The following is a 227,777-nucleotide window of genomic DNA, read 5'->3' as shown; positions in this document are numbered from 1 at the left end:
CGACGGCGACGCGGAAGGCGGTGTCGGCGGCGGCGTTGATGATGCGCAGCCGCATCCGCTGACCCGGTCGGGCGGTGAAGGTTTGCGGATCGGCGCCGATGCGTCCGTTGATCAGGAAATACGGGTAATCTTTCACGTCCCCGGCGTCCGACCCCAACGGTGCATGGGGGTCGGTGGCCATCGGCATCGACGAGCTGCCCATGTTCATCCCGGCCATGCCCTTGTCGCGCAGCTGCCGCAGCTGTTTGTCGGGGTCACGTCCGTTTACTCCGTCGAGCCAATCATCGAGCACGACAACGGCTTCGAGGTCGTAATCCGTGCCGTCGGCCGGGTCCTCGACGATCAGCGGGGCGTACAGGCCGCGGTCGAGCTGGACCCCGGTGTGCGGGTGGAACCAGTAGGTTCCGGCGTCGGGCACGGTGAACTCGTAGCCGAAGGTGCCGCCGTTCGCGGCGATCGCGGGCTGGGTGACGCCGGGCTCGCCGCCGTCCATGTCGTTGCGCAACGCGACACCGTGCCAGTGCACGGTGGTCTGCATGGGCAGGGTGTTGGTGACATCGGCGCGGAGCACCTCGCCCCGGGTCAGGCGGATTTCCTGTCCGGGCAGGCGGCCGCCGTAGGTCCAGGTCTGCACCTGCACCCCGCCGAGGTCGACCGTGGCGGGTTCGGCACGCAATCTCACCTCGCGCACCGCGGCGCCGGCCGCCCGGCGCCGATTCTCGGCGGCGCGCATCGCATCGGAGTCGGGCATCACGAGGGTGCGCGAGTTCGTCGAACAAGCGGCCAGGGCGGCGGCGGTCGCGAGACCGCCGCCGAGGGCGAGCAACCCTCGCCGGGTCAACGGCTGCGCGAGCGGAAACCGGTGGGCGGGCATGGGTTCTCCCTGAAGTCGAGGACGTCCCCGCGATTGCGGGTCGGTTCTGTCGGAAGGCGACGCGCCGGAGCCTGCATGGCCACGGACGCGACCATCGACAGGACGAACAGGCAGCCGTGCATAGCCATGTGCGCCATGTGGTGGTCTGTGCCCGGGGCGGTGGCGCCCTCATGCGTGCCCTCGGACATCAGCATCGCGACCACGCCACCAGCATAACCGGCAAGATGCCCTGACCCGGTAGGGGTATAACCCAATCGGTTGATCATGGTCGGTGACCAGGTTGTCGCCGACCACTCCTCCGGCCGAGGAAACCAACGGCGGCTGGTGCCACATCCGCGTGACCCAGGTCTACCAACGTGCCCAGGGGACTTGGAAACTCATCCACCGGTGTTCGCCGAGCCGAGTGAATTCGAACCCCTTATATTCTGTGTCTTTGGCGATTCTTCACTTCCGAGTACCGTGCGGGTTCGGTCCCGACACCTTGACTCCAGGGTCGGGTAAGCGAAGGTCTCGGTCGATATGAGATCGGATGGGGATGGAGGGGGAGCATGGTTCACCACGGTAAGGATCTCGGTGCCGACCTGCACAGACTGGAACAGGCGGCGAAGGTGCACTTCCCGGCGGTTTCGGCCGATTACGGCCTGGCGATCGATAAGTGTGACAAGGTTCGGGGTGACGTAGCGCAGGTGATGCGGCGTCCGGAGCAATTCGGTGGTGACGCACTCGGTCCGGTGTACCGGGCTTATCTTGATCTGCACGACACCGTGCTGGGATTCATGAAGGAAACCAGAAGAAATCTGGACGATACGTGGGCGGCGTTGGACAAGGCGGCGCGGATTTTCGCGGCGATGGATCGAGAAGCGGCCGACGAGATGAACCGTCGCGTGCACGACGACGACAACCCGGCGCCGGGCGGTGGGCGGTGAGTTTCGAGCAGCTCATGCAGAACGCACGCACAATCAAGGAGAAGGCTGTCGATCTGGCGTACCAGGAGAACGACAAACCGGTGGCGAGCCAGCGCCCCGATCGCGCGGCGCTCGAACGATACTTCGCATTCATCGAGCCGCTGTTCGAGCCGTTTTCCAGGATACCCGATCCGGAAAAATACGATCCGTTGATCGCCGATATTTCCGCGGCGATGCAGAAGGTGATGACCCAAACCACCCCGATCACCAAACTGAGCGAGGACGTCCGATTCGTTGCGACGAACCTGGACAAGATAACGACCGACGCCGGTTATCTGCACGACTGGACCGGTGAGGCCGCGGAGGCGTTCAAGGTCAACTTCCTCGACACCTTCAAAACGATTTCTGTAAACCATTTCACGGCGCTGTCGATGATGAAAGGTGTCCTCCAGGCCCACCGGGAGATGTGGGAGAAGGCGCGCGCGGACATCGACAATATCGCGCAGAACACGATGGATGCGTTCGACCATGCCCACGGCTGCGGTAAGGCCGATGTGTCCTTCGGGTTCTCGGTGCTGTCTGCGGTAGGCACCGCCCTTGCGGCGGTCATCACCATCGGAACCGGGGGCGCTACCGCGCCGGTCGTAGCGATCGGCGCGGCCGCGGCCGTCGGTAATGCGGGCCTCGCCGGCAAATCGACATCGGATGCGAGCACTTGTGACTCCATCATCAACTCGATGAAACAGGCCGTCGCCGACCTCACCAATGACATTCATGAGGTCGAGACACAGCAGATGGCCGACAGGGTGCGGTCGCTGATCGAGTTGATGCACGCGAACAAGGACGTACTCGTCTCCGCGCGCCCACGGCTGGCCGAGATGAACGACCGCGACCTCGTCGGCGACAACGGTATGGGCCACACAGGCTAGGGGGAAAGACCGTGCAGAATCTGGCCGAGCGGCTGGACAATATCCGGATACGCGTGCGTGCGCCCGGCACTGAAATCGAAGCCGAATTGTCTCGGCGGACCGATATCGAATTGTTTTTCGAAGACGGCGCATATGCATTCGCCGACGAACCGATGCTGGAGCAGGCGCTGACCAGTATCGCGGAGCTGCTGTGGGCCGGATGGCGGCAGCAGTACCGAAGGGCGATCGAATATGCCAATCTGATCGTCGATGCCGTTGATTCGACAGATATCGACTTCTTCGCCGAGCGAGACAAAACCGAGGCTGCCGGCGCATCGAGCGACCATCGAATCACCATCTCCACGATCGGCATGCGGAATTTCTCGGTTCACATCGCACCCGGCACGATCCGCGAGATAACCGAAAGCCAGTTCGGCGGCAGCGTCGCCGAAGCGGCCGCACTGCTGATCCAGGATTACCAGGCGAAAGTCCGAGAACTCAAGCAGCGATACTACAACTCCACCGAATCTCGGTTCGACACGATAGCCGGATTTATGGAAGCGAACTCGACCCGACCGGAAGCCGAACATCAGCAGCAGACGTTATGCGACGACACGGACAAACCCCGTTCGAGCGGATTCCACGAACGTGCCTGGTGAGTGCGCGGGGGCCCGATGGCGGGGGATGTGGTCGTCGGTCCGGGCGAGACCGAGGACGGCGGAGGGAGCCGAAGGCGTTCCCAGGAAACTCCCAGGGAAGGTACAGCGACTCGAGGGCTGAGCGGGAGAGTATGTGGGCATGAATGGTGTGCCTGCCGATCGGATTCCCGAGGCTCGCGTCCTGGTCGTCGACGACGAGCCGATGATCGTCGAGCTGCTGTCGGTGAGCCTGCGCTACCAGGGGTTCGAGGTGGCCACCGCGGCGAACGGGGCCGAGGGCCTGGACCGCGCCAAGACCTTCCGGCCCGACGCGCTGATCGTCGACGTGATGATGCCGGGCATGGACGGCTTCGGGCTGCTGCGGCGGCTGCGGGCCGACGGCATCGACGCCCCCGTGCTGTTCCTCACCGCGCGTGACGAGGTGGAGGACAAGGTCACCGGTCTCACCCTCGGCGCGGACGACTACGTGACCAAGCCCTTCAGCCTCGAGGAGGTGGTGGCGCGGTTGCGGGTGATTCTGCGCCGCTCCGGTCACGCGGTGCAGGAGCGCAAATCGTCCCGAATCCGATTCGAGGACATCGAACTCGACGACGACACCCACGAGGTGTGGAAGAGCGGGGAACCGGTGGCGCTGTCGCCGACCGAGTTCACGCTGCTGCGCTACTTCATGGTCAATGCGGGCACGGTGCTGAGCAAGCCGCGAATCCTCGACCACGTCTGGCGCTACGACTTCGGCGGCGAGGTCGGAGTGGTCGAGACCTATGTGTCCTACCTGCGCAAGAAGGTCGACACCGGACCGGACCGGTTGATCCACACGCTGCGCGGGGTCGGCTACGTCATGCGGGCGCCGAGCCGCAGCAGATCGTCGGCGAAATGACCGTGAGGCAGGCCGGCGGTACCGGCCCTGCCGCCTCGAGAGTCTCGTCCGCACGATCCCTCCGGCACACGATCGCCCGGCGCGTGGCCGCGGTCCCGCTGCGCATCACCCTGGTGGTGGCGCTGGTGCTGCTGGCCGCGTTCGGGCTGCTGGTGTCCGGGGTGGCGGTCACCTCGGCCATGGAACGCGTACTGCTCGACAGCGTGGATCGGCAGCTGACCGAGGCCGCGCACACCTGGGCCAAACCGGATCAGCCGCTGCCGTCCCGGCTGCCCGGCATGTTCTACGTGCGCGGGCAGGACGTGGCGGGTGGGTCCCAGACCCGCCCGTCCGAACCGCGGGTGATGCCGGACATCCCACCGGATCTGGGCCGCCACCCGCGCACGGTCGGCACCATCGGCGATCCGTCGGCGCACTGGCGGGCCATGCGGGTCAGCGCCCCGTCGGGCACCACGATCGTCGCGATGCAGCTGGGCGAGAGCGAGACCATCGTCCGCCGCCTGATCGGCCTGGAGGTCCTGGTGGGTGCGCTGGTGCTGGCCGCGCTGGCGGTGGTGGCGCAGTTGGTGATTCGGCGCAGCCTGCGCCGGCTGCGCGATGTGGAGCAGACCGCGGCGGCGATCGCCGGGGGCGATCTGCATCGGCGAGTTCCGGTGCAGGGCACCAATACCGAGGTCGATCGGCTGTCCCAGTCGCTCAACGGCATGCTCGCCCAGATTCAGCGCGCCTTCGCCGCGACCGAGGCCTCGGAGGAGGCGGCGCGGCGCTCGGAGGCCAAGATGCGCCGGTTCGTCGCCGACGCCAGCCACGAGTTACGCACCCCGCTGACCACCATCAAGGGCTTCTCCGAGCTGTATCGCCAGGGCGCGATGCCGGATCCGGAGCTGTTCATGGATCGCATCGAGCGCGAGTCGAATCGGATGAGCCTGCTGATCGAGGACCTGCTCATGCTGGCCCGGCTGGACGCGCAGCGCCCGCTGGACCGGCGGCCGGTGGATCTGCTCGCCGTGGCCAGCGATGCGGTGCACAACGCCCGCGCGGTCGACGCCGCCCAGCGACCGGCCGGGCCGCCCCGCGGCATCGACCTCGAAATACGGTCCGGCGCGGGGACTCTGGAGATCCTGGGGGACGAGACCCGGTTACGTCAGGTGCTGGCCAACCTGGTCAACAACGCGCTCATCCACACCCCGCCCGAGGCGGCGGTGACGGTGCGGCTGACCCCGGCCGCGCACGAGGTGCGGCTGGATGTCGTCGACACCGGACCCGGCCTGCCGCAGGACCAAGCCGACCGGATCTTCGAACGCTTCTACCGCACCGACTCCTCGCGCAGCCGCGACAGCGGCGGCACCGGGCTCGGCCTGTCGATCGTGCAGGCACTGGTGGCCGCGCACGGCGGCACGGTGGCCGTGGCCAGCGAACCGGGACGGGGCACGGTCTTCACCGTCCGGCTGCCGCGCGGCGCCGGTCAGTCGGGAACGTTGGCCTCGTAGCCGAGGTCGCGCAGCGCCTGCTTGATCTTGGCCTGGGCCTCGTCCAGCGACTCCTTGCTCGGATCCGGATCGGCGCCGGAGATGTCGAAATTGCCCATCTCGAAGGCCGGGAAGACGTGCACGTGCAGGTGCGGCACCTCGAGTCCGGCGATGAGCAGGCCCGCGCGGGGCGCGTCCCAGGCGGCGCGCACCGCCCGGCCGATCTTCTGGGCCACGCCGGTCAGCCGCGCGAACGTGTCCGGATCGATGTCCTGCCACTGATCGATCTCCTTGCGCGGCACCACGAGTGTGTGCCCCTGGGTGACCGGTGCGATGGTGAGGAAGCCGACGAATTCGTCGTCCTCCCAGACGAACCGCCCCGGGAGCTGGCCGGCGATGATCGCGCTGAAAACGGAAGCCATGCCCGGAGCGTACGCGTCGGGCCGGAAACGGGCATTGCGGTGTCCGGTCGATACCCGCATCGATCGCGCGCGCTCGTCACCTAAGCTGTTGCGCGTGCGCGTACTCGTCATCGGTTCCGGAGCCCGTGAACACGCCCTGGTAACGGCCCTGCGCAGGGATCCGGGTGTGCGCGCGGTCTGCGCCGCGCCCGGCAATCCGGGTATCGCCCAGCACGCCGAGGTGCGTGCGGTCGACCCCGCCAACGCCGACGCGGTGGTCGCGCTGGCCCGCGACTTCGCGGCCGATCTGGTGGTGATCGGGCCCGAGGTGCCGCTGGTGCTGGGCATCGCCGACGCGGTGCGCGCCGCGGACATCGCCTGCTTCGGGCCGTCGGCGGCCGCGGCCCGCATCGAGGGCTCGAAGGCGTTCGCCAAGGATGTGATGGCGGCGGCCGGGGTGCGCACCGCGCACAGCGAGGTGGTCGACCATCCGGGCGAATTGGACGCCGCCCTGGACCGTTTCGGCCCCACCTGGGTGGTCAAGGACGACGGCCTGGCCGCGGGTAAGGGCGTGGTGGTCACCGCCGACCGGTCCGCGGCCCGCGACCACGGCGCCGAACTGCTCGAGCAGGGGCACCCGGTGCTGCTGGAATCGTTCCTGGACGGCCCCGAGGTGTCGCTGTTCTGTCTGGTCGACGGCGAGACCGTGGTGCCGCTGCTGCCCGCGCAGGACCACAAGCGCGTCGGCGACGGCGACACCGGCCCGAATACCGGCGGCATGGGCGCCTATACGCCGCTACCCTGGCTACCCGCCGAGACGGTCGCCGAGATCGTCGACACCGTGGTGAAACCCGTTGCGGCGGAGATGGTTCGGCGCGAGGTGCCGTTCTCCGGCCTGCTCTACGCCGGGCTCGCGATCGGGCAGTCCGGGCCCGCCGTCGTCGAATTCAACTGTCGCTTCGGCGATCCCGAGACCCAGGCCGTGCTGGCGCTGCTGGACAGCCCGCTGGGCGCGCTGCTGTACGCGACCGCGACCGGCACCCTGGCCCAGGCCGAGCCGCCGCGCTGGGCCGACGGCGCCGCGCTGACCGTGGTGCTGGCCGCGGAGAACTACCCGGCCCGCCCGCGCACCGGCGACGTGATCTCCGGAACCGACGCCACCGACGCGAATACCGAAGTGCTGCATGCCGGTACGGCCCAGCGCGAGGACGGCGCCCTGGTCTCCGCGGGCGGCCGCGTCCTCAATGTCGTCGCCACCGGCGCCGACCTCACCGAGGCCCGCGCCCGCGCCTACGCCCGCATCGCCCGCATCAAACTCCCCGGCAGCCACTACCGCACCGACCTCGCCCTCGCCGCGGTCGAGGGCCGCATCTCCCTCCCCGCCCGCGTGTAGATCTCCCCACATCAGCCGATGCGGAGGCCGTGGGCGGCGAGCCAGGGCTGGGGGTCGACGTGTTGGCCGCCGACCAGGATTTCGAAATGCAGGTGGGGGCCGGTGGAGTCGCCGCGGTTGCCGACGCGGGCGATCTGCTGGCCCGCGCGGACGCGTTCGCCCACCGAGACCGAGAAGTCGTACATGTGGCCGTAGACGGAGATGGTGCCGTCGTCGTGGCGGATGCGCACCCACAGCCCGAAACCCTGGGCCGGGCCCGCGTCGATGACGGTGCCGTCGGTGACCGCGTAGATCGGCGAGCCGATCGGTGCGGCGATATCGATGCCGTAATGGAAACCGCCCCAGCGCATTCCGTATCCGGAGGTGAACACGCCCCGGGCGGGCATCACGAATGCGCCCAGGCCGGGCAGGATTCCGCCGGGCAGCGTGGTGACGGTGCCGTTCAGCCACGGCTGCCGATCGCCCGCCACCGCGGCGGCCGCCTCGGCCTTGGCCCGCTCCAGCGTGGCCCGCGCCGCCGCGGCCACCACCTCCGATTCCCGGAGGCGTTCGCCGTTGTTGATCGCGGCCAGGAAGCGCCTGCTCGACTCCGGCGCCGCCTGCACCTGTAGCGGATAGGCCACCGGCACGCGCTGTGCCGTCCCGGGCGCCGGGGTGAGGTCGGCGGCGCGCGGCGCGGTGGCGTCGGCCGCGGCGAACACCGCCACCGCGACCACACCCGCCACCAGCACCCGATGCTCGATCAGCCAGGCGCGCAACGGCGGCCACTGCTCGCGCGACCACGCCCGCCAATCCCGGCGCAGAAACTCGCGCCAATCGAATCCCGCCACCGCCCGCGCGGCCCGCGCCCCCGCTCGCCGCGCGGCGCCCGCCACCCGTCGCATCCGCTGCCGGGTGGTGGGCCGGTCCTGCCGCAGTGCGCTGCGCCAATCGGGGCGGATCACGGTCCAACCCCCCTGAGACAGCTTCGCGCGGCGTGCCTGGTCAGGCATTCTGCCGACGATAACAGGACAGTTGCCCGAGTGCACGGGCGCGAGCGGGTGTTCTACGGTCGACGGGTGCGCATGCAATCACGGCGGTCGACGGTCCCGCCCTTCTATGTCATGGATGTCTGGCAGGCCGCCGCCGAGCGCGCCCGCACCCACGGCGACGTGCTGGTGCTGGCCGCCGGGCAGCCGTCCACGCCCGCCCCCGCGCCCGTGCTGCGCGCCACCCGAACCGCGCTGGACACCGAATTACTGGGCTACACCGAGACTTTCGGCATTCTGCCGCTGCGCGAGGCGATCGCCCGGCACCATCGCGACACCTACGGCGTCCCGGTCGAGGCGGACGACGTGGTGGTCACCACCGGCTCCTCGGGCGCCTTCACGCTGATCTTCCTGGCCGCCTTCGATCCCGGCGACGTCGTGGTGGTGGCCCGCCCCGGCTATCCGGCGTATCGGAACACCTTGGCGGCCTTGGGTTGTCGTGTCATCGAGTTGGACTGCGGCCCGGAGACCCGGTTCCAGCCGACGGTCGCCATGCTCGACGCGCTGCCCGAGCCGCCCGCGGGCCTGATCGTGGCGAGCCCGGCCAATCCGACCGGCACCATGGTCGCCCCGGACGAATTGGCCGCGCTGGCCCGCTGGTGCGACGAGCACGGCACGCTGCTGATCTCCGACGAGATCTACCACGGCATCGTCTATTCCGACGGTGGCGCCCGGGTCACCGCCTCGGCCTGGGAGACCTCCCGCGAGTCGGTGGTCGTCGGCTCGGTGTCGAAGTACTTCTCGATGACCGGCTGGCGGCTGGGCTGGATGCTGGCGCCCGCGGGCCTGCGCCCGGCGCTGCAGCGGCTGGCCTCGAATATGACGGTGTGCCCGCCCGCGGTCTCGCAGTACGCGGCCCTGCACGCGTTCACGCCCGAGTCCCGGCGGGAGCTGGACGGTCACGTCCGCCGCTACGCCGAGAACCGCGCCCTGCTGCTGGAGGGCCTGCCCGCGCTCGGCATCACCGAACTGGCCCCCGCCGACGGCGCCTTCTACGCCTACGCCGATATCGCGCACCTGACCGACGATTCCACGCGCTGGTGCGCGGATCTGTTGGCGCACACCGGAGTAGCGATCGCGCCGGGCATCGATTTCGATACCGTCAACGGAAACCATACGGTCCGTTTGTCATTCGCGGGCGCCACCCCCGATATCGCGGAGGCGCTGGCGCGCCTGGGTCGTTTCCTGGGCCGCTGAGGTCCGCCGACGGTCGCTGTCTCGCAAAGACTTTGCGTTCTCACCCCACCGGTGCGCGCCGATGCGGTAGAAAAGCGGTGGTTGTGTTTTCAACACCGCCCTGGACGTTTGCCCAGGTTAGAGGATATGTGACGGATCGCACCGATTTGGTACGGATGACCCGATGATGACTGGCACGATGACACGGTGATCACCGCGACGACACCGAAAGGCGAACGGCGTCGCCAGGCGTTGGTTGCGGCTGCCGCCGAGTTGCTGCTCGAGGGTGGGTTCGACGCAGTGCGCCACCGCTCGGTGGCGACCCGCGCGGATCTGCCGCTGGCGTCGACGACCTACTACTTCGACTCGCTCGAGGATCTGATCGCGCGCGCGGTGGAATTCAGCGGCAATGCCGAGCTGGAGACCATGCGCCGCCGCGTCGGCGAGGTGACCCATCGCCGCCGCGGCGCCGAGGCCACGGTCGAGTTGATCCTGGATCTGCTGGTCGGCGCGGACGGACACGACGAATTCGCGCGCGGCCGGCTCATCGCGCGCTACGAGCGCTCGGTGGCCTCCGCCCGCCATCCCGAACTACGGGAGGTGCAGCTGCGACTACGCGCGCAGCTCGAGGAACTACTGGCCGATGTGCTGCGGCGGTCCGATCGAATAGCCCGGATCGAGCAGCTGCGGCGGCTGGTGGCGGTGGTGGACGGGGCCGTGGTGACGGCGTTGACCGAACCGGACCCTCAGCCCCGGCGCACGGCCCGCGGCGCACTTCTCGAGCTGATCGACGTGATAGCGCCGCAGTGCTGACCGGGTCTCGCGAGCGGGTGAGTCGAGTCGCCGATTCCGTGGCTCTCTAGACTTGTCCGACGTGACTGTTGTCCCGAACGTTCTCGCTACCCGCTACGCCAGCCCCGAACTGGTGCGGCTGTGGTCACCCGAGCACAAGATCGTGCTCGAGCGCCGGCTGTGGCTGGAGGTGCTGCGGGCGCAGGCCGAACTGGGCGTCGAGGTTCCGGACGGCGTGGTCGCGGACTACGAGCGGGTGCTCGAGCGGGTCGACCTGGCCTCCATCGCCGAGCGCGAGCGGGTGACCCGGCACGACGTGAAGGCGCGCATCGAGGAATTCAACGCGCTCGCCGGGCACGAACACATCCACAAGGGCATGACCAGCCGCGATCTCACCGAGAACGTGGAGCAGTTGCAGATCCGCCTGTCGCTCGAGCACGTCCACGCGCACGGCGTGGCGACCGCCGCGCGACTGGCCGAGCGCGCCGCCGAGTACCGGACGCTGGCGATGGCGGGCCGCTCGCACAACGTGGCCGCGCAGGCCACCACCCTCGGCAAGCGATTCGCTTCGGCCGCAGACGAATTGCTGATCGCGCTGACCCGGCTGCGGGAGCTGATCGACCGATATCCGTTGCGCGGCATCAAGGGTCCGATGGGCACCGCGCAGGACATGCTGGATCTGCTCGGCGGCGATCCGGCCAGGCTGGCGCAGCTGGAGCAGAAGGTGGCGCGGCACTTGGGTTTCGCCACCGTACTGACCAGTGTGGGCCAGGTGTACCCGCGCTCGCTGGATCACGACGTACTCTCCGCGCTGGTCCAAATCGGCGCGGGCCCTTCGTCTTTCGCGCACACGGTGCGGTTGATGGCGGGCCACGAACTGGTCACCGAGGGCTTCAGGCCGGGCCAGGTGGGCAGCTCCGCGATGCCGCACAAGATGAACACCCGCTCCTGCGAGCGCGTCAACGGCCTGCAGGTGGTGCTGCGCGGATACGCCTCGATGGCGGCGGAACTGGCCGGGGCGCAATGGAACGAGGGCGACGTGTTCTGCTCGGTGGTGCGCCGGGTCGCGCTGCCGGACGCCTTCTTCGCCGTGGACGGCATGCTGGAGACCTTCCTCACGGTGCTCACCGAGTTCGGCGCGTACCCGGCGGTGATCGAGCGCGAGCTGACCCGGTATCTGCCCTTCCTGGCCACCACTCGCATCCTGATGGCCGCGGTGCGCGCGGGCGTGGGCCGCGAGACCGCGCACGAGGCGATCAAGGAGCACGCGGTGGCGGTGGCGCTGGCCATGCGCGAGCAGGGCCGCGAACCGGATCTGCTGGATCGGCTCGCCGCCGACGATCGGCTGCCGCTGGACCGCGCCGCGCTGGACGCGGCGCTGGCCGATCGGTCGGCGTTCATCGGCGCCGCGGAGGCGCAGGTCGCCGACGTCGTCGCGCAGGTGCAGAAGCTGGTCGACGCCTACCCGGAGGCCGCGCGCTACACGCCGTCGCCGATCCTGTAGCAAAACCGTTGCGGGCGAACGCAACCGGGTTCGCGCGGAACCGGTCCCGGGCATATCCCGGGACCGGGTCCACTTCTTCCGGCCGGAAGCTGAGCCGACAGTACGGGCGAGCCGCGGACGTGTACAGCGAATTTCGCGCGCGCCGTAAGCTGCGGGCATGAACCCGTACACGATCTTCGCCGATATCGTTGCCGGACGAGCCCCCGCGTCGACGGTGTACGAGGACGCGGATGTCTCACCGTTCATGCATTGTATACTCGCATCATGGCAGGTCAGAGACTTTTAGGGCGAGTTCGCCTATCGAGATTCACAGATGAATCGACCAGCGTTGAGCGTCAGAAGGACGTCATCGAAGCCTACGCCCGTACGAACGAGGACATCATCGTGGGCTGGGCCATCGACGTGGACGTATCGCGATCCGTGGACCCCTTCGACACCCCAGAGCTGGGGCAGTGGTTCAAGGAAGAAAAACTGCACGATTGGGACAAGGTTGTCTGCTGGAAGCTGGACCGGCTCGCGACCGGTTCCATCTACCTCAACAAGCTGATCGCGTGGTGTGGGGAGAACAACAAGACCATCGCCTCGGTAACCGAGAGCTTCGACCTCTCCAACTGGGTCGGGCGAATGATCGCCAACGTCATCGCGGGCGTAGCCGAAGGCGAACTGGAAGCGATCAAGGAACGCACTCGCGGCAGCTACAACAAGCTCTTGGAGACCGGCCGTTGGCCGGGCGGCACAGCGCCTTATGGACATGTGCCCGAGAAAACGAATCAGGGCTGGGTTCTGGTGGCTGATCCACCAGCGGTAAAGGTCATCGACCGGATGGCGACGCAGGCGATCGACGGCAATTCGATCGACTGGATTCGGGACGAACTCAACCACGACAAGATCACTTCACCGGCTGACCGATGGCGGGAACTGAAGGGGCTGGAGCCCAAAGGCGGCGAGTGGAATTCCAAAGCGATCTGGAACACTCTCACCAACAAATCCCTGCTGGGTCATGCGACCAAGGAAGGTGAGACAGTCCGCGACGCAGAGGGAATGCCCGTGCTCTACGGGGACCCGATCCTCACCCGCGAGAGGTGGAACGAGCTTCAGGATGCGCTGGACAAGCGTCGCCAAGGACCCCAGCGCACCCGCAGTACCAGTCCGGGTCTGGGCGTGGTCTTCTGCTTCGACTGCTCTGGGCAGCTTATGCACAAACAGATGAAGCGGGACTACGGCAAGACCATGTACCGCTACTACCACTGCATAAACAAGGACTGTTCGAACATGACGATGATGCTCGCCGAGCAGATCGAATCCATGCTGGAGGAGAGCTTCATCACAGACCTGGGCGACGAGCAGGAAGTGAAGCGGATCTTCATCCGCGCCAGCGATCACAGCCAGGACCTAGCCGAAGCGCTGGAAGCCGCAGACGAACTCGCCACGATGTTCTCGACCGTGAAGTCCGTGAGCATGAAGAACCGCCTGCGTGAGCAGATGGCAGCCCTCGACAGCCGCATCGCGACCCTGGAGGCCATGCCGATCCGGCCCGCCGGTTTCGAGTACCAGCCGACCGGCCGCACCTATGGTGAAGCCTGGGCCGATGCCCACACTCCGGAGGACAAGCGGCAGCTGCTGCTCAAGTACGGAATCAAGTGCCGGGTGGCTCAGCGGTCTCGTGGCACCGGCACCAACCAGGCCGGTGTGTGGGACTGGGACATGGATACGCCCGAAGATCTCACTGCTCGTATGGCGTCCTGATACGCGAAAACCCCCTCCCTGGTCGTATCAGGGAGGGGGCTCGCTCATCCTAGAGTGCCGCCATCAGGCACCGTGGGCTTGTAGTTGAGGTTGGCCACGTCGTGCGACCAGCGCGAGGCAGTCAGCGCGGATCGGCGGGTGCCGCCGAGCACCTTGCAGATGCCGACGTTGGAGTTCATCCCCTCGGCAACCATGTCGAAGCGGTAGCCGACACGGACTCTGTACCAGGACTTAGAGGCGTCCGGGGCGGTCTCCACGGGTAGCTCGGGCAGTACGAACGTGTGCGAGAACGCCGACGCCAGAGGGAAGTTCATCGCGTCCTTGGTGCTGTATGAGACATTCGCGAACGCAGCGAGTTGACGCGAGGAGTGCAGCTTCCCGGCGGGGTCCAGGACCTCGATCTGATACGTCGGTTTGATTGGAGCCCACCAGTACTGCGGCCACCAGCTTTCCGTGGCTGGCTGGTAGTTCATGGTCATGCATTCGGTGTAGCCCTGGGAAGTCCCGTGCAGGTCGATACGCCACAGCCCACCCTTCTTGAGGACGAGTCCGCCGTCCTTCACTTCGACGCCCTTCGCCGGTCCTAGCCCGGTATCGAACGGCATGACGACCCATTTCTCTGTGGGCACGGCCCAGTTCATGCCCATGAAGGCGGCTCCGTAGCCGGAGACTTCGCGGAGCAGATCCATGCGTGCGCGCAGAGCGTTCTGGCCGTCGAAATGTTCGGCCTGGGTCGCACCCACGGTCTCGCGCATCTTGAAGATGCCCGCCGCGGCCTGCCACAGCATGTCTGTGGCCTTGCCGTTGATGAGCGGCTTCACCGCGTCCTTGCTGATGCCCTGGCCGAAGTCCTCACCGATGACATACGCGCCGTCCGGGACCTTGTGGTTGGGGGCGGTCACGACAGCGTGCCTCCGTCCGGGACGATCGGGGCCACCACCGCGTTCTCGGTGCCGGTGTCCCAGCGGTTTACGCTCAGCGCCGAACGCAGGGTGCCGCCGAATACGGTGGCCTTGTCCTTCGGGTGTTGCACGGACACCTTGGCGTAGTAGGCGTTATCGGCAGGGATGACGAACGTGTGGGAGAACGCTGCCGTCTCCTCGCCCTGCACGGTGATCACAAGGTCGAAGGAGTGGGCGGTGTAGAGGCTCTGATCGGCGATCTTGTAGACACCGAGCGTCACGGTGGCGTTCACGGGGCCACCGGAGAACCATGCCTGCGGTGCCTTGGCGAAGGTTACGTGGGTATCGGAGCGCCACAGCCCCTTTGATATGAACTTGATGCCGCCCTGGAACATCTCCGCGCCCTTGGCGGGGCCGAGTTGCTGATCGAAGGGCAGCAGGATTTCCTTCTTGCCGACGACATCCCAGTTGTTGCCCATGAACAGCGACATATAGCCGTTGACCCCTTCAAGTAGGTCCAGCCGGTCCTTGAGCTGCTTCTGTCCGTCCTTCACGGTGGCCGCCAGGGTGGCGACCCTATCGAACTCGCCGCCCCACTGTCCGGCCGTTGCGTTGTACTTGGTGCGCGCCCCACCGGTCACGATCCCCATTACGGCGTCCTTGTTGATGTCCTGGCCGTACTTGGAGGTGACCACGTACGCGCCGTCAGGAACGAATCCGTTGGGGGCAGTCATTTATAGAGCTTCCTGATCAGGCAGGGAGGCAGGCCGGCTGGGCGGCTGGGCTCCCGGCACGTGGGACTTGATCCAGTCGTGGAGTTCCTCGATGTGGTCTAGTGCGATGCGCAGCAGGCCCTTGGTCCGGCGGTTCTCCGTCTCCAGGACGGCAACTCGCGTGTTGAGCCCTTCGACCTGCGCCGCGAGAGGGGCCACCAGGACCACCGCTGTGTCGGCGATGATCTTGGCGGCCTCGGCGTCGATCTGGGTGGTTTCCGCGCGGCTCTTGCGCCGGTTGGCCCACCCCGTGACGCCAGCTCCGACAGCGCCGGAGCCAGCGATCACACCAACCTGTTCGAGGATTTCGGACAGGCTCACTCGCCCTGGGTGTCGTCACCAGCCGCGGTGTGCAGCGGGGACTTCACCAGGTAGGCGATAGCGGGGATGAGCGCGGCGTAAACGCCGATGAGCGGCTCGACCCACGCAGTGTCGATCTGATGGCCGATGGCGACAGTGGCGACGCCGACTGCGGCGACGACGAGTGCCCGGATCGCGGCGGGGGTGGGGATGCGGTTCATGGTGCTCCTTACTGGATTGAGAAGGCCCCGTCTCGCTGTTCGGCGGAGTCGGGGATCATGCCCGCGCGCTCGTACTGGGCGAGCATCGCGGCGTTTTCATCGGGGGTGAGGCTGGCGATATCGGGGAGGGCGCGCAGCGGAGGGTCCGGGGTGTCGGTCGAGACCCACTGGGTGGACCCGTTGAAGGGGGACTGCTTGCCCGCGATGGGGCGTTGCAGCTTCTTGGTCTGTAGCGACGGATCGTGCCGGAATCCCAACTCCCACAGGTGCTTCGACCAATCCCGGAGCACCTCGGGGTGCATGAGGAGAGGAACCCCGACGCGGGGGAGATGGACCAGAGCCCAGAGGGCGAACTCCTCTGGGTCTTCCGGGTTGCACGTCGCCTGAGCGGGGAGGCTCACACAACTCCTAGTGCTTGTAGTCCCGCGCCGAGTTCGCGCACGTCGTCGAACAGCGACAGCAGGGGATCGGACGGTTCTCGCTGACCCACGTCGAACTGCCAGCCCGAAGGCCCGTCCTTGTCGTAGGAGTAGGAGATCTTCTTGATGCGCTCGACGTAGACCAGGTGCTTGGGCATCCCGATCACGTTCACGCCCACCCGGTCGCCCAGCCAGCAGTCTCCGAATCCGGGGGCACCGAGCCGGTAGGGCATCGCATCAGCAATCTTCACGGTCACGGCCACGCGGCGGCGGGTGTCCCAGTAGTGCTTGCGCATGGCCACGACTGCCCCCAAGGTGTACGCCTTGTCCGCGCCCGACGCGAAGCCCTCATAGAAGTGGGTGAAGCCCAAATCCTTTGCGCGCCTTAGATCTTTGGTCGCTTGGAAGGCGGCGAACACGTCCTCGTAGATGGGCTTGAGCACCGCATCGACTGCCGGGCCGATCTGGCTTTGAGCGCCCAGAAGGGACCCGAGGAACCCGGCTACGCCGATGATCGCCGCGGAGATCCCCTCATTCACGAATGGGGCTGAGTGACCGCCAGCAATTACCTGGACATCGGTGGCCTCGGTGTACTCCCAGTTGCTCGACTCGATGCCGGTGTAGGTGGACTCCTCGAAGATCACCCACGGGGCCTTGGCCACGGTGCCGCGGAAGTCGGGCTTGTAGTACTCGTCGGGGGTGTTCGGGTTCGGCAGGATGTCTTGTCCCTCAACGAGACCGGAGTCATCGAAGTGGGTGAACATGTGGGTCAACCCGTCGATCAAGTTGCCTTCGAACGCCGTGCCGGTATTCCACGCCGACTTGTCTTGTACCGAAAACACGAGCGCCCCGTGCTTCAATTTGGCACCAGGCCAGGGCGGCGGATCGCCGTCCAGGTATCGGCGGACGTCGATATGGATCTGACCGTCCTCCAGTGTCTTCTTCACCGTGTCGTAGAACGTCTTGAACCGCGAATAGACAATGGTCCACACTGACGTATCAACCCGATACGGAAGCGGTGCCACGACCATTGACCAATTCGACATATCCAGGTTCAGCCAGGTCTTCGGATTGAGCGGATCGTCACTGAGTTGCCACAGTGACATTTCCTTTCGCATAATCTGGGCGAATAGGCTGAAGGAAACGACCCACATACTGGGACCGGCCAGCAGCCACGCCTTTGGGAATTGCACCTCCGGTGGCAACCAGGGGTTGGGGAATACGCGCAGGTGCGACAGGTGGGCGAAATCGTGGATGAAGGTCGCTTCCAGATACCTGGTGCCGTCCTTCTCTTTCACCACGTTGAATCGGACCATGGGGCCGGACCAGCGTGCCCCCTGCTTATCGAAGGTGATCATCACATTGCGCTTTTCGCGGCCCTTGTGATTAGCGATCCATTCTGAGATGTAGTGCGAGAGCGGTAGCCGGATAGCTGCGGTGCCCGCATCGTTCTCTATGAACTCGAATTCGTGGGAGAGTTCCCCGACCACTTCGCCGTAGAGGCGCATGTCGCCGTCCCAGATGCGAATCAGGGGACGACGGACACGCTCGCGTTCCCACCGTGCGTGCTTGGCCATCGCGCGGGCGTAGACCTTGTTCAGGTCGACGATCGTGGACCCCATCAGTACAGACCCCACGGGCGCGACCACGGCCGCATCAGGCGCAGCTGGATCTTGGCCCCGGCCGGTGCCTGTGCGATCGTTACCGGCAGCTTGGTACGGCCGGTGTAGGGCTTGATGAAGTGCCGGAACCGGACACCGTTCATCCGCGCCCACACCTGGGCGTTGTTATCGCTGGTGACCTGCGGCTTGCGTGGATCGACGGACACGGTGACGTCCTCGCCGGCCAACAAGGACGGCATCACGATCTTGCGCCCGGCCAGCTCGTCGTCCTGGAACGAGAAGTCCGGCAGGACCACCCGGCCAGGGGCCGAGACGACCCACACCGGCCACACCGGCTGATCGGTCGGATTCAGCTCGGGGATGTCGAACTCATAGGTGACCGCGGCCGGGTTGATATTCCCGTCCTTGATCAGCGGGATATTCGTGGTGTCGGTCTTCAGTTCGAATTCGTAGACGAGTTCCGCGCCATACCAGAACGGGTCACCTGCGATGCAGGTCATGACCGCCTGGTGGAGCACTCGCTCATTCGGGTCGGTGACCGTGGAAATGTCGGGCTGTTCGCCCAGTCGAAGAAACAGAGTTCGCCGATCGTCCGCAGTAGTGACGATCAGCTGGCAGTCCTCGGTGTAGCTCCACGCCTTACGCCATTCGGAATCTCGCGACATCCAGGAATTCGGGCCGCCGTTGCGGTCGTCATTCAGGATTACGACACCGAACACGATGTCTCGCCGGAGAATGCGGTGCGCCAGATATCGGGCACCGGGCATATTCGCGGGCTCCTCGTACACAGTGCGGACCGGGGGGTCGTAAATACCGGTCAAGCCGGTATCCAGATAGACCCCCCGATCGCCTGCGTTGGGACCTGCGAGCGTGAAGACCTCACCGTTGACTCCAATGAGTTCAACGATTGTCTGCATTTATCCCTAGTGGCTGAACGTCAAAGCCTTCCGCGCCTGCTGGTTGCGCTCGTCTTGCTTGGCGGCTTCGAAGTCAGAAATGTAGTAGTTGTACTGGGTCGCTCCCTGCTGGAGCAGCTGCGGGAGGAATCCCGAACCAGATCCGAATCCGATGTCGGACAGGAACTGTCCGCCGGTTTCCTTGGCGGCGTCCTGGGGGAGGGTGTCGAGCTTGGCGTCCTTCATGGACTTGTCCCAGGCGTCGGTCACCGAGTCGACGCCGAACACCTCGCCCATGTCGTTGGCCATGCGCTTCACGGCATCCAGCACGCCGGGCAGGCCGTTCTTCATGCCCTTCTGGAGCCGCTGCATGATCGTGAGGCCCTTGTCCTCCATGTCGGCCCCGACCGAAGAAGCCTCGTCCAAGATCGACTCGTACGGCTTGCCGTACTTCGCCTGGTACTCAAGCTTTTTCGCCTCGGTCTTCAGCGCATCGGCCTGTTCACGCAGAGCCTGCGCCCGGCGGGTGAACTGGTCCTTCATGGTCTTCGACTTGGCGTTCTTGGCGTCGTACTCCAGCAGCTGGGCTGCGTCGTCGAGTTCGGCGGCCTGTAGCTCCAGGTCGTCCATCCGTTGCTTGGTGGCGTCGTCGACCTTGTTGATGGAGGACTTCGTGTCCTGCTTCAGCTTCTTGGACGTCTTAGTCGTTGTCTCGGAAAGGTTTTCCGACACAGTGGCCTTGGCGTCCTGGGCCGAGCTGGCGATCTCACCAACCGCGTCCTTGAACTGGCCGACCATGATCACGATGCCCATCTGGCTCGTGTCGCCGAAGACCTCCTTGGCCGCCTGCATGATGCTCTTAGCCGCGTTGACGACCGACTTCTGCTGATCGGTCATGCCATCGGCGAACGCCTCACCGATCGACTGCCCGGAGTAGAGAACCCAGCCCGATCCGGAGAAGGGGCCTTCCTTGGCCGGGGAGAACGGGAAGAAGTCGCGGGCGGCCGACACGATCGACTTCGCTGCGTCGGCGACCGAGCCCAGCATGGACTTGATGCCGGTGATGAAGCCGGAGATCAGCGCCTTGCCGGACTCCACCAGCAGCGAGCCCATATCTCCTAGCGCACTGAGGAACTGGGGTCCCAACGTGCGGCCGATCTCGATGACTTGGCCGATCTTCTCGGCGGTGCTGGTCACCAGGCCGGAGAATGCCTCGACCACTGCGGCCACGGCTCCGAGCACACCGGCCAGCAGCGTCGCTCCGAACTCAGCGAACTTCGCTGCCACCTGGGCCACCAACACGATCAGCGGGGTTACCGCGGTGATCAGGTCGGCTAGGGCCTGAGCGAGCTTCACCAGGGACGGCATCAGCTCCGGCAGCTTGTCGATCAGGGGCTGGATCGCGGTGACCGCCAGCTGAACGAACACTGGGACCAGCGGCAGCAGGGCCTGAAGGATCTGGGCGAAGGCGGTCGCCAGGGGCGCGATGAACGGGGTGATCGCCTGGAGGACCTGGAGCAGGACGCCGCCCAAGATCGTCGCGACCTGGCCGAAGGCGTCGACCAGGGGCGGGATCACGGGCTGGAGGGCGGTGAACGCCTGGACCAAGATCGTGTTCAGCTGCGTCGCGATGGGGGTCAGCACCTGGCCCAGCACCTGGAGGGCAGGGACCAGGGCAGACGACAAAATGCCCATGAACTGCGAAAACGCGGGGGTCAGTTCCTGGATGATGGGGGCCAGGGACGAGCCCAGCTGCCCGAACACGTTGCCGAAGGCGGCTGCCAGCGAGGTCAGGGGCGGCATCAGGGCCACGGCCAGATCGGCGATTCCGTGCAGGAATGTCAGGATCGGCTGACCGAGCTGGCCCATCGAATTGATGCCCGACTCCATGAGCCGGCCGAAGACCTCGAGGATGCCATCGACGACCTGCGAGAGGCCCTGCATGGCCTGGTCGAACGCGGGGGTCGAGGTGACCCGCGTGGCCATCTCGTTGAATTTGGTGGCGAACAGGTCGATGGACCCGGTCAGGTGCGTGAAGGACTGAGCGCCAGCGGAGGCGAAGGTCAGGAACCCGGAGGTGATCTTCTCCATCGGCCCCTGGAGGGAGCTGAAGAACCCGGCGGTGCCAGCCAGCATCGTCTTGATCTGGCCCATGCCCTGCTCGGAGGTGATGGCGGAGAAGACGCCCTGGAACATGTCCGACAGGCCATTTGCGACGCCCTTCATGCCCTCGGTCACCATCGGCATCAGGGCCTTCAGGGACTCGAACATGGGGGTCATGCGTTCCTGGAAGACCCCGGACACCGCGGACTTCAGATTCGCGAGATCGCCCGAAAGCACCGAGGCGGCTTTCTTGATGCCGTCGAAGCCCAGGTAGAGCGCGGCGAAGCCGATAGCGGCTGCGGACAGCAGCGACGGCAGACCCGCCAGCAGCGCGCCGACAATCGAGATTGCCGGGGCCGCGGCGAGGAACACTGCGGTGACGATCCAGCCAACTCGGCTGAGCCCCAGGAACTTTCGACCAGCGAAGCCGACCTTGCGGTTGATGTCCTTATCGGCCTTGTCAGCGTCGGAACTGGCGGCCTCGGAGTCCTGGCGTAGGCCACGAAGGGAGTTGCGGACCCGCTCCAGGAAACTGGTGTCTCCGCCGCCCCGGTTGGACATCCGGCGAATCGCATCGGCGACCCGATTGATGCCGGTGGCCTCGCCAGCTGTCTCGCGCAGCGCCTGGCGGATCGCCATCATCCGAGACCGGAAGTTGCTCAGGTCGCGGTCGCGCTCCCGGAAGTAGCGGGCCTGCTCGTTGATCGCCGAACCGAAGTCGCGCATCGACTGCGCGCCCCGGCGGGCCATGTCGGGCAGGCCCCGGATGCTGTTGCGTGCCCGATCGCCGAAGTCCCGAAGGCTCTGGACATTTCGGCCGAGCACCTGCCGGTGTGCCTCGAACGCCGCACGCATTCGGCCGACATCGCGGTAGGTGTCCTGGATGCTGTCGCGCACCGCGTCCACGTCGCGGCGGTAGCGGCGGAACCCGTTGCCCATGGCATCGGTACCGCGCAGCACGCTCTGTGTGGTGCGCACGATCTGGCGGTCGATGACATCGAGTCCGCCCCGGCCGACGCGACCGAGCCCGGCCAGCCCGCGCCCGAGGGCACGGACACCGGCCAGAGCCCGGCTGTAGGACGAGCGGTCGACGTCGATGTTGACGGTGCCGCGAAGACCGCGGGTTGCCTCAGCGACCTGGCGGCGGATACCCCGAGTGTCGGCATCGACTCGTGCGGTGCTCCGCGCTGTCCGCGCGGCCTGTTCGATCTGTCGTCGAAATCCGCTGGTGTCGGCCCGGACCGGGATCTCAACGTTGAGTCCGCGGGTCTCGGCCTCCAGCTGGCGGCGTAGGGCCTCGCGGAACTTCTCGGTATCGGGAACGACCCGGACGGATACGCGGCCTACTTCCTTGCCGCCCGGTCCTGCCATTTAGCTGCCTCTCTATGGTCGCTTGGCCGCTGCTAAATGGGCCTTCGCGATAGCCGCGAAAGACCCCGGAGCGTCTCGCTTTTTCTTCCTGGAATCCGGCAGCGGGAATGGCTCCGGTGGCTTGGGCTTGTTCTTGGAATGCGCACTCAGGTACAGGTGCTGAAGGGTCCGGAGTGCGTTCACCGTGGCGACGGCGATATACCGGGATTCATCCCAGCCGCGGAACTCTTGACCGCCGCGCAGCTCCGCTGCATACGCCGATCCGTGAGGTAGGTATTTGATGAGGTTGACGACCGCTCGCGGTGTGAGCCGACGCTCCGGGACGAAGATGTCCCGGACGTCGACCCCGTAGTGAGCGAGGAGGTCTGCTGCGATAGCCCCGCCGTGCTTGTCGATCAGTCCAGCGAGGGCTGCGCTTCCCCCGGCTGGGTAGCCTCCACCCAGCGCTCGAACAGCCGTAGCGTGAGCGCCAAATCATCGGCCAGGGCGTCTACGAGAACCTTTCCGAGTCGCTTGTCGTCGGCGACCAGGGCGAAGATGGCGCGAGCCAGCTCGCCGGTGGCCTCCATCGACTCGACTGAGCCGTCCTCGCCGTCTTCGAGCTTCTCCATCGCGGTCATGTGCTCGAAGGCCGCCTCGCGGTCCTTCTTTGGCAGGCGCAGGAGGTTGCGCAGGACGACGGACTTGCCCTCGGCAATCTCAACGGTGATGGGGGCGAACTCGCGCTCGATATCGGCGCGGAGGGCGTCCAGGGAGTACGTGTTGGACATGGGTTGGCAGACCTTTCATTGTCAAGTCGGCGGGCCAGGAAAAGCAGGGGCGCGGCAGGCCCGCCAGGTGAACCGCGCCCCCGCGCATGGCGACAATGAGCTGTTCATTGTCAAGTCGGGGTCAGCTGAACAGCGTCTGGGAGATCCAGTCGAACAGCCGGTTGGCGCCGTGCTTGAGGAACGTCGCCTTGATCGGCAGTGCGGCGAACTCATCCGAAGGCAGCGACACGGCGTCATCACGCTTCACGGACGCCTTGGAGGCGTAGAAGCCAACCTTGGCGTCGCCATCCACGATGATGATCAGGAAGGCGCGCTCATTGGTCTTCTTGTTGCCGCCGTCCACACCGAACACACCGGGGGTCTGAGCGGCGTTCTCGCCGTAGTACAGCTCGAAGGACGCCTTGTCGAACTGGTGCAGCTGGAGAGTCACGTAGTCGGCCGCCTGCTCGGTGACTACCTCGCGGAGCTGCGCGTTCTGCCAGGTACCCTTCACCTCCGAATCGCCACCGTCGAAACCGAACTCGGGCATCTCGTCTCGGCTCGTGTGGCCGATATTCGACCAGCCGTTGGGGGCCTGGGTGATCGTGGCGTCGATGGTGCCGCCGCCGGTCAGGCCCGCACCGGTCACAACGAGCTTGGCCAGCGCCTTGCCCTGAAGGGTGCCGATGAACGACACCTTGATGCCCGTGGCCAGGTCGCCGGTCGCGAAGGCGTTACCGGTGCCGATGCTGGGCAGCGCCTCCAGCGCGGCCTGGACCTGACCAGCGGTCGCGTTGTACGGCAGCGCCGCGGTGGTGTCAGCGCCCGAGGCGATGGTGAACGAGCCGGCCGACGCTGAACCACTCAGCTTGATGGTCTGGGTCTGGGCACCGAAGGTCACCGGGTTGACGGCGGCCAGCTCCGCCGGAGTCGGGGCGGCGGTGCCGACCGGACCGACGAAGACGTAACCACCGGAGGCGGTAAGAACGGCCTTGTCATTAATGGCCATGGAGAAACTCCCTAAATCAGTTTGGGGGGCGAATTCCGAATTGGATGAGTCCCTGAATTCGCCAGGAATCTTGGAAAAGGGAGCTGAACTGAGTCGCTCCCATCGTTTCGAAGATGGAGTGCAGGTACCCCGCGTCCGTCATCGCCTGCCGCCGTACCGCGTCGTAGAGGGCCTCTAGGGCTTCCTCGTACAGTTCCTCGGTCTCGGCCAGGCCCTCGGTGGTGTACGCGGTCATCTCGATAACCGGGAACGCCATCTCGGTGGGCTTGGTCGGGTGTCGCTTGCCGCCTACCCTGCGGATGTTCAGCATCGGGAAGTGGCGGTAGTCGATGTCTTCGACCCAGGTCCCGACCTTCACGCGGTCGCCGAAATGCGCTCGCAGGATCGGCAGGACGATCTGTTGGACGCGGGCGAGCTGGCTCGCCAACGTGTCTCCTATCCAGCGAGGCCCGCGGCCCCGGTGATGATGTAAAGGCCCGGAACGTATTTCGGTTCCTCGGTCTCGTATTTGCCCTTGACCATGTGGCCGAACTCGATCGACAGGGCGGCCGGATCTTCGAGGTTCACGAACGAGTCGACGTCGCCGTTGGTCACGGTGACCTGCGCCCGTCCGGACCGGCGGTGACCGGCCAGCCGCGCTTCTGCGCGCGAGCCGATCTCCTTGGCCTCATCGCCTATGGCGTCTTTCACGCCGTCGACATGGGAGACGACCTGGTTCATGGCCTTCTGGCCGATCAACCGAACCGCCATCAGTACCTCTTGATCGTGTAGTCGACGTGAGCGGTGCGCCGGGAGTTGGTGTAGTAGTTCGGATCTCCGAACACCACCCAGCGTTGCCCGCGCCATTCGATCTGGGCCTGTGCGCCCAGCAGATGGGGGAACGAGCGGGGGAAGCGGATCTTGTAGACCTTCTCGCCTTCGAAGCCCTCGTTGTCCTGGTCCTGGCGTCGGGCGCTGGTGCCGGACTGGCCCTGCACCTGCAACCGCGCCTTGGCGGGGATGCCGACCTTCGACGGCCGGGACCGCACGTTGCCGTCCTTGTCGGTGACGGCTTCCTCGGGGAACACGATGACCTCTTCGCTGCCCCGGTCCAGCAGGCTCATCGCGGCATCGCCAGCGTCGGGACCAGCATGAACATGCCGGTGCGCCGGTAGCCGAGTAGCTCCCATTCCTCGGGGAGGATCTCCAGCTTTCCGGAGGCAGCCTCCTGGCTGAGCATGTAGGAGTACGAGCCGTCCGATTCCTGGATATAGCCGTCCGGGTTGCGGACCAGCCGCAGAACGGCGTCCGCCTCGACCTGCACCACGTCATCGCGCAGGATCGTGCCCGCGGCGATCTTCTTGTCCAGGTCGGAGATCTTGCGGCGGATACGGCGCTCGACATCGGTCAGGCGCGCAGTGATCAGCGCCTTCTCTTCGCTGGTGAGAGTGCGGCCCCACCGGACCGCTACGTCAGCAGGTTCGGCGTAGGCCATCGCTCACTCCTCGGTCTTCGGTGCCGGAGTCCGGCGTCGGGCGGGCTTGGGGGTAGCCAGCTCCCAGGTGCCGGCCTCGACGAGCCGGTCCGCGAATTCGTCGTCAACCTCGGCGAGACCGCCGTTAATTCGATGCCTGATCTGGGGCATCTCGTCCTCTCGGGGTTCGCGGCGGGGCAGTCCGAAGACCACCCCGCCGTTCATTGTCAAGTTCGGGTCATGCAGTGACGATGTTGGTCAGCTTCACGAACGACTGCGGGTCGTTGACCAGCACACCGAATTCGGCCTCGACTCGGATGGCGACGAGGTTGTTCTGCCACAGCGACACGATGCCCGTGCCGTCCTGGGCGGGCGACAGGTCCAGGGTCGCCTGGTCGCTGACGTCGAAGCTCAGGCCGCCGATCTGGCCCCAGACGATCTGGGAGAAGTCACCCATGTAGCCAACCGTGGTGCCGTTGGCGACATGATCGGACAGGTAGGTCGGACGACCCAGCACGCGGCCGGATCGGAACGGGGCGTTGATGTCCTGGTAGGTGGCCTCCAGGAACAGCGGACGCTGCGTGGTGTCGACCGCGCCGTTGAGGATCGGCTCGGCAACGTTGTCGAACAGCGTGCCGGTCCACTTCTTGCCGTCCTTCAGCAGAAGGTCCAGGCCGTTGTTCAGAGAGGTGTAGGCGTTGGAGCCGTCCGCCACGCCCTTGCCCGCACCCAGCGGGTCAGCGAGGGAGATGGTCTTGGTGGTCTGGGCGAGGTACGCGCCGAACGGGGTCTGGGTGCCGTTGATGACCGCCGCGTCGAAGGCCAGAGCGATAGCCTCGGCGATCTTCGACCGCATGGTGTTGAGGTAGTTCGCCGGGTTGGCTCGCACGACTTCGGAGCTGGCCGCGAAGATGGTGGCGATCTTGTGGGGCACGACGTCCTGCTTGGTCAGGTCGCCCTTGGTGACAGGCTTCTGGCCACCTTCACCGACCCACCCCGCCTTTACGTTGCCCGCCCAGTGCGGGATACGAACGCCGGTCGGACCCATCGGGATCTTTCGGGCGATCTGCTGGATGACCGAGGTCTTTTCGACTGCGGCGAAGTAGTCCTGGGCCATCTCCGGGTCCAGGTAGCCCTGGAACATCGAATCGGAGGTCTTGGAGACGGTATTCGGGGTAGGCACTACGGCCATGAGTCACTCCTGAAAGGTATTGGGGGAGAGGGGAATCAGGCACCGACGACGCGCTTGACCATTTCCAGCAACGGGTCACCGTTGAGCGGCAGAACGTTGCCGGTGCCCTGGGTCGGATCGGTCGGGCGATCCTTGGTCTCGGTCTTGCCGAACAGCGCCTTGACGGCCTTGGCGTGAGTGGCGATCTCGTCCTCGGTGCCGCCCTGGAGCAGGGAGGCGAACTCGATGGCGGACTGACCCGGAATCTCGGCGGTCAGAGCGGCCTTGAGCTTGAGAAGCTCGAGTTCCTTGGCCGTGTACTTGGTCTGAAGCGCGGCCAGCTTCTCCGCTTCTGCGGCGAGCTTGGCTTCGTACTCGGTCAGCGCCTCGGCCTTGGCCGCGGACACCGCATCGTTCTTCTCGTTGCGGTACTTGGCTGCCTCGTTGTTGGCCTTGGTCAGCTTTTCCCGCGCCCACTCGGGCAGAGAATCGACGGTCTGGGCCACGGGCTCCTGGCTCGTGGTCACGGGGATGTCAGCGCTGGCGGCCTGGGTTTCGGACATGGGGGATTCGTCTCCTGGACGTGGATCAGCCCACCTGGGGCTGGAAGGGAATCCGCTACGCGGCGAAGGCGAAGTCGGACATGGTGATTTCGCCTCGTGCGAGGCGGCGGCGAAGCGCATTGATCGCTTCGCGGTTGCGGTTGTCGGTCCGGGCCTCGCCCGACTCGATCAGCGCGGTGGCTTCGCTGCTGGCGTCGTTCCACAGCTCGAGCGCTGCGTCGGCGGCCTTCTTGCCCGGCCAGTTCGCCCGGCTGTAGACCGGGACGACCTTGCAGTCACACCCGGCGTGCCACTGGGTCATGTACTCGCTGACGTCCTCGCCAGCGGCGACCATTCGCGCCGCGGACGGGTCATCGAGGTCCAGACCGGCTGTCTCCGCGGCCATGTACACAGGGCCTCGGGAGATCAGCATCAAGCACCAGGCGCAGGTCTCGCGGCCTGTGGCCACCCGCGCCCAGCCCTTCACGATCTTGGCTCGATCGGACTCGACGGAGCGGATGACTTGGCGACGGCCGCCGTTCTCGATCTCCTTGACGATCCGGCGCAGCACATCGCCCACCGCGTTGTCTGCGGCCTGCTCCTGCGACATACGCCGCCGGGAGGGCTCCATCGCTTCCACGAACCAGTCGAAGCGGTACGCCTCCAGCGGCACATCATGGCGCGGGCTCTGCGGATGATGCTGTGCCCGTTGGGAATCGAAGAACTGGCGCCCCAGCTCCGCGGCCTGCTCCCGCCGAGTGACGACCTCCGGAAATATCAGTTCCAGAAGCCGGAGCCACTCGGCGATCGTCAGAGCCGGATTGGTGAAGAACTTCAGCCACTTCTCAATGACCGTGACCGCTACCGCCGAGATCAGCGCCTGCTGGTAGGCGTACTCCTCGGGGGTCATGCGGCAGCCTGCTCCTCGGGGGCCGGAGCGTCAGGCTCTTCCGGGGTGTTGGCAGCGCTGGGCGGCTTCACCGCGTACATCGAGGCGAGCTGACCCATCGGGTTCTCTTCCTCGTCCCATTCCTTCATCTTCAAGCGCTGCTCGATCGAGTAGCCCATGTCGATGCGGGCCTGTTCCTTCGGGATGACGCCGTTGCCTGCGTTATAAAGCTTGGCGGCGGCGTCGGCCTTGGCCGCGTAGGTCGGAGTCGACGGGTCACGCCAGACGGTCTCCATGCGGTAGTACTCCGGCGGGATATCCGAGCCGGGGTTCATCACCTTGTAAGCGACCCGCATGGCCTGCTCCCAGGCACCGCCGAAGATCTTCGACTTGCGTTCGGCGTTCTTCACCAGCCGCGATTCCGATGCCTTGATGGCTTCGGCGGAGGCCGGGTTGTCCGACGAGCTGGACAGGTACTGCGGGGGTAGGCCGGTGTAGGCCGCGGCCTGCTTGGCCAGCTCTTGGAGGCCCTCGGTGAAGTTGCGAAGCTCAGCGGCCTGGAACTGCTGGGCCTTGGCCTCGTGATCCTCGAAGGCGATGATCCGGGCTAGGTACGCCTCCATCACCGCATTCGGGTTGTCGCCTTCGACCCCGAGATCTTCGGCCTTCACACCGAACAGCAGTCGCTGCGGCACGGCCATCAGTTCGGCCGTGGCCTGGAGGTTCATCATCAGCCGGGCAGCGGCATCGGTGACCGAGCGCAACTCCGGGGTGATCTCGGATGTGCCATTCAGGTCCGATAGCCGGTTGCGGTTGGTCAGGGGAATGACCGGCACCATCTCCATGCCGTGGTTGATGGTGGAGAGCACCTTCCACTGGCCTTGTTCCTTCACCCACGCCACCGTGCGTTCCGGCAGGTACAGCGTGGAGGCGATCACCTCGTTGCCTTCGGCGTCGTAGGTCGCTCGAATCGCTTGCGACACTTGACGAGTCCGCGGGTCGATCACCGCGTGCAGTGCCGTGGGCGGCTCTACCCGGATGATCGGGGTGTTCGGGTCGACGCCCGGATCGTTCTCGTCCGGGGCGGCCACAGTGATGTAGGCCCGGCCGTGGACCAGGGCATCGACATGGCCCAGGGTCGCTTCGACGTCCAGGAAGTTGGCCTGCCACCAATCCCAGAGCTGCTCGTCAGCCTCGTCCTGGCCGGCCAGCTGGAAGCCCTCCAGCTCGAGCCGGTCAGCGAGGGCGTTGACGTAGAGGCGGGGATAGCCGATGTTCGCGAGGAGATCTCGCATGTTCGGGGGAGTGGCAATACCGATCGCCGTAGGGCGGCGCTCGGATTCGTAATACGCCTTGTTCTCTTTGAGTTTGGACTGCTGCTCTTCGAACTTGTTGAGCATCTCGTCCCGTGTCTTGTCGACATCAACGGCGGTAGCCATTACTTGAACACCACCGCCTTTCGGGACCGGTTGCGCTTGGACATGAGGAACTCCTGCCTCGCACCGAATGCGAGGACGGCACAGACAGCGGAGTCGATCTTGCGACTGCTGTCCTTACTGGCTTTTCGGATCGCGATGGCGTCCCAATTCGTGGGGTGACGCTTCGCGTTGAGAATGTGCTGACGCAGAACCGGATTGCCGTCGTGCGACAGCTCGTGTTCCAGCACCGCATCTAGGAATCGCTCGGTGTCGAAGGCGAATCGCTTCGCCTGGCCGCGCATATCGAAGGCGATCGGATTACCCGGCGTCGCATTCACCTGAATTCGCTTGCGGTAGGTCCGAGACCACGAATCGACGTATGCTTCGAATTCCTTCACATCCGCACGCATCGACACGACGTCGTAGCGTTCGAATGCGGAATGCACTGCGGCGTCCACGTCTTCACGGGGGACCTCGCCGCCGTGCTTCTCTGGGTCCCAGTGGCCCAGCAGGAACAGGCAGCCGTCCGAGACCCGGCAGGCCACCAGAGCGGTGTGATCATTGGACTTGGAGCCGTCGAATCCGAGCGTGATCCGCTCGCCGGGCTCCAGCTTCGTCGCCTGGAAAACGGTGTCCCACTCGTAGGGGGCGATCCAGGAGTCCTCGGCGGCGTTGACCTGGTTGAGGAACTTGCGGCGGGATTCAGTGACCGGACGCCGGATATCCAGCATCGAGGCGATGATCGTGTCCAGGTCCAGCCACTCGGCATCGCCGCGGGCGACCATCAGCCCCGCGCGCAGCAGCTGCACGCCGCGCTCGAACGCCTCGGGATCTTCCTTCGGCGAGGGGATCTCCGACAGCGGGGTATCGGCCGGCGCTTCCAGCGAGTCGTACAGGAAGCCTGTATCTACCGCTTTACCTGCAAGAACATCGTTGAAAGCGTCGTAGTCCCGTTCCGCGTCGGAGTCCTGGCCGGGCACGTGAGCGTTGCAGATCGACAGCGAGCGACACGCGCCGTAGGCGGACTTGTCGACGTTGCCCGCGATCACCTCGGACATCGCGTGCCCGTCGTTGGTCTCGACCCACCACTGCGTCTCGTTCTTGATGACGAAGGTCGGTCGCTTGCCTTCCAACGCCAATGGCGAGGACGTGACGCCCTCGATCATTCCCCCGGCTTTGGTGTAGATAATCGTCTTGTTCAGATCCAGCCCGAACGTCTCGCGCATCTTGTCGGAGACCAGGGCAGGGAAAAGCGTGAAGGTGTTTCGGGTCTGATCCTGGGAAACCGCGGCGATCTGAATCCACGCAGACGGCCGGGGCTTGCCTACGGGCTGCCCGGTAATGGGATTCCAGTGCGAGAACGCAACCGGCCCACACAATTCCGCGAGCGCCATAGCGCCCGCAAGCGGGTCCTTGCCCCAGCCCTTCAATCGGCGGAGCAGACCACTTCGGTAGATGAATCTTCCAGCCTCGTCGACCGCGTACCACCAGACCAGAAAACGAGCCTGTTCCAAGGTCGGCAGGAAAGGACCGCCGGCCTGGGGGCCACCCGGCTGCCTTGCATATTCGGCCAGCCAGTTAATGACCCCCCAACCGAGGGAGAATTCAGGGAGGTAATAGCCTCCCTGCTCATATCGACGCCAGGTAGGGCCGACAATATGTGGAGGGGCGGGGAGTAGCTCCTTATCCGCGCTCACTCCCTCACCTCCTCCAAATTCAGTTGTTCACGTCGTAGACGTGGGCTCCATTCAGGTAGCCGTCGATGCTTTGAAGAGTCCGAATCGGATCGGTCCAGAGCGGGAAGTCGCAGACGGCATCGCGCGGGTTGCACTCCGACCGCACCGGGACCGTGAAACCGGCCCGGCCACCGGTGAAGGTCGCACCGAAGATCGACAGGCCCCGGAGCGTGTCCTCAACTCCGCCAGGGTGTTTCGGGTCGGCGTACAGAACGCCGGAGATCCGGTCTCGATACGGACCGGCCTGGAGAACCTCGATCGCGTCACCAGCTGCACGCGCGCCCTGGGAGTAGCCCTTCACCACCACGCGGCCTGAGCACACCGAGGCGTAATCCTCGACGGCGCGGACCATGTTGTCGCGGCCTTCGCGGACCGAGTCGTCGTAGGTGATCGCTTCCTTCGGGAAGATCGACGCCGAGTAGTGCACCTTCCGGATGCCGGGGCCGTACACGCTCGCGTCCGGGTCGATGTTGCCGCCCAGGCCGAAGGAGGCCACCGGTTCGCAGCCGGGGCCTTCCGCAGCGGCTACCCCACTGTTCATTGTCAAGTAGGAGGCGATCGAAACAGCGGTCAGCACCAGAGCGGCGCGGGCCTTCACTTCCCGCCAGCCTTCGGATCGTGCATACCGTCCACGCCGAGCTTCTCGCCGATCGCTGCCACCGCGTCATCGAGCGTCCGGCCCTTGCCGAAGAACTGGTGACCCGGATACGACAGGCCGATGTCACCGGGGATGTTGTCCCGCGCGCCGACGAGCTGCCAGCGAATGTCCTTCACGTCCGAGCCGATCGGGCCGACGTAGGTGTCCAGGCACTCGAAGATGAGGGCTTTGAGCTGTTCGGGGGTCATGTCGAGAACGTCTTCCTGCGGTGCGCCTCGATCGAGGCGGTTCTGAATCTGGTTCCGGAACGCATCCATGTCCCAGTTGCCGGGGTCCCACTTCCCTTGTGCCGCACCGGCATACTCTTTGTGGGCGATGTTGCGGTCAGCGCCGTAGCCCAGTCGACGCGAGATGGCCGCGCCGATCTTCACCGCGGCGTCCCAGCACTTCGCTGGCCACGGATCGGTGCCGTTACCGGCCATCTCGATACCGATCAGGTGGAAATTGCCATTGTTGGTCGGCACGCCTGGCCAAGAACCCAGGCCCGCGTGCCAGGCAACGCCGCCGGAAACGATCGTGGCTACTCCGTCGCGGGACAGGTGGATGTTGGCGATCGGACCGTCCAGGCCCGGCACGCCGTTGCGAATTACGTTGGCCCCCTGGTCATTTACGCCCATGTGATGCCATAGGACGCCCCAGACGTTGCCGAAGTCGCCGTGGCCGATCTGCTGCCACGGGGTGCCGTCCGGGTCGCGCCACTCGCGGACCTCCACGCCCTCGGCGCGGATCACATCGGCCAGCCAGCTCGGGTCGCCGTTCCAGGGCATAGATGCACTCCATTCATTGTCAAGTCGGGGCGTGCTCAGTTGCGCTTGAGCGAGCGGTCGGACGCGCCGGGGAGGATGCACTCAATCCGGTCGATCGCCGGAGAGTTGTATTGCTTCTGAAGAAACGGATAGTTGCCGGTCAGAGCTACCTTGAACGCACGATGTGCTGCATCCACCAACGTGGCGCTACCCGAGTCAGTCCAGGACGTGAGTACGGCATTGGTGTCGGTCCGCACGAGCGAATACGTGCGACCGATCGCCCGGAACTCCAGATCGACGTCCAAGGGATAGGTGCCTTCGGTCCCACGGGCCGCCTGCGTTCCGCCGATCATCGTGAAGATGCGGGACTTGCCACCCATCAACACGATCCAAACGCCATCGTTGATAGACGCATCGTCGGTGCATCGCAACGCGATTACGGTCTCGTTGTCGGTGGCCGCTCCGTACGGCGTCGGTGCCGTCATTCGGAACTTGACCACCACATCGTCTTGCGGCGCAACGATTCCGGTGGGGCGATGCCAGGAGGTCACCTTGCCGGTTGTGCCGGTCGTAGCCAGCACCGCATGACCGCTCACCACTCGTCCCTTGGTGCCCGAGATGAAAGTCCAAGCCGGGCCGAGAGAATCCGGGTACGCGGTGTTGAACTCCTCGACGAAAGAGAACGGCGGAACCGAGGCGTAGACCTTCTGCCACGCCGAGCCGCTCCACAACCAGCCCTCCTTGACCTTCTGTCCACCGACCTGAAGTGTCTTGAGCTTCTGAGGGCCAGCGAACAGGGGCATGAGCTACTCCGGGATGCAGTAGAGGACACCCGCTACGGGCGACGCGGGCAGGGAGGAGACAACCTGAATGGCGTCACCACGGAGAGCGGTCGTCGCCGTGGTGCCGATGATCAAGTTCGAGGTGCCCTTCGCATCCAGCGCGGCCTGGAGGCCGGTCACGTCCGCAACGGCATGGGTGTGTGCCCGGTCGGCCTTCGCACCGATCTGAGCGGCCACAGTCGTGGCGAAGTTCGGATCGTTGCCGAGCGCCTTCGCCAATTCGTTCAAGGTGTCGAGAGTCGTCGGGGCCTGGCCCACGAGCGCGGCCGTGCCGACACCGACCCGCGCGTCGACCTGTGCCTGATTCAGCTTGGTGTCCAGTGCCGCCTGGAGTCCGGTCACATCGGAGATGGGGTGGGCGTGGATCTTTGGGGCCTTGCCAGCCAATCCAGGAACCGTGGGAGAGTCGTACGTCCCGCCGAGATCCCCCGCGAGCTTCAGACCACCGACCACCGTCGCAGACGCGGACGGGATGCCGTTCGATACGGCCGCCGCCGCGTCCCTCGCGGACTGAGCGGCAGCAGCTGCTGATCCGGCAGCGGCGGTCTTGGACTGACCGGCCGCCGTCGCCGAGCTGGCGGCGTCGATGGCGGACTGTGCCGCACTGGTGGCGGACTGCGCCGACGCGGTGATCGTTGGGACCGTAACCGTGTCCTTTGTGCCGTCCGAGGCAGAGAACTCCAGGGCCTCACCCTTCAAGCCCACTGCGGAGTAGCCGCGTCCAGCCGGACCGACCGAGCCCACCGGGCCACGGGGACCGGTTGGCCCCTGCACGGAGAGGATCTTGTCGACCAGTGGCCTACTGCGTCCGACGATGGCGCCTGTGGGGGAGCCCACATACGACACGGCAACTCGGCCGTTGGGCGGAAAGCCGCGGAGCCGCATCAGCCCTGCCTCCGGACTGTGCCCATTGCGACGGGATCGCCGCCGCCGCTGGCGGCCTCGCTCGCGGGCATGAAGACCAGTTGCCACTTGGTCCGGGCCGGGACCTTGTTCACTTCCGGGTGCTCGACCTTCAGGTCCGCCCGCGACCCCGAGATCGCGAATTCCCAGGTTGTCAGGGGGCTGGTGTCGAACTCGAAGAACAGCCGGCCGGGTGGGAAGGGAATCAGCTGTCCCTGCTCGTCCAGGTTCTCGAACGACCACTTGAAGTCGCGCCCTGCGTAGAGGACCAGCGTGTCACTGGATAGCTCATCGCCGATCACAGCCATGCGGGAGCGACTCCTTTCGTACGTAGTTGGATGCAGCCCGGAAGGGGGAGCAAGTAGCGGGCTCAACCCCCTCCGGGCCGGGCTCTGTCACTCAGCCAGCTTCTGGCGGAACAGGTCCGCGATGTCGATCACGTCGGCACCAGATTGGCCGCGTTCGATCTCGAGCCGGACGCGACGGCGAGAGCCCTCGGTAACCAGTAGGTCGGTCAACGCCTGATTGACTGCCGCCAGGAGTTGAGCTGACGGCCTACCGGACTTCAAGAGCTTGTCCGCGAAATGGAGAGTAAATCTCGCGAACTGCCAATCGCTCGGTTCGTAGTACCTCGACTGAGCTGACTCGGACAGAGACTTATACAGGTCGAAGATCAGCGGATGCGGATCGTCGAACCCGAGTTCGGGGATAGCTACGGTGCCGATCGCCTCAACGGATTCGACCGGCACCTCATCTTTGTTGCGCCGGACCCGCTGGTCCGAGCGCTTGGGGACAGGGCCACGAGAGCCCACAGAACACCTCCTGGGTGAGGACGGGCTCCTGGCCCGTCATAAAGCCCCAGGGTGACGCTGTGCTACTCGCAACCTCCGGGTTCGAAGTTCCGCCTTCCGGGCGTGACCTTCGGCGGAGGACTTCTTGCTATGGCAGTACGAGCAAGCCGCTCGTAGGTTCCGCAGAGAGTGGTCATCCCCGCGGTTGATGTGATCAATCTCGGTGGCAGCCTTCCAGCAGCCAACGAAGTGAATCTGACAGATCCCTTTATCTCTCCGGAGCACCTGGCTCCGTCGAGACTCCCAATCAGGAGGGAGTCGAGTGGATCTGTCCGAAGAGGCCCATCCGGACAAATGGGCCTCCTAATGGAATGGGGATACCAGTTGGACCGGCTTCGATGGCCGGTCTAACCTGGGCAGCCCTTTACTGGGCTGCGGGAAGACCCGACAGGGTCGTTCGGTCGCTTTCGCTCCCTCACTTATATATAGGAGTCCCGCACCCCCCGATTCCGTCCCGTTGACTCCCCACGTGGCGGAGCCCACAGCAAAACGGGGGTCGTTCCGGTTGGATGAAGTGTTGTACGTCATACGAACTAAAGCGAGAGAGGGTGGGCATGGACAGAGTTATTCAGACAGACAACTTTCGGTTGGAGATGGAGCGCGCCGTCGTTCGTGTCAGCGCCCACCACGACGAAGGCCCGGAGATGATCCCCGTCCGGATCGGCCCCGGCATGGTGACCATCCGGCCTCCCTACCAGCTGGAGTTCCTGGCCGGCCTCGAACAAGCGCAACAGTGGATCACCCGGCGGGCCGCCCCGTTCTCTATGGCGCGGCCGGGTGCCTGGCGCACGCAGCGGACGCGGGAGTTCCTCACCATCTACGGCCCGTTCGTCGGGCTCAGGATCTCGGTATACGCCGAGGACACCCACAGGCTGGTCCTCGTCTTCCGTATCGAGTTCTCACAGCTCAAGCACATGATCGAGGCAATCCGGGAAGGGCTGGCAATCCCCGTGGCTCTCTCGCCGAAACCGCAACCTGCCGTGAGTCGGCGACCCGAGCCTGTACCTCTGGCGCGAGTCCTATCGAGAGGCAACTATCGGGTAGAGATGCGCCGGGCCAGCTTTTTCGTGACCGCCACCCACTACGGCGGCCATGACGCGATCCCGTGGCACATCGACCGGCAGCTGGTCGAATATCCGACCGCTGATACCCCGGCCGTGCACTATCTGCTCGATCGCTGTCGCGAGTGGATGCAGAAGCGGACGAGTCCTCCCCACCTCCGCGCACCGGCAGGTGCCTGGACTGTCACCCGAGGACCGGAGCGGACGACGTTCACGGGTCCGCTCATCGGATTGCAGACATCGAAGATCGTCGATGACGACGGCGTTCGATTCGTCCTGACCTTCGAGGTCGAATACGCCCAGCTCATGAACCTGCTGGACACGATCGACGCTGACTTCCAGTTGCCGACTCGCGGCCTGTAAACCCGTACAGGACCGGGCAGCCGCATTACGTGCCGATCTAGCGCGGGCGGGCGGGGGTATGCCCCCCTGGGTGGGCTGCACCCCGTCTGACCTGCGGGTATTGCACAGCCTGCCCCTGGTGTGCCCCCACCGCGTGCCCTGTCCCTGTGTGTGCGCGCCCCCTGGTCACTCCCTGCGCGTGCCCCCGCGCGCGTGCCCCTGCGCTTTCCCTCTCTCTGCCCACCCGTGCCCCCTGCCCCTGCCAGGGGTACCCCACCCCCACCCCCTGCCTGCCCCCACCCGCCACCCAGGGTCACCCCTGCCCTTGCCCCTACCCCCTGCGGTGTGCCCCTCCCTGCACCCCGTGCCCCTGTGCACCCCCTGTCCCTGCCCAGGGTGCGCCCCCTGCACCCCGGCGGATATGCACCCCTATCAGCGAATGCGCACCACGACTTGACAATGAACGGCACTGCTGGGTAACGTTTCACTTGTCAATGAACGGCAACACGGAAACGAGGTGAACGGAATGCGCAGGTTCGCAGGAGTGATCGCAATCGCGATCGGTATCACTGCCGCGCTACCCGCAACCGCATCGGCCATTGAAGAGGATGAGCCGGGCTGGAATTGTGCAACCATGGGCAACATGATCTGTGGAACCGATGAATCGGCCGAAGATCCCACGGTTTGCTATTGGTCGGCCAGTGAATGGCTGAGTGCATACAGCGCGACGCTTGACGAACCGTGCAAGTTCGGTCTCTGACTTGACAATGAACGGCTCTCATGATTGAGTGAGGGCCGTTCGACCGGATGATTCCGGCGCGATCCTTTGGTCAACTCAATAGTGTGAATCTCCGAATTACGTGAGAGCCTTTGATTGGCTGATCGTTCGTCAATGGTGCTTGGGAACCCTAAAGCGTGAAGGGTTAGAGAGCTGCGCAGCAACACTACACACCATAATTTGACAATGAACGGCTGGGCGAATAGGTTTCGAATCGAAATTCAAGTGCGAGGCTTCGGTCTTACATGGATTCACACGGACTTGACAATGAACGGTCGAGACGTTAAATTTGGAAACAACAACGGAGCGATGAACTCCAGGTCGCAAGCCTGAAGGGATCGTTTCCGAATGAACTTTGAGAACTCAATACAGAGCGCGAACCTACTGGTTCTTAGATGAGCGATGGTCATGCCAAGGCTATACGCGATGAGGCTAGGGGCAAGGTCACCTGAGACGTGACCAGGAACGCCAGTACCCGCAGAAACGGGCCTGGTAGGAGGGTTAGCGAAAGCGGCGCGAGTTGCTTGCGTCGGGCAGAGCTATGCCTCTGCCTGGCGTTGGTGACTTGACAATGAAAGGCTAGACATGACTGCGGTTCTTCCTGCCCTGGACGTTGACCAGATCAACGAGGGGCGGCAGTGGATCTATGACCACACCGATCACGTGGCCTACGACTGGAAAGACTCCGACGTCGCTGGCTACGTGGCGGCGCACTACGACGGCGGAATTGAAGCGTTCGCTACCTCGGTGCGTGGCGAGATGGCTCGTGTGTACGGCAAGGATTGGCGCAAGCGCTGCGACCACTTCGCCGAGTTCTACGCCAGGGGCTACCGGACCGACTACAAAGACCTGCTGCTGGTCAAGGGCACCCACGCCCAGGATCAATATGGGTACGACGATGTCGTAGGTATCGCGAATTACCGAGTGCTGCGCGAGCAATGGGGTGACGCCCCTGGATTGAGTGATGGCCCGTACTCGAATTGCGACTACATCGCCTTGGATCTAGATTCCGAGGCCCCGGAAGACATGACCGAAACCCTGGATGCCCTAGAGAGCTATCCCGTTCTCGACGACCAAGTGTGGTCCGAAGTCGAACAGGAGCAGATCCAAGAGCATTGGGACAACTACGGTCGATGGGATTTGCACAAGGCCGTTCGTGAAGCCATTGGTGCCTACGAATTGACCGACGCTGCCGAAGCGATCATCGACCGCCTGGTCTGGGAAGGCTTGCTCGAATACGGGTATGGCGGCGGTTACCCGATCATGATCGACTCTTCTGCCTGTGACTTCGGCGAAGGCGTAATCCCCGGCTGGATCGCTGCCCGGTTGGGCTCTGTCGTGACCTTGTCGCACTGGGGCCGCACCGAGATTTTCGATCTGCGTAAGCGCAACATCATCGCCGAATAGGAGACTTGACAATGAATGACACTGCTGGAATGAAGACCATCATTCTCGAATGGATCGATATCTCTGACCACTCGCTGAAAGTGACCGTTCCGGAAGACTTCGACCCGGACGACATCGACTCCGAATACGAAGACCTGTACGACGACCTCGCTGAATTCGATAGCGAGTCGTACAACGGATGCACTCGTGAGGGTGCCTACATCCGCAAGGTCGTGAAGTACGACCCGCAGGCTTCGACCCTCTACCTGGATTAGCAGATTTGCCTGCGGCCTGAGTTGTGGCTCAGTCCGGCGGGTTCGCTGTTCATCCCGACTTGACAATGAACGAAAGGTAAGACCGTGACTGCGAGCATCTACGTCGCCAGCCTCACCGACTACAACGCCGGGCGTCTGCACGGTGAGTGGCTGGACGTGCTCGACTTCATCGACGGCGCAGACTTACTCGCGGCGGTTGACCGGATGCTGCGGAAGTCTCCGACCGCTCGGCGTGAAGGTGCCGTGGCCGAGGAATGGGCCATCCATGACTACGACGGGTTCGGCGGCTTCGAGGTCAGTGCGTGGGCTCGCTTCGATGACGTCTTCGACCTGGCCAAGACGCTCGATGAGCTGGAGAAGCTCGACGAGGCCGAAGCGTTCACGGTGTTCATCCAGGAAATCCGTGGTCTCGATGAGTTCGATGGCCTGACCGACGCTGTGGCCGGATTCCGGGATGCCTATGTCGGAGCGATGAGCCCGGCCGACTACGCCTACGACGTCATGGAAGACGCGTTGTCGCAGGTGGACGACACGATCCGCATGTACTTCGACTTCGAGGCGTACGGCCGCGACCTGGTGACCGGCGGCGACATGACCTACGCCGAAGGCTTCCTCTTCTGGAATCACTGAGCCTCTTGCCTGGGGCCGTGAGCTATCGCTCCGGCCGCCGGGTTCTTCGCTGAGAGATGGAGAACACATGCAAGACATGACACCGACGCTCGGAAAGATCCAGCGCACCAACGTGATTGCCGATCAGGTGATGTATTCGGTTGACGTCACATACCCCGGAGAGCCCACCAAAGAGATTGCGTTTCTGCGTAACTCGCGAGGTACCGGCCACGTCTTCATGCACCTTGATCCGTTCGGCTGGACGCGAGTCGAGAACCCGGATCGTTTCGGAAAGTTCGGCCCGGAATGGGTGCGGCGCTACTTCCTGGAGGACTGATCGTGACCACGTTCGAACAGACCGACTCCGTGTTCGCTATCGCGGACGCCGTGGCCCATCACATCGGACCCGGCTGGTACGCCGAAGGTTTCGGCAGTAACGAGGGACGGGCCACGATTCAAGGCCCCAACGGAATGGCGCTGCTGCTGACCTCGCGCCGAGGCTTGTACTCGGTGCCGCGCGGCATGATTCGCGTGCTGCCCCAATACGGCCCGGCTAGAGACCACCTGCCCAAGAACCTGCGCGGCCTGGAGATCAACGTCTCGATTGACAAGGCTTCGTTGATGATTGCGCGAGAGATCAACCGGCGGTTGATGCCCGCCTACGAGCACGCCTATGCCGTGGCCATCGACGCATGGCAAGGCTTCCGCCAGCAAGAGCTGGACGACCGGGAGACCGAAGCTGATTTGGTCAGTGAGACGAACGCGACGTGGCTGCCTGGAATGCAGCGTGGCGAGTTCGGTGTCCATGGTCGCGGCGGCGACTTCCGGGTGCGTGACGGGCAGGTGCGCTGGGAGCTGCTGTTGCCCCCGGAGGAATCACGCGCGCTGGCCCGATTTCTCGCCGGTCTCCTTGGATAGACTTCGGAACAAGGGAAGGGAAGAAATGAGCAACCACACCGACGAACGCGTGGCCAGCCTGGAGGCATGGGCGTTCCGCAAAGATACTGAGACAGAACGGTTTCGGCGCATGGTCTCCGACGAGATCGGCCCCATCCTCGGCGCACTCGCCGACCCCGAGACTAAAGAGCTGATCAGCGTCCCCGAGCAGTTCGGTGAGGTCTTCAACCGCCTTGATGTCATCGAGGCCCGGCATGACGCCCACACCGGGATGCTGAAAGCGATCCTCGCCAAACTCGGCTAACCGCACACCGCACACCGCACCCCCTGAGCCAAGCGCCCAGGGGGTTTTTCTATGCCCTGAACAGGAACTGAGACATGGCAATCAACTGGGAAGACAAGGTTCGCAAGCTGCTGGCACTGGCCGAAGGGCCGGGAGTCACCGAGGCCGAAGCCGAGCTGGCGCGCGAGCAGGCGTACTCGATCATCGCGTCCCGAGGACTGGACGAAGCGAAGATCCGCGCCGCCCAGGGCGCGCAGGCCCAGCAGGCGGAGATCGTCGTCAAGAGGTTCGATGCGACCGGCCAATACCAGCTGCTACAGCTGCGGCTGATGCATCGGATCGCAAGCGCCCTGCACTGCGAATCGTTGCACTGGACCCACGACAACCACGGCATGATCGTCGGCGCGAAACCGCACGTCGAACGAGTCATGTTGTTGCTGGCACTGCTCGCCCCGCAAATGGTCAAGGCCACGAAATCAGCACGGCCGGAAGGCTATTCGTACATGACTGGCGGCGAGGTTCGGTCCTGGCGGCGATCCTTCGCCATCGGATGGCTCGAACGCGTCGGCCGGACCCTGCGGGACAAGGAACAGACCGTGGCCACCTCGACCGAGGCCCAGACCACAGGTGCCGCGCTGGTCCTGGTCGATGACCGCCAGCGCGCCGAGCTTGCACGCAAGGAGCGGTTCGGCAAGCCGAAGACCAGTAAGTACAAGGCTCCAGGCTCCGGGTTCCGAGACGGCTGGACCGAGGGAGCGAACGCCGATATCGGGGACGGCCGGCTGAAGGGCAGCCGACTTGCCCTCCACTCCTGATTCGCGGGTTCGCTACGCCCCCAGGCCCTCGCCGGCCTGGGGGCGGTGTGAGTTACGAATCGAAAGGAACAAGACATGAGCACCGTAGAGATCCTGAGATCCGACGTAGATACCTTCCTTGATGCATGGGCCTCGGGGTATCTGGCCAGCGATATCGGCGAGAAGCTTTGCTGCGGCGAGGTAGAAGCCTTGGCGCACTTGATGATCGGCCTGGGGCGGCTGGACGCCGCCGAAAACTGGATCGCATTCCACGCCGAGGGTGACGACTGCGGCGACCAGCACTGCCGCTGCGCTGGCGATCACTGTGCCAACCCGGAGGAGAGCCTGTACCAGGAGGGCAAGGAATGAAGACCAAGACGATTCGCGTGTCCTGGAGCACGGTCGAGTACTACCACGACGTGATCGAGGTTCCGGCGGACCTGGATCTCACCGACGAATCCGCGGTGCTGGAGCAGATCGCCTGCAAGGCGTCGTACTGCTCGGACTATTCCGATAGCTCGGATCTCATTGACGCTGAGCTGGTTTCGGATGAGGAAGACGAGCTATGAGGACCCGCAGTCGAGAACGCATCCAGTTCCTGACTGACGTGTTGACAACGGCGGTAGAGGGGGGCATCGGCTACTGGTCGGAGCTACGCGGATACCTGCACGAGGCGCCGCACGCACACGCGGTGATCGTCGACTACGAGGACGGGGAGAAGTACCACGTCGATATCGAAACGATCGCCCACGGGCTGAACGAGGTCTCGCGATCTCACGACGTCACGGGCATGAACCACAAGGCGCGCCAGCTGATCACGGCCGCCAATCGAGAGAACGACTTCGCTCCGGCCGGGTACCGGTACGGAGACATCGACTCTGAGGTTGCTGACATGGTGCTGCAAGTGGCGCTGTTCGGGGAGGTTCGTTACGGCTGACTATGAGGAACAGGGGCGTCAACTAGGTCTGCGGTAGGGGATGATCGCAGGTCATGGCGATAGTTGACGTGACACCGAGGGCTGGATAGTATTCCGAATCGCCGAGGTAACCGGAAGGTTTCCGAGATCTGACCACTGGGTTCTCCGCCCGTGGTGCGACAACAGAACAAGACCACCGCCCTGAGAGCGGGTTGTGTCGTTCTGTTCGATCCCAACGCGATGACGACATATGCGAATCAGGGACCGAGAATCCTTCATCAACCCGCAAGGGAAAGGTATGGTCACTTGACAATGACTAGCATCCAGGTGGTACCTTCGCCGGGACCGACCGCATACAACAGAAGAAACTTGGGGGCTCCTCAATGGACGGCCACAACAGCGAAGACAAGCTCACGCTGTCGATAATCGAAGACTTGACAGGGAAGGGCTTAAATCAGACCGAAATCGCCGATATGTATGGCGTGACCAGGCAGTATGTGTCCTGGGTCAAGAAGACCTACGGCGGTAAGCAGACTCCGCGCGAAATAGCGCTGAAGAACTTTCCGTGGATATTGACGACGCAACAGGGGCAAATGGCCCCTGCTCGCAATCTGCGTAATCACGCCGAATTCATGGCAACCGGCGGCCGAGGGATGACCGCCGATAAGTTGACCAAGCTGCGCAATTTTTATAAGAAACTCCGCGAGCAAAATGTCGTGGTCGAATTCGACCCGTCCTTGCCGCCGGAGCCGGGGGTCAGCTCGGTCGGAGGCTTCGCCTACCGGCCGCGTGAGGCTTCGGACGGGGATCTGTTGATCCGCGTCAACGAGCACACACAGATGAATGAGGAAGGCAAGATCATATGGAGGTTTCCTCCTCGAGAACCGTGACCGCTTCGCACTCGCAGATGCTTGCGGCCAGTCACCACGCATTACCGGTCCATGCCTTCGCTCACGTAAGTATTTCGGTGCCGTCCCTGCTGTTCGTGACGACGGCAATGATCGCCACCGGCGTGTGGACGATGTTGGTCTATCGGAGCAGCGCTACTCGGTTGGACGACGAACTACTCCAGCCGATCGCGGATCTCTACGCAGCGTCACCACCGGCCGAGGTGGAGACCCATGAGGACGAAGACATGATGTTCGGGGAAGGCATCGCGTCGGTCCACTACTTCCGAGAGCCAGGCTATGCGTAGCCCGGTCACGCATCGCAGCGTCTCGCAGCTCCAGCAATACGAAAAGTGCCCGTACTCATACAAACTCGCCCGTCTGGACCGGGTGTGGTCCCGGCCGGCCGCCTGGCTCGCGCAAGGCTCGGCAGTGCACACTGTCGCCGAGATGTATGAGCGATCGGACCGAACCATGGATCTCGAACAGGCCCAGGATCTATTCCGCGAGGAGTACTCGAACGAGATCGCCAAGTACACCGAGCGCACCCCGAACTTCGAGTATTGGTTCTGGTCGGGACGGTACAACGGAGAGCGTGACATCGAACGCCGGTACGGGCTGGGCTTGGACCAGGTCGGCCGATATCTCGACTGGTACGAACGGCACCCCGAAGAGGTGATCTGGATTGCCCCAGACGGCACACCAGGGATCGAACTCGGTTTCGACATCGACTTGGACGGGGTAAAGGTCCGCGGCTACATCGACGCGGTGATCCAGACCGGCGACGAGGTTCGAGTCCGCGACAACAAGACCGGCAACCAGCCGGGCGGGGACTTCCAGCTCGGCGTCTACTCGGTGGCCCTGGCCGACGAGTTCGACATCGACCCGCCGCAGGTCGGCGACTACTGGATGGGCCGGTCCGGCAAACCCACCAAGGACTACCGGATCGGTGAGTGGACCCGCGAACGGGTCACCGAGTCGTTCCACGAGCTGGAGGACAACATCCAGGCCGAGAGATTCGATCCCAAGCCCGACCCCGACAAATGCCGATTCTGCGACGTGAAGGCGTCGTGCGCCTTTGCCATGGGCTGAGACTTGACAATGAACGGAGATGTCATGAACTTGACCCCCGATGACCCGCTGTTGACCTCCGGCTATGCCCCGCATGAGACGGCCGCGGTGCTGCGGATGCACCGCAACGGCACCCCCGGTTTTGCCATCGCCGAGACGCTGGAGATGAAGGGAACCGAGCTGGTCAAGGCGCTGCAATCGGCCCTGGACGCCGAGGGTGAAGCCAGTCGGCGAGGGGTGCCCATCCACGACGCCAGGGCCAAGAGGGATTCATGACCGTGGCGCCGTTGAAAGTGAGGAGGACCACAGATCTATACGCCGCTTCAAAGTCTCTACATCCGTGGATCGGCCGGTGAGCCGTTGCCTACGGTGTTCCAAGCCCTGGAGGACAAAGGGACACGCTTCCTTCGCGGCCAGCTCGTCCTGATCTCGGCCGGGCCGGGCACCGGCAAGTCGGCTTTCGTGCTGACGCTGGCGCTCCGCGCAAGAGTGCCGACGCTGTACTTCAGCGCGGACTCCGATGCCTTCACCCAGGCAACTCGCTCGGTGTCCATCCTGACCGGGTGGCCGCTGGAGAAGGCGGCCCAGGCCGTTCGCGGCGACCAGCTCGGCGACGCGGCGAGTGTTTTCCGGGGGATTCCGATCCGCTTCAACTACGAGGCGAGTCCGAACCTGGACAACATCGAGAACACGATCCGGGCCTACGAGGAGGTCTACGGGACCTTCCCGGAGCTGATCGTGATCGACAACGTGACCAACGTCCGCTCCGGCGGCGACGGCGACGATGACCCGTTCAGCGGCCTGGAATCGCTGATGGACTACCTCCACGACATGGGGCGGCAGACCGGCGCGTGCGTCATCGGCTTGCACCACGTCACCGGCAGCTACAACGACGCCGACAAGGCCATCCCGCTCAGCGGCGTGAAGGGGCAGATCACCCGAGTGCCGGAGATGGTGCTCACCCTGCATCGCAGGATCTCTGACGCCGACTATGGCGTGGACACCCTCTATGTCAGCACGGTGAAAAACCGCGGTGGCAAGTCCGACCCCTCGGGTGCGGACGCCGCCGAACTCGAGTTCGTGGGCGATTCGATGCAGATCCGGGACTTCCTCTACCCAATTACTTGACAATGAACGGAGGCTCGATTGGCGACCCGCCGCCCCGCCGGGAAGGCGAAGGTGTGCGTCGACTGCGTAACCGAACGCATCACCACCAAGCGCAAGGCTCCGCATCCGGGACCACGCTGCGCGACACACCACCGCAAGAAACGAACATCGCGCCGCGACTACTCGCACGAGAAACACATCGGCGATCAGTACGGCATCACCAAGGAGGAGTACTGGGCGATCTACGAGGCCCAGGGCCGCAAGTGCGCCATCTGCCGACGAGCGACCGGCGTACGCAAGAAACTCAGCGTCGACCACGACCACGCCACGGGCATGGTGCGAGGTTTGCTCTGCACGATGTGCAACCGAAATGTGTTGGGCCACTTGAGAGATGAGCCAGAAGCCTTCGACCGAGGCAAGAGATACCTGAGTCATCCGCCGGCTGTGGAGGTGATCGGATGCCGGATCGTTCCGGAGGGCGGAGCGCCGGTGAGGGGCGGGCGCTGATAACCCAGGTCATCCACCGGTACTGCCCCGACTGGGTTCCGCCCGACGCGGGCCGTAACGAGTGGGTCAGCTGCCGGTGCCCCTTCCACGGCGACGACTCGCCATCGGCGAGCGTCTCCTACGCCAGCAGCGCATTCAAGTGCTTCGCCTGCCCGGTCAAGGGCGACGCGATAGCGATCATTCGACAGCAAGAGGAGGTGAGCTTTGCAGAGGCTGTCCGAATCGCAGAGGACCTTTCTCCGGACGGCGGCCGAACGGTACGCCAGAAGCCTGCCCGAAAGCCCGGCCGAAGAGTATTTGGGGACACGGGGCCTGATGGGTCCGAGCGTCCGCGAGACCGTCAGCGGCTACGCCCTGGGATACGTGGCCGATCCACTCCCTGGTCATGAGACGCACCGCGGATCGTTGGCCATTCCGTATCTGCGGTGGTCGCGTGAGCACGGCTGGGCCGTGGTCTCGATCAGGTTCCGCTGCATCCAGGACCACGAGCACAAGGGCCATGGCAAGTACATGACCACGGCGGGGGACAGGCCCAGGCTCTACAACACCACGGCTCTGCTGGAACAGAGCCCGATCATCGCCATCACCGAAGGCGAGATCGACGCCATCACATCGCAGGTATGCGGCGTGCCCACGGTCGGAGTGCCGGGGGCCGAAGCGTGGCAGCCCCACTTCCGAGAACCCTTCCTCGGGTATCGGGACGTGTTCGTGCTCGCTGATGGCGACGAGGCGGGCCACCGATTCGCCAACACCGTGGCCAAGTCCCTGCCGAACGCGAAAGTCATTCCCTGCCCGCCGGGCGAGGACGTCAACTCTCTAGTCATGAGTAAGGGCAAAAGCGCTCTACTGGAAAGGATCTCGTGATCACCGTCTACAGCAAGCCGGGCTGCCAGCCGTGCAAGATGGCTATCCGGATGATCGAGGGGTCCGGCGTGGACTACGAAGTCATCGACATCACCGAAGACGGTGACGCCTACTCGTACGTCAAGAACGGACTGGGCGCGAACTCGACACCGGTCATCGAGTGGGGCGAAGAAGTCGTCTATGGCTTCACCCCCGAGACCAAGCCCCATGTCCGCAAGCTGATCGAACTCGAATCCGCGCCGACCGTCCACGGCGACGGCGTTTTCCAGCACTGATACTTGACAATGAACGGAGCGAGCGTAGTGCCCGACACCATCAACCCCGCCCACTATCAGGGCTTCTCCAACGGTGCCCAGGTAATCGACATCTCGGAGAATCTCACCCCCAACGCCGCTCAAGCTGTGCAGTACATCGGCCGATCCTCGCGGCTGGATGGCAACAACAAGGGCAACACCCTCGAAGACCTCCGCAAGGCGCACTGGTTCATCGACCGGGAGATCAGCCGCCTGAAGGCGGTCCAGCCCGCTGCCGACGAGAAGGTCCGCGCGCAGCTCGACGACTGGGCGAAGTACCTGACCTCAGATCTGTTTCAGGCCGCCGGTCTGCCCCATCAGTGGCTGCTAGGTACCGAACAGAAGCCCGAGCCGCGCGAGTTCGATTCGCTGCTCGACCTGCCGCACGGGGTGATCTTCCGTGACATGGACGGCGACGAATGGCGGCGCGACTCCGACGACGTGCTGACCTGGCGAGACTCCGGAACCTTCAGCTGGGACACGTGGGACTGCCACACCATCGAAGATGACGAAAGCTACGGCCCGTTCATCGAAGTTATTGAGAGCGAGGCACTTTGAGCAAACGCATCGTCATCGTCCCGGACACCCAGCTACCGTACGACGACTCGAAAGCGCTGAAGGCGGTCATCCGCTTCATCGGCGACTACCAGCCCGACGAAGTGATCCACATCGGCGATCTGATGGACTTCCCTCAACCCAGCCGCTGGAACAAAGGCACCGCAGGGGAGTTCGAAGGCAGCGTGTTCGCCGACGCTGAGGATGCCAAGCGCAGATTCCTTGAACCGCTGCGCGCCGTCTACGACGGGCCGGTGGGCGTGCATGAAGGCAACCACGACGAGCGGGCGCGGACCTACTTGGCCAAATACGCTCCGGCGCTTGCGGAATCGGGTGCGTTCGACATCGACGTTCTGTTGGACTTCGAAGCGTACGACATCACCCTGCTGCCCGAGTTTCATGACGTGGCTCCCGGCTGGATCACCACCCATGGCCACCGGGGCAGTATCCGGCTCTCGCAGGTGGCCGGTGGCACTGCACTGGGTGCGGCCAAGAAGATGATGACCTCGGTAATCATGGGCCACACGCACCGGATGGGTATCGCTTCGCACACCTACGGCCGAGGAGGCAAGGTCACCACGACCGTCACCGGCATGGAGGTTGGAAACCTCATGGACATGAAGAAGGCGCAGTACCTCAAGGGCGGAACGGGCAACTGGCAGAGCGGATTTGGTCTGCTCACCGTTGACGGCAGGCACGTCAAGCCGGAGGTGGTGCCGATCTCGGCGGGCAAGTTCGCCGTCGACGGGGAAGTCTGGAAGGTCTGAAACTTGACAATGAACGGTACGGATGTCAAGGCCGCCGTGAAGCGTGCCGCCGCCTCGGTGGTGATCCAATGGCCCGACGTCATCGAGGCTGATGACCTGGAACAGGAACTCTGGATCTGGATCACCGAGAGTCCCTCGGTGCGGGCCAAGCTCGTCAACGGCACGATGCGCGACCGACACAACCTCCTGGTTCGCAAGGGCCACTCCGTGGCATCGGCAACCCGCAAGTCCAACCTGCGCTTCGCCGCGGAGTTCCACTACTCCGTGGATGACGCCAAGGCGATCCTGGGCGGCGACGAACGCGGAGCGGACAGCCTCGACGACCTCACCGAGGCCATGGACCAGTTGCGCGGCCGCAACCCCGAGCAGGCCGAGGTCATCCGCCGCAAGTACGGCGAGGGCGAAGTGCTGGGCACCGACGCGGCCCGCAAGATGCTCCAGCGCGCCCTGGTCTCACTCACCGACGAAATGAACCGCATCGTCCGGGAGAAGTTCGACGCCTACGGCGGCGGACCTGGCTCCCGCAAGGCGATCTCCAATCAGGCGGCGCAGGCTGCCATCCGCGTGTAAGGAACTTGACAATGAACAGTCTGCTCGACTCGACGTTCAACGGCATGGGTGCTGGCGAGATGTACCGCGCCTGGACGGCACCGGGCGTGTTCCCCGACCAGCCCCAGCCCCGCCTGGAGAACTGGCCGAAAGACGATCTCGAAATGTACTGCGGCATCTACGAATAGCCGCCCCGCGGCTTCGATCAACCAATCTCTCGAGAGGCAACAACAACTATGGGTTTTCCCGATCCTTTCTCCGGTGCGGCTGCGGCTTCCGAGGCCCAGGACGCCCAGCCGGCCTCGGGCGGCAGCGTCTTCGACACCCCTCCGGCCCAGGCAGTCAAGGCTGAGCGACCGGTAGCAGCCGGTGACGGCAAGGTGGTGCTGACCTTCAAGGGCGGTGCAGGCTACGACGCCCCGTGGGTGGTCATCCATGCGGCGGATCTCGCCGATGCCTACGACCAGGTGAGCGGCGAGAACTCCACTCTGCTGGCCTCGCTGATGAAGGAAGTCCAGGCCGGTGGTCAATTCTTCTCCAGCCTCGGTTCCTCTGCCCCCAAGGGTGGCAGTGGTGGCGGTGGTGGACAGCGCCAGCAGCGCGCGCCGCAGGAATCGGCCCCCGGTGGCCAGTCCCGCCAGTGCTCGCACGGCGAGATGGTGTTCAAGTCCGGCGTCGGTAAGAACGGCAAGCCTTGGAAGGCGTTCATGTGCCCGGCCCCGCGCAACGCACCTGATCAGTGTGACCCCGACTTCCTGCGCTAGCCGACTTGACAATGAACGGAAGGGGCGGGGTTGCCCGCCCCTCCGGGGGTCGCAGGCGCCCCACTCATAGCCACGAAAAGGACACTGTATGAAGCAAATTCACGTCGAGATGCTCGACGGGACCACCGCGGAGTTCGAGGACTCGGACGCGGTACTGGACAAGAGCGAAGGAACGCTCAACATCTTCGCCCCCGGCGGGGACTTCTGCGTCTTCAACTGGGCTCACGTCTCCTACTACGTTGTCTTCACGATCAACGAGGACGCATAGGCCCATGATCGAGTTTCGGAACGAAGTCGCTGGAATCCCGGTTGTCATCCGGGTTGTGGAGAATGAGGACGACCTAGAGGGCTTCCGCGATTTCATCCGGAACAACCTCGCGATCCTTGGACTCGACACCGAGACAACAGGATTGGGCATCTACGGCGAAGGCTACGGCCTGCGCCTGGTCCAGTTCGGTAACTACACCGAGTCCTGGGTGGTCCCCGTCGAATACGGGGGCCGTTTCGCCGAGGACGTGCGGCTCGCGCTCAACGGCGTCCAGCGGTTCGTGCTGCACAACGCCAGCTTCGACCTCCAAGTCCTGGACCGCTGCATGGGCATCCCTATGGAGTCGATGTGGCCCAAGGTCACCGATACCCGCATCCTGGCCCACCTGGTGGACCCTCGGGGCCGCGACGAAGGCGGGTTCGGTCACTCCCTGGAGGAGGTGACCCGCCACTACGTGGACCCGGTGGTCGCCGATGAGGTCAAGGGGCTCATGGGCCGACTGGCCAAGGAGTTCCAGACTACGAAGGAAAAGATCTGGGCCGCAGTCGATCTCACGCACCCGGACTATCTCCTCTACTCCGGGATGGACCCAATCCTGGCGATGCGACTGCACCAGAAGCTGGGGCCGCTCGTGCCCGATGTCTCCCGCAAGCTGGTGCGCTACGAGCATCGAATCGCGGAGGTCTGCGCAGTCATGGAGCGCACCGGGTTCCTGCTGGACGTGGACTACACGCTGGATCTGTCGGCACGGCTTCAGCAGGTCGAGCTGGACTACAAGGCCAAGGCTGCGGTCTTCGGCTGCGAGAACGTCAATTCGACCGACCAGGTAGCCGACGTGCTGGAGTTCCGCGGCGTTCGCATCCCCGACCGTACGCCCACCGGCAAACGCAAGGTCGACAAGAAGCTGCTGGACCGACTCGTCGCTGAGGGTGATGAGTTCGCCACCGCGGTCAAGGAAGCCAAGAAGGCCGCCAAGTGGCGCTCAACCTGGGTCGACGGATTCCTGAAGAACAGGGACGCGGGGGACAGGTGCCACGCCAGCATCAACGCCCTGCGGGCGCGGACCGCGCGCATGTCCATCACCGGCATTCCGGCGCAGACCCTGCCCAGCGGTGACTGGATGATCCGGCGGTGCTTCCTCGCCGATGAGGGGCAGTTGATCTCTAGCGTCGACTACCAGGCACAGGAACTGCGAGTGCTCGCAGCGTTGAGCGGTGACCGCACGATGATCAAGGCGTTCCACGAGGGCGCTGACCTTCACCTGCTCACCGCACAGGCCGCGTTCGGCTCCCACATCACCAAGGACGATCCGGAGCGCAAGTACGCCAAAGTGGTGAACTTCGGTCGCGTCTACGGCGGCGGTGCCAACACCGTGGCCGAGCAGACCGGCCTGGACATGGAACGCGCCAAGATCGTGGTCGACGGCTTCGACAAGGCGTACCCCGGCGTGAAGGCGCTGAGCAACCGGCTCCAAGCCGAGGCCCGGCGCAACGGCTATATCGTGACCCCGGTCGGCCGTCGCCTCCCGGTGGACAGGTCGCGGGCCTACTCGGCACTGAACTACCTCATCCAGTCCAGCTCCCGCGACGTCACCGGCCGGGCGCTACTGCGCCTCTACGACGCCGGATTCGGCCCGTACCTGCGGCTCCCGATCCACGACGAGATCCTCGCCTCGGTCCCGGCCGAGCACGCCGAATGGGGAGCCGCCGAAATCGGCCGGCTCATGGCTGAGGACATGGGGCCAGTCCACATCGGCACCGATCCCGAAGTCGGCGGCCGGTCCTGGGGATCGCTCTACGGCGCTTCCGCCTGACCCTCACTTGACAATGAAAGGAAGCCATGGACGACCAAGAGTTCTTCGACGACCTGTATAGGGTCTGGACCCAGATCGACGGTGAAGCGTGGCTCCCGGAGGCGGATGACGAGAACGAGCTGTGGCGGGTTCGAGTAGTCGACGCCGAGGGCAGAGACGTTCGTGACCCGATCCAGTTCCTCACCGGGGCCGAGGCTGCCTTCGTCTCGAAAATCCATGGCGCGCTGCCGGATATCGTCCGCCGCTACCTTGCGGCGCAAGACGAGGCGGAGCGGCTCGACATCGAAAGGGACAACCTCGTCGCCGAGGTCATGCGGCTGGAATTGGAGCTAGCCGAGGTCGAAGCCGATCAGATCGGCCGCTCATAGCGATACCCCTCTCCCTGCCGGGAGGGGGGTCTTTTCGTGTATCTGACGCCTATTCGAGCGATCGTTCGGTGCCAGCCAAGACCTGCGCCGCGTAGTCCGGCGCGCACTGGAGGGGATAGTCGCGGATCATGCCGCCGAGGTTATTGAACCGGCGGCGAATCTCGTTCACATGTTCTGCGCGGGTATGCAGCCGTGCGCGGATCTCGTTGCCGCTGTCGTGGTGCGCCCGCTCGGAGATCTCTGCGGTCGCGGCGTACTTCTCCGCTACGAGCGCATTGACCCGCTCGGATATGCACTCCCGAGTCAGGCCCGTCACATCGACGTAAACGGTTGTCAGGTAGTCACTTTCGGCCATGATGTGAGATTCCCCTGATCGTCGGTGTGGGCATCCACCGCCGAAAGAAGCTGCTCTGCAAGCTCTTTCGTTCGTGCGAGGATTGCCCAGCTGTGGACGCAAGGGCCGTCGTAGTCGTCACCGCTCCAATACCCGACCGCGTGAGTTCCCTGAACATGCAACTTGAAGTAGTACGACCCGGCGGTGATCACGCCTTCGTCGCTGGACTCGTAGTAGCCGGTCAAGGTGTTCGTCCCACGGTGCAACCGCAACTCGCCTGTGAAGGCGAAGTCGCCTGCCTCGATCGCGTTCTCACCCTGGGCGCGGTCTGCGTCGATAAGAAGAAGGTCGCCGTCCTGGGTGAGCATCAGCGCCGCGGTGTCCACCCGGCGCACGCCATCTTTGAAGCTGTAGTTGCTGGTGTACCAGCGGCCTCCGAGACGAGGCCCTTGTGGCAGCGGCCTATACAACTCGGCCACTGACACTTCGAGGTGATCGGCGATCATGAGCATTACGGATGCCGGAGGTTCCTGTTCGGCGTTCTCGTAGCGCCGCATCTGGCGGTCGCTGACACCCACCGCGGCGGCAAGAACTGCCTGGTCGACCTTCTTTTGGATGCGGTGGTACGCGATGCGCCCAGCGATGGCTTCCCGGATGGCGGCGTTGTCGTAGTTGCTCATAGCTGCTGATCCTCTTGGCGTCGGGTGCAGGGGATGCGAGGGAATGATCCCGCATTCAGTCTGTCCGATCACCATGAACCGAGTATAGTCCGGTACGGACAAATTAGTCCGGTGTCTGACAGATTCGCACCATGAGGAGTGAAAGTGCTGTTGCGACCAACCGCAGTGGGCTACCTCCGGACCGACGTGTCGAGGCTGGCTCAGCTCTGGGATCAGAGCCAGATCCGGAAACTCGCCAGCAAGCTCGGCTACGACTTCGCCGACATGGTGGTCTTCGACCCGAAGTTCGGCAGGCCCCCGCTCGCGCGCTTGAAGGCTCAAGTGACGCGGCTTGGCGCGGAGGCTGTCATCGTTCCCAGCCCGGAGCACTTCGCGGCAGGGGAGATCCCAAACGATCTGGTCCTACGGGTCGACGTGGTGACCGTCAGCCCGGAGAAGACATACGCACGTTCCTAGGCGGCCCAATGAATCCTTGTCGTGTCTCCGCACTATGCCGCGTGGACGTAGGCCCGGAGCGTCTCTCGTTCCTCTTGGGCGTCCTTGGAATCGGGAAAGTGCTTCGCCAACAGGCCATCCAGCTGGTTCAGCCGCTTTCGGACCCACGAAAAATGCGCCTCGATCGGCTGCTCCAGTACGGGGGAGACGGCCGCCAGGCTGGCGTCCAGATCGCCTACTCGGGCGTTTGCCATCGCGAGGTAGATCGTCGTCAGCATCTCATCGCCGGGGGACCGCTGCACCTTCCACGCTCTCAGAGCGTCCTCGGACGCCGTGATCGACTTGGTCAGCGTCTTGCTGTCATCGGCCCACATCAGCGAAAACCCGTGGTAATAAATCTGTTTCGCGGGAGTGAAGGTGAACAGGCCGGGGATCTCGTCCGGCCGGCAATGGTCGCGTACTCGATCAGCCTGTTCGAGAAGCTCCAGCGCCAGCGTCGAGTCGCCGAGGTTCGCGACCGACGCGGCGAGGCCACACAGCAGCCGCGGCTCCGTAGTGCCGGTCGAACGGCCGACGTAATTCAGCCCATCTTCGGCGGCACCGCGGGCAAGCTCGAAATCCTTCGTGAAGCGGAATGCGAGAGCCTGTGTGCCTCGTGCCCACGCACGGAGCTGGTCGTGCCCCGCCCGGTCGCCGAGCTGGAAAGCCGCCTCGGCATGGACCTTCGCGTGGTCGTGCTGCCCGAGGTCCAAAGTCAGATAGGACAGGACGCCGCAGACACGGCCCAGAGCCACATAGAGATCACGAATCTCGTTCGGGGAGTGGGCACCGACTCTGAGCCGTCGAGTCAGTTCGGCACGTATCCCAAGCGCTCGTTTCAGGGTCTCGTCGTAGGACTCGAGCCGTGCCTTCGTGGAGATGTCCACGATCCGCTGGCCGATGTCATCCAGCGCAACCCCGTCCGGGGCGAGGATCAATTCCTCGGAGCCCTGCCGGGCTTCCTTGAGCATCCTCATCGTGTCCTCAGCCCGAGCCCGCTCGGCCTGATCGGCATCCCACGAAGCGACCAATTCGCCACCGGCACAAAGCAACAGGTCCGCGTCCTCGACCCACCCCCGGTTATTCGGCCACCTTCGACCGGCCTCGATCGCCAATACCCATGTGTGGTCGCAGAACAGCGCCCCGGCGAGGTCCCGCAGACTCAACTGGCGGGCCAAGCGGTAGCGCCGGAGCGTGGTTCCGGTCCGGTTAGGGCTCATGCTCGGCAATCGTGGTGCCGTTTTGTCCATCTCTCATCATCCCCGGTGGTGACAGATCCCAGGTGCGCCTTTGTCACCACCGTAGCCCCTCCGGAATTCAGCCGGGGTGGTGAGCTGAATTCACCTCCGGCAGGGCCGCGGTCCGACCAGAGGCGGCCCCTAAAGCAAAGGGCGACAAGGGGAGGCGTCATGAAGGTCCGACCGACAACCGTCGAATCTCCTGCCGAGCGAAGGCCATGCGATGTCCGTCGATGATGCGCTAGCGATTCTGAGCGAGGAGCGCCCTGCTCGATGGTTGCAGTACGAGGACGGGTCATGGGCTCCTGTGTGGGACGACGGCTGGGTCGGCGAACCCATCACGGCGACCGACCTGATCCAGATAGCCCGGAGGGACCTTGCCGCGCTCGAAAGCGCCGGATTCCTCGTGGAAGTGATCGACGTCGAACCGCTCGAAGTGGTCGATACCGAGTGGTTGCCCGAGTTGGAACACGCAAGCAGCAGAACCGGAGGAAACGACCATGAAGCGCGCACATGACGAAGTGGCTGCCATCCTTCGGTACGCGGCTCGCGGTGGTGTCGAAGCGCTGGAAAGCATTGCGGCAGAGCTGAAAAGCCAGATCGCATCCGAACGGCCACGACGAAAAGCCGCCGGACTACAGGACGAAGTTGATGCCGCAGTTGAGGCGTACACGCGGCGCGAGTCGACGACCGATCTCAATCGGGGGTGACGCGGTGTCGTTCAACTGGTGGCGGGAATCCGAGCCTGACGAAACGTCTGCACAGGCGATTGTCGACCGAGTACAGGCGGAATGGCGAGCTGAGCGGCAACGCCTGGCGGCAGTAAGCGACGGAGACGGCGGGGCGGGTTTAGGGGCTCACGCGGCCCCCGACGAGGAACTGACGATCGAGCAAGCCCACCGGGAGACGCAGACGCATCGGAACTGCCTCGCCGAGGAGTGCCCGAAAAAACGTGCAGCGTTCCAGCGGCTGGTAAAGGCCGGCCGAGTAGTGCCGGACAGCGCCCGATCAGAGGCATACATGCGGCAAGTCGTGCCACCAAGGAAGGAAAGCTAGTCATGAAGCTAACAGGCCCCCACCGACCTCTACCTCTGCTCACCACGGCGGAGCGAGATCGGATGCGGTCGGAGTTGCGGGAAGTGATCGAGTACCGCAAGAGCGGTCTATCGGTGAACTGGATCGTCGGCTGCCCGCTCGATTGCGGGTACTGCGTCCGCCATCTGTTCGACAATTTCGGGATGAAGGTGCCCAAGGCGCTCATGTCCGAGGCCGAAGCCGCGCGGAGGCTGTTGGGCCACAAGTACTTCCGTCCACACATCACACCGATCCAGCTGCTCAACCGGGCCACTGACCCAATGCTTCCTCGGGTAAAGCCGCACACCTTCGCGATGTTGGGACAACTGGACCGCCAGGGCCTGACCAACCATGTACTGGTCATCACGCGATGGCGGATCGAGCCCGAGGATTGCGCAATCCTCAACTCGTTCAACAACATTCGGCTAACACTGTTGGTCACGCATTCTGGTATAGGCGACGAACGCATAGAACCGGTCGACTCGAACATCGCCGCGACCTCACTACGTGTGGCGCACGACCGCGCCGACCGATATCGGGTGGTCCTCTACTGGCGGCCGATAGTGCCGGGGCTCAATGACAGCAACCAGCACATCCAACGGGCGTTCGAGTTGAGCCGCCATGCACATGCGACCGTGTTCACCGGCTTGTTCTTCAAAGAGCAGATCCGCGACTACTACTTATCCAACGGATTGCCCGAGCCCTACGAGGAGGGCGCTCGTCGCAAGGTATTCCCCGAACATCTTGAAGACCGAATCCTCACCGCAGCAGCCGAATTCGGTACAGGATCGCCGCTGTTCCGCAAGACCAGCTGCGCGGTCACCTATGCCCACGGCGTCGCCGACTACAACGGGCATTACGGTATCCGGGAGCTGTGCGACATCTGCCCGGCAAGCCAGCTGAAACGCTGCGCCAACGGATGGCGGCGGCCGGACCCCAATCACGTCGCTACGCTCGCCGAGCAGTTGGGCGGGCAACTTGTCGAGATCAACGACCGCGCCATTGTGGTCGACGGCCTTGACGAGCCGCCCCGCTACTTCATGCAACACAACCTGGGCTATCAGATACACGACATTGCTAAGCCGCACCACCCGCACCGGCACGGCCGCGCTGACATCGGCTGGTCGGCAACCAAGGAGTCGCTGTGACCGCACCCATGGAGATCCCAAACGCACTGAGCGGCCAGAGGTTGGCCGTGGTCGACGTGGAAGGCAACGGCCAGAACCCACCCGAAATCATCGAGATCGCCATCCTGATAGTGGAAGGCGGCACGGTACACCCCGATGACACGCGGACGTGGTTGATCCGCCCCCAGAACCCAATCACGCCGATCGTGACCCGCAAGGTGCACGGGATCAAGAACAGCGACGTGGCAGATTGCCCGACCTGGCCGGAGGTAGCCAGCGAAATTCAGCTTGCGCTCGAAGACCGGATCGTCGTCGCCCACAACGCCAAAGTCGAACAGAACACGATAGGTCGGCATCTGCCGGACTGGACGCCGCCGATGATCCTCGACACCCTGCGACTGGCGAAGGCCGTGTGGCCCGGACTCAGCGGATACGGCCTGGACAAGCTCATCGAGCATGGCCAGCTCGACACCACAGCCATCGATGCCGTGGGCTACCACCGCGCCTCTTACGACACCTGGGCGGCATGGCAACTGCTGTACCGCCTCGTAAACGATGGGGGCCTCGACTGGTCCGGCCTCGTCGACGCAGCCGCATTGCCTGGGTTTGCACCCGCCGCGGAGCAAGAAGGCGGCCTGTGGTGACCAGCACTCCGAACGAGGTCGACCGGCCAGTGACCATTGCCGTCGTCGGGACCCATTCCACCGGCAAAACGACCTTCCTATCCAGACTCGCCGATGATCTGCGCCGTGACCGGATAGAAGTAGCAGTGGTGGAAGATCTTGGCTCACAAGCGCACCGGATCGGTCTGCCAATTCTCTACCACCACACCTGGGCATCGACCCTCTGGATCATGACGAGGGGCATCAGCACAGAGCTGGAAGCGTGGCTCCACGCTGATGTCGTCTTGGTCGATCGCGGAGTCCCCGACGCACTGGGCTACTACGAAGCCGCACTCGCTTACCAGCAACGACAGCCCGACCCTCGACTTATCCAGCGTCTTGAGCAGATGGCCATCGACCACAGTCGGCACTACGACCAGGTACTCCGAACGGTACTCAACCCCGAGGTGCCGATCGGCTCCGACAAACCACGCGACACCGATCTACGGTTCCGCGAGCTGGCCGATAAGCACGTCGCAGAGGTGCTCCACAGGCTCGGCATCGGCCATGATGTACTTCCGTTTGATGGGCATGACCGCGCGATCGTCGAAGCTCTGGCGCTGATTAAGGGACGGCTCGAAGACCCAGCGGCAGAGTTCTCTTGGGACGACTCCGAGGAACCGACCTCAGTTGCCGTTCACAGACTGGAGGCCGGCTGACGATTCGTCACCTCCTCTCCGGATCACCCCGGTTCGGTGTAGCCGATCCCCTTGTTCAACGGCGTTCCAGCATCGGGCCGAGGGCGTGGCCGCCTACCAGGTGCATGTGCAGGTGATAGACCTCCTGTCCGCCGTGCCGGTTGCAGTTGGAGATCAGGCGGTAGCCCTTCTCTGCAATCCCTTCCTGTGCGGCGACCTTCGCGGCGACAGTCATCATCCGGCCGAGTGCCGGTTCGTGTTCTGGCCGAACATCGTTCAGAGTCGGTATCAGCACGTTCGGCACGATCAGGATGTGTGTCGGTGCCTGCGGTCGGATGTCGCGGAAGGCGGTCACCAAGTCGTCTTGGTACACGACGTCGGCCGGGGCCTGCCCTTGAACGATCCGGAGAAAGGTCGTGTCCTCGCGCATGGCGCAACCCTAGCGAACCTGCGGGTGCCGCTAGCAGTTGTCGAACATCCACTGTCCGTCGATGAATGTCCACGTCCTGGGCTTCATTGCATCGGCTGGCGCACTGGGATCGTTGTCTACAGTCACCACCTGGGCCGACGAGCCGGTGACGCGCACTGTCACCCCGTTCGGGTCCAGCTGCTGATTGCGTCCCTTCATGGCGATCTCCGCCAACGACTTCAAGCTGTCCGCGCTCTCGACTTTCGCCTGGCACCGCTGGGAGTAGAACGCCCATGCACCGTCCCAGTTCTTCGCCACGGTGAGCGTGTTGAAGTCGTTCGCGCGCCGCTTCAACGCTTCCTCCGACTTCGGGTCGGATATCGCCTTGGAAGTACTCACCTGCGCGGCCGGTGACTGACTCGCCTGTGTGGGCGAAGCCTCGGAACTCTCCGAGCAGCCGATCACTCCAAACAGCAGGCCCGCAGCAATCGCACCGGTTCCCAGCTTCATCGCATTCATCGCACAGCTCTTTCTTCCCCTGTCCCTCACGGGCAGGGGTCTTTTCGTGTTTCTCAGGGGTTCCGGCCGGGCGGTTTCAAGCCGCGACAGCGGCTACTGCCGGAGGGATTTCGAGGGCAGCCGGAGAATCGGCAGCCTGTTTGAAGGGCTCGCGCGCCAGCATGACCGTCAGGTGTGTGACGACCAATAGAACGAGCGTGGGGAGCGCCGCAATCGCCTTTGCGATCGGGTTGCCGGGCAACACGGCTTCGGCGTACGCGACGTTTCCGCCGACGGAGAATACAGCGCCTGCCAGCAGGAGCGCCCACGGGTACCAGCGTTTGCGGGGAAGTGCGACTGTCGCGACAGTGGCGACAATCTGTAGGCCGTCGATGATCACCGGCAACATCCACGCCTGGCCCGTGGAAACTCCATTCGCTTCCGCGAGTGCGGTGAGTTTCGTAAACGACATCGAGAACGCAAGCCCGGCAACACAAACGGTTCCGGCGCTAGCGGCTCGGAGTGGCGTAACCGCCGCAACTGCCTTAGACGCGCAAGAAGATAGACTCTCCACTGCACCTGCCCTTTCAGGTGTAAGCCCTCACGCTCGGAGTACCAGTCCGGCGTGGGGGCGCTTCATTCTGCGCCGCAGACGGTAGCAACCGGGCACTAGAGGCGCAAGTCCACCAAACCTCCTCGTAAGTCCTCTACCTGCACGTTTTCCATATACAAACCGTGAAACTTGACGTGCTGGCGTTCATGGACATTCGGCCGATGACGCCCGGCCATCTGCTGGTGATCCCGAAGACCCCGGCGCGCAGCCTGGCCGAGCTGGATCCCGAACTCGGCGGCAAGCTGTTCCGGGTGGGGCAGCGCCTGGCGGCCGCGCTGCGCGCGTCGGAGGTGAACTGCGACGGGGTGAACTTCTTCCTCGCCGACGGTGTCACGGCCGGGCAGGAGGTCTTCCACGTCCACCTGCACGTCATTCCCCGCACCCCCGGCGACGGATTCGGCCTGCGCGGCCGCCCGACCACGCCCCCGCGCGCGGATCTGGACTACCTAGCCACCTCCATCCGCGGCGCACTCGACCGCCTGGGCTAGCGCCCACCTCGCCACCTTCGTCATCCCGGAATGACAAGGAGGCATTTGCTGGAGAAACGCCAGCGGATCAAAATTCGGCATGGCGGGCCGCGGTGGTCTACCTTGAACGAACGGTAAACGCGCGCCCTCTCGGGTGCTGAACTCCTCGTCGTAGGCGTTACGCACCATTCTTCGCCGACCGCGGGGCAGGCTGATGGAGGTGGGGAAGATGCGGCAGAAGGCCGTTGCTGTACTTGTGCTCGCGGTCACCCTGGGCGTCATGGCTCCCCTGGTCGGCCGCACGCCGCGGGCCGCCGCGGCCCGGCTGGTGAGCATCGACGAGCAGAGCCCGACCCGATCCGCGCTCTTCATCGAGTCCGCGGCCATGGACCGCGTCATCCAGGTGCAGGTGCTGCATCCGGCGGGCGGCGGCGCGCGGCCCTCCTACTATCTGCTCGACGGGCTCGATCCCGGTCAGCAGCAGAGCACCTGGACCAACGCCACCGACGCCGAATCGTTCTTCGCGGGCAAGGACGTCAATGTGGTGCTGCCGCTGGGCGGTCAGGCCAGTTACTACACCGATTGGCAGGGCGACGATCCCCGCTTCGGCCGCTATCGCTGGGAGACCTTCCTCACCCGGGAACTGCCGCCGATCATCGACGCGACCTTCGCGGGCAACGGGGTGAACGCGATCGGCGGGCTGTCGATGGGCGGTATCGCCGCCTACGTGCTGGCGGCCCGCAACCCGGACCTGTATCGCGCGGTCGCCGGGTACAGCGCGTGCCCGGATCTCGGGATGGCCCAGGGCGCGATCATGTTCTCCATCGCCAACCGCGGCGGCGATCCGGGCAATATGTGGGGCCCGCCCGGCAGCCCCGCCTGGGCCGAACACGACCCGGCCCGGATGATCGACCGCCTGCGCGGCAAGACCCTCTACCTGTCCACCGGCACCGGCATCCCCGGCCCGCACGAGGCCGAGATCAAACCCCAGCTGCCCGAGAACATCTTCTTCGGCGGCCCCATCGAGGCCGGCGTGGACGCCTGCACCACCGCCTTCGAACAGCGCCTCCGCGCCGCGAACATCCCGGCCCGCATCGACCGCAACCCGGTCGGCACCCACTCCTGGTCCTACTGGGGCGACATGCTCCACGCCTCGTGGCCCACGCTCGGCCCGGCCCTGGGGAGTCAGTGACGGGGGCGGTTGAATTCGCCGTCTTTGGCCCCGGCGACGAAGGCGGTCCATTCGCCCGGGGTGAAGATGAGGATCGGGCCGTCGGGGTTCTTGGCGTCGCGCATGGCGATATTGCCGCTGGCGAGGAAGGCCACCTCGACGCCGCCGGCGCCGTCACCGCTGCGCCGCCAGACGGCGTCGGGATTGATCTCGCGGTTCTTCGCTTCCACGTCTGCTCCTGTGTGATTGGGGGAGTGCGGTGTTCGTGATCCTCAGCACGCCCAGGGTAGTCCGGGCCGTCAGTGGTTTATCGGGCAACCGAACCGGAAACTCCGCTATCTGTGGCGGATATACGGCGTCGACTCGACCCGCAAGCCGGGGAATGTGCGCCGCACCACACCCGAAGCACGACAAGGATGGAGCACCGCATGGCACCCGTCTTCGACAGTTGCGCGGTGGTGCCCCGGCACCTCACCGTCGAGCAGGCACACAACATCGTGCACATCCACCGAAGCTGCCCCACAGACCAGTGCCCGCGTCGCAAGGCCGCACTGTATTTCCTGATGGACTCCCGCCGAGCCGTCCGGGGTCGATGACCGGTCTCCGGGGTTCCCGGCGCTCCCCGGCATCGTCCGATTACGGTGGAGCGCATGGCTCTCGACACTGGTACCGGAACGATCCCGAACGTGGGCGACGCGGCGGCGGTGAAGCCGCCGGTCGCCAAGCAGGTACCGACCGACCGCGTCCATCACGGTGACACGGTCGTCGACCGGTACGAGTGGCTACGCGACAAGGAGGACCCCGAGGTCGTCGCCTACCTCGAGGCGGAGAACGCCTACACCGAGGCGCAGACCGCGCACCTGCAGCCGCTGCGCGACCGGATCTTCGACGAGATCAAGTCCCGCACCCAGGAGACCGACCTCTCGGTCCCGGCCCGGATGGGCGACTACTGGTACTACTCCCGCAGCTTCGAGGGCAAGCAGTACGGGGTGCACTGCCGCTGCCCGATCGACGACGCCGACGACTGGACCCCGCCGCGGCTCGAGGCCGACGCCGAGATTCCCGGCGAACAGATCCTGCTGGACAGCAACGCCCTCGCCGACGGGCACGACTTCTTCGCCCTCGGCGCCTTCTCGGTGAGCCACGACGGCACGCTGCTCGCCTACTCCGTGGACACCACCGGCGACGAGCGCTACGTGCTGCGGTTCAAGGATCTGCGCACCGGCGAGGCGCTGCCCGACGAGATCGCGGGCACCGCGCCCGGCGCCACCTGGTCGCTGGACGGCACCCACGTCTTCTATCAGACCGTCGACGAGTCCTGGCGGCCCGACACGGTGTGGCGGCACCGGCTCGGCACGCCGAAGGAGCAGGACGCCAAGGTCTTTCACGAACCCGACGAGCGCTACTGGGTGAGCATCGGCGCCACCCGCTCGGAGAAGTACCTGATGATCTGGGTGGGTTCGAAGATCACCAGCGAGGGCTGGGTGCTCGAATCCGACGACCCCGAGGGCGAATTCCGGGTGCTGCTGCCGCGGCGCGAGGGCGTCGAGTACTCCGCCGAGCACGCGGTGATCGGCGGCCGGGACCGATTCCTGCTGCTGCACAACGACATCGTCGACGGCGCGAAGGCGGAGAACTTCGTGCTGGCCGAGGCGCCGGTCGAGGATCCGGCCGCCATGACCATCCTGATCGGGCACCGCGACGACGTCCGGCTCGAGGACATCGACTGCTTCGCCGACCACCTGGTGCTGTCCTACCGGCGCGAGGCGCTGCCGCGAGTCGCGGTGTGGCCGTTGACCTCCGAGGGCTACGGCGAGCTGACCGAGCTCGACTTCGGCCTGGAGCTGTTCTCCGCGGGCGTCAGCTCCAATCCGGAGTGGGCGCAGCCGACGCTGCGGCTCGCGGTGACCTCGTTCATCACGCCGACGCAGGTCTTCGACTACGTGCCCGCGACCGGCGAGCTGCTGCTCCGCAAGGAGCAGGTGGTGCTGGGCGGATACGATCCGAAAGACTATGAGCAGCACCGCGATTGGGCGATCGCAGAGGACGGCACCCGGGTGCCGATCTCGATCGTGCGCCGCCGCGATCTGCCCGCGGGACCGAAACCGCTGCTGCTCTACGGCTACGGTTCCTACGAGGCCAGCATCGATCCGGGCTTCTCGGTGTCGCGGCTGTCGCTGCTGGACCGGGGCATGGTCTTCGCGGTGGCGCACGTGCGCGGCGGCGGCGAGATGGGCCGGCTGTGGTACGAGCACGGCAAGACGCTGACCAAGAAGAACACCTTCACCGACTTCGTCTCCTGCGCACGGCATCTCATCGAGACCGGGGCCACCGCGCCGGACCGCATGATCGCCGACGGCGGCAGCGCGGGCGGCCTGCTGGTGGGCGCGGCGGCCAACCTCGCGCCGGAGCTGTTCACCGGCATCCTGGCCAGCGTGCCGTTCGTGGACCCGCTCACCTCCATCCTCGACCCGTCGCTGCCGCTGACCGTCATCGAATGGGACGAGTGGGGAAACCCGTTGGCGGACAAGCAGGTCTACGACTACATGAAGTCCTACTCGCCGTACGAGAACGTCGCGGCCCAGGACTATCCGGCGATCCTGGCCATCACCAGCCTCAACGACACCCGCGTGCTGTACGTCGAACCGGCCAAGTGGGTGGCGCGGCTGCGGGCCACCAAGACCGGCGACTCCCCGCTGCTGCTGAAGACCGAGATGAGCGCGGGCCACGGCGGTGTCAGCGGCCGCTACGAGAGGTGGAAGGAAGTGGCGTTCGAGTACGCCTGGGTGCTGGGCACCCTCGGTCTCGCCGACGTATAGATCACCGCGGGCCGAGCCGGATTCGGTAGCTCGAATTCGTCGCGGCGTCACCCGATCAGCACGGGGTGGTCACCTGCCGCCCCCACAGTGGGTCTATGAGCAGCACCGACAGGGGGTTCGCGGACATGCGTGCACAGCTGATCGTCTCGGTGTCCGGGATTCGTGACACCACCCGCGAGGCGGCGTCGGCCTTCGCGGCGGAGATGGACCGGCGCGCGGTGCCGCTGTCGCTGTTGGTCGCGCCGCGGCTGAAGGGCAAGTACCGGCTCACCGACGACGACGCCACCCAGGAGTGGCTGCGGGCGCGCCGGGCGCAGGGCGACGCCGTCGTGCTGCACGGATACGACCAGGCCGCCACCAAGCGGCGGCGCGCCGAGTTCGCGGGCCTGCCCAAGCACGAGGCCCGGCTGCGCCTGATGGCGGCCGATCGGGTGATGGAGCGGGTGGGCCTGCGCACCCGGCTGTTCGCCGCGCCGCGCTGGAACACCTCCGAGGGCGCGCTGGCCGCGCTGCCCGACGTCGGCTTCCGCCTGGCCCTGACCCTCACCGCGGTGCACGACCTGGAACGCGATGTCGCACAGCGGGCCTGGGTGCACGGCATCGGCGAGGGCTTCCGCGCCGAGCCCTGGTGGTGCCACGCCCTGGTGATGAGCGCCGCCCGCACGGCCCGCCGCGGCGGCATGCTCCGCCTGGCCATCTCGGCCGCCCAACTGTCCCGCTCCGCCCCCCACCAGGCCCTCCTCGACGCCGTAGACCTGGCCCTGTTCCACAACGCAATCCCCGACGTCTACCGCTGGGAGCCCTTCCCCGCCGCCCACGCAGCTTGACCACCAACACGAATCCCCCTCCTGCCCAACCTTTCCCACTGATTCCGGCATGCTTTTGGCCGGAATCTACCGGACGACCAGCGTGACGCTCAGCGTCAGCATCACCACCGCGATAACGGAATCCAGTACGCGCCAAGCTGTTCGGCGGGCGAAGAGTGGGCCGAGCAGGCGGGCCCCGTAGCCGAGGGCGGTGAACCAGCCGATGCTGGCGAGCATGGCGCCCACCGCGAGGAACCAGCGCTGCGGTCCCGCATAGGTATTCGCGAACGAGCCCAGCAGCACCACCGTGTCCAGGTAGACGTGCGGGTTGAGCCAGGTCAGTGCGAGGGCGGTGAGTACCGTCGCGCCGAGCGCCACGGAGGCGTCGGCCGCCTCGGTGAGCGCGCCGGGGGCCAAGGCGCGGCGCGCGGCCAGCACCGCGTAGCCGAACAGGAACGCCGCCCCGCCGTAGCGCGCGATCTCCACCACGACGGGCGCCGCGGTGAGCACGGCCCCGAATCCGCCGACGCCCGCGGCGATGAGCACCACATCCGAGACCGCGCACACCGCGACCACCGCCAGGATGTGCTCGCGGCGGATGCCCTGGCGTAACACGAAGGCGTTCTGCGCGCCGATCGCCACGATCAGCGACAGGCCGAAACCGAGACCGGACAGGGCCGCCAGCGCGGCCGATGACGCATTCACCCGTCCGACGCTAAGGCGATGCGCGCCATCAGACCAGCTAAAGATTCTCCAGCATCATTACAATTTCTTGATATGGATCTCCAGCTCGACCAGCTGCGCGCCCTCGACGCCGCCGTCGCCGAGGGCACCCTGGAGGCCGCCGCCCGGCGACTGCGGGTCACGCCGTCGGCGGTCAGCCAGCGCATCAAGGCGCTTGAGGGCGCGGTCGGGCGCATCCTGCTGCTGCGCTCGAAACCGGTGCGGCCCACCGAATCCGGGCTCGCCGTGCTGCGCCTGGCCCGGCAGATCGAACTGCTGACCGGCGACACCAGCCGCGAATTGGGCGCCACCACATCGGGATGCGATGCGTCGACGGCGAGTCCCGGTCGCCCGGTGCGGATTCCGATCGCGGTCAATGCCGACTCGCTGGAGACCTGGGTGATGCCCGCGCTGAGCCGGGCGCCCGCGGGCGTGTGCTTCGAGATCCACCGCGAGGACGAGGAGCACACCACCGCCCTGCTGCGCGACGGCACGGTGATGGCGGCGATCACCGCCACCGCGCAGCCGGTGCAGGGCTGCCGCGTGCGGCGACTCGGCAACATGCGCTACCGGCCGATGGCGACGCCGCGCTTCGCCCGCACCTGGTTTCCGGACGGTCCCACCGCCCGCGCCCTCGCCGCCGCGCCGGTGGTGATGTTCGACCGCAAGGACGACCTGCAGGACCGCATGATGCGCCGCCGCGCCCGCCGCGTGCTCGACCCGCCGCGCCACTACATCCCGTCCTCGACCGGTTTCCTCGACGCGGTCCGCCTCGGCCTCGGCTGGGGGATGCTCCCCGACCTCCAGACCACCGCCGCCGAGTCCGCGGGCGAGGTGATCGCCCTCGACCCCCGCCTGTTCATCGACGTCCCCCTCTACTGGCAGCAGTGGCGACTGGATTCCCCCACCCTCGGCGCGGTCGCCACCACCATCGCCGCGGCCGCCGCCACCTCACTCCGCTGATTCCGCCACCTCACTCCGCTGATTCCGGCACGTTACTCCGCCGATTCCGGCACGTTACTCCGCTGATTCCGGCACGCTTTTGGCCGGAATCTCGGCGTCGCGCTCCCGAATCCGCTCGGCAATGGTGTCGTTCGATACCGCGGGCGTGGCGCTGTGGGTGAAGCCGCCGACCTCGGCGCGGGTCAGGGGGACCGAAACCGGGTGGTGCCGAAGCTGTTTCAGGCTGCGTTCGAAATCGGCGAGCAGCAGGTCGGCCATGTCGTGGGTGAAGCCGCGCCGGACCACCGCGCGCATGATCGACTCGTCCTGCCGGTCCGCGGGCAGCGGGTAGGCGGCGATCAGCCAGCCCCGGGTGCGCAGCCGATCCGACAGGTCGTACAGGCTGAAGCCCTGCTCGCCGACCATCCGCCACGACACCGCGGTAATGCCCCGCAGCGGATCGCCGTCGTGGATGAGCTCGAACGGCCCCAGCTGGGTCAACCCCTGGGCCAGGTGCTGGGCGACCCGGTAGATCGCGGACTGCAACCGGGTGTAGCCCACCCGCCCGAGCCGGATGAACTCGAAGTACTGCGTGATCGCCTGCCCGCCCGGCCGGGAGAAGTTGAGATTGAACGTCGCCATGCTGCCGCCCAGATAGTCGACATCGAAGATCAACTCCGGGGGCAGGTCGGCCGCCTCGCGCCAGACCGCCCAGCCGGAGCCGAGCGGCGCGAGCCCGGTCTTGTGCCCGGAGGCATTGATCGACTTCACCCGCGGCAGCCGGAAGTCCCAGATCAGCGCGGGCGCGGTGAACGGGGCCAGCAGGCCCCCGCTGGCCGCGTCGATGTGCAGGGGGATGTCCAGCCCGGTGCGGCGCTGCAGATCGTCGAGCGCGGCGCTGATCCCGGCCACGTCCTCGAACAGCCCGGTGAAGGTCTGCCCGAGCGTGGCCACCACCATGATCGTGTTCGAATCGCAGTGCGCCGCAATGTCGTCCGGATGCAGATCGTAGCGATCGGGGCGCAGCGGCACCTGCCGGATCTCCACGTCGAAGTAGCGCGCGAACTTCTCCCAGCACACCTGCACCGGACCGCACACGAAATTCGGCGTCCCGGTGCCGCCGCGCTTGCGCCAGCGGAACTTGGCCGCCAGCCCGCCCAGCATGGCCGCCTCGCTGGACCCGATCGTGGAGGTGCCGAGGGTGGCCGCGGGATCGGGGGCGTGCCACAGGTCGGCGATCATCCGCACGCAGCGCTGCTCCAGCTCGGCGGTCTGCGGATACTCGTCCTTGTCGACAATGTTCTTGTCCAGGCTCTCCAGCATCAGCCGGCGCGACTGGTCGTCGACCCAGGTGGTGCAGAAGGTAGCCAGATTCATCCGCGATACCCCGTCGAGCAGCAGTTCGTCGTGGACGATCTGGTAGGCCGCCTGCGGGACCATCTCGTCCTCGGGAAAGCCGTACTTGGGTGCGCCCAGCTCGAGCGCGGGCATCGCGAACAGGTCGTCGGATTCCGGAGTGGCCGACATGGGAGAGTCCTCTCGGCAGTGGGTGCGCGGATCGTCCGGTCGTTCCCCATAATGCCTGCTTCGGTGTGGCAAAGTGGTCGTTCGGACGGTGCCCGCTCCGACGAAGAATGGTTCGACATGACCGATGATTCCCGTACCGCCGCGCTCCGTGACCGTGTCCGCGCGCTCATGCCGCAGGCGAAAGCCGATCTGACGGAATTGGTTTCGTACAAATCCGTGTACGACGCGCGGCAGTTCCCGATCGAGGAGTGCGAGAAGGCCGCGCGGTGGGTGCTCGACGCGTTCACAGCGGTGGGCCTCACCGACGCCGGACTGCACGAAACGCCGGACGGCAGCAAGGCGGTCGTGGCCCGCTACCCGGCCCCCGCCGGTGCGCCCACGGTCCTGCTGTACTGCCACTACGACGTGCAGCCGCCGCTGGACGCCGCGGCCTGGCACAGCCCGGTGTGGCAGCTCACCGAGCGGGACGGCCGCTGGTACGGCCGCGGCGCCGCGGACTGCAAGGGCAATGTCGTCATGCACCTGACCGCCCTGCGCGCGCTGCGGGAGACGCTGGGCGGCAACGGTTTTCCGGTGGGCATCACGCTGGTCGCGGAGGGTTCGGAGGAGCAGGGCACCGGCGGGCTGGAGCAGTTCGTGCCCGCCAATGCCGACCTGCTGCGCGCCGACGCGCTGGTGATCGGCGACTGCGGCAATGCCGCCGTCGGCGTCCCCACCTTCACCCAGACGCTGCGCGGCATCGTCAACGTGATCGTCACCGTCGAAACCCTGACCGGCCCCGTGCATTCCGGCATGTACGGCGGTCCGGCGCCCGATGCGGTGGCGGCGCTGATCCACGTGCTGTCGACGCTGCGCGACGAGCACGGCAACACCACCGTGGACGGGTTGTCCAACGACCGCACCTGGCCGGGCGCGCCCTATCCGGCCGACCAGTTCCGCAGCGACGCGGACGTGCTCGACGGCGTGGGCCTGCTCGGGGACGGTTCGGTCGCCGATATGGCCTGGGCGCGTGCGGCATTGACGGTGCTGGGCATGGACGTGCCGTCGGTGGTCGGTTCCTCGGCCGCCATCCAGCCGCGTGCCCGGGCCCGGCTCAACCTGCGCATCCCGCCGGGTGTCGACCCGGAGCAGGCCTTGAAGGCGCTCACCGCGCACCTGGAGTCGCACACCCCCTGGCACGCCCGGGTGACCGTCGAGACCGAGGGCACCGGCGCGCCCTTCCGCTCCGGCACCGGCGGCCCGGCCCGCACGGCGATGGAGGCCGCCTTCGTCGCCGCCTACGGCCGCGAGGCCACCACCGCCGGCCAGGGCGGCTCCATCCCGCTGTGCAACGTCTTCGCCGACACCTACCCGAACGCGGAGATCATGCTCATCGGCGTCGAGGAACCCAAGTGCCTGATCCACGCCCCCAACGAGAGCGTGGACCCCAGCGAAATCGAGAACATGGCCCTGGCCGAGGCCCTGTTCCTGGCGACGTACTCCCGGTAGGCCCCCCGTGGTCCCGGTGCCGGTCATCCTTTGTGGTCCCGGTGCCGGTCGTCCTTTGTGGTCTCGGTGCCGGTCATCCTTTGTGGTCCCGGCGCGTTTTTGGCCGGGACCACAAAGGATCACAACTCGGTATGGTCCTCCGGCTCGATCACCGTGAATTCCGTATCCACCGGCCGCATCTCGTTCAGCCTGCCGAAATAGATGCCCTGGGCCTGGTCGGCGATGATGCCGTAGTGGATGGGGACGGCGACCCGGGGCGAGACCGCGCGCAGGTAGTCGACCGACTCGCTGATCTTCATCCAGGGAGCCACCGCCGGCACGGCGAGCACGCCCACCCGCACCGGCGGCACCCACAGCGAGTCGCCGGGGTGGACGAACTCCGCCGGATCGTCGGCGGTGCCCAGCTGGAACACGGTGTTGTCGATGACCGGCAGCTCCGGGTGGATCACCGCGTGCCGCCCGCCGCCACCGGTGATCCGGACCTCGCCGACGCTCAGCACGGCACCGGCATGCACGGGTTCCCAAGCGCCGCCGCGCAATTGCGCGGTCTGCGGATCGCTGAGCAGCCGGGCGCCCGGATTCGCCTCGATCAACGCGTCGATCCGCAGGGGATCGATGTGATCGGGATGCTGGTGCGTCACCGCGATCGCGTCGAGTCCGGTGATGCCCTCGAAACCGTGGGAGAAATTGCCCGGGTCGAACAGGATCTTCGCGCCGTGCAACTCCACGAGAACGCAGGAATGGCCGAAGTGGGCTATGCGCATGCGTTCACCCTAGTTCGGCCCGCCCCGGCGCGCGGTCCGGCCGCGCCGACAACTACGCTGGCCTGGTAATCCCCCACCAGCGTGAGGAGCAACGCGTGGCACGAGTCGTGGTCGAGGTGATGCCGAAGGCCGAGATCCTGGATCCGCAGGGTCAGGCCATCGTCGGCGCGCTCGGGCGCCTGGGCTTCCCGGGCGTCTCGGATGTGCGGCAGGGCAAGCGATTCGAACTCGACGTGGACGACAGTGTCGACGACGCGGAGCTCGAGAAGATCGCCGAGGCGCTGCTGGCCAACACCGTCATCGAGGACTGGAAAGTGGTGCGGCAGGCATGACCGCGCGCATCGGAGTCATCACCTTCCCCGGCACCCTCGACGATGTCGACGCCGCCCGGGCGGTGCGGCTGGCCGGTGGCGAGGCGGTGAGCCTGTGGCACGCCGACGCCGACCTGAAGAGTGTGGACGCCGTGGTCGTGCCCGGCGGCTTCTCCTACGGCGACTACCTGCGCGCCGGGGCCATCGCCCGCTTCGCCCCGGTGATGGGCAAGGTCGTCGAGGCGGCCGGGCGGGGCATGCCGATCCTGGGCATCTGCAACGGTTTTCAGGTGCTGTGCGAGGCCGGGCTGCTGCCCGGCGCGCTGACCCGCAACGAGGGCCTGCACTTCGTCTGCCGCGACCAGTGGCTGACCGTCGAGCAGACCGAGACCGCGTGGACCTCCCGCTACGAGCGCGGCGCCCAGATCCTCATCCCGATCAAGAACGCCGAGGGCCGCTACCAGGCGTCGGAGTCGGTGCTCGACGAACTGGAGGGCGAGGGCCGCGTGGTCTTCCGCTACGCCGGTGAGAACCCGAACGGATCGCAGCGCGCCATCGCGGGCATCGCCTCGCCGAACGGCCGCGTCGTCGGCCTCATGCCCCACCCCGAGCACGCCACCGAGCCCCTCACGGGCCCCAGCGACGACGGCCTGGGCCTGTTCCTCTCGGTGCTCGACACCCTGGTCTCGACGTAGGTTCCTGCCAAAAGCGCGCAGGAACCACATGATTCGGCAGGCAACGCCTTCCTGATCCCAGCGTGCCGCCTTCCTGGTTCTGGCGTGCTGACCTTCCTGGTTCTGGCGTGCTGACTCCCTGGTTCTGGCGTGCTGACCTTCCTGGTTCTGGCGTGCTGACCTTCCTGGTTCTGGCGTGCTGACCTTCCTGGTTCTGGCGTGCTGACCTTCCTGGTTCCGGCGTGCTTTTGGCCGGAACCCCCGTCAGCGCAGGTTGTCCAGTATCCGCAGATCGACCCCGTCCGCGCGGGCGATGTCGGCCGCCGAGTCGATCGCGTGGTTGCCGCGGAAGATGCGTCCGCCGGACGGCGTCTCCAGCAGGAGGCCGTCCGCGAGGGCGGCCTGCATGGACGGCACCTCCAGTGAGCCCACCGACTCGGCCAGCGAGCGCAGCGTGTACATGGCCTCGTAGCTGGTGTTGCCGAAGTAGGTCAGCTGCGGGGCGAAGCTGCCGTGCAGGCGGTGGTAGCGGGCCAGCCGGTCGGGGTCGTTGGTCGGATTGTCGGGGAAGAAACTCGACACCACGTAGAGGTTCTCGTTGGCCGCCGGTCCGGCCGCCAGCAGCACCGTCTCGTCGATGGCGGGGCTCACCCGGACCTGCCGCTCGGATCGGCCGGTGAGGGCGAACTGCTGATTGAAGCGCACCGCGTCGGTGCCGACCAGCAGCAGCACCACGCCGTCGGCGCGATCCAGCCGCGGATCGGACAGGAAGTCGGTGAAGTCGTGCGTGCCCAGCGGCACGTACTGCTCCAGCGTGATGGCGCCCGGATGGGCGGCTCGGACCGCCCGGGCCGTCGCCAGCGGCCAGATGTAGTCGTTGCCGATGATCGCCCACCGCTCGGCGCCGTACTGGCGCTCCAGCCAGTTCATGGCGGGCAGGATGTGCCCGGCGGGATTCTCACCGATCATGAGCATGCCGGGGGGCTCGTTGGGCAGGTCCTCGTGCGTGGTGGCGAACAGGTACGGGACCCGGCCGTCGGCCGCCCGCGCCACCGCCCGCCGCACCGCGGAGATGTGCCAGCCGGTGATGGCGTGCACCATGCCGGTGGCCAGCAGGGCCGACACCTCGTCGGCGACCTCGTGCGGCGCGCGCCCACCGTCGAGGGTGGTCACCCGCACTTCCCGGCCGAGAATTCCCGCGTCCGCGTTGATCTCCTCCACCGCCAGCGCGATGGCCGCCTCGCACGAAGGGGCAACAATTCCGGCCGATCCCTGTAACGGAACGATGTTCAAAACCTCGATCACATCGTCCGGGCACTCGTGGAACGGGAACATTCGGTACCCTTCTTCTCGTCCGAGCGAAAATGATGGGCGGGAAAATATGTCGACCATTGTAAGCGGATTTTCCACGCTGCATGGTGCCTTGCGGGCGGCGGAGCGCAGTTGGCTCCGTCACCTGGATGATGCCCTGTGTGCGAGACAACTGTCGGCCGACCAATGGGCCATGTTGTCGAATTTGTCCGACCGGAACGGCGTGACGATGAGCGAGCTGGCCGCTCGCTCGCAGCTGCCGCCCTCGTCGGCGACCCGGCATGCGGACGCGCTCGCAGAGCGCGGCCTCATCTTCCGGATCGCGGCCGAGGACGATCGTCGCCGCATTCTGATCGGGCTTACCAAGCGTGGGGTCGAGCTGATGGAGTCGGTGCGCGCCGAAGAGCTGCGTGCCGAGACCGAATTGCGCAAACGCATGGGTGCGCGCAACTACACCGAACTGCTGCGACTGCTCGAAGCGGTCGCCGAGGTTCCGGCGGACTGACCGAGTCCGCACGAGGCCGTACGGTCGCGCCGGATCGGGCGTGGCCGCCATGATCGGCGTCGCCCACCCGCAGCTCCGCCGTCGTCGTGCTCGGACCTGCCGATCGACCACGCTCGAAACGAGTGAGGTAACCGGTAATTCGGACATATCGGGCCGAATATTACTGCACCGCCGACACTTTCGGTGGCGCATTCGGCGGATCGCGCTGCCCGTAACGGATTTCGGGGACCGATGACCCGGGGCGGGCGGGGCAAGATCGCGGCCGTCTAGTATCGCCGATATGCCCGTCTCCACCGCGACGGCGTCCGGGCTGTGTGCCTTCGTCGACGCCTCTCCGTCCCCCTTCCATGTCTGCCGCACCGTGGCCGCCGAACTGGCGGCCCACGGATTCACCGAGCTCCCCGAGTCCCGGCCCTGGGCCGGTGGCGACGAGGGGGCCGCGGCCGGGCGGCACTTCGTGGTGCGGGGCGGCTCGCTGGTCGCGTGGGCCGGGACCGAGAAGACCGCCGCCGATGCCGCGACGGCCTTCCGCGTCGTCGGCGCCCACACCGACAGCCCGAACCTGCGCGTCAAGCAGCACCCGGATCTGGCCACCGCCGGTTGGCAGCTGGTCCGGCTCGAGCCCTACGGCGGCGCCTGGCTGAACTCCTGGCTGGACCGCGAGCTCGGCATCTCCGGCCGGATCACCGTGCGCGACGGAAACTCCGTGCGGGAGAAGCTGATTCGCATCGACGATCCGCTGCTGCGGGTGCCGCAGCTGGCGATCCACCTGTCCGAGGAGAAGAACGGCGTCCTGCTCGATCGGCAGCGGCACGTGAACGCGATCTGGGGCGTGGGCGGCGAGCCGCGCTCGTTCCTGGCCTACCTCGCCGAGCACATCGAGGTCGCGCCCGAGGCCGTGCTCGGCTGGGAGCTGATGACCCACGACCTGACCCCGAGCCGCCTGGTCGGCCGCGACCAGGACCTGGTGAGCGCGCCCCGGCTGGACAATCAGGGCTCCTGCTACGCCGGTCTGCAGGCGTTCCTGGCCGCCACCGAGGACCCGGGCGCGGCCACGCCGGTGCTGGCCATGTTCGATCACGAGGAGGTCGGCAGCCAGTCCGAGCGCGGCGCCGGGTCCGATCTGCTGCCCGCCGTGCTGGAGCGCATCGTGCTCGCGCGCGGCGGCGGGCGTTCGGAATACCTTGCCGCCCTGGCCGGTTCGATCTGCGCCTCCGCCGACATGGCGCATGCCACCCATCCCAACTACCCGGATCGGCACGAGCCCGCGCACTGGATCGAGATCAACCGCGGCCCGGTGCTGAAGGTCAACCAGAACCTGCGCTACGCCACCGACGCGGTCGGCGCGGGCGCGTTCGCGCTGGCCTGCGCGCGCACCGGGGTGCCGCTGCAGCGCTACATCCACCGCGCGGACCTGCCCTGCGGCAGCACCATCGGCCCGGTCACCGCCGCCCGCACCGGCATGACGACCGTCGACGTGGGCGCGGGCACGCTGGCCATGCATTCGGCCCGCGAGCTGATGGGCGCGGCCGACGTGGAGTACTACGCCGCCGCGCTGGCGGCCTTCCTGGCCCCGAGCGAGACCGGCCGGTAGCGCAGCGCCCCGACCGCGAGCACCGCGAAGGTGACGAGCACATAGCTGCTGCCGACCAGCTGTTGCCACAGCGACCAGCGCAGCTCGCGGTCGTCGCTGTGCGGCAGCAGCCACTGCGGGCCGATCAGGAACATGACCGTGATCGCCGCGGTGGCCGCCAGCAACAGCGGACTTCGCCGACCGCGCGCGATGACATCCCCGACGACCAGCAGCGCCGGGGCCACCCACACCCAGTGGTGCGACCAGGAGACCGGCGAGATCAGCAGCACCACCGCGGCATTGACCAGCAGCGCCGCGACCGGTGCGCCGGCGTCGAACAGCCGCCGCATCCACAGCGCGGCCAGCGCGACGGCCAGCAGCGACAGCGCGATCCAGAGCAGCGTCGCCGTGGAGTCGGCCAGCCCGAGGCGGAAGGCGAAGCCCTTGATCGACTGATTGCCCGCGAACGACGGCGGCCCGATCCGCCCGGTATCGAGCAGGGTGTGCAGCCAGTATTCGATCGAATCGTGCGGGAAGAGCACGAAACCCACGCCGATCGCGCCGAGCGCGGACGCCACCAGCGTCCCCGCCGCGCGCCAGTCCCGGCGCAGCACGAAGTACAGCAGGTATCCGGCCGGAATCAGCTTGATCGACACCGCGATACCGATGAGCATTCCGCGCGGCCAGGCGGGCCGCCGCACCAGGGTGTCCAGCATGATCAGCGCCATCAGCACCAGATTGATCTGCCCGAAGTTGTAGGTCTGGCGGACCGGTTCGCTCAGGCCGAACAGCGCCACCGCGCCGATCAGCAGCGCCATCCGGGTGTTGCGGTCCAGGTCCGGGCGCAACCGGTCGAGCACCAGCCACAGCGCGACCACCAGGCACGCCATCGACCCGGCCAGCACCAGCAGCTCGGCCACGGCCAGCGGCATCAGCGCCAGCGGCGCGAAGAACAGCGCGGCCAGCGGGGGATAGGTGAACGGCAGCCCGATGCCGAACACCTCCGGCATCGGGCCGTACAGGTCGCCGCCGTCGAGCCAGACCCGGGCGCCGTTGCGATACACCTGCAGGTCGATATAGCCGTGCCAGAGCTTGGTGGCGTAGGACACGGCGGCGGACAGCACGAACAGGGCGATCGCCACGGTCACCAGCCGTAGCTGTCGATTCGCTATAGGCATGGTGGACGGCCCGGCGGAGGGGGTCGCGGGGAGTTCGTCCGGATCCGCGACCCTGGATCGATCTTTCACCGGCCCAGCGTATCCGGTGATCAGGAGCTGCCCGGTAGGCGGCGGTGCGGCACGCATTACACTTTTCGCGTATCTCGCCGCCCCCAGTACCCGGGCTTCGTAGCTGTGCGCATGCCCGGTCGAAAGGACCCTGGTACTCACCGTGACCGTCCACGTCGATACCGTCATCGCCGCCGCCGCCTCCCCGGATACCCCCCAGCCCTATAAGGAGCTCGGTCTCAAGGACGACGAGTACGCGCGCATCAAGGAGATCCTGGGCCGCCGCCCCACCGACGCCGAGTTGGCCATGTACTCGGTGATGTGGAGCGAGCACTGCTCCTACAAGTCCTCCAAGGTGCACCTGCGCTACTTCGGCCAGACCACCACCGACGAGATGCGCGAGTCCATGCTCGCCGGTATCGGCGAGAACGCGGGCGTGGTCGACATCGGCGACGGCTGGGCGGTCACCTTCAAGGTGGAAAGCCACAACCACCCGTCCTACGTGGAGCCGTACCAGGGCGCCGCGACCGGCGTCGGCGGCATCGTCCGCGACATCATGGCCATGGGCGCGCGGCCGATCGCGGTCATGGATCAGCTGCGCTTCGGCGCCGCCGACCATCCCGACACCCGGCGCGTGGTCGACGGCGTGGTCCGTGGCGTCGGCGGCTACGGCAATTCGCTGGGCCTGCCGAACGTCGGCGGCGAGACCGTCTTCGACCCGTCCTATCAGGGCAATCCACTGGTCAACGCGCTGTGCGCGGGCGTGATGCGGGTCGAGGATCTGCACCTGGCCTTCGCCTCGGGCACCGGTAACAAGATCGTCCTGTTCGGCGCGCGCACCGGCCTCGACGGCATCGGCGGCGTGTCGGTGCTGGCCTCGGACACCTTCTCCGGCGACGAGTCCGGCGCGGGCCGCAAGAAGCTGCCCAGCGTGCAGGTGGGCGACCCGTTCACCGAGAAGGTGCTCATCGAGTGCTGCCTGGAGCTGTACTCGGCCGGGCTCGTGGTCGGCATCCAGGACCTGGGCGGGGCCGGATTGTCCTGTGCCACCTCGGAACTGGCCGCGGCCGGGGACGGCGGCATGCACATCGAGCTGGACCGGGTGCCGCTGCGCGCCAAGCACATGACCCCCGCCGAGGTGCTGTCCAGCGAGTCGCAGGAGCGCATGTGCGCGGTGGTGACGCCGGACAACGTGGACGCCTTCATGGCCGTATGCAAGAAGTGGGATGTGCTGGCCACCGTGATCGGCGAGGTCACCGACGGTGACCGGCTGATCATCACCTGGCGCGGCGATACCGTCGTGGACGTGCCGCCGCGCACCGTCGCGCATCAGGGCCCGGTGTACGAGCGCCCGGTGCGGCGCCCCGACGACCAGGACGCGCTGATCGCCGACACCCCGGACCGGCTCGCCCGCCCGAAGACCGGCGACGAGCTGCGCGCCACGCTGCTGAAGATGATCGCCAGCCCGCAGCTGTGCAGCCGCCGCTGGATCACCGAGCAGTACGACCGCTACGTGCGCGGCAACACCGTGCTCGCCGAGCACGCCGACGCCGGTGTGGTCCGCATCGACGAGGAGTCCGGCCGCGGCATCGCGCTGGCCACCGACGCCTCCGGCCGCTACACCCGGCTCGATCCCTACACCGGCGCGCAGCTGGCGCTGGCCGAGGCGTACCGCAACGTGGCCAGCACCGGCGCCACCCCGAAGGCCGTCACCAACTGCCTGAACTTCGGGTCGCCGGAGGATCCGGGCGTGATGTGGCAGTTCCAGCAGGCCGTGCGCGGTCTGGCGGACGGCTGTGTGGCGCTGGGCATTCCGGTCACCGGCGGCAATGTCAGCTTCTACAACCAGACCGGGCAGACCGCCATCCTGCCGACCCCGGTGGTCGGCGTGCTCGGCGTCATCGACGATGTGCACCGGCGCATCCCGACCGGGCTGGGCACCGAGCCGGGCGAGACGCTCATCCTGCTGGGCGACACCCGCGACGAATTCGGCGGCTCCATCTGGGCGCAGGTCTGCCACGACCACCTCGGCGGCGTGCCGCCGCGGGTCGATCTGGCCCGCGAGCAGCTGCTGGCGGAGGTGCTGACCGCCGGGTCGCGGGACGGAATGATCAGCGCCGCACACGATCTCAGCGAGGGCGGGCTGATCCAGACGGTCGTCGAGGCCGCGCTGGCGGGCGAAACCGGTTGCCGCATCCTGCTTCCCGAGGACGCCGACCCGTTCGTGACGCTGTTCTCCGAATCCGCGGGCCGCGTGCTGGTGGCGGTGCCGCGCTCGGAGGAGACCCGGTTCACCAGGATGTGCACCGCCCGGCAGCTGCCGTGGGTGCGCATCGGCGTGGTCGACCAGGGCTCGGATTCGGTGGAGGTGCAGGGACAGTTCTCGGTGCCGCTGGACGAGCTGCGCACCGCCCATGAAGGCACGCTGCCCGCATTGTTCGGCTGATCCCTGGTGATATTCCGGCGTGCTTTTGGCCGGAATCTTCGTGAGGTCCCGGCCAAAAGCGCGCCGGGACCATGGTGGGGTTTTCGTATTCCCTGCCGACCGGTTGTTGTTTCTCACGCGTGGCGCGACCCTCGGCCGGGGGAGTCGGCCCGCCATACTTGACGGATGCTCGATACCGCCGAGGCCATGACCACGCTGCGTGCGCGCGGTGAGGTCGCGGCCCGGCGGGGCGGGGCGATGCTGCGCCGCCTCGAGGCCGATGTCGTCGGGCTGAACTATGTCGGCCTGGTGGTGGCCACCGTGTTCTTCGCCTGGTCGGTGACGCCGTCGCTGCTGCCGCGCGACTGGCTGTTCCAGGGCCTGATCAGCGGTGTGAACGCCGCGCTCGGCTACGGCGTGGGCTGCGTGCTGGAGTGGGTCTTCCGCCGGTGGGTCCGGCCGCGGATTCCGGTGCGCTCGCCGTCGCTGCGGGTGCGGTACGCGGTGAAGCTGGTCGTGCTGGCGGTGTGCGTGCTGGCCGCGCTGTGGATGCTGGCGCTGTCGGCGGATTGGCAGCGGCAGATCTTCACGCTCATGGATATGGAGGGCACCACCCGCGCCGCGTATCTGCGCACCGGCGCGCTCAGCCTGACGGTGGGCGTGATCGTGGTGGCGGCCTACCGCACGGTGCGCGAGATCGTGCGGTTCTTCGCGCGGCTGCTGAGCCGGTGGGTGCGGGTGCCGCCCAAGGTCGCGCCGACGGCCGGGGCGATCCTGCTGGTGTTCGTGGTGGTCACGCTGTTCAACGGCGTTCTGACGCAGGCTTTTTTCGCCGTCGCCAACCAGGCGTTCAGCGTGCGCAACGACAAGATGACGCCGTACGCGGTGCAGCCGTCGAAGCCGGAGAAGTCCGGGAGCCCGGACTCGCTGGCGAAGTGGGACACCCTGGGTTCGGAGGGACGCTGGTTCGTCTCGCACGGTCCGGACGCCTTCCGCATCGGCGCGGTCACGGGACAGCCCGCGCGCGAACCGATTCGGGCCTACGTCGGCCTGGACTCCGCGAAAGACGGTCAAACCCAGGAGGATCTGGCCGTCGCCGAGCTGGAGCGCACGCACGCCTTCGACCGTAAGGTGCTGGTGATCGTCACCACCACCGGCACCGGCTGGGTGAACAATATGTCGGCGGGCGCCATCGAGTACCTGTACCACGGCGATACCGCGATCCTGGCCTCGCAGTACTCGTATCTGCCCAGCGTGCTGTCGTTCCTGGCGGACCGGCAGAAGGTCGCCGCGGCCGGGAAGAAGATGTTCGACGCGGTGTACGCGGCGTGGTCGGCGCGCCCGCCGCAGCAGCGGCCCAAGCTGCTGGTGTACGGCGAGAGCCTGGGTTCGCAGGGGTCGGAGTCGGCCTTCGACGGCCTGGCCGACCTGCGCGCCCGGGTGGACGGCGCGCTGTGGGTGGGGCCGCCGAACTCCAATCGCCTGTGGCGGCAGTTCGTTTCGCGGCGCGATCCGGGCACCAGCGAGGTGGAACCGATCTACGCCGACGGCCTGACGGTCCGATTCGCCTCGCAGGCATCGGATCTGAGCAAGCCGTCGCCGGACTGGCGGCGCCCGCGCATCGCCTATCTGCAGCACGCCTCCGACCCCATCGTGTGGTGGTCGCCGGATCTGATCTTCTCCCAACCGGATTGGCTGTCGGAGCCGCGCGGCTCGGACGTGTCGACCCAGATGCGCTGGTGGCCGTTCGTCACCTTCTGGCAGGTGGCCGCCGATCTGACCAATGCCCAGGGCGTCAGCGACGGGCACGGGCACAATTACGGCACCCTGGTGCTGGACGCCTGGGTCGCGGTGCTGCCGCCGCCGGACTGGACGCCGGAGGAGAACGAGAAGATCCGCGCCGAGATCGAGGCGTCCGAGGTCTTCGAGCGCGCGGTCAAATGAGAGGTCGCGATACCGCGGCCGAAGTCGTTGTCGCGACGGCCCTCCCACTGCTGTGGAGCAACCTGCTGCTGCCCCGCCTGCGACTCGGGATGCGCGGCCGCACCGCCGCCACCGCCGCCTTCGCCACGGCCTACGGCCTGGCCTTCCGCGCCCGCCCGCACTGGCACTCCCCCCGCGGCCTGCGCACCGGCCTCCGCGCGGCCGCCACGATCACCGCCGGTTACGCCGCGGCCCTGGCATGTCCGCCCCTGCGCGCGAAACTGGCGGAATTCGCGGCCCGCCCCGCCGAGGTCACCCCCGCCGAATGGGTAACCCTGCACATCCCCCTCGGCACCGTCTACAGCGAGGAACTGATCTTCCGGGCCACCCTCGACCCCCTCCTCGCCCGCACCACCGGCCGCTACGCAAACGTCCTCGCCCCCTTGGCCTTCGGCCTCTGGCACATCACCCCCGCCCGCGCCGCCGGAGACAACCCCGCCCTCGCGGTAGCCACCACCACCCTCGGCGGCGCAATCCTGACCCACCTCCGCCACCACGCCGCCGACAGCACCACCGCCCCGGCCCTCCTACACCTGGCCCTGAACGTCGGCGGCGTGATCGCGCCTCGAATCGCCCGCATACCCAACCGGCGCAACCACTGATCCCGCATCGGTAATCTCGGCTCGTGGCGCGACGGACGAGGCTTGATCCCGCGGCGGTGCGGGCGGCGGTGATGGTGGTGGGGGAGTGGTTGCGGGGCGAGGGGGGTTCGGTGCCTGCGCGGGGGGAGGTGGCGGCGGCGGTGCGGGGGACGGCGCGGACGTTGGAGGCGGTGGCGCCGGGGTCGTCGGTGGAGGTTCGGGTGCCGCCCTTTGTGGCGGTGCAGTGTATCGAGGGGCCGCGGCATACGCGGGGGACGCCGCCGAATGTGGTGGAGACCGATGCGCGGACCTGGTTGTTGCTGGCGACCGGGCTGTTGAGCTTCGAGGAGGCGGTGGCGTCGGGGGCGTTGAGCGTGTCCGGGATTCGGGCGGGCGAGCTCGCCCACTGGCTGCCACTGGTGCCGCTGTGAGCGCCCGCCCTAGTCGGCCGGGCGCTCCGCGGTCAATGCCTCCCGCCGAACGGGCTTGCGCTCCAAGCCCTTCCGGTCGTAGTACCGGGTGACCACCAGCCCCAGCACCAGCCCGATGCCCAGCCCGAGTGCGGTCATCCAGAAGCCGCGGCTCAGCCCGGCCGCGCCATTGCCGTCGAAGTAGAGGATCGAGCGGATGGCCAGGAACACCTGGTGCATCGGCTCGAACTTCGCCAGCCAGCCGAAGTACTTCGGCGTCGCCTCGATCGGCACCGTGCCGCCCGAGGACGGCAGGCCCAGGATGACGAACAGGATCAGGTTCACCAGCAGCCCGGCCGACCCGATCGCCGCCAGCATGGAGATGCCGGTGATCCCGACCGCCGAGATCGCGAACGCGCCATACAGGAACAGCGACAACGGTTTATCGATCGGCATGCCCAGCGCCTTGCCGACGCCCAGGAACACCGCCGACACCGTGAGCGAGGCCGCCACCATCACCCCCCACTTGATCAGCAGGGTGCGGAACCGGGAGATCGACGCGGTCGGATAGTGCACGAACCACGGCCCGTACTCGGTGGGAATGAAGCCGAGCGCGGAGTCGATGAGCGTGTGAATGATCATCGCGCCCACCACGCCGATCAGCAGGAGCAGCAGCGCATAGAAGAAGGCCGTCAAACCCTCCCCGGAATTGCCCGGCAGCGGACGGTATTGCTCGACCACGATCCGCAGCGGCTGTGCCAGCGCCAACCGGGTCGCCCCGGACAGCTCGGGGGCGGGACCCGCGCCCGGCGGCGGGGCGAGCTGGGCCCGCACCTGCTCGGTGAGCTGCTTGCCCACCTGATCGTTCACCTGGTTCAGCGCGCGATCACCGAAGCGTTGCGTCACCGATGCCGCGAACGCGCCCAGCCGCGGATTGGTCTGCAGCGTGATGATCGGCCGCTGGATATCGCCCGGCACCACGCTGCCCACACCGAGAATGCCCAGCCGCTTGCTGAAGTCGCTCGGAATGATGATGGTCCCGTAGACCTGCCCGTTCTGCATCTGCAGCTGGGCCTCGTTGACGCCGAGGGTGCGCAGGTCGATCTGGTCGGCGGGCACCGCCCGCCGCAGTCCGTCGGCGACCTCGGCGCCGAAGTCGACCTGCTTCTGCTGCCCCGCCGCGCCCACCGTGTCCCCGACATCCTGGTTGACCAGGGCGATCGGGAAGTTGTGCAGATTCCTCTCCGGATCGATGACGTAATCCAGATACATCAATCCCAGCAGCGCGGCCAGCAGCGTGACGACCACGACGGGGAACACTCGCCGGAACGGGGTCAGCCGCCGGATCGGACTCGTCTGGTCACGCTCGGTAGTCGCCACGGTCGCACCGTAGCAGCAAACGTCCTGCCACCCCGGGGATCCCGGCGTGGGTTTCGCGCGGATGACCCGTAGAATGATCGTTGCCCCCAGCCCGCCGAACAGGGAGCAAACGGTGACCAACGCCGATCTGTCGGTCGACAGCCCCGAGCCGCTATCCACCTCCGCCGTGGAACCGCCGCGCCCCGCCCCCGACGAACCCGAGAACGAGCCCCGCGAGGAGTGCGGCGTCTTCGGTGTCTGGGCCCCGGGCGAGGATGTGGCCAAACTCACCTACTACGGGCTGTACGCCCTGCAGCACCGCGGTCAGGAGGCGGCCGGAATCGCCGTCGCCGACGGCGCGCAGGTGCTGGTGTTCAAGGATCTCGGCCTGGTCAGCCAGGTGTTCGACGAGCAGACGCTGGCGGCCATGCCCGGCTACGTCGCGGTCGGCCACTGCCGCTACTCCACCACCGGCGCCGTCACCTGGGAGAACGCCCAGCCCATCTTCCGCACCACCGCGGTCGGCAGCGGACTGGCCCTGGGCCACAACGGCAATCTGGTCAACACCGCCGAATTGGCCGCGCGCGCACGCGAAGCCGGGGTGATCGGCAACCGCCTGCCCGGCACGTCGGGCACCTCCGACTCCGATGTGATGACCGCGCTGCTGGCGCACGCCGCCGCGGACAAGAGCATCGAGCAGGCCGCCATGGAACTGCTGCCCACCCTGCGCGGCGCGTTCTGCCTGACCTTCATGGACGAGCACACTCTCTACGCCGCGCGCGACCCGCACGGGGTGCGCCCGCTGTGCCTGGGTCGGCTCGACCGCGGCTGGGTGGTCGCGAGCGAAACCGCCGCACTCGACATCGTGGGCGCCGCCTTCGTGCGCGAGATCGAGCCGGGCGAACTGCTGGCGATCGACGCCGACGGGGTGCGCTCGCTGCGCTTCGCCAACCCGGAGCCCAAGGGCTGCGTCTTCGAATACGTCTATCTGGCCCGCCCCGACAGCACCATCGCCGGGCGCTCGGTGCACGCCACCCGCGTGGAGATCGGCCGCCGCCTGGCCGCCGAGCACCCGGTCGAGGCCGACCTGGTCATCCCCGTCCCGGAGTCGGGCACCCCGGCCGCGGTCGGGTACGCCCAGGGTTCGGGCGTGCCCTACGGCCAGGGCCTGATGAAGAACGCCTACGTCGGCCGCACCTTCATCCAGCCCAGCCAGACCATCCGCCAGCTCGGCATCCGGCTCAAGCTCAACCCGCTGCGCGAGGTGATCCGCGGCAAGCGGCTCATCGTCGTGGACGATTCCATCGTGCGCGGCAACACCCAGCGCGCGCTCATCCGCATGCTGCGCGAGGCCGGCGCGCTGGAGATCCACGTGCGCATCGCCTCGCCGCCGGTCAAGTGGCCCTGCTTCTACGGCATCGACTTCGCCTCGCGCGCGGAGCTGATCGCGAACGGGGCCGCGCCGGACGGCACCGAGGGATCGCTGGACGACATGGTCGAGAACGTCCGCCGTTCCATCGGCGCCGACACCCTGGGCTACATCTCGATCGAGGGCATGATCGCGGCCACCGAGCAGCCCCGAACGCGGCTGTGCTGCGCCTGTTTCGACGGCTCCTACCCGATTGCGCTCCCGCCCGAGGCCGCCATCGGCAAGAATCTGCTCGAGGGCTTCCTCGGCAAGTCGGAGTCGGAGTTGTTGGGCGACAACGCGAATGCGAGCGCGCTCAGCCGCCCCTGAACGCAGAAGTTTTTCTGCCGCAACACAATCTGATTGTTGCGAAACGCAACATATCCGCAACGCCGCGCCGGTACTGTCCCCGCCATACGAAGTTCATCGCGGCGCATCCGATCTGTGACCCAGAGCGGACGCGCCGCGTTGCGAGAAGTTGGGAAAGTCATGCGGTTATCGGCGACACAGGCGTCGACGGCCCGGCCGGGCCGGGTCAGAGGTATTGCGGCGGTGGGAATGGCGGGGCTCGCCCTGCTCACCGTGGCCGGATGTGGTTCGGGGCGTACCGGCGGCGGAGGCGACAACGGCCTGGTCGTCGGCACCACCGACAAGATCTTCACGCTCGATCCGGCCGCCGCCTACGATCAGGGCTCCTACGTGCCCGCGACGCAGATCTATCAGCATCTGCTGAACTTCGCGCCCGGCGAGACCACCCCCAAGCCGGACGCCGCGGAGAAATGCGACTTCACCACACCGGTCGTGTACACCTGCAAGCTGCGCCCGAACCTGAAGTTCGCCAACGGCGACGCCCTGACCTCCGCCAGCGTCAAGTACTCCTTCGATCGAATGATGAAGATCAACGATCCGAACGGTCCGGCCTCGCTGCTCGGCAACCTCGACCACACCGACGCGACCGACAACCTCACCGTGGCGTTCACCCTGAAGAACGCCAGCGACCAGACCTTCCCCGCGGTCCTGGCCACCGAGGCCGGGCCGATCATCGACGAGAAGGTCTTCCCGGCCGACAAGATCATGGACGACGACGCCATCGTCAAGGCCAAGCCGTTCTCCGGCCCCTACGTCATCACCAGCTACGACAAGAACAAGCTCGTCCAGTACTCGGCCAACGCCGATTACGTCGGCATCCTCGCCAAACCGAAGACCAGCATGGTCTCGATGAAGTACTACGCGTCCAGCGACAACCTCAAGCTCGACATCCAGAACGGCAACATCGACGTCGCCTACCGCAGCCTGAGCCCGACCGACCTGGACTCGCTGCGCAAGGACGACAAGGTCGCGGTGCACGAGGGCCCCGGCGGTGAGCTGCGGTACATCGTGTTCAACATGAACACCATGCCCGGCAACACCCCCGAGCAGAAACTGGCCGTCCGCAAGGCCATCTCCTCCTCCGTCGACCGCGACGCGCTGTCCCGCGAGGTCTACAAGGGCATGTACTCGCCCGCGTATTCGCCGGTGCCGCAGGGCTATCCGGGTGCGATCGAGCCGTTCAAGGACATCTACGGCGCCAAGCCGAACAAGGAGCAGGCGGCCAAGTTCCTGTCCGACGCCGGAGTGGCGGCCCCGGTCGACCTGAACCTGCAGTACAACCCCGACCACTACGGCTCCTCCAGCTCCGAGGAGTACGCGGCGATCAAGAGCCAGCTCGAGGCCACCGGCCTGTTCCGGGTCAACCTGCAGTCCACCGAATGGGTGAGCTACAACAAGGAGCGGGCGCGCGACACCTACCCGCTGTATCAGCTCGGCTGGTTCCCGGACTATCCGGATGCGGACGACTATCTGACCCCGTTCTTCGGCCCGAACAACTTCCTGCAGAACCACTTCGAGGAGCCGGACATCACCGCGCAGCTGACGGCCGAGGTCACCCAGCCGGACAAGGACAAGCGGCTCGCGATCATCCAGCAGATCCAGCGGGACATGGCGCAGAAGTACATCTCCCAGCTGCCGCTGCTGTCCGGTAAGCAGATCGCGGTGGCGGGCAAGGACGTTCAGGGCCTGGACGCCACGCTCGACCCGTCCACCAAGTTCCGCTTCAACGTGCTGAGCAAGTGACGGCGACGACGACCGAGCAGGAGCCGGCCGCCCCGGCTCCGCCCGCTCGAAAGACGCCGCGCCGCAGCGGTTCCCGCTACGGGACCCTGCTGCGCTACCTGGGTGTGCGGCTGCTGCTGATCATCCCGACGGCCTGGATCCTGGTAACCGTCGTGTTCTTCCTGATGCGGGTCGTGGGCGACCCGATCACGGCCGCGCTGGGCGGGCGGCTCCCACCGGATCAGATCGCGGCCCGCAAGGCGGCGGCCGGATTCGACCGGCCGATCCTGACCCAGTACTGGGACTACATCTCCGGGCTGGCGCGCGGGGATTTCGGCCGCTCCCAGGACAATCGGGCCATCGGCGACATCATCACCAGCTACGGCGCGGCCACGCTGGAGCTGGTGGTGTGGTCGCTGATCGTCGCCTTCCTCGTCGGCGTGCCGCTGGGCCGCTACGCCGCCAAGCGCCGGGACCGGGCCTCCGACGTGGGGCTGCGGCTGTTCGCGATCCTGGTGTACGCGGCCCCGGTGTTCTTCGTCGGCATGCTGCTCAAGCTGATCTTCGCGGTGAAGCTGGGCTGGCTGCCGGTGGCCGGGCGGGCCAGCACCAATGTGGAACTGGCGCTGCAGCACGTCTCGCCGAAGACCAACATCCTGTTCATCGACGCGATCCTCTACGGCGACAACGGATATCTGCTCGACGTGATCAAACACGCCATCCTGCCGTCGATCGCGCTCGGCCTGCTGACCGCGGGGGTGTTCCTGCGGCTGGTCCGGATCAACCTGATCCAGACGCTGCGCAGCGATTTCGTCGACGCCGCGCGGGCGCGCGGGCTGTCGGATCGGGTGGTGACGCGGCGACATGCGTTCCGCAACGCCATGATTCCGATCGTCACGGTGATGGGCATGCAGATCGCCATGATGCTCGGCGGCGCGGTGCTGACCGAGACCACCTTCGAGTGGAAGGGGCTGGGCTATCAGCTCGCGGTGTATCTGCAGGCTCGGGATTTCGTTGCGGTGCAAGGGATCGTCGCCTTCCTGGCGCTGGTGGTGGCGGTGACGAGCTTCCTGGTGGACCTGGTCGTGGCGCTCATCGACCCGAGGGTGAGGTTCTAGATGGCGACACCCGAACTGCTGGCGGAACCGGTTCTCATTCCGCCGGTGCCGCGCAAGGGAATTCCCGGTCTGCGGATCCTGTCGATGACCTCGGGGCTGCAGCGCGTGACGCTGATCCTGGGGCTGGCGCTGGTCGCGCTGTTCGTGATCGTGGCGCTGTTCGCGCCGTTGCTCGCGCCGTACGGCTTCGCCCAGATCTCCGATCACGGAACCGATTTCGTGCGGCAGCAGGCGCCCTCGGCGCAGCACTGGTTCGGCACCTCGGTGCGCGGGGAGGACGTGTTCTCCCGGGTGCTGTACGGCGCCCGGACCGCGCTGATCGTCATCGCGATCTCGCTGGTGCTGTCGCTGTGCATCGGTGTGCCACTGGGTTTGGTGTCCGGCTACATCGGGCGCTGGGTGGACCGGGTGCTGGTGTTGTTCATGGACGCCATGTACGCGTTCCCGACGCTGCTGCTGGCGATCGTGGTCTCGATCGTGGTGGCGGGCGGTAATTCGTCGAGCTTCGGCGGTGTGCTGTCGGCGGCGGTGGCGATCACGGTCATCTATGTGCCGCAGTACTTCCGGGTGGTGCGCAATGCCACCGTGGCGGTGAAGACCGAGCCCTATGTCGACGCCGCCCGGGTGACCGGGGCGCCGATCGGGCGCATCCTGTTCCGGCACGTGTTCCCCAATGTCACCCAGTCGCTGCCGGTGATCATCACGCTCAACGGCTCGGAGGCGATCCTGACCCTGGCGGCCCTGGGCTTCCTGGGGTACGGCATCGAGCCGACCCAGGCCGCCGAGTGGGGGTACGACCTGAACAAGGCGCTGGCCGACGTGTCCAACGGAATCTGGTGGACGGGCGTATTCCCCGGTGTCGCCATCGTTCTCGTGGTGCTCGGCATGACGCTGGTGGGCGAGAGCCTCAACGAGGTGCTCAATCCGCTGCTGCGGACCCGCCGCACCGCCGCCGTCGCCGCGCCGAGCCAGGAGTCCGCCGATGATTGAGACCGTGGAACGTACGCCCGCCCTCTCCATCGAGTCGCTGTCGGTCACCTTCGCCACCGACGCCGGTGCGGTGAACGCCGTCTGCGACGTGTCCTACGAGGTGTTCCCCGGCGAGGTGCTGGCCATCGTCGGCGAATCCGGGTCCGGCAAGTCGGTGAGCTCGCGCACCGCGATCGGCCTGCTGCCCGGGACCGCGCGGGTGCGCGGCCTGGTCACGGTGGGTTCGGACACCATCACCTCGATGTCGGAGAAGCAGCTCACCGCGCTGCGCGGCGGGGCGATCTCGATGGTGTTCCAGGAGCCGGGCGCCGCCCTGGACCCGCTGTTCACCGTCGGCTTCCAGATCATGGAAGCGCTACGCGCGCATGCGGATATCGGCCGCAAGGCCGCCAAGGCGCGGGCGATCGAACTGCTGCGCATGGTCGGGCTGCCCGATCCGGAGCATCGCGTCGACTTCTATCCGCATCAGCTGTCCGGCGGGCAGAAGCAGCGGGTGATGATCGCCATTGCCATCGCCTGCGAGCCCACGGTGATCATCGCCGACGAACCGACCACGGCGCTGGATGTCACCGTGCAGGCCGAGATCCTGGAGCTGCTGCGGGATCTGCGCGACCGGCTCGGCAGCGCCATCGTGCTGATCACCCACAATATGGGCGTGGTCGCCGACCTCGCCGATCGCGTGGTGGTGATGCGGTCGGGCCGGGTCGTCGAAACCGCGCCCGTGGACGAGCTTTTCGCGAATCCACGCGAGGAGTACACCCGCGACCTGCTCGCCGCGGTGCCGCACCTGGGTGCGGGCCTGGCCCCGGCGTCCGGTGCGGTGTCACCGGTCGCGCCGCAACCGGACGCGGGTGGCGGGACGGTCACGATGGAACGCCCGGCGGGGGAGTTGCCCGCGGTGGCCGCGGCCGAGACCGTGCTCAAGGTGACGGATCTGGTCGTGGAATTCCCGGGCGCGCTGGGCCGTCCGGCCTTCCGCGCGGTGGACGAGGTGTCGCTGACCATCGGCCGCGGCGAAACCCTGGGCCTGGTCGGCGAATCCGGCTCCGGCAAGAGCACGATCGGCCGCTGCGTGGCCGCGCTGCAACGGCCCACCGCGGGCCGGATCCGGGTGCTGGGCGAGGAGGTCACCGGGCTGTCGGAGCGGCGGCTGCGGCCGATGCGCAAGCGGCTCGGATTCGTCTTCCAGGACCCCGCCACCTCGCTGAACCCGCGGCTCACCGTCGGGCAGTGCGTGGCCGAGCCGCTGGTCGTGCACCGCGCCGCCACCGGTTCGGCACTGCGCGAACGGGTTCGGCGCCTGCTGGACGACGTGCAACTGGCCGCGGGCACCGAGAACCGCTACCCGCACGAGCTCTCGGGCGGCCAGCGGCAGCGGGCCAGCCTGGCGCGGGCGCTGGTGCTGAATCCGGATTTGCTCATCGCCGACGAACCGACCAGCGCGCTGGATGTGTCGGTGCAGGCGACGGTGCTGGAGATCTTCGCCGGGCTGCAGCGCGAGTTCGGCTGGGCGTGCCTGTTCATCAGTCACGACCTGGCCGTGGTCGATCAGCTCGCGGCCCGGATCGCGGTGCTGCGCAACGGTTCCGTGGTCGAGCAGGGCACCCGCGACGAGATCCTGCGCCACCCCACGCAGGAGTACACCCAGCGCCTGGTGGCCGCGGTTCCGGTGCCGGACCCGGTCGAACAGCGGCGACGTCGCGCGGCGTCGGCGGCGCTGTTCGCCACGGACCACAGCGAATAGCCGAGCGGGTTGCGCACTCCCGCACCGCCGTCGAATTCGGCAGCGGCGCGGGGCAACCCCCTCCCAGGTGGACATCCGGTCGACCGCTGGTGCCGGACGGTGGACGACCGGGTGTTCGCCGCAGGTGGGCACCCGGTCGACGCCCGAACGGCGGTCGGCCGGGTGCTCCCGTGTCCGCGCCGCGTCAGGGCACGTGCAGCATGCCGCCGACCAGCAGCAGCATGCTCTGTTCCACCTCGGCGCGCGCCTGTTCCGGATCCTCGGCGTGCGCCACGATCATGCCCCCCTCGGTGACGGCGCTCAGGATGAGCTGGGCCAGCACCCGCACCGGCGCCCGCACCACCACTCCGGCGTCGACGGCCTGCTGGACCAGATCGATGATCATGCCGAGGCCGTGCCGGGCCTCCATCTCGCGCCAGCTCTGCCAGCCCAGCACGGCCGGTCCGTCCGACATGGCGATGCGCACCGTCTCGGGGCGCAGGTTGATCTCCAGGAAGGTGCGCAGGCCGACGGCCATCGCCGCGAGCAGATCCGTGGTGTCCGGCAGCGCGTCGACCGCCGCGGCGACCTCGGCGGTGTTCTCGGCCTCCAGCCGCTCGAGCACCGCGACGAACAGGCCGCGCTTGTCGCCGTAGTGATGGTGCAGCGCGCCGCGGGTGACGCCCGCCGCGCTCACGATCTGCTCGGCCGACACCCCGGAGTAACCGTGCTCGGCGAACAGCCGCCGCCCGGCCTGCTCCAGCGCGGCCCGGGTACTGCGGGAGCGATCCTCCTGACTACGGCGTGGCATGCAGCCGAGTGAACTCCACGATCAACTCGGTGAGCAACTCCGGCTGGTCCTCGGACACGAAGGTGTAGGAGTCGTCGATCAGCCGCAGGGTGGCGTTGGGCAGGTCGCGGGCCAGCCGCTCGGCGAAGGAGACCCGGAACGCCTTGTCCTCGCGCGCCCAGGCCAGCAGCACCGGCAGCTCGAGGTCGGCGAAATGCTCGGCCGCGGCGAGGGTGTAGCGCTTGTGCACCCCGCGCAGGAACCGTGTCAGGTCGGCGCGCACGGCCGCGGAGGTGTGCGCGGGCAGCAGATAGGAGTCGGCGATCTCCGGCGGCACCGGGCGCTTGGTCACCAGGCCGAAGGCGAGCGGCAGCCGCTGGGCGGGCCGGAACCGCATGAGCGCCAGCATGACCCGAATCAGTCCGGGGATCGCCGCCAGCCGGGGGAGCGGGGTGAACGGCTGGGGAAAGAACTCGTCGTAGGCGTCGCAGTCGGTGAGCACCACCCGGCCGACGCGGGACCGGTTGCGGGTCAACAGGATCTGCGTGAGGGCCCCGCCGGTGTCGTTGGCCACCAGCGTGACGTCGCGCAGCTCGAGCCGCTCCAGGAAGGCCGCGATCAGATCCGCCGCCCCGGTCGGCGACAGGTCCGCGTCCGGCACGGGAAGCGAATGAGCGCCGAGGGGCCAGTCGGGGGCGAGGCAGCGATGCCCGGCGGCGGCCACGCCCGGCACCACCTTGCGCCACAGATCGGCATTGACGAGCAGTCCGTGCACGAACACCACGGGCGCACCGGATCCGGTGTCGTGGTAGCGGATGCGTCCGCCGGGCAGGTCCACCTGCGAGACGGGACCGAGTGCGCTGCTGATTCCCATAACTGCCTCCGGGAGACGAGGTCGATGTGGGGCACAGATTTACATACATACGGTATGTACGTCAATACTTCGATCCCATACGGGTGCACCGTCGTTACCGGACTCCGGTAGCGTGATCAGGCATCTATCCGCCGATTCGGTTTGGAGCTTTCCCCGAAAATGACTGAGCAGACCCCGAGTGGTGCCGGTGTGGACAGCGCGGGCGGCGCGGGCGACGAGCCTCGCTCCGCCGCCGCCTCGTACGCGGCGGCCGGTGTCGACATCGAAGCCGGCGACCGCGCAGTCGAGCTGTACGCGCCCCTGGCCAAGAAGGCCACCAGGCCCGAGGTGCAGGGCGGTCTCGGCGGTTTCGCCGGGCTCTTCGCGCTCAAGGGCGGTTATCGCGAGCCCCTGCTCGCCGCCTCCACCGACGGGGTGGGCACCAAGATCGCGGTCGCGCAGGCGATGGACAAGCACGACACCGTGGGTCTGGACCTGGTCGCCATGGTCGTCGACGACCTGGTGGTGTCCGGCGCGGAGCCGCTGTTCCTGCAGGACTACATCGCCGTGGGCAAGGTGGTCCCGGAGCGGATGGCGCAGATCGTCGCGGGCATCGCCGACGGCTGTGTGAAGGCCGGTTGCGCGCTGCTCGGCGGCGAGACGGCCGAGCACCCCGGCCTGATGGGTCCCGACGACTACGACATCTCGGCCACCGGCGTCGGTGTCGTCGAGGCCGACGCCGTGCTCGGCCCGGACCGTGTCCGCCCCGGCGACGTGGTCATCGCCATGGGCTCGTCGGGCCTGCACTCCAACGGCTACAGCCTCGCCCGGCACGTGTTGCTCGAGATCGATCGGATGTCGCTGAGCGGGCACGTCGAGGAGTTCGGCCGCACCCTCGGCGAGGAACTGCTCGAGCCCACCCGCATCTATGCCAAGGACTGCCTGGCCCTGGTCGCCGAGACCGACGTGCGGACCTTCGCGCACGTGACCGGCGGCGGCCTGGCCAACAACCTGGCCCGGGTGCTGCCCGCGGGCCTGGTGGCCGAGCTCGACCGGGGCACCTGGAATCCCGCACCGGTGTTCAAGATGATCGCCCAGCGCGGCCGCGTGGAGCGGCCCGAGATGGAGAAGACCTTCAACATGGGCGTCGGCATGGTCGCCATCGTCGCGCCCGAGGACGCCGACCGCGCGCTGGCCGTACTCACCGCCCGCCACATCGACTGCTGGACCCTCGGCACCGTCAAGAAGGCCAAGGACCCCGAGGCAACCCGCGTCGCCCTCGTAGGCGAGCACCCGCGCTTCTGAGTCTTTGCGCCCCTTCGGGTTGCGGCCTCGTGACCCCGTCGTTCGGCGCCCGATGCTGGCTCCTTCGTCGCTTCGCCTCGGGCGCCGAACGACGGGGCGGCCGCAACCCGAAGGGGCGGGGCGAAACCCGTTCGCGGACAGCAAAAGCACCGGTGTCCCGACCGCTCGTCATCTCGGTCGAGATGACGAAGGGCGTCGGGAACCGGTGCGGCAAGCTCTCAGCCGGTGGTGTGCAGACGTCCGGCGAATGACATCCGTAACCGCGTCGACGTGCGAAGGGGGAGGCCCGTCAGGCCTCCCCCTTCGCACGTCGATCCGAGTCAGCGGCGCCAGTCGTCGTGGTCTTCGTCTTCCTCCCAGCGCGACCGCGAGTCGTTCGCGTCGTGCTCGTCGGAAAGCACACCACTCCGCTGCGAGTTGTGGGAGCTCCCCGACAGCTCGCGCTGAAGGCTCGCGAAGTCGGTCGATGGCGAGCTGTACTTGAGCTCCCGTGCGACCTTGGTCTGCTTTGCCTTAGCCCGGCCACGGCCCATGGCTGACCCCCTCGCGTCACTGCGGGGCGGCCTGGGGTGGTTTGGCGGCCCCGTTCGAATTAATACTCTTCCTGACAGACACTTTAGCGTGTGTCCGGCGGTCGCGCTTCCAGGAGTGGGGGATGACTCCGGAACCGGTCGAGTTTGCCCGGTTGTCGCCTCCGGGCCGAGACACCTAGAGCACGCCGGGAATTGCGCGGATTATCCCCACTCTGGCGCCGCCGCCGAGCACCGCCGGGGTGCCGAGTTCGGCGTGCGCGTCGGTCCATGCGACACCCATGCGCTGGAGAATCGCCTGCGTCAACGGCATGCGTGCGCGGTCGTGACCGTCATCGATCTTGTAGGCGAACGCGCGGCCGTCCGGGAGGGCGCCCGCGTGCACGCCGTCGGCGCCGATCTTGCACACCAGGCCGGGAGTTGCCTGCATGGTGAGCAGGTCCGAGCCGTCCGTGCCGGAAATCACTCGCGGGTGGCTGCGCATGGCGTCGGCGACTCGCCGCTCGGGTGTGCCGGGCGCCGACGTGGCGAATATCGCATACGCGCGAGCGAGATTCACCAGCGACACCGGCACGATCGGCAGGCCGCAGCCGTCGATGCCGAGGTCGGTCTCCGGCTCGCCGGTGATGTCGGCGATGGTCGCGGCCACCGCGCGCTGCAGCGGATGCGCGGCGTCGAGGTATCCGGTGGTCGGCCAGTCGTTGATCGCGCAGGTGGCGAGCATCGCGGCGTGCTTGCCGGAGCAGTTCATATAGATGCGACGCACGGCCTTGTCCCGGTCGCGCCCGGCCAGCGCCTCGGCGCGGGCGGCCTCCGACGACGGCAGGTCCGGCGGGCAGGCCAGCTGGTCCTCGGTGAATCCGAAGCGGTCCAGCAGGCGCTGCACCAGCGCCACGTGCTCGGGCTCGCCGAAGTGCGAGGCGGTGGCGATGGCCAGCTCGGCGTCGTCGACGGGGTCGAAGCCGTTGCGCAGCAGCGTGATCGCCTGCATCGGCTTGTTGGTCGAGCGCGGGAAGATGGGCAGGTGGACCTCGCCGAGCTGCACGGTCGGCTCGCCGTCGGGGTCCAGGATCACCACCGAGCCGCGGTGCACGCACTCGCGGAACCCCGATCGGACCACCTCGACCAGTTCGACACTCACCTTCGACCCTTCCCTACCGTTGATTCCCCGTCCGCGGGAATCGCGACCGTATCAGGCGTGAGCGTACGTGCCCGGCGCGCGTGCCGGGCCACCTGCATGCGGACGTCGTCGGAGACGGTGGGTTCGCTCGCCAGCAGCAGTTGCAGCCGTTCGGGATCCGTCCCGGCGAACAGCTCGCGCACGGTCACCCCGTGCTCGGGGACGTAGGTCACCCGCACCTCGTCGCCCGCGCCGATCGTGCCCTCGGTCAGCACGCGCAGGTAGGCGCCGGTGTCGGAGCGCAGCGTGAAACGCTTGACCCACTGCCGCTCTCCGCTCCAGTGCTGGAAGGTGGAGCACGGCACCCGCGGCGCGCTCACCTCCAGCACGGTGTCGCCGACCGACCAGCGCTCGCCGAGCACCGCATCACTCACCGCAAGCCCGGCGATGCGCAGGTTCTCGCCGAACCAGCCCGCGGGCAGGTCGCGGCGCAACTCGTCGCCCCAGCGCCGCGCGTCCTCCTCGGCGTAGGCGTAGACGGCCTGGTGCACACCGCCGTGATTGACGGTGTCGCAGACGTGGTCGCCGTCGAGTCCGAGGCCGCGCACCGGAACCCGGTGCGGCACCGGGCGTTTGTCGATCGCGGTGCGGCCGACCCGGCTCACCCTGGGCGGCATCTCGAGCTCGGCGTGGACGACGCACACCGCGAGCACGCGGCCGACCGCGCCCGCCGGTGCGGCCGGGATCATCGCCCGCGCAATCGATCGACCGCGACCCGGCCCGCCTGGGGCTCGTCGTCGGCGGGCATCGATTCCGGGTCGATGGCCGCGGCCATCGACCCGGCCGCCAGCGCGGTGTCCGCCGGGATCGTGCGTTTGATCAAAGCCAGTGCGATGGGGCCCAATTCGTAGTGGTCGACGATGGTGCCGAGTCGACCCACCGCGCGCCCCCCGGCGGTGACCGGGTCGCCGGTGACCGGGCGGCTGTCGGCCGATCCGTCCAGGTGCAGCAGCACCAGGTGGCGGGGCGGCTTGCCGAGATTGTGCACCCGGGCCACGGTCTCCTGGCCGCGGTAGCAGCCCTTGTCCAGGTGCACCGCACCGTGTTCGGCGATGCCGCCGATCCAGCGCGCCTCGTGCGGGATGGTCCGGTCGTCGGTGTCGACGCCCAGGCGCGGGCGCAGCGCGGCCACCCGCAGCGCCTCGAACGCCCACAGCCCCGCCGGTTCGGCCCCTGCCTCGGTGAGCCGCGACCACCACCGCGACAGCTCGGCGCGCGGAACCAGCAGATCGTAGGAATCCTCGGTGGGCCAGGGCATTCGGCGCAGGAAGCCGCCGCCGGACAGCGGCGCGACCTCGTACACCCCGGGCAGTTGCTCGACGCCCAGCGCCCCGGTCAGCTCGCGCACCCGCGGGCCGAGCAGGCTCAGCACCGCGTAATCGGCGGGCTCGGGCTTGGCGTCGGCCCAGAAGACCATCTTCTGCAGGAAGCCCAGCAGGTCGGGGCCGCGCTCGCCCTCGGTGTCGACCCACAGCGTGCCGTCCAGATCGCTGAGCACGAAGTGGTGCAGCACCCGACCGTTGAGATCCAGGTCCAGGTTCTCCGCGGACCGCCGGTCGCCCAGCGCCGCGATGTGCTGGCTGGACACGGTGTGCAGCCAGGTCAGGCGCTCGGCGCCGGTGATGGTGAAGACGAAACGATGCGAGCGATCCACCACGGCGACGCGCTGCGCCGCGGCCCGCTGTTCCCCGAACGGATCTCCGTAGTGCCACGCCACCGCGGCATCGGGACCCTCCGGCAGGCCCGGGACGGCCCCCGGAGCGGTGAGCAACGGGCTGGGCGTTGAAACCACGGACACGTCTCCACTGTATAGGCCGCGCTTCTCGGGCAGCTTCCCGTCGCCGTCGGCGGGCCCCGCCGGGGTCGATACATACCGGAGTGTCGGTCCCAACCGGGGGTTATGTACCTCGAGTCCGGTACCCCCGCCAAGAACGGCCGACTCGCCTAGGCTTCCACGCATGGTGGATCGTGTTCTGGTGACACTCGACGGCGCAGTTCAGGACCCCGACGCGCCGTTGCTCTATGCGGACGACATCGGCGCGCTGCGCGGCGACGGCATCTTCGAAACGGCGCTGGTGCGCGACGGCAAGGCGTGCGCGCTCGAACTGCATCTGGCTCGGCTGCGTCGCTCGGCCGAGGCGCTCGATCTGCCGGAACCCGATACGGGGCAGTGGCGCTCCGCGGTGGAGACCGCGGTCAAGGAGTGGGGCGCCGAGCGCGAGGGCATGCTGCGGCTCATCCTCACCCGCGGCCGCGACGGGCACGCCGCCGTGCGCGCCGGCGGCGGCGAATTATCCGGTCCGGCATCGGATGTCACCGGATACGTGCTGGTGATGCCGGTGGCCGAGCGGGTGGCCCGGGCGCGCGCCGAGGGCGTCTCGGTGATCACCCTGACCCGCGGCATCTCGGTCGACCTGGCGCAGAGCGCGCCCTGGCTGCTGCTGGGCGCCAAGACCCTGTCCTATGCCACCAATATGGCCGCGCTGCGGTTCGCGGCCCGGATGAACGCCGACGACGTGATCTTCACCAGCACCGAGCATCGGGTGCTGGAGGGGCCGCGCTCGTCGGTGGTGGTGCAGCGGGACAGGCAGCTGATCACCCCGCCCGCGCGCAACGGTGTGCTGCCGGGCATCACCCAGCGCGCGCTGTTCGCGGAGGCGGAGAAGGCCGGCTGGGACTGTCGCTACGAGTCGCTGTTCACCGCGGATCTCATTACGGCGGACAGTGTCTGGCTGGTCTCGAGCGTCACGCTGGCCGCCCGGGTGGCGTCGCTGGACGGGCTGCGCATGTCGGCGCCGGACTGCGCGCCGGAGATCGTCGAACTCGTGGATCGCGGCATCGCGCGGGCGTGGAGCCTCGGCGATTGGTGACGGCAAACACGTTCGTCGACCGCAATATGTCGAAAGGGCACAGGAAAACCACTATCCGACAGCAAAAGTCCCGGAGTGTCGTGGCCTAGGACTCATTGATCGAGCGAACCTCCGGCGTAACGTGTACTACGACATGTCGTAGATCGGCGGGAGGCCGTAATGGGCAAGTGCAGCGAGGCACGGGCATGAACGTCGTCGACGTATCCCGATGGCAGTTCGGTATCACCACCGTCTACCACTTCCTCTTCGTGCCGCTCACCATCGGCCTCGCGCCGCTGGTCGCCGGCATGCAGACCGCCTGGGTCATCACCGGGAAGGAGGTCTGGTACCGGCTGACGAAGTTCTTCGGCAAGCTGTTCATGATCAATTTCGCGCTCGGCGTCGCCACCGGCATCGTGCAGGAATTCCAGTTCGGCATGAACTGGAGCGAATACTCCCGGTTCATCGGCGACGTCTTCGGCGCGCCGCTGGCCATGGAGGGTCTGGTCGCCTTCTTCATGGAGTCGACGTTCCTGGGGCTGTGGATCTTCGGCTGGACCCGGCTGCCGAAGCTGGTGCATCTGGCCACGATCTGGATGGTCGCCATCGGCGTGAACGCCTCCGCGTACTTCATCATCGCGGCCAATTCGTTCATGCAGCATCCGGTGGGCGCCACCTACAACCCGGCGACCCGGCGCGCCGAGCTGCACAGCATCGGCGACCTGCTCGGCAACAACACGGCGCTGGCGGCCTTCCCGCACGTGGTGGCCGGATCCTTCCTCACCGCAGGCACTTTCGTGGCGGGCATCGCGGGCTGGTGGATGGTGCGCAACGCGCGCCGGGACCGGCTCGAGGAGGCGCGCTCGGTGTGGCGCCCGGCCGGGCGGATGGGCATGTGGGTCATCGTGCTGTCGGGCGTGGCGCTGGTGCTGACCGGCGACGTCCAGGGCAAGCTGATGTTCAAGCAGCAGCCGATGAAGATGGCCTCGGCGGAATCGCTGTGCAACACCCAGGTCGATCCGGACTTCTCGGTGCTCACCGTCGGCACCCACAACAACTGCGACAGCGTCACCCACCTCATCGAGGTGCCGGGCGTGCTGTCGTTCCTGGCCGACGGCAAGTTCAGCGACGTGAAGCTCGACGGCGTGAAGGATCTGCAGGTCGCCTACAACCACAAGTACGGCGTCGGCGACTACCGGCCCAACCTGTTCGTCACCTACTGGACCTTCCGCGCGATGATCGGCTGGGCGATCGGGTCCGCGCTGATCGCGCTGGTCGGCTTCTGGGTGACGCGGCGCGGGCGGGTGCCCGACAAGCGCTGGTTCTCGTGGCTGAGCCTGCTGGTGATCCCGACCCCGTTCCTGGGCAACAGCGCCGGGTGGGTGTTCACCGAGATGGGCCGCCAGCCGTGGGTGGTCGCGCCCAATCCGACCGGCGATCCGAACATCCGAATGACGGTGCAGCAGGCGGTTTCCGGCAATACCGCGGGCACGGTGCTGTTCTCGCTGATCGTGTTCACGGCGCTGTACGGGGCGTTGGCGCTGGTCTGGTTCTTCCTCATGCGGCGCTACGTGATCGCCGGTCCGGAGGAACACGCGCCCGCCGCCGAGGCGGAAGGCGCTGCCGTCGAGAAGCTTTCGTTCGCCTACTGAGGAGCCGAGATGAGTCTGCCGGAATTCTGGTTCGTACTGATCGGGGTGCTGTTCACGGGCTACTTCGTGCTCGAGGGCTTCGACTTCGGCGTGGGCATGCTGATGCCGATCCTGGGCCGCGGCGACGAGACCCGAAAGCGCGTGGTGCTCAACACCATCGGGCCGGTGTGGGACGGCAACGAGGTGTGGCTGATCACCGGTGGCGGCGCCATGTTCGCCGCCTTCCCGGAGTGGTACGCCAGCCTGTTCTCCGGGTTCTACCTGGCGCTGCTGTTGATCCTGGTGGCGCTGATCGTGCGCGCCGTCGCCATCGAATACCGCGGCAAGATCAATGATCCGCGCTGGCGGCGGGGGTGCGACGCGGCCATTGTGTTCGGGTCCTGGGTGCCCGCGCTGGCGTGGGGCCTGGCCTTCGCCAACCTGGTGCACGGCGTGCGGCTGAACGCGCACAAGCAGGTCGAGGGTGGGCTGCTGCACCTGCTGGTGCCGTACGCGCTGCTCGGCGCGGTGGCGCTCACCCTGCTGTTCCTGCTGCACGGCGCGGTGTTCATCGGCCTGAAGACCGGCGGCGAGGTGCGCGCCAGGGCCGAGCGCATCGCCAAGCTGATCCTGGCGCCCACCGTCGCCGTGGTGGCGGCGTTCGGGCTGTGGACGCAGCTGGAGTACGGCAAGGGCTGGACCTGGATCGTGTTGGCGCTGGCGGTGATCGGGCTGCTGCTCGCCGGTGCCTCGGTGTACCGCGGCCGCGACGGCTGGGCGTTCACCGGCACCGCGCTCACCGTGGTGGCGGCCGTGGTGCTGCTGTTCGGGGCGCTGTTCCCGTATGTGATGCCCTCGACCCTCGATCCGGCGCTGGGGCTCAGCGTGGACGGTCGCATGGTCGACGGTCATCCCACCGTGAGCGCGACCTCCACGCACTACACGCTGGTGGTGATGAGCTGGGTGGCGGTGGTGCTGACCCCGCTCGTGGTGCTGTACCAGGGCTGGACGTACTGGGTGTTCCGCCAGCGCATCATCGTCGAGCAGATCCCCGCCCCGATCGGGCTGCCGCTGTCGCGGACCAGCGCCTGAGCCATGGCCAAGCCCGTCGACCCGCGCCTGTGGCGATACGCCCGATCGGCCCGCCGCTATCTCGGTGTGAGCGTGCTGCTCTCGCTGGTGATCACCGGCTGCATCGTGGTGGCGGCGCTGGCCGTGGCGCGGGTGCTGGCGGGGGTGATCACCGATCCGGGACGGCGCACCCTGGCCGCCTGGGCCGTGGAGCTGATCGTGTTCGGGGTCGCGATCTTGTGCCGGGCGGTGGCGACGTGGTGGCAGGCGCGGCTGGCGCACCGGGCCGGGGCGCAGGTGGTCGCGGAGCTGGAGTCGGCGGTGCTGGCGGCGGGCGCGCGGCTGCCGCCGCGCGAACTGGACACGCGCCGAACCGAATTGGCGGTCGTGGTCGGCAACGGCCTGAGCGGGCTGCGGGCCTATCTCACCGGCTATCTGCCCGCGCTGCTGCTGGCCTGCCTGGTGCCGCCGATCGTGTTGGGCGTCATCGCATTCCACGATCTCGTGGCGGGCGGCATCATTCTCGTGACCCTGCCGCTGATCCCGGTGTTCATGGTGCTGATCGGCCTCATGACGCAGGGCCGGGCGGCGGCCACCCTGGCGGCGGCCACCCGGCTGTCCGATCAGCTGCTCGACCTGTTCGCGGGCATGCCCACGCTGCGCGCGCTCGGTCGCGAATCCGGTGCCGCCGAGGGCGATTCGGCCCCGACCATGCGCCACCGGGTGCGCGATCTCGGCGCATCGCTGCATCGCCGCACGATGGCCGCGCTGCGCCTCGCCTTCCTGTCCTCCATGGTGCTGGAGATGCTCGCCACCCTGTGCGTCGCACTGGTCGCCGTCTCCATCGGCATGCGCCTGGTCTTCGGCCACATGAACCTCTACCCGGCCCTGCTGGGCCTCATCCTCGCCCCGGAGGTGTACCTCCCCCTGCGCGCCGTCGGCGAGCGCTTCCACGCCGCCCAGGACGGAATGGCCGCGGCGGACCGGGCTTTCGCGGTACTCGAGCCCGAATCCCCCCAGCCAGCCCCATCTTTGATCCCGGTACCCCCTCCGTCTTCGATCCCGGCACCCCCTGCGTCTTTGATCCCGGCACCCCCTGCGTCTTTGATCCCGGCATGCTTTTGGCCGGGATCTCCTACAGATTCCGGCCAAAAGCATGCCGGAATCTCAAACGGACACATCACGATTCGCGACCTGAGCATGCACTCCCGCGACGGCTTCGCCCCCTCCGGCCTGTCGGCCGACTTGCGCCCCGGCACGGTCACCGTGCTCACCGGCCCCAACGGATGCGGGAAATCCACGGCGCTACAGGCGATTCTCGGATTGGCGGCACCCGACGACGGCGAGGTGACCGTCGACGGTATCGCGGTCCCCGAACTCGATCCCGAGCAATGGTGGTCCCGGGTCGCCTGGCTGCCGCAGCGTCCCGTGCTACTGCCCGGCACACTGCGGGAGAACCTCGAACTGTTCGGCGCCCACGCGGATTCCGAATCGGCTGTCGAGGCGGCCTGCGCCGCAACCGGATTCGATACCGTCCTCGCCGAACTGCCCGACGGCTGGGACACCGTGGTCGGCCCCGGCGGCCTGGGCCTGTCCCTCGGTCAGCGCCAGCGCCTGGCGCTGACCCGCGTCCTCGCCGCCGATCGCCCCATCCTGCTGCTGGACGAACCCACCGCCCACCTCGACGATGCCGCCGAGGCCGCGGTCCTGGCCGCCCTGTCCGCGCGTGCCCGCGCCGGAGCGACGGTGGTCGTCGTCGGGCACCGGCCCTCGGTCCTGGCCGCCGCCGACCACCTCGTCGACGTGCGCGCTTCGGAAGGAGCATTGACGCGATGAGAAGCGCCGCAGCCGATTTCCGGCGCATGTGGGGCCTGCTGGAACTGCCGCGGTGGCGGGTGCTCGTCTCGGTGTGCTGGGGCACGGTGGCGCTGGGCAGCGGCCTGGGCCTGGCGGCGCTGGCGGCGTGGCTGATCGCGCGGGCCTGGCAGATGCCGCCGGTGCTGGATCTGAGCGTGGCCGTCGTCGCCGTTCGCGCCCTGGGCATTTCGCGGGGCCTGTTCCGCTACGTGGAGCGGCTGACGACCCACGACGTGGCGCTGCGGGCCATGACCGCCGCCCGGACGAGCGTCTACACGGCGCTGTCGCGCGCCGATATCTGGACCACCCGCCGCGCCGCCGAGACCGGCGACCCGCGGCCGCTGCGGCGCGGGGACCTGCTGACCCGGATCGGCAGCGATATCGACGAACTCGGCGCGGTCGTGGTGCGGGCCCTCGTCCCCATCGCGGTGGCGCTGGCGCTCTCGCTCGCGGCGGTCGCCCTGCTCGCCCCGATCTCGCTCGCCGCGGCGGCGGTGCTCGCGGTGGCGCTGGCCGTGGCGGGGATCGTCGCGCCGTGGCTGTCCGCGCGGGCGGCCCGGGAGGCCGAACTCGCGGTGCGCACCGACCGCGCCGAATTCACCTCGGCCGCGGTCACCGTGCTCGACCACGCCGCGGAACTGCGGGTGGCCGGACGGCTGGACCGGGCCCTGGCCACCGCCACCGCGGCGGGCCGCCGGGCCGTCGCGGCCGAGGACCGCGCCGCCTCGCACAGCGCCTGGGCCGCGGCCGCCACCCCCCTGTCCGTCGGCGCCAGCGTCCTGGGCGCGCTGCTGATCGGAATCCTGTTGTACGGCAGCGGGTCCGGGGCCCCCGCCGGGCCGCTGCAGCCCGCGCCGCCGGGCGCGATCACACCCACGGCGCTGTCGGTTCTGGTGTTGCTGCCGCTGTCCGCGTTCGAGGCCGTGGCGGTGCTCCCGGCCGCCGCCCAGTCCCTCACGAAAGGCCGTGCGGCCCTGCGCCGCATCGTCGCGGCCGAGCGCGGCGCCCCGGCGCGCCGTCCCGCGGCCGAGCTGCCCCGGCTGCCCGCGGGGCGGCGCATCGCCGTCGTCGGGCCGAGCGGGGCCGGGAAGACCACCCTGCTCATGACGTGGGCGGGCCTGTTCGACACCCCGCGTCCCGGGGTCACCTTCTTCGCCGAGGACGCCCATCTGTTCGGCACCACGGTGCTGGAGAACCTGCGGGTCGCGCGCGGCGACCTCACCGCCGCCGAGGCCGAGCACGCCCTGCGCGCGGTCGGTGCGGGACGGTGGCTGGACGGCCTCCCCGACGGCGTGCACACCGAACTGACCGGCGGCGCGGCCGCGGTCTCCGGCGGACAGCGCCGCCGCATCCTGCTGGCCCGCGCCCTCGTCTCCCCGGCCCGGGTGCTGCTGCTCGACGAGCCCACCGAACACCTGGAGGCCGCGACGGGCGCCGACCTGCTGCGCGCCCTGCTCGACCCCGGCGGCGGCCTCGTCGCCCCCGACCGCACCGTCGTGGTGGTCACCCACCAGCTGCCGCCGGACCACCGCGCCGACACCGTGGTCACCCTCGACGGCCGCGGCCACCTCACCATCACCCCGACTATCCCGGAAAACCAACCCCTGACCTGGTCGTTCGCTCTGCACGAAAATCCGTTGCCGACGGCCTGACCGCCCACTAGATTCGTGTGTACACGGGAAGGAGGTGGTTCAAAGAATGAGTATTCGAAGGACACGTGAGGTGGCTGTCAGCTAGCGCCACCGCTGTAACGGATTCCTGTTCGCGAGCGCGACGCTAATCCAAAGCAGCCACCCGGCCCCCGAGCCCCCGGTTAGTCCGACCGGGACCCGCGTGAGAACTTGGTCTCCGTAGGTATGGCTCGGGGGTCGTTCCTATTCGGGGGGGAAGAGTTTTCGAGCGTCAGCCGATATAGCGCTGCAGGCGGGCGGAGAGGCGGGGCTCCAGGGTGCCGTCGGCTACCACGCGTTCCTCGACATAGCCGAGGTCGCCGCCCTCGACGATGCCGTAGAGGCGTTTGGCGCCGCCCACGACCGCGCCGGACTGGCTGCGAATGACCACATCGGTGGCCAGTTCCCAGGAGGACTGGGTGAGGGCCTGGCCGTAGAACAGCTCGACGATGCCGGAGCTGTGGGTGAGCAGGAGTTCGATGACCTCGTCGTCGCCGTCGATGCCGACCCGCCAGAAACCGCTCTCGCGCAAATCGGGACCGGCGTAGGCGCCGTCGGAATCGAGCACCCAGGAGCGGGAATCCCACGCCAGGAAGTCGCCGCCGTCGTGCGAGACCACGATCTGCTGGCCGAAGCGGTAGTCGCCGCGGTCGGGGTCGTTACCCTCGCCCTCGCCGCGCCACACACCGACCAGCGGCAGCAGGGCGAGCATGGACGAACTCAGGTCCGGGCCCAGGCGCAGATTGGCGGTGTCCTCCGGCAGCGGCAGATCCGGCAGCTGCGGAATATTGCGCGCGGCAGTGGTTTTCGCGCGCTCGGCGGCGTCGGCCACGGCCTGGTCGCCGCTGCGGCGGGCAGCGGCGCCATTGTCTCGGCGAGCGGCGGACGTCTCGGGCGCCGTACCGTTCGTCGTCGGGTTGTCGAGGTTCTCGTGCGCCGACTCGGTCACGACTCGGTGAAGAGCCGGTAGAGGACGTACAGACCGAACCAGGCGATCAGTACGGAGACGAGAACCAGCAGAATCTCGAAGGCTAGGACCACGTCTCGAAGTCTAACGACTCCCGGACCCGGATATGCGAACGGCCCCGGGAATCCGAATCCCGGGGCCGTTTCGCGGTTCGGCGTCCTACGCGGCCACCGTGACGTCCACGTTGTGGATGCCGGTGCCCTGCGGAGCCACCTTGGCCGTGCCGTTGCCGGACGAGGACAGGGCGCGGATGGTCCAGTCGCCGGGCGCGGCGAAGAACCGGAAGTCACCGGTGCCGGAGGCCACGACCTCGGCGGTGAACTCGTCGCCGGAATCCAGCAGGCGGACGAACGCGCCACCCACCGGATTGCCGTCGGCGTCGAGCACGCGACCTGTGAGCACGGTCTCCTTCTCGATGTCCACGTTGGCGGGCAGGGTCTGTCCCTGGGTAGGTGCTGCGCACATGGTCGTTTACGCTCCCAACTCGATCGGTGCACCGACGAGGGAGCCGTACTCGGTCCAGCTCCCGTCGTAGTTCTTGACGTTCTTGTGGCCCAGCAGCTCTCGCAGCACGAACCAGGTGTGCGAGGAACGCTCGCCGATGCGGCAATAGGCGATGGTCTCCTTCTCGCCGTCCAGTCCCGCCTCCTGGTACAGCTCCGCGAGCTCGGTGTCGGACTTGAAGGTGCCGTCCTCGTTGGCCGCCTTGCTCCACGGCACGTTGATGGCGCCGGGGATGTGGCCCGGCCGCTGGCTCTGCTCCTGCGGGAGGTGGGCCGGGGCCAGGATCTTGCCGGAGAACTCGTCGGGCGAGCGGACATCCACCAGATTCTTGGTGCCGATGGCGTGGATCACCTCGTCGCGGAACGCGCGGATCGACACGTCCTGCTCGGCGGCCTTGTACGCGGTGGTCGGGCGGCTCACCGCGTCCTTGGACAGCGGGCGGCCGTCGAGCTCCCACTTCTTGCGGCCGCCGTCGAGCAGCTGCACCTTCTGGTGGCCGTACAGCCGGAAGTACCAGTAGGCGTAGGCCGCGAACCAGTTGTTGTTGCCGCCGTAGAGGATCACGGTGTCGTCGTTGCCGATACCGCGGGCCGACAGCAGATCCGAGAACTGCTCCCGGTTGACGAAGTCACGCCGAACCGGATCCTGCAGATCGTTCTTCCAGTCGAGCTTGACGGCGCCCTCGATATGCCCCGTGTCATAGGCGGAGGTGTCCTCGTCGACCTCGACGACGACCACGCCGGGGGTGTGGAGGTTCTCTTCGACCCAGTCTGCGGAGACCAGGACATCGGAGCGAGCCATGTTGTTCCTTTCGAAGTGACTTGCCAGGGCTTGGGTGGGGTCAGGCGGGGGAGTCGGTCGCCGCGGGCCGCAGCCGCAGCACCAGGGGATAGAGCTTGCAGCCCAGGCAGATACCGAAGGCCGCGTTGAGGAACGCCGCGAACAGCGCGAAGCCGGTGAAGATCGCGCCGACCACGCCGCTTCCGGCCAGGAAGCCGACGAATCCGGCGGCGGCGAAGATCAGGCCGACCAGCTGCGCGAACCGCAGCGGCGCGACCGGCTCGGTCTCCGGCGGCGGGCCCAACCGCGGCGCCACGGCCGTGGCGTACAGCCAGCCGTACGGGCTGCGCCGCGGGCCGCGGAACGCGCCGAGCGCGAACACGACGGCCTGCAGGCCGATCAGCACGGTCGCCAGCGGAATGGAGAACGCCGCCGCGACCAGAACTCCGACCAGCACGCCGGTGGTGATCCAGGCCGCGAAGCGCGGACCGCGGACATCTACCCGGCCGGTCGAAACATGCTGTGCGGATTGTGAATCGGAGATAGAGGTGTGCTCGGGCATCGGAGGAACTCCTGCGCTGATGAGGACTTGTAGGTCTCGAGATATGGCCGGATCACCGGGGATCGGCGAGATCACTCAGATAGCGGGAGAACCGGTCGGCACCGGAAGAAGGAAAGGCCGACCGGCTAGATGCACAGACAGCAGCAACCGCCGAGCCGACACAGATCTACCGTGCGGCGTCGGGTGAGCATGAGCTCTCGGCGGGATTGCACGAAGAGCAGTTTACCCGCTTCGCGGCGGAAATTGGACCCGGGGTTGGTAACCCGGCTCACTAAGCGGCATCGAGCATGGTCAGCGGGCTGACGGCGCTGCGCAGGTCAGCGGCCTTCGGCACGCCGGAGATGCGGAATCGCTCCCGGCCGCGGGCATCGAAGACGAAGGTGGTCGGCAGCGAGAGCACGTTCAGTTCGCGGGCCAGCGCGGGCTGGGCGTCGATGTCGACCTCCACGTCCAGCGGCGGCTGCGGGGTGGCGGCCAGATCGGCGACCACTCCGGCGACCACCCGGCGCACCGCGGCGCACGGGCCGCACCATTCGGCCGAGAAGTGCACGACCGCAGGGACATTGCCGGTCACGCCGACCGCGGCCAGCAGCTCCGCGCGCGGGCCCGCGCCGAGCGCGGGGGTGGAGGCATTGCGCACCGCGCCCTCGCGGCGGCGCACCAGCACCCCCACCGCGAGCGCGGCCACCAGCACGACGGCCAGAATCAGCAATGCGGTCATGGTCGGGCAAACCTGTCCATATCGATCGTCATGTTCTCCCCTTCGCCCTCGACGACGATCTGTCCGCCGCGGGCCTGGACCTGGGTGGGATGCACCCCGAAGGGCAGGTCCCTGGTGTCGATGGTGCGGGTGAACCGCGCCAGCACCGCGTCCTTGTCCAGATCCGGGCTCAGCAGCGCGGAGTTGGCCGAGGACGTGTCACCCTCTCCACGATAGAGATCCGTGGCGACGATGCGGATCTGGTCGCCGTCGAGCAGCAGATTCACCTTCACGCTGACCCGCTCCCTGCTGCGCGGCTCCGGCCCCAGCGGAATGGTGCCGGTCAGGATGTAGGCGCCGCGGGTGGTCATGCCGGTGCCGCCGGAACCGCCGGTGCCATCGGACTTGTCGGCGGCCGGTCCGGTCAGCGAGAGGTCCTTGATATCGAAGATGCGCGTCAGCGCCCGGCCGTCGATCCACATCCGCCCGGACACCCGATCCACCGGCACCACAGCCATATTCGCGTCGACCAGGTCGCCCATGTGCAGCTGGACGCCGCCCAACGACGCCTCGACCACGATCTCGCCCGGAATGTCGGGCCGGTTCACCTGCGCCCGGATCTCGACATCGCGGAAGTTCCCGCGCATCGCCTGCAGCAGGAACGGGGAGCCGATCTGTTCCCGGATGGTCACCGACGGATCGGCGCTCAGCTCGCCCCCGGCCCGCAGCGCCCGCGACACCCGGTACTCGGAGTACGCGGCGACAGTGAAATCCGTCACCACGGCGAGCGCCACCACGAGCAGTATCCCGAGCACGACCTTGCGCATTAGGAGCGGTCCTCGCATTTCCGGGGTGAACAGAGCATGAAGGCACGATATCGGTTCGTACGTCGGCGCGATCGGGTCGGACGGAACCGGATGCGCGGGCGAGGCACGAATGCGCTGGTTGCCTGGATTGCATGATCGTGCAGTCCGACGCGCTACTGTAGGCACGAATTACCTGTGCGGATTTGCATGGAATCGCGAAAGACACCGAGGTTGCCGCGGACATGCCAGATTGGGAGGAGAGCTTGTGGAGCTGCTCCTGCTGACCTCCGACCCCGACCCGGAGTCGGTCCTGCCGTCGCTGGCGCTGCTGCCGCATCATGTCCGCCCCGCGCCGACCGAGGTGGCCTCGCTGCTGGAGGCCGGGACCGCGGACGTGGCACTGGTGGACGCGCGCACCGATCTGGCCGCCGCCCGCGGACTGTGCCGACTGCTCGGCAGCACCGGTTCGTCGGTGCCCGTGGTCGCGGTGCTCACCGAGGGCGGCCTGGTGGCGGTCAACGCCGACTGGGGCCTGGACGACATCCTGCTGCCCGGCACCGGTCCCGCCGAACTAGACGCGCGGCTGCGACTGCTGGTGGCGCGCAACGGCGGCGCCGCCAGCCCGGAGAGCTCCGGCAAGATCACGCTCGGCGAGCTGGTGATCGACGAGGGCACCTACACCGCCCGGCTGCGCGGCCGCCCGCTCGACCTCACCTACAAGGAATTCGAACTGCTGAAGTACCTCGCGCAGCACGCCGGTCGGGTGTTCACCCGCGCGCAACTGCTCCAGGAGGTGTGGGGCTACGACTTCTTCGGCGGCACCCGCACCGTGGACGTGCACGTACGGCGGTTGCGCGCCAAGCTCGGCACCGAGTACGAGTCGCTGATCGGCACCGTGCGCAACGTCGGCTACAAGGCGGTGCGCCCGGCCCGCGGCAGCGGGAAGGGCGACCAGCCCGCGGCCGCCGCCGAGGAGGACAGCGACGGCAGCGACGATGCGCACCTGACCCCGGCGGGCGGGTCGGCCTCGTGACCCGACCGCTGTCCGGGTGGTCCGAGACGGTCGCACCCGCACTCGCACAGGATATTTCGGCCCTGCTGGAGCGGGCGACCCGCGCCGACGGGGTCGCCCCGATCTCCGAGCAGGCGGTGCTGTCGCTGACCGCGCCGTCGGCCGCACGGCACCTGCCGGTGCTGCGCGACGGCGAGGTGGTCGGCTACGCGAATCTCGTTCCGGCGCACGGGGATCACCCGGCCATGGCGGAGGCGGTGGTCGACCCGCGGGCGCGCGGGCGCGGCATCGGCGCCACGCTGGTCAGCGCCGCCCTCACCGCGGGCGGCCGCGGCGCCCGGGTCTGGGCGCACGGCAATCTGGCTCCCGCACGGGCCGTCGCCGGTCGCCTGGGGTTGACGATGGCGCGCGAACTCTGGCAGATGAAGCGATCTCTGGCAACTCCCGAGCTACCCGAGCTCGAGGTGCCGGGCGATCTCGTCCTGCGCACCTACGCCGGGCCGTCCGACGACGCCGAGGTGCTGCGCGTGAACAACGCCGCCTTCTCCTGGCATCCGGAACAGGGCGGCTGGACCGAGGCCGATATCGCGGTGCGCCGCGACTCGTCCTGGTTCGATCCGGCGGGGCTGTTCATCGCCGCCGATCCGGCCGACCCGGAGCGAATTCTGGGATTCCATTGGACGAAGGTGCATTACGACGAGGACCCGCCGGTCGGCGAGGTCTATGTGGTCGGTATTGATCCGGCCGCCCAGGGCCGCGGCCTCGGCCGCCTGCTCACGCTGGCGGGACTGCGGTACCTGCGCGGGCGCGGTCTCGGCGAGGTGCTGCTCTACACCGAGGCCGACAACACCGCCGCGGTGCACACCTACACCCGGCTGGGATTCGAGCCCGCCCACATCGACGCCGCCTATGCCGCACGGGGTTCCGAGTAGGCCGGGAATGTCCCGTTCGGAAAGACCGCGCGGTTCGGTAGTAACTTTGCGGCAAATGTCACACTCACACAGCGCAATCGCGCCGGGGTGTTCACCTGCCGTTCACCTTCCCTGGTCCATCTGTCCATCGGCCGAACCTACGTTACGTATGGGCAGCACTCCGTTGCCTGGTGCGCAAGTTCTCTGCGAACGGGCACCACAGCACCCGTCCGATCGTTGAGGGATCGGGCGTGTACGAAGCGATTCCCGGAGGAATAGGTGAATCTCAAGCGCAGCACCGCCCTTCTCGGTGTGCTGGCCGCGACCGGTGCCCTGACCCTGTCGGCCTGTGGTAGCGACAACAATTCGGCTCAGACGGGTAACACCGCCACCAACACGAACGTCGCCTGCGGCGGCAAGAAGGCCCTCAAGGCCAGCGGTTCGTCCGCGCAGAAGAACGCGATGGACCGCTTCATCGCCGCCTACGAGCAGAACTGCGACGGCTTCAAGCTGGACTACACCTCCAGCGGCTCCGGCGCCGGGGTGAACGAATTCGTCGGCGGCCAGACCGATTTCGGCGGCTCCGACTCCGCGCTCGACCCGGCGAAGGGCGAGCCGGACAAGGCCGCCGCGCGCTGCGGATCGCCCGCCTGGAACCTACCCACCGTGTTCGGCCCGATCGCGATCACCTACAACCTCGACGGCATCAGCGACCTGGTGCTCGACGGCCCGACCGCCGCCAAGATCTTCAGCGGCCAGATCACCAACTGGAACGACCCGCAGGTCAAGGCGCTCAACAGCAATGAGGCCGACAAGCTGCCCGATCTGAAGATCTCGGTGCTGTTCCGCAGCGACGAGTCCGGCACCACCGACAACTTCCAGCGCTACCTGGGCGCGGCCTCGAAGGGCGCGTGGACCAAGGGCGCGGGCAAGACCTTCGCCGGCGGCGTCGGCGAGGGCGCCAAGGGCAACGAGGGCACCTCGGCCGCGATCAACAACACCAAGGGCGCCATCACCTACAACGAGTGGTCGTTCGCGAAGTCGCAGAACCTGAAGATGGCCCGCATCCTCACCGACAAGGCCGTCAAGCCGGTCGAACTGACCGTAGAGGCCGCGCAGAAGGCCGTCGCGGGCGTGGCCGTCACCGGCAAGGGCAACGACCTGGTGCTCGACACCAACTCCTTCTACAACCCGTCGGACCCGGGCGCCTACCCGATCATGCTCGCCACCTACGAGGTGGTCTGCTCCCACTACAGCGACGCCGATACGGCCAAGGCCGTCAAGGCGTTCCTGACCTCGGCGACCACCAACGGTCAGAACGGTCTGGACCAGGCCGGTTACATCCCGATCCCGGACACCTTCAAGGCCAAGCTGACCGCCGCCATCAACGCGATCTCCTGATCGACCGCCATCCCATGACCGTGCACGACGAAGTCTCTGCACTTCCGCAGGGAGATACTGCCCCCATGTCCAGCGAACCAGCCCTCGAACCGGCCGTACCCACCGGTCGCCGTCACAGCAGGACACCGGAAGTCGTCTTCCGGTCGCTGGCCACGGCGGCCGGCGCGACGATCGTCGCGGCCATCGCGCTCATCGCGGTGTTCCTCCTGATCCGGGCGGTGCCCTCGATCCGGGCGAACGAGGTGAACTTCTTCACCAGCACCCAGTTCAACACCACCGATGCGCACAACCTGCGCTTCGGTATTCGCGACCTGTTCATGGTCACGGTGTTGAGCTCGCTGTTCGCCCTGGTCATCGCGGTACCGATCGGTGTCGGCATCGCGCTGTTCCTGACGCAGTACGCGCCGAAGGTGCTGGCCCGGCCGTTCTCGATCCTGGTCGATCTGCTGGCGGCGGTGCCTTCGATCGTGTTCGGTCTCTGGGGTGTGCTGGTGCTGGCGCAGCGGCTGGAGCCCTTCGAGCGGTTCCTCAATACCAATCTGAGCTGGTTGTTCCTGTTCCAGAACGGCAATGTGTCGATCGCCGGTGGCGGCACCATTTTCACCGCCGGTGTGGTGCTGGCGGTGATGATCCTGCCGATCATCACCTCCGTCAGCCGCGAGGTGTTCTCGCTGACGCCGCGCCCGCACATCGAGGCGGCGCAGGCGCTGGGCGCCACCAAGTGGGAGGTGGTGCGGATGACCGTGCTGCCCTACGGCCGCAGCGGTGTGATCGCCGGTTCCATGCTCGGCCTCGGCCGCGCGCTCGGTGAGACCATCGCGGTCCTGATCGTGCTGCGCACCTCCGCGCAGGCCGGGCACTGGTCGCTGTTCGACGGCGGTTACACCTTCGCCTCCAAGATCGCCTCCGCGTATTCGGAATTCAGCGAGCCGCTGAAGACGGGCGCCTACATCGCGGCCGGTTTCGTTCTGTTCGCGCTGACCTTCGTGGTCAACGCGCTGGCTCGGCTCGCCGCGGGCGGGAAGGTGAACGGGTGATGGCCACAACGACTTTCGATCGGCCGATCAAGGCGCCGGCGTTCCGGCAGGTGAGCAGGGGCCGCCGCGTCCGCAACGGCATCGCCACCGCGGTGATGTGGTTGTGCTTCGGCATCGCCATGGTGCCGCTGGGCTGGGTGGTGATCCTGGTCGTCAGCAAGGGTTTCCACGCGATCACCCGCAACGGCTGGTGGACCAACTCGCAGAAGGGCGTGCTGCCCGAGCAGTACGCGGGCGGTGTGTACCACGCCATCTACGGCACCATCGTGCAGTCGGCGGTGGCCGCCGTGATCGCGGTGCCGCTGGGCATCATGGCCGCGATCTATCTGGTCGAGTACGGCCGCGGTCGGCTGGCCCGGACCACCACGTTCATGGTCGACATCCTGGCCGGTGTGCCCTCGATCGTCGCGGCCATGTTCATCTTCGCGTTCTGGATCGCGACCTTCGGGTTCCCGCAGAGCGCGTTCGCGGTGTCGCTGGCGCTGGTGCTGCTCATGCTGCCGGTGGTGGTGCGCAGCACCGAGGAAATGCTGAAACTGGTGCCCGACGAACTGCGGGAGGCGTCCTACGCCCTCGGCATCCCGAAGTGGAAGACCATCCTGCGCATCGTGGTTCCCACCGCGCTGCCCGGCATGATCAGCGGCATGCTGCTGGCGCTCGCCCGCATCATGGGCGAGACCGCGCCGGTGCTGGTGCTGGTCGGCTACTCGCGGTCGATCAACTTCGATGTCTTCAACGGCAATATGGCCTCGCTGCCGCTGCTGATCTATCAGGAGCTGGCCAACCCCGAGCCCGCCGGTCGCATGCGGGTGTGGGGCGCCTCGCTGACGCTGATCCTGATCATCGCGCTGCTGTATGTCGGGGCGGCGGTCGTCAACAAGCTGCTCACGCGGAACCGATAGCAGCGGAACGGAATTCGATATGGCCAAGCGGATCGATGTCAAAGATCTGAATATCTACTACGGCAGGTTCCACGCCGTGTCCTCCGTGTCGCTGACCGTCCTGCCGCGCAGCGTCACCGCGTTCATCGGGCCGTCGGGCTGCGGTAAGTCCACGGTGCTGCGGTCGCTGAACCGCATGCACGAGGTCACGCCGAACGCCCGGGTCGAGGGCGCGGTGCTGCTCGACGGCGAGGACATCTACGGCTCGACGATCGACCCGGTCGGCGTGCGGCGCACCATCGGCATGGTGTTCCAGCGGCCGAACCCGTTCCCCACCATGTCGATTCGCGACAATGTGGTGGCCGGGCTGCGGCTGCAGGGCGTGCGCAACCGCAAGCAGCTCGACGAGGTGGCCGAGCGCTCGCTGCGCGGGGCCAACCTGTGGAACGAGGTCAAGGACCGGCTCGACAAGCCGGGCGGCGGCCTGTCCGGCGGCCAGCAGCAGCGCCTGTGCATCGCCCGCGCCATCGCGGTGTCGCCGGACGTGCTGCTGATGGACGAGCCCTGTTCGGCACTGGACCCGATCTCCACGCTCGCGATCGAGGACCTGATCGCCGAGCTGAAGAAGGAGTTCACCATCGTCATCGTCACGCACAACATGCAGCAGGCGGCCCGCGTGAGCGACCAGACGGCCTTCTTCAACCTGGAGGCCCAGGGCAAGCCCGGCAAGCTCATCGAAATCGACGAAACGGAGAAGATCTTCTCCAACCCGTCCCAGAAGGCCACCGAGGACTACATCTCGGGGCGCTTCGGGTAACGATCTCGGCCTGCCGCCTCCCTCTTGTTCCCGGCCTGCTGCCCTCCCACCTGATCCCGGCATGCTTTTGGCCGGGATCTCCGACCGTCACCTCCACCATCTCCTACCACGGTCGGTTGTGTGCAACCTCTCGTAACAGATACGGTTCCACGCAACTACACCGATCGTTCTAGTCAGGAGGCGTCGGATGGCGGTATCAACGACGAACCGGTCCGGACCCCGGGTGGCGGTCGCGGTGCGGGTGCGGGTGGTCGCCCTGGTCGCGATCTGTCTCGCGGAGCTGCTGGTCGTTCTGGACAACACGCTGGTCAATGTCGCGCTGCCCTCGATGGCCGTGCAGCTGCAGGCGCGCATGAGCGGGCTGCAGTGGATCGTCGACGCCTTCACGCTGGCGTTCTCCGGGCTGCTGCTGGCCCTCGGTCACCTCGGCGACCGGTTCGGGCGGCGGCGGGTGATGATCGTCGGGCTGGCGGGCGTGGCGGTCATGTCGGGGGCGGGCGCGCTGTCGACCACCCTCGGGCAGGTGATCGCGGCCCGCGCCGGCATGGGCGTCTTCGCCGCGGCGGTGTTCCCGGCCACGCTCGCGCTGATCATCAACCTGTTCCCGGAGGCGCGCGGCCGGGCCGCCGCCATCGCGCTGTGGACCGCGATGGCCGGCATCGCCGTCGCCATCGGGCCGATCACCGGCGGCTGGCTGCTGGAGTACTTCAGCTGGCACTCGGTGTTCTGGATCAATGTGCCGATCGCGGTGATCGCCATCGCCGCGGTGCTTTTCGTGGTTCCGGAGTCGCGGGCCGAGCACACCGGGCGGCTGGACCTGGTCGGCATCGCGCTGTCGCTGGTGGCGGTGACGACACTGGTGTGGACCATCATCGACGCGCCCCGCCAGGGCTGGCTGGCGCCGCGCAGCATCGCCGGATACGCCATCGCGCTGGTGCTGCTGGTGGTGTATGTGCTCTGGGAGCTGCGGGTCGACTCGCCGGTGCTGAATGTGCGGCTGTTCGGAATTCGGCGATTCTCGGTGCCCGCGCTGGCGATCACGGTGTCCTACTTCTGCGCCTTCGGATTCCTGTTCCTCATCACCCAGTACTTCCAGGGCGTCAAGGAGTACAGCGCACTGGAATTCGGCATCCACTCGCTGCCGTTCGCCGCGGCCGTGGGGCTCGGCGCGCCGATCGCGACCCTGGTGGCCCAGCGCGTCGGAACCACCGCGACGGTGATCACGGGGCTGCTGGTGCTCGCCGCCGGGATGTACATCGCCGGGCAGGTGAAGGTCGAAACCCCTTATCTCGGACCGGTTGTCGTCTCGATGGTGCTGCTCGGCATCGGCTTCGGCGTGGTGCAGGGCCCGGCCACCGAGTCGATCATGGGCTCGGTGCCGCTGGCACAGGCCGGGGCGGGGTCGGCGGTCAACGACACCACCCGCGAGGTCGGCGGCACGCTCGGCGTCGCGGTGCTCGGCTCGATCATGACCTCGGTGTACACCGCCCGGGTGGGCGGCCGGATCGACGCCATTCCGGCCGCGATCATGAATCCGGACCAGAAGAGCATCGCCCGCGACTCGCCGATCAGCGTGCTGGAGATCGTGAAGACGCCGGTGAGCCCGTTCCTGGCCGGGCCGAAGGCCGACCTCATCCACGCCATGAAGGCCGCGGCGCTGGAGGGCGCGCAGTCGGCGTCCTATGTGGCGGTCGGTGCGCTGCTGGCCTGCGTGGTGGCCGTCGCGACGCTGCTGCCGTGGCGGCCCCAGCGCGGCCGCTCGGTCCTGCTGGGCTGGCGCACCGAGAACGCCGAGGGCTGAACGCGATTCGGGCCCCCGGGGTGCGTGTCGCCGTCCCGGGGGCCCGAATCGTCAGATACTTCAGATCTTTTCGGTCTCCTGCTCGGTCTCGGGCGGGAGCACGCCGGTCACCAGGAACACCACCCGGCGGCCGATCTCCACCGCGTGGTCGGCGAAGCGCTCGTAGTAGCGGCCCAGCAGGGTGACGTCGACGGCCGGGGCCACGCCGTACTTCCACTCCCGGTCCATCAGCAGCGAGAACAGGTGGCGGTGCAGATCGTCCATCGCCTCGTCGTCCTCGTTGAGCTGCGCGGCCCGTTCCGGATCGCGGGTCTCGAGGACCTCCTTGGCGGCCTTGCCCATGTTCACCGCGATCCGGCCCATCTCCGCGAAATAGCCGTTGACGGCCTCGGGCAGGGCGTGGTTGGGGTGTCGGCGGCGGGCCACCTTGGCCACGTGCAGCGCGAGGGCGCCCATGCGGTTCACGTCCGCCACGATCTGAATGGCGCTGACCACCTGGCGGAGGTCTCCGGCCACCGGTGCCTGCAGAGCCAGCAGCGCGAACGCCTTCTCCTCGGCCAGCGTGATCATCTCGGCGATCCGGTCGTACTCGGTGATCACCTGCTCGGCCAGCGACAGATCGGCCTGCAGCAGCGACTGGGTCGCCTGCTCCATGGATGATCCGGCGAGGCCGGCCATCTCGCCCAGCATGTTGGCGAGATCGGCCATTTGTTCGTTGTAGATGACACGCATGAAACACAACATTAGTTCGCGGCCCTGACCAAGTCACCAACAGCGGGTGAACCACCGGTGTTTCCGTTGGCCGGACGTGTCGTCGCAGGTGAGCCGGGCTGCTATTGGCAGATGTCGTCGGCGGCGTTCACATGCTCCAGATCGGACGGGAGTGTGGCGGGCGTCTCCGTCCCGGCGCCGCCCGCGGGCGCGACGGGGATGTCGGGCAGCGGCGAACCGAACGGCGTCGGCGCCCGCACCACCCCGGCGAAATCGGCGCCCAGCACCACCTCCACGATGCTGCCCAGCCCGGCGGCCGGTTCCAGCGCCGCGCCCGGCAGCGTGGAGGCGACGGTCCCGGCCTCGGCCTCGTGTCCGGGCGCGTAGCGCACCAGCGTGGTGGGGGAGGTGCCGTCGGCGTAGTTGCCGACGCTGTAGATCTGGAAACCCTTGGCGGACAGCTTCGGCGCGGTGCCGCCCGCCAGCCCGGCCGTGCCGGACGCGTTGGACACCTGCACCGAGACGGTGCTCGGGTCCACGGCCGCCGGGTGCCGGGCCGGAGCGGGCGGGGTGGAGGTGACCGGTGCGGTCGCTTTCTTCTCGCCGGGCAGCGGCTGATCGTCGATGATCGCGCGGAAGATCGCCTTGATGTCGGTCTCGCGCGGAATCTCGTTGCCGTAGGAGGTGGTTCCCGCGGTGGGGACGGTCAGGAAGGTGATCGCCCCGGCCTCCACCTTCTGCAGCGACCGGCCCAGCATGAGCAGGTCCCTGGTGCTCACGTTGTCCATGAAGGCGTGGCTGGCGAAGGCGTTGATGAAGCCGTTGAGCTTGCCGGGGTCGAACAGCACCCGGTTCGACAGCGCGCTGCGCAGCAGCGAGGACAGGAACCGCTGCTGCCGGTTGATGCGGTCGTAGTCGCTGCGCTCCTCGCCGACCACGTGCCGGGCCCGCACGTAGTCCAAAGCCGTTGCGCCGTTGATGATCTGGCGTCCCGGGGTGGGCAGCACGGTGCCGAGCTCGCCGTCGACCAGCGGCTTGGTGGTGCACACCTGGACACCGCCGACGGTGTCGACCATGGTCTCGAAGCCGGAGAAGTCGACGCCGACGAAGTGATTGATCTTCAGGCCGGACAGCTTCTGGATCACCTTGGTCAGGCACTTCGGGCCGCCCAGGGCGTAGGTGGCATTGAGCTTGTCGCCGAGGGCCGAGGGGAATTGGGTGCCCGTGTACTGGGCCCTGTCGTTGTCCCAGCCCTCGCAGACCGGCCGGGTCACGTCGAGGTCGCGCGGGAACGAGACGACCACCACGCGGGCGCGGCTGGCCGGAATGTTCACCAGCATCACCGTGTCCGAGCGCGCGCCCTCGGCATCGTCGGTGGTGCCCGCCCCGACCTGGCTGTTGGCTCCCGCCCGGGTATCGGTACCGGCGATGAGGAAGTTCTCGTCGCCCAGCTGCCCACCGGGATCGACGATGTCGGTGGAGTTCTGGTCCAGCGCGGACACCTTGTTGAACCCGGAGTCGGTGGCGCGCAGATAATTCCAGCCCACCCCGGTCACGACCAGGGCGACGACCGCGACGAGGGCCGAGAGCGTGCGCCCGGTCAGCCGCAGCCGCCGCCGGCGACGCTGCCGTCCGGCGGCCACCCGGGATAATGGCGGCGCACCAACGGGTTTCGGCCGCGCGGCGGCCGCGGACCGGTCGACGGGCGGACCCTCCGGAGCGGGAGCCGCCTGCTCACCACCCACCCGCCGCACAAGCTCCTCCACGGTGACCGGAGCCGGATACCGCTCCCAGGGTGCACGATCCGGATACCGAGAGGAAGCCTCGGCCCTGTCGTCATCACCCACCTACAGCCCTCACTTCGCTCTACGTCCGCACGAACAAGGCGGCCCCGGACCTCCGATGATAACGATTGAGGAACGATCCCGGCCAAAAGCGCGCCGGGATGACGGCTTCTAACGAGGTTCCGGGTGTGATGTCGTGAGGGTGAGGCCGGTCCCGGCGAGGCAGCTATCGATGATGGTGGGCCGGTGTTGGATTCGTCGCAGGCCGTGTCGCAGGCTGTGCATCAGGTGGGCGGGATCGTCGAAGGCGGTGTTGGCCTGGTTGCTGCGTCGTAGTAGCGACCAGATGCTTTCGACCGGGTTGAGGTCGGGCGCATACGGTGGCAGCCGATAGCAGGTGACCCAGTCGCGGGTGTCGATGAATGCCTGCAGGCGGGCATCGCGGTGCACGTTGAGGTTGTCCCACACCAGCACGATCGGGCCGCCGAGTTGCACGTGGGCGCGAATGAGCAGGTCCCGGTAATCGGTCCAGGCGAAACTGCGGCGTGCGGCGTTCTTCGCGTCCGGGTGTCGCTTCGGCCGGTAGATCAACCGGGAGCGTTCCCCGTCCTTGTAGCAGGTCAGGGCGGCGATGGAGAATCGGCGCTGGGATCGCCCCCGGACGGTGACCACGGGTGTGTGCCCGCGCGGAGACCAGGTGCGGCGCGTCGGCGGCGTCATCGAGAACCCGGCCTCGTCCTCGAACACGAGCCAGGCCCCGAGCGCCGCCGCGGTGGATTTACCTGCGGCCACGTGGTTTTCACCCATCCGGTGACCGCGTCGGGGTCACGCTCGACCGCGCGGCGGGCCGGTATCTGGTGACTCCAGCCGTGCCGGCGCAGCATCTCCGAGATGCTCGCCGGCGACAGATGCTTGTGGAACCGGCGCCCGATCAGCGTCTGGATCCGGGCCAGGGTCCAGGTCTGATCCGGCCAGCCGTGCGCGGCCGCACCGCGCGCCAGCTCGGTCTCGAGCACCGCGAACAAGGCATCGGAGAGCCTCGGCCGCCCCGGCGACCCCTTCGACCGCAACGACCGCTGCCCGCCGAGTAGCCATGCCCGCCGCCACCGCTGCACCGATCGCAGGCTGACCCGCAGCTGCCCAGCGATCACCGAATTACGTTGTCCCGCGGCGAACATCTCCGCCGCCCGCAGGCGAATACCCTCCCGGAACATCCGCCGCTCGGTGGTCAACCCACCGCCCTGGGGATACCTCACCACACCGGCATACCGCAGCAACCGCGATCAAGCGTCACCCCACCGCGACATCACACCCGGAACCGGGTTAAGTGCCGGGATGGCGGGTTCTAAGTGCCGGGATGGCGGGTTCTAAGTGCCGGGATGGCGGGTTCTAAGTGCCGGGATGGCGGGTTCTAAGTGCCGGGATGGCGGGTTCTAAGTGCCGGGATGACGAGTTCTAAGTGCCGGGATGACGAGTTCTAAGCGCCAGGATGGCGAGTTCTTGTGCGGGGATGGCGAGTTCTTGTGCGGGGATACGAGGTATGTGCGGGGATAACGAGGTCTGGTGCCGGACCGAATGGTGGCGGAGTGGGTTATCCGCCCGAGTGCATGACGTCGGCGGCGGTGGGGACGGCGGCGTCTTCGGGGTCGTCGAGCCAGCCGTGGGGGAGGCTGACCTTGCCGGGGGAGCCTTGGCGGCCGCGGGGGCCCTCGGCGTCGGGGGGGAAGGGGGCCGTGGGGTCCAATTCGCCGATCAGGTCTTGCAATTCGGTGAGGGTGGCGACCGAGGCGAAGCGGCGGCGGAGGTCGGCGCCGACCGGGAAGCCCATCAGGTACCAGGCCATGTGCTTGCGGAGGTCGCGCAGGCCGCGGTCCTCGCCGTAGTGGTCGGCCAGCAGGGCGGCGTGCCGGTACAGGATCTCGCCGACGCGGCCCAGATCGGGGCCCGCGGGCACCGGTTCGCCGCGCAGCGCGGCCTGCAACTCGGCGAACAGCCACGGGCGGCCCAGGCAGCCACGGCCGACAACCACACCGTCGCAACCGGTTTCGGACATCATCGCGACCGCGTCGGCGGCGGCGAAGATATCGCCGTTGCCGAGCACCGGAATGGTGGTGACGGCCTGCTTGAGGCGGGCGATGGCCGACCAGTCGGCCTCGCCGGAGTAGCGCTGGGCGGCGGTGCGGGCGTGCAGCGCCACCGCGGCGGCGCCCTCGGCCTCGGCGATGCGCCCGGCGTCGAGATAGGTGGTGTGCTCGTCGTCGATGCCGATGCGGAACTTCACCGTGATCGGAATGCCCGCCGGTTCGGCGGCGCTCACCATCGCGCGCACGATCGCCTCGAACAGCCGTCGCTTGTACGGCAGCGCCGCGCCACCACCGAGCCGGGTGACCTTCGGGACCGGGCAGCCGAGATTCAGATCGATGTGATCGGCCCAGCCCTCACCGACGATGACGCGCACCGCCTCACCGATGGTGGCCGGGTCGACCCCGTACAGCTGCATGGACCGCGGCTTCTCCTCCGGCCCGAACGACATCATGTGCAGCGTCTTCTCGTTGCGCTCCACCACGGCCCGCGCCGTGATCATCTCGCACACGTAGATCGAAGTGGCGCTGCCGAACTCCCGGCACAGCGTCCGGAAGGCGACATTGGTGATCCCGGCCATCGGGGCGAGCACGACCGGCGGATCGACCGGGTAGGGGCCGATCCGCAGCCGGGACTTGGTCTCGATCGCCGCAGTCATGGAAATCAGTGTCCCATCACGGCGGAAGTGGCCGAGCTCACGCTCAGCGGGAGGCCCCCGCGAGCTCGCGGTCGCGCTTGGCCGCCTCGCGGGCGAGCATGCGGTCGCGCTGCTCCTCGAACTTCACCACGTCCTTGCTCAGCTTCTCCAGGAACAGGCCCAGGCGTTCGCGGGTCTGCTCGCCGCGCGCGGTGAGGTCGGTGCGCTCGAAGATGCGCCACTTCTTCAGCACCGGCTGCACGACCTCTTCCAGATGCTGGCGCAGGTCGTAGATGCCGTGCTTGGCCATGAGCACGCCGTTGCGCCGGAAGTTCGGCATGCCGGCGCCGGGCATGCGGAAGTTCTCCAGGATGAGGGTGATCGCGTCCAGGGTCTGGTCGGGCGCGAGATCCAGTGCGGCGCCGCACATGTTGCGGTAGAAGATCATGTGCAGGTTCTCGTCGGCGGCGACGCGCTGCAGCATGCGGTCGGCGATCGGGTCGTCGCACACCTTGCCGGTGTTGCGGTGGCTGACCCGGGTGGCCAGTTCCTGGAAGGTGACGTAGGCGACCGAGTGCAGGAAGCCGGCGTCGGCCTCGGCGGGAGAGGCGAATCCGTTGGTCATGTGGGCCATGCGCGCCTCTTCCAGCGCGACCGGGTCCACGCCGCGGGTCACCACCAGGTAGTCGCGCATGACGATGCCGTGCCGGTTCTCCTCCGCGGTCCACCGGCCCACCCAGGTGCCCCAGGCGCCGTCCTGGGAGAAGTTCTCGGCGATCTCCCGGTGGTAGGAGGGCAGGTTGTCCTCGGTGAGCAGGTTGGTGATCATCGCGGCCTTGGCGAGCTCACTCAGCTTGGACTGCGACGGGTCCCAGTCCACACCCCCGAGAGCGGCGAAATTCCGGCCGTCGTCCCACGGGACGTAGTCGTGCGGGTGCCATTCCTTGGCGAGTGCGAGATGGCGGTTGACGTTCTCCGCGGCAACCGGTTCCAACTCCGTCAGCAACTCGAGTTGAGTCAGATCCCTTGCCATGTATGCGCCCTTCATTTGTCGTGCGTCTTGGTTCGTCGCCCCCTAGGCCCTGTCGCCGCGGCCCATACCTTACGGCACCGTAGGTGTGATGCGAAACGCATCCTCATGGCGACCCGGGGTCCGTGACGGAACTCATACGACGTCGTCGGCGTGTGTCCACAGGGTCGGAGTACATGTGTCCACCCGTTCCGAGTGTAGGAGCGTGAGCATCCGCATGCCGTCTATCGCCACTCGGCCCCCGGTGTTAGCCCACCCACGCCACTCGCACCAACGGGCGGCGCACCAACAACGTTCCGAGCCGCCACCCATCCTTCCACCCCACCCCCACACATCCCTGACGCCCCCGGCTACCCACCCCCACCCCGATTTCCACAACCCCAACCCCCGAATCCCCAACCCCACTCGCACAACCCGCGCCACCTCCCAACCCGCCCCCACCATGCCAACCACCAACCACATGGCCCTGCGCGCCAGCCGCAGGGCCTCTATGGAGCAACACCAATTACACGTCCCCGGCACACCAATCACATGGTCCCGGCGCACCATTGCACGGTCCCGTACGCCAGCTACATGCTCCCAGCCCGCCAGCTAGATGCCCTGGCGCGCTAGCTAGATGGTCCCGGCGCGCTAGCTAGATGATCCCGGAGCGCCAGCTAGAAGGTCCCGGCACACCAACTGCATGGTCCCGGCACGCCAACCGCATGGCCTCGGCACGCCAACCGCGTGGCCCCGGCACCAACCGCGTGGCCCCGGCATCAACCGCGTGGCCCCGGCACCAACCACACGTCCCCGGCACCAACCACATGGTCCCGGCGCAACCAATTACATGTTCCCGGCACGCTTTTGGCCGGGATCCCCCTCAGCGTTTGCCGAACAGCCCGCCCAGGACCTTGCCGAGGGTGCTGCCTGCGTCCTTGCCGAGGGCTTCGGAGAGGGCGCCGCCGATGCCGCCGCTCTTGCTTGCCCCGCCGAGTAGGCCGCCCAGGAGGTCGCCGAGTGGGCCGCCGGACGCGGCGGAGCGGTCGCCCGCTTCGGCCGCCTCGCCGGACTTGCCGCCGAGCATCTGCTTGCCGAGGTAGGCGAGCACGATCGGGGCGAGGATCGGCATCACCTTGGCGACCAGATCGTTTCCGCCGCTTCCGGTCTCGCCGAGCGCGTTGATGACGGTGTTCTTCTCCTCGCCGAAGACGTCGTCGACGATCTCGGCCCCGGCCTTGGTGTCGACCTGATCGATGTCGACGCCGCCGTCGAGCAGGCCGCCCTCCTGATGCTGATCGATCAGGCCCTGCACCGCCTGGTTCTGCTGTTGGTTGCCGGTTCGTGCCTGAAGCCCGCCCAGCAGGGCGGGTAGGGCCTTGTGTACGGCGTCGGACGCGGTCGCCTCGTCGACGCCGAGCTTCGCGGCGATCTGCCCGATCGGGACTTGGGAGAGCAGGTCATCGAAGGAAGTCATAGCTCCGCCTCTCTCATCGGGGTGTCCGGTGGCCACCGGACGAGCCCACAGTAGGCGACCGCACCGCGCCCGGTGTCCGGATTTGCCAGGACATCACCGGAACCGTTGTGCGAGACCACCGGACACGACGGCGGGCCGGAGCCCCACCGGCTCCGGCCCGCCACCGAAAAGGTGCCCCCACCAGGGCTCGAACCTGGGACCTGCGGATTAAAAGTCCGTAGCTCTACCAACTGAGCTATAGGGGCGCGGTGGGAGAGTCTAGTGTGCCGCGCGCGCAAGTGGTAACCGGTATCCCCCCGAGCGGATGAACCGGGCCGTTCCGGTCCCGCGCCGCGCCGCGCGGCGGTGCGCGGGCCGATGCGGCGAGTCGGTGTGGCGGCGTGCGGGCGGCGCGGGGGCGGCGTGTGGGCGGTGTGCGGAGGCGGGCCGTGGGGTGGGGTGGTCGCAGTGGTAGGGGGTAAACATGTTGGTTCCCAATTTGTTTCAGGGCGGAAGTGTGTAAATATCATCCAATCGTGGTGCGTGGCAAGGAAATTGGTACCGGAGGTGAGAGTGTCCACGAAGCGGTGCGGTGGGTGGCGCCCGGCTGGTCGCGAGGGATCGGCGGGCGGCGGCTCGCCCGGCGCGGTCGCACCCGGCCGTGAACGAGACTGGGACGGGGCGGAATTCGCGAACGGAACCAATCACCCGGGGCAGTTGCCCGACATTTGCCAAAAGGGTCGAAAGGGCTTTCAGCGAACTGACTCGCCGGTATGGCGCACGTGCGACCACGTTTCGAGGTACGGTGACCGCTTGGTGAATTCCGGAAGAACCGGGAGTACCCCGGCGAGATGGGATTCGGCCTATGGTTGATGTGCCCGAACGTGTCGCGACCGGTCAGGCCGATCGCGGCGATCTGAAGACCGCGTCGCAGGAGGCAGAGCCGAGACGAAACAAACCGCCCAGGTGCGCACCCCCTGCGGCACACCTGGGCGTCGAAAACTATACCAGCTGGTGTGCTTCAGTCTATCTAGCGAGTTTTCGTACCAAAAGTCTGAAAAACCGGGCAGTAGCCCGAGTTAAGTATTCGAAAATCTCATAACTTCGCGTCGAGGACTGCTCCCCCACGGTGGTCCGCCGGCGACAAGTAGCTTCGGAGGCGTTTCGAGCATGGCACGGCAGCAAGAGCGGGCCCGCCGGACTCGCGCGGCGATCATCAGGTCCGCCGCCGTTGAATTCGGTAAGAGCGGTTATGCCGCTGCATCACTCAATCGGATATTGGAGGGATCGCGTGCCACCAAGGGCGCCATGTACTTCCACTTCGACTCGAAGGAGGACCTGGCACGGGCGGTCCTGGAGGCCGCCGTCGAGCGGTACCGGGCGACCACCGAAAGGTGGCTCGCTCGAACCGATCTCGGGCCGCTGGACATCATGCACGGCATGATCGACGAGGTCGCGCTCCGATTGGAGCACGACATCATCATCCAGGCCGAGTTCCGGCTCATCATCGAGCCGGAGTTCTATCGCGACGTCCAGGCGGGCGGCGGGCGCATTCTCGGGCGCGCCACCCGGCTGCTGGCGGTGCGGGCCATCGAACAGAAACAACTGCGCACCGATGCCGACCCGGACCGGTTCACCCGCACGCTCGCGGCGGCGCTGGCCGGTCAGCGGTACATTATCGACCTGCTCGGCACCGGTGTGGACCTGCGCTCGCGGTTCACCGAGGCGATGGAGGTGATCGTCGACGGAATGTCGACACCCGAATGGGCCGAGGAGTTCCGCCGGGTCGGATGGCGCACGACCGCACGGCTCGAAGATCTCAACCTGGGCCTCTGACCAGCCGATTTGGGAATCCCGCGCGGCCTGTCATAAGCTATGCGGGCTCCCAACGGAAGCCGTTGAGATACGGACCGGAGATATCCGGCGGGCCCCCTTCGTCTAGCGGCCTAGGACGCCGCCCTTTCAAGGCGGTAGCGCGGGTTCGAATCCCGTAGGGGGTACGGTGGCAACACCGTTGAGAGCAGAGCAAGGCCCTGTGGCGCAGTTGGTTAGCGCGCCGCCCTGTCACGGCGGAGGTCGCGGGTTCGAGTCCCGTCAGGGTCGCACAATGTGCGAAAGGCATTCGGTACGGGTGCCCCCCGGCCAGGTAGCTCAGTTGGTACGAGCGTCCGCCTGAAAAGCGGAAGGTCGCCGGTTCGATCCCGGCCTTGGCCACCCACTTCTCTCGTAGGCGAGCCCTGCATGCGGAAAGCGCATGCAGGGCTCGTTTCGTTCGTATCTTGTGGGGGCGCAGCCCCCACACCCCAGCCCGGCGGGGCTTCGCCCCCCGGACCCCCTGCCAGTGGGTGCGTCTCCTTAATGGTGGTTGCGGCTTCGGGACGTGCGGCCTCGGAGGCGGGAGGGACGTGCGGCTTCGGTGTTGGGAGGGACGTGCGGTCTCGGTGTTGGGAGGGGCGTGCGGCGGCTCCGATGTTGGGGGCCGCGTGCGGCTTCGGTGTTGGTTCGCTTTCGGGGTGGTTGCGGTTCTATATATCTTGTGCGGTTGGTGTTGTGTTGTTCGAATTTGTGTGCGCAATGCTTGCTTGTGGTGACGGGGTGACCGGTCTTCCTGTGGCGGGGTTCGGGGTGTTTGGGGGCGGTCTAAGGCTTGCTTGTTTAGCGGGGTGACCGGTCTTCTGGGGTGGGTGTTCCGGGGGTGTATAGGGGACTGCGGGATTGATTGGGTTCGCGGATCGGGGGGAGTTGCTGGGAAGTTGAGTAGGGGGTGGGTGTGTTGGGATGGTGATGTGTCATCGATTGGGTGAATGGATGGATGTGTCATTGAATTTTGGTTCGGTAGCGGTTTTCGGCTGTCGTAAGGGCTTTCGGTTTGCGGGGGGTAGGTATTGGGGATCTCATTTTTCGGGTTCGCTATTTCCGATTGATGGAAGGTGATCTTCGTCATTCGGATTCGCGGGGAATTCTCGATAGGGGTATTCCTACCGGGGTAGGAGGGACGCGTCCTACTGCGGTAGGAGGTGGGCGGTTGCCGAATGATTCGCTGCGAGGGTTTCATTTCAATACGTTCACGGCGCGGGCGATCACCAGGGACATGGTGACGAGGGAGATCGCCGATTCGGCCATCATGATGGCTTTGGCCCAGCGGGACAACGGCATAACGTCCGTGGGGCTGAAAGCCGTTGCGTTGGTGAAGGATAGGTAGAGGTAGTCGGCAAATTGGGGTTCCCACTCGGGATCTGCCAGGTCGGGGTTCTGCATCTGTACGAACATGAAGTCCGGCAACGGCTTTCGCGCGTGTGCGCGGGCGGCGGGGCCGCCGCGGTCGAATTCCCAGTACCAGAGCGCGAATACGATGACATTGGTCAGCCAGATCGCGCCGCCGGAGCCCAGCAGCACGACGGGATTGTTGCTGACCGTGCCGTTCAGCAGACCCACCACCAGGCGGTCCGCCGACCACGCGGTTGCCAGACCGAGCAGCGCGGCCAGCAGCAAACTCACGGTGCGCAACCACCGCTCCTCGCGGTCCAGCCGCACCGGGCTGGCGATCACCAGCGCGGCCAGCAGCGGCAGCGCCAGCGCGGGCAGCAGCCATTCGGGGCGCATGGCGAACTCGTCGGGCAGCGCCAGCTGCAACACCACGATGGCCAGAATCGCCGCGGTCGCCGCCCAGCGGGACTCGCCCGCCGTGCGGCGGGCCCAGGCCGGGACCTGATCGTCGGCGACATCGTCTGAGCCGGTCACGCCAGCAGTATCGCCCCGCTCACGCGGGCGGTCGGGCAGCGCCGGACCGGCGTGTGTCGCTGACAGGGTCGCGGGCCGGTGGGAGCATGATCATATGGGTGATTCCGACACCGCTTGGTACTACTGTCTCAAGCATCACCGCGCGGAGCAGAGCAAACGCTGCTGGTTCGGCGATCGGATAGGACCCTATCCGGACCGGGCCACGGCCGAGCAAGCGCTCGAGATCGTGCGCCGACGCAACGCCCGCGGGGACGAGTACGACAGCAACTGATCCGACAGGGCTGCTATCAGGGGGATCGGCTACGGTCTCTCGAGGAATTAGTAGCGTGCGCCGACTGGGAGGGCGACTTGTGAAGGTGACCGTGGTGGTCCCGACCTACGACGAGCGGGAGAACCTGCCGGTGGCGGTGGAGCGGCTGACCGCGCTACCGGTGGCCGACCTGCACATCCTCGTCGTCGACGACAACTCCCCGGACGGCACCGGCGAGGTCGCCGACAAGCTCGCCGCCGAACGGCCCTCCGCGGTGGGTGTGCTGCATCGCACCGAGAAGGACGGCCTGGGCCGCGCCTACATCGCGGGCATCACCCGCGCGCTCGACGAGGGCGCCGACGTGATCATCCAGATGGACGCCGATCTGTCGCATCCGGCCGAGGTGATTCCGGCCATGCTCGAGAAGCTGGAGACCTCCGGCGCGGGCGTGGTGCTCGGCTCCCGCTACGTCGAGGGCGGCTCCACCGCGGCGGAGTGGAAGTGGTACCGCAAGGCGCTGTCGGCGTGGGCGAACTTCTACGTGAATCTGATTCTGCGCCTGGGGGTGAAGGACTCCACCGCCGGATTCAAGGCATGGAAGGCCGACACGCTGCGCGCCATCGACGTGGCCTCGATCCACAGCAACGGCTACTCCTTCCAGGTCGAGATGAACTACCGGACCATCAGGAAGGGCATCACCATCGCCGAGGTGCCGATCCGATTCGAGGAGCGCACCAAGGGCGCCTCCAAGATGAGCCTCGCGGTCCAGCTGGAGTCGGCCCTCATGCCGTGGAAGCTGCTGTTCGGGCGCAAGCTTTGACCGGTCAATCCTGTTCGGGTGCGGGCCAATCCAGCAGGGTTTCGATGAACATTCGGCGTACTCGCTCGACGTCGGCGTCCAAATTCTCCGGGGCCCAGCCGGTTACGTCGATCGGGGGTAGCACCGCGACATCGACGGTGCCCTTGCGTACCACTGCCGAATCGCGCCAGGCGATTTCGCCCGCATTGCGGATCACGATCGGTACCACCGGGACCCCGGCCTGCATCGCGATGTGAAAGGCGCCCTTCTTGAACGGCCCCACCCGCGGCGTGCGCGAGCGGGTGCCCTCCGGCGCGACCACGAGCGAGAGGCCGCCGCGGAGCGTGTCGATCACCGGGGCCAGCGCCGCCTTCGCGCTCGCGGTGTCGGACCGGTCGATGAAGGTCGCGCCCGCGAATCGCAGCAGCGGCCCGAAGATCGGGTTGGCGGTGACCTCCTTCTTCACGATGCCGGTGAAGCCCGCGCCCAGCACGGCCGCCAGCACCACCATGTCGAACTGGCTCTGGTGATTGAACAGGTAGACCGCCGGTCGCGGCGCCCGTGCGTGTTCGGCGCCGGTCACCCGCAGCCGCACCCCGGTCGCGGCCAGGGTGGCCGCCGCGGCGTGGGTGATCATCGAGTCGGCCATGCGCCGCCGCTCGCCGGTGCGGGATTCGGCCGCGACCCCGTAGGCCGCGCCGCCCAGCAGGCTCGCGAAACCGGCTGCGGTGCGGGCGATATCGCGCGGCCCCGGAGCGCGCCGCGGCCGGAAGGTGAGCACCGGCCAGGACCGATCGCCCGCCGCCATGGCCAACCGCGGATCCGGATTCACCGCCGTCGGATGGCCGACCAGCTCCAGTAGCGGGAGATCCGGGAAGGCGTCGGCGTAGCCGTGACTGCGGGCGAGATCGATGCCGCGGGCGGCCGCGAATCGCCGCACCGCATCGGCCTTTCCGTTGCGCCACAGCGGTTTTCCGTCCACATGCCCGCTCAGGACGCCGTCCCGCGCCACCATCGGGGTGTAGAGCACGTGCTCGATGCCCAGCTCCGCGGCGACCGGCAGCGCCTGGAAGCGGGTGAGGCAGGTGGCCAGCACCAGCGTGTGCCCGGCCGCCTCGTGCGCCCGGATCAGCCGCCACGCCTCGGGATACAGGTGCCCGTAGACCGCCTTGCGAAACAGCGCCTCGCCCAGCCCGGTGAGTTCCGCCTCGGTGTGCCCGGCCCATTCGTGCATGGCGCGCTGCAGAAATCGCTCGTACTCGCCCTCGCCCCGCGCCCCACGAATGCTGGTCAGCAGCGAGTCCGCCAGGCGCCGCCGCCGGAGCACCCGGCGCACCGGCGTGAAGCCGTGCACCACCGTGCCCCCGAAATCGAATACGGCCGCCACCCGCGGCCCCTGCGGACCCGATCGGATCGCGGCAATCGCCTCGTCGACAGCGATCGGTCCGGCCCGCGTCGGCCCCGCGAGCCGTGCGGTCCGATCCGACTGTGCCGGTGGCGGATTCGTATCGGCGTCGGACATCAGCCCTCCGGCCGATTGACGGGATCGAGGGTGGCGAGGCGGGAGATGCGGGCGCCGATGGTGCGCAGTTCGGCGGCGAAAGCCGCACGCCGGGCGGGGAGTTCGGGCTCGCCGGTGTCGAGCAGGCCGTGGTTGTCGGCGAGTTTCACTGCGGTGCCGAACAATTCGGAGGAGACCGATTCGGGGCTGTGCAAACGCTGTTGCAGCAGCATCTGTTTGCCGACCGCCAGGCACTCGTCGATGAACTGCTTACGGTCCAGCGGGGTGGTCGCGTCGCGGGCCGCGAGGCGCTCGGCGACCACCAGCTGCGCGTCGAAGAACGAGCGCAGCACGCGGTGGGCCATGACGAATCCGGATTCGGTCAGCTGGGTGAGCATGTCCGCGCCGACCGTGCCGTCGCCGATGCGCCCCTCCCAGCCCGGATCCACCAGCCGCATCTCCTCGGTCAGCCGAGCGGCGAACTCGGCGCGCTCGGGGAAGAAGAATTCGAACTTCAGCAGGTCGCGCAGCCGGTAGGCGGCCTCCCACAGGGTCTCGACGCCGCGCGCATTCTCCGGCGCCTCGACCGCGGCCAGCACCGCCAGCTCCAGGATCGCGCGGGTGACGAACCAGTGCACCGCGCTGTTGCGATAGAACGCGGCCTCCAGGTGCGCGCCCGGCTCGATGGCGTACACCGGTTCCAGCCCACCGCGATACACCGTCACCACCTTCGCCAGCGACAGCTGCTCCAGCACCACCGCCAGGCCCTGATCGTCGCGCAGGGTGTCGAGTTCGCCGCCGGGCAGCCCGCGGCGGGCGATGTAGCCGCGCACCGGATGCACCGCTCGGCGCACCTCGCCCAGCGTCAGCGCCCGCTCGTCCACGCCGAGCAGCGCCAGGGTGACCAGCGCGTTGACCGTGATCGGTGTGACCGCGTTGATCCCGACCGCGACCTCGAAGGCCAAGCGCTGCACGGCCAACCGCTCCCGGTCGAGCACCTCCGGCGCGGGCGGCGCGGCCGGGCCGAGGTCGGGGACGAGCGGATCGCCGTGGGCGGCAAGGCGTTCGCGCGCCGACAGCGGGGCGCCGAAGCGCACGTAGACGTGCCCGGCCGAATGCTGCTGATTGCGGACGTAGCGCGCCAGCCAGGTCAGGCCCTCCGGCTTCTTCACCCCGCCGGACTGCTCGGTCGCCATGGCGCCCAACTCGTTCAGGCGCTCGTAGGTGATCGACACCGGCACCAGCATGACATCGTCGATGCGGCCGCCGCGGATGGCGGCGGCCAGATAGTTGAGCAGGCCGTAGCGGGGCGGGCGCAGCTTGCCGGTGCGGGTGCGGCCGCCCTCGAAGTACCACTCCAGATTGAAGCGCTTGGCCAGCAGATAGGCGAAATACTCCTCGACGACGGCCTTGTACACCTCGTCGTCGCCGAAACTGCGGCGGATGAACACGGTTCCGGTGCGCCGGGCGATCGGCCCCATCGGCCAGAAGCCGAGATTGGCGCCGCCGATCACGTGATTGGGCGGAAAGTCGTTGCGGGCCAGGGCATCACCCAGTACGAAGGCATCCACGTAGGAGCGGTGCGAGGGCAGGAACACCAGCGGATACCGCTGATTGAGCTTGCGCAGCCCGGCCAGGCCCGAGGGGTCGCAGTCGACCTTCCACGCCGAGGCGTGCACCGGGCGCATGGCCTGCGTGAAAAGGTCGGAGATCAAACGACTCTGGGCCGCCACCAGCTCGCCCAGCGCCTTCTCCGCGCGGCGGTACACCTCGCGCGGGGCGGCGCCGGTGTGCGCGGCGATGGCGTCGAGGCGGCGCAGGAACTCGGGGGAGTCGAGGATCTCCTCGGCGACCAGCCGCGGCACCTTGTACCGGTCGCCGATGACCGCGCGCTCGGCCCGTTCCAGCGCCACGATTCCGGCGCGCACGATGGCGCGGGCGAACGGTTCGGTGGCCTCGGCGACCGACGGATTGTTCGCGCGCAGTTCGCTGAGCCGGGCGGGTTGGCCGGTGAGCACCAGGTGCCGATCGGGCGCCTTGGCGACCAGTCGGCGCTGCATCAGCCGGTGTGGTTTGCGCGGATTCGACAGGCTGATCAGATCGGCGAAGGTGGTGCGGCGCACGCCGTCTCGCTCGGGCGGCAGCCACAGCACCCGCAGCGGCACCACGAGCGGATCGTCGCGGCGGTTGACCAGCCTGCCCGCCACCGCGGGCGCGTCCAGATCCAGCTGCGTGACCGGGGCGTCGACGCCGAACTCCGCGGCGATCCCGCCCTCGGCCAGCCAGCCGCCGATCAGTTCCCGCTCCACCGGGGAGGACGCGTCGACCAGGGCGACCACCGAGCGCGGGGCGGTGGCCGGTGCGGTCGGCGTCGGCACGCCGGCCCGGTGATCGATCATTGCGTCCTCCATCAGGTCATGCTCCCCCATTGAAGCCCGGCCGGGGAGTTTCCCGCAGGAGGTTGGCCGAGGATGTCGCCGCCGGATGTGGGGTCCGGCACAACCACGGCTAAGTCAGGTAATGCTAACCTCAGCTCTTAGAGTTAGGTAAGCATAACCTTGGAGGTTTGGTGTCGACCACGGACGAGCGGCTGCGCATCGAATATGGAGACGGTCCGGGGGCGACCACCACCGCGCGGCGGTGGAACGAGCACGGAATCGACCCGGCCGCAGCGGTTTCCGCGCTCGCGGCCGCGGATCGGTTCGGCGAGTACGTGATGTACGAGCGGCCGGGGGAGTGGGTGTTCGCGGCCGATCCGGTGGGGACCGTGGAGCTCGACGCCCACGAACTGCGCGTCGGGTGGGACGGGAACGCCACGGCGCGGCCGTGGTCGGGCAGCCCGGCCCGCGTGGTCGACCGGGCGCTGTCGGAGCTGCCGCTGGCCGGGCGCACCGCCTACGGCTGGATCGGATTCGAGTTCTGCGCCTGGGCGCTGGACGCCACGGCACACCTGCATCCGCGAACGGCGCTGGCGCACCTGATGATTGCGCGCATCGAGGTGCGCATCGACGTGCAGGGGGTGTCGATCACCGGGGCGACGACCGAGGAGACCGGCGAGATCCTGGCGCTGATCGCCGCCGCCCAGGGCGGTGAGCTGCCGCGAGCGCGGGCCGTGGACGTCACCCTCGACCCGACCGCCTACCGGGACCGGGTGGCCGAGGCGGTGGGCGAGATCCGCGACGGCCGCTACCAGAAGGTGATCCTGTCGCGAAAGGTGGACCTGCCCTTCGTGGTCGACGTGCCCGCCACCTACCGGCTCGGCCGCGCGCACAACACTCCGGCGCGCTCGTTCCTGCTGCGCCTGGGCGGGCTGGAGGCGGCCGGATTCAGCCCGGAGCTGGTGGCCGCGGTGGACGGTGAGCGGGTGGTGACGACCGAACCGCTCGCGGGGACACGGGCTCTCGGCCGCGGCGCCGAGGCGGACCGGGCCGCGCGCGCCGAGCTGATGGTCGATCCGAAGGAGATCGTCGAGCACGCCATCTCGGTGCAGACCTCGTTCGCGGAGATCACCGCGGTGGCCGAGCCCGGCAGCACCGTGGTGTCGGATTTCATGGCCGTGCGCGAGCGCGGCAGCGTGCAGCACCTGGCCTCCACCGTGCGCGGCCGCCTCGGCGCGGACCGCAGCCCGTGGGACGCGCTGGAGAAGCTGTTCCCGTCGGTGACCGCCTCCGGAATCCCCAAGTCCGCGGGCGTCGACGCCGTCTTCCGCCTCGATCACGATCCGCGCGGCCTGTATTCCGGTGCGGTGGTGACGGTGTCGCCCACCGAGGGCCTGGAGGCCACCCTCGTGCTGCGCGCGGTCTACCAGACCACCGAGGGCGCCTGGCTGCGCGCGGGCGCGGGCATCGTCGCGCAGTCGACCCCGGTCCGGGAATTCGAGGAGACCTGCGAAAAGCTGGGCAGCGTGGCGCCTTACGTGGTCGAAGCCTGAGCGAACAGCCGGACGCGCCTCGCGCAAACGCCCGGTGATTCCGGCGTGCTTTTGGCCGGAATCCAGTGAGGTCCCGGCCAAAAGCATGCCGGGACCTTGTGGGGCCTTGCGCGAGGCATGTTTTCACAGGTCGGCGCGTAATACCTTCTTGTCGATCTTGCCGACGGCGGTGAGGGGGAGGTGGTCGGCCTGGCGGAGCAGGTCGGGGAGTTTGTAGGTGGCCAGGCCGCGGGCGGTGAGGAAGCGTTTGATGTCGGCGAGGGAGGGCATGGGGTCCTCGGCCACCAGGACGGCGCAGACTCGTTCGCCCAGTGCGGGATCGGGGAGGCCGACGGCGGCGGCGTGGCGGACGGCGGGGTGAGCGAGCAGGTGTTCCTCGAGTTCGTCGCAGGAGATGTTCTCGCCGCCGCGGTTGATCACGTCCTTGATCCGGCCGGAGACCACCAGGTGGCCGCTGGGCAGGCGGCGCACCAGATCGCCGCTGCGGTAGAAGCCGTCGGGGGTGAAGGCGCGGGAATTGTGTTCAGGGGCACGGTAATAGCCGCGAATGGTGTACGGGCCGCGGGTCAGCAGCTCGCCTTCCGCCCCGTCCGGGACATCGTCGCCGTGCGCGTCGACGACGCGCACCTCGTCGGCCGGGGACAGCGGCCGCCCCTGCGTGGTGCACACCGTTTCGTCGCCGTCGTCGAGGCGGGTGTAGTTGAGCAGGCCCTCGGCCATGCCGAACACCTGTTGCAGCCGCGCGCCCAGCGCCGGTTCCACCTCGCGGGCATTGACCTCCGCCAGCTTGGCCCCGCCGACCTGGAGCAGGCGCAGCGAGGACAGGTCGGCCTCCTCCCATTCCGTTGCGGCGCACCACAGCTGGGCCAGCGGCGGCACCACCGCGGTGACCGTGACCCGATGCCGCTCGATGACGGCGAAGGCGTTCTCGGGGCTGGGATCGGCGGCGAGGACCAGCGAGCCGCCGGTGGCCACGGTGCCCAGAATGCCCGGGCAGGCCAGCGGGAAGTTGTGTGCCGCTGGCAGAGTCGCGAGGTAGACATCGTCGGGGCCGAGTTCGCAGACGGCGGCGCTGGCCCGCGCGTTGTAGGCGTAGTCGTCGTGGGTGCGGGCGATCAGCTTGGGCAGCCCGGTCGTGCCGCCGGACACCAGCATCAGCGCGATCTCGCCCGACCCGATCACCGGCAGCGAATCACCTTCGCGCGCAATCGCGGTCAGCTCGGTGAATGGTCCCGGATCGCCGAGCACGAACACCTCCCGCACCGACTCGACCGTCGCGGCGACGGTCGCCGCCAGCTCGCGGTGGTCGAAGTCGCCCACCCGGTCGGCCACGACACAGGCCACCGCGCCGGACAATTCGGCCAGGTGCTCGATCTCGGCGCGCCGGTGCGCGGGCAGCGCGAGCACCGGAATCGCCCCGGCCCGCAGCAGGCCGAACAGCACCGGGACGAAGGCGGGCACGTTCGGCAGCTGCACCAGCACCCGATCGCCGGGCGCGATGCCGTGCGCCAGGAAGCCGTGCGCCATCCGATCGGCCTGCGCGTCGAGCTCGCGGTAGCTGTGCACGCGGTCGTGCTCGTGCAGCGCGGGCCGGTCCGGCCAGCGCTCGGCGGCGGCGCGCAGCAGTTCGCCCAGCGGCTGCCCGGTCCAGTACCCGGCGGCGCGATAGCGCTCGGCGAATTCGGCGGGAATCGGCACGAAGCCGTCGCGATCGTTCCGGGTGACGGGGGAAGTCGATGTCACGAGCACTGCCTCACGGTACTTAGGGTCGATTTAGATAGGTTAGGCAACCCTATATTAATGCGCTAGGCTGTCGCCGATCGGCCGGAGAAGGAGTGGGAGCGGTATGGAGTCAGCACATCGGCAGGGCGGCGTCGGCCGGGACGAGATCCGCGCCGCGATCGCGCGGCAGCTCGGCATCGATGCCGCGGCGATCGCCGACCACGACGACCTCATTCAGCTCGGCCTGGACTCGATCCGCACCATGAAGCTGGCCGGTGGCTGGCGCAAGCGCGGGATCGATGTGAATTTCGGGCAGCTGGCGGCCGCGCCCACCGTCGACGGGTGGTTCGAACTGCTGGGCGGATCGTCCGGCGAGACGGTCGAATCCGAGCCGGACGCCGCGCCCGTCGATCCGGCCGACGAGCAGCCCTTCCCCCTGGCCGGTATGCAGCACGCGTTTTGGATCGGTCGCTCCGACGGGCAGGAACTCGGCGGTGTGGCCGCCCATCTCTACGTCGAATTCGACGGTGGGGCGGTCGATCCCGAACGCCTGGAGCGCGCGGTCGGCGAGCTGATCGCCCTGCACCCTATGCTGCGCACCCGGGTGCTGCCCGACGGGATGCAGCAGACGCTGCCGCGGCCGGGACGACCGGTGTTCTCGGTCGTCGACCTGCGTTCCCGAGATGCCGAGACGGTGGCGGACACCCTGGAACGCCTGCGCGACACCAAGACTCATCAGCGCCTCGCGCTCGAGGAGGGGCAGGTCATCGATGTCACCCTCACCCTGCTCGACGGAGACCGCAGCCGCCTGCACCTCGATGTCGACATGCTGGCGGGCGACGCCATGAGCTACCGCGTGCTGACCGCCGACCTCGCCGAGCTGTATCACGGCGGCCGACCGCCGCGGCCGCGGTACAGTTTCCGGCGGTATCTCACCGAACGGCGTCCGGATCAGGGTGCGCGCGAACGTGATCGGCAATGGTGGCTGGAGCGCCTGCCGGAACTGCCCGGGGCTCCGGAGCTGCCGACGGTCCCGGTGGGTCGGCGGGCCGAGCCGAATCGCACCGTGCGCTACAACCATTGGCTGGCGCCGGAGGCGAAACGGCGACTGCTCGCGGCGGCGCACCGGCGCGGGGTGACGCCCGCCATGGCGCTGGCCGCGGTGTTCGCCGAGACCATCGGCGGCTGGTCGGCCCGGCCGCGTTTCCTGCTGAATGTGCCGCTGTTCCACCGGGAACCGGTGCATCCCGACATCGACCGCGTCGTCGGCGACTTCACCTCCTCGATCATGCTGGAGGTCGACGTCACCGAGAACACCACCGTCACCGAGCGGGCACGGGCCCTGCAGCGCGACATGCACGAGAGCGGCGCGCACGCGGGCTACCCCGGACTGGACGTGCTGCGCGATCTGAGCCGGTTCCGGGGCGAACCGGTCCTCGCACCGGTCGTCTACACCAGTGCGCTGAATCTCGGAGAACTGTTCGCCGACCGGGTCACCGAGACCTTCGGTGAGCCGGTCTGGATCATCTCGCAGGGTCCGCAGGTGCTGCTCGACGCCCAGGTCACCGAGGTGCGTGGCGGCCTGCTGCTCAACTGGGACGTGCGCCGGGATGCCTTCGGCGACGGCGTGATCGACGCGATGTTCGCCTGCTATTCCGCCGCGGTCGGGCGGCTCGCCGACGAGGTGGGCTGGGAGGCCGAAGCCCCGGTCCGGCTGCCGATCGATCAGGCGGCGGTCCGCGCGCGGGTCAACGCCACCGACGGGCCGGTCAGCGGGCGCTGCCTGCACGAGGGATTCTTCTCCCACGCCGCGGCCGCGCCGGACGATGTGGCGGTGGTCTGGGGGCTCGGCGACGACGAAGGCGCCTGGAGCTACGGCGAACTGGCCCGCCAGGCCCTGGCCGTGGCGGGGGCGCTGCGCGAGTGCGGTGTCGAGCCGGGCGACGCGGTGGCGGTGCAACTGCCCAAGGGTCGCGATCAGATCGTGGCGGTGCTGGGTGTGCTGGCCGCGGGCGCGGCGTATGTGCCGATCGGATTCGATCAGCCGGTGGCGCGGCGAGCCGAGATCCTGCGTACCGCAGGGGTTTCCGCGGCCCTCACGGTCGCGGGCGCGGAGATGGGCGATCCGGGACCGGTCTGCCTGGCGCTGGACGAGGCGCGGGAGCATCGGAATCCGTTGGCGGCGCCGGTTCTTCCGGATCCCGAGCAGATCGCCTATGTCATCTTCACCTCCGGGTCGACCGGTGTGCCGAAGGGTGTGGACGTGCCGCATCGGGGCGCGATGAACACCATCGACGCGGTCAACGACTGGTTCTCCGTCGGCGGATCCGATCGGGTGCTGGCGCTGTCGGCACTGGAATTCGACGCTTCGGTGTACGACATCTTCGGAATGTTCTCGGTGGGCGGGTCGGTGGTCGCGGTGGACGCCCGCCGCCGCGCCGAGGCCGTCACCTGGGTGGAACTGCTACGGCGGCATCGGGTTTCGATCCTCAACTGCGTGCCGAGCATGCTCGACATGATCCTGGAGATCGGCGGCGATCGGTTGGGCGATTCGCTGCGGGCGGTCACGCTGGGCGGCGACTGGGTGGGCGCGGAGCTGGCGCGACGGCTGGCGCGGCAGGTGCCGGGCTGCCGGTTCTCCGGACTCGGCGGGGCCACGGAAACCTCGATCCACAACACGATCTGCGAGGTGGCCGATCCGCCCGAGGACTGGACCGCCATCCCGTTCGGGGTGCCGCTGCGCAATGTGCGGTGCCGGATCGTCTCCCCGGCCGGGCGTGACTGCCCCGACTGGGTACCGGGCGAGCTCTGGGTCGGCGGTGCGAATGTGGCCGCCGGGTATCGCAACGATCCGAAGCGAACCGCGCAGCGATTCGTCGAATACAACGGCCTGCGCTGGTACCGGACCGGTGACATGGCCCGGTACCGGCCGGACGGCATTATCGAATTTCTCGGTCGCGCCGACCATCAGGTGCAGATCCGGGGTTATCGGGTCGAGCTCGGCGAGGTGGAGCAGGCGCTGCGGCGGGCGCCCGGGGTCCGGCATGCGGTGGCGGCGGTACTGGAGGGTAGCGCGCCGAAACTCGTTGCGGCCGTGTCCGGCACCGTGACCTCGGCGGATCTGGTGCTGTCGGTTGCCTCGGAGCTGTTGCCCGCCTACATGATTCCGACTCGGCTCGAAGTCTTGGGCTCGATGCCGTTGACCGCCAACGGAAAACTGGACCGCAGCGCCGTGCTGTCGGTGCTTCGCTCGGGTAATGCCGACGCACAGGACGGTTCGCCGAGCAGCGACCTCGAGTCCGCCCTGGTGGATATGGTGGCGGGGGTGCTGGGCGTCGACCGGGTCGGTATTCACGACGACTTCTTCGCCCTCGGCGGCGATTCCGTCCTCGCCACGGTCGCCGTCGCGCGGGTGCGAGAATGGCTCGACGCGCCGGACACCGTGGTCTCCGATCTCTTCGCGACCCGCACCGTTTCCGGTCTGGCGCAGCGGCTTTCGCGGCGCGAGGCCGACGGCGGGAACGCCGGGCGGCTGGAGACCGTCGCCCGGTTGTATCTGGAGGTCAGTGCCATGAGCGACGAGGAAGTGCTCGCCCAAGCGTGAGAAACGGCGGGATCCTCAGCCGAGAATGTGCAGGTCGTAGAAGAGTTGGTAGCGCTGGGGATCGTCGGGCAGGAACCAGTGGAAGCCCTCCTCGCCGAACACCGACACCAGATTCACGGCGATGACCAGCGCCAGGAATCCGATCGCCAGCATACCGGTCGCGCGGTGCGGACGATCCGGAATCTCCTGCGCCGCGGTCTCTTCGGAGAAGCACAGCACCACGCCCACGGTGGCGATGGCGGCCACGAACAGAATCCACGCCCACACATAGAGGTGCAGCCCCAGCACCGGGCCGCCGTAGCCGGGATCGCCCGGCAGGATGTGCAGCATGGTCTGCCGCCAGGCGGTGAAACCACCGGCGACACAGGCGATGACGGCCAAACCCCAGCCGGTCGCATAGTCGCGCGGCGCGATCGTGCCCGTCATTCCCTTGCGCACGATGTACGCGCCGCCGAGCGCGGCCAGCAGCATGAACATGCGCTGCACCATGCACAGCGGGCACGGGTAGTCCCAGGCCAGGAACTGGTCACCGAGACCGCCGCACACCACGCCGGACCAGCCGACAACGAAAACGACGGCGAGCCAGTACTGCAACCGCCCGAGCCGGGCACGGGTGGCGGAGGCGGTGCGATGACTCATGCCGATCACCACGTCAATCCCAAGCCGAGGTCGCCGGTGATGTGGTGCCACAGCAGCAGCAGCGTCGCAACGAGCACGATCCACCAACCGGCCAGCACCCATCGCCGCGACCGCTGCCGATACAGCAGCGCCACCACCGTGAGCAAACCAGCGAAAATGATCGTGTCCATGGCGCGGACGCTACCGTCGCCCGAGCTGACAATCGGCGAAACGAGCCGAGACACGCCCCTTTCCGACAGGGATCGATCTCGATTGGCAAATAATTGGCAAGTGGTCCGCGAATGCGCGCCGAGAGACGGCCATACGCATCGGCTCTAGACTCGACGCCGTGAGCGGTTGGGACACTTCCGACATCCCGGATCAGAGCGGACGGACGTTCGTCGTCACCGGCGCCAACAGCGGGCTGGGGGCGGCGACCACACGGGCGCTGACCGCGGCCGGGGCGCAGGTGATCATGGCGTGCCGGGACGAGGTCAAGGCGCGCGCGGTCGCGAAGACGATCGGCGAGCGGGCGCAGGTGCGCCGCCTGGACCTGGCGGATCTGTCGTCGGTGCGCGAATTCGCCGAGTCGATCGAGAAGGCCGACGTGCTGATCAACAATGCCGGTGTGATGGCGGTGCCGCTGCGCCGGACCGCCGACGGCTTCGAAATGCAGATCGGCACAAACCATCTCGGCCACTTCGCGCTCACCGGGCTGCTGCTGGACAGGATCGCCGACCGCATCGTCACCGTGTCCAGCGGCGCGCACATCATGGGCAAGATCGACCTCGCCGACCTGAACTGGGAGAGCCGCCGCTACCAGCGCTGGCAGGCGTACGGGCAGGCCAAGCTGGCGAATCTGATGTTCGCCCGGGAACTACAGCGCAGGCTCACCGCGGCCGGTTCGCCGAAGCTCTCGGTCTCCGCCCACCCCGGCTACGCCGCCACCGAACTCCAGTCGCACACCGAATCGCTGCTCGACGCGGTCATGGCGCTGGGCAACCGGCTGCTGGCGCAGAGCGCCGACATGGGCGCGCTGCCAACGCTGTACGCCGCGACGGCCGCGGTGGAACCGGGCGGGTTCTACGGTCCGTCCCGCTGGGGCGGATTCCGCGGATCGCCGACCCGCAGCGGTTCGTCGGCGGTATCCAAGGACGAGGTCACCGCGCGGCGGCTGTGGGAGCTGTCCGAGCAGCTGACGAAGGTGGGCTACGCGTTTCCTCGCCGCTGACGCGGATCGTCTCTCGCCGATGTCACACTCCGCGCCGGGTCGTCGTCGTTCTGATGTACGGCCGCCCCGCGGCACACGGTTTTCGAGTGAGGACAACGTCATGGAACCCCGTTTCAGCCTGTTCGGCAACGACATCGCCGCCAAGTTCGTCAAGCGGATCGGCGCCACCCAGTCGCCGATCGACCAGTCCGGCCTGCCCAAGGCCACCCAGGAACTGGTGAAGATCCGCGCCAGCCAGATCAACGGCTGCGGCTTCTGCACCGACATGCACACCAAGGATGCCGCGGCGGTGGGGGAGACCTCGGTGCGGCTGAACCTGATCGCCGCCTGGCGCGAGGCCACCGTGTTCACCGAGGCCGAGCGGGCCGCGCTCGCCCTCGTCGAGGAGGGCACCCGCATCGCCGACGCCCACCACGGGCCGAGCGAGGCGACCTGGGAGCAGGTGCGCAAACACTACGACGACGACCAGATCGCCGCGCTCATCTCGCTGATCGCGTTGATCAACGCCTACAACCGGCTCAATGTCCTCGCGGGCACGCCCGCCGGGAGCTACGAGCCCGGCATGTTCGCCGAGTGAGGACGAGCCCTGGTACAGTCGCCCTCGTGCAGCGCGTGTATTGGTTTATCGAACCGGCCCCGGGTGGGCCGGTCGGTGAATCGCGCTGACCTTCCTCCACCCCGAGCCGGAACGAACCGGCTCGACGGGCATCGCATAGGTCTCGGTGGGTCGGTCCGAGAAAAGGAACCCCAACCCGATGACTGCCACAGCCGATGAACCCGTCGAGGTGTCACAGATTCTCGCCCGTCACGCCGACGCCGCGGACCTCGACGATCGACGCACCCTGAGCATCAGCCCGCTGCTATCGCCCGCCGACATCCGCCGCGCGCACCCGATCGACGAGCCGCTCGCCGTGACCGTGCGCGCCGGCCGCCGGGCCACGGTCGACGTGCTGAACGGCGCCGACGATCGCCTCATGGTGATCGTCGGTCCCTGCTCGGTGCACGATCCGGACGCCGCCCTGGATTACGCGCGGCGGCTGGCGGCCAAGGCGGACGAGGTGTCCGACCGGCTGCACGTGGTGATGCGGGTGTACTTCGAGAAGCCGCGCACCACGCTGGGCTGGAAGGGCCTGATCAACGACCCGCACCTGGACGGGTCCTTCGACATCAACACCGGTCTGCGGCTGGGGCGGCGGCTGCTGGTCGACATCACCGCGCTCGGCCTGCCGGTCGCGTGCGAATTCCTCGACCCCATCACCCCGCAGTACATCGCGGACCTGGTGTCCTACGGGGCGATCGGGGCGCGCACGGCCGCCAGCCAGGTGCACCGGCAGCTGGCGAGCGCGCTGTCGATGCCGGTCGGCATCAAGAATGGCACCGACGGTGACGTGCAGGTGGCGGTCGACGGGGTGCGCGCCGCCGCCGCGAGTCACGTCTTCCCCGGCACCGATCTCGACGGGCGTTCCGCGCTCATCCGCACCGCGGGAAATCCGGACTGCCACGTGATCCTGCGCGGCGGGAGCAGCGGTCCGAATTACGACGCGGAGTCCGTGGCGCAGGCGTGCGGTCGATTGGACAAGGCGGGGCTGCCGCGGCGCGTGGTGGTCGACGCCAGTCACGGCAACAGCAACAAGGACCACAATCGGCAGGTGGACGTGGTCACCGATATCGCGGGGCGGCTGGCGGCCGGTGATCGCGACCTCGTCGGCGTCATGATGGAGAGCTTCCTCGTCGCGGGGCGGCAGGATCTCACCCTGGGCCGGTCGGCGGAGCTGGCCTACGGGCAGTCGATCACCGACGCCTGCCTCGATTGGGAAACCACTGCGGCGCAACTGGATCGGCTCGCGGCGGCCGTTGCGGAACGCCGCGCGCGCTGAGCCTTACAGGCCAGTCGGTTCGAACTGGCTCGCGACAGCGCTGCGGGCAGCGGCCAGCATGGAGGCATGATCGAGACGAGTGCGGTGCTGGGGGTGGCGCTGGCGGAGCTGGGGCTGGTGCTGACCCCCGGGCCGAACATGATGTATCTGGTGTCCCGCACCGTATCGCAGGGACGGCGCGCCGGAATGGTGTCGCTGACCGGGGTCGCCGTCGGATTCCTGTGTTATCTGGCGGCGGCCACCGCGGGCATCACGGCGATCTTCGCCGTGGTGCCCGGGCTGTATCTGGCCCTGAAGCTGGCCGGGGCGCTGTATCTGGGCTGGCTCGCGTGGAAAGCGCTACGGCCGGGCGGGGTTTCGGCCTTCGCGCCGGTCGACCTGCCCGCCGACTCCACCCGCAAGTTGTTCACCATGGGCCTGGTCACCAACCTGCTGAACCCGAAGATCGCCATCCTGTACATGGCCCTGATCCCGCAGTTCGTCCACCCCGCCCAGGGCCCCGTCTGGGTGCAGAGCCTCGTCCTCGGCGCGGTCCAGGTCGCCATCGCCCTCCTGGTGAACGGCCTGATCGTGCTCGCCGCAGGCGCCATCGCGACCTTCCTCGCCGACCGCCCCCTCTGGCTCCGCGCCCAACGCTGGATCACCGGCACCCTCCTGGGCACCATCGCCGTCCTCCTGGCCACCGACCGCACCCGCCCGCTCCCGGCCTGATCCCTTCCGGCGCGGCCGCTCTCCTTGATTCCTGAGGTGGCCCTTCTGCTTTGTTCCCGGCCCTTTCTCCTTGTTCCCGGCGTGCTTTTGTCTCCTTGTTCCCGGCGTGCTTTTGGCCGGGATCTCCGGTAGTTCCCGGCCAAAAGCACGCCGGGAACATGAAAGTGGGACCGCGCCGGGAAGACAAGGTTGAGACCCCGCCGGGAAGACAAGGTTGGGACCCCGCCGGGAAGACAAGGTTGGGGCCGCGCCGGGAAGACAAGGTTGGGACCGTGCCGGGAAGACAAGGTTGGGGCCGTGCCGGGAAGACCATATGGGCGCATGCCGGGGTTGCGGGAGCGCCCGCGTGCGGGCGTCAGTGGGGGGTGTGGAGGCGGCGGATGGCCTCGTCGAGGGTTTGGTCCTGTTTGCAGAAGGCCCAGCGGACCAAGTGGGTCCAGGAGGGTTTGTCGTCGGCGAAGACGCTGAGGGGGACGGCGGCTACGCCCAGGCGTTCGGGGAGTTCGCGGCAGAAGGTGAGGGCGTCGGAGTTGGTCAGGGGGGAGATGTCGGTGCAGACGAAATAGGTTCCGTCGCTGCGTTTTACGCCGAAACCGGCCTCGGAGAGGGCCTTGGACAGGCGGAGTCGCTTGTCCGAGAGCGAGTCGCGTAGGCCCGCTACCCAATCCAGTTCGTGTTCCAGCGCGTAGGCGACGGCGGGCTGGAACGGGCCGCCGCCGACGAAGGTCAGGAACTGCTTGGCGGCGAGCACGCCGTCGATCAGCGGGGCCGGTCCGCACGCCCAGCCGATCTTCCAGCCGGTGACGCTGAATGTTTTTGCGGCACTGGACACCACGACGGTGCGCTCGAACATGCCCGGCAGCGTCGAGATGCTGATGTGCTCGTGGCCGTCGAAGGTCAGGTGCTCGTACACCTCGTCGGCCAGCACCAGCAGATCGTGCTCGGCGGCGAGGTCGGCGATGGCCCGCAGGTCGGCGCGGCCCAGAACGGTGCCGGTCGGGTTGTGCGGCGAATTCAGCAGCAGCATGCGGGTTTTCGGGGTGATGGCGGCGCGCAGGCTGTCCAGGTCGAGGGCGAATCCGTCGCCGTCGGGGACCAGGCGGGCGGTGCGCCGGGTCGCGCCCGCCAGCGCGACGGCGGCCGCGTACGAGTCGTAGTAGGGCTCGATGAGCACCACCTCCGCACCCGGCTCCACCAGGCCGAGGATGGCCGCCGCCAGCGCCTCGGTCGCGCCGACCGTGACCAATATCTGACGGTCCGGGTCGTACTCCACGCCGTACCGCCGCGCCCGGTCCGCGGCGATGGCCCGCCGCAGCGCGGGCACCCCGCGCCCCGGCGGATACTGGTTGACCCCGTCGGCAATGGCCGTGCGCGCGGTCTCGAGCATGGCCGCCGGTCCATCCGAATCCGGAAACCCCTGCCCGAGATTGACCGCGCCGTGGCGAACGGCGAGCTCGGTCATCTCGGCGAAGATGGTCGAGGCGAACGGGCGGAGTCGGGCAACGGTCGGCGTGTGCGGCATGCTCCAAACGTAGCGTGCCCGCGCCGAGGCTTGCGCGGGCTGTCTTTACGCGAGGGCGGGGCGGTGGGTGCTTTCGCGGATGCGGAGGCGGGCGGGGAGGACTATGCGCTGGGTGGGGAAGTCTTCGCCGTTCACCCGGCGGAGGAGCAGTTCTGTTGCGCGCCTGCCTATGTCGTAGCTGGGCTGTTCCACCAGGGTGATGGGTGGGGCGAAGCCTGCCCAGCTCATTTCGTCGAAGCCTGCCAGCAGGAGGTCGGTGGGGAAGTCGACACCGGCCCGGCGCAGGGTGTCCAGGGCGCCGACCATCATGAGGTTGTTGCCGACGAACAGGCCGTCGGGGCGTTCGGGCAGGTCGAGCAGGGTGCGGGCGGCGGCGCGGCCGCCCTCGACGCGATAGTCGCCGCGGACCTCGAGGGCCGGGTCCGGCTCCAGGTCGGCCTCGCGCAGCGCGGCGCGGTAGCCGGACAGGCGGCTGGTGGCCGTGGAGGCGTCGGCCGGTCCGGTGATCATGGCGATGCGTCGGCACCCGGCGGCGAGCAGATGGTCCACCGCCTCCTTGGCCGCCTTCTGATTGTTGACGGTCACGCTGTCGACCTCCGCCCGGCGCAGCCGCCGGTCGATGGTGACCACCGGGATACCGCGATCGGTGAGCGTCTCGATGCGGCTGGCGCCGGTCGACGACGGCGACAGGATCACCCCCGCCATCCGCTCGGCCGCGGCGACCTCCAGATACCGCAGCTCCTTGTCCAGGCTCTCGTCCGAATTGGCAAGCACCACAGAGTAATCGCGCTCGCTGGCGGCGTCCTCCACGCCGCGGGCCAGCGCGGTGAAGAAGGGGTTCTGGATATCGGCGATGATCAGCCCGAGCACCTTCGTCGCCCGGGTGCGCAGCGAGCGCGCCTGGCTGTTGGGCCGGTACCCGAGCTTGGCGACGGCCGTGCGGACCCGCTCGCGCAGCTCCGGCGCGACCCGGTCATCGGCGTTCAGCACCCGCGACACCGTCGCGGGCGAGACCCCGGCCAGCGCCGCGACATCGCGGATCGTCACCGCCATCCACCACCGCCTTCGGTACCCCGTGAAAACGATTCCCCGACCTCTCGGCCCTGCCAACCCTATCGAATGAAACCACAAGCTCCGGGCCTTGACCGGCCCCGCCGACCGAATCTATCGTAGCGAGAAATCGTTTTCTGAGATCCAAGTCACACTCGGGTGGTCGACACCACCGACGGGGCGAGGAGGAGCCAGTGGCTCGCATCGGATTGCTGCCCATGTCCGACGGACGCGACTTCGTGCATCGCGATGTCGCCGACTTCATCGCCCAGGGGGCCGCCGCGCTCGCGGGCGCCCTGCGCGACGCCGGGCACGAGGTGATCGTCGCCGACATCGTCTCCACCAACCGGATAGCCACCGCCCAGGCCCGATGGCTGGCCGACCAGCGCGTCGACCTCACCGTATTCCATTACGCGGTCTGGGCTTTCCCGCACTTCACCATGCTCGCCGCCGACGCCACCACCGGTCCGCTGCTGCTGTTCGGCGGCCTGGATCCGGTGCAGCCCGGCATGGTCGGCATGCTCGCGGCGGGCGGCGCGCTCGACCAGATCGGCCGCCGGCACACCCGCGCCTGGGGCGATATCGGCGATCCCGCCACCCGGGACCGGGTGCTGGTGCAGGTCCGCGCGGCCGCGGCCACCCAGGCGCTGCGCGGCTCGACCTTCGGCCGCATCGGCGGGCGGCCGATGGGCATGTACACCGCGGTGGCCGATACCGATCAGTGGATGCGCACCTTCGGCATCGATGTCGAGGAGATCGATCAGTGGGAGTTGGTGCGGCGCAGCGAACTCGCGGAACCGGGACGGGTGGCGCAGGCCCGGCTGTGGCTCGAGAAGAACGCCGCCGGAGTGCATTACGACGGCAAGCGCCTCACCCCCGAACTGCTGGAGCGCCAGATTCGGTCGTACTACGCGATGCGGGAGCTCATCGACGAGTGGAACCTGGACTTCTCCGGCATCAAGGGCCAGCCGGAACTGACCAATCACTTCGCCACGATGGACATCGCGGAGGCATTCCTCAACGACCCCTACGACTGGGACGGCCCCAAGCCCACCCACGTGACGGCCACCGAATCCGATATGGACGCCGCGCTGACCATGCAGCTGCTCAAGGGCCTGTCCGGCACCCCGGTGCTGTTCGCCGACGTCCGCCACTACCACGCCGACAAAGACGTGTGGGACCTGTGCAATTCGGGCCAGCACGCCACCTGGTTCGCCGCCCGTTCCGACGACCCGCGCGAGAATCTGGCCAGGACCCACTTCTATCCGGAGGTGTTCTTCTTCCCCGCCGGCGGCGCGTCGGTGCATCATCTGGCCGCCCCCGGCGAATTCACCCTGGCCCGGCTCACCCGCCTGGACGGCCGCTACCGCATGCAGGTGATGCGCGGCGCGTTCGAAACCTACGACGCCGCCACCAACGAGGCCATGATGCGGATGTCGACGTTCGAGTGGCCGCACGCCTTCGCCCGCCTGCGCGTGGACGCCGCCGAATTCCTGAATCGCTTCGGCGCCAACCACATCCACGCCATTCCCGGCGAGCACGTGGCGGAGCTGCGCGCGGTCTGCGACCTGTTGGGCATCGACTACGACGGTTTCGGTGACGCCGCCTGAGCCGGGGCCGGGAAACAGGCGGGGAGAGCACGGCTTACGGGGGATTCGATGACCGCGACACAAACGCACGACGACACGGTGCTGCTCACCATGAGCGGCATCGTCAAGGAGTTCCCGGGCGTGCGGGCGCTGCGCGGCGTCGAGCTGACCCTGCGGCGCGGCGAGGTGCTCGCCCTGCTCGGCGAGAACGGCGCGGGCAAATCCACGCTGATGAACATCCTCGCGGGAGTGTTCCCGCCGGACGGTGGGACCATCGAGATCGACGGCAGCCCAGCGCATCTGCGCTCGCCGAAGGACGCCGCGCGGCACGGGGTGGCGATGATCCACCAGGAGCTGAACCTGGTGCCCGAGCTGTCGATCGCCGACAACCTGTTCCTCGGGCAGGAATTGCGTACCGCGCGCGGCACTCTGGACCGGTCGGCGATGGACGCCCGCACCCGCGAGCTGCTGGCGCGGGTCGGGTTGCCGCTGCCGCCACGGCGATTGGTGCGGCAGTGCCGCCTCGCCGAACAGCAGCTCATCGAGGTCGCCAAGGCGCTCAACCACGATCTGCGGGTGCTGGTGATGGACGAGCCCACCTCGGCCCTCACCGAATCGGAGGCGCAGCGGCTGTTCACGGTCATCCGCACGCTGACCGGGCACGGCGTCGGCGTCGTCTACATCTCGCACCGCATCGAGGAATTGGAGCAGATCGCCGACACCGTCATGGTGCTGCGCGACGGCGCGCACGTGGGACGCCGACCGATGCGATCCACCGATCGCGCCGAACTCATCGGCCTGATGGTCGGCCGCCCGCTGGGCGAGCTGTTTCCCCGTCGCCCCGAACAACATTCGGACGGCCCGGTCCGGCTGCGCGTCGACGACCTGCGCACCGCGCCGGGGCCGGGCAGCGACGCCGTTGCCCTGCAAGGTATTTCGTTCGAGGTGGCGGAGGGTGAGATCGTCGGCTTGGCCGGGCTCATGGGCGCGGGTCGCAGCGAGGTGCTGGAGGCGCTCTACGGCGCGGGGCACGGCGTCACCGGTGATATTCGCCTGTCCGGCAGGGGTTATCGGCCGCACGGCCCGCGCCGCGCCATTGTCCGCGGTTTCGCGCTGGTCGCCGAGGATCGCAAGGCGCAGAGCCTGGTGCTCGGAAATACGGTGCGGTTCAACGCCTCCCTGGCGGCGCTGCGCCGGTATCTGCGGCCGTGGCGGACCATCGACACCCGGCGCGAGCGCGCCGAGGTCGGGGCGCAGCTGGCCGAGCTGCGGGTCAAGGCGGCCTCGCAGGCGACCGCGGTCGGCACCCTGTCCGGCGGCAACCAGCAGAAGGTGGTGCTGGCCAAATGCCTGCTCACCCGGCCCTCGGTGCTGCTGGTGGACGAGCCGACCCGGGGCATCGACGTCGGCGCCAAGGCCGAGGTGCACGCGCTGCTGGACCGGCTGGCCCGCGACGGCGCGGCCGTGCTCGCGGTCTCCTCCGAACTGCCCGAGCTGATCGGCATGTGCGACCGCATCCTGGTGCTGTGCGAGGGCAGGCTGACCGGCGAATTCCACCGCGACCCCGCCCGCGGCGCGCCGTTCGACCAGGAGGCGATCCTGGCCGCGGCCATGGCCCGCCCCGCGGCCACCCGACCGGCCGCGCCGGTCCCGCCCGACGATCGTGAGGAGTCGGCATGACCGACACCATTCCCGCCGCGGACGAGCGCGAGGAGCCGGGCTCGCCGCTGTCTCGACTGCGGTCGCGGCTGATCCGCGCGCTGCCGTATCTCGGTGCGGCACAGGGCTATATCGGCCTGCTGCTGGTGATCGCCGTCGGCATCGTCACCAAGGGCCAGTACTTCTGGAACCAGACCAATCTCACCAATGCCATCTCCGCGTTCGCCTCGCGCGGGATTCTCGCGGTCGGTGTCACGCTGGTGATCCTCACCGCCGGTATCGATCTCTCGGTCGGGTCGGTGCTGGGTATCGGCTCGATGACCGCGGCCATGCTGCTGGTGCACCACGATCTGTCGCCGTGGCTGATCGTGCCCGCCTCGGCGCTGGTCGGCGCGTTCTTCGGGCTGTGCAACGGGCTGGGCACCACGGTGCTGCGCATCCAGTCGTTCGTCATGACGCTGGCGATGCTGTCGGTGGTGCGCGGGCTGGATCGGCAGATCTCCGGCAATGTGGCGGTGGGAACGGCGGTTTCGGATCCCAGCGGGCACCTGACGCCGCGGGCCGAGCAGTTCGCGCTGCTCGGCACCCCCGGATACACGCTGTTCAAGGGCACCTGGCTGCCGCTGTTCGGGACGGGCGGAATCGCCTATCCGGTCCTGGCTTTCGTCGCGGTGTGCGTCGTCGGGCAGCTGGTGCTGGCCAAGACGCGGTTCGGTCGCCACATCTACGCGGTCGGCGGAAATCCCACGGCGGCACGGCTTTCCGGGGTGAACGTGACCTTGGTCGTGGTCGCGGTCTTCACGCTGTCGGGCATGCTGGCCGGTTTCGCCGGGCCCATCGACGCCGCCTACAGCGCCTCGGCGGATCCGCTGGCCGGTACCGGGTACGAGCTGGATGCCATTGCCGCGGCGGTGATCGGCGGGGCCAGCCTGGCCGGGGGCCGGGGCACCATCACCGGGACGTTCGTCGGCGCGTTGATTCTCACGCTGCTCGACAATGTGCTGGGGCTGAACGCGATCAGCACCAATGCGCAGCTGATCATCAAGGGGTTGATCGTCGTGGTCGCGGTGGTGTTGCAGCGGCCGGGGTTCTTCCGCGCGGTGGTGGATCCGGCGGTTCGGTGGTGGCGGCAGAGGTCCCGGCCAAAGGCACGCCGGGACCAATGATCTCTTTGGGGCCGGGACCAATGATTTTTTGAGGCCGGGATCAATGACTTTCAGGAGTGAATCATGTTCAGACGTATGGTTTTTGCGACGGTGGCGCTGTGTGCGGCGGCCGGGCTGACCGGTGCGTGTGCGGCCAATCCGCCGAGTTCCGGGGGGTCGGGCAAGCAGTTCGTCGTCGGCTACTCACAGTCCAACAATGCCGAACCCTATCGGGCGCAACTGAATCTGCAGTTGCAGTACTTCGTCAGGCAGCATCCGGATCTGCGGCTGCTGCCGATCACCGACGCGCATCAGGACAGCGCGACCCAGGTGAGTCAGGTGCAGAACTTCGTGCAGCAGAAGGTCGATGCGCTGATCGTGTCGCCCAACGAGCCCGCCCCGCTCACCGCGGCCGTGCAGCAGGCGTGCGCCGCGCACATCCCGGTCGTCATTCTCGACCGCAGCGTGAACACCGACTGCTACAGCGCGTTCATCGGCGGCGACAACTACGCCATCGGCAAGCTGGCGGGACAGGCCGCGGTGCAGGCACTACCCAAGGGCGGCAACGCGGTCGAGCTGCGCGGCATCCTGTCCGATCAGCCGCAGGTCGACCGCGACAAGGGCTTCCGCGATGCCGTCGCCGGGCACGACATCACCATTATCGACCAGCAGGAAGCCAAGTGGCTCAAGGCCGATGCCACCACGATCATGCAGCAGTGGCTGTCCAAGGGCGACAAGATCGACCTGGTCTACGCGCAGAACGACGATATGGCGCTGGGCGCGCAGCTGGCCGTCGCCGGGGCGGGCCGGGCCGGGCAGATCCCGATCATCGGCATCGACGGCCTCGCCATCCCGACCGGCGGCCTGCGGGCGGTGCAGAACGGCCAGCTGCTGACCACCTTCGTCTACCCGACCTGCGCCGAACAGGCCGTCGACACGGTGGAGAAACTGGTGCACCACGAGCCCGTCGACAAGAAGCAGACCCTGCAGACCACCCGGGTCACCAAGGACAATGCGGCCCAGCTCTATCAGGAATACGACATGTCCGGGAAGGTCGGCGGCTGAGCCGAATCACCGCCCCACCCGAACCCCCGCCAGCTTCGTCGGGTTCGACAGATCGTAAGCGCCGCCGACGCGTCCGTCGCGGACGGTGAAACCGATGACGCGGGTGGGCGAGCCCGGCACGTCGCCCCGCGGGGCCCGCTCGGCCAGCAGCAGCCCCAATTGGCCGTTGACGTTGACGAATTCGAACTCGACGGAATTGCGCTCCGACAGGTCCAGGTCGAACCGGGTGAGCAGCGACAGCGCCAGGCGCGCGAACTTCTCCGCTCCCACAACGGCTTTGAGCGCGGTGCGGGTGGTGCCGCCGGCGTCGGCGACGAATTCCGCGTCCGGGTGCAGGGCCGCCACCACCGCCGCGATATCGCCGCTGGCCAGCGCCGTCAGCAGCCGCTGCACCGCGGCGACGTGCGTGGTGTCCGCGACCGGTTCCGGCGTGTGCGCCACGGCCTTCCGGGCGCGGGTCGCCAGCTGCCGCGCCGCGTCGGTGGAGACGTCGAGGATGTCCGCGATCTCGTCGAACGGCACGCCGAACCCGTCGTGCAGCACGAACGACACGCGCTGCGGGGGCGTGAGGGTGTCGAGCACGATGAGCGCGGCGAGCCGGAACTCCTGTTTGCGCACCACGGTTTCCAGCGGATCGGGCGTGCTCGACGGGGTCGGCGCGGTCACCACCGGTTCCGGAAGCCACTGCCCCACATAGTGTTCGCGCCGGGACGCGGCACTGCGCATGCGGTCCAGGCAGATCCGGCTCACCACGGTGGTGAGCCAGGCGCGGAGGTCTTCGATTTCGTACTGCCGCGCGGTGGCCAGCCGTAGCCAGCTCTCCTGCACCGCGTCCTCGGCATCGGTGACGCTGCCCGTCAGCCGATAGGCCACCGAGAGCAGGTGCGCCCGATGGGATTCGAACAGATCGGCGAGCAGAGCGGCAACCATATGCGGTGATTCTACGGTTGTCCACGAACGGTCCCGACCAGCGGTCCCGTCGCCGGGCACACGGCCCGGGCAACACTACGGAAAACGGCTGGGGCCCACGGACATGATCGTGACAGCATGGCGGGGTGGAAGATTGCGTGCTGACCGATGGAAAGGTGTGGTTGTCGCGGCCTACCGAGGCGGACATCGACTCGATCGTGGCGGCATGCCAGGAACCGTCCATCGGCGCGTGGACCACGGTGCCGGTGCCCTACGGCCGCGCCGACGCCGAGTACTTCCTGACCGAGATCGTCGACCCCGGCTGGGCCGGGGACAGTCCCACCTGGGCCCTGCGCCCGGCGGAGGACGGCCCGGTCCGGGGCATGATCGGCTTCGGCCCGGGGCGCGCGGACCCGACCGCCGCCGAGATCGGCTTCTGGCTCAGCCCCGCCCTGCGCGGCCGCGGCGCCATGACCCGCGCCCTGCTGCTGGCCTGCGCCTACGCCTTCCACCCCGAAGGCCCCGCCCTGCAACGCATCGAATGGCGCGCCTTCGTCGGCAACCACGCCTCCGCCGCGGTGGCCCGCCGCGCCGGTTTCCATTACGAGGGCACCCTCCGCCTCGGCGCGCTCCATCAGGGCATCCGCCGCGACTCCTGGATAGCCGCCCGGCTGGCCACCGACCCGCCGACACCGGCGGGGGACTGGCCGCCGGGAATTTGAGGCGTCACTCACGGTGTGTCCGATGCCACATGCCCCTGAGCTGCGCTCACGGTGAACGGGTGGGTCGGGCGGGTGGGGTTGTCGGTGGGGTCGGGAACAATGGACAGCGGCCCGTGAACCAGGAGGTGCCGTGACCGACGGACCACTCATCGTTCAGAGTGACAAGACGCTGCTGCTCGAGGTCGATCATGAGCGGGCGGATGTGGCTCGGCAGGCCATCGCCCCGTTCGCCGAGCTCGAGCGGGCGCCCGAACATGTGCACACCTATCGGGTGACGCCGCTGGCGCTGTGGAATGCGCGGGCCGCGGGGCACGATGCCGAGCAGGTGGTGGACGCGCTGGTCAACCACTCGCGCTACGCCGTGCCGCAGCCGCTGCTGGTCGACATCGTCGACACCATGGGCCGGTACGGGCGGTTGCAGCTGGTCAAGCATCCCGCGCACGGGCTGGTGCTGGTCAGCCTCGACCGCGCGGTGCTGGAAGAGGTGTTGCGGCACAAGAAGATCGCGCCCATGCTGGGCGCGCGCATCGACGACGACACGGTGGTCGTGCACCCGTCCGAGCGCGGCCGGATCAAGCAGATGCTGCTCAAGATCGGCTGGCCGGCCGAGGATCTGGCCGGTTACGTCGACGGCGAGGCGCACCGCATCGACCTGGACTTCGCGACCCACGAATGGCACCTGCGCGACTATCAGGAGCTGGCCGCCGACTCGTTCTGGGCGGGCGGCTCCGGCGTGGTGGTGCTGCCGTGCGGCGCGGGCAAGACCATGGTCGGCGCGGCCGCCATGGCGAAGGCGCAGGCCACCACGCTCATCCTGGTCACCAACACCGTCGCCGGGCGGCAGTGGCGGCGCGAGCTGCTGGCCCGCACCTCGCTCACCGAGGACGAGATCGGCGAATACTCCGGCGAGCGCAAGGAGGTCCGCCCGGTCACCATCGCCACGTACCAGGTCATCACGCGAAAGACCAAGGGCGAGTACAAACATCTCGAGCTGTTCGACAGCCGCGACTGGGGCCTGGTCATCTACGACGAGGTGCACCTGCTGCCCGCCCCCGTCTTCCGGATGACCGCCGACCTGCAGTCCCGCCGCCGCCTGGGCCTCACCGCGACCCTGGTGCGCGAGGACGGCCGCGAGGGCGACGTGTTCTCGCTGATCGGCCCCAAGCGCTACGACGCGCCCTGGAAAGATATCGAGGCGCAGGGCTGGATCGCGCCCGCCGACTGCGTCGAGGTGCGGGTCACGCTCACCGACGCCGAGCGGATGGCCTACGCCACCGCCGAACCCGACGAGCGCTACAAGCTGTGCTCCACCGCCCGCACCAAACTGCCCGTGGTGGAGTCGATCCTGGCCCGGCACCCGGACTCGCCGAGCCTGGTGATCGGCGCCTATCTGGACCAGCTCGACGAGCTGGGCGAACACCTGAACGCCCCGGTCATCCAGGGCTCGACCCGGACCAGGGAGCGCGAGGCGCTGTTCGACGCGTTCCGCAACGGCGAGATCCCGGTGCTGGTGGTCAGCAAGGTCGCCAACTTCTCCATCGACCTGCCGGAAGCGTCCGTGGCGGTGCAGGTTTCGGGCACCTTCGGCTCCCGCCAGGAGGAGGCACAGCGCCTGGGGCGGCTGCTGCGCCCCAAACACGATGGGGGCCAGGCTCATTTCTATTCCGTGGTGGCCCGCGACACGCTGGACGCCGAATACGCCGCGCACCGGCAGCGTTTCCTGGCAGAGCAGGGGTATGCCTATCGCATCACCGATGCCGACGACCTCCTGGGTCCGGCGATAGGTTGAGCGGAGGACAGCAACCGGAGGCACTTCCTCCACAAGCGTGTTAGGAATGAAGACGTGCGACGCTTCGAATTCGCGGTGGATCGCGGGCATGCCCGCGCGGTGAACGAAGTCGTCGCCGACATCCGGCGGTTACGGGTCGCCGCGCTGGCCGCCGCGATCGTGCTCGGCCTCGGCACCGCCGGACTGATCTGGCTGAATCATCCGTACTCGTTCCTGCTGGCCGTGGCCTTCGCGCTGGGCACGATCACCGCGCTGTTCGTGGCGCTGTGGACGCCGTACCGCTCGCGCATCGAGAAGCTCTACGCCGAGGGGGAACTGGTGCCCGCGGTGGTGTCGGACCGCCACCAGCGCGGGGTCACGCTGCTGGCGCTGGTGAACCTCGCCAAGGCCGACGACGCCGAGCCCCGCTACGCCCTGATCACCCGGGTCGTGCGGGCGCTGCCGGGGCATCGGATGCGGCCGGGTGAACAGGTGCCCGCGGTGACCGTGCGCGCCGATCGCGCCCCGCGCTCGGTCGGCGACCTCCGCCAGTCGGTCAGCGCCATGCCCGTCGCGTGGGGCACCGGCGATCGCGGCGTGATCGAGCGGGCCCGCGCGAGCATCAGCGACGTGGAATGGAAACTGCTCGCCGACAATATCGCCCTGGCCGCCAAGGTCCGCACCGCCGACGCCAAACGCCTGTTGTTGGATCCGCAGCAACTGCCGGAGGAACTGCGCGGTTAGCATCTAATCCGGTTCGTGATCAATTCTCCGGTGGTGGCTCCTGCCGAAAGGGCGGCTGGCGTATGCGGTTGTCGAGCTGGATGTGTTGTCTTGCAGCGGGTGTGCTGCTGGTGGGCGGTGGCGTGCTGCCCGCGGGGGCGCAACCGCCCGCGGATCCGTTCGTCGGGGCGCCGGGGCTCGGTGATCCGTACTATCCCGACGACGGCAATGGCGGTTACCGCGTCGACCACTATGCCGTCGCCATCGACTACGACCCGCCGAGCCACCGGTTCACCGGGCGGGCGCGGCTGAATGCGGTTGCGACGCAGGCGCTGCGGGCATTCGATCTGGACTTCGACGGGCCACCGGTGCAGCGGGTTTCGGTGAACGATCTGCCCGCCGGGTACGACCGCAACGGCGACCACAAGCTGACCGTCAGCCCGGCCCTGCCGGTGCTGCCGGGCCTGCCGTTCACCGTCACCGTCGAGTACGGCGGCGTGCAGACCGAAGGGGGCGGCTGGCGGTTCTCGCCCAGCGGCGGCGCTTTCGTCGCGGACGAACCGCATTCGGCCGCATCCTGGTACCCGGTCAACGACACGCCCTTGGACAAGGCGACTTTCGATCTCACCGTCACGATTCCGCAGCAGTGGCAGGCGGTGTCGAACGGGCTGCGGGTGCGGGACGTGGTGGACGGACCGACGCGCACGGTGGAGTGGGCCACCCGGCACCCGGTGGTCGGCTACCTGACCACGGTGGCCATCGATCACTTCGACTTTCTGGACCAGCGGCGCGCCGACGGGACCCCGCTGATCAGTGCCTTCGCGCCCGCGGCCGAGCGCGCCCGCCCGTTGGAACAGCGTCTGCCGGAGGTGCTGGACTTCATCGAATCCCTCTACGGCCCTTATCCTTTCGAGTCCGGTGGCGGGATCTTCGTGGACACCGACATCAATTTCTCGCTGGAGACCCAGACCCGGCCCGTCTACGCGCCGTGGACCGATCTGGACACGATCGTGCACGAGAACACCCATCAGTGGTGGGGCGACTCCATGTCGGTGCGGCAGTGGTCGGACGTCTGCCTGAACGAATGCTTCGCCAGCTACACGGCCGACTACCTGTGGCCGGAGCGCAAGGAGGGCAAGGACGTCGACGCTCTTTATCGGCGGACGATCACCGATCATCGCAACGACGCGAGGTTCTGGGACATCCCGCTGCAGAACCCCGGCGCCAACCGCGAGTTCACCTCGGTCTACTACCGCGGCCCGCTGTTCCTGCACGCCCTGCGCCGCACCCTCGGCGACGAGGTGTTCTTCCCGGCAATGGCGCAGTTCGTCCAGTCGCACGCCTACGGGAACGCGTCCATGCCGGAGTTCCGGCGCTTCGTGCAATCGAAGACGGGAACGGACCTGTCCGGCTTCTTCGCGGCCTGGCTCGACACGACGACGCCACCACCGGACGAGTACCTGTACCCGGGCACATTGCGAGCCTATTCCTGATTCCGGCACGCTTTTGGCCGGAATCAAGTGTGCGCTGGGTCGTCCTGAATACGTGCCTGCGCCTTGTCCACCCACCGCTGCGCGCGATCCAGTTGCCGCTCGGCCTTGTGCAGCGCCTCCCGCGCCGACCGCTCCGCCGAGGCGGCGAAACGACGCTGGTCTTCGATCCGGGCCAGCTCGGCGCGCAAGCTATCGATGCGCTTGCTCAGATCTTCCCGTTCGGCCGCGCTCCGGCTCACCTCGTCCTGCGCGGAATCCCGTGCGGAACGGGCCGATTCGAGCGTCACGAGAGCTTCTTCGAGCTCCCGTAGAGCAGCCTCGGCCCTCCGCCCGTCGGCCTCGGCCTTCCGCTCGCTGGCATCGGCTTTCCTTTGGACAGTTCCAGTTTCGGGCCGAGCGGTGCGATCGGTCTCCGAAACCTCCGGCACGGCAGTCAAACTCGCCCCCGTCGTCCCGAAACCCTCGTAGTTCACGGCGGTGGTGACCACCCCGTCGCGCACCCGCTCCCCGACCTCCGGGTCCGCCAGCGCCGCGTGCAGCGTCTGCCCCACCTCGCGCAGCACGCCCTCGGAGAGCGCGCGCCCGTGCTCGGTGGCGAGCCCACCGGCCCTGCGCGCCAACGCATTCACCACCTGCTGCCGCTGCGCGGTGAGGGTGCGCAGCCGGTCGCCGGACAGCGTGCGCTGGGCGTCCCGCAGGGCCGCGCCCAGGTCCAGCAGCCCGCTCACCTCGTCGGGGGCCTGGCGGGCCAGCAGATTCACCGCCCAGGCCGCCACCGTGGGGCGGCGCAGCCTCCCGATCGCGGTGGCCAGCCGTTTGTCACCCGCGGCGCGGGCCCGCTCGACCCGCGCGGTCCGCGCCGCCGTGAACTCTCCGGGATCGAGCCCGTAGAGCTCCCGCGCGATGTCCTCGAGCGCCATGGGACATCAGCGTAACGATTGATCGGACGAACCCGACAGAGATCACGATGCGCGCCGGGTCGGTGCGCAGGTCACCGGAAGGGGTAACGATTGTGAACTACTTCAGCTTGCAGCTACTCAACGGCCTGGTGCCGAACATCATCGGTCACTCCCTCCTCGGTCTGTGGGGCCTGCGCCTCATGCACTTCTGAGGCTGTCGCCGCGCCCGTGCAGCGGGTATCCTCACCGCGTTCACGACACCGTGAACGGTTGGGTGAGAAAGGTTTTCGTACGTGAAATTCGCAGGAACGAGGCTGATCACTCGCCTCGTGCTGGCGCTGGTGGCGATGGCGGTGGCCGCGCTCGCGGTCACCGGCTGCTCGAGCTCCGGCAAGTCCGATACGGCCGGCGCCAAGGTCGGCGACTGTATCAATGTCACCGAGAGCTCCGCGACCGCCGCCAAGACCAAGCCCGTCGACTGCTCGTCGGACCAGGCCGTCTACAAGGTGATGTCGACCTCCGGCCAGAAGAAGGACTGCGGCACCGAATACTCCTCCTACGAGGAGAAGAACGCGGGCGGCAGCACCACCGCATTCCTGTGCCTGGCCCCGAATCTCAAGCAGGGCAGCTGCTACCACCAGGACAAGGACACCGGCTTCTCGCTCGCCGACTGCACCGCCACCGACGCCACGGTCAAGGTGGTCAAGCGGGTCGACGGCAAGAGCGACGAATTCCTGTGCGACTCCGGTTCCACGTTCCTCACCGTCTCCGACCCCAAGACGACCTTCTGCCTGGCCAATCCCAAGGCTTGACGGCACTGCCTCTACTGATCGACCAGGGCCACCGACGCGATCCGGTGCAGCGTGAAGTGCCGGACCGCGCCGGTGACCGGGTCCAGGGCATCCAACTGGCCGCCCGCCACCTTCAGCGGCTCGACAATGCGCTGGGTCGCGATGCCCTGCGCGTCCACGTACCCGATGTGCACCGGCCGCCGCACCCGCGCCGCGAGCTGCAGCAGCGCCATCGCGGCCGCCGTGCTGGATCGGCTGCCGTCGGAGCGCACCGACTGACCCGCTCGGGTGTGCGCCGCCTTCTCTCCGGCCCGCAACTCCGCCACCAGCAGTTGCAGCTGTTCGACGCTGGGCGGGGTGGGCCGCCAGGACTGCCGGGCATTGGCGCGGGCCGGAATCCGCACGCCGCGCGGGCGCAGATCCACGATCGTGCCCGACGAATCCTCGCCCGCCGGACTGAATCCCGCGCCGCGCAGCAGCTCCAGCACCTCGCCCAGCGGGGCCTGCGAGATGGCCACGGTCGGGGCGATCGCCCGCAGCGCCAGCCGCTCAGCCACCGGCGCGGCCAGCACCTCCGCCAGCAGCGCCGGATCCTCGCTGCGCACGAACGACTGGGCCATCCCGGCGCGCAGCCGCCCGTGCCGCCGGGCCACGTCATCGATCAGGTAGGTCAGCGACTGCGGCACCGGTGTGCGCGAGTGCGCGGTGAACAACTGATGCAACTCGGCCGCGGTCATCCCGGCGTCCAGGGCGCGGCGCACCGAGGTCTCGGAGATCCGGTACACCGTTGCCGCGCCCGCGGATTCGACGTCGGCGACCAGCGCCACCCGCCGCTGTAGGTCGGCGACCAGCGGTCCGGGCGCGATCACCGTCAGATCCGCCTGCACCAGAACGTGATCCACCGGCTCGGGCAGGGCCGTGTCCATCTGGGCCTCGGCATCGGACTGGCTGCCGTGCAGCAGGGCCCGCCCGGCCGAGGTGAGCGCGCCGCGGCCGACCAGCCCGAGCGCGGTCGCCTCGGCGAGCGTGCGCTCCACCGCGTCGGTCCGAAAGTGCCTGCGCCAGCGCGGTTGTCGCCAGGCCAGCACGCGGGCGATGTCCTGCGGGGTGAGCCCGGACCCGGCCGGGTGCTCGGCCAGCAGCGCGAGGACGGCGCGCCGGTCGCGGGTGGCGTGCAGATTGCGCAATTCCAGCGAGAGCGCGGCCAGCGGCTTGTCGTTGGCGTCGCGCAGGCCGATCATCCACGGGAACCGGTCCAGCTCCAGCCAGGCGTGCGCGAGCACCACCCAGCGCCGTGCGGCGGGGCCCTCCAGCCAGCCGTCCATGGCTCCGGTCGGCGCCCAGAAGTCCTCGACGCCGTCGGTCCGCGGCTCCGGTTCCGGAATTCCCTTGTCCAGCAGGTGCGCCGCGGCCAGCACCTCCACCAGCAGGCCCATCCGGTTCTCGTCGATGCCGGTCTCCTTGGCGATCCGGCGCAACTCCCGCACCCCCAGCCCGCCCGCGCGCAGGGCGGGTGCGGGCGTCTGCGCGAGGGCCTCGAGCACCTGGGCGCCGTGCCGCAGCAGCTCACCCGCCTCGCCCGCGGCCGCGGCGTTCACATCGGCGGCGGCGTGTGTGCTCGGTTCCGGGTCGGGCGGCACGAGCACGTGCGGGTCGGTGATGGGTTCGCGGCGCAGCACCTGGCCGACCGCCGGTGGGAGCTCGACGGTTTCGTCGTCGACCCAGTTCAGCAGCCGATGCGACAGCAGGCGCTGGATCGGGCGATCGGGGGAGGTGCCGGGTGCGGCGTCGCGGGTGCGGCCGCGCGGGCCGGTGCTCGCCAGCTTGTCGAGCAGCGCGCGCTCGGCCGGGCCGATCTCACCCAGGGCGGCATTGATCTCGGATTCGGTCAGCGCGTCCGGGATGTCGGTGGTGCTGCCCAGCGGCCACGGCAGCGCCTCCTTGGCGGCGGCCGCCAGGTACAGCTCGTCGGTACCCCAGACCAGGGCGCGGGCGATCAGGCGCTCGACGGCGGCATCGATCGCGGCCGCCGGGACCCGGTCGCCGAGCAGTTCGTGCAGCCGCGGCCGGGGGAGCGGCGCGGCGCGGCGGCCCGGGAAGGCGGCGCCCTGCACGGCCAGCGTCTCGATCACCGCGAAATCGAGGGTGTTCAACTCGTCGGTGGTGCGCAGCACCGAGGCGCGCTGTTCGGCGCGGGCCGCGAGGACCGCCATCGAGGCCGGCAGCGGCACGGCCAGATCGGGCCGCAGCTCCAGCAGTGCCACCAGATCCGCGTCGGTGCGCGCCGACAGCCACTCGGCCAGGGTCACGGGAGTATCGGAACCCGGTGTGGCGGCGGGCTCATCGGTGGCGGTCATCCGATCCAGCCTAAAGGCCGCGGATCGGACCCGCGCGGGGCAGCGTGGATCCGGCCACAATCCCGCGCCGGACATGGCGAATTATGGCCGTCGTGCCAGAATGAGGCCGTGGTGAACAAATCGAAGAAACCTTATGTCGACAACGGCTGGCCGGATCTGGGCAACGGCGACCACGCGGTCACCGAGTTGTCGTCGACCCGTTCCGGTGGTCTGTCGCCTTTCGGCGAGGACGCCGAGTTTCCGGTGCCGGCGGACCAGGTGCCCTATGTGCACCCGCACACGGTCATCAATCGCTGACGCACGGAGAAGGCCCCCGCATCCTGAACGGTGCGGGGGCCTTCTCATATCTGCGGCTCAGTGGGGCAGCATGCCCTTGTTGGCCTCGAAGAAGTTCACGATGCTCGGATCGAGCTTGACATTGTTGGCCTTGGCGGCGTTGAGGACGTCGAGCGCCTGCTGCGGCACCTGGATGCCCTGCGACTGCGCGACGGCGACGGCCTTGTCGACGGCCTGGAAGACTTCCTGACTGCCGTCGGTCTGCGCCTGCGCCTGCGGCGCGGACGGGGTGTCGGCCTGCGGGGCCGGGTTCCAGCGGGGGGTGGACTGAGTGGGGGCGGGGGCGCTGCGGATGGTCGCGCCGCTGTGCAGACCGAGGCTGGACGAGCAGGAGGGCCACGCGCTCCAGCCCTGCGTCGACAGCACCTTCTCGGCTACCACGATCTGCTGTTCGCGGGTGGCCTGATTGGCGCTCGCGGCGTACTCGGTGCCGCCGTGGGACGCCCAGGTGCCCTGGGAGAACTGCAGTCCGCCGTGGAATCCGTTGCCGGTGTTGGTGCTCCAGTTGCCGCCCGACTCGCACTGGGCGAGACGGTCCCAGTCCTGATCCGAGGCCGCGGAGGCGTGTCCGGCGAGGGCTACCCCAGCGCCGCCCACGATCGCGCTCGTGACAGCGACCTTGGCGACGGTGCGGCCGGTGTTTGTCGGTTTGCGATGGCGTCCACTCATATCGGCTCCTCGACTCCCTCTCGTACGCGCCTGCGAGGTGAGCTGTCGGGTTCGGACTGAGAGGCCGTCCGGTCCCGGTGCGGTGGGGCCGCCACGGGACTTCACCCCAAGGGAGCGTTCGTTTCCGACCGTTCCCGCTTCCCTGCGTAGGGAACGTGGGTTCCCCGCCCTCGCCCCTGGTCTGCGTCGGGGTCCGGTACCCGCGGGGCGAGGCTCGGTGCGGCGGGCCGGTGGTGCCGGGCATCCCGGCTGCGTTAGACCGTACGACGATCTCCGCCAAAAATCACCATTTGGTAACCGGCGTGTACGACCGGGTCGTCGTCTGCCGCAACGGCTTACGCATACCCGTCTGTGCAGGTGGATGCGGCGTGTCAGATCCGAGTGCCCGCCGTGACCGGTCCGTGACCTCCCCGTAATGTGACGAAGATCACAGGAATAGCGCGGTAACGAACTGGGCAAACTGCTTGTTGGTCAGCGCACCCGGCGGCCGGACCAGAGCGCGAAAACGATGGCCAGCAGCAGCCCCAGCGGGGTACCGGCCATCGCCACCAGATACAGCCACAGCGCGGGCCTGCCGTCGGAGACGATCGGCGTGAGGAAGATGGCGGCGATCGCGAGCAAGCCGACGGCGAACAGCCCCAGGGCGAGATACAGCAGCGGAGCACCGGACCGGCGCGGCGGGGTGCGATGCGGGGAGGAATCGGGCATTACTGCACCGTAAAACTGATGTGCCGAGCGTATCGGCACCGGGGTAGACTCGAAGCCATCGCGTCCTGCATACCAGTGTGGGGCGCGTTCTTTCGCAAGCGGCAATGGTTCCGGGCACGACCCGGGGCCCATGGTTGTGCCCGGGAGGTCCGGGCATCGATGACGAACGGGTGAGCGCAGTGCCGACCGGCAAGGTGAAGTGGTACGACGTCGAGAAGGGCTTCGGCTTCCTTTCCCAGGATGAGGGTGAGGACGTCTATGTTCGGTCGTCCGCGTTGCCCAAGGGTGTCGAGGCGCTGAAGCCCGGGCAACGCGTCGAATTCGGTATGGCGGCGGGCCGCCGCGGCCCGCAGGCGCTCAGCCTGAAGCTGCTCGAGCCGCTGCCCTCGGTCCGCAATGCCCAGGGCCGCAAGGAGGCTCCGCCCGCGCAGCCCCGCAAGACCCCGGACGACCTGCACGGGATGATCGAGGACATGATCACCCTGCTGGAGGCGACGGTGCAGCCGGACCTGCGCAAGGGCCGCTATCCCGACCGCAAGACCGCGCAGCGCATCGCCGAGGTGGTCCGCGGCGTGGCGCGCGAGCTCGACCACTGAGTCGTCGTGCCGCGGTTGCGGTTTCAGCCCGCGGTCCTGATCGACCACGCCTGGTAGGGCTCGAACGACTCGTTGCCGCTCTCGTCGCGCGCCGGCACCACCAGCTGCATCTCGATCCCGACGAGGCGCAGATCGCGCTCGGGATGTGAGTCGACGGTGACGGCCATGGTGCCCGCCTTGTAATCGAGGTAGGTGCCGATGTGCTGCACCTTCTTCCGTTGCGGGGTGCGGTATTCCAGGATCATCACCCACGGCGCGTCGGCGAGGTGCCTGGGCAGCGACAGCTGCACCGGGTAGCCCACCGGCACGTCGAGCGGGACGGTGATATCGCTTTCCCGGCAGGCGAGGTCGAGCCGATTGTCGGCCTGGCTCACCGAGCAGTACCGGTAGGGCGGGACCGTCACGGTCTTGCCGTGGGCGTAGGCGGTGATCTGCGGATCGGGCGTGTGCGCGTTTCGCACGGTCACGAACACCACGGCCGCGACGGCGACGACGAAGACGAGCAGCGCCGCCACGCTCGCCGTGACCGCTACGCGCGCGCGGCTCATCGGGCCGCCTCGCTCGGTTCGGGTAGTTCGCTCGAAAGCTCGCTCACTGGGGCGCATTTCCTGTCGCTCGGGGGGTGGGATCGTCCGGGGCCGGGCCGTCGTGCGGCAGCCCGCCGGGGACCTCCTGCTTCGCGTGCTGCGGTCGGTTGCCGCCCAGGCCGGGCAGCAGCGAATGACCACGGTAGCTCACCACGGTCTGCACCAGTCCGAGCGCCAGCACCGCGGTGACCACCGCGAAGCCCTTCCAGTACACGGTCGGCAGCAGCACGCCGCCCGCGCCGCCGATCACCCACGACAGCTGCAACACCGTCTCCGAACGGCCGAAACCGGAGGCGATCGATTCCGGCGGCAGGTCGTCCTGGATGGAGGCGTCCAGTGACACCTTGGCCAGGGCGCTGGCACCCGCGCCGACCAGGGTGGCCAGCGCCGCGCCCAGCAGGCTGTCCGCGAACGTGGCGAACAGCGCGACCGCGGTGCAGGCCGCGGTGCAGCCGACCACGATCAGCGCCGGGCGGCCCAGCTTCAGCCGGGCCCCGGTGGCATTGCCGACGAAGTTGCCGATCGCCGCGGCCGCCCCCACGACGCCCAGCATGGCGGCCTGCTGCACCGGCCGGTGCTCGGTGGATTTGGCGACGAAGGCGGCATAGAAGGTGAGGAATCCGGTCAGCACCCGGATCGAGCTGTTGCCCCACAACCCGGTCACCACCGAGCGGCCCAGCGGCTGCCGGCGGCGACCCGGCTTGACGGTTCCGGCCTGTTCGCCGTCCAGGATCTCGGTGCGGGCGTCGCTGCCGTGATAGCCGAGGGTGGCCGGGACCTCGCCCTCGGTGACCTCCACCCAGGACGGGATGCGCAGGCTGAGATAGGTTCCGGCGACGGCGATCAGCGCGGCGAACACCAGCGCGCCCGCCGACCCGGCTGCCGCCGCCGCCAATCCCGCCAGGCCGCCCGCGCCCAGGGTGCCGCCGACCAGGCCGAAGACCGTGAGCCGGGAGTTGGTGCGGACCAGGTCTATTCCGGGTGGCAGCACGCGCGGCGTCACCGCGCTCTTCAATACCGCGAACGATTTGCTGAGGATCATCATGCACAGCGCGAGCGGATACAGCGCCCAGCCGTGCACATTGAAGATCAGCAGGATCGCGATCACCGTGCGGGCCGCGAACGACCCCGCCAGCGCCAGTCGGCGGCCGCGCTGCAACCGGTCCAGCAGCGGGCCGATCAGCGGCGCGATCACCGCGAACGGCGCGATGGTGATGAGCAGGTACAGCGCCACCTTCGACTTGGATTCGGCGGTGGCGGCGCTGAAGAACAGCGTATTGGCCAGGGCGACGGCGATGGCGGCGTCGAGGGCGAAGTTCGCCATCGTCGCGTACACCAGTGCGGTGAGCCCGGATTCGTCGGCGCCGTCGGCCTTCGCCGCGCGCTGGAAGGTCTGGAAGCCCTTCTCGGTCAGCTCGATGCTGCGCATCGCCACCACGCGGGTGACCGTCAGCTTGCGCGGGGTCCGGCGGCCGGTGGCCTCGGTGGGCTCCTCCTCGACCGGGATCTCGCGGGTCGGCGGCGGCGCGTCGACCGGTGGCAGCGCGCGCGGCGGCTCACCGGAGGCCAGTCGCCTGGTCACGAATTCGGGCACGTCCTGTTCCCCGCGCCGGGGCGGCAGCGCGCGCTGCGAGGCGGTGTTCGGCGGCGGGTACCGGTCGTATCCGGGGTGGCGCGCAGGCTGCTCGGCATCCCACCGACCAGGATCGGTTCCGGAGGGATCACGAGAAGCAGTCACGATTCCGATTCTCCCGCACGCGGTAGACGGTCCGACACAGGCCGGGCTGTGTTGCCCGCCTCGCTGTCGGATTGCCTGTCACGCCGGGACGAAACGCACCTCGAACATCGTCGGCCAGTTCTTCCCGGTGATGAGGAAGTGATCGGTGCCGGGCAGTTCGGCGATGCCGTTGAGGACATCGGTACCGGCGCGCTCGGCGGGGGTGAGCAGGCCGCTCGCGTCGATGTCGGCGCGGACCGCGCCGGTATCCGGATCGATGCGCAGGATGTGGTCGGTGGGCCACACATTGGCGTACACCGAACCGTCTGCGGCGCAGTCCAGTTCGTTGAGCCGCGCGCCGTGGTGCGAGGTGAGCCGGACCGAACCGGTCGGCGCGAAGGTGACCGGGTCGTGGAAGGTCAGGGTGTCGGTGCCGTTGCTCATGACCAGCCGGGCGCCGCGCGTGCACAGGCCCCAGCCCTCCCCCCGGTAGGAGGCCCGCCCGCGTTCGGCCAGCGTGCGCGGGTCGCGGGCGATGGCCGTGCCGTCCTTCCAGGTGAGCTCCCACAGGATGTCACCCGCCCGGGCGATGCCCTCGCCGAACAGGGGAGCGGGCAGGTCGACGCGGGCCAGCTGCGCCCCGGTGGCCAGCTCGGTGGCGCGCACGAAAGACTCGCCGACCAGGCCGGTGCCCTCGTAGAGGACGGTGCCGTCCACCTCGAGCCCCTCGGTGAAGGCGGCGCGGTCGTGCGGGCGGGCGCCGATCACCTCGACCCGTTCGCGCGGGGTGTCATCGGGCCGGTCGCACCCGGTGACGGCGGCCGCGCCCGCCGCGGCCAATACCGCCCCGGCCAGCAAGATCAGCCCTCGCACAGCCCACGCACGCCGTTCGCTCTCCATACGGCAAAATGTAAGGCGTGAGCGCAGTATCTGTTTCGGACCCCGGCGTGCGACCGATCCTGGCGGAGGCGGTCGGCCTGGCCCGCCGTGCGCTCCTGGAGTTGCAGCCGACGGGCGTGGGCGAGCATCTCGGCGTCACCGCCGAGGACGACCACGCCGCCACCCACCACTTCGAGGCCACCCTGCCCGGGTATCGCGGCTGGCAGTGGGCGGTCGTGGTGGCGGCCCCACCGGAGGCCGAGTACGCGACGGTCAGCGAGTCGGCGCTGCTGCCGGGCCCGACGGCCCTGGTCGCGCCCGAATTCGTGCCGTGGGACCAGCGGGTCCGCCCCGGCGACCTGGCCCCGGGCGACCTGCTCGCGCCGCCGCCGAACGATCCGCGCCTGGTGCCCGGCTACATCGCCACCGGCGACCCGGTGGTCGACGAGGTCGCCGAGGAGATCGGCCTGGGCCGCAGCCGGGTGCTCAGCCTTCAGGGTCGTGCCGAGGCCGCCGAGCGCTGGTTCACCGAATACGGTCCCGACACCGACATGGCCCGCTCCGCCCCCTCCACCTGCGGTGTGTGCGGCTTCTTCGTCCCCCTCGCGGGCTCCCTGCGCGCCGGTTTCGGTGTCTGCGCCAATGCCATGGGCGCCGACGGTCACGTGGTGCACGCCGAATACGGCTGTGGCGCCCACTCCGACACGGTCGTCCCCGGCGGCACCGGCTCCCCCCAGTACGAGGCCTACGACGACTCGGCCGTGGAACTCGTCCCCACCGAATCGCTTGATACACAGGCGAATGCCGACGCATCCGCCGCGCAGGCGGGCGATGACGTAGTCGCCGGGCGGGCGAGCGATGACGCAGTCGCCGGGCAGGCGAGCGACGACGCATCCGCCGCGCAGGCGAGCGACGGCGTAGTCGCCGAGACCACGGAACCGGATGACACGCCGGAGATCGCCGGTGGCGGCGATGGGGCAGCGGATGCCTCATCCACCGCCTTTGACGCTGCTGCGCCGACCGACGATGTGTCGGTTTCCGCCGAGGCCGATTCGGGTGCGGCAGCGGAGGTTTCGGCGGCCGATACGTCTTCCGATACTTCGCCCAGTGCGGCGGACCCCGATGATTCTCCCGCGCAGTACAGCGATGCCTGGGCGGTGTCGGCGGTGCGGGTGCAGCGGGGCGAGGCGGGGGCGTCCGGGGCATCGGAGGCGCTCTGAGCGTCGGTGCCGAGCGCGGCGTGGACGAGATGAGCGATCCGTTCCAGACCGCCGCGCTGCGGGCGGGAGTGCTGGCCGCATGGCGGGATTCGCCGACCCGGCTGCGCGAGGACGCCGCCACCGAGGCCGACCTGGTGCGGGCCGGGTATCGGGATCGGCTGCTCACCGAGTTGGCGCAGAACGCCGCCGACGCCGCGGCCAAGGCCGGGGTCCCGGGGCGACTGGTCGTCGGCTTGGCGGGCCGGTCCCTGCACGTCGCGAATACCGGTGTGCCGCTGGACATTACGGGCGTGCACGCGCTGACCGCGCTGCGCGCCTCCGCCAAGTCCGGCGGCGAGGCGAGCGTCGGCCGCTTCGGCGTCGGCTTCACCGCGGTCCTGACCGCCGGTGACGAGATCGAATTCCGTTCCCGCACCGGCTCGCTCCGCTTCTCCCGCGCCGACACCCGGAAGGCGCTGGGCGACAACGGCATCCATCTGCCCGGGGGCGTTCCGGAGTTCACCCCGCCCGCGCTGCGCCTGGTCTGGCCGCTGGCCACCGCCCCCGCCGACGGTTTCGACAGCGAGATCGTCGTCCACCTGCACGACGGCGTCGACCCCGCGGCCCTGCTGGCGGCCATGCGCGCCGAGGCGGCCGACCTGCTGCTGGAACTGCCCGCGCTGCGGTCGATCCGGGTCGGCGACGACGAGATCGTCAGCGCCGTCACCGATCTCGGCAACGGCCTGCGGGAACTGCGGCTCACCGGCCCGGTGCGGGACGAGCGGATCTGGTGGCAGTTCGACACCGGCCGCGCCCGCTGGCTGCTGCCGGTCCGCGACGGCCGCCCGCACGCCGCCGAGCCGGACGTCCTGCGCGCCCCGACCCGCTCCGACGAGGAACTGTCGCTCCCGGCGCTGCTGATCGCCGACATTCCCATGCAGCCCGACCGCCGCCGCCTGCTCCCCGGCGGCCGCATCGCCGAATTGGCCGAGGGCTACGCCGATTTCGCCCGCGCCCTGCCGCCCTCCGACCGCCTGGTCCTGGTCCCCACCCCCGGCTTCGCCCGCAGCGAGATGGACGGCCTGCTGCGCGAGGCCCTGGTCGCCGAGCTGCGCGCCGCCGCCTGGCTGCCGGTCGTGCCGACCGCCGACACCCGGGAGACCACCGCCGCGCCGCAGCGATCGAGCGTATTCACCGGCGCCACCGAGACATTGACCGCGCTGCTCGCCGACCTCATCGGCCCCCTGGTGATCGCGGACCTGTCCGGCCGCGCCGCCGCCGACGTCCTGGCGGTGCTGGACGTGCATCGCATCGGCCTGGCCCGGATCGCCGAACTGTCCATCGGCCTGGAACGCCCACCGCACTGGTGGTATTCGCTCTACGACGCCCTGGAACCGTTCGTGGTGGACCCGCTGGCCGCCGAGGAACTGGGCGCGCTCGCGGTCCCGCTGGCCGACGGCCGCCTGGTCACCGGCCCCCGCACCGTGGTGCTCGACGACCGGCTCGACGACCCCATCCCGGTGGGCTGGGCGCGGCTGGCTCATCCGGAGGCCGTGCACCCCTTGCTGAGTCGGCTCGGCGCGCGCCCGGCCACCGCCGAGGACCTGCTGCACGATCCCGCGCTGGCCGCCGAACTGGAACACGACCCGGGCGACGCGGACACCGTCGACGCCGTCCTGCGGCTGGCCGCCCTGCTGCCCGACGGCGCGCCGCTGCCGTCCTGGATCGGGCGGCTCGAATTGCCCGCCGACACCGGCGAATCCCTGCCCGCCGACGAACTGCTGCTGCCCGGCGCGCCGCTGGCCCGCCTGCTGGTCGCCGATTCCCCGCTCGGCACCGTCGATTCCGCCGTCGTCGAGGGCTACGGCGTCGCGCCCCTGCGCACGATCGGCGTCGGCTGGGGCTTTTCCCTTGTCACCGAGAGCGATCCGACCGGACCCGACCACAATCTCGACGACGAGGAGTCGTGGTGGGAGGGGCTCGCGGAGGATCCGCCGGAGCTGGCCGCCGTCCGCGACCTGGACCTGGTCGACGAGTCCGCGTGGCCGGAGGCGTTGCGGCTGTTGCTGTCCGACCCGGCCACCCGCCGCCTGCTCGCCGACCGCGACGGCTACACCGCGTGGTGGCTGCGTCGGCACGCGCGCATCGCGGGCACCCCGCTGGGCCTGTTCCGCGCGCCCGGCGACCCCGTATTCGCCGGTCTGCTCCCGGAATTGACGGCCGTCGACGACCCGGCCGCGCTGCGCGCCGTGCTGGCCGATCCGGACACGATCACCCAGGAGCTGGCCGCCGCGGTGCTGGCCGCCCTCGCCGATCCGGCGAAAACGCCGTCGCCCGAGGCGATCACCCGCGTGCACGCCCGCCTGGCGGCCGCCGCCGACCGCCTGGATCTGGACGGCCTCGGCCTGCCCGACCGGGTGCGCGCGCTGTCCGGCGCCACGATCGATCCGGCGGACGCGCTGGTGCTCGACCACCCCTGGTACGGCCTGGCGGTGCCGCCGGAGCGGCTGGTGGTCGGCGCCACCGAGACCGCCGCCGCGCTGGCCACCCTGCTCGACGTGCCCCTGGTGTCCGAGGCGGTGCACGCCGAGGTGCTCGGCGCCGGCCGCCCGACCACATGGGCGGCCGAACCGCTGGGTGTGCTGCTGCGCCTGCAGCCCGGGTTTCCGGTACCGGACGGCGAACTCGTCGTGCACGACCGGCTCCGGGTCCGCCTCACCGGCGCCTACGAGGCCACCGTCGAGGTCCCGCTGTGGCGCGACGGCACGACCACGCACGTGCGGCGGCACCCCGGAGAACCGGCCGAGTCCTGAAACCCGAAGACCCGGGCGCTAGTTGGCGTACGAGGCGATCATCTCCGCCAGCACGTCCAGCTGGCCGCGGACCGCGGCGCTGTCGTCGTCGACCAGCCAGCGCAACACGATGCCGTCGATGACCGACAGCGTGAAGCGGCTGAGCGTCCGCACCGGGACTCGCCATTCGGTGCCGGTGGCGTCCCGGGCGTGTTCGAGGACGTCGGCGACGGTGGAGTCGTTGAAGGTGTACTGCTCCCGGGCGATGGCGAGTTTCGCCGGGGTCTGTTCACTTTCCCGCAGTGCGTAGGTCGTGGTTTCGTAGGTGAGCAGCTGCCGCTCCGGCGTTGCTTCGATGTTCAGCCAGAGTAGTTCGAGGCTCGCCCGTATCAAATTTTGAAGCGATTCTTTTCCACTTCCGACGTCCTGCCAGACCGTTTCGTTGGTCTCGACAGAATCGCGTAATTCCATCGATAGCGCCTTGACCAGTTCGGTCATCAGCGCGTCCTTGTTTTCGAAACAGTAATGCACCACACCGAGCGAAACACCAGCTGCCTGAGCCACATCGCGGGTGGTTACCCCGGCTACGCCCTTTTTCTCGGCAAGGCCGATTGCCGCCTCGATAAGGTGGGCTCTGCGTTCTTCGACGCTCAATCGGGAGGACACCCAACGCAGTTAAGCGGGAACTGCGCGATCAGTCAATTCGCTCGCCGTAAAAGTCGGCAAGATCGTGTGATCGGACGTATCGCGAAGATCGGTGTACGCGGGCGTTACAGCCCTTTCTGCGCGCCCTTGTCACCGCGCCGCGCCGAGCGCCGCTGCAGCGCGAAGATGCCGTACGCGAGCAGCCCGACCGCCAGCCCCATCAGGCAGATCGGCCGCGCGGGGGCCCAGGTGTCGGTCAGCCAGACCACGATCGTGGCGATCGCCCACAGCGCGACGCCGACCGCCAGCACCGGACGGGGGTCGGTCAGGCGCGGCGGAAGCTGCGGGACGTTCGGGGTCACCCCTCCACGATAGCGGCGGGAACGTCCGTCTTCGGCGCGGCGTGTCCCGTATCGTTTGCCTCTGTGACAACGTCTTCCGACATACGCGGACTCGCCGCCGACCTCTCCCTGGCGGTGGTGCGCTTGACTCGCCATCTGCGAGGCCGCCGTGCCGATGCCCAGATTTCGCTGACACAACTGTCGGCGCTGGCAACGTTGAATCGTGAAGGCGCGATGACGCCGGGCGCCCTGGCCGCCAAGGAGCGCGTGCAGCCGCCGTCGATGACCCGGGTCATCGCCTCGCTGACGGAACTGCAACTGGTGGAACGGAATCCGCATCCCACCGACGGCCGTCAGATCATCGTTTCGCTGTCGCCCGGCGGGCGTGCCCTGGTGGAGGACGAGAACAATGCCCGCGAGGCATGGATGACCGAGCAACTGGCCGGTTTGACCATCGATCAACTACAGGTGCTGCGGCAGGCCGTATCGATCATGAAACAGATTGTGGATCAATCCGAATAACGGCTCAGCGACCGAAAGCCCGGTCGCTGGCCACGATTTCGCGGCCCAGCGGCATGAGCGAGATCGGGATCAGCTTGATGTTGGCATAGCCGAACGGAATGCCGATGATCGAGACGAACAGCGGAATGCTCGTCAGCAGGTGCCCCAGCGCGAGCCACCACCCGGCCACGATCACCCAGATGACATTGCCGATCAGCGACCCGGCCCCCGCGTGCGGCCGCTCCACCGTCGTCCGCCCGAACGGCCACAGCACATACGCCGCGATCCGAAACGACGCGATGCCGAACGGAATGGTCACGATCAGAACACAGCAGACAACCCCCGCCAGCATGTAGCCGAGCGCCATCCAAAACCCGGCAAACACCAGCCACAACACGTTCAGCACGAACCGGATCAACATCACGCCACCAGCATGCCAGCGCACATCCCCGTCCGCTAACCCCGAGACGCCCCACCTCCCACCGCGCCGTCCCTCGCGTCCCAGCGCGCTGTCCCGCGTTCCCAGCGTGCTGTCTCTTGTGTCCCGGCGTGCTGTCTCTTGCGTCCCAGCGCGCTGTCCCGCGTTCCCGGCGCGCTGTCTCTTGCGTCCCGGCGCGCTGTCCCTTGCGTCCCAGCATGCAGTCCCGCGTTCTCGGCGTGCTGTCCCTTGTGTCCCGGCGTGTTGTCCCGCGTTCCCGGTGTGTCTTCTTGTGGTCCTAGCGTGTTGTCTCGTTGTGCTGGCGTGTTGTCGCGTTGTCTTCCTGGCCCGCTGTCTTTTGTTCTCCCTACGTGCTGTCCCTTGTTTTCCTGGCGTGCTGTCCCTTGTTTTCCCGGCGTGCTTTTGGCCGGGATCAGTAGAACCAGCCCAGCTCCGCGTCGCGTTCGACGGCGAAGGCGGCGTCCAGGGCGTGGACGGCGGCGAGGGTCTTGGTGCGCAGGCGCTGGGCCGACGCGTAGCCGCGGGCCCGGTGCGCGCCGAAGTACAGCGAGCCCAGGACGTCGATGCCCAGTTCGATATCGGCGGGGCGGGTGGTCGGCTCGCAGTCGGCGCGGCCGTCGCGCACCCGCAGCGCGAAGGTGCCGCCCGCCTCGCGGAACGGATCCGTCACCGCCACAACGAGATCCAGATCGGCGAGGTAGGTGCGGGCGGTCAGCGCCGCGGGCACGTCCATCACCCGCAGCCACAGCGCGTCGCGGCGGTCCACGACTCGTACCCGGCGCGGATCGGTGAGCAGGTAGGGGAGTTGGTCGTCGGGCGGCAGGGTCGCCTCGATCCGGTCGAACAGCTCCGTGGCCAGCAGCGTCCGCCACAGCGCGGCGTGCGCCTCCGGCGTGACCGCCCGCAGCTCCACCACCTCGATGACCGAGCCGGTGTCGCGGCGGTGGTAGCGGTACAGCGCGTACCCGTCGTCGTGCAGCAGCGCGAACAGTCCGCTCCCGCCGCGCCGACCCAGCGGATAGTCGTCGAAGCGGGACTGCCAGGACGCGTCGGGCCGCCGCTGCGCGCCCGGAACCAGCCGCCGCCAGCGGTCGTAGATCTCCGGAACCGCCCGGCGCGCCACGGGAATCGAGGCGAGCTCGGCCCCACCCGCGTCGGGCGCGTCCGGCCGGAACGCGGCGAGGCGGCGATCGATCTCGACCCTGTGCTCGGTGACCGCGGGGCCGTAGCCGAAGCGGCCGTAGATGGCCCCCTGGCTGGCGGTGAACATGGTCAGCGGCAGCCCGGCCGCCTCGGCGCGCCGGTGCAGGTCGACGTACATCGCGCGCAGGATGCCGCGCCGCCGATGGGTCGGCGCCACAGCGACATTCGCGATGGTCGACACCTCGACGGGGCGCTCGCCCGGCATCGTGACGGTCTGCGTGCGCCAGGAGGAGTGGCCGACGATCCGATCGCCGTCGAGGGCGACCACCGCGTCCTCGACGGGGAACACCTCGAATTCCCGCGCGTCCTCGCCGGGTTCGCTCCAGGAGCCGAAGCTGGCATTGAGCAGGAGCAGCAGCTCGTCCACGTCCCCGGGAGTGGCCGAGCGCAGGGTGATGCCGGACCTCGATGTCATACGTGCACCCTCGCACGCATTCGCACCACCCTGCACCCGAATTCCGAGCGCTCCCCCCTCACCCACGAGACCGACCCACCCTCCCCTCCGAGGCAGGTCCCCCTCGCCCCCCAAACCATGCCGCCCCACCCTTCACACCCACTTAACAAGCCCTTACGCTCCACCCCACCGCCGCCCCACCCCATCCACGATCCCGACCCCCTTGCCGTTCACCGTCATCCCGGCGTGTCGCCCACGTCCCGGTGCGTCGGCTCATCGTCATTCCGGTGCGTCGGTCTCATCCCGGCCTGTACTCCGGTCCTTGTCGTCCCGTCCTGCATTCCGGCTCTCGTCGTCCCGTCCTGTACTCCGACTCTGGTCATCCCGGCGTGCGGTTCGAGTCTTCTTCTCCCGGTGTGCTTTTCGCCGGGAGGTGCGTTCGATGCGGGGGTCGGGGCGGACCTCGTAGCGGGGGACGTATTCGCTGAGGAAGGCTTGGACGGTGGCGGTGGCGGGGATGGCCAGGAGGGCGCCTACCGCGCCCAGGAGGGCGCCGCCTGCCAGGACGGCGAGCAGGGCTACGGCGGCGTTGACGTTCACCGTGCGGGCGGTGATGCGGGGTTGCAGGAGGTAGTCCTGGAACCACTGGTAGAGGACTACGAAGATGAGGAGCCAGAGCACGTCCACGGGGCGGATGGTGAGGGCCACCAGGACCGGGAGCACGCCCGCGAAGTAGGTGCCGATGGTCGGCACGAAGGAGGCGACCACGCCGAACCACACACCCAGGGCCAGCGCATTGGGCAGGTGCAGGATGGCGAGGAAAACGGCGTGCGCCACGGCGGAGATCACCGCCAGCAGCGCACGCGAGTACAGGTAGCCGCCGGTCTTGCCGATCGCCAGATCCCAGGCGTGCAGCACCCTGTCCTGGCGGCGCGGCGGCAGCAGCGAGCAGATCGTGCGGCGCAGCTTCGGGCCGTCGGCGGTGAGGTAGATGCTGAACAGCGCGATGGTGAGGAACTGGGCCAGCCCACCCAGGATGGTGCTCGACAGTCCCCACACATTGTTGGCGGCCGTCTGTGCGTAGTTGTTGATGATGTTGGAGTCGTGCAGCAGCCGATCGCGCAGCTGATCGGTCGTAAAGTGCTGGTGGAAGGCGTGATTCACCCAGCTCACGAGCTGGTTGACCAGCCCCGGCAGCTCCCGCAGCAGATTGCTGACGGTCTCCACCAGCAGCGTGACCAGGGCCGCGAGGAATCCGGCCACGGCCGCGAACAGCAGCACGAACACCACGCCCGTCGCCAGCGCGCGGTGAATTCCGCGGGCCGCCAATATGTCCACGGCCGGTTCCATGGCCAGCGAGACGAAGAACGCGACCATGAGCATGGTGGCCAGCCCGAGCAGCCGGTGCGCCGCCCAATCGGTCAGCTGATACGCGCCGAGCAGGACGAACCCCAGCAGCAGCGCCCGGGGCAGCCAGCGCGGCATCCGATCGGCAGGCGTGTCGTCGGCCACATGTCCCAGTCTGGCGGACACCGGCCGATTCGGGTGGGTGCGGCGCGCGGTCGCCCGCCGCACCCGTACCGGTCAGCGACTACCGACGTCCTGGTAGTCGTGCGCGCCGCCGAGCTCGGCGCGCGCCGAGGTGCGCAGGAACGCCGTGGCGACGACGCTCAGCGTGGGATCGGAGTGGTTGATGGCCGTGGTGAGCCGGACGCTGCGATACAGCAGGCCCGGATCGCGCCCGGCCGACTCCCATTCCGCGGCGTCGTCCTCGATGCGCTGCCGCCACAGCAGCGCCGCGCGGTTGTCGGCGATCCAGCCCAGCAACAGATCCCAGTCGAGCAGGGCGTCGTGGCTCAGGCAGGCGAACCGGGGTTCGCGCGTGACGAGCCGGGCGTGCACCAGGCGCTCGACGAGCCGCTGGCCGTTGACCGTGCGGGCCGCGAGATGGTCCAGATCGGCGGCGGCGATGCGGCGGCGGATGATGCTGCCGTCCCGGTGCACGGTGACCAGCGCGGTCAGGATCTGCCGCGCGTCGCGCTGTTCGCTGTCCGACAGCGCCTCCCAGACGTTGTCGGCGTGCCTGCCCAGCACCCCGGCGACGCCGCCGATCCGCCGATAGGCGCTGACGTCCAGGCGTTTTCCCGTGTGTGCGGCCCACAGCGCGCGCGTGGTGGCGGCCAGCGCGGGCAGCGCGCCCGCCTCGGCGGCGGGGCGGGCCAGGCCGCACCGCTCGCCCTCCAGCGCGGTGACCATGAGCTCCACCACGCCGGGATCGACCGCGACGCCGTGCGTGCGGGGCGGGCCCACGATGGCGGCGACGAGTTCGTGCCGCCGCATCGGGTTGACGGTGAAGCTGTTGTGCTGCACCGCATCCGCCAGCCACGGGTAGCGCGCGCAGTCGAGCAGGTGGTCGGCGCGCAACGCGATGAGCACCGAGCCGATCCGGGTGAGGCGCCTGAGCCGGATCAGGAAGGTTTCCAGTACCGACGCCGGAACGTCGGGGCGGAACAGCCGCTCGAACTGGTCGACGATGACCAGGGGTCGCCGCGTGCCGCACGCCTGCCGGACGGTCTCGAGATCGGCGTCGGACGCCGCGAAATTCGGTGCGGCGCTGAAGGCTCCGCCCAGGGCGGCGAGCGGGTCGGAGCCGGGCGTCAGATACGCGACCGACCAGCCACCCGACTCGGAATTCAGCGCGGGCGCCAGCCCGGCCCGCAGCAGCGCCGTCTTCCCGACGCCGGACGCGCCGGTGACCACGATGATGTCGGCGGCACGCTCGGGGCTCGCCGAGGTGCGCACCATCTCGAGCAGCGCGACCAGCGCGCGCCGACGGCCGAAGAACACCGCCTCGTGCTCCTCGCGGTAGCCCGGCGCGTCGGGGTACGGCGACCGCGCCGTGCCCGCGAGATTGTCCGCCGGGGCCGCCCGCGCCGCCGACCACAGCGATCGCCAGGCGCGCAGATTCACTGCGTCGCTGGGGGTTCCGGCCCGCCGCCGCGCCCGCAGGATGAGCACCTGCAGCACCGGCTGCAGCGACTCGAACCGGGCGGGCACGTTGCGCCCGGTCATCCAGTCGCTGATGCGCTGCACCGAGGCCAGCGCAGATCGTCCCTCTCCTGCCTCCTGTGCGCGCTGCTGGGCCAGCATCGCCACATTGCGTAGCGACGGTGACCCCGCGGCCCGGTGCAGCGCACCGAGCCTGCGCGCGAACTCGTTTCGCGCGGACCCGCCGTAGCTGGCCTGTCGTCCGCGCCCGTTCGTACCCGACTCCATATCTGCCCCCGAAATCACTCCGTGGACCGTTCGCCCTCCCGACGACCGGTCGGTTGACTCGCTATGCAGGATTAGACGCAGTCGGCTCCCGATCAGTTCCATTGAGATTCAGAAGAATTGAGCGCCCGATGAGAGGTACCCGCTCGCCGCTTCCATTCAAAATGCGGACCTGTCGGTATTGATGTGGAGTGAGTGAGGGGTTGAGGTGTTCTCCGTCCGTGAAGCGGGAGGGAATCGGTCGGGCGCGCTCCTCCTACGGGAGGGTCCCGCGCCGGATCCGTTGCGGGCCTGCCGTATTCAGCGCACCGATCGGGGTCAGCGGCCTTCGATGTCGCCGTAGTCGCGCTCGCCGTAGCCGGTGTAGATCTGGCGGGGGCGGCCGATCTTCAGCGGCTCGCGGTGCATCTCGCGCCAGTGCGCGATCCAGCCGGGGAGGCGGCCCATGGCGAACAGCACGGTGAACATGCGGGTGGGGAAGCCCATCGCCCGGTAGATGACGCCGGTGTAGAAGTCGACGTTCGGGTAGAGGCGGCGCTCGATGAAGTAATCGTCGGTGAGCGCGGCCTCCTCGAGGGCCTTGGCGATGTCGAGCAGCGGATCCTGCACGCCCAGCTTGGCCAGGATCGAGTCGGCGGTCTTCTTGACGATGGTCGCGCGCGGGTCGTAGTTGCGGTAGACGCGATGCCCGAAGCCCATGAGCTTCACGCCGTCTTCCTTGTTCTTGACCTTGCGGACGAATTCCTTGGCGTCGCCGCCGGAGTCCTTGATGCCGTCCAGCATCTCCAGCACGGCCTGGTTGGCGCCGCCGTGCAGCGGGCCCCACAGCGCGTTGATGCCGCCCGACACCGAGGTGAACAGGTTGGCGTCGGAGGAACCGACCAGGCGCACGGTCGAGGTGGAACAGTTCTGCTCGTGGTCGGCGTGCAGGATGAGCAGCATGTCCAGCGCGGCGGCGACCTCGGGATCGACCTCGTAGGGCTCGGCCGGGAAGCCGAAGGTCATCCGCAGGAAGTTCTCCACCAGCGACAGCGAGTTGTCCGGGTAGAGGAACGGCTGGCCCACCGACTTCTTGTAGGAGTAGGCCGCGATGGTCGGTAGCTTCGCCAGCAGGCGGATGGTGGACAGCTCGACCTGTTCGGGATCGCGCGGGTCCAGCGAGTCCTGGTAGTAGGCCGACAGCGCGTTCACCGCGGACGACAGCACCGGCATCGGGTGCGCGTTGCGCGGGAAGCCGTCGAAGAAGCGCTTGAGGTCCTCGTGCAGCAGGGTGTGGCGGCGGATCCGGTCGGTGAAGTCCTCCAGCTGCGTCGCGGTCGGGAGCTCACCGTAGATCAGCAGGTAGCTGACCTCGAGGAAATTGGACTTCGCGGCCAGCTGCTCGATGGGGTAGCCGCGGTAGCGGAGGATCCCGGCCTCGCCATCGATATAGGTGATCGCGGACTTGGTCGGGGCCGTGTTCATGAAACCGGGGTCGTAGGTGACATAGCCGGTGCTGGCCAGCAGCTTGCCCAGGTCGATTCCGTCATTGCCCTCGCTGGCCTTGGCGACGGTCATGGGATAATCGCCGCCGGGGTAGGAAAGTACCGGCTTGGCGTCGTCGTCGACGTTGATGATGTTCTCAGCGGGCACGGAAGGATCCCTCTCAGGCTAGACCGTAGGCATCGGGTCGCGGTCGGCGTCCGATGCGCCTGATTCAACGCTAGCCGCTGGCCGGTGACACCGAGCAGCGAGGGTCGCGAATACCTACCTCGCGGTCACCTTCGTTCGAGGCGACCCTGACGGGGGGAACGTGGTATTGGGGCACCCGCCGCCGACCGTTGCGTCAGCGGGTACCCAGGGCGGCCGCGGCAAAACCGTGGGCAACATCACCGGCGTCGGCCCGGTATGGCCTGAGCTGCGGGTGATTTCGATGATCGGCCGGGAAGGATCAGGGTTGCAGCCGGTCCAGTTTCATCGCCGCCGGATCGGTGCAGCCCGGCTCCAGCGATACCCGGATGCGGTTGTGCATCCGGCTGCGCCGCCCCTGCCAGAACTCCACCTGCTCGGGCCGCAGCAGGAATCCGCCCCAATTCGCCGGTACCGGAATCTGATCCACGTCGTCGAAGCGGGTCGTCACCTCGTCGAGCAGCCGGTCCAGATCGCCGCGCGAGCCGACCGGCTGCGACTGCTGCGAGGCCCACGCGCCGAGCTGCGAATTACGCGGCCGCGACCGCCAGTACACCTCGGTGACCTCGCGCGCCACCTGGCGCACCGGGCCGCGCAGGTTGACCTGCCGCCCCAGCGCGGGCCAGGCGAAGGTGATCGCCGCGAACGGCAGCGACGCCAGCTGGTTGCCCTTCGCCGAGCCGTAGTTCGTGTAGAAGGTCACACCCTCGGGCGAGAGCCCCTTGCACAGCACCGTGCGGGAGGTCGGGCGGGGGCCGTCGTCGGTGAGCTCGACGGTCGCCAGCACCATGGCATTGGGTTCGGCTATCCCGGCGCGCGTGGCCTGCTCGATCCAGCTGCGCAATAGGGGTTCCCAGCCGTCGGCCAGCCACGATTCGTCCAGATCCGGGTCGCCGCCGTACTCGGCGCGCATCGCCGCGATATCCAGCCGAGCTCGCAGCGCGGAATCGATCGCGGCGGTCTCGGCGGCCACGTCGGCGCCCGGTGAGCCGGGTGAATTCTGCTCGTCGCGCATGGACCAGACGTTACTCCGCAGTAGCGGAGGGACTAAGGTTCTTACTGATCGGCGTGTGGTCGCCCATGGATCGTGCGGCCCGAATTGCAAGGAGAGTCACAACATGACTACCAGCGCTGCGGCTCCTACGGGTCCCGCCGTACCCCCCGATTTCGTGAGTGGTCTGGAAGGCGTGGTGGCCTTCACCACCGATATCGCGGAGCCCGACAAGGACGGCGGCTCGCTCCGCTATCGCGGCGTCGACATCGAGGACCTGGTCGCCAACAAGGTGACCTTCGGCGATGTCTGGGCGCTGCTGGTCGACGGTGAGTTCGGGCGCGGACTGCCACCGGCCGAACCGTTCCCGCTGCCGGTGCACACCGGCGACGTCCGCGTCGACGTGCAGGCCGGTCTCGCCATGCTCGCCCCGATCTGGGGCTACCAGCCGCTGCTGGACATCGACGACGACACCGCGCGCGAGAATCTGGCGCGCGCCTCGGTGATGGCGCTGTCGTACGTGGCGCAGTCCGCGCGCGGCATCTATCAGCCCGCGGTGCCGCAGAAGAAGATCGACGAGTGCACCACCATCACCGAGCGGTTCATGACCCGCTGGAAGGGTGACCCGGACCCGCGCCACATCGAGGCCATCGACGCCTACTGGGTCTCGGCCGCCGAGCACGGCATGAACGCCTCCACCTTCACCGCCCGCGTCATCGCCTCCACCGGCGCCGACGTGGCCGCCTGCCTGTCCGGCGCGATCGGCGCCATGTCCGGCCCGCTGCACGGCGGCGCCCCGGCGCGTGTGCTGCCGATGATCGAGGCGGTCGAAAAGTCCGGTGACGCCAGGGCGCTGGTGAAGGGCATTCTGGATCGCAAGGAGAAGCTGATGGGCTTCGGCCACCGGGTGTACCGGGCCGAGGACCCGCGCGCCCGCGTGCTGCGCTCGACCGCGCAGCGGCTCGCCGCGCCGCGCTACGAGGTGGCCGCCGCGCTGGAACAGGCCGCGCTGGCCGAGTTGCGCGAGCGCCGCCCCGACCGCGCCATCGAGACCAATGTCGAGTTCTGGGCCGCGGTCATCCTCGACTTCGCCGAGGTGCCCGCGCACATGATGCCCGCCATGTTCACCTGCGGCCGCACCGCCGGCTGGTGCGCGCACATCCTGGAGCAGAAGCAGCTGGGCAAGCTGGTCCGCCCGGCCGCCATTTACACCGGTCCCGCGCCGCGCACGGCCGATTCGGTCGCGGGCTGGGCGAGCGTGGCGCACAAGTAGTTTCCGCGTCGCGTTTTCGCCGTCCCGTACCATGCGTGGCGTGGTGGATGGTGCACTCTCGCGACGTCGCATGCTGGTGACGGGGGCGGCCGCGGCCGCCGGGCTGATGAGCGCGGCATGTAGTGCGGCGCAAGGCAGTTCGCCCGCGCAGAGCACATCCGCCCGGACGTTGGCGAGCGCGGCCGTTCGCACCGCGCCGCGGCAGTCCCCGATCGATCCGGCCCGGCCCGCGGCCGTGGTCGCCGCGCACGCGGGGCAGCGGCCCGGTGGGTGGGGCATGGATCTGCCGGGCATCCTCACCTCGATTCCGGCCGACGGCAAGCAGATGGCGCTGACCTTCGACGCCTGCGGCGGCCCGGACAACAACGAGCTCAACGAGGAACTGCTGAACTTCCTCATGTCCCAGGAGATTCCGGCCACCCTGTTCCTCAACAAGCGGTGGATCGAGGCCGACCCGGTGCGGGCCTCGCGGCTGGCCGCCAATCCGCTGTTCGAGCTGGGCAATCACGGCACCCGGCACTGCCCGCTGTCGGTGAACGGCCGCGCCGCCTACGGCATCCCCGGCACCGGGTCGGCGCAGGAGGCGGTCGACGAGGTGTGGGCCAATCACGAGGTGCTGACCCGGCTCGTGGGCCGCCCGCCGCGCTTCTTCCGCACGGGCACCGCCCATTACGACGATGTCGGCGTCGCGATCGTGCGCGACCTGGGGGAGCGGCCGGTGGGGTTCAGCATCAACGCCGACGCGGGCGCGACCTACACGGCCGCGCAGGTGCGGCAGGCGATGTCGGAGGCGAAACCGGGTGTCATCTCGATCGCGCACATGCACCGCCCGAAATCCGGCACCGCGCCCGGCATGATCGCCATGCTGCCCAGGCTGCGCGCGCAGGGCTTCCAATTCGTCAAGCTGCCCTAGCGGATTCGCGCGCGATCTACGGCTCGCGCGAGGCCGCCCAGTCCACCGCGACCGATTCGCCCCGGTCGACGGTGAAGAAGGCGATCTCCAGATGCCGTCCCAGATCGACCAATTCGATCGCCGACAGCGGCACCGGCTGCACGATGCGCACCCGCCACGGCTCCGGTTCGTCCCAGGCGCGCAGCTCCAGATCCAGCCGCAGCACGGGGTCGTCGTGTCCGGAGTAGTCGGCGGCCACGGGCGCGGCGGCGAGCACGGTGGCCTGCGCGCGGCGGCCCGCGTTGAGGATCTTCGACATGCTCACCCGGGTCGCCTCCTCCGGCCCCGGCACGTAGAGCACCACGCGGTCGCGGTCGCCCGGATCGACGCGGCAGCCGACGACGTCGCCGGGCTGCATGAGCTCCAGGTCGGCCGCGTCCACCCGCTGCCGCACCCGCGTCTCGTACGGCAGCCCGCCCTCGACCTGTACCCGCACCCAGAACCGATGGCCGGGCTCGGTGCGGCGCGGGCGGGCGCCGAGGATGGTCGCGGTGCCCGCCAAGCCACGCATCAGCAACTCTCGCCGCGCCGTTGCCGACAGTGCGCCATGATGCAGCGAAATACCGTGCGATTCCAGACTTACGGACAATCTGCCCAGTAAGGCACGTATCGATGCCTCGATGCGAGATTTGCGCTCCGTTGACTTGTTCGGGGGATCCACGGCCGAACTCATGGCTCAACGGTAGCCGTCATGTGGCCCGCGTCACCGCATTACGGGCGAACGAATCGACGTGACACGGGCACCCCCGAACCGGTGCCCCACCGCGCCGCAGACCCGGTTCAGGCTCTAGTCTGGTGGCCATGACCGCTGCGTTCCCGACCATTCCCGCCGACCTGTTGCCCGCCGACGGACGGTTCGGCTGCGGCCCGTCCAAGGTCCGTCCCGAGCAGTTGCGATCCCTCGTCGATATCGGCGCCTCGGTGATGGGCACCAGCCACCGTCAGAAGCCCGTCAAGGACGTGGTGGCGCGGGTGCGCGCGGGTCTGCGCGAATTGTTCTCCCTCCCCGAGGGTTACGAGGTGGTGCTCGGCAACGGCGGCACCACCGCGTTCTGGGACGCCGCCGCGTTCGGCCTGATCCGGGAGCGGTCGCTGCACCTCACCTACGGCGAGTTCAGCGCGAAGTTCGCCGCGGTGGCGAAGAAGAATCCGTTCATCGGCGATCCGATCGTGGTCTCCACCGATCCGGGCACCGCGCCCGCCCCGGTGTCCGATCCCGCCGCCGACGTGATCGCCTGGGCGCACAACGAAACCTCCACGGGCGTCGCGGTTCCGGTGCAGCGCCCGGCCGGTTCGGACAATGCGCTGATCGCCATCGACGCCACCTCCGGCGCGGGCGGCCTGCCGGTGAATATCGCCGACGCCGACGTCTACTACTTCGCGCCGCAGAAGAGCTTCGCCGCCGACGGCGGCCTGTGGATCGCGCTGATGAGCCCCCGGGCGCTGGAACGCGTTGCCCAGATCGCGGATTCGGGTCGTTTCACCCCCGAATTCCTGTCGCTGCCGATCGCGATCGACAACAGCGGCAAGGATCAGACCTACAACACCCCCTCGCTGGCCACCCTGCTGCTGCTCGTCGATCAGATCGAATGGCTCAACGGCAACGGCGGACTGGACTGGGCGGTCAAGCGGACCCTGGATTCCTCCTCGCGGCTGTATTCGTGGGCCGAGTCGAGCGAATTCGCCACCCCGTTCGTGGCCGATCCGGCGCATCGCTCGCAGGTGGTCGGCACCGTCGATTTCGCCGATTCGGTGGACGCCGCTCAGGTTGCGAAGGTGTTGCGCGCCAATGGAATCGTCGATACCGAGCCGTACCGCAAGCTGGGCCGCAACCAGCTGCGCATCGGTATGTTCCCGGCCGTCGACCCGGAGGATGTGTCGCAGCTCACCCGGAGCATCGATTGGGTGGTCCAGGAAATCGCGAAGTGAAACGCGGCGACAGCGTCGTCGCCCCTGGCAGTTGCTGAAATCGAACAGAGCAGACTAGCGCGCGCGGGAGTGTTATCACAGATTTCCGCGCGCGTGTCTTGCCACACGATTCTCAGAAGTGCACTACTGTTCCAGAACGTGGGCGGTATCGCGAGCCTGGCTGTGATCGACGCAGCGATAAGGAGGTAACGGTGCGTGAACTTCGAGTGATCGGATTGACGCCCGATTCCGCGCACATCGTGTGTGTCGATACCGAGACCGGTCAGAAGTACCGGCTCGCCGCCGACGAGAAACTGCGGGCCGCCGCCCGCGGAGACCTTGCCCGATTCGGCCAGATAGAGATCGAAACGGAAGCAACCATGCGTCCTCGCGATATTCAGGCCCGGATCCGTGCCGGAGCCTCCGTGGAACAGGTCACCGAGGAATCGGGCATGCCCGCCAGCCGCGTCGAGCGCTTCGCGTATCCGGTACTGCTGGAACGGGCCCGGGCCGCGGAGCTGGCGCAGCGGGCGCATCCGGTCCGCAAGGACGGCCCCGCCGTGGAGACCCTCATCGACATCGTGTCCGCCGCGTTCGCCGAGCGCGGCCACAACATCGATATCGCCGAGTGGGACGCCTGGAAGGACGAGAAGGGTTACTGGGTCGCCCAACTGCAGTGGCAGGCGGGCCGTTCCGTGATCGCCGCGCACTGGCGCTACCAGCCCGACGCGCATGGCGGCTCGGTGCTGCCGCTGGACGATCCGGCCTCCGATCTCATCGATCCCGATTTCGGTCGCGCGCTACGCGGGCTGGCCACCATCCTGCCCGAGCCGTCCGCCGAGCCCGCCCCGGTCGAGCCCACGCCCGCCGCCCCGCCCCCGCGCGAGGAGCCCGCCCCCGCCCCGGCTGCCCGGGCCTCCGCCGCCGAGCCGCGCGAGGGCAGCGAGGAATACTTCGTCGAGCAGCGGGCCGCCGTGGGCGGATCCGCCGTTCCGGTCGCGGCCAAGGGCGCCGCGCCCGCCGCCCCGGCCACCACGTCCGGACCGCCGAGCGCACCGGCGCCGAACACCCCTGCCGTCCCGGCACATTCGACCCCCGAGCCCGCCGAGCCCGCCCCCGCGGCCCCGGCGGCGTCGGCCGACACGTCCGAGCAGGCTCCGCCCGCCGCCAAACCGGCGGGGCAGAAGCAGAATCGGGCCAAGCGCGGCAAGGCGCCGATGCCGTCCTGGGAAGACGTACTACTAGGCGTGCGCAGTTCCGGGCACTGATCCCGTTATCTCGTAGCACCGGCCACCACGCGGGCGCGCCGGTGATCTTGACACGCGTGCCCACCGGGCGAAGCGCCGCGTTTTCCCGTATCGGGGGAGTAGATTTTTCCTATGCCGCCGTGCGATTCGGGTGGTTTGCTCGAGAGTAGCCCTGGCTTACTCATACGAGGATGGGAGGTGTCGGAAGTGCCGTCCACAGCTTCGTCCCTCTGGTACGTCGACGACCCCGACCCGGCGGCCGTGCTCCGCGAATACCCCGATCCCGATCCGGAAGCGGCCCTCGCCCTGGCCAAGCAGCTCAATCCCGACAGCGATGTGGTGCCCGCGGCCTCCGGCACGCTGAAGGTGTGGGCCGGACCCAATCCCCGCTCGGTGTACATCGGCTGCTTTCCGGGGGTGACCGTGGTGTGCACCGGGCAGGCCATGCTGACCCGCCCGACCACGCTGCCGGAACTGCTGGTGCGGCCGCTGGCCTCCGAGCACACCTATCTGATCTCCTACGACATCCCGCGCGGCTGGGGCGCGTTCGCGCATTGGGAGCGCGGCGAATTCCGGCGCGCGTTCAGCGCCACCCGGGTCGACATCCTGGAGGACGAGGGTTTGCCGCTGGTGTGGGAGCGGCCGTACTGGGCGGGCGAGCATCCGGTCCAGTTGCAGCCGGGTGAACTGCCCGACCCGCAGATCCTGCCGTTCGATCCGCCGAGCTTCGCCGACGAGGCCAATCTCGAATGGCTCGGGTTCCGTTACCGCGGAGCCACATCCGACGACGCGCTGCGCCCGATCGACGTGCCCGTGTGCGGCTTCAGCCTCTACCCCAAGGGCGAGGCCCCGCCCCCGCTCCGGCCGGAGCAGCCGAAGATCCCGGAGCACAACGAAAGACGCTGGTTCGGCTGGTTACGCGGGCGCGACCGGGTGTCCTGACTGTTCCCGGCGTGAGCGTCCCCCTGTTCCCGGCATGCTTTTGGCCGGGACCCCTAAACCGCCCCGACCAACAGCGCCACCCACCCCAGCACCACCCCCACCCCGATCCCCCCGACCACCCACCGCGTCACCGGCGTCTTCCGCCACCGCCACACCGTCGGCGCGGCGCCACCCACCGCGACCAGATTCACCACCACCGCCAGCATCCAGTGCACCTCCGCCAGCGCCGCGCCGAACGAGTACACCCCGGCCGCGGTCAGCAGGGCGACCAGCGTCGAGACGGCCAGTCCGGGCGCCCAGGGCGTCGGTTCGGGCGCGGGCCCGTAGGTTTCGCTCACGAGATGCGCACCCTTTCGTAGAAGGCCATCGCCGCGGCGGTGGCCACGTTCAGTGAGTCGGTGCCCGGGGTCATGGGGATGCGGGCGCGAACGTCGGTGGCGCGCATGGCCTCCTCGGTCAGGCCCGGTCCCTCGGCGCCGAGCAGCAGCGCCACCCGGTCGCCGGTCAGCGCCGCCGCCAGCGTCGGCGCGGCCGGATTCGGGGTCAGGGCAATGATCTGGAATCCGCGCTGCCGCAGCAACTCCAGGCCGTCGGGCCACCGCGGCAGCCGGGCGAACGGCACCCGCAGCACATGCCCCATCGATACCCGCACGGCGCGACGGTACAGCGGATCGGCGCAGCGGTCACCGAAAAGCACCGCGTCCGCGCCCAGCCCGGCGGCATTGCGGAAGATCGAGCCGATGTTCTCGTGATCGTTGACGCCCTCCAGCACCGCGACCGTGCGCGCCGACGCCAGCACCTCGTCCACCGACAGCTCCGGCGGCCGCCGCGCCGCGGCCAGCACGCCGCGATTGAGGTGGAACCCGACCACCTCGGCCATCACCTCCGCGGTGGTCCGGTAGTACGGCACCCGCACCCCGCCCAGATCCGCGGCCAATTCCTCATACCGCCGCCCCACCCCGAACAGCGCGAACGGCGGAAACCGCGACGCCAGCATGCGCCGCACCACCACCACACCCTCCGCGATCACCAACCCGGAGCGCCCCGGCAGATCCGGCCGCCGATCCGCGGAGTTCAGATCCCGAAAATCGGCGACCCGAGGGTCCGCGGGATCGATGATGTCGATCACTTCAGCCACGGGTGTTCATCCTGCCCGGCCCGCGAACCGCCGGGCCGAAGGGGCGGGGGTTCGGCACAGCTCACAGTTTGAGGCGCCCCACTATGGTGAATACTCGAGTGGTTTCATCCATCGAACGGAAGAGGACGCATGACCAAGCCGGAAGTCGATTTCCAGGACGGCCCCGCGCCCACCACGCTGGTGATCAAGGATCTCGTCGAGGGCACGGGTGCCGAGGCGGTTCCCGGTGGGACCGTCGAGGTGCACTACGTGGGCGTGGAATACGACACCGGCGCGGAATTCGATTCTTCCTGGAACCGGGGCGAATCCCTGACCTTCCCGCTGCGCGGCCTCATCCAGGGCTGGCAGGAGGGCATCCCCGGCATGAAGGTCGGCGGCCGCCGCCAGCTCACCATCCCGCCGGAGCTCGCCTACGGCCCGGCCGGTGCGGGCCACCACCTGTCGGGCAAGACCCTGGTGTTCGTCATCGACCTGCTGGACGTGGTCGAGTAACTACTTCCGGACCACATCGACCGGATCGCTCAGCGCATTCGCGATCGCCGACTGCTGATTGCTGCTGCGCACCGGTAGATCGTCGAGGGCCTTGCCCGCCTGGGTATTGAGGTTGCCAACGATCTGCTGAAGCTGCTGAACACCGCCGGTGAGTGCCGCGATGGCGCCCTGCAGCTGGCCGGCCCCCTGGTCGGCCAGCTGCGGCACCTGCTTGGCCAGCTCGGCGCCCTGATTCAGTTGCGCGCCCGCGGCATTCAAGCGCTTCGCGGCATCGCGCAGCAGCGTGCTCACCGGCGTGTTCGGATCGGTGCCGCTCCCGGTGAGCTGGGCGAACCCGGACAGCTGCGAACCGGCCTGGCCCGCCACCCCGCGCAATGCGTCGAGTTTGCCGATGATGTCGGCCAACCGGGGATCGCTCGCGAACGGCAGCCCCCGCAGCAGCGGCACGATCTGATCCAGTCCCGTGCTCAGCTGGGTGGCCGACGTGTCCACCTGGCCGATGGTCAGCCCGGTCGCGTCCAGCGCACCGGCCAGGCTGTCGGCCTGATCGGTCGCCGCGCCCAGGGCCTGATTCAGTTGCGCGATACCGGCGGTCAGCTGCCCGGCCCCGTCCTTGGCGGTGTTCAGGAATCCGAGCATCTGATCCGCGCCGCCGCTGAACTGGCCCGACGCATTGGCGGCGGCCTGTACGCCCGCGCCCAGCAGCTGCGTGGTGAACGCCACCTGCTGCACCGAGCCGCGCGCGGTGGCGACGGCCGCGAGCGTGGCGTCCACCCCGGCCGCGCCGATCCGGCGGGTCACCTCGGTGACCGCGTCGTTCACCGTATTCGGATCGGCATCGCGATTGCTGTCCACGGTCACCTGCGCGCGGTGCGGCTTGGCCGAGGCCAGGGTGCCGAGCGAGGAGCTCAGATCGGCGGGCAGCGTGACCACCGCCGCGTAGTGCGCGGTGCTCGCGTCGCCGGGCTTGACCTCGGTCCAGGCGTGCGCGCCGCCACCCTGCAGCGCCTTCACGATGCGGGCGCCGATCGGGCCGGTATCGGCGTTCACGATCGCGACGTCCGTGGGCGCCGAGGAACCATGGCGCGCCCAGACCACGCCGCCGCCGACCGCACCGGCGACGAGCAGCACGACCACGAGCAGGATCCAGCGAGTGCGTTTTGCGACCACAACCCCAGACCGTAGCCGGTCGCCCTGCGCGGGTCTTGGCGTAGCTCTGAGGAATCGCTAAGGGTCGCCGCTGCTCAGCGCTCGATTCGCGGGGGTCGCGGCCGATCCGGCAGCACCAGCACCAGGCGCACCCCGCCCTGTGTGCCGTCGTCGAAATAGGCTCGGCCGCCGTGCAGTTGGGCCTGCTGGGCGACCAGCGCCAGCCCCAGCCCGGAACCGCCCCGGGTGGCCTGGCTGCCGCGGAAGAAGCGCTCGAACACCGCGGCCCGCTCCTCCGGCGGGATGCCGCGGCCGTTGTCGTCCACCGAGATCACGATGTAGCCGTCGGGGGTGCGCCGCGCCGACACCAGCGCCTGCGTCGCCCCGCCGTGCCGCACCGAATTGGTCAGCGCGTTGTCCACCGCCAGCCGCAGGCCGGTCGGCAGCCCGCGGGTGATCAGTTCCGGATCGGTCTCGATGCGCACGTGCAGGGTGGGGAAGTGCCGCATGGCGTCGTGGGCCGCCTGGTCGACCAGTTCGCCGACATCGGTGACCACATGGTCGCTGTCGTTGGTGAGTTCACCGGCGGCCAGCCGCTCCAGCGCCGACAGCGTCGCCTCCACCCGGCCCTGACTGCGCTGCAGGTCGGTGAGGATCTCGGCGCGCTGGGTCTCGTCCAGGTCGAGGGTGCGCAGCACCTCCAGGTCGGTGCGCATGGCGGTCAGCGGGGTACGCAGCTCGTGCGCCGACACCGCCGCGAAATCGCGCGCGGTCTCCAGCGCCGCCGCCGTCTCGCCCTGGGCCCGGTTCACCCGCTCCAGCAGCGAATTCACCGCGTCGGCAAGCTGTTCGGCCTCGCGCACGCCGGAACCGTCGACCGGTGCCTCGGATTCGCCGATGCCGCTGCGCGCGCCCACCTGCCGGGTGAGGTCCATGATCGGCCGCACCGCGCGCCCGCCGAACACCCAGCCCAGCCCGGCCGCCGCGACGACCGCCAGCCCGGCCGCGAGCAGCACCCAGCGCTGCTGCTGGGCGCTGGCCTGGTACGCCTCGGTCAGCGGAATGGCAAGGGAGACGGTGCTTCCCGAGGGCTGGTCCGCGGTCAGCACCCGGTACGGGGTGCCGTCCAGGGTCACCGTCTGCGAGCCCGGACTCAGCGGCGGCACCTGCAGACTGGTGGAGAACACCGACCCGCCTTTCCGTACCGTGACGGCGATCTCCTTGTTCGGCCCGACCGCCCGCAGCACCGTGACCGCGATCGTCGGCTCGATCAGCACGATGCGCGAGGCGATGGCCAGTTCCTGATCGGCCTGGGCCAGATTGTTGCGCTTGAGAACCTGCACCGTCACCGTGCCCAGGACGGCGGTGATGATGACCGCGCCCAGCGCGGCCGCCCCCGCCACCCGGGTGCGCAGCGAATACGACCGGCGGGTGCGGGGCGCGGCGGTCGTCATTTCGGCGCCCGCAGCACGAATCCCACCCCGCGAATGGTGTGCAGCAGCCGCGGGGTGCCGTCGCCCTCCAGCTTGCGGCGCAGATAGCCGACGAACACGTCGACCACATTGGTGTCGGCGGCGAAATCGTAGCCCCACACCAGCTCCAGCAGGCGCTCGCGCGACAGCACCACCCCCGCATTGCGGGCCAGCGTGGACAGCAGCTCGAATTCGCGCTTGGTGAGGTCGATCTCCCGGCCGTGCAGCAGCGCGCGATAGCCCGCCACATCGATCTCCAGCGGACCCACGGCGAGCGCGCCGGGGGTGGTCGGCCCGTTCGCGTCGGTGCGGCGGCGCAGCAGGGCCCGGATCCGCGCCACCAATTCGGCCAGCACGAACGGTTTCACCAGGTAGTCGTCCGCGCCGGACTCCAGCCCGGCGATGCGGTCGTCGACCGAGTTGCGCGCCGACAGCACGCAGATCGGCACCTCGTTCCCCAATGCCCGCAACGCCGTCACCACTCCCGCGCCGTCGAGCACCGGCATGTTCATATCCAGCACGATCGCATCGGGCGACTGCTCGCCCACACAGCGCAGCGCCGCCGCGCCGTCGCGGGCGATCAGCACCCGGAACCCGGACAGCCGCAGCCCCCGCTCGACCGAGGCCAACAGGTCCTCGTCATCGTCGACCAGCAGAACAGTCGGAGTGTCGCGCTCGCTTGTCACAGGGTTCATTCTGCACCGCGGCCGTTCTGCCGCTTCTTTGCTGCAGCAGGGCGCGCGATCCACTCATTTCATCTTTTCCCGGCATGCTTTTGGCCGGGATCTCAGTAGTTATGGCACGAATCGGCCACCGCCCGCAGCGTCTGCCCGATCCCCGCGGCGCGCGGGTCGTTCTCGGCCTGCCGCGCCTGGTCGGGGTGCTGGGACAGGTATGCCTGGGCCTGGGCGCGGCGCTGCTCGACCGGCTGGTCGAACATCTGCTTCAGCTTCGCCTTCTGCTCGGGGTCGGCGTCCAGCGCCGAGGCCAGCTGCGGGGCCTTGTCGCGCAGCGCGGCGTCGACCTGATCGAACGTACAGGTCGAATTCAGAAGCGGCGCAGCGAGTTCGGCGGGGTCGGCGGAGGCGGTACCCGGAATCAACAGGGCCGCAACGGTTGTCAGGGTGCCGACGGCCAGCGTGGCGGCGGCGAAACGGGCGCGCGACAGGGACACGAACAGTTCCTTTCAGTCGGAAACACCATGCCGCCTTGGGCTTTCGCCTGTGGCGGCGACCACTCCGACGCTAGGTGCCCGGACTGGGCCCCGGGTAAACCGTTCATGAGAAATCGGTAAGGCGGCCCGCCCTACGGGGACACCGGCTCCTCGTCGTCGGAGTCGGCGCGGGTCGTGATGATCTGGTCCTCCAGCGCCTTCAGCACCGCCGGATCCTCGATGGTGGCAGGCATCTCCCACTGCTCCCCGGCCGCGATCTGACGGATGGTGCGGCGCAGGATCTTGCCCGAGCGGGTCTTGGGCAGCGCCTGCACGACCACCACATCGTGCAGGGTGGCGATCGCCCCGATCTGGTCGCGCACCCGGGCGATCACCTCCTCGCGCAGCCGCTCGGGATCGACCGCCACGGTCTCTCCGCTCGCCCCGCCGGTCTTGAGCACCACGTACGCGATCGGCCGCTGCCCCTTCAGCTCGTCCGGAATGCCGATGACCGCGCACTCGGCCACCGCCTCGTGCCCTGCCACCGCGGCCTCGATCCCGCCCGCGGACAGCCGATGCCCTGCCATATTGATCACATCGTCGCTGCGGCCCAGCACGAACAGATAGCCGTCGTCGTCGAAGTACCCGGAGTCACCGGACAGGAAGTGCCCCGGATAGGCCGACAGATAGGAGCGGGCGAACCGCTCGTCGTCGCCCCACAGCCCGGTCAACGCGCCCGGCGGCAGCGGCAGACCGAGCACGATATTGCCCTCCACCCCCGACGCGACCGCGTCGCCCTCGTAGTCCAGCACCCGCAGCCGATACCCCGGCACCGGCACCGACGCCGAACCCGGCTTGATCGGAAGTTCCTGCAGCCCGAGCGGATCCGCGCAGATCGGCCAGCCGGTCTCGGTCTGCCACCAGTGGTCCACCACCGGGCAGTCCGGCCGCTTCGCCAGCAGCACGTCGCGCGCCCACTCGTAGGTGGCCGGGTCCAGCCGCTCACCGGCGCAGAACAGCGCCCGCAGCCGGGACAGGTCGTGCCGATGCGCCGCGTTCGCCTCCGGGTCGGCGCGGCGGATGGCCCGCAGCGCGGTCGGCGCGGTGAACATGACGTGCACGTCGTACCGGTCGACCAGCCGCCAGAAGGTGCCCGCGTCCGGCGTGCCGATCGGCTTGCCCTCGTAGAGCACGGTGGTCCCGCCCACCAGCAGCGGCGCGTACACGATGTAGGAGTGCCCGACCACCCAGCCGATGTCGGAGGTGGTCAGCATGACCTGCCCCGGGCCCACGTCGTAGATGTTGCGCATCGACCAGGTCAGCGCGACCGCGTGCCCGCCGTTGTCGCGCACCACGCCCTTGGGCTTCCCGGTGGTGCCGGAGGTGTAGAGGATGTAGAGCGGATCGGTGGCCGCCACCGACACCGGCTCGGCCGGTTCGGCGTCGCGAATCATGTCCTCCCAGTCCAGCCACTGCGCCGCCACGCTGTCGGCCGAGCCCGGTAGTCCGTCGGCGGCGGGTTGCGGTGCGGCGAAAGGGATGACGGGAAAGCCGTCGCGGTGCTTGACCACCACGTGCCGGACCGCGGTGGTCTTCGCCTGATCCAGCGCCGACAGCACGATCGGCGGATACTCGATGCGCTTGCCCGGCTCCAGCCCGCCCGAGGCGGTGACGACCAGCGTCGGCTCCGCGTCGTCGATGCGCGCGGCCAGCTCGTGCGCGGCGAACCCGCCGAACACCACCGAGTGCACCGCGCCGATCCGGGCGCAGGCGAGCATGGCGATCACGGCCTCCGGGATCATCGGCATGTAGATGACCACCCGGTCACCGGTGTGCACGCCGAGCCGCAGCATCGCCCCCGCGAATCGGGCGACCTCCGCCAGCAACTCGGCGTAGGTGTAAATACGTGTGGCGCCCGTCATAGCGGAGTCGTATATTAGGGCCGGTTGGTCGGCGCGACCGCCGGTCTGGAAGTGAGCACCGCTCTGTTCGGGCGTCGAGCCCTCTTCCGCTGTGATATCGCGCACATGTCGATCGAGGGCGTTGTAGGAGGTGTTGAGGCGGCCGTCGGGGAACCAGCGAGCGGTCGGGCGGGCGGTGCTGTCGAGGATCAGAGTGGGCGCAACATCCCAGGTAACAGCCTCAGCGGCGGCACGCCAGAAGTCCGAGGGATCGACCAGGCTCGTCTGGTAGGTGGGCCGGTACTCCTGCTTCGCGTTCAACCGTGTGACTCCCTGCCTCGCTTCGACGCCCGCCTCGATAGATCAGCCTGATTGTGGCAGACTTCACGCGACGTCCGGGCGGACGCCGCGACCTTCAATTTTGTCTGAAACCGCCAGGTCAACGGCTGGACGTTGCCAAGAGGTCACACAAGAAGTTATCTATCCGTTAGAATCGCATGTCACATATTTCGGCCGTCATGGACGCAATTTCTCGGCCAGCCGCAGTTCTCGGCCAGCTCTGCCTGTCGAGCCGCGCGTGCGATCGTGGAGGCTCGCTGATGGCGCGTGGCTGGGGCCAGTTTGGAAAGTGAGTGGGAGATGCGTGACGCCGCTAGGTCCGGCGGGAAGCGTTGGGCGCTTAGCAGTTGGGACCTGCGCTGGAAGGTTACGGCGGTGCTGGCCGTCCCCCTCCTCGTGGCGGTGGTGCTCGGGGCATCCAGGATCGCAGCACAGTTCAGCGACTCGAGCAGGCTCGATACCGCCGTCCAACACGTCGAGGCGATTCCCGCCGTCACCGGTCTGAGCGCGGCGTCGGCCGTCATCTCCGGTGAGCAGATGGTCCAGCTGGGCGCGAACCAGTCGCTGGTGCAGGACGCCGACCTCACACAGCTCGATGCCGCCATCGCCGCCGCCGAGAAGGCTGCCCCGCGCCTGGACGGCGTGCCCGGCGGGCGCGCCGCGATCGACGGAATGATCAACAATGCCAAGGGGGTTCGCCAGGGCGGCTCCGCCCCCTCGAAGACCACCGCCGACGCCCTCGCCCAAGAGGAGGCGATCCGGCAGAACAGCGTCCGCACCGTGGAGGCGATCGTCTCGACCATCGCCGACCCGGGCGTCGAGGCCGCCAAGCTCCGCCTGGTCGACTCGCTGAACACCCGCGCGGTGCTGATCTCCGAGGCCGCCGGCATGGCCGACGCGATGCGCGGCAACCCGAAGGACGGCATCCGCGACTTCCAGATCGCCGCCAACACCGAGCGGCAGATGCTGGGCATCCTGGCGCACCGCTTCAAGGACGGCGACCCGACCATCGCCGATCTGACCTCGCTGGTGAACAACCGCATTCAGATGACCAGCGGCGCGCAGGCGGCGTCGGGTCAGGTGCCGCTGCAGGATCTGCGGCAGTCGGCGGTCGACAGTCTGTCGGAGTATCAGAAGGTCGTGAGCCAGTCCAGCTCCGACATCGTGGCCCGGGTGAACACGCTGGCCGACAATGCCCGGTCCGGCGCCATCCGGTACGCCGCGATCGTGGTCGCCACCATCCTCGCCGCCCTCGTGCTGGCGGTGCTCATCGCGCGCTCGCTGATCGTCCCGCTGCGCAAGCTGCGCCTGGCCGCCCTCCGCGTCGCCGAACACGATCTCGGCCACGAGGTCTCGCGCCTGCGCGACGGCGCCAGCCCCGAAGACGTTCCGCTGGAACCGATGCCGGTGCACACCGAGGAGGAGATCGGCCAGCTGGCCCGCGCCGTGGACGACATCCACGGGCAGGCGCTACGCCTGGCCGCCGATCAGGCCGCCATGCGTACCCAGGTCAACGACATGTTCGAGACCCTGGCCCGGCGTTCGAAGTCCCTTGTCGACCATCAGCTCTCGCTCATCGAGGCGATGGAGTACGACGAGAAGGACCCGCGCCTGCTGGAGAACCTGTTCCGGCTCGACCATCTCGCCGCCCGCATGCGCCGCAACGGCGACAACCTGCTGATTCTGGCCGGTACCCGGCAGCGGCGAACCAAGTCCGCACCGGTCGAGATCGCCGACGTGCTGCGCGCGGCCATCTCCGAGGTGGAGGACTACGAGCGGGTGAAGCTGGGCGCCACCCCGCGCGGCGCCATCACCGAACCGGCCGCGTCCGACCTGGCGCACCTGTTCGCCGAGCTGCTCGACAATGCGCTGCGGGCCTCGCCGCCGGAGACCGACGTCAAGTTCACCTTCGCCCAGGCGCACGATCAGGGCCTGCTCATCGAGGTCGCCGACCGCGGCATCGGCATGCCGCCGGCCGAGATGGCCGAGATCAACCGCCGCCTGGAGAGCATCGCCGAGGTCGGTCCCGACACCGCGCGGCACATGGGTCTGTTCGTCGTCGGCCGGCTCGCCGAGCGGCACGGCCTGACCGTGCGCCTGCGGCCGACCATCGACACCGCCCGCGATCCGGGCGTGACCGTCGTCGTGCACGTGCCCAAGGCCATCATCGTGGCCCCGGCCGGTGGCACGGTCACCGTTCCGGCGCAGGTGCCGGGGCTGCAGTCGCCGACCCCGCAGCAGTCGAGCACCCTGTCGTCGATGCAGATGCGCGCGGTCACCCGCACGCCCAGCGGCAATGTCATGGTCACCGTGGATCCCGGTGTGAGCGGGCCGATTCCGGCCGGTTCCGAGCGCGGCCGCGGCGCCGACCGCACGGCTGCCGCGTCGAGCGGCAACGCCACCACCGGGTCCCCGTCCGTCGGTCTGCCGCAGCGGCAGCCCGGCACGGCGGTGCCCGGTGGCCTGCCGCAGCGCCAGCCGGGCGCGAACGGGCCGACGGTCCGGCACGGCCTGGTCGGCGGGGACGCCAAGACGGGTCTACCCCAGCGGGAGCCGGGTGCGCGCGGCCCGCTGGCGCCGCCCGCGCAGCCGGGGGGAGCCCTGCCGCCGCAGCGGCAGCCCGGTTCCGGTACCCCCGCGGCCCCGCAGCCCGGGTTGGCCGCGAACATGCTGAAACGGCAGCCCGGTGCGGGCGGCCAGCAGCCGCCGCGGCCGTCGGGGCCGACGGGTCTGCCGCAGCGCCAGGCCGGGGGATCCGGTGTGCCGCCGCGCGAGCCGGGCGCCGGTGGTGTGCCGCCGCGCGAGCCCGGTTCCGGCGGTCTGCCGCAGCGCGGCCTGCCCCAGCGTCCGCCCGCCGCGAGCGCGCAGCCGGGCGTCGGCGCGCCGCCCGAGCGACCCACGCCGGGTCTGCCCTCGCGCGACTCCGGCGAGACCACCGCGAACGGTGCGACCGGTCTGCCGCAGCGCGATTCGGGCCGCAACGGCCTGCCGCCGCGTCGGCCCGGCATAGGCGGTCTGCCGCAGCGCGAGCCCGCCGGGGGCGACCTCCCGCAGCGCGGCACCGAGGCCAACGGCCTGCCGCAGCGCGACGCGGGCAGCGACCTGCCGCAGGGCCTCACCGGTCTCCCCCAGCGCGATTCCGGCCTGCCGGGTCGCCCGCGGCGCGACTCGACGGGCACCGGCCTACCGCAGCGCGATGGTGGTGCGCCGCAACGTGATTCGTCCGGCGGTCTGCCGACTCGCGACGGGGGCCTCACCGGTCTGCCGCAGCGCGATTCTGTTGGCGGCGGTGTGCCGCCGCGCGACGGGGGCCTGACCGGTCTGCCGCAGCGCGACGCGGGTTCGACCGGATTGCCGTCGCGTGATGCGGGTTCGACCGGTCTGCCGTCGCGTGATGCGGGTCCGACCGGACTTCCGCAGCGTGATGCGGCGGGTAATGGTCTGCCGCAGCGCGATCCGAGCGGTCTGGGCCTGCCGCAGCGGGATCCGAGCGGTCTGGGTCTGCCCAAGCGTGATTCCGCGGGAAGTGGTCTCCCGCAGCGTGATTCGGGCCTGCCGCAGCGGGACGGTGGTGCGCCGCAGCGTGATTCGTCCGGCGGTCTGCCGTCGCGTGAGGGCGGCCTCACGGGTCTGCCGCCGCGCGATGGGGGTCTCACCGGACTTCCGCAGCGCGAGGCGGGTTCGACCGGTGTGCCGTCACGTGAGGGCGGCCCGACCGGTCTGCCGCAGCGTGATGCGGGCCCGTCCGGTTCGCCGCGGCGTGATGCGGGTAGTGGCCTGCACCAGCGTGATTCGGGTCTTCCGTCCAGGCGTGATGCGGGCAGCGGCCTGCCGCAGCGCGACTCCGGTGCGGCCGGGCTGCCGCCCCGGCGCGACCCGGCCGGAAACGGCCTGCCCCAGCGCGATCCGAGCGGTCTGGGCCTGCCCAAGCGTGATCTCGGTGCCGCCGGGCTCCCGCAGCGCGAGGCCGGGGGCACCGGCCTGCCGCAGCGCGACGCGGGCGGTAACGGTCTGCCCCAGCGGGAACCGAACGGCCTGGGCCTGCCGCAGCGGCAGCCGGGCGCCGACCTGCCGCCCCGTCCGACCCCGACGCCGGGCCTGAGCCTGCCCGAGGCGGACGCGGACGGCGACAGCCGCGAGCGGGGCCGGCACAGCTTCCGGTCCAATCCGCAGAAGACGGCATCGTTCTTCCAGACCCGGTTGCAGCCCGCCGACGACACCGGATCGGTGATGGGCGGCACGCCCATTTTCGCCGAAATGATGTCGGCCTGGCTGTCGGATCCGAATCAGGACCGGTCCCAAGTGGCCGCCTCCTTCGAATCACCGGGGGACGAAGGGTGGCAGGCCGCTCGGCGAGCCATCGAGGCACAGCCGGAGAAGCGGACGGCGGCCGGATTGCCCCAGCGCGATCCGGGCAACCGCCTCGTGCCGGGCGGCGTGAACGGAAACGCCGACCGCACACCGCAGAGCAGTCGCGACCCCGAATCGATCAGGTCAAGTCTGAGTCGTCACCAGCAGGGCGTCCGGGATGGCCGCGCAATGAGAGCAATGAACCTAACCGGAGATAAAGGAGACCGATGAACCCCGATCTAGGTGGTACGAACCGTCAGCTGGATTGGCTGGTTTCGAACTTCGCCAACGAGGTTCCGGGCGTCGCTCACGCCGTGCTGGTTTCGGCGGACGGTCTGTTGATGGCCGCGAGCGCGCAGTTGCCCGTCGACCGTGCCGAGCAGCTGTCGGCTGTGACCGCGGGGCTTGCGAGCCTCTCGGTCGGCGTGTCGAATCTGTTCGAAGGCGGCACCGTGCTGCAGTCGGTGGTCGAGATGGAACACGGCTACCTACTCCTCATGGCGGTCGGCGACGGCTCTTATCTAGCGGTGCTGACGAATACGTCCTGCGATATCGGACAGGTTGGATACGAGATGGCTTTGTTGGTCGAGCGAGTGGGCCAGACAGTTCAGGCCACGCCTCGCGTCACGATGGGTTCCTGATGGTGGGATGGAAATAGACAACCAGCGTTTGGGAAGCGCCGAGCCCAGCCTCGTCCGCCCGTACTCATTGACCGCCGGCCGTACGCGGCCGACGGTCGAGTTGGCGTTGGAGGCGCTCGTCGCGTCGCATCCGGTCGCCCTCGAGCGGCAGTTCGAACTCACCAACATCGAGACGTCAATCGTGGAGTTGTGCAGAGAATCGCCATCTGTCGCGGAAGTGGCTGCCCGGCTGGGTATTCCGATAGGGGTGGCCCGAGTGCTCGTAGCCGACCTCATCGAGGCAGGCCATGTGCGGGTTTCGGCGACTTTGAAAGACGATTCGAGCGACGATGAACGTCGCGAGCTGATCGAAAGGGTTCTCAGTGGACTCCGGCGTATTTGATTCGACGGCCCAGGTCGATACCCGTACCAGCAAACCCACCTCCGCGAAGATCGTGGTCGCGGGTGGCTTCGGTGTGGGTAAGACGACGCTGGTGGGGGCGGTCTCGGAGATCGTTCCGCTGCGCACCGAGGCGTTGGTGACCAATGCCAGTGTGGGCGTCGACAGTCTGGCCGCCGTGCCGACGAAGGCCACCACCACGGTGGCCATGGACTTCGGCAGGATCAGCCTCGCCGATGACCTGGTGCTGTACCTATTCGGGACACCCGGCCAGTATCGCTTCTGGTTCATGTGGGACGACCTGATCCGCGGCGCCATCGGCGCGGTGGTGCTGGTCGACACCCGCCGACTGGAGGACAGCTTCGCCGCGGTGGACTACTTCGAGGCGCGCAGCCTGCCGTTCCTGGTGGCCATCAACGAGTTCGACGATGCGCCCCGCTACCCCATCGAGGACATCCGCCAGGCCCTGGCGGTGCCCGCGGACGTGCCGATCCTGTCGATCGACGCCCGCCGCCGCGAGCCGGTGAAGCAGGCGCTGGTCTCGGTGACCGAGTACGCCCTGCGCAAGGTCGTGCAAGGGTATTGACGATTGTCGCCCCGCAGCGGGTTCCGGTGCTGCGGTGCGACGATCGTCCGGTGTGTCGCCCGGTTTCGAGCGGCCGTACCGAGTGCATGTAGCCGTACGTGCGCTGGGTGCGGCCGCTGTTTCTCATGCCCGCGCCGCCATGCCGATCGGTTATCGCCACGGGTATTGGACGCCTCTGGACGGCTGAACAAAGGTTGGGGTTACCCACTGTTCGGCCGAAAGGGAGTTTCGATGCACATCGCGTATCTTGCTGTCACCATCGCCGCGATCGCGGCCAATGGCGGGATGGCCGTCGCCGACTTCGCCCGCGCCGGATTCGTGCTGGCGAATTCCGGTGCGGTGGGGTTGCGTCCGTCCTGGGTTCCGGCGCTCGGGGCACTGAAGGCGGCGGGGGCGATCGGGCTGGTGCTCGGGCTGCTGGGTGCGCGGCCGATCGGTATCGCGGCGGCGGGTGGGTTGGTGCTGTTCTTCGTGGGCGCGATGATCGTGCACGTGCGGGCCGGGGTGATCCGCAATATCGCGTTCCCTGGCGCGTATCTCGCGCTGGCGGCCGGGTCGCTCGGGCTAGCCCTCGCGGCGGTGTGAGCCAGGCATTCGCCGCGAGCCCGGTTAGGCTCTGACCGTGACGATCTCGGCGCGGGAGCTGCTGGACGGACTGCTCGATCCCGGCTCGTTCGTGAGCTGGGACCGGCCGCCGATCGAGGTCGCCGCCGCGCCGGGCTACCGCGCGGAGCTGCGGGCCGCCGCCGAGCGCACCGGCATCGATGAGGCGGTGCTGACCGGTGAGGGCCGCCTGCGCGGGCGCCGGGTGGCGGTGATCGCGTGCGAATTCGGTTTCCTGGCCGGTTCGGTCGGGGTGGCGGCCGCCGAGCGGATCGTGACCGCGGTCGAGCGGGCCACCGACCTCGGCCTGCCGCTGCTGGCCTCGCCGACCTCCGGCGGCACCCGGATGCAGGAGGGCACCGTCGCCTTCGTGCAGATGGTGAAGATCGCGGGCGCGGTGGCGACCCACAAGACCCGCGGCCATCCGTACCTGGTCTACCTGCGCAGCCCGACCATGGGCGGCGTCTTCGCCTCCTGGGGTTCCCTGGGCCACATGACCTTCGCCGAACCCGGAGCCCTCATCGGCTTCCTAGGCCCCCGCGTCTACGAGGCCCTCTACGGCCACCCCTTCCCCCCGGGCGTCCAAACCGCCGAAAACCTCTACCACAGCGGCGTAATCGACGGCGTCGTCCCCATCACGATATTCCGCCGCATCGCCCACCGAGTATTGAACGTGGTGAGTCCCCTTGCCGGAGACAATAATTCGCCCACGGGACCTCATGGCCCTGGCGCGCCCCCTCCCGTTGGTCCCGGTGCGCCTCCTCCCGTTGGTCTCGGCGTGCCCCCTCCCGATATCCCCGGCGCGTCCCCTCCCAATGTCCCCGGCACGCTTTTGGCCGGGGCCCACCCCGAGAACACCACCCCCGCATGGGAATCCGTCCGCATCTCCCGTCGCCCCGATCGCCCCGGCATTCGGGAGCTACTACGTCATGTGACGGACCGGGTCCCGCTCAGTGGCACCGGCCAAGGGGAGGCGGATCGGACCGTCGTGCATGCCTTTGCCCGGCTGCGCGGCCAGCCGTGCGTGATATTCGGTCACGATCGTGCCGGGCAGAGCGGCGAGAACACCATGGGCCCGGCTGCGCTGCGGGAGGCTCGGCGCAGCATGCGGCTGGCGGAGGAGCTGCGGCTCCCGCTGGTGCTGGTGATCGATACCGTCGGCGCGGCGCTGTCGCAGGAGGCCGAGGAGCGCGGCCTCGCCCCCGAAATCGCCCGCTGCCTGGCCGATCTCGTCACCCTCGACACCCCCACGGTCTCGGTCCTGCTGGGCCAGGGCAGCGGCGGCGGCGCACTCGCCCTCCTCCCCGCCGACCGCGTCCTGGCCGCCACCCACGGCTGGCTCGCCCCCCTCCCACCCGAGGGCGCCAGCGCCATCGTCTACCGCGACACCGACCACGCCGCGAAACTGGCCACCGCCCAACGCATCCGCTCCCTCGACCTACTGGCCGACGGCATAGTGGACCGCATAGTCCCCGAATTCCCCGACGCCGCAACCGAACCCATAGACTTCGCCCGCCGCATGATCTCCACCATCGCCGAAGAACTATCCACCCTACGCACCCACCCCCTCCCCACCCTCCGCACCACCCGCCACACCCGCTACCGCCGCCTGGGCCTGCCCACGCCCACACCATGATCCCGGTCCGCGCGCGCTCACGATGATCCCGGCCATGCGCTCGCCGTGATCCCGGTCGCGTGCTCACGATGGTTCCGGTCGTGCGCCCCACGATGGTTCCGGCCGGGTGCTCACGATGGTTCCGGTCGTGCGCCCCACCGTGATCCCGGTCGTGCGCTCGCCGTGATCCCGGTCGCGTGCTCACGATGATCCCGGTCGTGCGCCCCCATGGTCCCGGTCGCGCCCACACCGTGATCCCGGCGTGCTTTTGGCCGGGATCTCACGCAAGATTCCGGCCGAAAGCACGCCGGAATCATGAAGGGCGCGAGCGGGATCGAAGGGTGGGTCAGGGCTCGGGGTCCGGGTCCGGGCGGGTCCAGGCCAGGATCATCCCGGGGGTGCAACCACCGGCGAGGAGGGCGGCCAGGGCCATGGTGCCACCGGCGTATGCCGTGCGGAAGGCGTCGGCGTCGGGGAGGAATGCCCCGATCAGGATCAGGTAGAAGACCGGGATCACCGTGAGTCCCTGGGTTACCGCGAGCCCCATGGATCGGGCGGTATTGCGCTGCTCGATCTCCATCTCGTCGAGTGCCTGATCGGGCGCGTTGTCGTGACTGTCGAGGGTGATGCGCAGAATGCCCCACGCGGGAATGAACCCCAGCGCCACGGGTATCAGGGCCACCGGCAACCAGCGCAGGTCGAACACGCACAGCAGGCCGATCACGAACATCGTGATAATCGCCGCGGCGACGACGATCACGAGCGTGCGTCGCCGCGCGCGAGTGCGCCAGCCGGGCAGCATCCCGGCCGTCTTCTGCTCGCGCTCCTGCCAGCGGCGGACTCGATACTCCTGGTAGCGATCCAGCAGGCCGATGCTCGGGTGGGTCATGACTGTCCTTCCTGGGCTGCGGGGCCGGGGCGGCGGTAGAGCTCGGCCGACAGTGGGCTGAACTCGGTGCGGGAGAACACCGCCTCGACCGGCAGGCCGAACACGTCGCAGATGCGCAGGGCCAGATCGAGGCTGGGGTAGTGATCGCCACGCTCGAGCGCGCCGATGGTCTGGGTATTGACGTTGACGGCCTCGGCGAGGGCCGCGCGACTCATTCGATGCTCCGCCCGCAAGACCGCGATTCGATTGAAAATCGGGAGGGTTTCCCCCCTTCGGACTGGGCTCACACAACAGAGTGTTAGGAAAACACAACAGATTGTCAAGTGTGTACCAACACGCGCCGAGGGTCGTTGACGGCTCGGCAAACCCCTTCTACGGTCGAAAGGTGACCTTTCGCAGCGAGTCCAGCTCAGTGCCGTCCGTTGTGCTCAACGACGGAAATGTGATCCCCAAGCTCGGTTTCGGCGTGTTCCAGGTCGCCGACGAGGAGGCGTTCGACACCGTCACCGCGGCCCTGCGGGCCGGATATCGCAGCATCGACACCGCGGCGATCTACGGCAACGAGGCCGAGGTGGGCCGGGCCATCCGGGAATTCGGGCTACCGCGCGACGAGGTCTATGTCACCACCAAGCTGTGGAACGCCGAACAGGGCTACGACTCGACGCTGCGCGCCTTCGACGCCAGCATGGCGCGCCTCGGCCTGGACTACCTGGACCTGTATCTCATCCACTGGCCGGTCGCCCAGGCCGACCGCTATGTCGACACCTTCCGCGCCTTCCAATCGCTGAAGTCGCAGGGCCTGATTCGCTCGATCGGCGTCTCCAACTTCAACCGCGACCATCTGGAGCGGGTCATCGGCGAGACCGGCGAGACCCCCTCGGTCAATCAGATCGAGTTACATCCCAGCCTCGGCCAGGCGGAGCTACGCGCCTTCCACGCCGAACAGGGCATCGCCACCGAGGCGTGGAGCCCCCTGGGCCAGGGCGCGGAGCTGAAGGACCCCACCATCGCCCGGATCGCCGCCGACACCGGCCGCACCCCGGCCCAGGTGATCATCCGCTGGCACCTGCAACTCGGCAATATCGTCATCCCGAAGTCGGTGAACCCCAGCCGAATCCAAGAGAACTTCGACGTATTCACCTTCGACCTCGGCCCGGACCAGATGCGGACCATCTCCGCCCTGGACACCGGTTCACGCGTCGGCCCCGACCCGTCCGAATTCACCGCGGGCCTGAACGTCTGAGGTCGCGGGACCTCAGCGCAACCCCAAATACGTAGTCAGCTCCGCCGCCGCGGCCCGCCCCGCTCGATTGGCTCCGATGGTGCTGGCCGACGGCCCGTAACCGAGTAGGTGGATGCGGGGGTCGGCGGCGACCTGGGTGGCGAGGCGGCCGGACATGGTGATTCCGCCGCCGGGGCCGCGCAGGCGCAGCGGGGCGAGATGGTCCAGGGCGCTACGAAAACCGGTCGCCCACAGGATGACCTGGGCGGGCTGGAAGGTGTCGTCGGCCCAGCGGACCCCGTCGGGTTCGATGCGCCGGAACATCGGATGCCAGTCCAGCGCCCCGCGGGCGCGCGCCGCCCGGACCCGGTCGTCGACGGGCAGCCCGGTCACCGACACCACCGAGCGCGGCGGCAGCCCGCGGCGCACCCGGTCCTCGACCAGGGCCACCGCGCGCCGCCCGTCGTCGGCCGAGAACGGACCCTCCCGCCACCGCGGCCGCGTGCGCGACACCCACGTGGTGCTCGTGACCTGCGAGATCTCGTCCAGCAGCTGCACCGCCGAAATCCCCGCCCCGACCACCACCACATGCTTGCCCGCGAATTCCGCCGCCGTCCGATAGTCGTGCGCGTGCAGCTGCCGCCCGGCGAAGGTCTCCGCCCCGCGGTAGTACGGGATGAACGGCTTGTCCCAGGTTCCCGTGGCATTGATCAGTCCGCGCACCCGCACGGTCGCCGGATTGCCCAGGGGCACACGGGAATCCGCGGGCGCGGTCTCCGCGTGCAGCAGCCCGTCCACCTCGGCGTCCGGGCAGGTCGACGCCGTCGCACGATCGCACACCACCCGCACGGTGACCGGCCGACGCACCCGCAGATCGAAGCGCTTCTCGTAGAGCGCGAAGTACCGCGGAACCGCGGTAGCGGCGGGGACGCTGTCGGAGCCCGTCGGCAAGGTCTCGGCAAACGACATGCCGGGCAGGTCGTGCACCCGATTCACGGTGCTCAGCGTCAGCGACGGCCAGCGGAACTGCCAGGCCCCGCCCGGTGCGGGCGCCTGGTCCACCATGAGAAAGTCCTGTTCGGGCCGCAATCCGAGGCGTTGGAGGTGATATCCGGCGGACAATCCGGCCTGCCCGGCGCCGATTACCAGGATCTCGAAATCGGGTGCGGTCACCGCCGTCACAGTACGCGGGGTGCGTCGGGTACGGAGAAGCAACCTTACGCCGCATAGAGTGGACGTCGGTCCCATGAACATCGAACAACCGCACGAATGGGGAGGCCAGATGCTCGCAGTGAGCCGCGACGGCGACGTGGTCACCATCGAACTACAGCGTCCGGAGCGCCGCAACGCCCTCAACGAGGAGCTGGTGGCCGCGCTGCACGAGGCCGTCACGACCGCCGCCGCCGATGCCCGGGTCATCGTGCTCACCGGCCAGGGCTCGGTGTTCAGCGCCGGCGCCGATCTGACCGGGGTGTACTCGATGCCCTTCCTGGACGGCCTGCGCGCCATGCTCCGCACCATCGAGTCCCTTCCGGTTCCGGTCATCGCCGCCGTGAACGGTGGCGCGGTCGGCGCGGGCGTGCAGCTCGCGATGGCGTCGGACCTGCGGGTGATGAGCCCCGATTCCTACCTCGCCATCCCGGCCGCGAAACTCGGCATCACCGTGGACGGGTGGACCGTGCGCCGCCTGGTCTCGCTCATCGGCGGCGGCCCGGCGCGCACCGTCCTGCTCGGCGCGGATACCGTATCCGCCGCCGACGCATACACTTTCGGCTTCGCCAACCGGATCGGCACGCTCGCCGACGCGCAGGCGTGGGCGAAGTCGATCGCCGAGCTCGCCCCGCTGTCGCTGCGGCACCTCAAGCTGGTGTTGAACGACGACGGCACCCGCGACGACGCGTCGCCCGAGCAGGCCGAGGCGCTACAGGCCGCCTGGCTCAGCGCCGACGCCCAGGAGGCGCGCCAGGCCCGGGCCGAGAAGCGCGCGGCGAAGTTCGAGGGGCGCTGATGGGCGGCCCGATCGTCACGCTCGCCCGGCGCGTCGCCCTCGGCGCGGCCGGTGCGGTGGGCCTGACCTGGATCGTGCGGGCCGCCTGGGGAATCCCGTCGGCGCTGGGCGCGTCGGTGTCCGCGATCGCCCCGGTGGCGACCGGCTCGGCGGGCTACCGCGACCGGCAGTTCCACAACACCGAGCCGAGCAGTCAGTTCGTCTCCGGATCCGGTGTGTCCCTGCTGTTCTCGGCGCTCACCCGGCGCGGCGCGGGGCATCCGGTGGGCCGCATCCCGCTGGCCGAACCCGAATCCCCGGACGAGGCCGGGGCGCTGGCGGTCACCTGGTACGGCCACGCCTCGGCGCTGCTGGAGATCGACGGCTACCGCATTCTCACCGATCCGGTATGGAGCGAGCGGGTCTCGCCGTCGTCGCTGGTCGGACCCGCCCGCCTGCACCCGGTCCCGCTGCCGGTGGACCGCCTGCCCCGGCTGGACGCCGTCGTCATCTCGCACGACCACTACGACCACCTGGACCGGGAGACGGTCCGTGCACTGATGGACAGCCAGGACGCCCCGTTCATCGTGCCGATCGGCATCGGCGCCCATCTGCGCAAGTGGCAGGTGCCCGACGCGCGGATCGTCGAATTGGATTGGGGCACATCGGTTTCCCTGTCCGAGCTGGACCGCGCCCGGGACGGCGATCTGACGATCACCTGTACCGAGGCCCGGCACTTCTCCGGACGCGGCCTGGTGCGCAACACCACCCTGTGGGCGTCGTGGGCGTTCGCGGGCCCGGCCCATCGCGCCTACTTCGGCGGCGACACCGGCTACACCAAGGCATTCGCCGAGATCGGCGCGACGCTCGGCCCGTTCGACCTGACCCTGCTCCCGATCGGCGCCTACGACGAGCACTGGCCCGACGTGCACATGAATCCGGAGGAGGCGGTCCGCGCGCACGCCGACGTCTGTGTCGGCGACGCGGCGCACGGCCTGCTGGTGCCCATTCACTGGGCCACCTTCAATCTGGCCTTCCACGGCTGGTCCGAACCGGTCCGGCGGCTGGTCACCGCGGCCCGGGCGGCCGGAACCACCGTCGCCGTTCCGCTGCCCGGGCAACGTATCGATGCCAATGCGCTATCGCCGCAGGTCTCATGGTGGGAGGATGTCCGCTAGATCCACCGGAGACCGAGAGTGAAGGAGTAGGACTGATGAGTCTGATGGACACGCTCAAGGGCTTGGTCGGCAAGGGCCGCGATGCCGCCGCCGAGAACGCTGAGAAGATCCACGAGGCAGTGGACAAGGCCGGGGGATTCATCGATGAGAAAACCGGAGGAAAATACTCGGACCAGATCAACAAGGGCGCCGACGCGCTCAAGAACGCCGTTCCCGAGCAGAACCAGCCGGAAACGCCGCCGCCCGCGCCGGAACCACCGGCCGAACCGCAAGGCTGAACTACCCGCCGACGGGCCGTTCGCTGTCCCCATCCGGGACGTGAACGGCCCGTCGTCGTCTCGGCGCTGCCGGGATGTCGGTGCCACCCTCTAGACTTCGAAGATGGTGTCGCGCCGCGACTTCGGGGGCATCGAGGTTGAGCTGAACAACCTCGACAAGGTGCTGTACCCGGCCACGGGCACCACCAAAGGCCAGGTCATCGACTATTTCACCGAGATCGCGCCCGCCCTGCTGCCGCATATCGCCGGGCGCGCGGTCACCCGCAAGCGCTGGCCGAACGGTGTCGAGGAGCCCTCGTTCTTCGAGAAGAATCTGGCCGCGCACGCCCCCCGGTGGATCCACCGCCACACCGTCGCGCATTCCGACCGCCGCGTGGTGTATCCGGTCATCGATTCGGTCGCGGGCCTGGCCTGGCTGGGGCAGCAGGCGGCGCTGGAAATCCATGTGCCGCAATGGCGTTTCGCCGACGGCGAGCGCGGGCCGATCACCCGCCTGGTCTTCGATCTCGACCCGGGCCCCGATGTCGAACTGGCCCAGTGCGCCCGGGTGGCCCTGTCCATTCGCGACACCGTGCGCGACGTCGGGCTGCAGGCGTATCCGGTCACCAGCGGCAGCAAGGGAATTCACGTCTACGTCCCGCTGGATCGGGTGCTGAGCGCGAAGGGCGCGTCCACCGTCGCCAAACAGGTCGCCACCGGCCTGGAGAAGCTGCACCCCGACCTGGTCACCGCCACCATGGCGAAGCGGGCCCGCCCGGGCAAGGTCTTCGTCGACTGGAGCCAGAACAACCCGTCCAAGACCACCATCGCGCCGTATTCGCTGCGCGGCCGCACCCACCCGACGGTGGCGGCACCGCGCACCTGGGCCGAGATCGAGGACCGCAAACGCCTGCGCCAGCTCACCTTCGACGAGGTGCTGGCCCGCTGGCGCGACCGCGGCGACCTCATCGCCGGGCTCGATCCGCCGCTGCCGCAGCGAGATTCGGACCGACTCGACACCTACCGCGCCCGCCGCGACCCGGCCCGCACCCCCGAGCCGGTCCCGTCGGGCCCGCCCGCCGAGGGCGCGGGGGACAGGTTCGTCATCCAGGAGCATCACGCCCGCCGCCTGCACTGGGATCTGCGGCTGGAGCGCGGCGGCGTGCTGGTGTCCTGGGCGGTGCCGAAGGGCCCGCCCACCTCCCGCGACGAGAATCGCCTGGCCGTGCACACCGAGGACCATCCGCTGGAGTACCTCGACTTCCACGGCACCATCCCCAAGGGCGAATATGGCGGCGGCACCATGACCATCTGGGACTCCGGCACCTACGAGACCGAGAAGTGGCGCGAGGACGAGGTCATCGTCCGCCTGCACGGCCACCGCCTGGACGGGCGCTACGCCCTGATCCGGACCGAGGGCAAGCAGTGGCTCATGCACCTGATGAAATCCGAGCCCCGGCAGGAGGTGTCGATACCGGGCAGCGGAAAGTCGCGGCAGCCCACCGCGATGCCGCGCGGGTTGACCCCCATGCTCGCCACCCCCGGCGACGTCTCGGATCTCGACGCCGACGAATGGGCCTTCGAGACCAAGTGGGACGGGTTCCGCCTGATCGCCGAGATCGATTCCGGCGCGGTCGTGTTGCGCAGCCGCGCCGGGAACGTGGTCACCGGCCGCTATCCGCGCCTGGCCGCGCTCGGTACCGAATTGGCCGGGCACAGCGCCGTTCTCGACGGCGAGGCGGTGGTGTTCGACGATCACGGCGCCGCGAATCTCGGTCTGCTGCAACACGATGCGGCGCGGGCGGTGTTCGTCGCCTTCGACGTGCTCTATCTGGACGGCACTTCGCTACTGCGCAAACGATATTCGGATCGGCGGCGGGTGCTCGAGGCGTTGGCCGGGCGCGCGCCCTCGCTGGTGGTCCCGCCCCGGATCGACGGGTCGGGCGCCGAGGCGCTGCGCTACAGCCAGGAGCACGCCATGGAGGGGGTGATCGCCAAGCGCAAGGATTCGGTGTATCTGCCGGGCCGCCGCGGCCAATCCTGGCTCAAGACCCGCAACTGGCGCACCCAGCAGGTGGTGGTCGGCGGCTGGCGGCGCAGCGACGTCCGGCAGTTCGCCTCGCTGCTCATCGGCGTGCCGCACGAGGGGCGGCTGTACTACGTGGGCCGGGTCGGCACCGGCTTCAGCGAACAGGAGATGACCGACCTGACCACCCGCCTGCACCGCCTGGACCGCAAGACCAGCCCGTTCGCCAACGACCTCACCCCCGACGAGCGCAAGGGCGCGGCCTGGGTGACCCCCAAGATCACCGGCACCGTGCGCTACATGAACTGGACCGAAGGTGGCCGCATGTGGCACCCGGCCTGGATCCCCGCCTCGGACTGACGAGCCAGCCGTGGCCAGCCCGGTGCCCTCGAAGGCCGACATGGCGGGTGTGTCGAAGACGATCATGCCCGGCCAGCCATCGCGCCGCTCGGTTGCCACGTCACCGATCAACACGCCCCCGCGCGGACACGCCTAAGTCGTTGACCTGCGGGTATCTCGGCGATACCGTGATGATCCGATGGTGGGGCGCGGTCGCTGCGACAGGCGCTCACCGTGCCTTCGCATCGGGGCGACGATGCGGGAGGCGGTTATGGGGATTTCGTGTGGGTCGGCGGCGGATCGGCAGAGTTCTTGTCGCTCAGCGCTATTGTCGCGATTCCGGTCGGCGGTGATCGCCGGTGTGGCGGCGCTGGCGCTGGCCGCTTTCTCGATACCCGTTGCGCGGGCGGATATTCCGTTCCCGGACGACGATCCGTTCTACGCCGCGCCCGCCGACCTGGCGGCACGGCCGAACGGCGCGCTGCTCGGCGTGCGCGGTATCTCCGTGTTCGGCCTGCCGATCCCGGTGTCGGCCTGGCAATTGCGTTATCGCACAACCGATTCCGAGGGCGCTCCGACGCTCGATGTCGCGACGGTGCTCGTGCCGCCGGTGCCCTGGCCCGGGCCTCGCCCCCTGCTCGCGTATCAGGTCGCCGAGGACAGCCTCGGCACCCGCTGCGCGCCGTCGTTCGCCCTGGGCGGCGGGCGCGACCCCGGCATGGTGAACACGATGCTCGACGTCCCCTTCATGGCGGAGGCGCTGCGCCGGGGCTGGGCGCTGGTGGTCGGCGACTACGAGGGCCCGCACTCCCGCTTCTTCGACGGCGTGACCGCGGGCCACGCGGTGCTCGACGGCCTCCGCGCCGCCCGGCGGTTCGCCCCCGACGGCGTCGGACCCGCGAGTCCCCTTGGGGGATGGGGTTATTCGGGCGGCGCCTTCGCCACCCTGTGGGCCGCCCAGCTGCGCCCCGACTACGCGCCCGAGATCCGGTTCGCGGGCATCTCCACCGGCGGCGTGCCCGCCGACATCCCGGCCATCGCCCGGCGTGTCGACGGCGGCCCCCAGGCGGGCCTCGCCCTGCTCATTCTGCTGGCGCTGTCCCGCAACCACCCCGACTCCGAATTGGCCACCCTGCTCAACGCCCGCGGCCGCGCCGCCCTGACCGAGAACGCCACCGCCTGCGGCTCGGACCTGGTCCCGAAATACTTCGGCGCACACGCGGATGACTTCGCCTCGGTCCCGAACATCCTGTCCCACCCCGCCTTTCGTGCCGTCACCGATCCGAACGAGCTGGGCGGCACGCCCCCCGACACCCCGCTGTACCTGTACCACAGCACAACCGACGACGTCATCCCCGTCGCGGGCTTCTCCGCCCTGCTGAACCGCTACTGCGCCCAGGGCGCGACCCTCACGGCCGTCCACTCCCTCTTCCCCACCCACAACGGCGCGGCCATCGGAGAGGCCTTCGGCGGAATGAACTTCCTGAGCGACAGATTCGCGGGCGTCCCGCCTACCCCCGGATGCTCGATCCGCTGAGATCCCGGGCGCGGATGCGCTGGGTGAGGAACAGGGCCGCGCGGTCGAGGGCCTCGTCCGCCTCGTCGAGAACCCCTGCGAGACACTGGAAGACGTGGGCGACGTCGGCGGTGATGTCGAGGATGACATCCACTCCGGCCGCTCGGGCGCGGGCGGCCAGGCGGGTGGAGTCGTCGAGCCCGCCACCCGCGGAATCACCGGCGAACGCAATGGCCGCCGGATCTTCGCCGCCGTCGAGGAGCGCCCGGTAGGCCCGCAGCGTGTCCTCGATCGCGGCCGGGAACGGATGCTCCGGCGACAGCCGATAATTCACCGACAATGCCCGAAACCCGGTCCGGGCAACCAGTCCGCCTGGAGAGAAAGGGATGGGTTGCCCGCCAACCGAATCCCGCCGATCGGAGGTCGTCGCTGTTGGCGCTGACCGACGAGGGCCGACGGCTGGTGGACGCGGCGTGAACTGCTCGACGGATCGACCGTCGTGGCCGCCGCCGAGGCATTCTCGAAACTCCGCTCGGCGCTGGAGCGCGACAGGATCGGCATGCCCACGGGCTGAGCGCGAAATTACTGGTGCGGCAGGAGGATTCGGGCCTACAGGAAGACGTTCAGTGCGATACCGGCCGCGCACACCGCGGCGACGAGCGCCAGCGCGATCGCGTCGGAGCGGCCGGGCGTGCCCGGATACGCGGTGAGCTGTCCGGTGCCGCCGCGTGCGGTGATGGCCTCGCCGAGTTCCCCTGCGCGACGGGTGGATACGGCCATGGCGGCGGTGAGGATGTCGATCAGCGGGTCGGTGCTGCGCATCAGCAGCGGCTCCTTCGGGCGCAGCCGTCGGGCGGCGCGCAGCACCCGGATCTCGTCGAGCAGCAGCGGCAGGCCGCGCAGCGTCAGCGCGACCACGACCGCCCACTCGTCCACCGGCATCCGCAACCGACGCAGCGGCGCACCGAGTTTCGCGAGCGCCGGGGCGATCTCGCTCATCGGTGTGGTCCAGGCGACCAGGAACGACATGGCCAGCAGGATGAGCCCGAACACCACCACCTGCAGATAGCGCACCGTCGGCGCGAGCCCGGTCGGGGCGTTGAACAGCGCACCGACGCCCATCAGCGCCCAGAACCACCACGGCAGCCGCGGCAGCGTGCCCAGCGGCAGCCGCGCCGCCAGCCCGATCGCCACCAGGAAGACCACCATCAGGCCGAGCACCGGCCAGGACGGCGCGACCATCAGCAGCAGGCTGATCGCGAACGCGCCGATCATCTTGGTGCCCGCCCACAGCCGATGCACGGGGCTGTCGACGGGAACCTGCCGCAGCAGTACGAGACTCATCGCGCCACCCCCGTATCGCCGCCGGTATCGGGCCGATTCAGCCGTAACTGCGCCAGGTGTGCCGATAATCTGTCGGAAGCCACTGTGGGAACGTGGTTTTCGTCGGCCGCGGCCTCGGGCGCGCCGTCCAGGATCAGCCCGGCCCGCAGGTACACGGTGCGATCGCACACGGCGCTCATATCCTCCACATCGTGCGAGATGACGATCAGCGTCAGGCCCGAATCACGCAGGCGGGCAAGCAGTTCCACCACCTCGGCCCGGCCCTGCGGGTCCAGGCCCGCCAGCGGCTCGTCCAGCACCACCACCTGCGGGCGGGCGGCCACCATCGCGGCCAGCACCACCCGCTTGGCCTGCCCACCGGACAATTCCTCGATGGACCGCGACGCCAGCGCCCGGTCCAGCCCGACCGCGTCCAGCGCCCGCCCGACCGCCCCGGTGCCGGTGCCCTGACCCCAGTCCGCGATCTCCTCGGCCACCGTCTGCCGCTGCAGTTGCAGGCGGGAATGCTGAAATGCCAGCTCCACCGCGCCGATTCGCTTGTGCACCGGCCGCGCCCCGCCGAAGTCGCGGAGCTTGCAGCTGCCGGAGGTCGGCACGGTCAGCCCGGCCATGATCCACGCGAGCGTCGATTTACCGGATCCGTTGCCGCCCACGATCAATAGCGCCTCGCCGCGCCGCACCGTGAGGTTCACCCCGTGCAATGCCGGTGCGGCCCATGGGGTTCCGGGGTTGTAGGTGTAGCGCACATCGCGCAGCTCCAGCAGCGGCTCGCCGATCGGCCGCCGCCGCGGGTCGCCCACCGGCCGCGGCCACCGCGGCAGCCCGTCCACCTGCCGCCCGCCGAACAGGTGCACGACCCGATCGGCGGCCGCGGCGTCGGCCTCGTGATGGGTGACCAGCACCACCGCCATCGGATACCGCCGGGGCAGCTCCGCGAGCAGGGCGACGAGTTCGCGGCGGCCCTGCGGGTCGATCATCGAGGTCGCCTCGTCGGCGACGAGCAGCGCGGGCCTGCGCGCCAGCGCGGCGGCCACGGCCAGGCGCTGCTGCTGCCCGCCGGACAGCGTCGCGGTCTCGATGCCGCCCAGGCCGTCGAGACCGACCTCGCGCAGCAGGCCCTCGATATCGACCTCCGCGGCCAGCTCCGGGGACAACCCCCACACCACATCGTCGGCGACCAGCACGCCGAGGGTCTGGCTCTCCGGCCGCTGCAGCACCAACGCGGTGCCGCCGAGCAGGCCCAATCCCGCCGAGCCGGGCCGTTCCACGGTGCCCGACGTCGGCGGCCGCCCGGCCAGCACCCGGGTCAGCGTCGACTTGCCCGAGCCGTTGTGACCCACGACGGCCACGAATTCCCCGACATCCACCGTGAGATCGATGCCGTGCAGCGCGTCGGCCCGCGCGCCCGGATAGCGAAATGCCACGTCGCGCAGCGTGACCGGCAGCGGCGCGACCGGCCGGTCGTCGGCCGGGGCGGCCAGCAGGTCGCGGCCGGGCAGCCAGGTCAGCCGGTCCAGGACCGAACCGAGCACGAACCAGGAGATCACCGCGGTGACGATCATGCCCGCGAGCGCGCCGCCCCCGACGAACGCCCACCACCAGCGCAGCACCAGGTCGACCACCGACACGACCTCGTGCCCGAGCGCGGCCAGCCGATGCTGCCGGGACAGCAGCTTCTCCGCCGCGGTGGCGAAGTTGCGCGCATTGTCGAACAGCAGCTGCCGGGTGGTGCTGAACAGGGCCAGCATGCCCAGCGCGCTCCCGGCCGCGACCAGCCCCGCGATGGTGGACAGCCCGAGCACGGCGGGCAGTCCGCCGCCGCGCCGCTTGACCGTGCCGATGATCCCGCCGATGGTCGCCACGCTGACCACCGCGATCGCCGGAACCATTCCGGCCGCCACGAAGGTGACCAGCGTCGCCGCGATCGCCGCCGTAACACTGGCCCGCAACCGATACCGGTGCGCCAGCAAACCCATGGGAACGGCCGCAACCAATTCCACCGCATGCAGCACCGGCACCAGCGCCCCGACCGTCACCAAACCCACGGTCACGCCCCCGAGAACCGCTGCGGTGGCGAGTTCTATGGAGCGCAGCGGGCCGTGCGTGAGCGGCAGGGTCTGGGGTGGAGCGGTCACAGACCAAGTCTGCCAGCCCGGGCTGAGGAAGTTCTCAGGTCGGACGATGCGGTTCCGGCGTGCGGGCGAGGTCGTAGTCGCGGGGATCGAATCGGCGGGTTCGCCTGCGGTAGGCGGTGACGGTGCCCGGCCAGTTGTTGGTTATTCGGCCCGCGGCATTGCGGTACCAGCTCGAGCAGGAGGTCCACGGGGTGCGGCCGAGGCGTTGCTGGATGTGGGTATCGAAGGCGCGGGCGGTGTCCGGGCGGACGGTCAGGGTGTGGCCGGGGTGGGCGGACAGGTAGGCGAGGGCCTGGCGGATGTAGCGGGCCTGGGATTCGAGCATGGCGACGATGGAGCCGATGCCCAGATTGGTGTTGGGGCCGTAGAGCAGGAACAGATTCGGGAACTCGGGGACCGCGATGCCGAGGTAGGCGTGCGCGCCGTCGGCCCACGCGTCGCCGAGTTCGCGCCCGCCGCGCCCGCGAATCCGCATGGGCCACAGGAATTCACTGCCCTTGAACCCGGTGCCGTAGACGATCACGTCCGCCTCGTGCACGGCGCCGTCGGCGGTCCGCACGCCCTCGGGCACGATCGCCTCGATCGGCGTGGTCTCCACCGCGACGTTCGGCCGGGTCAGCGCGGGGTAGTACTCGTTGGAGAACAGCACCCGCTTGCACAGCACCGGATAGTCCGGGGTCAGCTTGGCGCGCAGGGCCGGATCGGGGATGCCCTCGCGCAGGCTGCGGGTCCCCATCCAGGCGGCGATGCGGCGGATCGGCGGCACCGACGCCAATCCCAGCGACAGGAATTCCAGCAGCACCCACACCCAGAGTCGTTGCGTCAGCCGCAGACCCGGCACGTGCCGGAGCAGGAAGTGGTGCATCGGCCGGTATTCCCGATCGGTGCGCTTCACCACCCAGGCCGCCGTGCGCTGGAACACCGTCAGCCGGTCCACCAGCGGGGCGATCGCGGGCACGAATTGGATTGCGCTGGCCCCGGTTCCGATCACCGCGACCCGGCTTCCGGCCAGCGGCACCGCATGATCCCACCGCGCCGAATGAAACGACGGTCCCCGGAACGTCTCCCGGCCCGGGATATCCGGCAGCCGGGGCCGCGACAGCTGGCCCACCGCCGAGATCAGCACGGCCGCGGTGTATTCGGTGCCGTCCGTCGCGCGCACCACCCAGCGGCCGTTGGCCTCGTCGAAGGCCGCCTCGGCCACCTCGACGCCGAACCGGAGGTGCGGGAGCAGCCCGCGCCGGTCCGCCACGTCGCGCAGATACCCGTGGATGTCCGCGCGGCCGGAGAAGCGGTGCGGCCAGTCGGGCTTGGGCTCGTAGGAGAAGGAGTACAGCGGCGACGGGACATCGCAGGCCGCGCCCGGGTAGGTGTTCTCCCGCCACACGCCACCCAGGTCCGCGGCCCGTTCCAGGACGAGGAAGTCGTCGAATCCGGCGCGCCGCAGCTCCGCGGCCATTCCGAGGCCGCCGAACCCGGCGCCGATGACGAGGATCCCAGCCATGCGTCGCTCCTCACGTCGTCTATCTACATTTTCGGCCATAATCGGCGGATGGCAACGGTGCAGCATCCGGGCGTCCGCGACTGGGACTTTCCGCGCGGCGTGGCGAGCGTGGCGCTCATGGTCGGCTACGCCCGCGAACACGGCGTGCCGACAGGTCGGATGCTGCGCGGCACCGGCCTCACCGACCGTATCCTGACCGACCCGGACGCCCAGATCGACGCGCACACCGAGCTGGCGGTGGTCCGCAATCTGGTGCGCGCCCTCGCCGACGAGCGCCCGGCGCTGGGCATGGAGGTGGGTCGCCGCTACCGGATCACCACCTTCGGCATCTTCGGGTTCGCGTGCGTCAGCAGTCCCACGCTCGGCGAGGCGATCTCGTTCGCGCTGCGCTATCTGGAGCTGAGCTTCACCTTCTGCATCCCGGTAACCCGGTGGGGCCCGGGCGAATTCGTGGCGCACATCCACGACGAGGCGGTGCCGCCGGATGTGCGGCGGTTCCTCGTCGAACGCGACGTGCTGGCCATGCACCGGGTGCTGTCCGATCTGCTGGGCCGCCGCCCGCGCCTGCTGCGCGCCGAATTCGACTATCCCGAGCCGGAATACGTCGACGAGCTCACCGAAATCATCGGGGTGCGAGCCGCTTTCGGGCGGCCGCAGAATCTGTTCTCGCTCGACCCGTCCGCGCTGGGACAGCCGCTACCGCAGGCCAACGAGCACACCTGGGCCATGTGCCTGGCGCAGAGCCGGGATCTGGTGCACCGCCGCCGCGCCCGCACCGGGATCGCCGCCGAGGTGCGCGGGCGGCTGGTGCCGCGCGGCGGCGTCGACGGATTCGCCGCCCCGCCCGGAATCGATTCCGTCGCACGCGATCTCAATATGAGCACCCGCACCCTGCGCCGCCATCTGGACGCCGCCGGTACCAGCTACCGTGCCCTGCTGGACGAGGTGCGCCGCGCCCTCGCGGAGGAAATGCTCAGTGCCACACCACTATCGGTGAGCGACGTGGCCATCCGCCTGGGTTATGCGGAGGCGTCGACGTTCATCTACGCCTTCAAACGGTGGACGGGGACGACGCCGTCGGCGTATCGGCGCGAGCGGGTGCGGAGCTGAGTATCGCGGAACCGATTACGCGGGCCGCACCGAGTTCCGGCCGCCCATCGGGACGGTGTGCACGATCGAGGTGAGGCGGCGCCCGTCGACGATGTGCAGCAGCAGGGAGGGGTCGGGGGCGTAGTCGATCGGGACCTCGCCGGGGCGGCCGACCTCCCACTGGCCGCCGATCTGTGAGGAGACGCTCGGCGCGACCACCAGCTGCCGCCCGCCGAACAGCGTGCTGCCCATCGAGTGCATGTGCCCGGTCAGCACGCCGAGGATGCGGTCGTCGGCGGCCACGATCTGTTCCAGCCGCTGCGGGTTCCCCAGCCGGATGGGGTCGACGATGGTGTTGTACATCGGCACCGGCGGATGGTGCATGGCCACCAGGACCGCGGTATCGGTCGGGGTTTCCAGCAGCAGATCCAGCAGCCAGGTGTAGGTCTCGTCGGTGAGTTCGCCGCCGTCCGCGCCGGGAATGGTGGAGTCCAGCAGCGCGACCGTGAGCCCGTCCAGGTGCAGGGCCTGATTGATCGGCGTCTCGGCGGCCGGTTCGCGCAGCAGGGTCTCGCGCAGATTGCCGCGGCTGTCGTGATTGCCGGGCAGCACCCGCAGCGGCACCTCGGCCACCAGCGCGGCGCGCGCCTGCTCGTATTCCTCGACCTTGCCCGAGTCCACGATATCGCCGGTGACCAGGATGGCATCGGGGGTGCGCGGCAGCCCCGCCAGATACGCCATCACCCGCGCGGCCCGCTCGGCGCTGCGCGCATGCAGGTCGAAATGGGTGTCGCTGAGCTGTGCCAACAAAATCATCGGCAGTTCGCTTTCTCGTGGGGATCGCGCCGTTGCGACCGAGCGTGCCCGGCACGCCACCAGGCTATCGGTCGACTCCGGCCCTCGTCTGCATGAGCCTCGCCACCGAATATAGCCAGAAGGTATAGCGCCAGCTGGGAGGCGTCGCCGGAGAGGTCGATTACGGGTCGGCCCGTGGGCGCGCCGCCCGGGGCGGGGGCGTCAGTGCGGAATCTCCATGAGGCGGGTGATGAGCCGTTCGAATCCGGTTGTGCTGCACGGGTCGATGTGGAAATCGCCGTAGCGGCGGGTGTAGGTATAGCGTCCGTCGCCGTCGACATCGAACCAGCTGACGTAGCGGGGCGGCTGCGGGCGCGCGGCCCGCCGCTCCGGGCGAATCTCTATGTGCCCGTACCCGATTCGCGGCGCGGCCAGCAGTTCCCGCATGCGGCTCGCCACGGTCTGCTCGACGACGAAACCCGCGGATGCGCTGTTGTCCTGCAAGCGTTCCCAGGTCTCCACCATGCCGGCGGCCCGGCCCGCCGGTTGGTTCCCGGCCACCGCGGCGAAGACCTTCGCCACCAGGCCCGGCGATCCGACCTCGATCACCACATTGCCGCCGATATCCGGCTCCGGACCCGGCCGCTGCACCATGGTGACCCCGATATTCGCGGTCACCGCGCCGTAGGCCCGCAACGGCCGCTTCCGGGTTCCGATCATGATCAGCGACATATCGGGATCGGCCGCGGTCCGCAGCACCGGCACCAGGTCCGGGTCCTGCAGCACCGGCAGCCGCAGGCGGAGATCCCGCTCGATCTCCTCCCACTGCCGCTGCCAGGCCACCGAGGATCGCAGCGCCAGGGGCGCGGGCCACCGGTCCAACCCCAGCTGTCCCCAGGCGAAAATCATTTCGTCCGGGGTGAATTCGATTTTCATCCCGCCCGGCTACCTCTGGTCCCGCCCCGGATTCTCCCGACCGTGCCAATCGTCCGACGGCTCGAGCGCGTCTCCGCCGATCACCGGCGGCACCAGCGGCGTCAGCTCCCCGATGAGCTCGAGCTTGTTCCGCTCGTGCACCAGCAGCTCGGGCCGCCCCTTGCGCTCCTTGTCCTCTTCCCCTTTACCTTTCGCGCCCGGCGCACCCATCCCCGGCATGCCCGGCGCCCCCGCCCCGGCCGCCCGCGCGGCACCGGCGAGCGCACCACCGGCGGCAGCGGCCGGTACGGGCGCACCCGCAATGCTGCGCCCGGGCGCAGCGGAACCGGCACGGCCACCGGTGCCTCCGATGCCCCCGAAGCCCGGCATGCCGATTCCGCCCCGGCCCGCGCCACCGCCGGAGGTGCCAGCCCCGGAGCCGACCCCCGCGGGGTTCGTGGCCGTCGAATCGGTTCCGGCGGGGGATGTGACGGCCGGGCCGGTGGCCTGACTCCCTTGTCCGCCCGGCGAATTGCCGGAGGAGGCCGGATTGGTCGCGGAGGGATCGGGATTCTGCTGGTTGCCGCCTTGCGTTCCGTCCCTGGGGGAGTCGCCGCCGGAACCGCCGGAGGTTCCTGCCGAATGTCCGCCGTTCGTGCCGCCGTTCCCCCCGAGGCCGTTCGTGCCGATCCCGTCCGGGCCGGTACCGTTCGGCCCGGTGGGCGGGACGAACATCGGAACCTGTTGCCCCGCAGGTTCATACGTCGGTTTGTAGTGATTCGCCAGCGCCCACGCGGCGGCCTGCTGAGCCTCGGTGTCCGCGCTCGCCTGGCCCACCGCTTGGGCGGGGTTCTGTACGCCTTGCACTACGCCTGCCAGGTAACCGGTGCCAGCGGCGGGGTCGGTCGCAGGTATCTGCATCTTCACGATCTCGGCTCCGAATGCCGCACTCTGGATTCGGCTCTGAACGCTCTGGATGACGTTGTGCATGTCCGAGAGATCGTTGGAGAACTGTCGCGTGGCCTCGGCGATGGCGTTCGCCGTGGCGCCTTCCCAACTCTCCGCGATCGTCTTGTTCACCTTCGCGGACAGCCCCATATTGTTGAACATGAGCGCGTCGCCGACCTTCTGCCACGCCTGCGCGGACTGATGCATGATGCCGGGCATCATGAGGGCGACATTCTTCCGCATATTGTCGAGCGACATCCCGAAGAAGTTCTCGGTCCCCCCGGGAATGTAATCCGGATCGACCCCCGCTCCCTTGACCAAACTGGCTGCGCTGTCGGCACTCTGCAGCATCGACGCGGCGGCCTTGCTCTTGGTGACTCCATCCGGCGTGAGCGTGATGTCACCCGCCGCGACCGCGCCGAGGAATTGCCCCGGAGACGGGAACGTCCAGTTCGGATCGGAGTTGCTTCCCCCCATGGTCAGTTATCCTTCCCGATTGTGGGTTCGAGTGCCGTGGCTGCCTCGACAATGTGGTCGCAAGGCTTCAGCCCGGCCAGTTGACCTTGCGTGTGAACAATGATGTCGACACCGAAGTAGCCCGACTTCGTTCGCATGTCGATGGCGCACTCGTCGGCCTCGGTCTTCTGGGGAACCTGAATCGCATCCCTCCCGTTGATGCTCAGGCTCTGGAACTTTCCGGCGTACTTCTGTTTGTCCTCGTCCAGGGAGATATTGCCGGAGTCGAGTTGGAGAGTCTCGTCGTTCGAATTCCAGAAATCACAAGTGAGGAACGAGTATTCGGCGATCATGTCAGAGCCGCGCTTGCGGGTCGATGGATCGAATCCGATCTTCGTGATCACATCGTCGGGCACCCAGGTGCAGGGATCGAAGACGACCTTCGGGCGGCCGCCGGAACGTGTGTAGCTGGAATCCTGGGATGGCGGCTGGAGGCTGGAGGCGGTAAGGGTGGGCCGGACCTGCGTGGCCGATGGCGGCGAGGCGGTGGTGGTCGACGTACTTTCCGATGTCCCGTTCGTTCCACAGGCGCTCACCGATGCGGTGAGGGCAATCGCGAGCACCGTGCAGGTCGGTAGTCCATAACGACGCACTAGGCCATCTCCCTGCCCGCCGCAGCGATAGCCGCGGCGTTCGCTGCTTCGACTTCGTCTGTCAAGTTGGCCGCTCGAAGGATCGCCGCCTTCATCTTGTAGGCGGACGCTTCCGCTGCCTTCAATGCCTCGAATGCCTGCGTAGCCTTACTTTCGAAGCCTCGTTGCAGGCTTTGGGCGGAATCGAAGCCGCCGAACCCGTCGAGGTGCTGCAGTCGTACGACCTCGGCCTGTCGGTGCTGGAGCTGCTGCGCGAGCCAGTCGTAGTGGCCCGCAAGTTCATGAGCGGCACCGTCTTCGAGTTTGAATCGGCCCTCGACCGCCGCCTGCCACAGCCCGCCCGCGGCCTCACGTCCCAGAGTCATGCCATCCTCCCTGCAATCCCACGTCCCTCTACCTGGATTCGACGCGTCCCACTCCCGAACGGTTCCGTCTGATCATGAGCCAGTCCGCATGCGACTGTCGAACCGGGGCCTACCCGTCCAGCCTCACCCCCGTCAGCAACTCCTCCGGATCCCCCGTAATCACCCCACCCCCCACCGTCCAGAAATCCACCCCCGGCGCAGCCACCAGATCCAGCACCCCCGACTCCCGCCAAGGTGCCTCCAATCGCAACTTCCACGAGTGCAGATGGGTGCGCTCGTCCGGTCCCGACCTGTCGAACAGGGGGTCGCCCGCGAGGGCGTGGCCGATCCAGGCCAGGTGGACGCGGATCTGGTGGCGGCGGCCGGTGCGGGGGTGGACGGCGAGGACCGTGTGGGTGTCGGTGCGGAGGAGGGTGGTGAAATCGGTGCGGGAGGGATAGTTCTTGCCCGCCAACAGGTCTCGGTCGGCGACGGACCAGGTGTCGCCGGTGCGGGTGATGGCCTCGCGGGGGGCCGCGATGCGGACTCGGTTCTTGCGGCCGACGCTCAGGGGGAGGTCGATGATGCCGCGATCGGGGAGGTCGGTGGTGGCGGTGACGGCCAGGTACCACTTGTCCGCGGTGCGCTTGTTGAACTGCCGGGTGAGGGTGCCGTGCGCGGGCAGGTCCTTGGCCAGCAGGATCAGGCCCGAGGTGACCTTGTCGATGCGGTGGACCGGGTAGAGGGTCTCGCCGTGTTCGGCGGCCAGTTCGACGAGGTCGGTGTCGTGGCGTTCGCCGGTCACCGAGATTCCCGCGGGTTTGTCGAGGGCGAGGATGGCGTCGTCCTCCTCGATCCGGCACCGTTCCCGCAGGTGCGGCCAGTCCGCGTGTACCGTGGCCGGCTCCCTTCCATGTCGATCCGTCGGCGAAGGCGACAGTACCGGGGAGCCGGAACGCGGTCAGCGGGTGGCGTTCTCCAGATCGGTCAGGGCGGTGTCGAGGTGGTCGATCATGCTGGACAGGCGCGGGACCGAGCGGCGGCAGCCGACCAGGCCGAAATCGAGGGTGTCGGCGGTGCTGGTGACGGTGATGTTCATGGCCTGGCCGTCGAACGGGATGGACAGCGGGTAGTTGCGGTCCAGGCGCGCGCCCTGCAGATACACCGGCTTGCTCGGGCCGGGCACATTGGAGATGACGAGGTTGAACGGCATGCGCGGCAATGCCTGGAAACCGGGTACCAGCGTCAGGCCGATCGGCGACATGAGCAGCGCCGACAGCGCCACCGCCTCCAGCGGCGGCAGCTGGGCGTACACCTGCTTGGCGGCGAGCATGGAGGCGCTGATCGTCTCCAGGCGTTGCGCCGGATCGGCGATGTCGGTACCCAGGTTGCACAGCAGCGCCGCCACCATATTGCCGTCGGAGTCGGTCTCGGTCGCGCGGCGCACGTTCACCGGGACCATGGCGACCAACGGCTTGTCCGGCAACGCGTTTCGCTCCAGCAGGTAGGCGCGCAGCGCGGCCGACGACAGCGCGAGCACCACGTCGTTGACCGTCGTGCCGGTGGCGCGGCGCACGGCGTGGATGCGGTCGAGCGGCCACGACCCGACCGCGACGCTGCGGGCCCCGCCGATCGGCACATTGAACATGGTCGGCGGCGCGGACAGCGGCAGTTCCAGCCGTCCGTCGGTGAGCGCGCGCACCGCGGTCGCCGCCCCGCCGACGCCGGTTGTCAAGCGCGGCAGGGCCTTTCGCAGCTGATCCCACGGATTGCCCGCGGTGTCGTCGGGCTCGGGCTCGGGGCGGCCGATCGTCCACGGCGCCCGCAGCCGGGTGGCGTAGGGGTCGTCGGTGAGGGTGCGCTGCAGCAGCCGCAGCGCCGAGACCCCGTCCATGAGCGCGTGATGCACCTTGACGTACACCGCGAACCGATCACCCGACAGGCCCTCGATGACCCGGCCCTCCCACAGCGGCCGATGCCGGTCCAGCAGCGTGGAGTGCAGGCGGCCGACCAGATCGAGCAGTTCGGTGGGGCCGCCCGGCGCGGGCAGCGCGCACCGGCGCACGTGATACCCGAGATCGACCTCCGCGGCGTGCGACCAGACCACGCTCGAGAAGTTACCGAGGATTCGGCGCTGGCATCGTCGGAAGCGGCTCTGCACATCGGTGGTCGCCATCAGCTCCTCGTACAGCGACGCAACGAATCCGGGCCCGGCATCCGTCGGTGGTTCGAAGACCTGCAAACCACCGACATGCATTGGGTGCTCGCGGGATTCGGTCGCGAGGAAGATCGCATCGATCGGGTTGAGAAGATCCATCGGCTCCGCCTAACCGGGTGGGCGTGACGCCCGGGGTGTGTGAGGGAATGCGGCACCGTTGCCTGGAAACTGTGATTGGTTACTACTGTATCGCCCCCATGGCAACGCCGCGCCGGATCACACCGACCGACCGGTCGCCCTACAGCCAGCTCTCCTCGAGGTCGATCGTGGTCCGATCCAGCGCATCGAGAAGATCGAAAAGCGGTGCGGTGCGGGGTAGTTCCCATCGGAAGAAATATCGGGCGGCGGCGCGCTTGCCCGCGTAAAACGCATCCACGTTCGTGTTCCCGGCGTGTTTCTCCCCATCCATGGCCCCGGCATGTTTCTCCCGATCCATGGTCCCGGTGTGTTTCTCCCGATTCGTGGTCCCGACGTGTTTCTCCCGATTCGTGGTCCCGACGTGTTTCTCCCCATCCATGGTCCCGGCATGCTTTTGGCCGGGACCGCTCGCAACGACGGCCTGCGACAGCCAAATCCAAGCCACCGTCACATGCCCGACCGCCTCCAGATAGACGGACGAATTGGCCAGCGCCACTTCGGGATTCATATCCTCCCAGAGCGCGGCGGTGGTGGCGGCGACGCGGGAACAGGCCGCCCCCAACGCCGCCGCGAACTCCACGAGCTCCGCATCGCCGCTAGCCGTCGCCGCCGCGACCGTCGCGCCGATGGTCTCCAACAGCAGCGCGAGCGCCGCGCCGTTCTCCGCGGTGACCGCACGGCCGAGCAGGTCCAGGCCCTGAATGCCATGCGTGCCTTCATGAATCTGGTTGAGCCGGTTGTCGCGGTAGTGCTGCTCGACGTCGTAGTCGCGGGTGTATCCGGCCCCGCCGTGCACCTGAATGGCGAGATCGTTGGCGGCCAGGCACCACTGGCTCGGCCAGCTCTTGGCGATCGGGGTGAGCACGCGCAGCAGCAGCTCGGCGCGACGGAGCTCGGATTCGTCTGCGGCGCTGCGCTGTTCGTCGACCAGGGTGGCGCAGTACAGTTGCAGCGCCAGCGCGCCCTCCGCATACGCCTTCTGCGCCAACAGCATTCGACGCACATCGGAATGCATCACGATCGGCACCTGTGGGCCCCGGCCCTTGGCGGTGATCGGGCGGCCCTGTGGGCGGCTGCGCGCGTAGGACAGCGACTTCAGGTAGCCGGTGTAGCCGAGCGCGGTCGCGACGAGGCCGACGCCGAGGCGGGCCTCGTTCATCATCCGAAACATGTACGACAGGCCACGATTCGGCTCGCCGACCAGGTAGCCGACCGCGCCCGGCTCCCCGCCGGGTCGGAACGCGCCGTCGCCGAACACCGGCGCGGTATTGACGGTGCCGCGCCAGCCCATCTTGTGATTGATGCCCGCCAGCACCACATCGTTGCGTTCGGCGGGCGTGCCGTCGAGATACTTGGGCACGATGAACAGCGAGATCCCGCGGGTGCCCTCCGGCGCGCCCGGGATCCGAGCCAGCACCAGATGCACGATGTTCTCGGCGAGTTCGTGGTCGCCGCCGGAGATCCACATCTTCCGCCCGAAAACGCGATAGCTGCCATCCGGCTGCGGGACCGCCCGGGTGGTGATATCGGCCAGATTCGACCCGGCCTGCGGCTCCGACAGCGCCATGGTGCCGAAGTAGCGCCCCTGCACGATCGGCACCGCGAACCGCTCGATCTGTTCCGGACTACCATGCGCGGCAACAAGATTCGCATTCCCGATCGACAGCATGGCATAGCTGGCGGTAGCCGCGTTCGCGGCATGGAACCACGCCATACAGGCGGTGAAAACCGAATACGGCAGTTGCATCCCGCCGACCCGCGCATCCATCGCCGCCCCGATCAACCCCGCCTCGGCAAACGCCTCCAATGCCCGCTTCACCTCGGGCAGAACATGCACCTTCTCCCCATCGAAGGTCGGCTCGGCCAGATCACCCGCCCGATTGTGCGGAGCAAAATACTTGGCCACCAACCCCCGGCTGAGCTCCAACACCTGATCAAAGGTCTCCCGCGAATGCTCCCGATACCGATCCCGCCCCACCAGCCTGCCCACATCCAGCCACTCGTAGAGCAGAAATTCGATATCCCGAGCAGACATGATGAGCGAATCCATGGGACCACCCTGGTGGTCCGTCCGAGGCCGCGCAAGTGGACCCTCGGACGTCAGGCTCGGGTGCCGGTGATGAGTGGGGCCACGAAGCGTTCCAGGAAGAGGCGCTCCTCGTTGTCGTCGTGGCCGGGGACGGTGAGCAGAGAGACGATGATGCGGGTGAGCCAGCGGGCGGTGAGGGCGTTATCTGGTTGGGCGGCGGGCGGTTCGGTGGCGAACAGGGATGTTGCGATGGATTCGATTACCTCGGAGGTCTGGGCGAGTTCGAGGGTGATGCCTGCGTCGGCGGGGCGGAACCAGGCTATGAGGAGGGGGTCGGCGCGGACGGCGCGGAGGCTGGCCAGGACGCCCTCGACTATGCGGGCGGTGGGGTCGGGGATGGTGCGCAGGTCGGCGGTGAGGGTGGTGGCGAGGCGGCGGGCCTCGCGGTGGACGAAGGCCAGTTGTACGGCGCGGCGGCTGTCGAAATAGCGGTAGAGGGTGGCGCGCGAACAGCCTGCGGCCCTGGCGATATCGGCCATTTGGGTGGCGGCCACGCCGCGCTCGGCGAACAGGGCGGCCGCGGCGTCGAGGATGCGTTCGGCCGCCCGCAGCGAGCGCGGATCGCCCAGCCAGTCGTCGCTGCTCACGCGGCCGCCCGGAAGGGGACCGACACCGGCCAGCGCACATAGTTGCCGTCGGTGTAGCGGACCGCGTCGATGTCGACGGTGAAATCGGGGCAGCGGGCGAGTAGTTCCCGCAGCGCGATGGCGGCCTGCATGCGCGCGGCGGCCGCGCCGAGGCAGTGGTGGTTGCCGTTGCCGAAGGTGAGAATGTTCCGCGGCTG

The 227,777-nt window shown here is 68.3% G+C and carries 231 protein-coding genes, 4 tRNA genes, 1 pseudogene and 1 riboswitch (2 of these 237 only partly in view); of the genes and pseudogenes, 123 read left to right on the top strand and 113 right to left on the bottom strand.

What is annotated here, in order from left to right:
• On the bottom strand, positions 1-874 hold the 5' portion of the coding sequence (locus HPY32_RS14270) for a multicopper oxidase family protein (RefSeq protein ID WP_067580743.1). Its footprint begins 647 nt before the window's first position; only the first 874 of its 1,521 coding nucleotides appear in the window; it begins with the start codon at positions 872-874; its stop codon lies off the left edge, out of view.
• Positions 838-1,077 carry a hypothetical protein gene (locus HPY32_RS14265; RefSeq protein WP_067580744.1) on the bottom strand — a complete coding sequence of 80 codons (240 nt, stop codon included), beginning with the start codon at positions 1,075-1,077 and terminating at the stop codon, positions 838-840. Before HPY32_RS14265 ends, HPY32_RS14270 begins: the two co-directional genes overlap by 37 nt.
• A gap of 345 nt (positions 1,078-1,422) precedes the next feature.
• Between HPY32_RS14265 and HPY32_RS14260 the strand changes: the two genes are divergently transcribed.
• The 5 genes from HPY32_RS14260 to HPY32_RS14240 all read left to right on the top strand — a co-directional run bounded on the left by HPY32_RS14260 (position 1,423) and on the right by HPY32_RS14240 (position 5,713).
• Positions 1,423-1,800, top strand: a complete 378-nt coding sequence (locus HPY32_RS14260) for a hypothetical protein (RefSeq protein ID WP_067580746.1) — start codon at positions 1,423-1,425, stop codon at positions 1,798-1,800.
• Entirely contained in the window at positions 1,797-2,708 is a 912-nt protein-coding gene (locus tag HPY32_RS14255; protein WP_156674090.1) for a hypothetical protein, read from the top strand. Before HPY32_RS14260 ends, HPY32_RS14255 begins: the two co-directional genes overlap by 4 nt.
• Positions 2,709-2,719: 11 nt before the next feature.
• Positions 2,720-3,346 carry a hypothetical protein gene (locus HPY32_RS14250; RefSeq protein ID WP_067580749.1) on the top strand — a complete coding sequence of 209 codons (627 nt, stop codon included), beginning with the start codon at positions 2,720-2,722 and terminating at the stop codon, positions 3,344-3,346.
• 139 nt (positions 3,347-3,485) lie between these two features.
• Positions 3,486-4,223, top strand: coding sequence for a response regulator transcription factor (locus HPY32_RS14245; protein ID WP_067580751.1), 738 nt, complete (start codon positions 3,486-3,488; stop codon positions 4,221-4,223).
• Positions 4,220-5,713 carry a sensor histidine kinase gene (locus HPY32_RS14240; RefSeq protein ID WP_082870790.1) on the top strand — a complete coding sequence of 498 codons (1,494 nt, stop codon included), beginning with the start codon at positions 4,220-4,222 and terminating at the stop codon, positions 5,711-5,713. The genes HPY32_RS14245 and HPY32_RS14240 overlap by 4 nt, the downstream gene beginning before the upstream one ends.
• Here HPY32_RS14240 and HPY32_RS14235 read toward each other — a convergent pair.
• A complete protein-coding gene (locus HPY32_RS14235; protein WP_067585138.1) occupies positions 5,689-6,114 on the bottom strand; it encodes an HIT family protein in 426 nt (141 codons plus the stop codon). The genes HPY32_RS14240 and HPY32_RS14235 overlap by 25 nt on opposite strands.
• Before the next feature lie 94 nt (positions 6,115-6,208).
• On the opposite strand from HPY32_RS14235, the gene purD reads away from it, so the two are divergent.
• On the top strand, positions 6,209-7,486 hold the full coding sequence (gene purD / locus HPY32_RS14230; protein WP_067580754.1) for a phosphoribosylamine--glycine ligase: 1,278 nt from the start codon (positions 6,209-6,211) through the stop codon (positions 7,484-7,486).
• Positions 7,487-7,497: 11 nt separating this feature from the next.
• On the opposite strand, the gene HPY32_RS14225 is transcribed toward purD, so the two are convergent.
• Entirely contained in the window at positions 7,498-8,478 is a 981-nt protein-coding gene (locus HPY32_RS14225) for a M23 family metallopeptidase (protein WP_067580756.1), read from the bottom strand.
• Positions 8,479-8,550: 72 nt separating this feature from the next.
• Here HPY32_RS14225 and HPY32_RS14220 point away from each other — a divergent pair, with 72 nt between their 5' ends.
• The 4 genes from HPY32_RS14220 (at position 8,551) to HPY32_RS14205 (ending at position 13,732) form a co-directional block, all read left to right on the top strand.
• Positions 8,551-9,711 (top strand): pyridoxal phosphate-dependent aminotransferase, encoded by a 1,161-nt coding sequence (locus HPY32_RS14220; RefSeq protein ID WP_197696448.1) that lies wholly within the window; start codon positions 8,551-8,553, stop codon positions 9,709-9,711.
• 186 nt (positions 9,712-9,897) lie between these two features.
• Complete coding sequence (locus HPY32_RS14215) at positions 9,898-10,503, top strand: TetR/AcrR family transcriptional regulator (protein ID WP_067580758.1); 606 nt, start codon at positions 9,898-9,900, stop codon at positions 10,501-10,503.
• Between the two features lie 61 nt (positions 10,504-10,564).
• Entirely contained in the window at positions 10,565-11,986 is a 1,422-nt protein-coding gene (purB, locus tag HPY32_RS14210) for an adenylosuccinate lyase (protein WP_067585148.1), read from the top strand.
• Between the two features lie 264 nt (positions 11,987-12,250).
• A complete protein-coding gene (locus HPY32_RS14205) occupies positions 12,251-13,732 on the top strand; it encodes a recombinase family protein (protein WP_067580760.1) in 1,482 nt (493 codons plus the stop codon).
• Between the two features lie 44 nt (positions 13,733-13,776).
• Here HPY32_RS14205 and HPY32_RS14200 read toward each other — a convergent pair whose 3' ends face one another.
• From HPY32_RS14200 to HPY32_RS14070, 27 genes are all read right to left on the bottom strand, one after another.
• Positions 13,777-14,634 carry a hypothetical protein gene (locus tag HPY32_RS14200; protein WP_067580761.1) on the bottom strand — a complete coding sequence of 286 codons (858 nt, stop codon included), beginning with the start codon at positions 14,632-14,634 and terminating at the stop codon, positions 13,777-13,779.
• A complete protein-coding gene (locus HPY32_RS14195) occupies positions 14,631-15,368 on the bottom strand; it encodes a hypothetical protein (protein WP_067580763.1) in 738 nt (245 codons plus the stop codon). Before HPY32_RS14195 ends, HPY32_RS14200 begins: the two co-directional genes overlap by 4 nt.
• A complete protein-coding gene (locus HPY32_RS14190; protein WP_082870791.1) occupies positions 15,369-15,728 on the bottom strand; it encodes a hypothetical protein in 360 nt (119 codons plus the stop codon). It lies immediately after the preceding gene.
• Complete coding sequence (locus HPY32_RS14185; protein ID WP_067580765.1) at positions 15,725-15,928, bottom strand: hypothetical protein; 204 nt, start codon at positions 15,926-15,928, stop codon at positions 15,725-15,727. Before HPY32_RS14185 ends, HPY32_RS14190 begins: the two co-directional genes overlap by 4 nt.
• An 8-nt stretch (positions 15,929-15,936) precedes the next feature.
• Positions 15,937-16,329 (bottom strand): phage gene 29 protein family protein, encoded by a 393-nt coding sequence (locus tag HPY32_RS14180; RefSeq protein ID WP_067580767.1) that lies wholly within the window; start codon positions 16,327-16,329, stop codon positions 15,937-15,939.
• On the bottom strand, positions 16,326-17,969 hold the full coding sequence (locus tag HPY32_RS14175; protein WP_067580768.1) for a Gp37-like protein: 1,644 nt from the start codon (positions 17,967-17,969) through the stop codon (positions 16,326-16,328). The genes HPY32_RS14180 and HPY32_RS14175 overlap by 4 nt, the downstream gene beginning before the upstream one ends.
• Entirely contained in the window at positions 17,969-18,736 is a 768-nt protein-coding gene (locus HPY32_RS14170; protein ID WP_231951405.1) for a phage tail protein, read from the bottom strand. The genes HPY32_RS14175 and HPY32_RS14170 overlap by 1 nt, the downstream gene beginning before the upstream one ends.
• Positions 18,737-18,892: 156 nt before the next feature.
• Complete coding sequence (locus tag HPY32_RS14165; RefSeq protein WP_156674091.1) at positions 18,893-21,946, bottom strand: phage tail protein; 3,054 nt, start codon at positions 21,944-21,946, stop codon at positions 18,893-18,895.
• 788 nt (positions 21,947-22,734) lie between these two features.
• A complete protein-coding gene (locus HPY32_RS14160) occupies positions 22,735-23,109 on the bottom strand; it encodes a phage tail assembly protein (protein WP_082870794.1) in 375 nt (124 codons plus the stop codon).
• A gap of 121 nt (positions 23,110-23,230) precedes the next feature.
• Positions 23,231-24,097, bottom strand: a complete 867-nt coding sequence (locus HPY32_RS14155; protein ID WP_067580774.1) for a phage tail tube protein — start codon at positions 24,095-24,097, stop codon at positions 23,231-23,233.
• A gap of 16 nt (positions 24,098-24,113) precedes the next feature.
• Complete coding sequence (locus tag HPY32_RS14150) at positions 24,114-24,524, bottom strand: phage tail termination protein (protein WP_067580776.1); 411 nt, start codon at positions 24,522-24,524, stop codon at positions 24,114-24,116.
• An 8-nt stretch (positions 24,525-24,532) separates the two neighbouring features.
• The gene (locus HPY32_RS14145) at positions 24,533-24,835 is read right to left on the bottom strand and encodes a DUF5403 family protein (protein WP_231951406.1); all 303 of its coding nucleotides are present in this window, start codon (positions 24,833-24,835) and stop codon (positions 24,533-24,535) included.
• A gap of 11 nt (positions 24,836-24,846) precedes the next feature.
• The gene (locus HPY32_RS14140) at positions 24,847-25,200 is read right to left on the bottom strand and encodes a hypothetical protein (RefSeq protein ID WP_067580779.1); all 354 of its coding nucleotides are present in this window, start codon (positions 25,198-25,200) and stop codon (positions 24,847-24,849) included.
• Positions 25,197-25,571, bottom strand: a complete 375-nt coding sequence (locus HPY32_RS14135; protein WP_067580781.1) for a Gp19/Gp15/Gp42 family protein — start codon at positions 25,569-25,571, stop codon at positions 25,197-25,199. The genes HPY32_RS14140 and HPY32_RS14135 overlap by 4 nt, the downstream gene beginning before the upstream one ends.
• Before the next feature lie 3 nt (positions 25,572-25,574).
• The gene (locus HPY32_RS14130; RefSeq protein WP_067580783.1) at positions 25,575-25,775 is read right to left on the bottom strand and encodes a DUF7302 family protein; all 201 of its coding nucleotides are present in this window, start codon (positions 25,773-25,775) and stop codon (positions 25,575-25,577) included.
• Positions 25,776-25,788: 13 nt separating this feature from the next.
• Positions 25,789-26,742, bottom strand: coding sequence for a phage major capsid protein (locus HPY32_RS14125; RefSeq protein ID WP_067580784.1), 954 nt, complete (start codon positions 26,740-26,742; stop codon positions 25,789-25,791).
• A gap of 35 nt (positions 26,743-26,777) precedes the next feature.
• Complete coding sequence (locus HPY32_RS14120; protein ID WP_067580786.1) at positions 26,778-27,284, bottom strand: hypothetical protein; 507 nt, start codon at positions 27,282-27,284, stop codon at positions 26,778-26,780.
• A 55-nt stretch (positions 27,285-27,339) separates the two neighbouring features.
• Positions 27,340-28,173 carry a VG15 protein gene (locus HPY32_RS14115; RefSeq protein ID WP_067580788.1) on the bottom strand — a complete coding sequence of 278 codons (834 nt, stop codon included), beginning with the start codon at positions 28,171-28,173 and terminating at the stop codon, positions 27,340-27,342.
• Positions 28,170-29,591, bottom strand: coding sequence for a phage portal protein (locus tag HPY32_RS14110; RefSeq protein WP_067580790.1), 1,422 nt, complete (start codon positions 29,589-29,591; stop codon positions 28,170-28,172). The genes HPY32_RS14115 and HPY32_RS14110 overlap by 4 nt, the downstream gene beginning before the upstream one ends.
• Positions 29,591-31,267 carry a terminase large subunit domain-containing protein gene (locus HPY32_RS14105; protein ID WP_067580792.1) on the bottom strand — a complete coding sequence of 559 codons (1,677 nt, stop codon included), beginning with the start codon at positions 31,265-31,267 and terminating at the stop codon, positions 29,591-29,593. The genes HPY32_RS14110 and HPY32_RS14105 overlap by 1 nt, the downstream gene beginning before the upstream one ends.
• Positions 31,268-31,286: 19 nt before the next feature.
• A complete protein-coding gene (locus HPY32_RS14100) occupies positions 31,287-31,904 on the bottom strand; it encodes a cutinase family protein (RefSeq protein ID WP_067580794.1) in 618 nt (205 codons plus the stop codon).
• Positions 31,901-32,731 (bottom strand): peptidoglycan recognition protein family protein, encoded by an 831-nt coding sequence (locus HPY32_RS14095; RefSeq protein WP_067580796.1) that lies wholly within the window; start codon positions 32,729-32,731, stop codon positions 31,901-31,903. The genes HPY32_RS14100 and HPY32_RS14095 overlap by 4 nt, the downstream gene beginning before the upstream one ends.
• A gap of 35 nt (positions 32,732-32,766) precedes the next feature.
• Complete coding sequence (locus HPY32_RS14090; protein ID WP_067580798.1) at positions 32,767-33,513, bottom strand: hypothetical protein; 747 nt, start codon at positions 33,511-33,513, stop codon at positions 32,767-32,769.
• Positions 33,514-33,516: 3 nt separating this feature from the next.
• On the bottom strand, positions 33,517-34,296 hold the full coding sequence (locus tag HPY32_RS14085; RefSeq protein ID WP_197696369.1) for a hypothetical protein: 780 nt from the start codon (positions 34,294-34,296) through the stop codon (positions 33,517-33,519).
• Between the two features lie 140 nt (positions 34,297-34,436).
• Complete coding sequence (locus HPY32_RS14080) at positions 34,437-34,763, bottom strand: LtfC-like domain-containing protein (protein ID WP_067580802.1); 327 nt, start codon at positions 34,761-34,763, stop codon at positions 34,437-34,439.
• Positions 34,764-34,850: 87 nt separating this feature from the next.
• Complete coding sequence (locus HPY32_RS14075; protein ID WP_067580803.1) at positions 34,851-35,267, bottom strand: phage terminase small subunit; 417 nt, start codon at positions 35,265-35,267, stop codon at positions 34,851-34,853.
• 36 nt (positions 35,268-35,303) lie between these two features.
• Positions 35,304-35,531 carry an HNH endonuclease gene (locus HPY32_RS14070; protein WP_231951408.1) on the bottom strand — a complete coding sequence of 76 codons (228 nt, stop codon included), beginning with the start codon at positions 35,529-35,531 and terminating at the stop codon, positions 35,304-35,306.
• A 368-nt stretch (positions 35,532-35,899) separates the two neighbouring features.
• Here HPY32_RS14070 and HPY32_RS14065 point away from each other — a divergent pair, with 368 nt between their 5' ends.
• From HPY32_RS14065 to HPY32_RS13925, 29 genes are all read left to right on the top strand, one after another.
• Positions 35,900-36,730 carry a hypothetical protein gene (locus tag HPY32_RS14065; RefSeq protein ID WP_156674093.1) on the top strand — a complete coding sequence of 277 codons (831 nt, stop codon included), beginning with the start codon at positions 35,900-35,902 and terminating at the stop codon, positions 36,728-36,730.
• 523 nt (positions 36,731-37,253) lie between these two features.
• Positions 37,254-37,469 carry a hypothetical protein gene (locus HPY32_RS14060; RefSeq protein ID WP_156674094.1) on the top strand — a complete coding sequence of 72 codons (216 nt, stop codon included), beginning with the start codon at positions 37,254-37,256 and terminating at the stop codon, positions 37,467-37,469.
• A 603-nt stretch (positions 37,470-38,072) separates the two neighbouring features.
• A complete protein-coding gene (locus tag HPY32_RS14055) occupies positions 38,073-38,894 on the top strand; it encodes a hypothetical protein (protein ID WP_067580807.1) in 822 nt (273 codons plus the stop codon).
• Positions 38,895-38,923: 29 nt separating this feature from the next.
• Positions 38,924-39,148, top strand: a complete 225-nt coding sequence (locus HPY32_RS14050; RefSeq protein ID WP_067580808.1) for a hypothetical protein — start codon at positions 38,924-38,926, stop codon at positions 39,146-39,148.
• A gap of 84 nt (positions 39,149-39,232) precedes the next feature.
• Positions 39,233-39,778: an antirestriction protein ArdA gene (locus HPY32_RS14045; RefSeq protein WP_067580810.1), complete on the top strand. Its 546-nt coding sequence runs from the start codon at positions 39,233-39,235 to the stop codon at positions 39,776-39,778.
• Positions 39,779-39,845: 67 nt separating this feature from the next.
• Positions 39,846-40,094, top strand: coding sequence for a hypothetical protein (locus HPY32_RS14040; protein ID WP_082870797.1), 249 nt, complete (start codon positions 39,846-39,848; stop codon positions 40,092-40,094).
• A 2-nt stretch (positions 40,095-40,096) separates the two neighbouring features.
• Positions 40,097-40,675 carry a hypothetical protein gene (locus HPY32_RS14035; protein ID WP_067580813.1) on the top strand — a complete coding sequence of 193 codons (579 nt, stop codon included), beginning with the start codon at positions 40,097-40,099 and terminating at the stop codon, positions 40,673-40,675.
• Between the two features lie 25 nt (positions 40,676-40,700).
• On the top strand, positions 40,701-40,958 hold the full coding sequence (locus HPY32_RS14030) for a hypothetical protein (protein WP_067580815.1): 258 nt from the start codon (positions 40,701-40,703) through the stop codon (positions 40,956-40,958).
• 74 nt (positions 40,959-41,032) lie between these two features.
• The gene (locus HPY32_RS14025) at positions 41,033-41,752 is read left to right on the top strand and encodes a DUF2786 domain-containing protein (RefSeq protein WP_067580817.1); all 720 of its coding nucleotides are present in this window, start codon (positions 41,033-41,035) and stop codon (positions 41,750-41,752) included.
• 75 nt (positions 41,753-41,827) lie between these two features.
• Positions 41,828-42,100: a hypothetical protein gene (locus tag HPY32_RS14020; RefSeq protein WP_067580819.1), complete on the top strand. Its 273-nt coding sequence runs from the start codon at positions 41,828-41,830 to the stop codon at positions 42,098-42,100.
• On the top strand, positions 42,097-42,300 hold the full coding sequence (locus HPY32_RS14015; protein ID WP_067580820.1) for a hypothetical protein: 204 nt from the start codon (positions 42,097-42,099) through the stop codon (positions 42,298-42,300). Before HPY32_RS14020 ends, HPY32_RS14015 begins: the two co-directional genes overlap by 4 nt.
• Positions 42,297-42,668 (top strand): hypothetical protein, encoded by a 372-nt coding sequence (locus tag HPY32_RS14010; protein WP_067580822.1) that lies wholly within the window; start codon positions 42,297-42,299, stop codon positions 42,666-42,668. The genes HPY32_RS14015 and HPY32_RS14010 overlap by 4 nt, the downstream gene beginning before the upstream one ends.
• Positions 42,669-43,030: 362 nt before the next feature.
• Positions 43,031-43,537, top strand: coding sequence for a hypothetical protein (locus tag HPY32_RS14005; protein WP_067580824.1), 507 nt, complete (start codon positions 43,031-43,033; stop codon positions 43,535-43,537).
• A complete protein-coding gene (locus HPY32_RS14000) occupies positions 43,534-43,842 on the top strand; it encodes a hypothetical protein (RefSeq protein WP_156674095.1) in 309 nt (102 codons plus the stop codon). Before HPY32_RS14005 ends, HPY32_RS14000 begins: the two co-directional genes overlap by 4 nt.
• Positions 43,835-44,626: a RecB family exonuclease gene (locus tag HPY32_RS13995; protein ID WP_067580828.1), complete on the top strand. Its 792-nt coding sequence runs from the start codon at positions 43,835-43,837 to the stop codon at positions 44,624-44,626. The genes HPY32_RS14000 and HPY32_RS13995 overlap by 8 nt, the downstream gene beginning before the upstream one ends.
• Before the next feature lie 24 nt (positions 44,627-44,650).
• Positions 44,651-44,881 carry a hypothetical protein gene (locus HPY32_RS13990; protein ID WP_067580830.1) on the top strand — a complete coding sequence of 77 codons (231 nt, stop codon included), beginning with the start codon at positions 44,651-44,653 and terminating at the stop codon, positions 44,879-44,881.
• A gap of 93 nt (positions 44,882-44,974) precedes the next feature.
• A complete protein-coding gene (locus HPY32_RS13985; RefSeq protein WP_231951549.1) occupies positions 44,975-45,733 on the top strand; it encodes an AAA family ATPase in 759 nt (252 codons plus the stop codon).
• Positions 45,734-45,751: 18 nt separating this feature from the next.
• Positions 45,752-46,219, top strand: coding sequence for an endonuclease VII domain-containing protein (locus HPY32_RS13980; RefSeq protein WP_067580834.1), 468 nt, complete (start codon positions 45,752-45,754; stop codon positions 46,217-46,219).
• Entirely contained in the window at positions 46,171-46,608 is a 438-nt protein-coding gene (locus HPY32_RS46540) for a CHC2 zinc finger domain-containing protein (RefSeq protein ID WP_373686633.1), read from the top strand. The genes HPY32_RS13980 and HPY32_RS46540 overlap by 49 nt, the downstream gene beginning before the upstream one ends.
• A complete protein-coding gene (locus tag HPY32_RS13970) occupies positions 46,517-47,083 on the top strand; it encodes a toprim domain-containing protein (protein WP_373686632.1) in 567 nt (188 codons plus the stop codon). Before HPY32_RS46540 ends, HPY32_RS13970 begins: the two co-directional genes overlap by 92 nt.
• On the top strand, positions 47,080-47,358 hold the full coding sequence (locus HPY32_RS13965) for a glutaredoxin family protein (protein WP_231951409.1): 279 nt from the start codon (positions 47,080-47,082) through the stop codon (positions 47,356-47,358). Before HPY32_RS13970 ends, HPY32_RS13965 begins: the two co-directional genes overlap by 4 nt.
• A gap of 27 nt (positions 47,359-47,385) precedes the next feature.
• Positions 47,386-47,934, top strand: a complete 549-nt coding sequence (locus HPY32_RS43865; RefSeq protein ID WP_067580837.1) for a hypothetical protein — start codon at positions 47,386-47,388, stop codon at positions 47,932-47,934.
• The gene (locus tag HPY32_RS13955) at positions 47,931-48,698 is read left to right on the top strand and encodes a metallophosphoesterase (RefSeq protein ID WP_067580839.1); all 768 of its coding nucleotides are present in this window, start codon (positions 47,931-47,933) and stop codon (positions 48,696-48,698) included. The genes HPY32_RS43865 and HPY32_RS13955 overlap by 4 nt, the downstream gene beginning before the upstream one ends.
• A 36-nt stretch (positions 48,699-48,734) precedes the next feature.
• A complete protein-coding gene (locus tag HPY32_RS13950) occupies positions 48,735-49,268 on the top strand; it encodes a hypothetical protein (RefSeq protein WP_156674096.1) in 534 nt (177 codons plus the stop codon).
• An 11-nt stretch (positions 49,269-49,279) separates the two neighbouring features.
• Positions 49,280-49,435, top strand: coding sequence for a hypothetical protein (locus tag HPY32_RS13945; protein ID WP_171982861.1), 156 nt, complete (start codon positions 49,280-49,282; stop codon positions 49,433-49,435).
• Between the two features lie 48 nt (positions 49,436-49,483).
• A complete protein-coding gene (locus HPY32_RS13940) occupies positions 49,484-50,011 on the top strand; it encodes a D29-gp49 family protein (RefSeq protein ID WP_067580842.1) in 528 nt (175 codons plus the stop codon).
• An 88-nt stretch (positions 50,012-50,099) separates the two neighbouring features.
• Positions 50,100-50,279 carry a hypothetical protein gene (locus tag HPY32_RS13935; RefSeq protein ID WP_156674097.1) on the top strand — a complete coding sequence of 60 codons (180 nt, stop codon included), beginning with the start codon at positions 50,100-50,102 and terminating at the stop codon, positions 50,277-50,279.
• A 55-nt stretch (positions 50,280-50,334) separates the two neighbouring features.
• Positions 50,335-52,092, top strand: coding sequence for a DNA polymerase (locus HPY32_RS13930; RefSeq protein ID WP_231951410.1), 1,758 nt, complete (start codon positions 50,335-50,337; stop codon positions 52,090-52,092).
• Positions 52,093-52,118: 26 nt separating this feature from the next.
• Entirely contained in the window at positions 52,119-52,460 is a 342-nt protein-coding gene (locus HPY32_RS13925; protein WP_067580846.1) for a hypothetical protein, read from the top strand.
• A gap of 49 nt (positions 52,461-52,509) precedes the next feature.
• Here the strand turns inward: HPY32_RS13925 and HPY32_RS13920 are convergent, their stop codons facing one another.
• Positions 52,510-52,815, bottom strand: a complete 306-nt coding sequence (locus HPY32_RS13920) for a hypothetical protein (protein ID WP_067580848.1) — start codon at positions 52,813-52,815, stop codon at positions 52,510-52,512.
• On the bottom strand, positions 52,794-53,474 hold the full coding sequence (locus HPY32_RS13915) for a helix-turn-helix domain-containing protein (RefSeq protein ID WP_067580850.1): 681 nt from the start codon (positions 53,472-53,474) through the stop codon (positions 52,794-52,796). The genes HPY32_RS13920 and HPY32_RS13915 overlap by 22 nt, the downstream gene beginning before the upstream one ends.
• Positions 53,475-53,618: 144 nt before the next feature.
• On the opposite strand from HPY32_RS13915, the gene HPY32_RS13910 reads away from it, so the two are divergent.
• A complete protein-coding gene (locus tag HPY32_RS13910; protein ID WP_082871126.1) occupies positions 53,619-53,930 on the top strand; it encodes a hypothetical protein in 312 nt (103 codons plus the stop codon).
• Between the two features lie 32 nt (positions 53,931-53,962).
• Here HPY32_RS13910 and HPY32_RS13905 read toward each other — a convergent pair whose 3' ends face one another.
• Positions 53,963-55,168 (bottom strand): helix-turn-helix domain-containing protein, encoded by a 1,206-nt coding sequence (locus HPY32_RS13905; protein WP_067580851.1) that lies wholly within the window; start codon positions 55,166-55,168, stop codon positions 53,963-53,965.
• Between the two features lie 241 nt (positions 55,169-55,409).
• Here HPY32_RS13905 and HPY32_RS13900 point away from each other — a divergent pair, with 241 nt between their 5' ends.
• The 5 genes from HPY32_RS13900 to HPY32_RS13880 all read left to right on the top strand — a co-directional run bounded on the left by HPY32_RS13900 (position 55,410) and on the right by HPY32_RS13880 (position 58,708).
• The gene (locus tag HPY32_RS13900) at positions 55,410-55,703 is read left to right on the top strand and encodes a hypothetical protein (RefSeq protein ID WP_156674098.1); all 294 of its coding nucleotides are present in this window, start codon (positions 55,410-55,412) and stop codon (positions 55,701-55,703) included.
• Positions 55,687-55,896, top strand: coding sequence for a hypothetical protein (locus HPY32_RS13895; RefSeq protein ID WP_156674099.1), 210 nt, complete (start codon positions 55,687-55,689; stop codon positions 55,894-55,896). The genes HPY32_RS13900 and HPY32_RS13895 overlap by 17 nt, the downstream gene beginning before the upstream one ends.
• A gap of 408 nt (positions 55,897-56,304) precedes the next feature.
• Positions 56,305-57,408 carry a radical SAM protein gene (locus HPY32_RS13890; RefSeq protein WP_231951411.1) on the top strand — a complete coding sequence of 368 codons (1,104 nt, stop codon included), beginning with the start codon at positions 56,305-56,307 and terminating at the stop codon, positions 57,406-57,408.
• Complete coding sequence (locus HPY32_RS13885) at positions 57,405-58,031, top strand: 3'-5' exonuclease (protein ID WP_082870799.1); 627 nt, start codon at positions 57,405-57,407, stop codon at positions 58,029-58,031. The genes HPY32_RS13890 and HPY32_RS13885 overlap by 4 nt, the downstream gene beginning before the upstream one ends.
• Positions 58,028-58,708 (top strand): AAA family ATPase, encoded by a 681-nt coding sequence (locus tag HPY32_RS13880; RefSeq protein ID WP_171982860.1) that lies wholly within the window; start codon positions 58,028-58,030, stop codon positions 58,706-58,708. Before HPY32_RS13885 ends, HPY32_RS13880 begins: the two co-directional genes overlap by 4 nt.
• A gap of 55 nt (positions 58,709-58,763) precedes the next feature.
• On the opposite strand, the gene hinT is transcribed toward HPY32_RS13880, so the two are convergent.
• From hinT to HPY32_RS13865, 3 genes are all read right to left on the bottom strand, one after another.
• The gene (gene hinT / locus HPY32_RS13875; RefSeq protein ID WP_067580858.1) at positions 58,764-59,117 is read right to left on the bottom strand and encodes a purine nucleoside phosphoramidase; all 354 of its coding nucleotides are present in this window, start codon (positions 59,115-59,117) and stop codon (positions 58,764-58,766) included.
• Between the two features lie 30 nt (positions 59,118-59,147).
• Positions 59,148-59,615 carry a hypothetical protein gene (locus HPY32_RS13870; protein ID WP_156674101.1) on the bottom strand — a complete coding sequence of 156 codons (468 nt, stop codon included), beginning with the start codon at positions 59,613-59,615 and terminating at the stop codon, positions 59,148-59,150.
• A 76-nt stretch (positions 59,616-59,691) separates the two neighbouring features.
• The gene (locus HPY32_RS13865) at positions 59,692-60,168 is read right to left on the bottom strand and encodes a DUF2637 domain-containing protein (RefSeq protein ID WP_067580861.1); all 477 of its coding nucleotides are present in this window, start codon (positions 60,166-60,168) and stop codon (positions 59,692-59,694) included.
• 161 nt (positions 60,169-60,329) lie between these two features.
• Between HPY32_RS13865 and HPY32_RS13860 the strand changes: the two genes are divergently transcribed.
• Positions 60,330-60,695: an HIT family protein gene (locus HPY32_RS13860; RefSeq protein WP_269456474.1), complete on the top strand. Its 366-nt coding sequence runs from the start codon at positions 60,330-60,332 to the stop codon at positions 60,693-60,695.
• 208 nt (positions 60,696-60,903) lie between these two features.
• Positions 60,904-61,866, top strand: coding sequence for an alpha/beta hydrolase (locus tag HPY32_RS13855; protein WP_067585166.1), 963 nt, complete (start codon positions 60,904-60,906; stop codon positions 61,864-61,866).
• Here the strand turns inward: HPY32_RS13855 and HPY32_RS13850 are convergent.
• Positions 61,860-62,075, bottom strand: coding sequence for a DUF397 domain-containing protein (locus HPY32_RS13850; protein WP_067580868.1), 216 nt, complete (start codon positions 62,073-62,075; stop codon positions 61,860-61,862). The two genes, HPY32_RS13855 and HPY32_RS13850, sit on opposite strands and share 7 nt — an antisense overlap.
• Positions 62,076-62,273: 198 nt before the next feature.
• Here HPY32_RS13850 and HPY32_RS13845 point away from each other — a divergent pair, with 198 nt between their 5' ends.
• The 3 genes from HPY32_RS13845 (at position 62,274) to HPY32_RS13835 (ending at position 65,491) form a co-directional block, all read left to right on the top strand.
• Positions 62,274-62,441, top strand: coding sequence for a hypothetical protein (locus tag HPY32_RS13845; protein WP_156674102.1), 168 nt, complete (start codon positions 62,274-62,276; stop codon positions 62,439-62,441).
• Positions 62,442-62,495: 54 nt separating this feature from the next.
• Positions 62,496-64,664, top strand: a complete 2,169-nt coding sequence (locus HPY32_RS13840; protein WP_067580869.1) for a S9 family peptidase — start codon at positions 62,496-62,498, stop codon at positions 64,662-64,664.
• Between the two features lie 125 nt (positions 64,665-64,789).
• The gene (locus HPY32_RS13835; protein WP_067580871.1) at positions 64,790-65,491 is read left to right on the top strand and encodes a DUF2334 domain-containing protein; all 702 of its coding nucleotides are present in this window, start codon (positions 64,790-64,792) and stop codon (positions 65,489-65,491) included.
• Between the two features lie 66 nt (positions 65,492-65,557).
• Here the strand turns inward: HPY32_RS13835 and HPY32_RS13830 are convergent, their stop codons facing one another.
• Positions 65,558-66,175, bottom strand: a complete 618-nt coding sequence (locus HPY32_RS13830) for a LysE/ArgO family amino acid transporter (protein ID WP_067580873.1) — start codon at positions 66,173-66,175, stop codon at positions 65,558-65,560.
• Between the two features lie 72 nt (positions 66,176-66,247).
• On the opposite strand from HPY32_RS13830, the gene HPY32_RS13825 reads away from it, so the two are divergent.
• Positions 66,248-67,156 (top strand): LysR family transcriptional regulator ArgP, encoded by a 909-nt coding sequence (locus HPY32_RS13825; protein ID WP_067580874.1) that lies wholly within the window; start codon positions 66,248-66,250, stop codon positions 67,154-67,156.
• Between the two features lie 54 nt (positions 67,157-67,210).
• On the opposite strand, the gene gad is transcribed toward HPY32_RS13825, so the two are convergent.
• On the bottom strand, positions 67,211-68,662 hold the full coding sequence (gene gad / locus HPY32_RS13820; RefSeq protein WP_082870802.1) for a glutamate decarboxylase: 1,452 nt from the start codon (positions 68,660-68,662) through the stop codon (positions 67,211-67,213).
• Positions 68,663-68,779: 117 nt separating this feature from the next.
• Between gad and HPY32_RS13815 the strand changes: the two genes are divergently transcribed.
• The gene (locus HPY32_RS13815; RefSeq protein ID WP_067580876.1) at positions 68,780-70,150 is read left to right on the top strand and encodes a dipeptidase; all 1,371 of its coding nucleotides are present in this window, start codon (positions 68,780-68,782) and stop codon (positions 70,148-70,150) included.
• 119 nt (positions 70,151-70,269) lie between these two features.
• Here HPY32_RS13815 and HPY32_RS13810 read toward each other — a convergent pair whose 3' ends face one another.
• Positions 70,270-70,914, bottom strand: a complete 645-nt coding sequence (locus HPY32_RS13810) for an MBL fold metallo-hydrolase (protein WP_067580878.1) — start codon at positions 70,912-70,914, stop codon at positions 70,270-70,272.
• 95 nt (positions 70,915-71,009) lie between these two features.
• On the opposite strand from HPY32_RS13810, the gene purS reads away from it, so the two are divergent.
• Positions 71,010-71,246 carry a phosphoribosylformylglycinamidine synthase subunit PurS gene (purS, locus tag HPY32_RS13805; protein ID WP_067580879.1) on the top strand — a complete coding sequence of 79 codons (237 nt, stop codon included), beginning with the start codon at positions 71,010-71,012 and terminating at the stop codon, positions 71,244-71,246.
• A complete protein-coding gene (purQ, locus tag HPY32_RS13800; RefSeq protein ID WP_067580881.1) occupies positions 71,243-71,920 on the top strand; it encodes a phosphoribosylformylglycinamidine synthase subunit PurQ in 678 nt (225 codons plus the stop codon). The genes purS and purQ overlap by 4 nt, the downstream gene beginning before the upstream one ends.
• A 243-nt stretch (positions 71,921-72,163) precedes the next feature.
• On the opposite strand, the gene HPY32_RS13795 is transcribed toward purQ, so the two are convergent.
• Complete coding sequence (locus HPY32_RS13795; protein ID WP_067580883.1) at positions 72,164-73,234, bottom strand: substrate-binding domain-containing protein; 1,071 nt, start codon at positions 73,232-73,234, stop codon at positions 72,164-72,166.
• Here HPY32_RS13795 and HPY32_RS13790 point away from each other — a divergent pair.
• Both HPY32_RS13790 and HPY32_RS13785 read left to right on the top strand, forming a co-directional pair.
• Positions 73,131-73,715, top strand: coding sequence for a MarR family winged helix-turn-helix transcriptional regulator (locus HPY32_RS13790; RefSeq protein ID WP_309247524.1), 585 nt, complete (start codon positions 73,131-73,133; stop codon positions 73,713-73,715). The two genes, HPY32_RS13795 and HPY32_RS13790, sit on opposite strands and share 104 nt — an antisense overlap.
• Before the next feature lie 280 nt (positions 73,716-73,995).
• Complete coding sequence (locus tag HPY32_RS13785; protein WP_067580887.1) at positions 73,996-75,309, top strand: M18 family aminopeptidase; 1,314 nt, start codon at positions 73,996-73,998, stop codon at positions 75,307-75,309.
• Here HPY32_RS13785 and HPY32_RS13780 read toward each other — a convergent pair.
• Entirely contained in the window at positions 75,258-76,535 is a 1,278-nt protein-coding gene (locus HPY32_RS13780) for a glycosyltransferase 87 family protein (RefSeq protein ID WP_231951413.1), read from the bottom strand. The genes HPY32_RS13785 and HPY32_RS13780 overlap by 52 nt on opposite strands.
• A 142-nt stretch (positions 76,536-76,677) precedes the next feature.
• Here HPY32_RS13780 and purL point away from each other — a divergent pair, with 142 nt between their 5' ends.
• The 4 genes from purL (at position 76,678) to HPY32_RS13760 (ending at position 81,934) form a co-directional block, all read left to right on the top strand.
• Positions 76,678-78,960, top strand: a complete 2,283-nt coding sequence (gene purL, locus HPY32_RS13775; RefSeq protein ID WP_067580889.1) for a phosphoribosylformylglycinamidine synthase subunit PurL — start codon at positions 76,678-76,680, stop codon at positions 78,958-78,960.
• 165 nt (positions 78,961-79,125) lie between these two features.
• Complete coding sequence (locus HPY32_RS13770; protein ID WP_067580890.1) at positions 79,126-80,883, top strand: alpha/beta hydrolase; 1,758 nt, start codon at positions 79,126-79,128, stop codon at positions 80,881-80,883.
• Positions 80,880-81,524 carry a CPBP family intramembrane glutamic endopeptidase gene (locus tag HPY32_RS13765; protein WP_067580892.1) on the top strand — a complete coding sequence of 215 codons (645 nt, stop codon included), beginning with the start codon at positions 80,880-80,882 and terminating at the stop codon, positions 81,522-81,524. The genes HPY32_RS13770 and HPY32_RS13765 overlap by 4 nt, the downstream gene beginning before the upstream one ends.
• A 71-nt stretch (positions 81,525-81,595) precedes the next feature.
• On the top strand, positions 81,596-81,934 hold the full coding sequence (locus HPY32_RS13760; RefSeq protein WP_171982973.1) for a sterol carrier family protein: 339 nt from the start codon (positions 81,596-81,598) through the stop codon (positions 81,932-81,934).
• A gap of 9 nt (positions 81,935-81,943) precedes the next feature.
• On the opposite strand, the gene HPY32_RS13755 is transcribed toward HPY32_RS13760, so the two are convergent.
• On the bottom strand, positions 81,944-83,293 hold the full coding sequence (locus tag HPY32_RS13755) for a YhgE/Pip domain-containing protein (RefSeq protein ID WP_269456475.1): 1,350 nt from the start codon (positions 83,291-83,293) through the stop codon (positions 81,944-81,946).
• Between the two features lie 112 nt (positions 83,294-83,405).
• On the opposite strand from HPY32_RS13755, the gene purF reads away from it, so the two are divergent.
• From purF to HPY32_RS13730, 5 genes are all read left to right on the top strand, one after another.
• Positions 83,406-85,010 (top strand): amidophosphoribosyltransferase, encoded by a 1,605-nt coding sequence (gene purF, locus HPY32_RS13750; RefSeq protein ID WP_067580895.1) that lies wholly within the window; start codon positions 83,406-83,408, stop codon positions 85,008-85,010.
• Positions 85,011-85,238: 228 nt separating this feature from the next.
• Positions 85,239-86,792: an ABC transporter substrate-binding protein gene (locus HPY32_RS13745; RefSeq protein WP_082870803.1), complete on the top strand. Its 1,554-nt coding sequence runs from the start codon at positions 85,239-85,241 to the stop codon at positions 86,790-86,792.
• Positions 86,793-86,878: 86 nt separating this feature from the next.
• Complete coding sequence (locus HPY32_RS13740; RefSeq protein ID WP_216676208.1) at positions 86,879-87,889, top strand: ABC transporter permease; 1,011 nt, start codon at positions 86,879-86,881, stop codon at positions 87,887-87,889.
• Positions 87,890-87,973: 84 nt separating this feature from the next.
• Positions 87,974-88,879, top strand: a complete 906-nt coding sequence (locus HPY32_RS13735) for an ABC transporter permease (protein WP_156674318.1) — start codon at positions 87,974-87,976, stop codon at positions 88,877-88,879.
• A complete protein-coding gene (locus HPY32_RS13730; RefSeq protein WP_067580898.1) occupies positions 88,872-90,623 on the top strand; it encodes an ABC transporter ATP-binding protein in 1,752 nt (583 codons plus the stop codon). The genes HPY32_RS13735 and HPY32_RS13730 overlap by 8 nt, the downstream gene beginning before the upstream one ends.
• A gap of 184 nt (positions 90,624-90,807) precedes the next feature.
• Here HPY32_RS13730 and HPY32_RS13725 read toward each other — a convergent pair whose 3' ends face one another.
• Positions 90,808-91,413 carry a TetR/AcrR family transcriptional regulator gene (locus HPY32_RS13725; protein WP_067580899.1) on the bottom strand — a complete coding sequence of 202 codons (606 nt, stop codon included), beginning with the start codon at positions 91,411-91,413 and terminating at the stop codon, positions 90,808-90,810.
• The gene (locus tag HPY32_RS13720; RefSeq protein WP_067580900.1) at positions 91,400-92,266 is read right to left on the bottom strand and encodes an alpha/beta fold hydrolase; all 867 of its coding nucleotides are present in this window, start codon (positions 92,264-92,266) and stop codon (positions 91,400-91,402) included. Before HPY32_RS13720 ends, HPY32_RS13725 begins: the two co-directional genes overlap by 14 nt.
• A 159-nt stretch (positions 92,267-92,425) precedes the next feature.
• Here HPY32_RS13720 and purM point away from each other — a divergent pair, with 159 nt between their 5' ends.
• Positions 92,426-93,550, top strand: a complete 1,125-nt coding sequence (gene purM / locus HPY32_RS13715; protein WP_216676114.1) for a phosphoribosylformylglycinamidine cyclo-ligase — start codon at positions 92,426-92,428, stop codon at positions 93,548-93,550.
• Positions 93,551-93,870: 320 nt separating this feature from the next.
• Here purM and HPY32_RS13710 read toward each other — a convergent pair whose 3' ends face one another.
• From HPY32_RS13710 to ygfZ, 4 genes are all read right to left on the bottom strand, one after another.
• Positions 93,871-94,083, bottom strand: coding sequence for a DUF3073 domain-containing protein (locus tag HPY32_RS13710; RefSeq protein WP_067580902.1), 213 nt, complete (start codon positions 94,081-94,083; stop codon positions 93,871-93,873).
• A gap of 175 nt (positions 94,084-94,258) precedes the next feature.
• On the bottom strand, positions 94,259-95,221 hold the full coding sequence (locus tag HPY32_RS13705) for an asparaginase (RefSeq protein ID WP_067580906.1): 963 nt from the start codon (positions 95,219-95,221) through the stop codon (positions 94,259-94,261).
• A complete protein-coding gene (locus HPY32_RS13700) occupies positions 95,218-95,949 on the bottom strand; it encodes an MOSC domain-containing protein (protein WP_082870804.1) in 732 nt (243 codons plus the stop codon). The genes HPY32_RS13705 and HPY32_RS13700 overlap by 4 nt, the downstream gene beginning before the upstream one ends.
• Positions 95,946-97,058, bottom strand: a complete 1,113-nt coding sequence (ygfZ, locus tag HPY32_RS13695; RefSeq protein WP_067585179.1) for a CAF17-like 4Fe-4S cluster assembly/insertion protein YgfZ — start codon at positions 97,056-97,058, stop codon at positions 95,946-95,948. Before ygfZ ends, HPY32_RS13700 begins: the two co-directional genes overlap by 4 nt.
• Positions 97,059-97,218: 160 nt before the next feature.
• Between ygfZ and HPY32_RS13690 the strand changes: the two genes are divergently transcribed.
• The 5 genes from HPY32_RS13690 (at position 97,219) to HPY32_RS13670 (ending at position 104,320) form a co-directional block, all read left to right on the top strand.
• The gene (locus HPY32_RS13690) at positions 97,219-98,130 is read left to right on the top strand and encodes an aminodeoxychorismate lyase (RefSeq protein WP_067580907.1); all 912 of its coding nucleotides are present in this window, start codon (positions 97,219-97,221) and stop codon (positions 98,128-98,130) included.
• Between the two features lie 185 nt (positions 98,131-98,315).
• On the top strand, positions 98,316-99,761 hold the full coding sequence (locus tag HPY32_RS13685; RefSeq protein WP_067585182.1) for a cytochrome ubiquinol oxidase subunit I: 1,446 nt from the start codon (positions 98,316-98,318) through the stop codon (positions 99,759-99,761).
• 9 nt (positions 99,762-99,770) lie between these two features.
• Positions 99,771-100,832: a cytochrome d ubiquinol oxidase subunit II gene (cydB, locus tag HPY32_RS13680; RefSeq protein WP_067580909.1), complete on the top strand. Its 1,062-nt coding sequence runs from the start codon at positions 99,771-99,773 to the stop codon at positions 100,830-100,832.
• 3 nt (positions 100,833-100,835) lie between these two features.
• A complete protein-coding gene (gene cydD, locus HPY32_RS13675; protein WP_067580911.1) occupies positions 100,836-102,647 on the top strand; it encodes a thiol reductant ABC exporter subunit CydD in 1,812 nt (603 codons plus the stop codon).
• The gene (locus tag HPY32_RS13670) at positions 102,644-104,320 is read left to right on the top strand and encodes an ATP-binding cassette domain-containing protein (RefSeq protein WP_067580913.1); all 1,677 of its coding nucleotides are present in this window, start codon (positions 102,644-102,646) and stop codon (positions 104,318-104,320) included. Before cydD ends, HPY32_RS13670 begins: the two co-directional genes overlap by 4 nt.
• A gap of 250 nt (positions 104,321-104,570) precedes the next feature.
• Here HPY32_RS13670 and HPY32_RS13665 read toward each other — a convergent pair whose 3' ends face one another.
• From HPY32_RS13665 to HPY32_RS13640, 6 genes are all read right to left on the bottom strand, one after another.
• Complete coding sequence (locus HPY32_RS13665; RefSeq protein WP_067585185.1) at positions 104,571-105,170, bottom strand: heme-binding beta-barrel domain-containing protein; 600 nt, start codon at positions 105,168-105,170, stop codon at positions 104,571-104,573.
• A 294-nt stretch (positions 105,171-105,464) separates the two neighbouring features.
• Positions 105,465-105,770 (bottom strand): DUF1416 domain-containing protein, encoded by a 306-nt coding sequence (locus tag HPY32_RS13660; RefSeq protein WP_067580914.1) that lies wholly within the window; start codon positions 105,768-105,770, stop codon positions 105,465-105,467.
• Positions 105,771-105,776: 6 nt separating this feature from the next.
• Complete coding sequence (locus HPY32_RS13655) at positions 105,777-106,610, bottom strand: sulfurtransferase (protein WP_067580916.1); 834 nt, start codon at positions 106,608-106,610, stop codon at positions 105,777-105,779.
• Between the two features lie 40 nt (positions 106,611-106,650).
• The gene (locus HPY32_RS13650) at positions 106,651-107,151 is read right to left on the bottom strand and encodes a DUF4395 domain-containing protein (RefSeq protein ID WP_067580918.1); all 501 of its coding nucleotides are present in this window, start codon (positions 107,149-107,151) and stop codon (positions 106,651-106,653) included.
• Between the two features lie 271 nt (positions 107,152-107,422).
• Entirely contained in the window at positions 107,423-107,872 is a 450-nt protein-coding gene (locus tag HPY32_RS13645; RefSeq protein WP_067580919.1) for a thioredoxin family protein, read from the bottom strand.
• Positions 107,869-108,678: an LmeA family phospholipid-binding protein gene (locus tag HPY32_RS13640; protein WP_067580921.1), complete on the bottom strand. Its 810-nt coding sequence runs from the start codon at positions 108,676-108,678 to the stop codon at positions 107,869-107,871. Before HPY32_RS13640 ends, HPY32_RS13645 begins: the two co-directional genes overlap by 4 nt.
• Before the next feature lie 244 nt (positions 108,679-108,922).
• Between HPY32_RS13640 and HPY32_RS13635 the strand changes: the two genes are divergently transcribed.
• From HPY32_RS13635 to HPY32_RS13605, 7 genes are all read left to right on the top strand, one after another.
• The gene (locus HPY32_RS13635) at positions 108,923-109,690 is read left to right on the top strand and encodes a winged helix-turn-helix transcriptional regulator (protein ID WP_067580923.1); all 768 of its coding nucleotides are present in this window, start codon (positions 108,923-108,925) and stop codon (positions 109,688-109,690) included.
• An 8-nt stretch (positions 109,691-109,698) separates the two neighbouring features.
• Positions 109,699-110,601 carry a mycothiol synthase gene (gene mshD, locus HPY32_RS13630; RefSeq protein ID WP_067585191.1) on the top strand — a complete coding sequence of 301 codons (903 nt, stop codon included), beginning with the start codon at positions 109,699-109,701 and terminating at the stop codon, positions 110,599-110,601.
• A gap of 258 nt (positions 110,602-110,859) precedes the next feature.
• Positions 110,860-111,981 (top strand): phosphate ABC transporter substrate-binding protein PstS, encoded by a 1,122-nt coding sequence (gene pstS / locus HPY32_RS13625; RefSeq protein ID WP_067580925.1) that lies wholly within the window; start codon positions 110,860-110,862, stop codon positions 111,979-111,981.
• A 65-nt stretch (positions 111,982-112,046) separates the two neighbouring features.
• Entirely contained in the window at positions 112,047-113,018 is a 972-nt protein-coding gene (gene pstC, locus HPY32_RS13620; protein ID WP_067580926.1) for a phosphate ABC transporter permease subunit PstC, read from the top strand.
• Positions 113,018-113,920, top strand: coding sequence for a phosphate ABC transporter permease PstA (gene pstA / locus HPY32_RS13615; protein WP_067580928.1), 903 nt, complete (start codon positions 113,018-113,020; stop codon positions 113,918-113,920). Before pstC ends, pstA begins: the two co-directional genes overlap by 1 nt.
• A gap of 19 nt (positions 113,921-113,939) precedes the next feature.
• A complete protein-coding gene (pstB, locus tag HPY32_RS13610) occupies positions 113,940-114,716 on the top strand; it encodes a phosphate ABC transporter ATP-binding protein PstB (protein ID WP_067580930.1) in 777 nt (258 codons plus the stop codon).
• A 187-nt stretch (positions 114,717-114,903) separates the two neighbouring features.
• A complete protein-coding gene (locus tag HPY32_RS13605) occupies positions 114,904-116,517 on the top strand; it encodes an MFS transporter (RefSeq protein ID WP_067580931.1) in 1,614 nt (537 codons plus the stop codon).
• A gap of 60 nt (positions 116,518-116,577) precedes the next feature.
• On the opposite strand, the gene phoU is transcribed toward HPY32_RS13605, so the two are convergent.
• The 8 genes from phoU to HPY32_RS13565 form a co-directional block, all read right to left on the bottom strand.
• A complete protein-coding gene (gene phoU, locus HPY32_RS13600; RefSeq protein ID WP_067585193.1) occupies positions 116,578-117,249 on the bottom strand; it encodes a phosphate signaling complex protein PhoU in 672 nt (223 codons plus the stop codon).
• 101 nt (positions 117,250-117,350) lie between these two features.
• On the bottom strand, positions 117,351-119,075 hold the full coding sequence (locus HPY32_RS13595) for an LCP family protein (RefSeq protein WP_082870807.1): 1,725 nt from the start codon (positions 119,073-119,075) through the stop codon (positions 117,351-117,353).
• Positions 119,076-119,183: 108 nt separating this feature from the next.
• Positions 119,184-119,819 carry a transposase gene (locus HPY32_RS13590; protein ID WP_082870394.1) on the bottom strand — a complete coding sequence of 212 codons (636 nt, stop codon included), beginning with the start codon at positions 119,817-119,819 and terminating at the stop codon, positions 119,184-119,186.
• Positions 119,729-120,268 carry a winged helix-turn-helix domain-containing protein gene (locus tag HPY32_RS13585; protein WP_067583944.1) on the bottom strand — a complete coding sequence of 180 codons (540 nt, stop codon included), beginning with the start codon at positions 120,266-120,268 and terminating at the stop codon, positions 119,729-119,731. The genes HPY32_RS13590 and HPY32_RS13585 overlap by 91 nt, the downstream gene beginning before the upstream one ends.
• A 335-nt stretch (positions 120,269-120,603) precedes the next feature.
• Positions 120,604-121,752 carry a tRNA dihydrouridine synthase DusB gene (dusB, locus tag HPY32_RS13580; protein WP_171982859.1) on the bottom strand — a complete coding sequence of 383 codons (1,149 nt, stop codon included), beginning with the start codon at positions 121,750-121,752 and terminating at the stop codon, positions 120,604-120,606.
• Positions 121,753-121,795: 43 nt separating this feature from the next.
• A complete protein-coding gene (locus tag HPY32_RS13575) occupies positions 121,796-122,764 on the bottom strand; it encodes an acyl-ACP desaturase (RefSeq protein ID WP_067585196.1) in 969 nt (322 codons plus the stop codon).
• A gap of 859 nt (positions 122,765-123,623) precedes the next feature.
• Positions 123,624-124,217, bottom strand: coding sequence for a DUF937 domain-containing protein (locus tag HPY32_RS13570; RefSeq protein ID WP_067580937.1), 594 nt, complete (start codon positions 124,215-124,217; stop codon positions 123,624-123,626).
• Between the two features lie 172 nt (positions 124,218-124,389).
• Positions 124,390-124,462 (bottom strand) — tRNA-Lys (locus HPY32_RS13565).
• Between the two features lie 904 nt (positions 124,463-125,366).
• Here HPY32_RS13565 and HPY32_RS13560 point away from each other — a divergent pair.
• The 4 genes from HPY32_RS13560 to HPY32_RS13545 all read left to right on the top strand — a co-directional run bounded on the left by HPY32_RS13560 (position 125,367) and on the right by HPY32_RS13545 (position 126,410).
• On the top strand, positions 125,367-126,032 hold the full coding sequence (locus HPY32_RS13560; protein WP_067580939.1) for a TetR family transcriptional regulator: 666 nt from the start codon (positions 125,367-125,369) through the stop codon (positions 126,030-126,032).
• Between the two features lie 91 nt (positions 126,033-126,123).
• A tRNA-Glu gene (locus HPY32_RS13555) sits at positions 126,124-126,196 on the top strand.
• 29 nt (positions 126,197-126,225) lie between these two features.
• Positions 126,226-126,299 (top strand) — tRNA-Asp (locus HPY32_RS13550).
• 37 nt (positions 126,300-126,336) lie between these two features.
• Positions 126,337-126,410 (top strand) — tRNA-Phe (locus tag HPY32_RS13545).
• 837 nt (positions 126,411-127,247) lie between these two features.
• Here the strand turns inward: HPY32_RS13545 and HPY32_RS13540 are convergent.
• The gene (locus HPY32_RS13540; RefSeq protein ID WP_156674105.1) at positions 127,248-127,937 is read right to left on the bottom strand and encodes a hypothetical protein; all 690 of its coding nucleotides are present in this window, start codon (positions 127,935-127,937) and stop codon (positions 127,248-127,250) included.
• A gap of 94 nt (positions 127,938-128,031) precedes the next feature.
• Between HPY32_RS13540 and HPY32_RS13535 the strand changes: the two genes are divergently transcribed.
• The gene (locus tag HPY32_RS13535; RefSeq protein WP_167484902.1) at positions 128,032-128,208 is read left to right on the top strand and encodes a hypothetical protein; all 177 of its coding nucleotides are present in this window, start codon (positions 128,032-128,034) and stop codon (positions 128,206-128,208) included.
• 79 nt (positions 128,209-128,287) lie between these two features.
• Complete coding sequence (locus HPY32_RS13530) at positions 128,288-129,007, top strand: polyprenol monophosphomannose synthase (RefSeq protein ID WP_231951415.1); 720 nt, start codon at positions 128,288-128,290, stop codon at positions 129,005-129,007.
• A 4-nt stretch (positions 129,008-129,011) separates the two neighbouring features.
• On the opposite strand, the gene HPY32_RS13525 is transcribed toward HPY32_RS13530, so the two are convergent.
• Positions 129,012-130,508, bottom strand: coding sequence for an HAD-IB family hydrolase (locus HPY32_RS13525; protein ID WP_082870808.1), 1,497 nt, complete (start codon positions 130,506-130,508; stop codon positions 129,012-129,014).
• Entirely contained in the window at positions 130,508-132,886 is a 2,379-nt protein-coding gene (locus tag HPY32_RS13520) for a glycerol-3-phosphate 1-O-acyltransferase (protein WP_082871129.1), read from the bottom strand. The genes HPY32_RS13525 and HPY32_RS13520 overlap by 1 nt, the downstream gene beginning before the upstream one ends.
• Before the next feature lie 170 nt (positions 132,887-133,056).
• Between HPY32_RS13520 and HPY32_RS13515 the strand changes: the two genes are divergently transcribed.
• On the top strand, positions 133,057-134,418 hold the full coding sequence (locus HPY32_RS13515) for a salicylate synthase (protein ID WP_309247523.1): 1,362 nt from the start codon (positions 133,057-133,059) through the stop codon (positions 134,416-134,418).
• 123 nt (positions 134,419-134,541) lie between these two features.
• Here the strand turns inward: HPY32_RS13515 and HPY32_RS13510 are convergent, their stop codons facing one another.
• Positions 134,542-136,161, bottom strand: coding sequence for a (2,3-dihydroxybenzoyl)adenylate synthase (locus HPY32_RS13510; RefSeq protein WP_067585210.1), 1,620 nt, complete (start codon positions 136,159-136,161; stop codon positions 134,542-134,544).
• A gap of 103 nt (positions 136,162-136,264) precedes the next feature.
• Between HPY32_RS13510 and HPY32_RS13505 the strand changes: the two genes are divergently transcribed.
• On the top strand, positions 136,265-139,744 hold the full coding sequence (locus HPY32_RS13505; protein ID WP_067580942.1) for a non-ribosomal peptide synthetase: 3,480 nt from the start codon (positions 136,265-136,267) through the stop codon (positions 139,742-139,744).
• Between the two features lie 15 nt (positions 139,745-139,759).
• Here the strand turns inward: HPY32_RS13505 and HPY32_RS13500 are convergent, their stop codons facing one another.
• Together HPY32_RS13500 and HPY32_RS13495 are read right to left on the bottom strand one after the other, a co-directional pair.
• The gene (locus HPY32_RS13500) at positions 139,760-140,383 is read right to left on the bottom strand and encodes a disulfide bond formation protein B (RefSeq protein WP_067585213.1); all 624 of its coding nucleotides are present in this window, start codon (positions 140,381-140,383) and stop codon (positions 139,760-139,762) included.
• A 5-nt stretch (positions 140,384-140,388) separates the two neighbouring features.
• Positions 140,389-140,553 carry a DUF5993 family protein gene (locus HPY32_RS13495; protein WP_171982858.1) on the bottom strand — a complete coding sequence of 55 codons (165 nt, stop codon included), beginning with the start codon at positions 140,551-140,553 and terminating at the stop codon, positions 140,389-140,391.
• Positions 140,554-140,711: 158 nt separating this feature from the next.
• On the opposite strand from HPY32_RS13495, the gene HPY32_RS13490 reads away from it, so the two are divergent.
• The 4 genes from HPY32_RS13490 (at position 140,712) to HPY32_RS13475 (ending at position 144,181) form a co-directional block, all read left to right on the top strand.
• A complete protein-coding gene (locus HPY32_RS13490; RefSeq protein WP_067580945.1) occupies positions 140,712-141,593 on the top strand; it encodes an oxidoreductase in 882 nt (293 codons plus the stop codon).
• A 100-nt stretch (positions 141,594-141,693) separates the two neighbouring features.
• Positions 141,694-142,170, top strand: a complete 477-nt coding sequence (locus HPY32_RS13485) for a carboxymuconolactone decarboxylase family protein (protein ID WP_067580947.1) — start codon at positions 141,694-141,696, stop codon at positions 142,168-142,170.
• A gap of 178 nt (positions 142,171-142,348) precedes the next feature.
• The gene (locus HPY32_RS13480) at positions 142,349-143,470 is read left to right on the top strand and encodes a 3-deoxy-7-phosphoheptulonate synthase (RefSeq protein WP_082870809.1); all 1,122 of its coding nucleotides are present in this window, start codon (positions 142,349-142,351) and stop codon (positions 143,468-143,470) included.
• A 66-nt stretch (positions 143,471-143,536) separates the two neighbouring features.
• Entirely contained in the window at positions 143,537-144,181 is a 645-nt protein-coding gene (locus tag HPY32_RS13475) for a LysE family translocator (RefSeq protein WP_067580948.1), read from the top strand.
• Positions 144,182-144,536: 355 nt separating this feature from the next.
• Here HPY32_RS13475 and HPY32_RS13470 read toward each other — a convergent pair whose 3' ends face one another.
• Together HPY32_RS13470 and HPY32_RS13465 are read right to left on the bottom strand one after the other, a co-directional pair.
• Complete coding sequence (locus HPY32_RS13470; RefSeq protein ID WP_067580950.1) at positions 144,537-145,703, bottom strand: pyridoxal phosphate-dependent aminotransferase; 1,167 nt, start codon at positions 145,701-145,703, stop codon at positions 144,537-144,539.
• A 45-nt stretch (positions 145,704-145,748) separates the two neighbouring features.
• The gene (locus HPY32_RS13465) at positions 145,749-146,756 is read right to left on the bottom strand and encodes a LacI family DNA-binding transcriptional regulator (protein WP_067580952.1); all 1,008 of its coding nucleotides are present in this window, start codon (positions 146,754-146,756) and stop codon (positions 145,749-145,751) included.
• Positions 146,757-146,947: 191 nt separating this feature from the next.
• On the opposite strand from HPY32_RS13465, the gene HPY32_RS13460 reads away from it, so the two are divergent.
• From HPY32_RS13460 to HPY32_RS13445, 4 genes are all read left to right on the top strand, one after another.
• Positions 146,948-148,363: an L-fucose/L-arabinose isomerase family protein gene (locus HPY32_RS13460; protein ID WP_067580954.1), complete on the top strand. Its 1,416-nt coding sequence runs from the start codon at positions 146,948-146,950 to the stop codon at positions 148,361-148,363.
• A gap of 48 nt (positions 148,364-148,411) precedes the next feature.
• Positions 148,412-150,022, top strand: coding sequence for a sugar ABC transporter ATP-binding protein (locus HPY32_RS13455; protein WP_067580956.1), 1,611 nt, complete (start codon positions 148,412-148,414; stop codon positions 150,020-150,022).
• Positions 150,019-151,167 (top strand): ABC transporter permease, encoded by a 1,149-nt coding sequence (locus tag HPY32_RS13450; RefSeq protein WP_067580958.1) that lies wholly within the window; start codon positions 150,019-150,021, stop codon positions 151,165-151,167. The genes HPY32_RS13455 and HPY32_RS13450 overlap by 4 nt, the downstream gene beginning before the upstream one ends.
• Positions 151,168-151,230: 63 nt before the next feature.
• The gene (locus tag HPY32_RS13445; RefSeq protein WP_067580960.1) at positions 151,231-152,211 is read left to right on the top strand and encodes a substrate-binding domain-containing protein; all 981 of its coding nucleotides are present in this window, start codon (positions 151,231-151,233) and stop codon (positions 152,209-152,211) included.
• A 6-nt stretch (positions 152,212-152,217) separates the two neighbouring features.
• On the opposite strand, the gene sigJ is transcribed toward HPY32_RS13445, so the two are convergent.
• Positions 152,218-153,141, bottom strand: coding sequence for an RNA polymerase sigma factor SigJ (gene sigJ, locus HPY32_RS13440; protein ID WP_067580962.1), 924 nt, complete (start codon positions 153,139-153,141; stop codon positions 152,218-152,220).
• 137 nt (positions 153,142-153,278) lie between these two features.
• Here sigJ and HPY32_RS13435 point away from each other — a divergent pair, with 137 nt between their 5' ends.
• The 4 genes from HPY32_RS13435 to HPY32_RS13420 all read left to right on the top strand — a co-directional run bounded on the left by HPY32_RS13435 (position 153,279) and on the right by HPY32_RS13420 (position 157,826).
• Positions 153,279-153,842 (top strand): GNAT family N-acetyltransferase, encoded by a 564-nt coding sequence (locus tag HPY32_RS13435; protein ID WP_231951416.1) that lies wholly within the window; start codon positions 153,279-153,281, stop codon positions 153,840-153,842.
• A 130-nt stretch (positions 153,843-153,972) separates the two neighbouring features.
• A complete protein-coding gene (locus HPY32_RS13430; protein ID WP_067580966.1) occupies positions 153,973-155,631 on the top strand; it encodes a DNA repair helicase XPB in 1,659 nt (552 codons plus the stop codon).
• 54 nt (positions 155,632-155,685) lie between these two features.
• Positions 155,686-156,354, top strand: coding sequence for a DUF3239 domain-containing protein (locus tag HPY32_RS13425; RefSeq protein WP_082870810.1), 669 nt, complete (start codon positions 155,686-155,688; stop codon positions 156,352-156,354).
• An 80-nt stretch (positions 156,355-156,434) separates the two neighbouring features.
• Positions 156,435-157,826 carry a M1 family metallopeptidase gene (locus tag HPY32_RS13420; RefSeq protein WP_231951417.1) on the top strand — a complete coding sequence of 464 codons (1,392 nt, stop codon included), beginning with the start codon at positions 156,435-156,437 and terminating at the stop codon, positions 157,824-157,826.
• 23 nt (positions 157,827-157,849) lie between these two features.
• On the opposite strand, the gene HPY32_RS13415 is transcribed toward HPY32_RS13420, so the two are convergent.
• Positions 157,850-158,746 carry a coiled-coil domain-containing protein gene (locus tag HPY32_RS13415; RefSeq protein WP_067580970.1) on the bottom strand — a complete coding sequence of 299 codons (897 nt, stop codon included), beginning with the start codon at positions 158,744-158,746 and terminating at the stop codon, positions 157,850-157,852.
• A 272-nt stretch (positions 158,747-159,018) separates the two neighbouring features.
• Here HPY32_RS13415 and HPY32_RS13410 point away from each other — a divergent pair, with 272 nt between their 5' ends.
• Positions 159,019-159,537: an LppU/SCO3897 family protein gene (locus HPY32_RS13410; RefSeq protein ID WP_067580971.1), complete on the top strand. Its 519-nt coding sequence runs from the start codon at positions 159,019-159,021 to the stop codon at positions 159,535-159,537.
• A gap of 11 nt (positions 159,538-159,548) precedes the next feature.
• On the opposite strand, the gene HPY32_RS13405 is transcribed toward HPY32_RS13410, so the two are convergent.
• A complete protein-coding gene (locus HPY32_RS13405; RefSeq protein WP_067580973.1) occupies positions 159,549-161,873 on the bottom strand; it encodes a helicase-associated domain-containing protein in 2,325 nt (774 codons plus the stop codon).
• 108 nt (positions 161,874-161,981) lie between these two features.
• Here HPY32_RS13405 and HPY32_RS13400 point away from each other — a divergent pair, with 108 nt between their 5' ends.
• Positions 161,982-162,170, top strand: coding sequence for a hypothetical protein (locus HPY32_RS13400; RefSeq protein WP_067580975.1), 189 nt, complete (start codon positions 161,982-161,984; stop codon positions 162,168-162,170).
• A 57-nt stretch (positions 162,171-162,227) separates the two neighbouring features.
• On the opposite strand, the gene HPY32_RS13395 is transcribed toward HPY32_RS13400, so the two are convergent.
• Positions 162,228-162,878 carry a resuscitation-promoting factor Rpf1 domain-containing protein gene (locus HPY32_RS13395; RefSeq protein ID WP_067580977.1) on the bottom strand — a complete coding sequence of 217 codons (651 nt, stop codon included), beginning with the start codon at positions 162,876-162,878 and terminating at the stop codon, positions 162,228-162,230.
• A 12-nt stretch (positions 162,879-162,890) separates the two neighbouring features.
• Positions 162,891-163,074: riboswitch (cyclic di-AMP (ydaO/yuaA leader) on the bottom strand.
• Positions 163,075-163,349: 275 nt separating this feature from the next.
• Positions 163,350-163,586 carry a hypothetical protein gene (locus HPY32_RS13390; RefSeq protein ID WP_067580979.1) on the bottom strand — a complete coding sequence of 79 codons (237 nt, stop codon included), beginning with the start codon at positions 163,584-163,586 and terminating at the stop codon, positions 163,350-163,352.
• Positions 163,587-163,765: 179 nt separating this feature from the next.
• On the opposite strand from HPY32_RS13390, the gene HPY32_RS13385 reads away from it, so the two are divergent.
• Positions 163,766-164,182: a cold-shock protein gene (locus HPY32_RS13385; protein WP_171982972.1), complete on the top strand. Its 417-nt coding sequence runs from the start codon at positions 163,766-163,768 to the stop codon at positions 164,180-164,182.
• A 23-nt stretch (positions 164,183-164,205) separates the two neighbouring features.
• Here the strand turns inward: HPY32_RS13385 and HPY32_RS13380 are convergent, their stop codons facing one another.
• The 3 genes from HPY32_RS13380 to HPY32_RS13370 all read right to left on the bottom strand — a co-directional run bounded on the left by HPY32_RS13380 (position 164,206) and on the right by HPY32_RS13370 (position 167,386).
• Positions 164,206-164,730: a DUF2771 domain-containing protein gene (locus HPY32_RS13380; protein ID WP_067580983.1), complete on the bottom strand. Its 525-nt coding sequence runs from the start codon at positions 164,728-164,730 to the stop codon at positions 164,206-164,208.
• A 43-nt stretch (positions 164,731-164,773) separates the two neighbouring features.
• A complete protein-coding gene (locus HPY32_RS13375; protein WP_067580985.1) occupies positions 164,774-166,507 on the bottom strand; it encodes an MFS transporter in 1,734 nt (577 codons plus the stop codon).
• A 78-nt stretch (positions 166,508-166,585) separates the two neighbouring features.
• Positions 166,586-167,386, bottom strand: coding sequence for a glutaminyl-peptide cyclotransferase (locus HPY32_RS13370; protein ID WP_156674106.1), 801 nt, complete (start codon positions 167,384-167,386; stop codon positions 166,586-166,588).
• A gap of 47 nt (positions 167,387-167,433) precedes the next feature.
• Between HPY32_RS13370 and HPY32_RS44615 the strand changes: the two are divergent.
• Together HPY32_RS44615 and HPY32_RS13360 are read left to right on the top strand one after the other, a co-directional pair.
• Positions 167,434-168,183 (top strand): annotated as a pseudogene (locus tag HPY32_RS44615) (DUF3027 domain-containing protein); the annotation flags it as partial.
• A 431-nt stretch (positions 168,184-168,614) separates the two neighbouring features.
• On the top strand, positions 168,615-171,377 hold the full coding sequence (locus HPY32_RS13360) for a sacsin N-terminal ATP-binding-like domain-containing protein (protein WP_067585221.1): 2,763 nt from the start codon (positions 168,615-168,617) through the stop codon (positions 171,375-171,377).
• Positions 171,378-171,395: 18 nt separating this feature from the next.
• Here the strand turns inward: HPY32_RS13360 and HPY32_RS13355 are convergent, their stop codons facing one another.
• The gene (locus tag HPY32_RS13355) at positions 171,396-172,010 is read right to left on the bottom strand and encodes a TetR/AcrR family transcriptional regulator (RefSeq protein WP_228786175.1); all 615 of its coding nucleotides are present in this window, start codon (positions 172,008-172,010) and stop codon (positions 171,396-171,398) included.
• A 116-nt stretch (positions 172,011-172,126) separates the two neighbouring features.
• Positions 172,127-172,363 carry a DUF2530 domain-containing protein gene (locus HPY32_RS44610; RefSeq protein ID WP_067580991.1) on the bottom strand — a complete coding sequence of 79 codons (237 nt, stop codon included), beginning with the start codon at positions 172,361-172,363 and terminating at the stop codon, positions 172,127-172,129.
• A gap of 63 nt (positions 172,364-172,426) precedes the next feature.
• On the opposite strand from HPY32_RS44610, the gene HPY32_RS13345 reads away from it, so the two are divergent.
• Positions 172,427-172,864, top strand: a complete 438-nt coding sequence (locus tag HPY32_RS13345; RefSeq protein WP_067580993.1) for a MarR family winged helix-turn-helix transcriptional regulator — start codon at positions 172,427-172,429, stop codon at positions 172,862-172,864.
• Between the two features lie 4 nt (positions 172,865-172,868).
• Here the strand turns inward: HPY32_RS13345 and HPY32_RS13340 are convergent, their stop codons facing one another.
• The 6 genes from HPY32_RS13340 to pdxH form a co-directional block, all read right to left on the bottom strand.
• On the bottom strand, positions 172,869-173,258 hold the full coding sequence (locus HPY32_RS13340; RefSeq protein WP_197696450.1) for a YccF domain-containing protein: 390 nt from the start codon (positions 173,256-173,258) through the stop codon (positions 172,869-172,871).
• Positions 173,259-173,694: 436 nt separating this feature from the next.
• Positions 173,695-174,900 carry a GNAT family N-acetyltransferase gene (locus tag HPY32_RS13335; protein ID WP_067580996.1) on the bottom strand — a complete coding sequence of 402 codons (1,206 nt, stop codon included), beginning with the start codon at positions 174,898-174,900 and terminating at the stop codon, positions 173,695-173,697.
• A gap of 258 nt (positions 174,901-175,158) precedes the next feature.
• Entirely contained in the window at positions 175,159-176,391 is a 1,233-nt protein-coding gene (locus tag HPY32_RS13330) for an AI-2E family transporter (RefSeq protein WP_231951418.1), read from the bottom strand.
• A 72-nt stretch (positions 176,392-176,463) separates the two neighbouring features.
• Positions 176,464-178,155, bottom strand: coding sequence for an nSTAND1 domain-containing NTPase (locus tag HPY32_RS13325; RefSeq protein ID WP_067580998.1), 1,692 nt, complete (start codon positions 178,153-178,155; stop codon positions 176,464-176,466).
• A gap of 315 nt (positions 178,156-178,470) precedes the next feature.
• Positions 178,471-179,784 carry a citrate synthase gene (locus HPY32_RS13320; protein WP_082870812.1) on the bottom strand — a complete coding sequence of 438 codons (1,314 nt, stop codon included), beginning with the start codon at positions 179,782-179,784 and terminating at the stop codon, positions 178,471-178,473.
• Positions 179,785-180,082: 298 nt separating this feature from the next.
• Positions 180,083-180,835, bottom strand: coding sequence for a pyridoxamine 5'-phosphate oxidase (gene pdxH / locus HPY32_RS13315; RefSeq protein WP_082870813.1), 753 nt, complete (start codon positions 180,833-180,835; stop codon positions 180,083-180,085).
• A gap of 103 nt (positions 180,836-180,938) precedes the next feature.
• Here pdxH and HPY32_RS13310 point away from each other — a divergent pair, with 103 nt between their 5' ends.
• Positions 180,939-182,084 (top strand): citrate synthase 2, encoded by a 1,146-nt coding sequence (locus tag HPY32_RS13310; protein WP_067580999.1) that lies wholly within the window; start codon positions 180,939-180,941, stop codon positions 182,082-182,084.
• A 40-nt stretch (positions 182,085-182,124) separates the two neighbouring features.
• Positions 182,125-182,997, top strand: a complete 873-nt coding sequence (locus tag HPY32_RS13305) for a polysaccharide deacetylase family protein (protein WP_231951419.1) — start codon at positions 182,125-182,127, stop codon at positions 182,995-182,997.
• Positions 182,998-183,013: 16 nt separating this feature from the next.
• Here the strand turns inward: HPY32_RS13305 and HPY32_RS13300 are convergent, their stop codons facing one another.
• Positions 183,014-183,709: a hypothetical protein gene (locus tag HPY32_RS13300; RefSeq protein WP_231951420.1), complete on the bottom strand. Its 696-nt coding sequence runs from the start codon at positions 183,707-183,709 to the stop codon at positions 183,014-183,016.
• A 128-nt stretch (positions 183,710-183,837) separates the two neighbouring features.
• On the opposite strand from HPY32_RS13300, the gene serC reads away from it, so the two are divergent.
• The 3 genes from serC (at position 183,838) to HPY32_RS13285 (ending at position 187,133) form a co-directional block, all read left to right on the top strand.
• Complete coding sequence (serC, locus tag HPY32_RS13295) at positions 183,838-184,965, top strand: phosphoserine transaminase (protein ID WP_067581003.1); 1,128 nt, start codon at positions 183,838-183,840, stop codon at positions 184,963-184,965.
• A 191-nt stretch (positions 184,966-185,156) separates the two neighbouring features.
• Positions 185,157-186,212: a septation protein SepH gene (sepH, locus tag HPY32_RS13290; RefSeq protein ID WP_171982857.1), complete on the top strand. Its 1,056-nt coding sequence runs from the start codon at positions 185,157-185,159 to the stop codon at positions 186,210-186,212.
• Positions 186,213-186,398: 186 nt separating this feature from the next.
• Positions 186,399-187,133, top strand: coding sequence for a DUF6928 family protein (locus tag HPY32_RS13285; protein ID WP_067585234.1), 735 nt, complete (start codon positions 186,399-186,401; stop codon positions 187,131-187,133).
• A gap of 53 nt (positions 187,134-187,186) precedes the next feature.
• On the opposite strand, the gene HPY32_RS13280 is transcribed toward HPY32_RS13285, so the two are convergent.
• Together HPY32_RS13280 and HPY32_RS13275 are read right to left on the bottom strand one after the other, a co-directional pair.
• A complete protein-coding gene (locus HPY32_RS13280; protein ID WP_171982856.1) occupies positions 187,187-187,471 on the bottom strand; it encodes a DUF2537 domain-containing protein in 285 nt (94 codons plus the stop codon).
• The gene (locus tag HPY32_RS13275) at positions 187,468-188,271 is read right to left on the bottom strand and encodes a TrmH family RNA methyltransferase (RefSeq protein ID WP_067581009.1); all 804 of its coding nucleotides are present in this window, start codon (positions 188,269-188,271) and stop codon (positions 187,468-187,470) included. The genes HPY32_RS13280 and HPY32_RS13275 overlap by 4 nt, the downstream gene beginning before the upstream one ends.
• A 129-nt stretch (positions 188,272-188,400) precedes the next feature.
• On the opposite strand from HPY32_RS13275, the gene HPY32_RS13270 reads away from it, so the two are divergent.
• Positions 188,401-188,763, top strand: coding sequence for an FKBP-type peptidyl-prolyl cis-trans isomerase (locus HPY32_RS13270; RefSeq protein ID WP_067581010.1), 363 nt, complete (start codon positions 188,401-188,403; stop codon positions 188,761-188,763).
• Here HPY32_RS13270 and HPY32_RS13265 read toward each other — a convergent pair whose 3' ends face one another.
• From HPY32_RS13265 to HPY32_RS13245, 5 genes are all read right to left on the bottom strand, one after another.
• A complete protein-coding gene (locus HPY32_RS13265) occupies positions 188,764-189,933 on the bottom strand; it encodes a YhgE/Pip domain-containing protein (RefSeq protein ID WP_067581012.1) in 1,170 nt (389 codons plus the stop codon).
• Between the two features lie 74 nt (positions 189,934-190,007).
• Positions 190,008-191,366 (bottom strand): sensor histidine kinase, encoded by a 1,359-nt coding sequence (locus HPY32_RS13260; RefSeq protein WP_098692809.1) that lies wholly within the window; start codon positions 191,364-191,366, stop codon positions 190,008-190,010.
• Positions 191,363-192,079, bottom strand: a complete 717-nt coding sequence (locus HPY32_RS13255) for a response regulator transcription factor (RefSeq protein WP_067581014.1) — start codon at positions 192,077-192,079, stop codon at positions 191,363-191,365. The genes HPY32_RS13260 and HPY32_RS13255 overlap by 4 nt, the downstream gene beginning before the upstream one ends.
• Before the next feature lie 92 nt (positions 192,080-192,171).
• Positions 192,172-192,558: a hemophore-related protein gene (locus HPY32_RS13250; RefSeq protein WP_067581015.1), complete on the bottom strand. Its 387-nt coding sequence runs from the start codon at positions 192,556-192,558 to the stop codon at positions 192,172-192,174.
• 131 nt (positions 192,559-192,689) lie between these two features.
• Positions 192,690-194,759 (bottom strand): AMP-binding protein, encoded by a 2,070-nt coding sequence (locus HPY32_RS13245; RefSeq protein ID WP_067581017.1) that lies wholly within the window; start codon positions 194,757-194,759, stop codon positions 192,690-192,692.
• Positions 194,760-195,077: 318 nt separating this feature from the next.
• Between HPY32_RS13245 and HPY32_RS13240 the strand changes: the two genes are divergently transcribed.
• The 6 genes from HPY32_RS13240 (at position 195,078) to HPY32_RS13215 (ending at position 202,972) form a co-directional block, all read left to right on the top strand.
• Entirely contained in the window at positions 195,078-199,358 is a 4,281-nt protein-coding gene (locus HPY32_RS13240; protein ID WP_067581018.1) for an ATP-binding protein, read from the top strand.
• Positions 199,355-199,768, top strand: a complete 414-nt coding sequence (locus HPY32_RS13235) for a roadblock/LC7 domain-containing protein (protein WP_011207200.1) — start codon at positions 199,355-199,357, stop codon at positions 199,766-199,768. Before HPY32_RS13240 ends, HPY32_RS13235 begins: the two co-directional genes overlap by 4 nt.
• Positions 199,769-199,775: 7 nt before the next feature.
• Complete coding sequence (locus tag HPY32_RS13230; RefSeq protein ID WP_067581020.1) at positions 199,776-200,150, top strand: DUF742 domain-containing protein; 375 nt, start codon at positions 199,776-199,778, stop codon at positions 200,148-200,150.
• Entirely contained in the window at positions 200,131-200,733 is a 603-nt protein-coding gene (locus HPY32_RS13225) for a GTP-binding protein (protein WP_171982855.1), read from the top strand. Before HPY32_RS13230 ends, HPY32_RS13225 begins: the two co-directional genes overlap by 20 nt.
• A gap of 231 nt (positions 200,734-200,964) precedes the next feature.
• The gene (locus HPY32_RS13220) at positions 200,965-201,318 is read left to right on the top strand and encodes a DoxX family protein (RefSeq protein ID WP_067581022.1); all 354 of its coding nucleotides are present in this window, start codon (positions 200,965-200,967) and stop codon (positions 201,316-201,318) included.
• 37 nt (positions 201,319-201,355) lie between these two features.
• Positions 201,356-202,972, top strand: coding sequence for a carboxyl transferase domain-containing protein (locus HPY32_RS13215; RefSeq protein WP_309247522.1), 1,617 nt, complete (start codon positions 201,356-201,358; stop codon positions 202,970-202,972).
• A gap of 325 nt (positions 202,973-203,297) precedes the next feature.
• On the opposite strand, the gene HPY32_RS13210 is transcribed toward HPY32_RS13215, so the two are convergent.
• Positions 203,298-203,840 (bottom strand): hypothetical protein, encoded by a 543-nt coding sequence (locus tag HPY32_RS13210; RefSeq protein WP_171982854.1) that lies wholly within the window; start codon positions 203,838-203,840, stop codon positions 203,298-203,300.
• A complete protein-coding gene (locus tag HPY32_RS13205; RefSeq protein ID WP_067581028.1) occupies positions 203,837-204,127 on the bottom strand; it encodes a helix-turn-helix transcriptional regulator in 291 nt (96 codons plus the stop codon). The genes HPY32_RS13210 and HPY32_RS13205 overlap by 4 nt, the downstream gene beginning before the upstream one ends.
• A gap of 98 nt (positions 204,128-204,225) precedes the next feature.
• Here HPY32_RS13205 and HPY32_RS13200 point away from each other — a divergent pair, with 98 nt between their 5' ends.
• Positions 204,226-205,083, top strand: a complete 858-nt coding sequence (locus HPY32_RS13200; protein WP_067581030.1) for an aldo/keto reductase — start codon at positions 204,226-204,228, stop codon at positions 205,081-205,083.
• A 12-nt stretch (positions 205,084-205,095) separates the two neighbouring features.
• On the opposite strand, the gene HPY32_RS13195 is transcribed toward HPY32_RS13200, so the two are convergent.
• The gene (locus HPY32_RS13195; protein WP_373686631.1) at positions 205,096-206,244 is read right to left on the bottom strand and encodes an FAD-dependent oxidoreductase; all 1,149 of its coding nucleotides are present in this window, start codon (positions 206,242-206,244) and stop codon (positions 205,096-205,098) included.
• A 100-nt stretch (positions 206,245-206,344) separates the two neighbouring features.
• Between HPY32_RS13195 and HPY32_RS13190 the strand changes: the two genes are divergently transcribed.
• From HPY32_RS13190 to HPY32_RS13170, 5 genes are all read left to right on the top strand, one after another.
• Positions 206,345-207,070, top strand: a complete 726-nt coding sequence (locus HPY32_RS13190) for an enoyl-CoA hydratase (RefSeq protein ID WP_067585251.1) — start codon at positions 206,345-206,347, stop codon at positions 207,068-207,070.
• Positions 207,070-208,227, top strand: coding sequence for an MBL fold metallo-hydrolase (locus HPY32_RS13185; protein ID WP_082870816.1), 1,158 nt, complete (start codon positions 207,070-207,072; stop codon positions 208,225-208,227). The genes HPY32_RS13190 and HPY32_RS13185 overlap by 1 nt, the downstream gene beginning before the upstream one ends.
• A 35-nt stretch (positions 208,228-208,262) precedes the next feature.
• Positions 208,263-208,505 carry an antitoxin gene (locus HPY32_RS13180; RefSeq protein WP_067581032.1) on the top strand — a complete coding sequence of 81 codons (243 nt, stop codon included), beginning with the start codon at positions 208,263-208,265 and terminating at the stop codon, positions 208,503-208,505.
• 103 nt (positions 208,506-208,608) lie between these two features.
• Entirely contained in the window at positions 208,609-210,870 is a 2,262-nt protein-coding gene (locus tag HPY32_RS13175) for an ATP-dependent DNA ligase (protein ID WP_067581034.1), read from the top strand.
• 328 nt (positions 210,871-211,198) lie between these two features.
• Positions 211,199-212,386 (top strand): lipase family protein, encoded by a 1,188-nt coding sequence (locus HPY32_RS13170; RefSeq protein WP_067585253.1) that lies wholly within the window; start codon positions 211,199-211,201, stop codon positions 212,384-212,386.
• On the opposite strand, the gene HPY32_RS46145 is transcribed toward HPY32_RS13170, so the two are convergent.
• Genes HPY32_RS46145 through HPY32_RS13145 form a run of 4 tightly spaced genes read right to left on the bottom strand, consistent with a single transcriptional unit; the run spans position 212,361 to position 217,348 of the window.
• Positions 212,361-213,011, bottom strand: a complete 651-nt coding sequence (locus tag HPY32_RS46145; protein WP_269456476.1) for an alpha/beta hydrolase fold domain-containing protein — start codon at positions 213,009-213,011, stop codon at positions 212,361-212,363. The genes HPY32_RS13170 and HPY32_RS46145 overlap by 26 nt on opposite strands.
• Positions 212,975-213,709 carry a CbiQ family ECF transporter T component gene (locus HPY32_RS13155; protein ID WP_067581038.1) on the bottom strand — a complete coding sequence of 245 codons (735 nt, stop codon included), beginning with the start codon at positions 213,707-213,709 and terminating at the stop codon, positions 212,975-212,977. The genes HPY32_RS46145 and HPY32_RS13155 overlap by 37 nt, the downstream gene beginning before the upstream one ends.
• Positions 213,706-215,844 carry an ATP-binding cassette domain-containing protein gene (locus HPY32_RS13150; RefSeq protein ID WP_067581039.1) on the bottom strand — a complete coding sequence of 713 codons (2,139 nt, stop codon included), beginning with the start codon at positions 215,842-215,844 and terminating at the stop codon, positions 213,706-213,708. Before HPY32_RS13150 ends, HPY32_RS13155 begins: the two co-directional genes overlap by 4 nt.
• 34 nt (positions 215,845-215,878) lie before the next feature.
• Positions 215,879-217,348 (bottom strand): flavin-containing monooxygenase, encoded by a 1,470-nt coding sequence (locus HPY32_RS13145; protein ID WP_067581041.1) that lies wholly within the window; start codon positions 217,346-217,348, stop codon positions 215,879-215,881.
• Between the two features lie 48 nt (positions 217,349-217,396).
• Between HPY32_RS13145 and HPY32_RS13140 the strand changes: the two genes are divergently transcribed.
• Entirely contained in the window at positions 217,397-218,458 is a 1,062-nt protein-coding gene (locus tag HPY32_RS13140) for an AraC family transcriptional regulator (RefSeq protein ID WP_067581043.1), read from the top strand.
• 15 nt (positions 218,459-218,473) lie between these two features.
• Here HPY32_RS13140 and HPY32_RS13135 read toward each other — a convergent pair whose 3' ends face one another.
• From HPY32_RS13135 to HPY32_RS13090, 10 genes are all read right to left on the bottom strand, one after another.
• Positions 218,474-219,253: a metallophosphoesterase gene (locus HPY32_RS13135; RefSeq protein WP_067581044.1), complete on the bottom strand. Its 780-nt coding sequence runs from the start codon at positions 219,251-219,253 to the stop codon at positions 218,474-218,476.
• 201 nt (positions 219,254-219,454) lie between these two features.
• On the bottom strand, positions 219,455-220,168 hold the full coding sequence (locus tag HPY32_RS13130) for an ESX secretion-associated protein EspG (protein ID WP_067581046.1): 714 nt from the start codon (positions 220,166-220,168) through the stop codon (positions 219,455-219,457).
• 9 nt (positions 220,169-220,177) lie between these two features.
• The gene (locus HPY32_RS45670; RefSeq protein WP_067581048.1) at positions 220,178-221,572 is read right to left on the bottom strand and encodes a hypothetical protein; all 1,395 of its coding nucleotides are present in this window, start codon (positions 221,570-221,572) and stop codon (positions 220,178-220,180) included.
• A 2-nt stretch (positions 221,573-221,574) separates the two neighbouring features.
• Entirely contained in the window at positions 221,575-222,174 is a 600-nt protein-coding gene (locus HPY32_RS13120) for a DUF3558 domain-containing protein (RefSeq protein WP_171982853.1), read from the bottom strand.
• Positions 222,175-222,203: 29 nt separating this feature from the next.
• Positions 222,204-222,569, bottom strand: a complete 366-nt coding sequence (locus tag HPY32_RS13115; RefSeq protein ID WP_067581051.1) for a hypothetical protein — start codon at positions 222,567-222,569, stop codon at positions 222,204-222,206.
• 109 nt (positions 222,570-222,678) lie between these two features.
• A complete protein-coding gene (locus HPY32_RS13110) occupies positions 222,679-223,386 on the bottom strand; it encodes an RluA family pseudouridine synthase (RefSeq protein WP_309247541.1) in 708 nt (235 codons plus the stop codon).
• Positions 223,387-223,509: 123 nt separating this feature from the next.
• Positions 223,510-224,865, bottom strand: a complete 1,356-nt coding sequence (locus tag HPY32_RS13105) for a WS/DGAT/MGAT family O-acyltransferase (protein WP_067581054.1) — start codon at positions 224,863-224,865, stop codon at positions 223,510-223,512.
• Positions 224,866-225,004: 139 nt separating this feature from the next.
• Positions 225,005-226,954 (bottom strand): acyl-CoA dehydrogenase, encoded by a 1,950-nt coding sequence (locus tag HPY32_RS13100; protein WP_171982852.1) that lies wholly within the window; start codon positions 226,952-226,954, stop codon positions 225,005-225,007.
• A gap of 50 nt (positions 226,955-227,004) precedes the next feature.
• The gene (locus HPY32_RS13095; protein ID WP_067581056.1) at positions 227,005-227,580 is read right to left on the bottom strand and encodes a TetR/AcrR family transcriptional regulator; all 576 of its coding nucleotides are present in this window, start codon (positions 227,578-227,580) and stop codon (positions 227,005-227,007) included.
• Positions 227,577-227,777, bottom strand: partial view of a cytochrome P450 gene (locus HPY32_RS13090; RefSeq protein WP_067581058.1) — the final stretch only. Its footprint extends 1,020 nt past the window's final position; only the last 201 of its 1,221 coding nucleotides appear in the window; its start codon lies beyond the right edge, outside the window; its stop codon occupies positions 227,577-227,579. The genes HPY32_RS13095 and HPY32_RS13090 overlap by 4 nt, the downstream gene beginning before the upstream one ends.

Source organism: Nocardia terpenica (assembly GCF_013186535.1).
In the GTDB taxonomy this organism is placed as follows: domain Bacteria; phylum Actinomycetota; class Actinomycetes; order Mycobacteriales; family Mycobacteriaceae; genus Nocardia; species Nocardia terpenica.
Note: the sequence above shows the minus strand (reverse complement) of the source record. Positions and strands in the feature narration are given on the sequence as shown.

Coding starts and splice junctions, on each gene's coding strand:
- HPY32_RS14245 (WP_067580751.1), top strand. CDS start 3,486: ATGAATGGTGTGCCTGCCGATCGGATTCCCGAGGCTCGCGTCCTGGTC.
- HPY32_RS13505 (WP_067580942.1), top strand. CDS start 136,265: ATGGAGTCAGCACATCGGCAGGGCGGCGTCGGCCGGGACGAGATCCGC.
- HPY32_RS14125 (WP_067580784.1), bottom strand. CDS start 26,742: ATGGCCGTAGTGCCTACCCCGAATACCGTCTCCAAGACCTCCGATTCG.
- HPY32_RS14195 (WP_067580763.1), bottom strand. CDS start 15,368: ATGACTGCCCCCAACGGATTCGTTCCTGACGGCGCGTACGTGGTCACC.
- HPY32_RS13230 (WP_067581020.1), top strand. CDS start 199,776: ATGGAAATAGACAACCAGCGTTTGGGAAGCGCCGAGCCCAGCCTCGTC.
- HPY32_RS13825 (WP_067580874.1), top strand. CDS start 66,248: ATGGATCTCCAGCTCGACCAGCTGCGCGCCCTCGACGCCGCCGTCGCC.
- HPY32_RS13745 (WP_082870803.1), top strand. CDS start 85,239: ATGGCGGGGCTCGCCCTGCTCACCGTGGCCGGATGTGGTTCGGGGCGT.
- hinT (WP_067580858.1), bottom strand. CDS start 59,117: ATGCGCGAGGACACGACCTTTCTCCGGATCGTTCAAGGGCAGGCCCCG.
- HPY32_RS14135 (WP_067580781.1), bottom strand. CDS start 25,571: ATGGCCTACGCCGAACCTGCTGACGTAGCGGTCCGGTGGGGCCGCACT.
- HPY32_RS13520 (WP_082871129.1), bottom strand. CDS start 132,886: ATGATCGATCACCGGGCCGGCGTGCCGACGCCGACCGCACCGGCCACC.
- HPY32_RS13925 (WP_067580846.1), top strand. CDS start 52,119: ATGGACGACCAAGAGTTCTTCGACGACCTGTATAGGGTCTGGACCCAG.
- HPY32_RS13590 (WP_082870394.1), bottom strand. CDS start 119,819: ATGGGTGAAAACCACGTGGCCGCAGGTAAATCCACCGCGGCGGCGCTC.
- HPY32_RS14235 (WP_067585138.1), bottom strand. CDS start 6,114: ATGGCTTCCGTTTTCAGCGCGATCATCGCCGGCCAGCTCCCGGGGCGG.
- HPY32_RS13475 (WP_067580948.1), top strand. CDS start 143,537: ATGATCGAGACGAGTGCGGTGCTGGGGGTGGCGCTGGCGGAGCTGGGG.
- pstA (WP_067580928.1), top strand. CDS start 113,018: ATGGCCACAACGACTTTCGATCGGCCGATCAAGGCGCCGGCGTTCCGG.
- HPY32_RS13210 (WP_171982854.1), bottom strand. CDS start 203,840: ATGACCCACCCGAGCATCGGCCTGCTGGATCGCTACCAGGAGTATCGA.
- HPY32_RS14220 (WP_197696448.1), top strand. CDS start 8,551: ATGCAATCACGGCGGTCGACGGTCCCGCCCTTCTATGTCATGGATGTC.
- HPY32_RS13300 (WP_231951420.1), bottom strand. CDS start 183,709: ATGAGTTCGGCCGTGGATCCCCCGAACAAGTCAACGGAGCGCAAATCT.
- HPY32_RS13990 (WP_067580830.1), top strand. CDS start 44,651: ATGAACTTGACCCCCGATGACCCGCTGTTGACCTCCGGCTATGCCCCG.
- HPY32_RS13255 (WP_067581014.1), bottom strand. CDS start 192,079: ATGAACCCTGTGACAAGCGAGCGCGACACTCCGACTGTTCTGCTGGTC.
- HPY32_RS14185 (WP_067580765.1), bottom strand. CDS start 15,928: ATGAACCGCATCCCCACCCCCGCCGCGATCCGGGCACTCGTCGTCGCC.
- HPY32_RS13525 (WP_082870808.1), bottom strand. CDS start 130,508: ATGTCCGACGCCGATACGAATCCGCCACCGGCACAGTCGGATCGGACC.
- HPY32_RS13835 (WP_067580871.1), top strand. CDS start 64,790: ATGCGTGCACAGCTGATCGTCTCGGTGTCCGGGATTCGTGACACCACC.
- HPY32_RS13465 (WP_067580952.1), bottom strand. CDS start 146,756: ATGGCGGTGACGATCCGCGATGTCGCGGCGCTGGCCGGGGTCTCGCCC.
- HPY32_RS13575 (WP_067585196.1), bottom strand. CDS start 122,764: ATGGCAAGGGATCTGACTCAACTCGAGTTGCTGACGGAGTTGGAACCG.
- phoU (WP_067585193.1), bottom strand. CDS start 117,249: ATGCGTGTCATCTACAACGAACAAATGGCCGATCTCGCCAACATGCTG.
- HPY32_RS14025 (WP_067580817.1), top strand. CDS start 41,033: ATGGCAATCAACTGGGAAGACAAGGTTCGCAAGCTGCTGGCACTGGCC.
- HPY32_RS13840 (WP_067580869.1), top strand. CDS start 62,496: ATGGCTCTCGACACTGGTACCGGAACGATCCCGAACGTGGGCGACGCG.
- HPY32_RS13790 (WP_309247524.1), top strand. CDS start 73,131: ATGGCCGCCTCGCACGAAGGGGCAACAATTCCGGCCGATCCCTGTAAC.
- purM (WP_216676114.1), top strand. CDS start 92,426: ATGACTGAGCAGACCCCGAGTGGTGCCGGTGTGGACAGCGCGGGCGGC.
- HPY32_RS13855 (WP_067585166.1), top strand. CDS start 60,904: ATGCGGCAGAAGGCCGTTGCTGTACTTGTGCTCGCGGTCACCCTGGGC.
- HPY32_RS13140 (WP_067581043.1), top strand. CDS start 217,397: ATGGCAACGGTGCAGCATCCGGGCGTCCGCGACTGGGACTTTCCGCGC.
- HPY32_RS13730 (WP_067580898.1), top strand. CDS start 88,872: ATGATTGAGACCGTGGAACGTACGCCCGCCCTCTCCATCGAGTCGCTG.
- HPY32_RS13470 (WP_067580950.1), bottom strand. CDS start 145,703: ATGCCGCACACGCCGACCGTTGCCCGACTCCGCCCGTTCGCCTCGACC.
- HPY32_RS14095 (WP_067580796.1), bottom strand. CDS start 32,731: ATGCCCTGGAACGGCGACCCGAGCTGGCTGGCCGATGTGATCCGCGCC.
- HPY32_RS13815 (WP_067580876.1), top strand. CDS start 68,780: ATGACCGATGATTCCCGTACCGCCGCGCTCCGTGACCGTGTCCGCGCG.
- HPY32_RS13940 (WP_067580842.1), top strand. CDS start 49,484: ATGGGTTTTCCCGATCCTTTCTCCGGTGCGGCTGCGGCTTCCGAGGCC.
- HPY32_RS13570 (WP_067580937.1), bottom strand. CDS start 124,217: ATGACTTCCTTCGATGACCTGCTCTCCCAAGTCCCGATCGGGCAGATC.
- HPY32_RS13115 (WP_067581051.1), bottom strand. CDS start 222,569: ATGACTCTGGGACGTGAGGCCGCGGGCGGGCTGTGGCAGGCGGCGGTC.
- HPY32_RS14055 (WP_067580807.1), top strand. CDS start 38,073: ATGACTGCGGTTCTTCCTGCCCTGGACGTTGACCAGATCAACGAGGGG.
- HPY32_RS14065 (WP_156674093.1), top strand. CDS start 35,900: ATGGAGCGCGCCGTCGTTCGTGTCAGCGCCCACCACGACGAAGGCCCG.
- HPY32_RS13260 (WP_098692809.1), bottom strand. CDS start 191,366: ATGACGACCGCCGCGCCCCGCACCCGCCGGTCGTATTCGCTGCGCACC.
- HPY32_RS45670 (WP_067581048.1), bottom strand. CDS start 221,572: ATGGGGGGAAGCAACTCCGATCCGAACTGGACGTTCCCGTCTCCGGGG.
- HPY32_RS13895 (WP_156674099.1), top strand. CDS start 55,687: ATGAAGCGCGCACATGACGAAGTGGCTGCCATCCTTCGGTACGCGGCT.
- HPY32_RS14205 (WP_067580760.1), top strand. CDS start 12,251: ATGGCAGGTCAGAGACTTTTAGGGCGAGTTCGCCTATCGAGATTCACA.
- HPY32_RS13405 (WP_067580973.1), bottom strand. CDS start 161,873: ATGACCGCCACCGATGAGCCCGCCGCCACACCGGGTTCCGATACTCCC.
- HPY32_RS13915 (WP_067580850.1), bottom strand. CDS start 53,474: ATGAGCAACTACGACAACGCCGCCATCCGGGAAGCCATCGCTGGGCGC.
- HPY32_RS13390 (WP_067580979.1), bottom strand. CDS start 163,586: ATGCCCGATTCCTCCCCGCATCGCACCCCGCCGCGCCGGTCCGGTGCT.
- HPY32_RS14175 (WP_067580768.1), bottom strand. CDS start 17,969: ATGGGGTCCACGATCGTCGACCTGAACAAGGTCTACGCCCGCGCGATG.
- HPY32_RS13710 (WP_067580902.1), bottom strand. CDS start 94,083: ATGGGCCGTGGCCGGGCTAAGGCAAAGCAGACCAAGGTCGCACGGGAG.
- HPY32_RS14260 (WP_067580746.1), top strand. CDS start 1,423: ATGGTTCACCACGGTAAGGATCTCGGTGCCGACCTGCACAGACTGGAA.
- HPY32_RS13760 (WP_171982973.1), top strand. CDS start 81,596: ATGGTGGTGGGGGAGTGGTTGCGGGGCGAGGGGGGTTCGGTGCCTGCG.
- HPY32_RS14080 (WP_067580802.1), bottom strand. CDS start 34,763: ATGGCTGTGATCGGCGATGAGCTATCCAGTGACACGCTGGTCCTCTAC.
- HPY32_RS13655 (WP_067580916.1), bottom strand. CDS start 106,610: ATGGCTCGCTCCGATGTCCTGGTCTCCGCAGACTGGGTCGAAGAGAAC.
- HPY32_RS13130 (WP_067581046.1), bottom strand. CDS start 220,168: ATGAAAATCGAATTCACCCCGGACGAAATGATTTTCGCCTGGGGACAG.
- HPY32_RS14005 (WP_067580824.1), top strand. CDS start 43,031: ATGGACGGCCACAACAGCGAAGACAAGCTCACGCTGTCGATAATCGAA.
- HPY32_RS14020 (WP_067580819.1), top strand. CDS start 41,828: ATGAGCACCGTAGAGATCCTGAGATCCGACGTAGATACCTTCCTTGAT.
- HPY32_RS13900 (WP_156674098.1), top strand. CDS start 55,410: ATGTCCGTCGATGATGCGCTAGCGATTCTGAGCGAGGAGCGCCCTGCT.
- HPY32_RS13890 (WP_231951411.1), top strand. CDS start 56,305: ATGCGGTCGGAGTTGCGGGAAGTGATCGAGTACCGCAAGAGCGGTCTA.
- gad (WP_082870802.1), bottom strand. CDS start 68,662: ATGTCGGCCACTCCGGAATCCGACGACCTGTTCGCGATGCCCGCGCTC.
- HPY32_RS14160 (WP_082870794.1), bottom strand. CDS start 23,109: ATGTCCAACACGTACTCCCTGGACGCCCTCCGCGCCGATATCGAGCGC.
- HPY32_RS13495 (WP_171982858.1), bottom strand. CDS start 140,553: ATGGACACGATCATTTTCGCTGGTTTGCTCACGGTGGTGGCGCTGCTG.
- HPY32_RS13500 (WP_067585213.1), bottom strand. CDS start 140,383: ATGAGTCATCGCACCGCCTCCGCCACCCGTGCCCGGCTCGGGCGGTTG.
- HPY32_RS14225 (WP_067580756.1), bottom strand. CDS start 8,478: ATGCCTGACCAGGCACGCCGCGCGAAGCTGTCTCAGGGGGGTTGGACC.
- HPY32_RS13155 (WP_067581038.1), bottom strand. CDS start 213,709: ATGAGTCTCGTACTGCTGCGGCAGGTTCCCGTCGACAGCCCCGTGCAT.
- HPY32_RS13380 (WP_067580983.1), bottom strand. CDS start 164,730: ATGAGCCGCGCGCGCGTAGCGGTCACGGCGAGCGTGGCGGCGCTGCTC.
- HPY32_RS13605 (WP_067580931.1), top strand. CDS start 114,904: ATGGCGGTATCAACGACGAACCGGTCCGGACCCCGGGTGGCGGTCGCG.
- HPY32_RS13560 (WP_067580939.1), top strand. CDS start 125,367: ATGGCACGGCAGCAAGAGCGGGCCCGCCGGACTCGCGCGGCGATCATC.
- HPY32_RS13220 (WP_067581022.1), top strand. CDS start 200,965: ATGCACATCGCGTATCTTGCTGTCACCATCGCCGCGATCGCGGCCAAT.
- HPY32_RS13845 (WP_156674102.1), top strand. CDS start 62,274: ATGGCACCCGTCTTCGACAGTTGCGCGGTGGTGCCCCGGCACCTCACC.
- HPY32_RS13685 (WP_067585182.1), top strand. CDS start 98,316: ATGAACGTCGTCGACGTATCCCGATGGCAGTTCGGTATCACCACCGTC.
- pstB (WP_067580930.1), top strand. CDS start 113,940: ATGGCCAAGCGGATCGATGTCAAAGATCTGAATATCTACTACGGCAGG.
- HPY32_RS13645 (WP_067580919.1), bottom strand. CDS start 107,872: ATGACCGCATTGCTGATTCTGGCCGTCGTGCTGGTGGCCGCGCTCGCG.
- HPY32_RS13535 (WP_167484902.1), top strand. CDS start 128,032: ATGGGTGATTCCGACACCGCTTGGTACTACTGTCTCAAGCATCACCGC.
- HPY32_RS13870 (WP_156674101.1), bottom strand. CDS start 59,615: ATGAATGCGATGAAGCTGGGAACCGGTGCGATTGCTGCGGGCCTGCTG.
- HPY32_RS13100 (WP_171982852.1), bottom strand. CDS start 226,954: ATGGATTCGCTCATCATGTCTGCTCGGGATATCGAATTTCTGCTCTAC.
- HPY32_RS13135 (WP_067581044.1), bottom strand. CDS start 219,253: ATGATTTTGTTGGCACAGCTCAGCGACACCCATTTCGACCTGCATGCG.
- HPY32_RS13660 (WP_067580914.1), bottom strand. CDS start 105,770: ATGTGCGCAGCACCTACCCAGGGACAGACCCTGCCCGCCAACGTGGAC.
- cydD (WP_067580911.1), top strand. CDS start 100,836: ATGGCCAAGCCCGTCGACCCGCGCCTGTGGCGATACGCCCGATCGGCC.
- HPY32_RS13935 (WP_156674097.1), top strand. CDS start 50,100: ATGAAGCAAATTCACGTCGAGATGCTCGACGGGACCACCGCGGAGTTC.
- HPY32_RS13905 (WP_067580851.1), bottom strand. CDS start 55,168: ATGAGCCCTAACCGGACCGGAACCACGCTCCGGCGCTACCGCTTGGCC.
- HPY32_RS13370 (WP_156674106.1), bottom strand. CDS start 167,386: ATGGAGAGCGAACGGCGTGCGTGGGCTGTGCGAGGGCTGATCTTGCTG.
- HPY32_RS13145 (WP_067581041.1), bottom strand. CDS start 217,348: ATGGCTGGGATCCTCGTCATCGGCGCCGGGTTCGGCGGCCTCGGAATG.
- HPY32_RS14120 (WP_067580786.1), bottom strand. CDS start 27,284: ATGTCCGAAACCCAGGCCGCCAGCGCTGACATCCCCGTGACCACGAGC.
- serC (WP_067581003.1), top strand. CDS start 183,838: ATGACCGCTGCGTTCCCGACCATTCCCGCCGACCTGTTGCCCGCCGAC.
- HPY32_RS13335 (WP_067580996.1), bottom strand. CDS start 174,900: ATGACATCGAGGTCCGGCATCACCCTGCGCTCGGCCACTCCCGGGGAC.
- HPY32_RS14010 (WP_067580822.1), top strand. CDS start 42,297: ATGAGGACCCGCAGTCGAGAACGCATCCAGTTCCTGACTGACGTGTTG.
- HPY32_RS14240 (WP_082870790.1), top strand. CDS start 4,220: ATGACCGTGAGGCAGGCCGGCGGTACCGGCCCTGCCGCCTCGAGAGTC.
- HPY32_RS14130 (WP_067580783.1), bottom strand. CDS start 25,775: ATGAACGGCGGGGTGGTCTTCGGACTGCCCCGCCGCGAACCCCGAGAG.
- HPY32_RS13185 (WP_082870816.1), top strand. CDS start 207,070: ATGGGCGGCCCGATCGTCACGCTCGCCCGGCGCGTCGCCCTCGGCGCG.
- HPY32_RS13765 (WP_067580892.1), top strand. CDS start 80,880: ATGAGAGGTCGCGATACCGCGGCCGAAGTCGTTGTCGCGACGGCCCTC.
- HPY32_RS13700 (WP_082870804.1), bottom strand. CDS start 95,949: ATGATCCCGGCCGCACCGGCGGGCGCGGTCGGCCGCGTGCTCGCGGTG.
- HPY32_RS13105 (WP_067581054.1), bottom strand. CDS start 224,865: ATGGATCTTCTCAACCCGATCGATGCGATCTTCCTCGCGACCGAATCC.
- HPY32_RS14090 (WP_067580798.1), bottom strand. CDS start 33,513: ATGCCCCTGTTCGCTGGCCCTCAGAAGCTCAAGACACTTCAGGTCGGT.
- HPY32_RS13795 (WP_067580883.1), bottom strand. CDS start 73,234: ATGTTCCCGTTCCACGAGTGCCCGGACGATGTGATCGAGGTTTTGAAC.
- pstC (WP_067580926.1), top strand. CDS start 112,047: ATGTCCAGCGAACCAGCCCTCGAACCGGCCGTACCCACCGGTCGCCGT.
- HPY32_RS14115 (WP_067580788.1), bottom strand. CDS start 28,173: ATGACCCCCGAGGAGTACGCCTACCAGCAGGCGCTGATCTCGGCGGTA.
- HPY32_RS13945 (WP_171982861.1), top strand. CDS start 49,280: ATGAACAGTCTGCTCGACTCGACGTTCAACGGCATGGGTGCTGGCGAG.
- HPY32_RS13920 (WP_067580848.1), bottom strand. CDS start 52,815: ATGGCCGAAAGTGACTACCTGACAACCGTTTACGTCGATGTGACGGGC.
- HPY32_RS13270 (WP_067581010.1), top strand. CDS start 188,401: ATGACCAAGCCGGAAGTCGATTTCCAGGACGGCCCCGCGCCCACCACG.
- HPY32_RS13455 (WP_067580956.1), top strand. CDS start 148,412: ATGACCGCGACACAAACGCACGACGACACGGTGCTGCTCACCATGAGC.
- HPY32_RS13670 (WP_067580913.1), top strand. CDS start 102,644: ATGAGAAGCGCCGCAGCCGATTTCCGGCGCATGTGGGGCCTGCTGGAA.
- HPY32_RS14170 (WP_231951405.1), bottom strand. CDS start 18,736: ATGCCCGGTGCCCGATATCTGGCGCACCGCATTCTCCGGCGAGACATC.
- HPY32_RS13640 (WP_067580921.1), bottom strand. CDS start 108,678: ATGCGCAAGGTCGTGCTCGGGATACTGCTCGTGGTGGCGCTCGCCGTG.
- sigJ (WP_067580962.1), bottom strand. CDS start 153,141: ATGGTTGCCGCTCTGCTCGCCGATCTGTTCGAATCCCATCGGGCGCAC.
- HPY32_RS13175 (WP_067581034.1), top strand. CDS start 208,609: ATGGTGTCGCGCCGCGACTTCGGGGGCATCGAGGTTGAGCTGAACAAC.
- HPY32_RS13415 (WP_067580970.1), bottom strand. CDS start 158,746: ATGGCGCTCGAGGACATCGCGCGGGAGCTCTACGGGCTCGATCCCGGA.
- HPY32_RS13445 (WP_067580960.1), top strand. CDS start 151,231: ATGTTCAGACGTATGGTTTTTGCGACGGTGGCGCTGTGTGCGGCGGCC.
- HPY32_RS13650 (WP_067580918.1), bottom strand. CDS start 107,151: ATGCCCGAGCACACCTCTATCTCCGATTCACAATCCGCACAGCATGTT.
- HPY32_RS13480 (WP_082870809.1), top strand. CDS start 142,349: ATGACTGCCACAGCCGATGAACCCGTCGAGGTGTCACAGATTCTCGCC.
- HPY32_RS46540 (WP_373686633.1), top strand. CDS start 46,171: ATGCCGGATCGTTCCGGAGGGCGGAGCGCCGGTGAGGGGCGGGCGCTG.
- pdxH (WP_082870813.1), bottom strand. CDS start 180,835: ATGCGCGACGAGCAGAATTCACCCGGCTCACCGGGCGCCGACGTGGCC.
- HPY32_RS13485 (WP_067580947.1), top strand. CDS start 141,694: ATGGAACCCCGTTTCAGCCTGTTCGGCAACGACATCGCCGCCAAGTTC.
- purQ (WP_067580881.1), top strand. CDS start 71,243: ATGACCGCGCGCATCGGAGTCATCACCTTCCCCGGCACCCTCGACGAT.
- HPY32_RS13235 (WP_011207200.1), top strand. CDS start 199,355: ATGAACCCCGATCTAGGTGGTACGAACCGTCAGCTGGATTGGCTGGTT.
- HPY32_RS14015 (WP_067580820.1), top strand. CDS start 42,097: ATGAAGACCAAGACGATTCGCGTGTCCTGGAGCACGGTCGAGTACTAC.
- HPY32_RS13420 (WP_231951417.1), top strand. CDS start 156,435: ATGTGTTGTCTTGCAGCGGGTGTGCTGCTGGTGGGCGGTGGCGTGCTG.
- HPY32_RS13310 (WP_067580999.1), top strand. CDS start 180,939: ATGACTACCAGCGCTGCGGCTCCTACGGGTCCCGCCGTACCCCCCGAT.
- HPY32_RS13395 (WP_067580977.1), bottom strand. CDS start 162,878: ATGAGTGGACGCCATCGCAAACCGACAAACACCGGCCGCACCGTCGCC.
- HPY32_RS13725 (WP_067580899.1), bottom strand. CDS start 91,413: ATGCCACGCCGTAGTCAGGAGGATCGCTCCCGCAGTACCCGGGCCGCG.
- HPY32_RS13785 (WP_067580887.1), top strand. CDS start 73,996: ATGCCCGTCTCCACCGCGACGGCGTCCGGGCTGTGTGCCTTCGTCGAC.
- cydB (WP_067580909.1), top strand. CDS start 99,771: ATGAGTCTGCCGGAATTCTGGTTCGTACTGATCGGGGTGCTGTTCACG.
- HPY32_RS13450 (WP_067580958.1), top strand. CDS start 150,019: ATGACCGACACCATTCCCGCCGCGGACGAGCGCGAGGAGCCGGGCTCG.
- HPY32_RS14140 (WP_067580779.1), bottom strand. CDS start 25,200: ATGAGCCTGCTGGACCGGGGCAGCGAAGAGGTCATCGTGTTCCCCGAG.
- HPY32_RS14050 (WP_067580808.1), top strand. CDS start 38,924: ATGAAGACCATCATTCTCGAATGGATCGATATCTCTGACCACTCGCTG.
- HPY32_RS13995 (WP_067580828.1), top strand. CDS start 43,835: ATGCGTAGCCCGGTCACGCATCGCAGCGTCTCGCAGCTCCAGCAATAC.
- HPY32_RS13360 (WP_067585221.1), top strand. CDS start 168,615: ATGAGCGATCCGTTCCAGACCGCCGCGCTGCGGGCGGGAGTGCTGGCC.
- HPY32_RS13180 (WP_067581032.1), top strand. CDS start 208,263: ATGAGTCTGATGGACACGCTCAAGGGCTTGGTCGGCAAGGGCCGCGAT.
- HPY32_RS13190 (WP_067585251.1), top strand. CDS start 206,345: ATGCTCGCAGTGAGCCGCGACGGCGACGTGGTCACCATCGAACTACAG.
- HPY32_RS14030 (WP_067580815.1), top strand. CDS start 40,701: ATGAGCAACCACACCGACGAACGCGTGGCCAGCCTGGAGGCATGGGCG.
- HPY32_RS14110 (WP_067580790.1), bottom strand. CDS start 29,591: ATGGCTACCGCCGTTGATGTCGACAAGACACGGGACGAGATGCTCAAC.
- HPY32_RS13770 (WP_067580890.1), top strand. CDS start 79,126: ATGCTCGATACCGCCGAGGCCATGACCACGCTGCGTGCGCGCGGTGAG.
- HPY32_RS13810 (WP_067580878.1), bottom strand. CDS start 70,914: ATGCGCATAGCCCACTTCGGCCATTCCTGCGTTCTCGTGGAGTTGCAC.
- HPY32_RS13735 (WP_156674318.1), top strand. CDS start 87,974: ATGACCTCGGGGCTGCAGCGCGTGACGCTGATCCTGGGGCTGGCGCTG.
- HPY32_RS14040 (WP_082870797.1), top strand. CDS start 39,846: ATGCAAGACATGACACCGACGCTCGGAAAGATCCAGCGCACCAACGTG.
- HPY32_RS13720 (WP_067580900.1), bottom strand. CDS start 92,266: ATGGGAATCAGCAGCGCACTCGGTCCCGTCTCGCAGGTGGACCTGCCC.
- HPY32_RS13240 (WP_067581018.1), top strand. CDS start 195,078: ATGCGTGACGCCGCTAGGTCCGGCGGGAAGCGTTGGGCGCTTAGCAGT.
- dusB (WP_171982859.1), bottom strand. CDS start 121,752: ATGACTGCGGCGATCGAGACCAAGTCCCGGCTGCGGATCGGCCCCTAC.
- HPY32_RS14155 (WP_067580774.1), bottom strand. CDS start 24,097: ATGGCCATTAATGACAAGGCCGTTCTTACCGCCTCCGGTGGTTACGTC.
- HPY32_RS13690 (WP_067580907.1), top strand. CDS start 97,219: ATGGTGGATCGTGTTCTGGTGACACTCGACGGCGCAGTTCAGGACCCC.
- HPY32_RS13325 (WP_067580998.1), bottom strand. CDS start 178,155: ATGGAGTCGGGTACGAACGGGCGCGGACGACAGGCCAGCTACGGCGGG.